Here is a 230,686-nt window from a genome sequence, read left to right as displayed (position 1 = left end):
TCCGAATTCAAGGTCACCGGGGACGATATCTATCAGATATGCTTTTGCATTATCTTCCGCCGCCTCAGAAATAAGATTTTCCATTTCAGCATCATACGGCCGCATGGAAAAGCCTTTGAACCCTATCTGCTCAAAAAGCTGCTGCATTTCATCATAACTCAGAGCCATTGTTTGATCGCCTCGCTTATATATTTTAGTCTCCCAGGCCGGACAATCCGTATCCATGCTCCATGGCCACATCACATACATGACCCAATTTATCCGCAAAACGCCGGATCTTTGGAAAGGACAGGCCATATTGCTGAATTACACGGTTTTCTTCTGTGCCATGTTCCTCAAGCCACTTGACGATGGATTGCGAAAAAGTCTTGATTGCCGGAACCTGATCCGCTTCCAATTGAATTTCTCTGTATGGATCGAATTGATAATATCACCGTTCTTCAGACCCTTGTTATCGCCCTCGGCGCTGGCCTCGGTATTTGGGGTGTCATCAACCTGCTGGAAGGTTACGGCAACGACAACCCCGGCGCGAATGCTCATGGTTAATAAAGAAGCACAATAAAAATTTGGCAGACGGCAACACTATTCCAAAAAAATAAAAAAACTATTGACTTATGTACGAAATCGGATATAATGATTTATGTACGAAATCGGACAAGAGGTGAATTTATGCACTACTTAAAAACAGAGGAATATACTTATTTAGCCGGAGAAATTAACGCTTTATACCATGAAGCTGCGGTTAAAATGGGAATTTCAGATAGTGTTCAAAATATTTTATATGTCCTTTGCGAAAAAGGTGGAAAATGTTTACAAAGTGAAATAAGTAAACTTACAGGTATTAGTCGCCAAACAATCAACTCTGCTATTCGCAAATTAGAAAAAGAGGAAATCGTATATTTGGAGCAAGGAAAAGGCAGAAATACTATTCTCTGTCTAACCGAAAAAGGAAAGAAATTTTCATCAGAAAAAATAAATCCGCTGCACGAAATTGAAAATAAAATCTGGAATGAATGGACAGCAGAAGAACAGCAGCAATATCTGATTTTAACAAAAAAGTATCGTGATGGGCTAAAAAAACACTTAGAAGCCATATTGTAGATACAAGAGACAATTATTTTTTGAAGGGAGGTGGCTTGATGTCGGCAGCAGCATAATAAGGGACTTATCACATTTGATATTGTCCCCTATTTTGAAAAGATATTTTGAAAATGAGAGGACAATTTGATATGGAAAAAACACAAAAATGGAAATCGCAGTTTATTACTGTTGCCATAGGGCAGGCAATTTCAATGTTGGGAAGTCATGGCGTTCAATTTGCACTTATTTGGTGGCTTGCCGAAAAAACTTCTTCCCCTTTTATGCTCGGAATCTCTGGGCTTGTTGCCTATCTTCCTATGTCTTTATTCAGTCCGCTTGCAGGTATTGCAGCAGACCGTTACAACCGAAAATTTATCTCTATTTTTTCGGATATGGCAATGGGCATGGTTGCCTTAATTTATGCAATCATACTATTCTTTTTTGACCTGCCTGTATGGACAGTATTCATTATGTTGTGTGTTAGGGGAATTGGAAGCACTTTTCAGCAACCAGCAATTCAATCTATCATTCCCCAGCTTGTACCGAAAGACCAGCTTATAAAAACCAATGGGTGGATTCAGCTTTTAAATTCTGGTTCATTTCTAATTGGTCCTGTAATCGGTGCGGCTTTATACTCAATCTTCCCAATATCCATCGTTTTATTGAGTGATGTGGTGGGAGCAATTTTAGCAAGTATTGCATTAGCGATTGTTAAAATCCCAAAGATTGCAAAAACACAAAGAGAAGAACAACATTTTGTAGCGGAGATAAAAGAGGGTTTACAGGTTTTTAGAGAGGACAGAAAGCTATTTTACATTGTTGTCGCAGAAGCACTCTGTATGTTCTTTTATGCGCCATTATCTTCCTTTTACCCATTGATGACAAGTGACTATTTTCAGTTATCTGCCATGTATGGTAGTGCCGTTGAACTATCATTTGCAATCGGCATGATGATATCATCGCTTCTGTTTTCCAGTATTCTAAAAATAGAACGCAAAATCAGAGCTTCTTTTATCGGTTTGTTTGGAATGGGTGTTATATCATTGCTGTGCGGTATCATACCTCCAACTTATATCGGTTGGTTTTTCTTTGCAGCAAGCTGTATTTGTTTGGGAGCGTCTGGAAATGTTCATACCATTCCCCTGACAGCTTATATACAGGCAACCGTTGAACCCCAAAAAATGGGACGTGCATTTTCGGTACTGACTTTAATTTCTTCCGTCTCAATGCCGATTGGATTACTTTTCAGCAGCCCAATCGCTGAAAAAGTAGGTGTGAATGTTTGGTTTTTCATTTCTGGATTCTGTATGATTACACTTACGGCTCTCGTCCTAATTCGATATGCAGTAAAATATGGGAGGCAAAGAACATGATTCGGGAATTTCAGGTGTCAGATACAGAACAGGTTATGCAACTATGGATTTCAGGAAATGAGGATGCACACCCTTTTATACCCAAGGAGTATTGGTATTCTCATTTTGACGAGGTGCAAGAAGCGTTATTGAAGGCAAATGTTTTTGTCTATGATACGAATGGAAAAATACATGGGTTTATTGGTGTAATGGACGAATATATTGCCGGAATTTTTGTGGGCAGGAATTGCCGTTCTTGTGGAATCGGCAAACAGCTTTTGACTTATGTAAAACAGAAATATGATACGCTTTCATTGGGCGTGTATCAGAAAAATACACAAGCAGTTGCATTTTATCACAAAGAGGGATTTTCTATTCTTTCAGAAGCAGTTGATGAAACCACAGATGAAAAAGAATACACAATGGTCTGGAAAAACGAGATGAAAGAAGCATTATAAGAAAACGTATTCTAATCAAAAGCAAATCCAGCCGAGCCAGTCAACGGTCGAGATGAACGGGCTGCGCCCGCCGTTGACAGCCCCGCCTGTCTTTGCTGGTAGGCAGCTAAGGGGCGACAGCAAAAAGTGCTGCCGCCCTTTCTCATCATTCAGAAAGGGGGAATCTCCATGACCGAGTTAGAATATCAAGAACATATCCGGCACACGCACAACGCCTATTGCAAGATTGTCATTCGCCATGCGGCGATTGATATAGCTTTACGTCTGCGGAAACAATGGGAAAAGGAACTTTCCCTTGAATATCTGATGTTCGAGAAATTTGTCCCGTTCAGCACCACAGATGAATATTTTTCCGAGCCAGAGCCTTGTGGGGAATACCCATTTACCGTCTGCGGGCAGACCGCCATACTGGAAAACGCAGCCCTTGACGCAGCCCTTTCCCTTTTGCCGGAACAGGCACAGGAGGAAGTTTTCGCCTACTACTTCCAGCGGAAAAAGCAGCGAGAAATCGCTGCCAGATACGGACGGACACGCAGCACAGCCGGGCGGCATATCCAGCTTGCCTTGCAGCAGCTACGCCGGGAAATGGAGAAGCACAGCCATGAAAGATAGACTTCTTCCCTATGAAACCATTGTCAAAGCCCATGATGGCGACCCGGCAGCCATGCAAGCTGTCCTTGACCGATACGCCGGATTTATCCGCTACTTCTCCCGCATGAACGGATATTACAACGCCGATATGGAGAATTACATCAAAACCAAGCTGATAGAAAGTCAATTCAAATTCCGGTTTGACCGATAGCGCAATCATAGAAAAATTCATAGCTGCATGATATAATGAATTTATCAAACAGAGCAACAAATAGCAATTTTTAAAGGAGATATGAACTATGGATATAAAATTTTTAAATGAAAATATGATGGGACCAAATGCATGGTTAATAGCAGAAGAATTGACCGCAGATTTATCTTTGAAAAAAGGAATGAGGGTTTTGGATTTAGGATGCGGTCGTGGATTGACTTCAGTGTTCTTGGCAGAAAAATTCGGTGTGCAGGTTTTTGCGGTTGACTTATGGACATCTGCAACAGAAAATTATGAACGTTTTAAGCAGGCAGGAGTATCTGAACTGATTGTACCTTTGCAGTTTGACGCTTTGCAGCTTCCTTTTGCAAAAGGCTTTTTCGATGCGGTTGTCAGCGTGGATTCCTACCATTATTTTGGTAATAACGATACTTACTTTGAAAAGGTACTCAAGCCGATTCTAAAAAAAGATGCTATCGTTGCCATCGCCTTTCCAGGGATGAAATATGAAGTTCATGGTAATATCCCAGAAGAAATGAAGCCACTTTGGGAAGCGGACGCACTGGAAATGTGGCACTCAATCGACTGGTGGAAACCAAAGTTTGAAACACATCTGACAGAATTTAAAATTTCTGAGATGGGTTGTTTTGACAGAGCATGGAATGACTGGTTATCTTGTGACAACCCATATGCGGTCGAAGATAGACTTATGATAAAAACAGATAACGGTCGATTTATGAATATAATAAAAATTACTGGGAATATTTTCTAACAAAAAATCATTAAATCCCAGTTTATCGAACTGATACCCGCCTTGAAAATTAAATAGCCCGCCGCCCCGCAGCGACACAACGAGCAGTAAGCCTGAAAAGATTTGCTGCTTTTTTGTGCCCATTTTTGGCATGTTTCTTTCCCGTCTGTATTAGAGAACAAAGAGGAAAAGTTTTGAAAATCAACGTCCATTTTTCCCTTTCCAGTTTTGTGGGAAGTGAAAGGAAAAATCTTTCCCGGACAGCGGGCAGAAAAAATTTTCCCGGATTATTAGTGGTAGAACGGGCAGAAAGCCCGGTGTCAAAAGTAACTTTGGTGAAAGCGGAAAAGAAGAAGCCCCCGTACACGCCGGAGTTTGCAGCTGCAAAGAGCAAGTTTCTACCACGGTGCCAAAATCCGCAATTCTGCGGTTTTGCCCCTCGCGGGAAACTTGTTGGGGAGTGCCTTCCCCAAACCCTGCTTTGCGGCTTGCGCCGCTTATCCCCGCCGCGCTCATGCGGCAAGAAAGGAGGTCACGACCATGCGAAAGAAATACAACACGCCCCACCGCAGTCGCGTTGTGAAAACCCGGCTGTCCGAAGATGAATACGCCGACTTCACAGCGCGGCTTGCGCCCTATGGTATCAGCCAGTCCGAATTTCTCCGGCAGGCGATACGGCGCACCGCCATACGCCCCGTTATCCATGTGTCGGCGGTCAATGATGAACTGCTCTCCGCTGTCGGGAAGCTGGCCACCGAGTACGGCAGGATCGGCGGCAACCTCAATCAGATTGCCCGGTATCTGAACGAGTACGGCGCACCTTAATGAGGTCTTTTCCTTTCAGTTTTTTGTCCGTACTCACTTCAGACATTGAAAATTCCTCCTTTTAGTTAGGTTGTGCTAACCTGTAGGCTTTTTGAAAGCGCCCTTCGGCGCTTACAGTAACCATCATAGCAGACCTGAAAAGTCTTTTCCACTCCAATCAGCCTTTTTTGTTCCAATCAGACGATTTCTTTTTATCAGAGTTTTGCTTGAGTGAATTTTATTGTTCTTATGAAATTTACAGTTTAATTTTACTCTGCTTAAGCCATTTCGCTTGTTAAGGATTGTAGTATTAGTAGAGGGGGAAAACGAGGGTAGGGTTACGGTAGCAAGCACAGCCAGCGAGTACCCACTGGCGGATTTTGTGTTTAGGGGGACCCCTGCCCCTAAACACAAAAATTGCTTGCTGGGATAGTCCCAGACCCTTATAAGAAACGGAGGCGAAATGGCATGGCAAATCGAAAACGAAATATCCAGATGAAGTTCTGGGTGACAGAGGAGGAAAAGCGGCTCATCGACGAGAAGATGAGCCAGCTTCCCACAAAGCGATATGGCGCCTACCTGCGGAAGATGGCGATTGACGGGTATATCATCCAGGTGGACACCACCGACATCAGGGAGATGACCAAGACCCTGGGCTCCATCGGCCGGAACATCAACCAGATTGCCAAGAGGGTGAACGCCGGCGGCCCCGCTTATCAGGCCGATATGGAGGAGATACGGGAGAGATTGGAGCAGATATGGCAGTTACAAAGACGCATCCTATTAAGTCAACGCTGAAAGCGGCCATCGACTATATCTGCAATCCAGACAAGACGGATGGGAAGCTGCTGGTGTCCTCCTTCGGCTGCACCGCGGAAACCGCCGACATTGAATTTGCATGGACCCGCCGCCATGCTATCGACAAGGGCACGAACCTGGGCCGCCACCTCATCCAGGCGTTTGAGCCTGGGGAGGTCACACCGGAGGAGGCCCACCGGATCGGCATGGAGCTGGCGCGGGAGGTCCTGGGCGGCAAGTATGAATTTGTCCTCACCACCCACATAGACAGGGATCACGTCCATAATCACCTGATTTTCAATGCGGTCAGTTTCCAGGATCACCGGCACTACCATTCCAACAAACGGAGTTACCACGAGATCCGCCGCACCAGCGACCGTATCTGTAAAGAGCATGGCCTGTCCGTCATTGTCCCCGGCCAAGACAAGGGCAAGAGCTATATTGAGCATCAGGCGGAACAGAACGGCACCAGCTATAAGGCGAAGCTCCGCTCCGCCATCGACCGGCTTCTGCCCGGCTGCACCGACCTGGAGGACCTGCTCCGCCGCCTCCAGCGGGAAGGTTACGAGCTGAAACGGGGCAAGTACATCTCCGCCAGGGCTCCGGGCCAGGAGCGGTTCACCCGTCTGAAGACCCTGGGCGCCGACTACGCTGAGGAGGCCCTGACCGCTCGGATCGCCGGAAGGCCCAGCCCCTCCCGCCAACCGAAGCAGCGCACCGGGAAGCCCAGCCTGCTCATCGACATCCAGAACAACATCAAAGCCCAGCAGAGCGCCGGCTACAAGCATTGGGCGAACATTGAGAACTTGAAGCGAGCGGCGGAAACGCTGAACTTCCTGACGGAACATGGCATCGGAAGTTTGGAGGAGCTGTCCGAGCGGTGCGACGGGGCGGCGGCCGCCACCGCCAGGGTGAAGGCGGACCTCCGGGCAACGGAGAAGGAAATGGAGCGGCTGACCCTCACCATGAAGCACGCCGCCACCTACCGCCAGCTCCGGCCCCTGTATGAGGAATACCGCCAGTCCAGGGACAAGGAGAAATTCCTCCGGGGGCATGAGGGCGAGATCATCCTGTTCGAGGCGGCGGCAAGGGAGCTGAAACGCCTGGACGCCGTACCCCTGCCCGCCGCCAAGCGGCTCCGGGCCGAGATAGACGAGCTCACCGCCAGAAGAACCGCTCTGCAATCGGAGTATAAGAAAGCCCAGCGAGAGGAGCGGGAGTACGACACCCTTAACCAAAACGTCCGTATCTTACTGGAACGGTCAGAGGATGTTGTACTCCCGAAGGAAAGATCGAATGAACTTGAATAGACGGAATTAACCCAGCCGCCACTGGGCGTTCTCGTTTTGAAGCTCCACCATACGGCGGTAGAGGCCGCCCTGCTCCATCAGCTCCGCCGGGGTGCCCTGCTGGGCCACATGGCCGTCCTCCAGCACCACGATGTGGTCGGCCCCTGCCACGGTGCGCATCCGGTGGGCGATGACCAGCACTGTCTTGCCCCGGAGCAGGCGGGAGAGGGCGGCCTGGACGGCACTCTCGTTCTCCACGTCCAGGCTGGCGGTGGCCTCGTCCAGCAACACCACCGGCGCGTCCTTTAGAAGTGCCCGGGCGATGGAGATCCGCTGCCGCTCCCCGCCGGAGAGGGTGGAACCGTTCTCCCCGATCACCGTCTGGTAGCCCTGGGGCAGTTTGCGGATAAATTCGTCGCATTGGGCGGCCCTGGCGGCCTCCAGCACCTCCTCATCGGTGGCGCCCCGGCGGCCCAGACGGATGTTCTCCATCACCGTGTCCCGAAACAGCACCACGTCCTGAAACACCATGGAGTAGGAGCGCAGGAGGGCCTCCGGGTCCACCGTGGACACGTCCGTCCCGCCCAGGGACACCTTCCCGCCGGTGACATCCCAAAACCGGGCGGCCAGCTTGCAGGCGGTAGACTTCCCGCCGCCGGAGGGTCCGATAAGGGCGGTGACTTCCCCCTGGCGGGCGGTGAAGCTCACATCCTCCAGCACCCCTGCACCCTCCCGGTAGGCAAAGGAGACATGGTCAAAGGTGATGTCGTAGCGGTTGGGGCGGAAATCCTCCGTTCCCGTCTGAACCGGCTGCTCCAGAATGGAGCGCATCCGTTCAATCTGCAGCTTGGTGTTGAAGGTAGCGGCGATATTCTGGAGCACCACCCCCAGGGGATCATACAGCCGGGCGGCAGCAAAGAGGAAACCCAGGAAATAGAGGAAGGGGAGCTCCCCGGCCAGCAGCAGCGCCCCGCTGGTGAGCACCGTGGTGGCAAGCCCCAGCCGCAGGAAGGCCTGGGCGGAGCAGACGAACACGCCGGTGGCCAGCTCGGAGCGGATGGAGCTGCCCTCCATGGCGGCCAGCTTTGCCTCCAGGCCGTCAAGGTACCGCTCCTGCCGGTGGCAGGCCTTGATGTCCCGGATGGTCTCCAGCCCCTCCTGAATGCAGTCGGCCACCGCCCGCTTGTTCAGGATATTTTTCGTTCCGAAGGCGTCCTGGATCTTCTTACTTCCCGCTGTCAGCGCCACCGCCACGGGCACCACCCACAGCACAGCCAGGGCCATGCGCCAGTCACAGGCGAACATGCACACCCCGATTACCAGTGTGGAACCGACGGAGGCGAACAGCTGGGGCACATAGTGGGAGAACATTTGATCCAGGCTGGAGCAGTCGGCAATCATGGTGGAGGTCAGGTCGCTGAGATCCCGGTTGCCGAAGAAGGACAGGGGGAGTCTCCGCAGCGTCTCTGCCAGGCTCACCCGGCGGTTGGCGCTCTCCCGGTAGGTGGCGATGTAGAGGGAGGCGTACTGAAACCAGTGGAGGACGAACAGCAGGATCAGCACCACCAGGGCAAAGCCCACATAGATCCAGAACCCGTCCATGGGACTGCCGCCGCCCTCCAGGCAACCCAGAAGATGCTGAACCGTGAACAGTACCGCCCCCACGGGGAACATGAGGGCCAGATTGCACACAAAGCACCAAATCACGGCCTTCACCAGGTCTCTGGCACCCTTCTCGCTGAGGGCGAAGATATGTTGTAATTTCTTTATCATACCGCTGCCTCCTTTCCAACCTTCCACTTTGCGCTACGCTGATAGTCCGCCCACATGGCGGCGTAGACACCGTTTCTTTCCAGCAGGGCGCTGTGATTGCCCTGCTCCGCAATCTTTCCCTCGCTGAGGACGATGATGTTGTCCGCGTTCTGCACCGTGGACAGCCGGTGGGCGATCATCAGCACTGTTTTATTCCGGGTCAGCGTCTCAAAGGCCTTTTGGATCTGATGCTCATTCTCCGGGTCGGCAAAGGCGGTGGCCTCGTCCAGTACCACGATGGGGGCGTCCTTCAAAATGGCCCGGGCCAGGGCGATGCGTTGCTGCTCCCCGCCGGAGAGATAGACGCCCTTTGCGCCCACCACCGTGTCCAGCCCCTGGGGCAGTTTTTCCAGGATGTCATCGCACTGGGCGGCATGTGCGGCGGCAAGCACCTCCTCCCGGGATGCATCCGGCCGGGCAGCCCGGATATTCTCCAGCAAGCTCTCCTTGAACAGCCGGGTATCCTGGAACACAAAGGCCACCTGCCCCATGAGGGAAGCGCTGTCCAGCTTCCGCACGTCCGCGCCGCCCACGGTGACGCTGCCGCTGTCCACATCCCAGAACCGGGGAATCAGGCTGGCGGCGGTGGTCTTTCCCCCGCCGGATGGACCCACCAAAGCCACCACTTGGCCGGGCTGGACGGAAAAGCTCACATCCTCCAGCGCGGGCCGGTCGGCGCCGGGGTAGGTGAAGGTCACGTGTGCAAAGACCACGGCGTCGCCAGCCGGCTTCTTTTGTACCTTCGATTCCTCCATGGGCTTCTGGCTCAGGATCTCGTCCAGGCGTCCGATGGCCTCGTCGGCCTCCATTACCGCCCCGCTCATATACATGATGCGGTTGATCATCTGACCGCAGGCAGGGGCGAACAGGGCGTAGAAGATCAGGTTCACCAGCGCGGTACGCACATCCCCGCCGGAGGCGATGAGCAGCGCCGCCGGGATCAGCAGGGCGAAGGCTCCGTTGATGAAGGTGAGGAAACAGGTCTGGCCCGTCCGGCAGCTCATGGCGTACTGACTGGCCAGGTCGCTGTAATCCTGGATGGCGGCATAGAAGGCCTTGAAGGAGTAGACCGTCTGCTGGAACATCTTCACCACCGGGATGCCCCGGACATACTCCACCGCCTCGCCGCTCATGCGCTCGATCTCCTGTTGATAGCGGTGGAAAAAGCCGGCGTTCTTGCCGCCCATCATCATGCACATGGAGAGCAGCGCCAGCACCATGGTGAGCAGACACAGCAGACCCATCCGCCAGTCAAAGAGGAACAGTACCACGATGGCGGCGATAGGCGTCACTGCCGTGGCGGCCAGGTCAGGGAGCTTGTGGGCAAGCAGGTCCTCGGTGAGCCCGGCGTTGTCGTCAATGAGCTTGCGCAGCCGCCCCGACTGGTTCCCGGCAAAAAAGCCCAGGGGGAGTTTCAGAACATGGGTCATGGCGGCGCGCCGGATGTTCCGGGCGGTGCGGAAGGCCGCGATATGGGTGGACATGAGGGCGGCAAAGTACAGCAGGATGCTGCCAACGGCAGTCCACACTGCCATCCAGCCCCAGAGTCCCAGGTTCCCGGCCCCGTCCAGGCCGGGCCAAGTGGACAACACGCTTCTGGCCACCAGCCAGACACACAGATACGGCGCCAGCCCCAGCACCGCCGACAGGGCGGACAGGATACAGCCCAGGATCGTTAGATTCTTGTGCCCGCCCGCATAGCCCAGGATGCGGGTCAGGCTGCTTGGTTTCTTTTGCTTCAAAGTGATCCCTCCTTGTTAAAATAGTTAGTCATAGCTAACCTGTATTCAAAAAAGATAGGGGTTAAGCCCCCATCAATTTCAGCCATCCGGCGGTATAGAAATCGCGGAGTTGATCCACGTCCCGCAGCGCCTGCTCCCGGGGCATATCGTGGATCACGATCTCAAAAATGCCACTCATCATCCCGCTGGCGATGATGTGACACAGAGACTGGCTCAGTTCCGGAATGTCCCGGCCCAGACGGCGGAGCACCTCCATGTATTGGAGGGTGTACTCTACCTCCACCTCCACCATGCTGTGGACGAAGTGCTCATAGCTGGTACCCTCTGCGCGGGTGAGGAGCAGCTTCACCGGCTCCCGGTGCTGGCAGATGTAGTCCACCATCCAGTGGACGCAGTTGCTGGATTCCTCCCCCATGTGATCTGGCTGCTGCTCCTCAGGCAGTTCGGCAAAGGAAGTCTGGGCCTCCATGAACCGCCCCATCAAAGCGGCCGCGTGCGGCTCCACGATGGAGGCAAAGAGCGCCTCCTTGCTGGAGAAGTAGCCGTAGAAGGCCCCGGTGGTTACCCCGGCGTTCTTTACGATCTGCCGCAGAGAAGCCCCTTGAAAGCCCTTGTCCAGAAATTCGGCCATGGCTGCCTCTTGGATTTTTTTCAGCGTGACATTAGACTTTTCTTCCATAGGCGCTCTCCTTATAACAGTGTTATATAACACCGTTATAATACGACGGAAGCGGCAGTTTGTCAAGTGGAATACGAAAAAAAGCCCGGCGCATACGCGCCGGACTCTGTCAGGAAACTTAATCTTGCTTTTTCTGGGGCAGGGCAGTCATACTGTGGAGGCTTACGCCAAGAGTAGACAGGTTGTGGAGCATGGCGGAGGTGGTTGGAGGCAGAATGCCCGTCACGCCAAGACCGATGAGCGCCCCGTTGAACCCGATGACAAAGCGGTAGTTATTCCGGATGCGGCGCATCAGGGCCATGGCCAGCTGCCGCAGGCGCACCAGCTCCCACAGGCTGTCGGCGGCAATGGTGATGTCGGCGATCTCCCTGGCGATGGCCGCCCCGTCGCTGATGGCGATGCCGGCATCCGCCTCGGAGAGGGCCGGAGAGTCGTTGATGCCGTCTCCCACCATAAGGACAGTATGCCCTTCCTTCCGCAAAGCGGCCACATACTCCGCCTTGTCCGCTGGCAGCACCCCGGCCCGAAAGGCATCTACCCCGAGCTGTTCCGCGATGGCAGCGGCGGTGCGGGGGCTGTCCCCGGTGAGCATGATGGCATTCCGCACACCCAAGACTCGCAGGGCGGAGAGCACCTCCCGTGCCTCCTCCCGCAGAGGATCGGAGATGCAGATCACGGCGGAGAGCACCCCGTTGATGGCAAGATAGAGCTGGGAATACTCCGGGGGCAGCGCGTCGAACTTGGCCCGTTCCTCCTCTGGGATCACGCACTTCTCATCCTCGAAGATGAAGTGGGCGCTGCCGATGCACACTTGCTCTTCGTCCACTGAGCTGGCAATGCCGTGAGCAACCAGGTACTCCACCTTAGCATGGCGTTCTTCGTGGCTCAACCCCCGGCGTTTGGCCTCCTCTACCACGGCGTTGGCCATGGAGTGGGGGAAGTGCTCCTCCAAACAGGCGGCCAGACGGAGCATTTCATTCTCTATCTTTCCGTTGAAGGTAAAAATCTTTGCCATCCGGGGGCAGGCGTGGGTGAGGGTGCCGGTCTTGTCAAAGACGATGGTATCCGCTTTCGCCACCGCCTCCAGAAATTTTCCGCCCTTGACGGTGATGTGCTCCCGTCCCGCTTCTCGCATGGCGGAGATCACCGCCAGGGGCATGGCCAGCTTTAGGGCGCAGGAGAAGTCCACCATAAGTACCGACAAGGCCCGGGTCACGTTCCGGGTGAGGGCAAGGCTCACCAGGCTGCCGGCAAAGGTATAGGGCACCAGTTTGTCCGCCAAGTTGGACGCTTTGGCTTCGGCGGCAGACTTCATCTGCTCAGACCGCTGGATCATCTCCACAATCTGGTCATAGCGGCTCTGGCCGGTGGCCTGCTTCACCTCCAGGACACACTCTCCCTCCTCCACTACGGTGCCGGCGTACACCGCGCCGCCGCGCCGCTTGGCCACGGGGACGGACTCGCCGGTGAGGGACGCCTGGTTGACGGTGATCTCCCCCTCCTCCACCACGCCGTCCAGGGGGATGACGCTTCCGGCTCGAACCACGACCCAGTCGCCGGGTCTGATCTGGCCGATGGAGGTGAGCACTTCACCAGCCTCGGTTTTCAGCCACACCCGATCCACATGGAGAGACAGGCTCTCTGCCAGGTCGGCTACGGATTTCTTCCGAGTCCAATCCTCCAGCAGTTCACCGATCTCCAACAAAAACATGACAGTGCCGGCAGTACCGAAGTCCCTGCGGCAGACGGAGATCCCGATGGACAACGCATCCAGCATCTCCACCTTGATCTGACGATGTCCCAGGCAGCGCAGACCTCTGTGCAGAAAGGGGATCATGTGCCAGACAATCCGGGCGATCCGCAGCGGGGCGGGCAAAAACAGGGTAGTGGCTGCTTTCACCGCCACCTTTCCCACCAGTTTCTCCTGGAACTCTCGGTTCAGAGTCCGGGTGCTGTGGCCGGGCAGGGTGACGGATGACTCCGCCCCGGCCCAAGTGAACGCACCGAGGGCGGAGAGGACGGCTTCCCGGTCTCCCGTATAGGTTACGATGACGCAGCAGGTGCGCTCATGGACCACGGCCTCCCGGGTCCAGGGCTGTCCCTTCAGCCAGGTTTCCAGCAGATCCGCCTGGCGAATGGATATATTTTTTTGACGGAGCCGCAGACGCATCCGCCCCCGGCTCTCATGTACGATGGTTGCTTGCATACTAAATCTCTCCTCATGGAAAAAAGGGAGCCGTTTTCCGGCTCCCTTCCGCAATTTTCAGGCTTCCTGATCCTCCACCTGGGTCTCAGCTTCCTTGGCGGCTCGGGTCTCGTTGATGTCCTTTGCAGAGGCCAGGATGTCGGCGGCGTTCTCCTGCACACAGGTCACAGTTTCCATCACGCTATCCTTCATCCGCAGGCCGGCGGCGGTAATGTGAGTATAAGCTTTCTTGGCGTCTTTGCTGGTGAGCAGCTTCACGCCGACGGAGCCGAACAGAGTGCCGCCCACGAAGCAGGCCAGTCTGACATAGTGTTTCATCATGGAAATCTTTCCTTTCTGCTTTATTTGTGTTTGTAGCCCGTAATCATCACCATGACCATGCAAATCACGGCGCCCCAGGCCCAGAAGCGATGTTGTTTCATTGAAATCTCCTCCTGTCCGGAAACAAGCTTTTTTATGTATCTGAGTATTATAAAGGATAAACAATGCTGTGTCTCACCGAATCAGACGATGTTATGCCGGTTCAGACATTTTTCGATACATGGTTGGCGACATGCCATACTGCCGCCGGAAGGCGGCGGAAAACTGGCTGGCGCTGCTGTATCCCACTGACTGGGCTACCCCCAGCACGCTAAGAGAGGAGTCCCGCAGCAACTCCGCCGCACGCTCCATCCTCCGCTGCTGCAGCCAGGTGTGGACCGGCAGTCCGTACAGGCGACGGAACCCCTCCTTGAATGTAGTTGCAGAGAGGCAGGCACGGCGGCTCAAAGTTGATATGGAGAGGGGTTCGTCCAGATTCTCCTCCATATATCGGCGGGTTTCTGCCAAGGTCCGGATCATCTCCTGATCCAGCACCGGGGCCATTTCCGCCGCTGGTTCCCCCTGGGCAGATAGCAGATACAACAGTTCCACCGACTTCCACACGCACCAGCGTGCCCGCTCGCTCTGGGGCAAACGATCCAGGTCAGCGAAGGCCGCCTGGCTCCAGCGAGAGGGCCCCTCCACAGCGCAGCCGCCCCGGCTGACCATCCACCGCCGTACTTGATCCGTGTTCAAAGTCAAACCGCCCAGCAGGTCACAAATGGCTTTTAGACTCGCCCGGGCACCCCGAGCGTCCACCGCCACCAGCACACCCTTTAAGCCGGTCTCCACTCTGGTATCGGTCAGATCAGAGATGTCGGTGAGGAGAAGCACCTGCCGGGTACCTAACCTCAGAGCCGAACCATCCCGCCGGGTCAGAGTCACCATCCCGGCCAGGCAGAACAATACCTCAAAGTGCAGAGGTTCCAACCGGAGGGGCAGAGGGAATGACCTCTCGCACAGGGAGAACAGGCAGGTTCGCGCACCAGGCATCACTTGTGTCCATTCCCCCTGTTTTGACAAAAATTCTGCCAGCATCCGCTTGCCCCCTCTCCATTGATCTGTGTCTCAGATACTTATCGGCCAAACAGCCCTTTCTTGTGCCAGGATTCCCTCCGAATCTCTCCCACATCATAGCCAGTGGCGGAAATAGCCGCCCGTAAAGTCTCTTGATCCAGTTCCATTTCCGTGATTACCACAGTCTCTTTTTTACTCCGAGATGAAGTGACCTTCTTCACCGGAAATGCTTTCCGCACCGCATCGTTCACATGGCTCTCGCACATACCGCACATCATGCCGTCTACTTGGATTGTGTATTTCCACATCTTCTGTCCCTCCATTCTTCTTAAAGTCCGTTTCGCTGGTTCCAGCATATACGGTACACTTCATCAGAAGCATCCCAATAGTTGAATAGTAAGTCAAATGCTGTGCTCAGCCGCACCATTTGCCGCTTTTTATGAGATGCCACTCGGTTCTTCGTTTTCCAAAAGGCTGCTGTTTTCCCGCATCGCCAGAACGCAGAGCCAATGCTTTTTTGCATTCCGATTTATGATGATCTCAGAAAAACCTGCCTCGGTGAGAAAACGGGCAAGTTGGTCTCCATCGAAGATCCTCATCCCATCAATGACAGAAAGCCACTTGCTGGCGTGGGGATCTTCTCCGTCCGACTCATTGACGATCAGAAAGATGCCGCCCGGCCGCAGAGTGCGGTACACCTCCCGGAAGCTCTCCGTAGGACCAGGCCAGAAATATACCGTTTCAAATGCGGTCACCAAATCAAATGCACCATCCTCGAAGGGAAGGCAAGACACATCTCCCTGTATGATACGGCAGCGGCTGGCTTGCAGCCCCTTGCGGTTAACACTCTTGGCCTTTTCCACAGATATTTCTGAATAGTCTAAGGCGGTGACAGTCGCAGCAGGATATTTTCGTAAAAGGGCTCGGATATTCCGCCCACCACCGCAGCCCAACTCCGCAATCTCGGTGGGACCTGTTTCGGGCAAATGGCTAAGGCCCCAATTCGCGAGGGCAGCATGGGCATGATTCATGCTGCCCACCATGCACCTGCCCAGCAATCCTTTCGGCTTGCGGGTATTGTTGAAAAAAGCCTTTAATATTCCCATAACCGCCTCCGTGATTCGAAATTGAGGTTAGCATAAACTAACCATAATGCATTATAAATCTTTTTTTGCAGAAAAGCAATATACAAGTATGCTATCATGCTATTTTCCGCTGTGGGAAATGTGGAAAACGGCCGCTCCGCCGATGGAAAACAGATATTCACGGCCCGATGGAAAAGCCGCCGGCTTTCCCACAGCCCGCAAACACCGTTTCCCACAGCTCCGCAGACATGGCCGTTTACGCACATTCCCACAGCGCCTGCTGCTGCGAACATCCTTCCTGTCCGATCCTGATTGAAAGAGAAAAAAGAGAACAAAAAAAGAAGTGGGAGCGTTACCCTCGGTCCAAACCGAAGGCGGCGCTCCCGCTCTGTTATGGAAAAGTGTTCAAAACAGCCTCTCTGCACCCTTTAAATTGAAGGGGCAGACCCACATGGGAAAATCATAAGGGCGGCTCCCGGAAAAGCCGCCACAGGCGATTTTTCAGCCCATTTTCAACCCCTATCCCCACACTTTTTCGAGCGTGCGGACTGGTAATGGGGACAGGCGATAAGAACCGCCCGGAAACTCTGCTTGCAGGGATGGATACAGCCCTTGCAGATCTTATTGTACCTGCGGCGGCCGTTCTCCCCCAGGAAGAAGGACCACTCCAGCCGTCACTTCTTGCTCCGGCTCATAGGTCATGCTCCGGGGGCTTCTTCTGCTGAACCTTGTCCGGGGGCTGGCGGAGGCCGCACTCCCGTTTGGCCTCCGCCAGCCGCTCCCGGATGGAGGGCTTCTTCTCCGGCGTGGTCCTGTGCGCCTCACCCTGAGCCTTCTCCAGCTCCTCACCCTTGCGGCCGTTGTTCAGCACCCCGTCGATCATCCCATAGTCGTCCTCCAGGGTCATCTCGGCGGTGCGGAGAGGGTTCTCCGGATCCACCGGCAGGGCGATGATCTGCCCGTTCAGGCTGATGAACTGCTCCGGCTGCTTGAAATGTTCCGTGTACTTCTGCACCTGCTCCGGGGTCAGGGAGGTGAAGGACTCCTCACCCAGCCCTACCACCAGGAAGGTGCCGGCCATGATGTCGTAAATCTCCCCATGCTCATCCCGAAGGCCCCGGTTCAGTTCCAGGCCGATCAGCTTGCCCTCATCGTTGCAGACCAGCCCCACGGGGTCGGAGAAGGGATAGGAGGCGGCAATATCGCCGCCCACCTCTGCCTGTAGCGAATGGAGACCGGGGGCGATCTCCTTCACATAGGGCTCCTTCATGGGCTCCACCACCAAAACTGTCATTTTCTCCGGGGCGGCGTGCTCCTGGGCCTCCTCGTTGCGGATGGCGAAGGCGCGGGAACCGTTGCCCATGATGAGATACTTCCCATCGTCAGACTGATGATGCAGACCGTACCCGGCCGCCTCCATCTGCTCCCGGCTCATATCCGTCACATAGAAGGTACCCCTGGGGGTCCGTACCGTTTCGCCGGTCTCCAGGTCATCCGGGGAGGGCGCCGGGGCCTGCCCGGACAGCTCCGCCTCATACTCCCGGCCCGCCTGCTCCGCAAAGGCCAGCATCTCGTCCACATGGGACTTGTCCGGGTTCTGGATAGCCTCCCGGATCACCGCAGGGTCTACATCGAGAAATTCCTCATAGCCGGTGGCGTCTTTGAACTTCTCGATCTCGGAAGGCAGATAGTCCTCCTGGGTCTGCCTCAGGGCGGCCAGCTTCTCATCCAGGGCGGAAATGTGCCCGGCCATCAGGTTTTCATAGATTTCTTCTTTTGCTGCGTGCTCCTCCGGGTGCTCGGCGGCGTACTGCGGGTCGTGCTGGCGGAAGAACTCGTCCATATCGTAGGCAATGTCCATCGCCCACTCGGATTTTTCTTCCTCGGTCAGCTCCTCCGCATCCTGGAAAGTCATCACCCGGTATTCTTCCGGGATACTGTCCCGGTCCCCATCGTACACCTCGTCAAAGTGGCTCCCGGTATCCCGCACATACCCCAGGTCAGTGAACTCGCCGCCCTCCTCCAGGGCGATGTCCCGGCCGTAGGCCTCATAGTCGATGTAGTTCCGCAGATGCTCCGGCACCTGCATGGCATCCAGTTCCTCGATGTAGTAACGGCCCAGGTCGTCGTGGTCGTGGATGTCGGGGTAAATGTCGTAGCAGTCCAGGTTCTCGGTCAGGTTGATGATCTCCTGCAAGCTGCCCGAATGGTCGCCGATCTCCATCGCCGCCTGGAACTGTTCATACTCGCCCTGGCTCATCTCGTCCAGCTTGGAGGCCAGGTAGTTGAGCTCGTCCAGGCTCTCATACTCGCCCAGCTTGTCATAGAGGCCGTCCACATAGCAGTCATAGTCGGTAATGAACCACTCCTCATATCATAATGCTGGTTGCCCAAATCATAACGGGAACAGTTGTACTCGTCACGATCCGGACGCTTTTTCCCGTTGGGTCTGCCCGCCCAGTCACGCGCGTTTCCGGCCTTGCCCCTGTGGTTATACATCTTTGCACCGCAATCCGCGCAAAACATCAAGCCAGTTAGTGGATTGGCCTTTCCTATGCTGTCTGTCCGGCGAATGGTTTTCCGTAGAGTTTGTACGCGTTCCCATGTTTCCTTGTCGATGATAGCTTCCTGTGTGTTCTCAAAAATGACTAAATCCTCTTTGGGGGTCATTTTGACGCGCTTATCTTTATAGCTCTCCTTGTAAGTCCTAAAGTTTACCGTATGCCCCATATATTCCCGCTTGGAGAGTATGTCGGCAACTGTACCGCCGCGCCATGTGTAGGGGTCTGCGGCATTGTAGTTTGATTGATGGTTTCCCATGCCGCGTTGTGCAAGATAGTAAGAGGGGCGCTCAACCTTTTCCGTTGCCAATATGCGGGCAATTTCATACGGGCCTTTTCCCTCAATGGCCATGCGATAAATCCGGCGTACTACTTCGGCAGCTTCCTCGTCGATAATCCAATGGTCTTTGTCGTTGGGGTCTTTCTTGTAACCGTAGATACAATGGTTGCTTGTGTGCTTGCCGGACATACCTCTTGCCCGTAAAACAGTGGTTATCTTACGGCTGCAATCACGAATATACCATTCGTTCATAATGTTCAAAAAGGGTGCAAACTCGCTGCTTTCCCGTTTGTCGCTATCTACTCCGTTGGTAATGGCAGCAAACCGCACACCTTTCTCTCTGAACATTACTTCGGTGTAAAAGCCCACCTGTAAATAATCTCTACCGACGCGGCTTAAATCTTTGACAAGGACAGCAGCAATTTCACCTTTTTCAATGCCCTCAATCATGCGTTTCCAACTTGGGCGATCAAAACTTCCACCAGACCAACCATCATCTGTGAAGTGGACGCAATTCGTAAAACCGTTGGCTTTTGCAAAGTCCTCCAGCATTTTCTTTTGGGAGTTACTGTATAAAGGGTGGTTTACGCTACCTACTACATTACATCGGCTGACGGTTCATTTGTGGCAAAGTGACAACCAGCAGAGAGAAGGAGGCAGATATACCAGCAGGGCATAGCCTACCAGAGAGTGATTATGCCCTGCTGTTCCAGCCAATCAAACAAAGGCAGCAACAACTATTTCGTTGAACAGAGAAGAGATGTCTCTTTATTTTTTAGAAAACTTGCCGATATAAAGTACAAGAGGATAAATTTTTGATGTTCGTGTAAGTTTTTTGAAGTAAGGAGGGATAGACATGCAGATTGCTGGATTAGGGTTCAGCGAGGCGGCCAAGTGGGGCGAGACACCGGAGATTCAGCGGTCAGCCCAAAAGACTGCGGAAAAGGCCATGACAGACGGATTTGTTTCACAAATTCAGGAAATGGCCAAGAAGGACGCGCAAAAGGGCATCTATATGTCCGATGATTTCATACAATACCAGTTATCCTACATGAAGCGCACAGTTTCTCCTGATCGCTCCAGGCCAATCGCTCAAGCGATGTCAATCATGCGGCGAGCAGTAAACCAATATGGGACATATTTGATGAACTTACTGGGTGGTTACTCGATGAAGGCGTATCTGGGTGTTAATTCAAGGTATAACACCGCAGAGGTATATGCCCCGAATGGAGAAATGATAGCTGCACAGACCTGTACTGGACAATGGATTGACATTCAAACGGAAGCGGAATCAAAATTCTTAGATGAGTGTACGATGGTGTATCTGGACGCATACCGCGCTGCACGGGCGGAAATCAAGGCCGCAGCGCAGACCCCGGTCCAGCCCACCGCCGGAACCGTGGATTTGCGGGCATAGTCTGCAATATCATCTTACATAACTGAATCCATCCACCAAGAGCAGCGATTTTCAATCTGAAAACGGCTGCTCTTGTTTATGTCTGCGGGGCGAGGAGTGACCAGCTATGACGAAAGATAGGCCCCTTATCAAAATTCACAAGAGAAACAGAGATGGGGTTCAGGAGGTTACGAATGAAAAAAACGATTTCCCTTTTGCTGTCGATTCTCATGCTGACCTATTCCTTAACAGCATGCAGCCAAAGCGATCCTGCGAGCAGCGGTGCCACCAAGACGGATGCTTTGACCGATGAAGAGATTGTGGCTTTGGCAGAGGAGGCATATACCTATTGCTTCCCGTTGGTCCTGACCGAGATGACAAAACAGCAGGTGACCAACGTGGCAGAACCGATGGATACGGCCTATGCGCCGGTCAATCAGTTTGGGCACAAAACTTCTTTTCCCGATCCTACCTTTAAAGAAGTCGTGCGCCCCAATCTGGATACGCTCTATTCTTCGGCATTTCTGGATGTCGGGGAGGAGCCAATCGTCCTTTCCCTGCCGGAAATGGGGGATCGTTACTATTTAATGCCTATGCTGGATGCCTGGTCGGAAGTGTTTGCATCGCCCGGCACCCGCACGAACGGCGGAAAAGCGGAAACCTATTTGATCGCCAGCCAGGACTGGGAGGGTGAAGTTCCAGAAGGCATGACCAAGCTGGAAGCACCGACCGACATGGTTTGGATCATTGGACGCACCATGGTCAACGGGAACGATGACCTGGCTGCCGCAAACGAAGCGCAGCAGCAATATCAGCTGGTTCCGCTGAGCCAATGGGGCAGCGAATATGTGCCGGAGAAAAATACCGTGGATACCAGCCGGAAGGCAGGCGCCCCGAAAAATCTGGTTCTGGATATGTCGATCGACGACTTTTTCAATCTGGCCAATGAACTGATGGTCGATAATCCGCCGCACGATTCGGATGGAGAGCTCATCGCGCGGCTGGAAAAGATCGGCGTCGGCCCTGGACTGCAATTCTCGTCTACACAGTATTCCGAAAGTGTGCAAGAGGCGCTTGGTCAAATGGGAGCGGAACTGACCAAGGAATGGATGGAACTGGATTATTCGGAGTACGAGCGGGTGGACGACAACTGGACCTATTCTCTGCTGCGCGGCAACTTTGACAACAATTATCTGTACCGTGCGTACATTGCGCTGGCCGCTTTTGGCACCAATGTACCGGAAGATGCGATTTATCCGAACAGCTACGTCGATGCGGACGGCGATACGCTGACCGGAGAAAATCAGTACCGGATTCATTTTGAAAAGGACCAGCTGCCGCCAGCCAAGGCATTTTGGAGTTTGACAGCCTATGACACCGATGGCTTCCTGGCAGACAATGCCGACCAGAAATATGCGGTCAAGAGTACGGATGACCTGTATTATAATCCAGATGGCTCGCTGGACATTTACATTCAAACGGAAAAACCAGAGGGGGAACAAGGAAAGAACTGGTTGCCTGTAAATCCGGCCACTTTCACACTGCACATGCGTGTTTACTGGCCGACCGACGAAGCCCTGGAAGGGAATTGGGACATTCCTCCGCTGGAAAAGGTGAGCGAGTGATTTGAGAAAGGTGTGATTTTTACGTGAACAAAAGATTTTGGCAAAGAGGCGTTGCGCTGGGCACAGCGGCAACGATGGTGGCAGGTTTGGCGGCCTGCGGGGACAACAATCCAAAGAATTCGGCCGCAGATGGCGCCGGCCTGAGCAGCACGGCGGAAAAGCCCAATGTGGTCTATATTGTGCTCGATGACGTCGGGTTCGGTGATTTGGGCTGCTATGGTTCGTCCATCAATACGCCCAATATGGACATGCTGGCGCAGAACGGCATTCAGTATACCAATTATATGACCAGCCCCATGAGTTCGCCCAGCCGTGCGTCCATGCTGACAGGTTTTGAGTCCAACTTCGTGGGAATGGGTACCGTTGCGGATATCTCGCTGGGCGATGTTGTCCCGAATATGAGCGGCTCGGTGCGTCCGGAATGCGGCTTTATTACCCATAGCTTGCAGGAAAATGGCTATGAAACCATGGCGCTGGGCAAATGGCATCTGGCATCCTATGATAATTTTATGCCCGAAGGCGATCACAGCGAATGGCCGCAGCAGCATGGCTTTGATAAGAACTACAACTATGTCGGCAGCCAGACCAACCAGTTCAGCCCCGGCGGCATGATCGAAGGCGATGAATATGTGGTGCCGGATACATCCGACCCCGATTATCACCTGACGAGCGATCTGTTCAATAAAACGCTGGAATACATCGATGAAACACCGGACGACGAACCGTTCTTCGCCTATGTAGCGCTGGGCGCAATGCACGGCCCGTTCAATGTCACGCAAGAATATATCGACAAGTATGACGGTGTATTTGATGAAGGCTGGGATGTAGAACGCGAAAAGATTTTCGCCCGGCAGAAGGAACTGGGCATCTTCCCGGAAGATGCTGAGATGCCTAAGGGCAGCGATAAGGTCCCGGCTTGGGATTCGCTGACCGATATGGAAAAGGAAGTTGCACGCAAGCATATGGAAGTATATGCGGGCTTCCTGGAACATACGGATGCACAGTTGGGCAAGTTCCTGGACGAACTGAAGGAACGCGGCGAGTATGATAACACCATGTTCGTTCTCGTATCCGATAACGGCGCCAATTCCAACGGCGGTGCGCAGGGCAGCTTTGCACACGATGCAGAAAACATTTATCAGCGTACGATCGAAGAGCAGTATGCTCTGCTTGATCAGTTTGGCTCTGAACAGTACGGCACCCAGTACAACAGCGGCTGGGCAATGGCTTCCAATACACCGTTCCAGCACTTTAAGACCAATGCGCATTATGGCGGCATCCGCACTACGTGCATCGTCAGCTGGGCCAATGGCATTCAGGAGCCGGGCCGGTTGTGCAGCGATTTGATTACGGTTTCCGACATTGCACCGACCGTGCTTGAAGTGACCGGAACCGAGCGGCTGACCCAGGTCAATGGCGTCGATCAGCTGGAAATGCAGGGCATCAGCTTTGCCGATACCTTTGCGTCGAGCGGACCGCGGGAAAATCCGCGCACTTCGTATTCGCTGATGATGTTTAAGGACCGTTGCTATACCAACGATGGCTATACGATTGTCACCAACCCCAAGACCAGCGAGTGGGAACTGTATGGTGCCGTAAACGATCCGACGCAGATGCACAATCTGGCGGCTGAAAAGCCGGAGATCGTCGAAAAGCTGGCCAAGGAGTTTGAAACCGTCCAGGCAGAGGATATGAATGCCCGTAACCTGCTGATCGATATCGTGCAGGGCGTTGAACCGGAAAAGCTCGTAGAACTGTACGGCACACCGGCACAGGAACTGCTGGCATACATGCAGAACGGCACCATGCCCACTTCGGCGGAAGCGCTGCAATGCTTGCAGATCATCCAGGCTGCGACCTTTGTACCGGAGGGCGGCGGCGGATATGCCGGTGTCGGCACCTCGTGGTATCGTTCGCCGGACAATCCGCAGAGCGCCAAGGACTATGTATATAAGATCGAAGATGGCCCGTTCTATTCGCTCGCGGGCGCACCGACGGTCAACGTTTCCTATACCATTTCGACCCAAATCGAAACCGACGGCAAGGATGAAGGTGTTATTTACGCCAACGGCGGCGTAGACGGCGGCTATGTCATCTATATGAAGGACGGCAAGCTGGTCTATGAAAATAACTATGTCGGCAACCGCCAGAAGCTGGTTTCGAGCAAGCCGGTTCCGAGCGGCACGGTAGATGTGGAAGTAGAATATCAGAAAAAGAATTATTACTCGGGCACAGCCATCCTGAAAATGAATGGCGAAGAAGTCGCCCGTCAGGACATCAAGCACCTTTCGATTTTTGTATCCTACGACTATACCAGCATCGGCGCTGATGTAGGTTCGAAGGTAAGCAATGACTACACCGATGATTTCGAGTTTACCGGCTCGGTATCTGAAGTGAAGGTCCACTTGGGCGATGACCTGTGGAAGTAAGAACCGCAAAATAAGAGCAAAAGCCATGCCCCGGATCAAACCGGGGCATGGCTTTTTGTCTGGGCGGGGAGAAAGACACTTAAAAAAATCTGAAAAAATTTTCAGATTATACTTGACAATAGGAATTATTATCATTTATAATAGAGCCAGAAAGAAACAGTGGAAAGGTTCCTGACGGTGCTCAGACACCGCAGCGATACCGATGGCGCGTATGCGGACGCGAGATGATCCGTAAATACAGAAAAGGAGACAAGACAATGAGGAGTATCACGACATTAGACCTGCAATATGCACACCGTTTTTATGGTTTTAAGGGCGAAGCCCAGTACCTGCATGGACATACCGGCGTTTTGACGATTGAAGTAGAGGACTCGGTCAACGCTGGCGTCAATATGGTTTTCCCGTGTAATGAAATTCAGAAAACCGCATGGGAAGTTCTGAAGAATTTTGACCATGCGCTCATCCTGCGGGAAGACGATCCGCTGCTGCCGGCCATTCTGGGCGTTTATGAGCAGCAGGGCATCCGCAATGGCGCCCCCAATAACGTGATGAAGGGTCCGGCTTTCCAGACCGACTTGGCAACCGCTTATCCGGAGTGCCGTCTGGTTGTCACCAAGGAAACCATGACCGTCGAGGGCATGATCAAAATCGTATACGACCTGCTCAAGGATAAGCTCAATATCGTCAAGCTGACCTTTACCAGTGGCGTCAATGCAGCTTCGGAAGAGTACAAACCCCAGCTTCAGGTCGAGCGTTGCCCGCTGTGCGGCATTGCGCTGAACGAAAACGGCGTATGCCCGAAGTGCGGCTACAAGAAAAACTAAATGAACCTGCTGTGCAGTGAAACACTGCTGGAAACCTTCTTTTGTTCAACAAAATCCAAAAACAGGAGCCAATCGATAAGATTGGCTCCTGTTTTGCGTTAAATGCTACGAATGAGTCCGCCTTCTGCGCGGATGGTCGCGCCGTTGGTCGCCGCAGACACTTCCGAACAGTAGTAGACAACCGTGGATGCAATTTCTTCCACTGTGGTGATGCGCTGGAGAAGCTGGGTGGGTTCGTAGGTGACAAAGTATTCCTTAATCGCCTGATCCAAATCTTTGCCTTCGCGCCGGGCGCGGTCGGTCTGATAAGCGGCCGTGTTTTCGGTCCAGGTCAGGCCGGGCAGCAGCGAATTGACCGCCACTTTGGTACCCTTCGTGGTTTCAGCCAGTGCACGGGCCAGACCGATGACAGCGGTTTTGGAAACGCTGTAATGCACCATATCGGTCAAGGGCTTGATACCGCATTCGCTGGCGATCAGCACAATGCGGCCGCGATTGCGTTCCAACATTTTCGGCAGAAAATGGCGGCACATGCGCACCTGCGAAAGCAGATTGATGTTCATCATCCATTCCCATTCTTCGTCCGAAATCTCGGCAAAGGGAGTGCCTTTATAGGTGCCCATATTGCCGACTAAAATATCCAGCTCGCCGAACTGGTCCACCGCGTCGATGACTGCCTGTGCGCCTTCTGCGGTGCCCAGGTCGCCAACTGCCATGTGGCAGGGGCCAAAAGCGGACAATTCTTCGGCGGTTTTGGCCAGCGCGTCGGCGTTGCGGCCATTGATAAATACGGTAGCGCCTTCCTGGAGCAGACATTTGGCAATGCCCTTACCGATGCCGGCCGAAGAGCCGGTGACCAAGGCGAGTTTTCCGTTTAGTTTGAGATCCATGACAAAGCCTCCTCAATCGTTTGCTGTGCTGGCTTTATTATAAGGGAATGATATAATTCTGTCAATCAAAATTAAACTCAATAAAATATAATTGTATACAATAAATGATAGAAGAATTATAAATTTGGGCAGTATCACAAGGAACGGTCATAGCAAGGGCGGCAGCCGGAGGATTCCGAGCTGCCGCCCTTGTTTGCTTAGAGCATCATTTGAAAGAAATTTTCCGGATACGTCTGCTTGAGATTGTAGAACGACGTCAGATGGCTGCAAATGAGGGACAATGCACGTTTTTCATCGTGCTCCATCAGCGCTTCGGCAATCTCTTTGTGCTGCCGCAGGTGCAGGGTTTCATTTTCAACCGGGTTGGGGTGATGCAGCTGAATAAACTGCACCCGAAGCTGCAATTCCTTCTGGAACTTGTAGAGCAGGGAATTGCCTGCAATACGCGCCAGCTCTAGATGGTAGTTGCTGTCATAGACCCGGCGTTTTTCGCCATCGCCCTGGGCGGAAGCCTCGCTGCATTGTTCGGCCAGCTCCAGCAGATGTAAAAAATCCGCGCGGCTGCCATACAGGCCAGCTAGCTTGACCGACATGGTATCCAGAGCCACACGCACGGTGCCGATCTCCTGAATGGCATCGTCCCCGTACACTTTCACCTGGGCAAAGCGGTTGGGGAAGATCTCGATCAACCCTTCATTGCTGAGTTGGCGCATGGCGTCGCGGACTGGGGTGCGGCTGATGTTGAATTCTTCTGCGATACGGGTTTCGGGGATACGGTCGCCGGGCATCAGTCGCTTGGTCATGATGAGTTCCAATATGTGTTTATAGGCTGGTTCACTCAAACCAACATTGCGTTTGGACATAAATACCCTCCTCTTGGATATATTTCAAAACGTTTGGAATACAAAGATTATATCATAAAACGATTTGAAATAAAAGTATACAATTGCAAAAAAGAGTCTGCAATATGACAAAACGAATGCAGGTTCGAAAATTGGTGGAATGTGTCAAATCCGGCCAGACAAAAAGAAGTTGGGTGGATATTGGTCCTCCAAATCGTAAAAAGAGACCAGATGATGGGTGATAATGGCATGGGCGCGTTTGGCATCATGCTGGGCGATAGCGTCGATGAGGTCAAAATGCTCCCGTACATGGATGGAGCGGTTGACGACCACATCGCGCTGGGTCAGCAGGATAAAATTGACACGCTTGTACATTTCGGTCTGGAATTGCAGCAGTAAGGCGTTGCGGCTGATTTTGGCCAGCAGCAAGTGAAAATCGCAGTCGGCAGTGCGGCGCAAATGATCGTCGCCGGTCAGCATACCGCGTTCACAATCGGTCGCCAGCTTTTTCAGCGCCAGAAAATCCGACTGACTGCCATACAGCATGGCCAGCCGTACCGCCATGTCGTCCAGCGATAGACGCAGGGTGCCGATGTCGTGAATGTCCTGCCGGGAATAGCTGGCCACATGGGCGCTGCTGTTGGGGGATAGATTGATCAGGCCATCTTTGGCCAGCTGCTGGAGGGCCGTGTGGACCGGGGTACGGCTGACCGAAAGCTCGGCGGCCAGCCGGCTTTCGGAGATGCGCTCTCCGGCGGCCAGTTGGCCGCTGAGGACGCGGCCCAGAATATCCTCATAGATGGATTGGATGAGGGAGCCGCGCGATTTGTACATGAAAATCACCTCTCATATCGAAAAATAGCAAAAAAGCGGCCTGCATAAACGGTACAGGCTGCTTTTTTTAGGGAAAGAAGCGAAAGAAGGAAATCGGGAGCCCAGCCGAGGCGGGGCCATTTTATTGGACGATGCATTGGAATCGAATACATCTTGAGCATATAGTAGCATAGGCTTTGTATATTGTCAACAATTTATTTACTTATAATTTATAAAAAATAATTGTATACAATTTTGTTGACAAGTCGACTGCTTGGTGCTATCCTAAAAGCACACAAAGGAATGGACCGAAAGGGGTTAGAAATATGTTCCAGTTTTCTTTGCCAGCCTCGATCAAAGGCTATGATACTTTCGCCGAGTTCGCACAGGCCGAACAAATACAGTCCACCGACCTGCTGATCACCAACCGCTTCATTTATGAGCCGTTCATGCAGGCATGCGGCCTGCCCTGCCCGGTGCTGTTCCAGGAAGAATACGGCGCCGGAGAGCCGAACGACCAGATGATCGATGCCATCCGGGCTAAGATCCCGGCAGACACCGGCCGCATCATCGCCGTCGGCGGCGGCACGGTCATCGACATCGCCAAGGTGCTCACCTTTGTGGGCGACTGGTCGGCTGAGGACATCTTCACCGGCCGGGTGGTACCCGAAAAGGCACGGCGGTTGACCGTCATCCCGACCACCTGCGGCACTGGTTCGGAAGTGACCAATGTCACCATCTGTGAGCTGAAGAACCTGCGCACCAAAAAGGGTCTGGCGCTCGACACCATGTACGCCGACGAAGCGGTGCTCATCCCCGAGATGGTACGCACGCTGCCCTATAAATTCTTTGCAACGAGTTCGATCGATGCGCTCATCCACGCCGTGGAATCGTATCTGTCACCCAAGGCGGTTGCGCATAGCAAGATCTACTCGGAAAAGGCCATTGAAATGATCGTTTCGGCCTACCGGGCGGTGGCAGCCAACGGGGCTGAGAGCTGGAAGGACCATGCAGCTGATTTCCTGACCGCTTCCAACTTTGCTGGTATCGCGTTTGGCTACGCAGGCTGCGCAGCTGTTCATGCGCTCAGCTATCCGCTTGGCGGCGCATACCACATCCCGCACGGCGAAGCCAACCAGCTGATGTTTGCCGAAGTGCTGCGGACCTACCGTAAAAAGCAGCCGGTCGGCCGGCTCAACGATCTGGAAGCCCTGTTCGGCCGGGTGCTGGACGTCGAACCCGCCCAAGCGCTCGATACGCTGTACCGCCTGATGGAAACCATCCTGCCGCGCAAGCCGCTCAAGGAATACGGTATGAAGCCCGAAGAATTCCCGCAGTTTGCCGACAGCGTGATCGAAGGCCAGCAGCGACTGCTGAAAAACAATTACACCCCGCTGACCCGCGAGGATATGATCGATATTTACAATGCGTGCTATTAAAGGAGAACCAACAGCATGAACCAAGACAACCAGATCCGAACCTTTGCCGCGCAGATTCGGATGACCACCCTGCGCGGACTCCATAAATTGGGTGCCGGCCACATCGGCGGCTCGATGTCCATGGCCGACCTGATGGCGGTTCTGTACAGCGGCGTGATGCAGGTCGACCCGCACAACCCGGGTTGGGAAGACCGCGACTGGCTGGTCGTTTCCAAAGGCCATTGCGGCCCGGCCGTCTATGCCACCCTGGCGCTGCGTGGTTTCTTCCCGATGGAGGAAATCGAAACCATCAACCAGCCGGGTACCCGCCTGCCGAGCCACTGCGACCGCAATAAGACGCCCGGCATCGATATGAGCACCGGCTCGCTCGGCCAGGGCATGTCCACCGCGCTGGGTGTTGCCTGGGGCAACCGCTACCGCGGTAAGAGCAACTATACCTATTTAATCCTCGGCGACGGCGAATGCGACGAAGGCCAGGTTTGGGAAGGCGCCCTGTGTGCCCACCAGCAAAAGCTCGACCATCTGATCGCTTTTGTCGATTTTAACCGCAAGCAGCTGGATGGCTATACCGAAGATGTTTGCGATCTGGGCGACCTGCGCGGCAAGTTTGAGATGTTCGGCTGGGACGCGCAGCAGGTGAACGGTCATGACCCGGCTGCCATCCGGGCCGCCATCGAACAGGCCAAGGCCACACCGGGCAAGCCGCATATGATCGTCTTGCAGACCGAAAAGGGCAAGGGCTGCACCTTTGCCGAAGGGGTTCTGTACAACCACTACATTAAATTCACCGAAGAACAATATCAGCAGGCCGTCGACGCCCTCCAGCAGCAGATCGATGCGATGGCCGGAGGGGAGGCGTAAACCATGGTCATGTTGGAAAAGGAACGGCACGAGGAAGCGCAGGAGATGCGCGCCGTATTTGCCGAGGTCATGGAAGAACTCTCCCAGCAGGATGACCGCGTGGTCTACCTGGACGCCGATATCATCAACAGCATCGGAATGACGAAATATTGGAAGGCCCACCCGGAGCGCACAGTGAACTGCGGCATCCAGGAAGCGAACATGATCGGCATGGCAGCCGGCATGTCGGCCACCGGGCTGATTCCGTTTACCCATACATTTGGCTGCTTTGCCACCCGCCGGGTCATGGACCAGGTCTTCCTGTCCGCGGCATATGCCAAACTCAATGTTCGCATCATCGGTTCCGACCCGGGCGTGACCGCTGCCCTTAACGGCGGCACCCACATGCCGTTTGAAGATATGGGCCTGATGCGCTGCATCCCGGAAGTCACCATTTTGGAGCCGACCGATTCGGTCATGCTGGCCGACCTGCTGCGCCAGACCAAGGACCTGCACGGTGTGTTCTATATCCGCCTGTCGCGCAAGAAGGTACAGAAGATCTTCGCCGACGGCTCGACCTTCACCATCGGGAAGGCCGCCAAGCTGCGTGACGGCAACGATGTCACCATTTTTGCCACCGGCATTTCGGTTGCCGATGCGCTGCGCGCCAGCGATATGCTGGCCGCCGAGCACATCAGCGCCGGCGTAACCAACCTGTTTACCATCAAACCCATTGACCGGGAGGCGATCGCCGAAGCGGCGCAGTCGACCGGTGCGATCGTCACCGCGGAGAACCACAACGTCATCGGCGGTCTGGGTTCGGCTGTGGCCGAAGTGCTGGCCGAAACCACGCCTTGCGCCCTGGAACGCGTCGGCGTACACGATCGCTTCGGCGAAGTGGGCGATGTGGAATATCTCAAAAAGACGCTCCACCTGACCGCTGAGGATATTGTCCTGGCAGCCAAGCGGGCGATCGCCAGAAAGGGGAAATAAGCTTTGAAAGCAGCTGTGATCGATCAAAAAAACAGCATTCATGTAAAGGAAGTGCCCATGCCCGTCCTGAACGACGGGGAAGCACTCATCCGCGTGCATTACTGCGGCATTTGCGGCAGCGACCTGCATGTGCTGCACGGAGAACATCCGACCGCGGAATTTCCGGTCGTGCCCGGCCATGAGTTCGTCGGCGAACTGGTCGAGGCCAGGGGCCGCGGCGCAGGCGCCTTCCAAAAGGGCGACCTGGTCGTCGCGCAGCCGTTCTTCTCGTGCGGCAACTGTGAACCCTGTGCCAAGGGTCATGACAACGTCTGCCGGGACCTGCACTTCATGGGCGCGCACTGCGACGGTGCATTTGCCGAATATGTGAAAGTCGCCACCCGCAAAATGTATAAGATTCCGAAGGATATGGACCAGGAACTCGCAGCCCTGACCGAGCCGGTCGCTGTCGCGGTCCACGATGTGCGCCGCAGCGGCCTGCAGGCCGGAGAAACCGCCCTGATCATCGGCGGCGGCCCGATCGGCATGCTGATCGCCATGGTCGCCCGCCACGCAGGAGCCCGCAAGGTAGTTATTTCGGAAATCAATGAATTCCGCTGCCAGTTTGCCCAGAAGCACGGCTTTGAAACGGTCAACCCGACCGCACCTGACTTCGATGCACGTATGCAGGAACTGACCGAAGGAAAGGGCTTTGACGTTTCCTTTGAAGTATCGGGCAGCCGTCCGGGCATTGCTGCAGCCGTACAATATACCACCATCGGCGGTATGGTCATGGTGATCGGCATGACCAAGGAACCGTATCCGGTCGATTTGTCGGCCATGTTTGCCAAGGAACTGCGCATGCAGGGCGTACGCATCCACGCGCAGTATAACTTCATCGGCGCCGTTGAACTGCTTAAGAGCGGGGCGCTTAATGACGAGTTCCGCACCCTGGTCAGCAAGGTGTATCCGTTCGACCAGGTAGAGGACGCCTTCCAGTTTGTACAGACACCGGGCGATTACTTCAAAGTCCTGGTGAAAATGAAGTAAAGAAAGGGGTAGGAAATCAACATGATGACCAAACAGCAGTACATCGACAGCCTGCGCAAGCTGCATCTGAATCTGTACCGGTTTGGGGAAAAGGTGGAAAATGTCGTGGACGATCCGATCGTCCGGCCGTCGCTCAACTCGTTTGCCGCGACCTATGAACTGGCCGAGGACCCGAAGTATGAGGACCTCATGACGGCAACGAGCAGCCTGACCGGCAAGAAGATCAACCGCTTCACCCACCTGCACCAATCGACCGACGACCTGATCAAAAAGGTCAAGATGCAGCGTCTGCTCGGGCAAAAGACAGCGGCTTGCTTCCAGCGCTGCGTCGGTCTGGACGCCGCCAACGCGGTCTTTTCCACGACCTATGAAACCGACGAAGCCTGCGGCACCCACTACCACGAGAATTTCGTGAAGTTCTGGACCGAGGTACAGGAAAACGACTGGGGCGTGGACGGCGCGATGACCGACGTCAAGGGCGACCGTGGCCTGTCCCCATCCAAGCAGGTCGACCCGGACCTCTACCTGCACGTGGTGGAACGCACGGCGGACGGTATTTACGTCACCGGCGCCAAGGCCCACCAGACCGGTTACTTAAACAGCCACTATGTACTGGTTATGCCGACCATCTCCATGCGCGAGGGCGATGAGGATTACGCCGTTTCGTTTGCGTGCTCGACCGATGCCGAAGGCATCACGCTCATTCTGGGCCGTCAGTCGTGCGACACCCGCAAGACCGAAACCTACAACGACATCGACGTAGGCAACAAGGTGTATGGCGGACACGAAGTTCTAGTCGTCTTTGACCATGTGTTCATTCCGAACGAAATGATCTTCCTCAACGGCGAAACCGCCTTTGCCGGCATGATGGTTGAGCGCTTTGCTGGCTACCATCGTCAGTCTTACGGCGGCTGTAAGGTCGGCGTGGGCGATGTGCTCATCGGTGCAACCGCACTGGCGACCGAAATGGCGGGCTGTGCCAAGGCATCCCACGTCAAGGATAAGCTCATCGAGATGACGCACCTGAACGAAACGCTGTACTGCTGCGGCATCGCTTGTTCGTCCCAGGGCTCTAAGACCAAGTCCGGTAACTATCTGATCGATCTGCTGCTGGCCAATGTCTGCAAGCAGAACGTCACCCGGTTCCCGTATGACATTGCCCGTCTGGCACAGGACCTGGCCGGCGGCCTGATGGTCACCCAGCCGTCCGAAGCCGATTACCGCAACCCGGCCACCCACGATTACATTGAAAAGTATCTCAAGGGTGTGGCATTGGTTCCGACCGAAGATCGTATGCGCGTCCTGCGCCTGATCGAGAACATGACCATGGGTACGGCAGCGGTTGGCTATTTGCCCGAATCCATGCACGGCGCTGGTTCGCCGCAGGCACAGCGCATCATGATCGCGCGTCAGTCCAACATGGAAATGAAGAAACAGCTTGCTAAGAACATCGCACGGATCAAGTGAGGGATGGCTATGAGCTGGAAAGAATACTATCAAAAACACCGCATGAGCGCCGCAGAGGCGATTCAGCTGGTGCGGTCGGGCAACGTGGTTTCGATTGGCCACGCGGTCGGGGAACCGACCGCGCTGGTCGACGCCCTGGTTGCCAATGCTGACCAGCTGCACGATGTGGAACTGCTGCACATGGTGCTCATGGGCAAGGGCGAATACCTGACCGAACGCATGCAGGGGCACTTCCGCCACAACTCGCTGTTTGTTGGCGGCGCTGCCCGCGGCGCGGTCGAGCAGGGACGCGCCGACTTCACCCCTTGTTATTTTCATCTGGTGCCCGAGCTGCTGCGCACCAGCCTGCAGCCCGATGTGGCCATGATTATGGTCAGCCCACCCGATGAGGAAGGCAACTGTTCGCTCGGCGTTTCGGTCGACTATACGTTGGCCGGTGCGCTGGCAGCCAAAACGGTCATCGCCCAGGTCAACCGGCACATGCCGCGCTGCCACGGCGACTGCTTCCTGCACGTGACCGACCTGACCGCCATCGTTGAACACGATCAGCCGCTCATCGAATTGCAGCCCGCACAGATCGGTCCCATCGAACGCGAGATCGGCCGACACTGTGCTTCGCTCATTCGCGACGGCGACTGCTTGCAGCTTGGCATCGGCGCCCTGCCGGATGCGGTGCTGATGAGTCTGGGCGATAAGAACGATCTGGGCCTGCATGCCGAGATGTTCTCGGATGGCGCGGTCGATCTCATCCGCAATGGCAACATCAACGGACGCCATAAGAACCTGCACACCGGCAAGCATGTGGCGACCTTCCTGATGGGCACCAAGCGGCTGTATGATTTCGTCAACGACAACCCGAGCGTTTACATGGCTCCGGTCGATTATGTCAACAATCCGCTGGTCATTGGCCGCAACGATAATATGGTATCGATCAACTCGTGTGTACAGATCGACCTGACCGGTCAGGTCTGCTCGGAGTCGGTCGGCCTGCGGCAGATCAGCGCAGTCGGCGGCCAGGTGGATTTCATCCGCGGTGCGGCACTGTCCAAGGGGGGACGGTCGATCATCGCGGTCGGTTCCACCGCAGCCCATGGACGCATCTCCAAGATCGTGCCCGTGCTGGATGAAGGCGCTGCCGTCACCACCAACCGGATGGATGTCGAATACATCGTCACCGAATACGGTGTGGCAGACCTCAAGGGCAAAACGCTGCGCGAGCGTGCGCAGGCCCTGATTCACATTGCGCATCCCGATTTTCGGCCGCAGCTCATGGAAGCTTACGAACAGCGCTTCCACCAGAAATGGGCGGGCTGAAAACCCCTAAGCAAAGTGCATAGGAAACAAATATTTGTTTTGTAAAACATTACGGTTGATTTTATGCATTGAGTATTTTAATATAATTGTATACCTTTGTGTATACAATTTATTAAATACGTCGACTTTTACGGAGATTAGTACAGAGAAAAGAGAATTGTTGTATACAGAAAGGGATTATTATGGGAGTTATTTTGACGAGCTTTCTCGGCATTACCTTGCTGATCACGCTATTTTCCTTTTACCAGGCCCGCAAAGTGGCGCGCGACACCAGCGACGGCTACTTCCTGGGCGGCCGCAGCCTGACCGGCGGCGTCATCGGCGCATCGCTGCTGCTGTGTAACCTGAGTGCGACCAACTTCGTCGGCATGACCGGCAACACCTACCGCTACAACATGGCCGAGATCGGCTGGGAAACGCCTTGCGCCATCGCGCTGGTTGTCGTTGCGGTGATTTTGCTACCGCGCTATCTACGCCGCGGCTTTGCCACCATCCCCGATTTCCTGGAAGAACGTTATGATAAAACCGTGAAAAAATGGGTATCGATCCTGTTTATCATCTGCTACATCTGCAACACCTTGCCGATCTGCCTGTATGCAGGCGCGATCACCCTCAATCAGATTTTTGACATCCCGGGTCTGTTCGGCCTGACCTATGCGCAGGGCGTCTGGGCGATGGTTCTGCTCATCGGCGCTATCGGCATCGTCTATGCACTGTTCGGCGGCCTGAAGATGGTTGCCACCGCGGATACCTTGAACGGCATACTGCTGGTCATCGGCGGTCTGCTGGTTCCGATCTTCGGCCTGCTGGTCCTGGGCGATGGCGATATGGGCGCTGCAATGACCACCATTTTGAACAGCGCACCCGAAAAGCTCAACTCCATTGGCAGTGAATCCGATCTGCTGCCGTTCTCCACCATGTTCACTGGCCTGATGCCCGTACTGATTTATTACTGGGGCATGGATCAGGCAATCATCCAGCGTGCTCTGGGCGCGAAGAACCTGAAAGAAGGCCAGAAGGGCGTTCTGTTTGCCGGCTTCCTCAAGCTGCTCACCCCGATCGTTCTGATGTTCCCGGGCATCATTGCCTTCCACCTCTACGGCGCAGGCACCATCGAAAACAGCGACCTGACTTACGCGACCCTGGTTAATGGCGTACTGCCCAAGCCGCTGATCGGCCTGTTTGTTGCTGCGATGTTCGGCGCGATCCTGTCCACCTTCAACGGCACCCTCAACAGCGTTTGCACCCTGTTTGCGATGAACCTGTACCACGGCAAGACCAAGGACGGCAAGCCGGTTCCGGAAGCACAGGTTGTTCGCGTTGGTAAGATCTGCGGCCTGATCGTTGGCGTTGGCTCGATGATCGTTGCCCCGATGATTATGTACGCACCCGATGGCCTCTACGCGATGTTCCAGAAGCTCAACGGCCTGTTCAATGTGCCGATCTTCACCATCATGGTCATGGGTTACCTCAACAAAAAGACCCCGGCGATTGCCGCCAAGGTCTCTCTGATCGTATTCATCGCCGTTTACGGCTATACCACCTTCTTCATGGACCTGCCGATCTACTATCTGCACGTTTCGGGCGCTATGTTCGTTATCTGCTGTGTCTTCATGTGGATCATGGGCAAGGTCAAGCCCACCGACAAGGTATTCGAAACCAAGCGCAACAATGTGGTTTCCATCCAGCCCTGGAAGTACCGTTATGAAGTCGGCACCGCGATTATGTGCGGCGTTGTCCTGACCTATGTTGCACTTTCTCCGATCGGCTTTGCACAGGAAGGCGGCGCAGACATGATGACTGGCGTATGGATGGTTGTTGGCGTTGCCATCACCTGTGCGGTCGGTTATCTGTTCAAGAAGTTCATGGCTCGCTTTGACCGTGCGATTTATCAGGACGAAGGCGAAGAAACCGTAAAAGCTGCAAAAACCAAGGCCGATTACGAAGTTGGCTGATGAAAGAATGTCCGCAAAAGGCAGCGGAAGACAGGAGGAACTATGATTACACCGCGTCTGGAAAAAATCAAGACCCGTTTGTTTGAAAAAGAATATCATGATCCGGGCATCTGGTACTTTAAGGATGTCAACATCCTGGACGATACCAACCGGGACGAACCGCTGGTTGTGCGCAAGGGCCTGGCCAGCCGCTACATGGGCGAGCATCTGCCGGCCTATGTCCGCGACGATGAACTGATCGTCGGCAACCCGAATATGAACAGCGTTGGTTTCGGTACCGTGCTGCCCATCTACGCCACCGAAGAGGAACTGGCGAACGCGGCACAATATAAAATGAATGCAAACTCGGTGTGGGGGCATCATCCCCCGCACTGGGAAAAGGTCCTGCACGTAGGCTTCCGCGGCATCATCGACGAGATCCAGGCCAAGCTGGAAGAGCAGTATGCCGCAGACGAGCCGGATGCCCAGGCGATCGCCGAATACCGCGCGATGCTGTACGCGATTGAAGGCGTGTGCCGGTTTGCTGAGCGTCATTCCCAGCAGGCGCTGGCCGATGCAGCTAAGGAGACCGATCCGGTGCGCCGCAAGGAACTGTTTGAAATCAGCCGCGTGTGCAGCCGCGTACCCTATCTGCCCGCCGAAACCATGCACGAAGCCTTGCAGGCTTACTGGTTCACCTATGCGCTGGTCAACAGCGGCGGCGAATATGTTCCGCTCGGCCGTGTCGATCAGCATATCTTCCCGTACTATGAAAAGGACGTGGCAGCCGGCCGTCTGACCGACGAGCGCGCCAACGACCTGCTCGGTTCGTTCCTGGCCAAGTGCAACGAGCGTATCTGCACCGACACCAAGAAGTGGGAGAACCACTACGACTTCGGCCTGTTCTCGCAAGGCGTACCGCTGTCGTACTCGACCGGCACCGAGGAATCGGGCGGCCATGAGTCGGGCGGTTATGATATCCGTGCGCTGAGCTATCAGGAAAACGAGAGCATCAACAGCGATGCAAACTTTAACTTTGGCCAATCGGGCAACGACTGGCTGATGAATATGATCATCGGCGGCCTGCGCCGTGACGGCGAGGATGGCACCAACGAAGTGACCTTCAAGCTGCTGCGTCTGCGCTTTGAGATGGGCCTGCTCATGCCGACCCTGTCGGTGCGCGTGTCGAGCAAGGCGCCCGCCCGCCTGTGGCGTGAACTGGCGCTGTGCCTGCGTCACTGCGAAGGCGAACCGGCCATCTACAACGACGACGCCATCATCCCGGGGTTCGTGGACATCGGCGTCCCGCTCGAAGATGCCCGTGATTACTCCAACGACGGCTGCTGGGAGACCCTCATCCCCGGCAAGAGCTACTTTAGCTATGCACACATTATGAACCTGCGCTGCCTGGAGTGGGTATTCACCCGCGGTGTGACCGTCATGACCGGCCAGACCGAAGGCGTGGATACCGGCGCACTCGAAGACCTGAAGGACTTCGAAAGCTTCTATGCTGCTTACTGCCGTCAGGTTGACAGCCAGATCGACTTGCAGGTAAGCCGCCGTCTGGAAAACCTCGGCATGTCCGAAATGATCGCGCCCGACCCGCTGATGTCTACTTTGATGGACGGCTGCATCGAAAAGGGCCGCGATATGACGGCAGCCAACATTTTGTCGTATACCTTCCATCTGCTGCTCATCACCGGCCTGTCCAATGTAGTGGACTCGCTGTGCGCGATCAAAAAGCTGGTCTATGAAGACAAGGTCGCTACCCTGGAAGACTTCAAGAACGCCATTGAGAACAACTGGGAAGGCTATGGCGAACTGCGCCTGCTGGCCCTCAACAAGGTGCCCAAGTACGGCAACGATAACGATTACGCCGATGAAATCCTGGCGCGCGTTCTGAAGGACTTCGAAGACACCTGTGTGGCTTGGCGCTTTAAGCAGGATAAGATCAAACTGCCGGTCGGCATCGGTACCTTTGAAAACTATGCGGCTCTGGGCCGTACCCTGAGCGCCAGCCCGGATGGGCGCGGCTCGGGCGAAGCCCTGGCGCCCAACTATTCCCCGACACCGGGTGTGGATGTCAACGGCCCAACGGCAGTCATCAAGAGCGCGACCCGTCCGGACCTGATGCGGTATTTCTGCGGCTGTCCGCTGGACATCTCGCTCAACTCGAACGAATACCTGGGCGAGGCGGGTGTGACCCGTATGGAAGGCATCATCCGGTCGTTCTGCGACCTGGGCGGCCAGATCGGCACCATCACCACCACCAGCGTGGAGGAACTGAAGGATGCGGTCGTCCATCCCGAAAAGCATAAGAACCTCAAGGTTCGTATGGGCGGCCTGTCGGCCTATTTCATCGCCATGTCGGCCGTTCAGCAGCAAAACATCATCCAGCGTTTCTCCAAGGGCGCTGTCATCAAGTAAAAGCAGGGAGTGTAGACCTATGGCGACCGCGTTGGTTTCCAACATTCAAAAATGCTGTGTCCACGATGGCCCCGGCCTGCGCACGGTTGTGTTCCTGATGGGCTGTCCGCTGCGCTGCAAATGGTGCCAAAACCCGGAAAATCTGGCTTCCAAACCGGTCGTCCTCTACGATCAGGAAAAGTGTGTTGCGTGTGGACGCTGCCTGCCGTACTGCGAAAAGCAGTGCGGCAGGCTGACCGCCGAAGGCCTGGATTTTGACCGCAGCCAGTGTGTCAGCTGCGGCAAATGCGTGGATTACTGCTATACCGAAGCAAAAAGTCTGTGCGGCCGCCGCATGTCGGTGGACGAGGTATACGATGCCGTCATGCGCGACCAGGTATTTTACCGCACCAGCGGCGGTGGGGTGACGCTCAGCGGCGGCGAACCGACCATGCACGCTTCGTTTACCTCCGAGCTGCTGCGTCGGCTCAAGGAATCGGGGGTGCATACGGCGCTGGAAACCTGCGGATTCTGCGCGCCGAACACCATGATGCGCCTTGCCAAATACACCGATTTGTTCCTGTATGATTTCAAGGCCTATACCGAAGAAGTTCACATGAAGTGGACCGCGCAGAGCAATGAGCCCATCAAGCGCAACCTGCAAATGCTGCACGACATGGGCAAAACGGTCATCATCCGCATCCCGCTCATTCCTGGCGTCAACGACGGCGCGGAATTTGAACGGATGATGCAATATTTAAGCGGATTTGCGGGCCTTAAAAAAGTACATATCATGCCGTTCCATCAGATCGGCTCCTCGAAATATATTCTATCCGATACCCCGTACGAATTGGCCGATATGGCCGAGTGCAGCGCGGAATATGCCGAAAAGCATGCCCGTGTGGTGCAGCAGTATGGGTTTGACGTCAACATCGGCGGCTGGGACGCGACTGCGGCCGGCTGACCGTCCAGCAGGGCCGCCGGCAGGGCGGCGATACCAGATTCAGAAGGGAAACGAGTTATGAAAAAGTTCAAGCTGTTTATCAACAACGAATGGGTCGACGCCGAAAACGGAAAGACCTTCCTCACTTATAACCCCTGCACGGGCGAGCCGATTGCCGAAATGGCTTATGGCTCGGCAGCAGACACTCGCAAGGCCATTGCCGCAGCTGATGCAGCGTTCCGCTCGGGCTGCTGGTCGGGGCTGGATGTCGAAACCCGCGGCCAGTACCTGCACCGCGTAGCCGACATTTTGCAGGATCGTCTGGAGGAATTTGCCCGCTGGGAAGCCATGGACACCGGCAAGCCCATCCGCGAGACCCGCACGATCGATATCCCGCTGGCCATCCGCGCCTTTCACTTCCATGCGGACAACATGAAGGCGCTCAACGGCAAGGTCATCCCGGTGCCCGGCCAGCCGCTGTTTGACTACACCACCTATGAGCCGTACGGCGTCGTTGGCAGCATTGCACCTTGGAATTTCCCCATCCATCTGCTGACCCGTTCAATTGCTGCCGCCCTGGCTGCTGGCAATACGGTGGTCTGCAAGGCTGCGACCCTGACCCCGGTGACCAGCCAGATGTTGGCCGAGGTCTTCCTGGAAGCGGGCGTGCCGGCTGGTGTATATAACATTGTATCTGGTTCGGGCGGTGTCGTCGGCGAAGAACTGCTGGCCAGCGATGAGGTCGCTATGGTCGCGCTGACCGGTTCGGAAGAAGTCGGCCGCCGTCTGATGGCTGCTTCTTCGCAGGCCAAGCGCATTAAGCCCCTGTCGCTCGAGCTAGGCGGCAAGAGCCCGATCATCGTCGAGCCCGACTGCGATATGAACGGCGCGCTCAATTCGGTGATTCTGGGCTTCTGCATGAACCAGGGCGAAGTTTGTGTTTCCACCTCGCGCCTGCTGCTCAACGACGCGATTTACGATGAATTTATGGAAAAACTGGTGCGCCGCGTGCAGAAGATCAAGATCGGCGACTGCCTGAATGACGACACCCAGATGGGTTCGCTCATCAGCGCCGACCACCGCAAGACCGTGCATGGTTTTGTCGAGCGTGCACTGGCAGCGGGCGGCAAGCTGGCCTGCGGTGGCCATATGCTGACCGAAGCGCCGTATGACAAGGGCTGCTTCTATGCGCCCACCATCATCGAAAATGTTACGCCCGACATGGAACTGTTCCAGGAGGAAGTGTTCGGTCCTGTGCTGGCTGTGACCCGCTACAAGACACTGGACGAAGCGGTCGAACTGGCCAATGCCACCCGCTTTGCACTGGGCGCATCCATCTTCACCGAGAACATCCGCAAGATGTACTGGCTGGCCGAAAAGGTCGATGCGGGCACGATGTGGATGAACTGCGCAACCAAGTCCAACATCGAAACGCCGTTTGGCGGCAACCGCAACAGCGGCCTGGGCCGGGAAGACGGTGTGGAAGGCCTGCTTGAATACCTGAAGGTCAAGAACCATATCTGGTATATGGGCGAACAATACGACAATTTCTTCGATTTCGAAGACGAATAACCAACACCCCCATAAAAAAGGCAAGGATGTGTTCATCCTTGCCTTTTTGCTTGGAACAAAATGGACAGCTCTGCCGTCAAACAAGTGGACGGGTGCTGATCTCGCCCGATTGCAGGGTTTCGCGGGTGCCGTCCGGACGCTCGACCAATAAGTTACCGGCGTCGTTGACCCCACGGCAAATGGCATCATAAGCGCCCGCGGGGGCCAGCACGCGGATGGGCTGATCGAGATAAGACAGCCGTTTGCGGTAGGGGGTAAGGACTTCATCGGTCCGGCCGGCGCAAAGGTGGTCGTAGAGGGTTTCGAGCTGATTCAGTAGTTCGGCCGCCAGCACTGCGCGGCGGGGCAGCTCATCGGTAAAATCGGCCAGTGCGCCGGCAACGGCCTGCACATCGGAGGGTAGGGACTCGCGGTCCAGACGGAAGTTGACACCAATGCCCACAATGGCATAGTCGATGCAGCCGGTTTCGCCTTCAATGGAGGCTTCGGTCAGGATACCGCAGATCTTGCGGCCATCGAGCAGCACGTCATTGACCCATTTGATCTGCGGGCACAGCCCGCAGCAGGTTTCGATGGTCTGGCACACCGCCACCGCAGCCGCAATGGTCAAAAAGTTCAGGTGCTCGAGCGGCATTTTGGGCCGCAGCAGCACACTGGTATACAGCCCCAGCCCGGACGAAGAATGAAAACAACGCCCCAGACGGCCGCGACCCGCGGTCTGCCGTTCGGCAATGAAGGTAAAGCCTTCGCCTTTGGTGGCAGCATAGTGTTGTTTGATCGCCGTATTGGTCGAATCGGTTTCAGGCAGGACGATGAGGTCATGCCCAAAACAATGGGTGTGCAGCAGGGCGGATACGCCCGGAGCAGTCAGGCTGTCATCCGAGGCAGGCAGGCAATAGCCACCCCCCGGCGTCGAGGCGATCTGCATCCCTTCGGCGCGCAGCGATTCGATCGCTTTCCAGACCGCAGCCCGGGAGACCCCCAATTCCTGCGCCAGCCGTCCGCCCGAGATGCGCAGACCGCGGCTGTTTTCCAAGGCGCGGAGCACTTCGTCTTTGACCATAAAAAAACCGATTCCTTTCCAAGTAGTATTCTTTTTTCTATTGTAAACGATTTTGACATCGGCTACAATAGAAACCGTGCCATGTTTCATAATCAAGGAGGACTCCATGACAAGAAATGAGATCCTGCGCGCCCTGGCTGCAAACGGCGATGACCGCATGCTGCTGGCCGCTGCGCTGGACAAACTGGAAACCTGCCGCACGCGCAATTATCCGACCCACACCCGGTTTCTCGACATGCGGGAGCGCGCTCTCGTGCAGCAGGCCGTCCGCCTGGCGGGCGGCGAGCGGGAATGCCTCTTTTGGGGCGGCTATGCCGATGCCGAGCGCACCTGTGCGCTGTTTTATCCCGACTATCTGACCGAAGAGCAGGCCAAGGAGGACAGTCCTTTTGTTCTTCTGCGGGCCGAGAAGCAGCCGGCCGATACACTGACCCACCGCGATTATCTGGGCGCCCTGATGGGGCTGCAGATCAACCGCGAAATGGTGGGGGACATCCTGGTCAGCGACCAGGGGGCCGAGATCTTGGCCATGCAGGAAGTCGCCGATTTCCTGCTGACCCACTTTGCCCAGGCAGGCCGCAAACGGGTAAGCCTGTCCCAGCAGCCGCTCAGCGACCTAAAGGTGCCGGCCGTCACCGAAACGGTGGGAGAAGGCTCGGTGGCTTCGCTGCGGCTGGACAGCGTAATCGCCCTGGTGTTTTCGCTCTCGCGCGGCGACGCGCAGGCGTACATCGAAAAAGGGCTGGTGTTTTTAAACCAGCAGCCTTGTCTCAAGCCGGGACGCGATGTGGACGCAGGCGACCGCATCACCGTACGCGGCAAGGGCCGCGCGCGCATCGAAGCGCTGGGCGGCGTCAGCCGAAAAGGGCGGCAATTTATCCGGTATGCCCGCTCGTAACCGAAAAAACATTGTATGTAAACCGGAAAAATGCTATAATATCAAAAAACCATTCTCTGGTTTTTGAATGACTTTTAGGACCCATTCTAAGGAGAGGTGAGTGATCGTGAAAAAAAGAATCCTGGCCGCTTTGCTGTCGGCTTCCCTGGTTTTGTGTGGGATGCCGGGCGCATGGGCCGCAAGTGACATCAGCGGCCACTGGGCGGAAAAATATATTACCTATCTCAATCAGGAAGGTGTCATCAACCCGAGCGCGACCACGGGCGACTATTCGCCCAACGAAAAGGTCATGCGTGCCGAGTTCATGCGCTATATCAACCGGGCGTTCCATTTCACCGAAACGGCCGATATTTCCTATACCGACGTCAATCCGAACGACTGGTATTATGAAACCGTGCAGATCGCCGAGAAATACGGCTATATCGCTGGCGTTGGCGACGGCAAGATGGACCCCGAAGGCTATGTCACCCGCGAACAGGCGGCGACCATCATCGGGCGTCTGTACAAGACCACCACAGCCGATGCGGTATCGCCCAGCCAGCTGACCTTCTCGGACAAAAATCAGGTCAGCACCTGGAGCGCCGGATACATCTATGACGCGTCGCAAAAGGGCTACATCGTCGGCTATCCGGACGGTACGTTTAAGCCCAAGAACACAGTCACCCGCGCCGAAGTGTCGCGTATTTTGTATTCCTACCTCGGCAACTCGCTGAGCACCGAGGGCAAGACCTACACGAGCGCCGATTTCCGTAACGACGTGGAAAACGTGACCATCTCGGAAAGCTGCACGCTTTCGGGCGCTGAGGTCGGCGGCGATTTGTACATCACCGAAGGTCTGGGTTCGGATGCCGTTACCCTGTCCGATGTCATCGTAGACGGTGCCCTGGTCATTTCGGGCGGCAATGTCACGCTGAATAACGTGGATGCTACGGTGATTTTTGTCGGTTCTTCGATGAACCGTCTGGTACAGGTGACAGCTACTGGCAACACCAACATTGCAAATGCGCAAGTGCAGTCGACTGCATCGCTCACCGAAAGCAACCTGAATGTATCGGCCGGCGGCTTTAGTGACATTACGGTGAGCGGCAGCAATACCACGACGCTGACGCTCGATGGCGATGTTTGGAATGTGGACATGAAGAGCCCGTCGGCAGTCAGCCTGTCCAGCTCTGGACGGATCAACACCCTGACCATGGAAGCTGGCGGTACGGTCAGCGGTTACGGCACCATCGATTCGGCAATCATCAAGGCCAATGGCGCCAACCTGGCCATCAAACCAGGTTCTTACACCCTGTCCAGCGGCGTGACCGCGACCATCAATGGTCAGACGGTCAAGGCAGAGACCGCCGTATCCGTCACCCCGGAAACCCTGTCGTGGGACCGCGGCGGGAAGGAACTGGACAATTCCTATGATTTTAAGCTGTCGGTCGACCCCAAGACGCTGGAAAAGGTGACCATGGACGGCAAGACCCTGTCGGAAGGCACCGATTACAACCGTACCGACGATGGGTTTCGTGTGTACCGCACGTTTTTAAATTCCATTTCTTCGGCGGGCACCTATACCATGGAGCTGACCTTCACCGACGGCAGCAAGGGTCGCCTGACCCTGAAGGTGACCGATTCGTCTAAGAGCACTTTGTCCCCCACACAGGCGACATTTGATAAGTACACCGGCGGGGACCTGGAGTTCAATTTGGCAGCAGCTTCCGGCACCCAGCTTTCGTCCATCAAGCTTTCGGGCTCCACCTTGACCCGGGGCGATGATTATACCTACAATAGTTCGACCGGCACGGTCACCATCTTAAATTCCTATCTGTCCAAGCGCTCGACCGGCACGTCGACAATCACCTTCAACATGAGCAATGGCGACAGCCTGACCGCCGGACTGACGATCAAGGATTCCACCCCGGTCAATGCGCTGTCCTCGACCACGTTGGACTTTGATGCTAACACCTCGAGCAGCGACTATGGCGACCTGCACGTCACGCTGACAGCAGTGGATGGCGCGAGTCTGAAGAACATCACGGTCGTCAGCGACAACAAGACGCTGGACGAAGGCTGGCAGTATACCATTTCTTCGTCGGGTGATGTCAGCATCAACCGTACGGCGTTGGCCGAACTGGCCAAGGATGGCCGCAGCTATGTGGATTTACGGTTTAACATGTCCACAGGCGTCAATCCGGTGCTCCGCGTCAACTTTGTGACCACCTATCAGGTGCGCGTGAATGTCACCGATGACCTGGGGCAGGCTGTCAGCAATGCGTCGGTTTCCATCAAACCCAATGCCGACAGCGATGCCGATAAGGAAGCCGCTTCCCCGGCGCAGGAAAAGCTCACCGATTCGTCGGGTGTTGCCAGCTTCTTTGTCAAGAAGGGCACCTACACTGTGACCATTTCGGGTGACCAGTTTGAAACCATCACCAAGGATATCCGCGTTACCTCGAGCAGCCAGAATGTCAATGTCAGCGTTGCCATTGAGGAACAGGTGACCATTGTTGTAACGGCAAGTTCGGGCGCGAACATCAGCGGCGCAACCGTTGTTTTGGGCAATCAAACCAAGACCACTGGCGCAGACGGCACGGCAACGTTCCAGATTGCGCACGGTACATACACGTTGAGCGTCACGGCATCCGGGTATGCAACCTATACCGATGCCAACTTTGCAGTAAACTCTTCGCAGACCAAGCGCATCACCATGAACCGGTAAAATGAAAAAAGCCCTCGCAGTCTTTTAGCTGCGAGGGCTTTTTGTTGTCTTCAGGCAAAAACCACCTGAATCAGGAACATATAAAAGACTGTGCCCAATCCGATGGACAGCAGATTGTTGCGTTTCCAGAGATGCAGCGCCGCTACGGCGGCAACAGCGATGAGTTCCGGAGCGCCATGCGGATAGGTCAGCGGCTGGATGCCTTTCAGGCAATAGATCACCAGAATGGCGATGATGGCCGGCGGCAGCACACGGCCCAGATAGCGTACCGCGTCGGGCACCTGCTTTTTGCCGCCAAACAGCAGAAACGCCGCCGCGCGCGTCAGATAGGTACATACCGCCACCACGGCAATGATGGCGATGGATTGCGAAACCGGGATGGGCATGCTCACACCTCCTGGGACGCACGGGACTCAATGTGTCCCCGGGTGTACAGCAGCAGTGCCACGGTGACAAACAGCGCGGGCGGCAGGAAATTGTCCGCACCAAAGATGCACAGCGATGCCAGAGCGCAGCCACCGCCGATGATCGCCGGCAGATGACATTTGGATTCCTTCCACTGCTCGACAAAGATCACAACAAACAGGGCAGTCATGGCAAAATCGATGCCGGTGGTGTCAAAGGTGATGAGCGAACCGAGTAACGCGCCCAGCACACAGCCGGTCATCCAGTAGCAGTGATCGAGCACCGCAATGTAAAACATCAGCCGGCGGCCGTCCATGCCTTCCTTGGGTTTGACCAGACAGTGCAGGGAATAGGTCTCATCGGTCAGCGAATGGATCATATAGGGCTTCAAACGCCCCATGTTTTGAAAGCGTTCAATCAGGCTGAGTCCATAGAACACATGCCGGAAATTGATCATCAGCGTCATAAAAGCGCTGTGCAGCAAAGAGGCGCCGCCAGTCAGTAGATTGATGAGCACAAACTGCATCGAACCCGCGTAACAGGTCAGGCTGATGAAGAATGCCCAGATAAAATTGTACCCCGCGTTTTGCAGCAGGATGCCAAACGCAATGCCCATAAACAGATAGCCGAACAGCACCGGCAGGGACTGCACAAAGGCATATCGCAGTGTTTTTTGCAAAAAAATTCCCCCACAAAATATAGAATGATTTCATTATAAAAGCAAAGCGCAAGGATGTCAAACAGCAGAAACTTGCGGCCCGACGGACCGCTAATCGGCAGAAGGGAAACTGTCACCAAATTTTCATATTCTGTCTTTGGCATAGATACAGTTTTGATGCAAGAATGTAGTAAATTTACCATACGCAATGCTGCGCGCAGGCCATCTGCACGCGACAAAACAGCCGCCGACGGGTGGAGGCCGACGGTGGGGAAAGGAACCAATCATGAATCAAGATTTGGAAAAGGATATTGCCCCGCAGGCGGCCGGGGAAAGCGAAACCAATGCACCGCCCGAAGAAGAAGGCGGCCTGGTACGCAACCGGTATGCGGACCTGATGAATAAACCCAAGCGTCATCTGCCCAAACCGGTCAAGATCGGTCTGACGGTGGCTATTGTAGCAGGACTGATCGCTGGCGGCGTTTACCTGGTGCAAAAAACGAAGGAAAAGCCCGAAGAAGCGGTGGAAAGCACAGCATTTGCATCGCGCGGCTTTTTGGAGACCTACATCGAAGGCGACGGGTCGGTGGCGGCTCGCAAGCAGGTTGACCTGGGCAAGGACCTCAAGGGCAAAGTGACCGAAGTGCTTGTCCAGCCGGGGCAGGCGGTCAAGACCGGTGATAAGCTGTTCGTCATTGACCCATCCGAAACCCGCACCGAACTGGACAACGCCAAAAAAGATCTGCAAGAGGCCCAGCGCGCGGTGGACGAAGCCGCTTCGGGCGTGACGGCTGCGCAGAAGAGTGTATCCGAACTGACCACGACCGCGCCGTTTACGGGCAAGCTGCTGCCGCCCGAAGGCGAGGAAAAGCCCAAGACCTGGCGGGTCGGGGATGAACTGTCCGGCGGCACCACTCTGGGCCTTCTGGTCGATGACACGACCATGAAACTGCCACTGTATTTCAGTTATGCGTACATCGACGACATCCGGCGCGGCGCATCGGCCAGCGTATCCATCCCGGCCAATATGTCCACAGTCAGTGGCACAGTGGAAGCGGTCGAGCGGGTGGAAAAAATCTCGGCCGATGGCACACGGCTGTTCCGTGTCATTCTTTCCATTCCCAATCCGGGCGTGCTGACCAAGGGCATGGTCGCCACCGCACAGGTGGATACGGCCAAGGGCAAGGTCATGCCTGCCGAGACGGGCACTCTGGAATACAGTCGGGAAGAAAGTGTCACCGCCAAGCAGAGCGGTACCATCACCCGGTTAAACGGCATGGAATACTATCGCTTTAGCGCCGGGGCAGTCATCGTGCAGCAGAAAAACGATGAACTCAGTCGAGCAGTGGAAACCGCACAACGCACCCTGACCAACCAGAAGCAGGCGATCGCCGACAAGCAAAAACGCATCGCCGAACTGGAAAAGCTGATCGCCAATGCAACCGTCGTATCGCCCATGGATGGCATGGTGCTCAAGATGGATACCGCGGTGGATGCCGAACTGGTAGGTGGCACCGCACCGTGCGTGGTGGCCGATATGTCGTCGCTGGTGGTCAATGCTCAGATTTCCATGACCGACATCAACGCCGTCCAGCCCGGCCAGGCGGCATCCATTACCTTGCAGGATGGCTCGAACGACGTTGCTCTGACCGGTACGGTCGAAAGCGTTTCGCTTCAGGCTAACGAAAACCAGGGCAACGGCAGCATGCCGACCTATACGGCTGTGATCGTGCTCGACCCGCTGCCCGAGGGCGTTTCGGTCTCCATGGGGTATTACGTCAGCTATAAGATCACCACCGCACAGGTCGAAGACTGTATCATCATTCCCACCCAGGCGCTGGTCAACACAGCCGAAGGCACAGCGGTCTTTGCCAAGCCGGCCGAAGGACAGACGTTTGAGAACACCATCGCCATCCCGGAAGGTGTGACCGACATCCCCGAAGGCTTTGAGCTGGTGCCGGTTACGGTGGGCATCTCGGATAACACGAATGTGGAGATCGTGGACGGCATTGAAGATGGCACCGAGATCTTCCTGGCAGGGCCCAAGGATATGTTTGAGCAAAATTCGGGCGGCGGACTGGCGGTCGGCTGAGGGGGCGCGAGCGATGTTTGGCAGAAAGAAACAAAAAGCGCGTCCTGCGCCGTGTGAAAGCGGCCTGCTCATCGATGTGCGGCAGATGAGCAAGATTTACCACGAAGGGCGCGAAAATGAGGTACGCGCCCTGGATGGTGTCAGTTTGCAGGTCAAATGGGGCGAATTCCTGTGCATTTTGGGGCAATCCGGCTCGGGCAAATCGACTCTGATGAACATTTTAGGCTGCCTGGACATCCCGACCTATGGCACCTATTATCTGGACGGCCATGCGGTGAGTGATATGAAACCCTCGGTGCTGGCCGGCATCCGCAACCGGGAGATCGGGTTCATCTTCCAGGGCTTTAACCTCATTCCGGCACTCACGGCTGTGGAGAACGTGGAGTTGCCGCTCATCTACCGCGGCATGGGGGCTGCCGAGCGCCGGCGGCTGGCGGTCGACGCCCTATGCGCGGTAGGCCTGGAAAAACGCATCTTCCACCGGCCCAATGAAATGTCCGGCGGCCAGCAGCAGCGCGTGGCCATCGCGCGAGCGGTTGCGGCCCGTCCGCCGATCATCATGGCCGACGAGCCCACCGGCAACCTCGATTCCAAATCGGGCGCAGAGATCATGCGGCAGCTCGTGACGCTCAACCAGCAAGGGACCTCCATCATTTTGATCACGCACGACAACGAATTGGCGGAAGTTGCGCAGCGGATCATCACCATCCAGGACGGACATATCATCTCAGACCGGCCTGGGAAAGGAGGCGCGGCAATCCTATGAATTGGTTACAGACCGTTCGCATGGCGCTCAAATCGATCGCCAGCAATAAGGTGCGGTCGCTCCTGACCATGCTCGGCATCATCATCGGTGTGGCAGCGGTCATCACTCTGGTGGCTTCTATCCAAAGTAAAGCCACCCTGACCCGTATGCAGTATGAGGCAATGGGTCTCAACCGCATCCAGGTTTATGGTTCGGGCGCCAAGCGTCAGGACTGGATCAATCTGGAGGACTATATGAATGGCGAGCTGGCTCCTTACATTAACGGCTGGTCGCCCCAAAGCCAGTATCACGACTGGGAAAATAAAGGCGTCCAGTACCGCACCATGAAGCTGAAAAGCGACAAAAGCACGACCTATATGTACTATGGCAACGAAGATTACAGCAAGGTGACCAACAGCGTCATCACCGCTGGACGGGACATCACCAAAGCCGACTGCGATGCGCAGGCCCGGGTATGCGTGATCGGTGAGACCATCCGCAAATATTTCTTCGGCGCCATGAGCCCCATCGGACAGAAGATCCGCATTGGCGGCAAAAGCTTTGAGGTCATCGGGGTGTACAAGGGCAAATTCAAAGGCAAGCTCAACACCGAGGACCAGATGCTCGTCATGCCCTATACGCTGCAAAGCAGTATGATGAGCGTCAATTTCAATGCCGACAAGCAGTATATCATTCAGGCAGCTTCCAAGGAGGACATCCAGAAGGTCGTCGATGCGCTCAATGCGCGCATGAAGCCCATCTGTGAAGCCGGCAACGGCTGGTTCGATGCTTCCTCGGCTTCGCAGTTTCAGGAGCAGGAAGAAGCGGCAGCCCAGCAGGATGCGCTGCTCATGGGCGGCGTGGCGATGATTTCGCTCCTGGTCGGCGGCATCGGCATCATGAATATCATGCTCGTGTCGGTCACCGAACGCACACGTGAAATCGGCATCCGTATGGCCATCGGTGCCAGACGGCGGGACATTATCTCGCAGTTTTTGATCGAGGCCGCGTCGGTGTCCTGCTGCGGCGGCCTGATTGGCATTGTGGTCGGCTGCTTCGGCTCGGCCATCATGGGCAATTTCATGCTCGCCAAACAGCTCAGCGAACAGATGTGGATGCCGGACGTGGAGACCTTCACCGTCCTGCCCAGCCCGCCGCTCATTTTGGGCGCGTTCCTGTTCTCTGCGCTGCTCGGCATTATCTTTGGCATCTATCCGGCCAACAAGGCGTCCAAACTCCAACCGGTGGACGCGTTGCGCACCCAATAAAAGGAGGTTTTATCATGAAAAAAAGGCTTCTCAGCGGCGCGCTCGCGACCTTTTTGCTGATGGGGAACTGCGGCGCAGCCTTTGCGGATATTCCGTCGTCCAACCTGTCTCAGACCGCGCAGGTACTCAAGACCCTTGGCGTAATGGAGGGCGACAGCGCCACTACCTTTGCACCCGGCCGCAGTCTGACGCGCGCCGAGTTTGCCAAGCTGGCGGTCACCGCCTTTGGCGTGACCGATGTGACGGCGTATAAAAACTATACGATCTTTCCCGATGTGCCGACCACCCATTGGGCGGCTGGTTACATCAATGCCGCGGTGCGGCATCCGGCCATTCAGAAAAAGAATGTGCTGCATGGATATGCCGACGGCACCTTTGGCCCCGACCGCACGATCAGCTACGGCGAGGCTTGCACCATGCTGCTGCTTATGATGGGCTATACGATTGAGGACATCGGCCCCATGTGGCCGGGCGATTATATTGCCCGTGCGCAGTCGATGGGTCTGACCGACGGCGCATCGACCATGACGGCAAACAGCCCGGTCAAGCGCGGCGATGCGGCGGTGATGCTACTGCATACGCTGCAAAAGGCAGGCAAGGAAGGCGAACGGCTGATTGCCAACCTGACCTCGTCCTCGGACAGCGAAGGCGCCATCCTGCTGGCCACCAGCCGCACCGATTCCGAACTGCGGCAAAATCAGGCGCGGTTCTATACCGGCGGCGATGAACCAGTGGTCAAGACCACCGAAGGCATCCTGGACGATTCATTCATCGGGGTACGCGGCACGCTGTATTACAGCAAGGCCAACCCCGGTTCGGTGCTGGCCATCCTGCCCGACGAGGGCGGACGGCAGGAAGAATACATCGTGCGCAGCGTCCAGCGCGACCAGATCGAAGTCGAAGGCGGCGGCGCACCCATCAAGCCCGAGCGCACGGCGCTGATGTATGTGCGCGGCCAGGTGCGCAAGTTCAACGAGAACTGGTTTGACATCCAGTCAGGCGATAAGATCACCCTGCACTATGGCAAGGACGGTACGCTCGAACTCATCCGCGTATCGGCTCAGGAGGCATCCAAGAACACCTTCGTTTACGGCACCAAGCAGGCAGCGTCGATCCCGAAGGGCTTTACCATTGAGAAAAACGGCGTTCCGGTCGATGTCAGCAAGCTCAAGCCCTATGATGTCATCAGTCTGGATACGGCTGGACGACGTGCCATCGTATCCGACGCGAAGATTACCGGCTATTATACCTCGGCGTCCCCGTCGTTTAAGAATCCCGAAAAGATCACCCTGCTGGGCCGTGAATATGCGATTTCCGAGCGGGCGGCAGCTTCGTTTGCCGGTTTGGAAAACGGCGACCGTATCACCCTGCTGCTCGATGACCGCGGAGCAGTCGCGGCAGCGTATCCGGTCAAGGATGTCCGCGCAGATATGAGCGGCGTCTTTACCGACCTGGCTGACGGCGGCGCCCAGATTAAGCTGTTCAATGGCGCGACCGTACAGGGTACCCTGGCGGCCGAAGACGACAAGAACCTGTTTGGCCGAATCGTCAACGTATCCGAGAGCAGCAACGGGAAACTCGACCTGACCGAACGGCCGATAAGCGGCCGACCGGCGGGTGACTGGGCGGTCAAGGAAGGCACGCTGGGCGGCAAAAAGATTGCGCCCGATGTGCGCATCTGGGAACAGGTCGGTGCGCGTGCACCGCTGTACGAGACCTCGCCGTCCAAGATTCCGTTCGATGTCGTTCCGCGCGGCCGTATCCGTTCGACGGTGACCGATTCGTCCGGCCAGATCATTGGTCTGATTCTGGATGATGTGACCGGTGACGGCTGGAATTATGGCTATGGCGCAGTTTCGTCCACAGGCGGTAACGATGAAGAGCCTGAAGTGATTACGGCGACCCTGCGGCATTACGATTACGCGACCAATCAGCAGGTCACGCTGTCGTACACGGTGGACAGCCGACCGGATGGCGCGACAGGCGGCCCGATTGGCTTCCCGAAGGGCGCGGAAAAGAATGCAGCCCGGCAGTCGCTGGCGTCCATCCGTCTGCTGAACGTCGGTCAGGTCAAGGTCGAGGACTTTGACGGCGCCGATGGCGTACGCACCAAGGACGGATATTATCCGATCTCGGATGAAGTGCAGGTCTACCTGACCAGCCAGCGCAAGTTTATCACGCTCAACCAGGCTCGTGCCGATTACAGCAATTTCACCCTCTACGCAGAGCGAAAGCCCGAAGAAGGCGGCAAGATCCGTCTGATCACGGTATCGTAAAAGAAAAGCCGTCCGGCATTTGCCGGACGGCTTTTTATTAGCTTTTGTGATAGAGTACCAGGGTATCACCCTCTTGGATGCGGGTTTCTCCATCGGGAATGATGTCTGCCCCGGCGCGTTGGATGAGCACCACCAGCGTATCTTTGCGGAATTCACAGGCGCGCAGCGGCTGGCCGATGAAACGATGGCCGGGCTCGACCGTGCGCTCGTGCAGCTCGATTCCATCCTTGCCGCAGTAGCCCTTGGCGCCCAGGATGACCGCATCTCCATCTTGCAGACGGGTATCGCCCTTGGGCATGATCACTTCATCTTGCCGTAGCACGGCGGCGATGAGTGTACCGGGCACAATATTCAAATCGCGGATATATTGGTCGCACCACGGATGGCCGGGAGCGATCTCCAAACGGATGAACTGAATGCTGGTTTCTTCTGAGTAGTCGGTAAACGTGCGCAGTACGTTTTCGCGGCTGTCCAGCATATCAGCCTTGCGAGCGACCCGGGGCAGCAGCGTACCCTGGAAGAAGATGGACAGCAGTACCACACAGAATACGATTTGGAAAATCGAATCCTTGCCATAGGCAGGCGATACGACGGCCACAATCGCAAATACGATCGAAGCCGCGCCGCGCAGTCCAGCCCAGGACACGATCAGCTGCTGCCGCAGAGGGGCGCGGAACGGGGTGAGCAGCAGAGCGACCGCGATCGGGCGCGCCAAAAAGGTCAAAAACAGCGCGATGAGCAGCGATGGCAGGAAATACTCGGGCAAACGGGAAGGGAATACCAACAGACCGAGCAGGAAGAAAATGAGCATCTGCATCATGCCGTTAAACGCGTCGAAGAAATCAACCAGGCTGCGTTTGTGGGGCAAATCTTGGTTGCCGAGCAAGATACCGGCGATGTAGGCGCTCAGGTAGCCATTGCCGCCGATGAGCGACGGCAGGGCATACGATGCCAGAGCGGCAGCGACCAAAAAGATGGAATCCAGACCATTGTCGCCCAAGCGGATGTGACGCAGCACCCAACCGGCTCCCAGCGCAATGGCGGCGCCGATGGTCGCGCCATACACAAGCTGTGCAAAAACCGAATAGGCGATCTGCGCGGGGGACAGTCCACCCTCCAGCGCCGAAAGCAGGACAATGGTCAGCATATAAGCGCAAGGGTCGTTACTGCCGCTTTCGATTTCCAGCATGGACGCGGTACCGTATTTCAGGTTCAGCCGTTGGGAACGCAGGATGGAAAACACCGACGCGGCGTCGGTCGAGCCAAGCACCGAGCCAATCAGCAGCCCTTCGGCCAGGCTGGTGCCCAAGGCGAAATGGCAGAACAGACCGGTCAACCCCGCGGTGATAAGTACGCCGAGCGTGCTCAAAAGCACCGCTTTTTTGGCGACCGGCCGGGCGGCGCTCCATTTGGTGCCAAAGCCGCCGTAGAACATAATGATAATCAGGGCCGCCGAACAGACCTGCTCGGAAAAGGAGTAATCGGAAAACTCGATTTTAAAGAGACCGTCCGAACCGAACAGCATGCCCAGGGCAATGAAGAAGAACAGGGTTGGCACACCGATGCGGCTGGACAGCTTATTGCCAGCAATGCAGGCCACCAATACGATCGCGCTGAGTAGAAGCAGAGTATTCAAAGTATCCTCCTTTGCAGGATGCAATCAGGCGCGTGCGTTGGGCACGATGGCCTTGGCCTCCATATAAAACCGCTTTTCACGGGATTCGCCCATCGAGAACGTTTTCCGCGGTAGAACACCGTCCAGAATCACGCCGCGGAACAGATCTTCTTTGGCCGGGTCGGGCAGCGCGAAGCCGACATTGCCCGGCTGGCGGGACAGATCTTCCAACACATCCAGACCATGTATGTAGTCGATGCGCGCCTGAGAATGGGACGCCAGATAATCGTCCAAAAAGGCTTGCAGCGAGGCCACCGGCAGCGCCCAGGGAGACTTTTTCACCAGCAGGCAGCCGGTGCGGTCGCCTGCGCGGAAGGGGAAGGCCTGTGCGCCGTGGGGCAGTTCGTGCGGTACAGCTTCGAGCACGGTCGCATCGGCTCCATGTGCCCGGAAGAAGGCGGTCGCGCCGTCCAGCAGATCGACGGTATCCACGCCAAACACGACGCGATGAATGGCCTCGACCATCAGGCTTTCATCGTGAACATTGACCACTTCGGCCAGTACAAAGCGTGCCGGATGGTCGGCCTGTTCGGCCGGAGTCAGGTCTTTTTTGATTTCCTCCCAATAGGCCTTGGCGGTCGCCATGGAGTGGTTGCCATCGCCCACCGCATAAGGCAGCACGGGCAGCGGCTGGGTCAAATCATATTTCGCGGCAAAGACCGCCGGGTCGGCCAGATGCGCGAGCGCGGCCAGCAGCGCGTCGGTTTGCGCACCCTGTGGGATGAACCAACCGGTCAGGTGGCCACCGCGCTGCATCAGTTCCACGTCGTAAAGCTTGGAAAACTGTACGCGCTGGGCGTATAGCGGTTCAATGACCGTGCGGTCAGGGTCATCGATGAGCAGCATGATGTGCGGCAGTTCAATGGCAGCGCCCTGACGCACTTGCAGGCGGGGCGGGATGCGTTCGACCACAGTTTTTTCGGTCGGCCGAATGGGGGAAGCAGCACCCGGGGTATAGTCGTACGCTTCCAAATCAAAGGCCAGCACCAAACCGCAGCGCGGACAGGGACCGCCGGTGTCGCGGGCCAGCAGGATGGCACCTGTGGGCTGCTCGGTCAAAATCCCGTCGGCTAAGTATTGGTGCATGGTCTGATGGATGGCATCGATACGCTCAGAACAATCGTCCTCCTCCAGATAGACTTCGGGCAGGGTCAGACGCAAGGTGGATGGCGCATCCCCGACCAAGCGGTCGGTTTCTTCCCAGTAATCGGGCTGGGAGGTATATTGGTCACAGGCAACAACCGCCCATTTGGACAGGTCGATACCGGTCCGCGGGAGCAGAATTTTGGGCAAGTGGGCGTAATGGGTCTGCATAAACAAAGCCTCCATTTTCAAAAGTTAAGATACAACCAGTATACCAGAATTTGCGGCGGAACACTACCGATATCCCGGCCTGTGAGGCGAATGTTGGCAAAATTTTTGCGGTTTTTGCGGTTTAAGGTGGTTATTTTCCGGGGAAATTTGAAAAGTGACCAGTAAAACCAAAGGTGAAATACAAAAATATGGCAAATTCGCCCCTTTCATTCCGGAAAGCGAACCGATATACTTAAAGAAGGAAGAATAGAGAGTTACGGTTTGCACGCACGGCGTGCCAGGAGGAAGAACTGTGAATTATAATATGATGAACCATGTGGTCAACCATCTGCTCGATGTGGACCGCTATGGCAGTATTTTTATGTATGCAACCAACTGCGATCTGACCACCGCGCCGCGGCATATCATCCGAATGACCGAGCCGGTCGACCCCGAACTGCTCAAAGAAGCGCTGAAAATCACGCTGCTGCGCTTCCCGCAGATGGGGTTAGGCCTCAAGCGCGGAGAAAAACAGTACCAATATCGACTTTTGGATAAACCGCCGGTGGTTTTGCCGTTTGAGGATATTTCGCCGTATTATATTGGCTCGGACGATACGAATGGATATTTATTCTGCTGCGGGTATAAAGAAAATACGATCTATTTGGAATACCAGCACTGCACCAGCGACGGGCGCGGCTTCAATGAATTTATCAAATGCGTGCTGTTTTACTATTTGAAGCTGCGTGGGTACGCGATTGAAAACGACGGGAGCATCCGCACACTGGAAACCGATTTCCAGCCCGCCGAAAACGAGGATGGGTTTGTCAAATTGCAGAAAGCAGAGCAGTCGGACGAAAATCACATTGACGATGTGCCCGCATTTCATTTGCCCGAATACGACGGCCACGAAGATGACGATGAACTGACGACCGAAATCACCATGCCGTTTTCCCAGGTGCGCCGTTTTGTCAAGCAGAATGATATTTCTCCATTGACCTTTTTGATGACGGCGATCTGCCATGCCATTTATCGCACGTATTATGTTGGCACCGACCATGACGAAGCCATCGTTGCCGAGGTGCCGATGGACTTGCGTACTTATATCAAATCGCCAACTGTCCGCTTTTTTGTTGCTCTGCTCGATCTGCCGTTTTATTATGAGTATTTCCAGCTTCCGTTTGTCGAGGCTTGCCAGAAGCTGAGCGCCTTTTTTGATACCCAGCGCGCCCTGCCGCATGCCGCCTTCTGGGCGCTGAAAAATTCCAATCGGGTATATACCGGGCACAATGCTGATATGCCGATTGATGAAAAGGAAAAGATGATGCGGGAGCAGGCACGCGCATACATCCGGCGTGACAGCTTTATTTTGACAAACATTGGGCCGTTTAATATTCCGATCAGCATGGAACGCCATATTGCAGATTATGGTGCCATTTTGCCGTGCGCCCATCAGCCGTTTGGTATTCTGGTTAGTTCGTACCGGGATACGCTGAAAATTGCCTTGTCGCAGCGCGATATGCGACCCGATCTGGTGAATAATCTAGTGAATGTACTGGGGGAGATCGGTTTCCGAGCCAAGACCTATTCCTATATGTTCCATCCGACCCGCTACGACGGCAAAAGATTGGCAAAAGACTAAAATCCTGTGAAAAACGTGAGAGCAATCGGGCAAAAGGACGATTGCTCTCTTTTTTTGACGAAAACGGGAAAAAGGTGTTGACAAAAGGAGAAAGCTGGCGTATACTAATTAAGCTGCTTTTCGGAAGCGGCGACCGAGAAAAGAAAACTTCGGAAACAATGAAAAAAGTTGTTGACAAAGGGTTCGAAATGCGGTATACTAAATAAGCTGTCCGAAAGGATAGCGAACCGGCTCGAAAAGTTCCGAAAGAACTTGATAAACTAGATTCGAAGTTGAAAAACTTCGAAAAAAGTTAAAAAAGTTCTTGACNTGACAAGTGATTCGAAATGCGGTATACTAAATAAGCTGTCCGAAAGGATAGCGAACCGGCTCGAAAAGTTCCGAAAGAACTTGATAAACTAGATTCGAAGTTGAAAAACTTCGAAAAAAGTTAAAAAAGTTCTTGACAGAGCGAAATAAGTCTGGTATAATAAATAAGCTTTCACTCGAAAGGGTGAAGCAAATATTGCACCTTGCAAATTAAACAACGAAATGCTTACTTTAAATAGTATGTGACGAACCTGAAAATTCGCTTGAGTTTTTACTCTGGTAGAATCCAAACAGAAGTCGGAACTCTGTTTTAAAAGTCAAACCGACACGTCAGACTCTAAAGTCGATTAGATGAGCTTTTAGCTCTTTTAATAACATTTTTAGAGAGTTTGATCCTGGCTCAGGATGAACGCTGGCGGCGTGCCTAACACATGCAAGTCGAACGGAGTTATTTTGGAAATCTCTTCGGAGATGGAATTCTTAACTTAGTGGCGGACGGGTGAGTAACGCGTGAGCAATCTGCCTCGGAGTGGGGGATAACAGTCGGAAACGACTGCTAATACCGCATAATGCATCGAGATCGCATGGTTTTGATGCCAAAGGCTTGTCTGCTCTGAGATGAGCTCGCGTCTGATTAGCTAGTTGGCGGGGTAACGGCCCACCAAGGCGACGATCAGTAGCCGGACTGAGAGGTTGAACGGCCACATTGGGACTGAGACACGGCCCAGACTCCTACGGGAGGCAGCAGTGGGGAATATTGCGCAATGGGGGCAACCCTGACGCAGCAACGCCGCGTGATTGAAGAAGGCCTTCGGGTTGTAAAGATCTTTAATCAGGGACGAATTTTGACGGTACCTGAAGAATAAGCTCCGGCTAACTACGTGCCAGCAGCCGCGGTAATACGTAGGGAGCAAGCGTTATCCGGATTTACTGGGTGTAAAGGGCGAGTAGGCGGGCTGGTAAGTTGGAAGTGAAATCCCGGGGCTTAACCCCGGAACTGCTTTCAAAACTGCTGGTCTTGAGTGATGGAGAGGCAGGCGGAATTCCCAGTGTAGCGGTGAAATGCGTAGATATTGGGAGGAACACCAGTGGCGAAGGCGGCCTGCTGGACATTAACTGACGCTGAGGAGCGAAAGCGTGGGGAGCAAACAGGATTAGATACCCTGGTAGTCCACGCCGTAAACGATGGATACTAGGTGTGGGAGGTATTGACCCCTTCCGTGCCGGAGTTAACACAATAAGTATCCCACCTGGGGAGTACGACCGCAAGGTTGAAACTCAAAGGAATTGACGGGGGCCCGCACAAGCAGTGGAGTATGTGGTTTAATTCGAAGCAACGCGAAGAACCTTACCAGGTCTTGACATCCCTCTGACCGCCCTAGAGATAGGGTTTCCCTTCGGGGCAGAGGTGACAGGTGGTGCATGGTTGTCGTCAGCTCGTGTCGTGAGATGTTGGGTTAAGTCCCGCAACGAGCGCAACCCTTACGGTTAGTTGCTACGCAAGAGCACTCTAGCCGGACTGCCGTTGACAAAACGGAGGAAGGTGGGGACGACGTCAAATCATCATGCCCCTTATGACCTGGGCTACACACGTACTACAATGGCAGTCATACAGAGGGAGGCAATACCGCGAGGTGGAGCAAATCCCTAAAAGCTGTCCCAGTTCAGATTGCAGGCTGCAACTCGCCTGCATGAAGTCGGAATTGCTAGTAATCGCGGATCAGCATGCCGCGGTGAATACGTTCCCGGGCCTTGTACACACCGCCCGTCACACCATGAGAGCCGGTAATACCCGAAGTCCGTAGCCTAACCGCAAGGAGGGCGCGGCCGAAGGTAGGACTGGTAATTAGGGTGAAGTCGTAACAAGGTAGCCGTATCGGAAGGTGCGGCTGGATCACCTCCTTTCTAAGGAGACCTGAGATTTGAATAAAGTCTCATATCCTATGGTCAATCGAGTTCGTACGGCAGATCGTTGTTTAATTTGGAAGGTGTAAGCCTTCGAAAGAAGGAATGTACCTTCAAAAAGTGGAAATTGAGAAGAAAAACGTTCCGGAAGCCCTGTAATATGGGGGTGTAGCTCAGCTGGGAGAGCACCTGCCTTGCAAGCAGGGGGTCAGGAGTTCGATCCTCCTCATCTCCACCAAGGGCGAAGGGACGAAAAGACCGACGTCCGTGATAACTATGGGCTTGTAGCTCAGGTGGTTAGAGCGTACGCCTGATAAGCGTAAGGTCGGAGGTTCGAGTCCTCTCAAGCCCACCACTTACTTTCTTGTGAACAAGAAAGTAAGCAAAGAAAACTTCAATTAAGAAGTTTATTTGCACCTTGAAAACTGAACAATAACGAAAGCAATAAGCAACAATAGAGGAAACAATTTGTTATTCCGCTTAAGAAATTAAGCAAAAAAATAAATGGTTTTTCTGAATATTGTTGGGATACGATCGAAAGATCGTACTACAAATAGCTAAAATAACCGAGATAATCCTAATTCTTGCAATATAACAGCGACCGAGGAAACCTCGAAGCGGTTGGGCCGATTCAAAGCCCAGCGCAGCGGGTTTGAATCGGAAGTGAGGAGCAAGGGAGCGGAGCGGAGTTTTCAGATTCATCTGAAAACGAAACGAAGCGGACTTTGCGACGAACAGGTCAAGCTGTAAAGGGCGCAAGGGGAATGCCTTGGCACTGGGAGCCGAAGAAGGACGTGACAAGCTGCGATAAGCTACGGGGAGCCGCAAATAGGCTTTAATCCGTGGATTTCCGAATGGGGAAACCCGGCAGAGCAATACTCTGTCAGCGTTAACTGAATCCATAGGTTAACGTGGGGAACCGCCTGAACTGAAACATCTAAGTAGGGCGAGGAAAAGAAATCAACCGAGATTCCGCTAGTAGTGGCGAGCGAACGCGGAAGAGGCCAAACCGTGAGGAGCAATCTTTGCGGGGTTTGGACAGCGATATGTAGTCTGTTTTGGTAGCCGAACGCTTTGGGAAGAGCGGCGATACAGGGTGATAGCCCCGTAGGCGAAACTGATAGGACGCTAGCTGGATCCAGAGTACCACAGGACACGTGAAACCCTGTGGGAAGATGGGGGGACCATCCTCCAAGCCTAAATACTACTCAGTGACCGATAGAGGAGCAGTACCGTGAGGGAAAGGTGAAAAGGACCCCGGGAGGGGAGTGAAATAGAACCTGAAACCTTGTGCCTACAAGCACCGAGAGCACGTTCATGTGTGATCGGGTACTTTTTGTAGAACGGTCCGGCGAGTTAATGTAAGTAGCAAGCTTAAGGTATTGGAATACCGGAGGCGCAGCGAGAGCGAGTCTGAATAGGGCGCTTAAGTTACTTGCATTAGACCCGAAACCGGGTGACCTATCCATGAGCAGGCTGAAGCGGTGGTAAGACACCGTGGAGGGCCGCACCCACGTCCGTTGAAAAGGCCGGGGATGACTTGTGGATAGCGGAGAAATTCCAATCGAACTCGGAGATAGCTGGTTCTCCCCGAAATAGCTTTAGGGCTAGCGTTATGATAGATTACCGGAGGTAAAGCACTGAATGGGCTAGGGGCCGCGAGGTTACTGAACCCTATCAAACTCAGAATGCCGGCTAATTGGTTCATGGCAGTCAGACTACGTGAGATAAGTCTCGTGGTCAAAAGGGAAACAGCCCAGATCTACAGCTAAGGTCCCAAATAGATGCTAAGTGGAAAATGATGTGAAACTGCGAAAACAACCAGGATGTTGGCTTAGAAGCAGCCACTCATTTAAAGAGTGCGTAATAGCTCACTGGTCGAGTGGTTTTGCGCAGAAAATGTAACGGGGCTAAGCATCTAACCGAAGCTTAGGCAGACGCAAGTCTGGGTAGGGGAGCGTTGTATGCGGGGTGAAGTCAGAGCGAGAGCACTGGTGGACTTCATACAAGTGAGAATGCCGGAATAAGTAGCGAGAATTATGTGAGAATCATAATGGCCGAAAATCTAAGGTTTCTTGGGGAAGGTTCGTCCGCCCAAGGTTAGTCGGGAGCTAAGGCGAGGCCTAACGGCGTAGTCGATGCACATACGGTAGAAATTCCGTAACCACCGAACTTTAAGCATAAGGGACGCTTTCATTAAGGTGAACCCGGGCGATGGTTGCCCCGGGCGTAAGGGACCGAAATTTAGTAGGGAAGTCACTGGCGTGAGAGACGAGAAAAGCTTATGTGTATACTAAGGTGCCCGTACCGCAAACCGACACAGGTAGATGGGATGAGTATTCTAAGGCCAACGGGAGAAGGGTTGTTAAGGAACTCGGCAAATTGGCCCCGTAACTTCGGGATAAGGGGCGCCTGCGAGAGTAGGCCGCAGTGAAAAGGCCCAAGCGACTGTTTAGCAAAAACACAGCTCTCTGCTAAATCGAAAGATGACGTATAGGGGGTGACGCCTGCCCGGTGCTGGAAGGTTAAGGGGAGTGCTTAGCGCAAGCGAAGGTGCGAACTTAAGCCCCAGTAAACGGCGGCCGTAACTATAACGGTCCTAAGGTAGCGAAATTCCTTGTCAGGTAAGTTCTGACCCGCACGAATGGCGTAACGATTTGGGCACTGTCTCAACAGCCCGCCCGGCGAAATTGTAGTACCGGTGAAGATGCCGGTTTCCCGCAACTAGACGGAAAGACCCCATGGAGCTTCACTGTAGCTTGATATTGGATTTCGGTATTCCATGTACAGGATAGGTGGGAGGCTTGGAAGCACGGGCGCCAGCTTGTGTGGAGTCAACCTTGGGATACCACTCTTGGGATACTGGAATTCTAACCTGCGGCCATGAATCTGGTCGGGGGACACTGTCAGGTGGGCAGTTTGACTGGGGCGGTCGCCTCCTAAAAGGTAACGGAGGCGCTCAAAGGTTCGCTCAGCACGGACGGAAATCGTGCAATGAGTGTAAACGCAAAAGCGAGCCTAACTGCGAGAATGACGGTTCGAGCAGTAACGAAAGTTGGAGTTAGTGATCCGGCGGTATGTGAATGGAAATGCCGTCGCTCAACGGATAAAAGCTACCCTGGGGATAACAGGCTGATCTCCCCCAAGAGTCCACATCGACGGGGAGGTTTGGCACCTCGATGTCGGCTCATCGCATCCTGGGGCTGAATTCGGTCCCAAGGGTTTGGCTGTTCGCCAATTAAAGCGGTACGCGAGCTGGGTTCAGAACGTCGTGAGACAGTTCGGTCCCTATCTGTTGCGGGCGTAGGAATATTGAGAGGAGCTGCCCTTAGTACGAGAGGACCGGGGTGGACGTACCTCTGGTGCACCAGTTGTTCTGCCAAGGGCATAGCTGGGTAGCTAAGTACGGACGAGATAAACGCTGAAGGCATCTAAGCGTGAAACTTCCCTCGAGATAAGTATTCCCATCCTTCGGGAGTAAGGCCCCACGTAGACTATGTGGTGGATAGGTCAGGAGTGGAAGCGTGGTAACACGTGCAGCGGACTGATACTAATAGGCCGAGGGCTTGACCTAAAATGAATTAGGAAAAAGCATCTCGATAAAAAGCGATTGTGAGTAAGTATTGTTCAGTGTTCAGGGTGCAAGCCTTTCACATGCACCATTAGCTCAGTTGGTAGAGCAACTGACTCTTAATCAGTGGGACCTGGGTTCGAGTCCCCGATGGTGCTCCACTTTCTTTTTTCTTTGATAAAAAGAAAAAAGAAAGCAAAAAAGAAAATACCTGTATAACACAGGGAAGATCTTTGTAGCTGCGTAAAGACCAGATGTGGCCCGTTGGTCAAGCGGTCAAGACGGCGGCCTCTCACGCCGCAAACGGGGGTTCGATTCCCCCACGGGTCACCAAAAAAGTCTTGACAAAACGATGACGATATGTTATAGTTTAAAAGCTGCGAAGCCGTGTGCAAGAAAAGCGCGAAGCGCAAGTAAAGTTTTCTTTGCTTACTTTCTTGTACACAAGAAAGTAAGTAGGTGTTAATGGTGGCGAGGGTACACCTGTTCCCATCCCGAACACAGTAGTTAAGCTCGCTTACGGTGACAATACTTGGCTGGCGACGGCCCGGGAAGATAACTCAGCGCCTACACCAAAGCATGCTCATGAAAATGAGCATGCCTGTATATTCCTCAATAGCTCAGTCGGTAGAGCATGCGGCTGTTAACCGCAGGGTCGTTGGTTCGAGTCCAACTTGAGGAGCCAATAAGACAGAGTTTGCCGCTGCTGACAACAAAGTGGCGGCAAATTTTCTATCTGCTTTCAAGGATAAGGGCCTTTAGCTCAGTTGGTTAGAGCAGACGGCTCATAACCGTCCGGTCCTGGGTTCGAGTCCCTGAAGGCCCACCACCAACTTTCTTTTGAAAAAGAAAGTTGGCAAAGAAAACTTCAGTGTTTTCTTGCTATACACAACATAGGGGTATAGCTCAGCTGGTAGAGCAGCGGTCTCCAAAACCGCGTGCCGTGGGTTCGATCCCTACTGCCCCTGCCAAAATGGCCCGGTAGCTCAGTCGGTTAGAGCGCTGGCCTGTCACGCCAGAGGTCGAGGGTTCAAGTCCCTTCCGGGTCGCCATTTGCTGTTGTAGCTCAGCAGGCAGAGCACTTCCTTGGTAAGGAAGAGGTCGACAGTTCGAATCTGTTCAACAGCTCCACGAAAAGAATCACTACAAAATGTAGTGATTCTTTTTTGTTTTCAAAATATTTTTAACATATGAAAATGTTGTCTGCCGAGGGATTGACAAGTGCAATATAGAGTGGTACAATAACGAAAAGTTTTCTTCGGAAATGAGATATTCTCTACTGGCGGTGAAAGCCCGCGAGCGTCAAGCTAACCCGGTGGAACTCTAGGGCCAACAGTTAGTCTGGAAGGGAGAAGAAAACACGCATGGGGTCGAATGCATGTGTGTCTTATCCGAGAAAGAATATGAAACCAAGAGCATTCGGTATCTATGCCATACCGAATGCTCTTTTTGTATTTGGATTCCATGCATCCTTTTGTATCGATGGGTTAAAAGGGAGGAGTTTTTGTATGGAAAAAACCACATCGAATCCACTGTCGACCGAGCCGATCGGCAAACTGCTTTGCAAGTATTCCATCCCAACAACGCTCACACTTCTGGTCAACTATTTATACAATATTGCAGACCAGATTTTTGTTGGGCAAGGGGTCGGTATTACCGGCATGGCGGCTACAAACGTCGCATTCCCCTTGACAATCGTAACGATTGCCATTGCGTTGATGCTCGGGGATGGCTGTGCTGCGAATTTGAATCTTTGTTTGGGACGCAAAGACCAGGAAACCGCGGATAAAGTCATCAGCCATACCTTGACGTTGCTGCTGATTGCAGGACTGTTGCTGGGCGTATTGGGCAGTATCTTTGCCGAAAATATTGTGTTGCTGTTCGGCGCGACCGAAACTTCTTTCCAGGATGCGCTCGATTATACCCGGATCATCGTTTGGGGCTTACCGTTTTTGCTGTTTAGCTCGTTGCTGGCGTCGGTCATCCGCGCAGACGGCAATCCGCAGTTCACGATGAAGTGCATGATGCTGGGTGCAGCGATCAACCTGATTTTAGACCCGATCTTTATCTTTGGGCTGCATATGGGCGTTGTCGGTGCGGCGATTGCAACCGTGATTGGACAGGTGGCAGCCGGCAGTCTGTGCCTGCTGCATCTGCGGCATTTGCAGACCGTGCGCATCCATAAAGAATGGCTGCGCCCAACCGCTTGCATCACACTGCGCATTTTGAAACTGGGCATTCCCAGCTTTTTGACGCAGATCATGACTGCTTTGGTGCAGGTCACGATGAACAACCTGATGAAGCAGTATGGCGCAACCACGCCCTATGGCAGCGACGTTGCACTGTCGGTGTATGGTGCGCTGATGAAGGTGTATCAGATTGCGCATGCGATGTTTGTCGGTGTTTCTTCGGCAACACAGCCAATCAATGGGTATAACTTCGGTGCAAAATGCTATGACCGGGTGCGCAAGACCTATCGCATGGCTTCGATGATCGCCCTGATGATATCGGTTGGATGGTTTGCCATCTATCAAATTTTCCCGCGGGTGATCGGTATGCTGTTTGTAGCTGATAATGCGGTGTATCTGGACGCATGTGCCTATATTTTCCGGCTGTATATGTTGGGATTCTTTGTATATGGCTTACATATGACAACTTCGTCGTTCTTCCAGAGTATTGGTCAGCCGGTCAAGGCGCTGACCCTGCCGCTGGTGCGCCAAGCTGTGGTACTCATCCCGCTGTCGCTGATTCTGTCGGCACAGTTTGGGCTGGCTGGCGCATTGTTGGCCGTTCCAGTTGCAGACGGAGTGTCCTTCCTGCTTTCTCTGCTGTTCATCAAGCATGAATTTCATAAGTGGCGTCAGGCTGGATGGTTACAGATCAAAGAGTCCGCTGGATGATAAAAGAAAAAAACGCATGCGATTTGCATGCGTTTTTTTTTGGAGCGGATGATGGGAATCGAACCCACATAGCCAGCTTGGGAAGCTGGAGTTTTGCCACTAAACTACACCCGCAGAACTTGTTTAAGTATAGTCGATTTTGACAGGTTTGTCAAGGTATTTTTTGGATTTGCGGGAAGCGCTTGACCCTTTGCCAATCCTGTGATACCCTGAAACAAAGTGGGAGGCGAGACCGATGCAAATGGAGATTGCCGATATTTTTTTACGATTGTTGTGTGCCATGGTGGTTGGATTTGTGATTGGTGCCGGCCGCGAGCGAATCCATCGGCCAGCCGGTATGCGCACCCATATGGTCGTGGCAGTTGGGGCCTGTGTGGTGATGATTACCGGCCAGCTGCTGTTTTTGCAGTCCGGAGAATATGGTGCATGGAGTACGCCTGACCGTATGGCGGCGCAGGTCATCTCCGGCATCGGCTTTCTGGGGGCTGGCACCATCATTCGGGAAGGCCTGACGATCAAGGGATTGACCACCGCCGCAAGCCTGTGGTCGGTGGCCTGTCTGGGTCTGGCGGCCGGTGCAGGGTTTTATGCGTTGACCTTGGGTGGTACGGTGGCCATCACGATCACGTTATCGCTCATCCGGCCCTGGCAGGAAAAACGGTTTTTCCAGTCAAGCAATACCAAAATGCTCCTGTCGATCGACTGTATCCTGGTCGATGAAGTTCTGCACCGGATGGAAGGAATGCTTCGTCAGGCACAAGGAGAAATGCGGCATCTGGAGGTCGAATCCAAAGAAGGAATGCGCTTTTTGATTCATGCCTCCCTGCATTTTGAAAATGCAGCGACCGAAGGACAGCTTTTGTCCCGATGGCTGCATGAGTTTCAGGCGATCGATGACACAGTGAAACTACATATCACGATTTTGTAAAAGTCCAAACACCAGTTGGCCACCTTCCGGAAAGGAGGGTGGCCATTTTTTTATGAGGTGAGCAGCAAAGGCTGCTGTTGTTCCCCGCGCAGGGCGGATGCAATGGTGGATGGGATTTGGCTCATATCTGCGACCAGCGAGCGCGGTTTGGTATAGGGGGCATCCTGTCCGAAGGGGACAAAATAATAATGTCGGCGGTTGAGTAGGGTGCCCAGATTGAACGCCGAACCGGATAAGCCATCGTTGGTGGAAACCGCGAGGACGACCGGACGGTCCCGGCGCAGATGGCTCTTGACCGCCATGGTGACTGGGGTATCAATGATCGAATGGGCCAGTTTGGCCAGCGTATTGCCCGTGCAGGGCGCAACGACCAGCACATCGAGCAGCCCTTTGGGACCGATGGGCTCTGCCTGCTGGATGGTTTGCACAATGGGGTTGCCGGTCAGTTCGGTCAGCCGGTTTTGCAGGTCTTGGGCCGTACCAAACCGGGTATCCATCGAGGCCGCATGGTCGGATAAAATGGGGGTGATGACATATTCCCCGGATTGTACCATGGCTTCCAGCACATCGAGCGCCTTGGCAAAGGTACAAAACGAACCGGTCATGGCAAAGCCGACGCGGATGGGATGGTTCATAATAGGCCCTCCTCCTGTAAGATCGTATAGACCGTATCCCGGATGGCACAGGCAGCCGAAACCGGCGCGACCTTGCCGGGTAGCGACAAAGCCCAGATCGCGTGCCGGCCGATTTGGCTGGCCGCGTTGAAATCCACACCGCCCGGCTTGGATGCCAGATCGATAATCAGGCAATCGGGTGGGAGTTCCGCCAGTTCGGCCATACCGAGCACCCGTGCCGGCACGGTGTTGACCACCAGGTCAAAGCCGGACAGATGCCCAGCCAGAGCGCCCGTATGCAGGCAGCCATGTCCGGCTGCTTCAATGCGTGCAAAATCCTTGGCCGAACGGGCAGAAACGGTCACATGCGCATGCAGCGCCTGCAATTTCTGGGCCAGCATACTGCCGATGCGCCCATTGCCGATGACCAGCACATGCGACCCATGCAGGGTGATGGGCAGTTCTTCCATGGCAAGCTGCAACGCCCCTTCGCAGGTGGGGACTGCATTGCGGATAGCCAGCTCCTCACGGGCCAGATAGTCGATCAGATGCAGGTCGTTTTGTTCGGCCCGTGCCCGCAGGGCCGGGGAGACCGCACCCGCCAGCACCAGTTTGCCCGCTGGAATGGCATCCAAAATGGTTTGCATATGATACGATGTATTGGAAAGCGGCGCGTTGAGCAGCCCTTCCTCGCGTTCGGCCGGCATGGGCAGGATAATCGCCTGCGCCTCTTTTACCCCAAAATCAGGCGCTCCCAGGCGGATTCCAGCATCAAATGGATGCCGTTCCAGCGCCGAAACCGTGACTGTATGGCCGTCTGCGCACAAAAGCTGCGCCAAAAACGCTTGCCGCATGTCGCCGCCAAGAATGGCCAGCGACGTGCTTTTTTTCATACTGCATCGCCTCCTTCAACGTCATGCTATGCCGGGATGGGTCCATGGGTGAGACCTTTCGAAAAAAGGGCATGGGTCGGTGTCAAAAACCGATCCATGCCTTGATTGATCAGGGGACCAGCAGCGCCCCCAATGCTACATGATAGGCGGGCAGCTTGCCGGAGCTCCATTGGAGCGGAAAACCAAGCTGCTCGTCCGCCAGACGGCTCAGGTCGATGCGGAAAGCCGAAAAGGAATACCGCATCCGCTCGGGCCAAATGCAGGTGCAGCCGCTGGGACGCATGCAATGGGCGCAGCGCTCGCAGCGTCCGGCGGCAATCGACCGCGCGCCGGGAAACAGCTTTTCGAGCGCCAGCTGGGTTTCGAGCAGCGCCCGTTTGGCAAGGCCGTAAGTTTGATCCTGTACGGCCTGGACATCGCGCCAGCGATGTGCCAGCTCGGTATAGGTGACTTGTACGCCCAATAGATAGATGTCCGTATATCCGGCGAAAAAAGCGGGCGTATCGGGGACACCGGGCGGACAGGACCATACCTTGCCGTAGAAGGGACAGCCATTGCAGCTTTGCGCGAATTTTTCCGGGCGGTAATATTGCTTAAGAAACGCATCGACCGCCATGCGGCGCACCGCGGTCTGGGTGGTACATAAATCTGTCATGATGAGTCCTCTCTTGCCGCAAACGGGCGGGGCAGAACACCCCGCCCGCTCATGCCGCGGCCAATCCACTTGGCGTCCCGCCTGCATCGGCAGGCGCCAGCTTCGAATGCAGAGATGCGTGGGCCGGATATTCCTCTATCCGGGCATACTCTGTGCGTAAAAGAAAAATCAGGCGCACAGAAACAAAAAAGCTGTACCGAAAAAGCAGGTACAGCAAACAAACCGCCGGGCGGTGGATGTGCACCCTTTCAGGACCGGAAAGGTTTTTACGTGCGTTATATCCAGGCAGGTCTTCTGACTCAGGCCTCCAAGCGCAGTCCGCCGTCTTCCCGGAACCATCCAGTGACTTTGTGGCGGCCTGCTCGGCCAATACAGCAACGGCATTGTGTGGGATTCACACCCAGCTTCCCTTTTGAGTTTCCCGCAGCCGGGGAAACACCTGGATACCGATTGGATTTATGGTCAGTATAGCATTCCAAGGGCACCCTGTCAAGCACAGGCCGGGGCGCCGAGCCGGGGGATGAACCCCGGCTCGCACCCAGCCCGCTTTGCCGGTTTATCCGAGTTCCTGCCAGTTGGCGGGATAGACGAAATAAGCATATCGGGCAAAACTGGGGGTCTGGAAATGGATGTGGCTACCTTGGGGGATGTAAATGATATCGCCCGGGCCGCCTTTGATGACCCGTCCGTCGATCTCGATCTCCAATTCGCCTTCGATGACCATATCGTATTCGTCATACGTCAGAGTCCATTCAAAACTGGTGTGATCCAGTTCCATGATCCCGGCACCCATGCGGGGTGCTTCTTCTAAGGTGACCAGATCCTTTAAGCGGACGCCATCCTGTTCGAACGGTTCACACTTGACCGTGGAAGTCCGGATGCCGATGATGCCGCTGGGATCGATATGCTTTTCAAAACCACACGACGGCTGTGCCATGGTTTCGCGGATCACTTTTTCTACGATCTCACGGATCAAAGCTTCACTTACATTCATAAGCACACAATCCCTTTCTTCTTACTTGTTTGCGCTTTCGATCTTGCTGAGCAGCTTGGGAGCGAGTGCATTGGCCACGATCAGTGCCGTGATACCAGCAACCAGCTTGCCAACGATAACCGGGAAGATCATATCCTGGTTGTTGCCAGCGGTAAAGCCCAGATGGTCGCCGAATACGAAAGCAGCCGATACAGCAAATGCAACGTTCAGCAGCTTGCCCTTGGGGTTCATCTGATCCATGATGTTGAACATCGCGATGTTGTTGGCCAGGTTGGCGACCAGACCAGCCGAACCCTTATCGTTCATGCCGAATGCAGCACCGATCTTGTTGAGTGCACCGCCGAAGGTTTTGGTGATCCACTTGACCATGGGGAACGCACCGATCAGGACGATACCAATCTGGCCGCAGGTGAGCAGACCGGAATTGAGCGGCGTCAGGCCGGTTTCCGGATCGACCGTGGACATCACGTCGAACAACGGGAACATGATACCCGTGATCTGCTGGAAGACGGCGATGGCGGTAAAGATCGTGATGACGATGGTAACGCCGGTGCCGAATACGTTAAAGCCGCGGATCATAGCCGACGGGGCAAACCACAGGCCGATGACGATCAGGGCTGCGATGATGATAACCGGAACCAGGTTGATGAGAATCGTGCCAATAGACAGCTTATAGGGCGTCATATTCATGACCAGGCCGCCAGCGATACAGCCGAGCGGGATGGTGATCATACCAGCCAGAACGCCGGCGCCCAGATACGAGCGGTCCTCTTTCTTGATGATGCCCAGTGCAACCGGGATGGTAAATACGATCGTCGGGCCCATCATGGTGCCCAGGATGAGGCCGGCAAAGTTACCGATTGCCTCATTGCTGGCCAGTTCCATAGCCAGCGGATAGCCGCCCATATCACAGGCGAGCAGGGTGGTAGCAAACATGGACGCATCCGCGCCAATGGCAGTATAGATGGGCTTCAGGATCGGCCCTAAAATCTCCGCCAGAACGGGAGCCGCTGCAACAACACCGGCCATGGACAGCGCCAGCGGGCCAATGGCGTTGAAGCCTTCTTCAAATTGTTCGCCGTAACCATATTTATTGCCCAGGATCTTGTCGATCGCACCGACGACCATAAAGATCATCATGATCATCATAATGACCGAGTTGATCGAAATGTTGCTGACCCAAGCCTGTACGCTTTCGGTGAATACACTCATGTGTGACCCTCCTTTTTTCTGTTATCTCGCCCCTTTTACAGCAGCGTGTCGAATAGCTTGCGATCCGGACGCGGGATGACTGTGGTTTCGACCAGCAGTTCCGCATCCTTTCGTGCCGCTTCCACGGCCGCCCGGACGGCGCCGACATCGCCGGTCAGGGTGACAAACCCCTTGCCGCCGATGGCGTAGCCGGTACGGACTTCGATCAGTGTGATATTCGCAGCCTTTGCCGCCACATCGGCCGCCACGATCGCCGAGGCGATGGAATAAAACTCCAACACGCCCACCGCGCCGCGGGTCTCGACCTGGTTGGTCATGCTGATGGCCGGGATGAGCTGCTCATGTACATTGGGAAGCATCAGCGTATCGACGACCAGTTCGCCGCCGCGTTTGCGGCCTTCCTCCATGGCCGCGCGCACGTCGCCGGTCTCCCCGCCGATGATGATCATATACTTGCCCGGGCAAACAGTGGAGGAGCGCAGCAGCGCGACCTGTGCCGCTTTGACCATGTAATCACAGGTTTCGATGCCGCGGGCAATGCTGCTCAGTTCAATCATGCCAATTGCAGTTGCCACCGTTTAACCCTCCTTTTGGCGGGAGATTCGTGCTCCAGCCGCTGTGATTTCGGTAATCACGCCGGAAATGCCAGCGTGGATGTTGGCGGAAAGCCCATTTTCCGCCGCTTGCGCGATTTTTTGTCCCTTTTCCACCCGGTCACCCACCTGACAGATGGGTTCGGCCGGTTTGCCGATGTGCTGGGAGAAGGGGACAAAAATCGTATCGGGCTCAAGTTCCTGGCAGGTGTGGGCGTGCAGGCCGCTGTATGCAGCCAGCCCCAGCCGGGCGATCAGCCGCTCGGTCGGGATGCGCCGCAGCGCCAGTTCACGCAGCGCTTCAGGTGCCATATTGCGCGGTACTTGGATACCCCGTTCCCGCAGTGCGCCCTTCATGTACTCGTTGACCTTGCGCGGGGAAAGCCCCATCGGGCAGGCGAACATCTCGCACACGCCGCACGAGCAGCAGTTGGCCGCGTCGCCGAAGGCATGCAGGAATTCGGCTTCCGATTCCAGGCTTTTCTCCCGGTACAGGTTGCGCATGACCAGATGCGGGCGGATTTGATGCCCGATCAGATAGCGCGGGCACAGGTCGGTACACATCCGGCACTGGATGCAGGCCGCCCGGGCCTGGGCGCGGATGCGCTCGAGCGGGCGGGCCGACCGCTCGATGAGGTAATGCTCACGCGGCAGCACCAGGATATTGCCCGTGGTCTTGGTGACCACGGCCTGGGCAATGGCCTGCGGGTCGGATACCACCTTGCCCATCATCGGCCCGCCCAGGATGATGGCATAATCGGAAATGCGGGGATGGGCGGCCGCAATGCAATCGGTCACCGCCGTGCCAATGGGCACATGCAGCATGATGGGTTCGGCCACTTCGCCCACCACCGAGAGATATTTGGAACTGACCGCCGTGCCCTCGATCAAGGCGTCGTAAATGCCCAGCAGGGTGCCGACATTGTCGACCACGGCGCCCACGTCGAGCGGCAGCCCGCGTTCGGGTACGGTTTTGCCGGTGACCAGCTGCACCATGGTCTGTTCATCGCCCGCGGGGTAGAAGGTATCCATCTCGCACAGCTCGATGGGCACACCCGCCTGGGTGATGGCCGCGCGCAGGGCTGCGATCTCGTCCCGGTATTTGCGCTTGAGCGCAATGACAATATGGGACGCTTCCAGATGGGCCGCTACGGCCGCCGCTGCCGCCACGATGCGGTCTGCATAGGTGCGGCATAAGTATTTGTCGGTTTCGATCAAAGGCTCACATTCGGCCGCATTGACGATAAACCATTCGGCCTTGGCCTTGAGTTTTACATGCGTGGGAAAGCCCGCACCGCCTGCACCGACGATTCCGGCGTCTTTCACCGCCTCCAGCAAATTCATCCATCGTTCACCACCTTATTGCAGCGCATCGGGATGCAATTCCTGGTCGTCCACAATCCCGACGACCGTGGCATCGACCGGCACGCTCATATCCCCAGCCGCGCTGCGCGCCGAGCTGCCGGCAACAATCAACACGGTTTCGCCCACTCCGGCGCCGATAGTATCGGCGGCCACGATGGGGGTACGGTCACACGAACCGTCCAAAATGTTGATGGGCTGCACGATCAGCAGCTTATAGCTTCTGAGCTTTTCGTCTTTTCGGGTCGACCAGATATTGCCGATCACCTTTGCAACTTTCATGTCAATTCCACCTGTTCATTCGTCCCGCACGAGCGAAACCTTTCTTGCCTGCGCGTATTCCTTGGCCAGATCGGTCAAAATGGCGCGTTTGCCGATGTGGATGACCGAAACATCCTTGTCATAGACCGCGCTGAGATCGCGTTCGGTGATGACGCGCTTTTCAATCTTCACTTCCCGACCGGGCGCCGCGCAGGGCGCTGCGGCACAGGGGGCCGGACTGGCCGCCGGTTCGCAGGCCGCGGCCTCATCGCACAGAATCGCGTCCTCCAGCTCGGCCAGCGGGCAGATCGCCACGCCCGCCTGCTGAAGCAGTGCAAGCTGCTTTTCCAGGACCGCATAATACGCGGGCGGCGCCGTTTCGGCGTACCGGTACAGTTCGACCATTTCCTTGAGGACAAAGATTTTTTTGCCGGTCAGGATGGCTTTTTGCGCCAGACGGGTGAAAGGCGTATCGCATACGCCGCCCGCCAGCCGGGCCAGCGCTTCATTGGTCAGGCCAAAGAGGATGACCGCTTCATAGGATGCCATGTCGCAGTCGTAGTCTTTGAGCAAGGCGCATTCGGTCTGGTAATAGCTCAAAAGCCGTTCGCTTTCCAGCATGTCGTGGCAGATGCTGCCGTGTTCTTCGGTCAGGATGAGCAGCTTGGGCTTGCCGACGTCGGAACCACAGGACTCCTGCTGCGCGATCTTGGCAGATACCCGCGCAACGATCTCATCCACCAACGCATCGAAATTCATAGGTTCCCCTCCTTTCCCATGGTTTTCGGGGATCAAACCTTACAGTTCATCGCAATTCCAGCCGGGGTGACCAGGAAGGGATCGGCCGGTTTGATGGTCCGGATGCCGGTCTCCTTTTCAAAGATGGTCTCGATGCCGGTCAGGCAACAGGTGCCGCCGCACAGGTAAAGGGTATCGACTTGGCTTTTGTCCACATACCGATTGACGATGGAGGCCATTTTTTCGAGTACGGCCTTGACCACCGGCAAAATTTCCCGATGGCGGGTATAATCCTGCTTGATCTGTTCGGCCTCGTCAAAGGGGATGTGGTAGTTACCGGCCAACACCAACGTTACATGGGTGCCGCCCGTGGGCTCATCCTCGATTTGGATGACCTTGCCGTCCTTTAAGATGGCCAGACCAGTCGTGCCGCCGCCAATGTCGACCACCACGCCGTCGTCGATCTGATAGATGGAATTGGCCGCCGTCGGTTCGTCGAGGACGTTGGTGACTTCAAATCCCGCGCCTTCGGCCACATACTGGTGGGTACGCACACTCGATTCGGTACCGGCCGGCATGGCGATGGCGCAGTTGATGAGTTCTTCGCCGCCCAACCGTTCTTCCAGTTTGGCCTTGAGTTCGCGCACAATGCGCAGCGCACCCGAATAATCGACGACCACACCGTCGCGCAGCACGCTCGCCGCCTGCTTTTCACAGGCGATCGGGTTGTCCTCCTCATCGAGCACGACCAGCACGATGTAGGCCGTGCCCAGATCCAGGCCCACTTTGAGCTTGCTCCCCACCGGACGGAAGGTTTGGGTTTCCGAATCCTTGACACGCTGCATATAGGCGTTTACACGCTCGAGATCCATCATAGTCTCACCCTTTGCTGAAATTGCTGTTACTTGATAATCTTACCCAGCGTAAAACCGCTGACCAGTGCCGCGTTGGCCTCATCGAAATCGATGTGCATGCGGCAGCTGAATTTTTCACTCACGCGGATGATGACATCCCGGAAGGTGACCGGCCGGTCGCTGAACACCTCGACCGCGACGCGCTGTTTGTCGGTCACGCCCATGATCTGCGCCACTTCGGGCGTAAGATGGACGTGGTTATGCGCGATGATGACGCCTTCGTCGATGGTCAGCGAGCCGCACGGACCTTCGATCGTAATAGAGCCCGACCCGGCCACGTCGCCCGATTCGCGCACCGGCGCTTTGACGCCCAGTTCTACGCAGTCGCTTTTGGACAGCTCGACCTGGGTGGCCGGACGGATGGGGCCTAAGATCGCGGTGCGCTCCTTGCGGCCCTTAGGGCCGATGAGGGTCACCCGTTCCTCGGACAGGAACTGTCCGGGCTGGGAGAGCGGACGCTTGGGGGTCAGTTCGGCGCCTTTGCCGAACAGGACTTCCAGATGTTCGCGCGTGAGATGGACATGGCGGGCCGAAACTTCGACTTCCACCAAGCCAGCGCGGGAGATGGCGCTGAGCACAGCCTGAATGATCTGTTCCATAACATCCCCCTTACTTCTTGCCGTACAGGCCTGCCAGATACATGCACATCATGATGTGCACGGCGCTGGACAGGCGGTTGAGTTCTTCGATGATGTCCGCGCGGGTGCATTTTTTGCCGTCGCGGAATGCCTGATTGGCGGCCACCTCGGTTTCCCGAATCTGGGTGCGCAGCTGGTTGAGCAGCGCATAAGCCTTGCCCATGGTGTAGTCGGGCAGCAGCATCTGCTTGATGTGGAAGAACCGCATGGGGTCGTGCGACCGCTCGCGCAGTTCGGCGTGTGTCAGGCCGATGATGATTTCGTTTTTGAATTCCTCATCCAGCACATCGCAGCGCATCATTTCGCGCAGCACGGTCAGAATATCGCCCAGATCGTCGATGATCTTTTCATTGCCGCTGCTCTCGGCGAGTTCGGCCTGGATGAGCACGATCTGCGCCTGCAAACTGTCCAGCTTGCCGCGGAACAGGATGCGCGGATGGCTCTTGGGCACGAGCACATTGCCGTAGAGATGGGTCATATGCTCGGGCTTTTCCAGATAGAAGGCGCCGGTCTCGTAATCGACGAATTTGGGCTGCGGCGCCACAGGTGCCGCTGGGTCCGCCGCAGGCGTTGGGGGCGCCTCAGCCGCAGGTGCGGCGGGCGGCGGATCCTTGGAGATCTTGATTTTGCGCTGCTGCAAATATTCCCGGGCGGCCGGCGAGAGGATCTTTCCCTCGGGGATATAATAGGTTTCCGGCTCGGCGCCGCGCAGTTCGTTGCGCAAAACCGCTTCTGTAATGACCTTCAAACAATTCACCCCCTGTTCAGGTCGCTAGGCCGGGTGGGTTACCCCTGCAGCGTCGGGAGGATGAATTCGACCTCGTTGTGCGGACGCGGGATGACATGGACCGAAATCAGTTCGCCTACACGCTCAGCAGCTGCCGCGCCTGCGTCCGTTGCGGCCTTGACCGCGCCGACGTCGCCGCGAACCATCACGGTGACCAGACCGCCGCCGACATGGACCTTGCCGATCAGGGTGACGTTGGCTGCCTTGACCATGGCGTCAGCCGCTTCGACCGAAGCGACCAGACCTTTGGTTTCGATCATACCCAGTGCTTGTACTAATGCCATATTGGTTGCTCCTTTCGGTAAAGCCCGGACTTAGCCGAGCGAGGGCAGGATAAATTCCACTTCTTCGTGCGGACGCGGGATGACGTGAACCGAAATCAGTTCGCCGACCCGTTCGGCCGCTGCGGCACCTGCATCGGTCGCGGCCTTGACCGCGCCGACGTCGCCGCGTACCATAACGGTGACCAAGCCGCCGCCAACATGCACCTTGCCAATCAAGGTGACGTTAGCCGCCTTAACCATGGCGTCAGCCGCTTCGACCGAAGCGACCAGACCCTTGGTCTCGATCATACCTAAAGCCTGCATTGCTGCCATTTTATATTCCTCCTTAAAAGATCATGCGTTATTGAACGGTTTGCAGCCGCTCGATGATGCGCGCGACAATCGCGTCGACCACACTCGGGTCCATCATCGCTTCGGGCGTTGTCTGGCAGATACCGTCCGAACAATTAGGCATCTCGCGGCGGATGTCCTCGAGTTCCCGCAGACCATACGCCACATACCGGCGGTCGAGCAGATTCATCGGACTGACATTTTCGCTGGTCGCGCTGCCGCCGACCGCGCCGCAGCCCAGTGTCAGCGAAGGCATCAGGCCGGTCGAACCGCCGATGCCGCCGAGGGCGGACGGGGTGTTGACCATAAAGCGAGAAGCCGGGATGCGTTTTGCGAAATAATCGACGATGCTGTCGTCCTTGGTGTGCATCGAGAAGGTGTGGCCCTTGCCTTCATACCGCAGGATGGTGCAGCAGATGTCGCAGACATCCTTGTAATCGGTGCCGGTGTAGAAAGCGAGGATGGGGCCGAGTTTCTCGTTGGAATACGGGTGGCCGCGGCCTACGCCGTCCTCGTCGGCGACCAGGACGCGGGCGGTTTCGGGCACATCCAGACCCGCCAGTTTGGCGATGGTCTGCACGCTGCGGCCCACGATCTCGGGGTTCATGGTGCCGTTGGCGCGCAGGATGAATTTGCCCAGCTTGGCGCGTTCTTCCGGATTGAGGAAGTAAGCGCCCTGTTTTTCCATCTCAGCCTGGATGGCCGGCCGCATATCGGCGTCGCAGATGACCGACTGCTCGGATGCGCAGATGGTGCCGTTATCAAAAGTCTTGGAATCGATGATGCGCTTGACAGCCAGCGGGATGTCGGCCGTGCGTTCGATGTAAGCCGGACCGTTGCCTGGACCGACGCCGATGGCCGGGGTACCGGACGAATACGCGGCGCGTACCATCGCGCTGCCGCCGGTAGCCAGGATCATGGCCGTATCCGGATGTTTCATGAGGTTGTCGGTCGCCTGCATGGTCGGGATGGTGATGCAGGAAACTAGATTTTCATTGCCGCCCGCCTCGGCGATGGCCTGCCGGATGACCTTAACGGTCTCCCGGATGCAGCGCAGCGCGCTCGGGTGCGGGGAAAAGACGATCGCGTTGCCGGCCTTAATGGCGATCTCGGCCTTGAACAAAGCGGTCGAAGTCGGGTTGGTCGAGGGGATCAGACCCGCGATAACACCCACCGGCACGGCGATGATGCGCAGTTTTTTCTCCTCGTCGCGGCCGAGTTCGCCGATGGTTTTCATGTCCTTGATATATTCATAGACGCCCCGGCTGGCAAAGACGTTTTTCACGACTTTATCTTCTACAATGCCAAAGCCGGTGTCCTCGTGCGCCATCTCTGCCAGACGGCGCGCATTGCGCACGCCCGCGTCGGCAATCGAGCGGACGATGCGGTCAACTTCCTCCTGCGATTTTTCCGCCAGTTCCTGCTGGGCTTTCTTGGCAGCGCCCACCAGCTCGCGGACTTCCTGCATGGAGAGAAGGTCCTTATCATAAAGCTGCATAAACTATTCCTCCTGTGCCTGCTCGATCCGTGCGATCAGTTCTTCTTTCTTGGCAAAGCGGATGTCGCGGCGCGATAGGCCGGTATTCAGCCCCCGGGCTACCGAGCGGAGCTGCGCCACCGTCATCTTGTGCAGGTCCCGGTCTTCAGGAACCGGTTCGTCCGCCACGGGGGCGGGTTCTTCGGGAGCCGGAGCCGGTGGGGCCGCCTCAGACGGTGCGGAAGGCGCTTCGGGTGCCGCGGGAGGTTCCGGGGGCTCGGGCGGCGTCGGGGGAGCGCCCACCCGGTCGCCCAGGATGTAGGCGACATCGCTGGCCGGACGCGGGATGACATGCACCGAAATCAGTTCACCGACCCGTTCGGCCGCCGCAGCTCCAGCATCGGTCGCGGCCTTGACCGCGCCGACATCGCCTTCCACCATCACGGTGACCAGGCCGCCGCCGACCTGTGTTTTACTCACAAGGGTGACATTCGCCGCTTTGAGCATGGCGTCGGCCGCTTCGATGGAACCGATCAGACCGCGCGTTTCGATCATACCCAGAGCATTCATGGTAATCCCTCCATTTCAATGCGGAAATGCCCGTTCCCGCAAACAGGGGATTATTCGACTCTCGGGTTGTCGGCTACAAATTCGATCGCAGAGGCAAAGGCTTCGCAAGCCGATTTGCAGGCCGACTGGCTGCCGGTGAGCAGCGCGCCGCCGAAGTTGGTCTCAGACGGGGGCGCGTACAGTACGCACATCTTCACGTCCGCTGCCTTGAGCGCTGCATCCACGCCATACATGGCTTCCAGCGGGGGAGCGATCAGGTACGCCAGCGCTTCGCCTTCCTGGATGCCCGCGCCTTCGGACAGGTACGAGCCGGTGCGGGAAATGCACTGCGCATAATAAACGATCGAATCATCTTCGTTAGCCGAGATGAAGTAGGCAACATTTTCGACCATATCCACCGCAGCCTGCAAGCCGGCCTTGACTTCGGCCGGATTGGGACCAGCCAGGATGCCGATGAATTCACCGGCCAGCTTGGTGTTGGCATTGGCTGCGCCGCCATAGAAGCTCTTGGCATAGACAACCTTGACGTCTGCCTTCTTGGTCGCTTCGTCAACCGCCGTATAACCGACATCATCGCAGTCGGTCGTCAGCAGGGCCAGGGATTTTTGGTCGGGGCTGAGGTTGAGCTGCTTGGCAAGGTCGGGCGATACGTTCGGGATGATCTTCGACGCCAGCACAGTCGCTCTTACGGGGTCTCTTTTCATGTCTGTTTCCTCCCTGTTACAGTTTCAGATCAGTACCGCTGGCCTTCTTGTCCAGCATGATTTTGATGATCTCCGCAATATGGGCGCCTGCCTCGGCAGGAATGGTACCGTTGCGGTGGATGTTGGAAACCACCGTGCGGCGCGCTTCGGGCATGCCCACGGTTGCGCGGTAGGCGATGTAAGCCGACATGGATTCGGCGGTGATGAGGCCCGGGCGTTCACCGATCAGGGTGCAGGTGACCTCGGCGTCCAGCAGTTCGGAGATCTCGTCCATGACACCAACGCGGCCATACTTGACAAAGAACGGTGTGCCGGCGTCGATGTGGTAGCTTTGCAGGCCCTGCAGGATTGCGGGCAGCAGGTCGGCGATGTTTGCCGCCACGGCTGCCGAGGACAGACCGTCTGCCACATAGATCTGGACGCGCGGGCTCTTCTTGCATTTCTCCAGGATGGTCTTGCGGGCTTCCTCACTGAGCTTACGGCCCAGGTCGGGTCGGGTCAGATAGACGTCCTTGCTGTCGCACTGGGTCTGCACGATGAACAGGCCCATTTTATTTTCAACGAAATCGTGGTCGACGTCGTTAAAGACTGCATCCTGTGCCGCCGAGTGTGCGGCGCGGAATTGCAGCTGCGGGTCGGTTTTGTACCGTGCGCCGGCCTTGCCGATGCCCAGACGGCAGGGAGCATGCGCCTTGAGTTCGGCATATTCCTCGCCATGAGCGGGATTTTTTACGAGATACTGGGTTCGGATGTCCACTTCGGTAACGTCCGGGATACATCCGTCTTCGACTGTGGTATGTTCACAGCAGATGGGTTCGGCCTGGACCGTCGAGGCGGCCGCACCGCCCGAAATGTTCATTTCAGAAAGCACCTGCTCGATGATGGCTTTTAAATCCTTCTGATCCATTCAGTGCACACCTCCTCTTACTTTGCCATAAAGACCGAAGCGTCGCCCGCCTTGGGGGTCAGCTTGCCGTTTTCGGAGAAGCCCATCTTCTCCAGCCACTGGTCGAATTCCTTGATCGGGCGCAGGCCAAAGACCTCACGCAGGGCAGCTGCTTCGTGGTAGCCGGTGCACTGATACATCAGCATGCAGTCGTCGCCCTCGGGGACGCCCATGATGTAGTTGCAGCCCGCCGCAACCAGCAGGGTGGCCAGGTTTTCGATGTCGTTCTGGTCGGCCTTCATGTGGTTGGTGTAGCAGGCGTCGCAGCCCATAGGTACACCGGTCAGCTTACCCATGAAGTGGTCTTCCAGACCGGCACGGATGACCTGCTTGGAATCATACAGGTATTCCGGACCGATGAAGCCGACAACCGTGTTGACGAGGAAGGGCTGATAGCGCTTGGCAAAGCCGTAGCAGCGCGCTTCCATGGTCACCTGGTCCCAGCCATTGTGTGCTTCCGAAGAAAGTTCGGAGCCTTGGCCGGTTTCAAAGTACATAACGTTCGGGCCAGTCGAGGTGCCTTTGTGCAGCATCATGTCGCGGCCTTCGTCCAGCATGGTGGCGGTCAGGCCAAAGGCCTCGTTGCCCTTCTGGGAACCGGCGATGGACTGGAACATCAGATCGATCGGGGCGCCGAACTTGTCAGCTGCCTCGGTCTGGGTGGTCACGTGCGCCAGAACGCAGATCTGCGTCGGCACTTCCCATTTATTTTTAAATTCGTCAAAACTCTTGAGGATGCGTGCTACGCTTTCGACCGAGTCATCGACCGGGTTGAGACCAATGACCGCGTCGCCGCAGCCAAGGGACAGACCCTCCATCACCGACGCCATGATGCCCTTGGGGTCATCGGTGGTGTGGTTTGGCTGCAAGCGGGAGGAGAAGGTGCCCGGCAGACCAATGGTCGTATTACAGTGAGCCGATACGCGCATCTTCTTGGCCGCATAGATGAGGTCGAGGTTGCTCATCAGCTTGCAGACCGCGGCAACGATCTCACTGGTCAGACCGCGGGAGGCGCGGCGGATCATCGCGCCGTCGGTGGTTTCGTCGAGCAGCCATTCGCGGAACTCGGCGACCGTCATGTTTTTGAACTGATTGAAGATGGTCTCATTGACGGCATCCTGGATGATGCGGGTCACTTCGTCCTGCTCATACGGTACCGCCGGATTGTTGCGCAGTTCGTTTAAGGTAATGTGGGAGAGGACTACTTTGGCGGCGACACGCTCCTGCGCGTCTTCCGCAGCAATGCCGGCCAGCTTGTCGCCCGACTTTTCCTCGTTGGCCTTTGCCATGACTTCCCGGAGCGACTTAAATTCATATGTGTGGCCAAAAAGCTTTGTTTTCAGTATCACATTCACTCACCTCTCGTTCATGTTTTTTAAGAATTGAAGATCAGGGTCTTGATTACGACGGGCACCACATGGCCACCCGCCAGCGGTTCGCCGATATCGATGTAGTCACCGCTCAGGGTGCGGATGCTGTCGATGCAGATGACGTCTTTCTCGCGGCCGAGTTTGACGTTGAGTGCATTGCCCAGCACCTTGCCGATATCGTTTTCCACCACCAAAATCAAGGGATATGGGGATTCAATCGCCTCCTTTGCGCCTGAGATCACCGCATCGGCCAGGGCCTGGATTTCCGCGAAGCTGGTGCGTCCGCGGCCGGAGAATGCAATGGCAATCTGCTCGGGCCGCCCTTCTGGCCGGTACAGTGGGATTTGGGTTCGGATGGAGTCCGAAAGCGTTTCCAGCATCGCTTCGTCCTCCTCAGCTACCTTCAAAATGGGCACGTTCTTGATCGGCAGTTTTTCCCTGGCATAGGTGATGGTGCTGCCGCTCACTTCGGTCGTGTGCGTTCCCGCACCGACCACCGTGGCCCGGATGGTTTCGGCAGCCTGGTACAGTACGACCTGCCCAAACGCCGGATGCTGGCGGATCGCCCGTCCGAGCAATACGCCGATATCGCCGTAACGGAATACGTCTTCGGTTGCCGGCTGATAAATATAGTCCGCCACACCGCCCGAAAAGGTCACGCCGCGCACGGCGGGCTGGGGCGGGATGGACGTACCACCGTTGGTATACAGCCCCGGATGCTCGGCATCCTGCGGCTTGAGGAACAGGGCTTGCGCCAGCTGGTCGGCCATGTGCTCGCACACACGGAACAAGGTATCCGGGTCGGCGCGGTCGCCGGGGGCGAGCGCGATGCCCCGTTTGCGGGCAAAGTCCTGCAATTTGGGGAAAATCCAGGTGATTTTCCCGTCCTGTATCTTAATGAGGCGGCCGCCGATGTCCAGGCAGCTCACCCCGCGAAGGGTTCCTTTTTCAAAAAGCGCGATGTTGGAGGTGCCGCCGCCGACATCGATGTTGGCCACTACCGTGCGCTCGTTTTCCGAGATTTGGTCGGTGCCGGCGCCGCGGGCGGACAGCACGCTTTCCAAATCTGGCCCCGCCGTAGCGACCACGAAATCGCCCGCCATATCAGACAGGGCGGCAAGCACCTGATTGGCATTCTGCTTGCGGGCGGTATCGCCGGTGATGATGACCGCGCCGGTCTGCAAATCCGAGGGCTTCATCCCAGCGGCCGCATATTGCTCGCGGACGATTCGTTTGACCCCTTCGGCATCGATCTCGGTGGACGAGAGCAGGGGAGTGAAATAGATCGGGCTGCGGTAGACCACTTCTTTTTCGACAATGGAGACCCGCGGCACCGCATAGCTGCCTGCCAGGTTTTCGATGACTAGGCGGCTGAATACCAGCTGGGTCGTCGAGGTACCGATGTCGATGCCCACGCTTTGGACAATTTCCTGCATAGTTCCACCTCTCTTTGGAAAAAAACAAAAGCAGCCCGGGCGCAGGAATCCCCCTGCATCCGGACTGCATCGTTCGGCTTGTGTACTGGCCCGACGCTACGGCGCGCCGGTCAGGTCCATCATTTCATTTTTAAAATCAAAGGCGACACAGGTGCCTGTGCTGCCCGACTCAATGGTCAGTTTGCCGCGCAGCTTGTCTTTGACCAGCGACTGCACAATGCTCAGTCCCAGCCGGTCGTTGTCGGCTGCGCCGACCATGAAGCCGCACCCATCGTCGATGACCTGAATGCGGGAATAGAGTTCCCCTTGCGTCACGATGATGCGAATCGACCCCTTTTTGCGGTCGGTAAACGCATATTTGAGCGAGTTTTGCAACAGTTCGTTGATGACAAGGGCAATCGAGGTGGCAATTTCCGAATCGACCTTGAAATTATCGCCCTCGAGCGAGATATTCAGGTCGAAATACTGGGGCGCAAAATAGCGCACCGCGTTGTTTTTGATGTTGACGATGACTTCGCCGATCATGACCTGGTCGATGCCGCACTGGGCGAGCAATTCGTGGGTGGCCGCGATCGACAAAATACGGTTCATGCTCTCGCACAGGACCTGTTTGGTGGACGCATTGTCGGTCCGCCGGATCTGCAAACGCAGCAGGCTGGCGATGGTCTGCAAATTATTCTTCACTCGGTGGTGCATCTCTTTGATGGCCACCGATTTTAAAATGAGCTGTTTGGCTTGTTCGCGCTGGAAGGTGATGTCGCGCAGGATGACCGCAAAAGCGATGTCGCCTGCCTGGATTTGGATGCGCTTGATGGCTAGGGAATACTGTCCCACCATCACTTCGACCGCTGTATAGCCGTCGTCCGGGTCCATATCCTGCGACTGGTCGACCAGCCGGAAGTTTTCATATTTTTGCCCTAACACATCCTCGACATAGCCGAGTTTGGTGTAAAGCTCCTTGGCCAGCGAGTTTCGGAAGGTGACGATGCCCTCATCGCTGACAATGAGAAGCGCTTCGTCGATGCACTCGGGCAGCCAACTGGTTTCATCGGATAGATGGGTAATCATGTTGGCCATGTATTGAAAACTTTCCTCAGATAGGTGCAATTTTTCGCGCACGGCGCGTTGCTCGTCCCGCTTTTCGCGGATGAGCACCCCAATGACCCGGTTGCCGTTTTTGATCGGTTCGACCGACTGGATGACGTGGGTGCTTTCCTGGGTGACGGCCTTCATCTGCTTGGTGGCTACGCCCAGCATAAAGGTGCGGGCGACCGCCGGTTCGTTTTCCGGCTTGGCCAGCAGGCCAACGACCGTCTTTTTGTAGGAAGAAGGCACGCCGTCGGGTTTGGCTTCGGCGACCACGATGGCATCGCCGTCCGGGGTGGGGCAGTCGACAAAGATGTCGGCATCTTCCAGATTGGCCAGCGGCTGCAAAACCACGGCCATGCCCTGGATGATGGCGATCTCTTCATCGGTCAGGTTGGTGTATTGTTTACATAATGCTGCGATCTGGTCCATGGGTCAACCTCTCGCCTGCAAAATGATCTCAGCCACGCGGCGCATGGACATGTTTTTGGTCTGGCTCAGCTTGCGGATAAAGGCATAGGCCTCTTCCTCGCACAGGCCGTTGCGGGACATGATTTGTCCCTTGGCCTTTTCGATGATGCTGCGGCTTTCCAGACGCTCTTCCACTTTGGCGATGTTTTTTTGCAGCTTGCGAATCTCGTTGCTGCGTGCCACCGCCAGTTCAATGCTGGGAATGATGGATTTTTCGTCGATCGGCTTGACCAGATAACCGCTCACGCCGATCTCTTTGGCGGTATCGATGAATTCCCGCTCGCTGTATGCGGTGAGCAGTACGATGGCTGCACCGAATTGTTCTTCGTTCATGATGCGCGCCGCCGACAGGCCGTCGAGCAGCGGCATTTTGATATCCATAAGCACCAGGTCGGGCCTCAGGCCCTTGCAGATTTCAATGGCATCAAAGCCGTCGGTAGCTTCACCGATGACCTGGTAGCCCTTTTCTTCGAGTAATTCCTTTAAATCCATGCGCGTGATCGGTTCGTCATCGGCGATCACCACGCGTAGGGAAGCGGTTGCCATGATGTCATCTCCTAATTTGGAGGCGGGTACGCCCGGTGTCAGTTGCCTTCGAGCAGCGCGGTCAGGGGTTCAAAACCGGTGCCCTGAACGCTGCTGGTAATGAAGATTTGGCGTGCCCCTGCAATTTCCAAGTACTTCTTTGCACGGTCGATCTGGTCCGGAGAGGCCAGGTCGCTTTTGGTCACCACCCCGATGGCCGGCTTGGCGAAGATGCTGGTGTAGGCGGGCGGGAACATGGTCCCGTTTTCGGTTGCGTCCTGCACCAGAACGATGAGGTCCGCATCCGCTGCCGACACTTGGAGCGCTCCGCGCATATGGCGGCGTTCTAAGTATTCGCCCGGGGTGTCGATCATGGTATGGTTGACGATCTGCACGGTCTGCGTTTTGTGGTAGCGCAGCGCCTCATGGTTGAGGAACTGACACAGGGTGGTTTTCCCTGCGGCCGACCGGCCGATCAGAATGATTCGTTTTTTATCCATAGCGTTAAGTTTTCGTAATCGGTGCCGCGGCAAAGCCCATTTTGTCGCACAGGACAGCCATGACGTCGTGCAGGGACGCTTCCACGGCTGCCACATCGCCGGTGATGACCAGCGAACCGTTGAACCGGTCGACAAATCCGATGGAAACATCAGCCGCCTTGCTGGCGACATCGGCGGCGATCATGGCCGCTTCGCTGGGCGTGATGGTGAAAATACCGATCGCGCCTTCGGCGTCCAGCAGGCCCAGTTTGGCATAGAGCTGTTCGACCGGGCTGGCGATGACGTGCGCCAGAGTGACCTGTTTGCCGGGCACAAATTCCTGTATGATGCGGGCCTTTTCGTCGAGTTCAATCATTGCCATCCCTCCGTTTCCGAGTTATTGCAGGCTTCTGCGGCTGTTTTTGGCGTAGGCCTGCCGGTACAGGGACACAATGTCCTCCCGCGAGCAGGGGATGGGCGTGGTCGCCATGCAGCGGTCTGCCAGCGCCGCATCGGCCAGGGTATCCAGCATGGCGTCAAAGTCCGCGGCACTGATGCCGGCGTCCTTGATGCTCAGCGGCATTTTCATCTGGGTTTCCAACCGGCGCACCATGTGGATGAGGTTGAGCGCGCTCTGGCGGGTGCTGCTGGCCCCCATACCGATCAGGGCGGCCAGTTCGGCATAACGTCCCGCGGTCGGGGTGAGCGTGGTTTCACAGCCGGCGTTGAAGCTCATAACATAGGGCAGCAGGATGGCGTTCGCTCGTCCGTGGGCGATGTGCGCCTGCGCGCCCAATGCGTGCGCCATGCTGTGGCACAGGCCGAGTCCGGCGTTGGAAAACGCGGCGCCAGCCAGGCAGGAGGCGTTGTGCATCGCCTGCCGTGCTTCCAGGTTGTCCGGTTCACGGTAGGCGGTGAGCAGATACTTGTCCACCAGCTTGACCGCTTTTTCGGCCAGCGCGTCGGTAAAGGTGTTGGCTTCGGTGCAGACATAGGCTTCGATGGCGTGGGTGAGCACGTCGATGCCGGTGTCGGCGGTCACGCCGGGCGGCACGCTGCGTGTGAGCTCTGCGTCCAACACCGCGTAATCGGGGAGCAGGCTGTCTGCAATGAGTGGGTATTTGATGCCGCGCGCGCGGTCGGTGATGACCGCGAATTTGCTCACTTCGCTGCCCGTACCGCTCGTGGTCGGGATGGCGATAAAGGGGCAATCGCGCAGGTCGAACTGCTGTGCGGCGAAATAGACGATGGCCTTGGCTGCATCGATCGGGGAACCGCCGCCCAGTGCGATCACTGCATCGGGCTTAAAGTCCAGAATGTGGGACACGCCCGCAGTGACCAAGTCGATGTCCGGGTCCGGAGTCACGTCGGAAAAGATCCGGTATTCGGCCCCCGGGGTCGTGATTTGGTCGGTCAGGTAGGACACCCGGCCGCTTTCGTGCATGAATTTGTCGGTCACGATAAAGATGCGCTTCATCTGCCTGAGCATCTGGCCCAGGGCATCGCCGCCGATCAGGATTTTTGTGTGGAGATCAAACCGATCCAAAATGCATCCCTCCCTCAAAAATGACCTTGGCCGAGGCTCAAAGAAACGCAAAAGCGCCTTGAACCTCGCTATTGCAGGAATCAAGACGCTACATCGCACCTATCCAAATACGATATGTTCCGGCTGCCCACTACGTCGCAGATTGCCGAACCACTGCATTCATCATACTCCATTTATTCCCTAGCGTCAAGGGGGAATTTACATTTTTTTCGGCGTTTTTTTACAAGTATCCAGCGGGTGGCCCTTGACTTTTTCGGTAAAACTGCCATAATGAATCATAAGCTGGTGCGCGGACAGGCTGTTCCAGCCGGCCTGTCCATCTTCAGCAAAGGAGTGAAAAAATGGATATCAGATTCGTTCTTCCCGAAGAAGTCCGGCAACTGCAGCGGAACGTGCTGACCGCGTTCCCTTCCAAAACACCGGTCTCCCTTCTTCAGAACATGGAAAGCGAGCTGTATCAACCGGACGAGGGACGATACCTCGGCTGTTTCGACGACAATGGAACACTCATCGGGTCCATCCTCATGATGGATTTCACCCTCAATGTCAGAGGCGTGATGATGCCTATGGGCGCCGCCGCCTATGTTTCCACCAACTTTCTGCACAAAAAAGAACACATTGCCCGCAACATGCTGCGGGTGCTGATGGGGTATTACACCAAGCTGGGCACCACGGTGGGCTGCCTGCATCCATTCAACCCGGCGTTTTACCGCAAGATGGGCTATGGACACTGCATGGAAGCCTATTTCTACATGCCCAAAGCGTCGGAAATCCGGTCTTTTGGCCACAAGGAAGGCCTGTGCTATGCTGAAGAGGGCGACCGCGAGGAAGTGCTCGCCTATTATCGGGCGTATGCACAGCGCACCAACGGCGCGACCCTCCATCCCTACATGGACCCGCACCGCATTTTCGACATGCCCTATGTCGTGCTGTGCCGCCGGCAGGGCCGCATCACCGGCTACCTGACGTTTGAATTCGTCGAGGTCGATCACTACACCGACATGTACCACGATTTGTGCGTGCGGGAGATGATCTACGACGATTTGGATACCTTGCAGCAGTTTTTGACGTTTTTCGCCTCCCAGGTCGACCAGATCGACCGGGTGCGCATCTATTCGCCCGACCCGTATCTACACACCATGTTCCGCAACCCGGACAGCGGGGAAAACCGTGCGCATGACGGCTGCATCCACGAGATTGGCCGCCGCACGATGGGGAACATGATCCGCTTGTTCGATGTGGCCGGTTATTTTGCCGTGCAGACGCATGCCTGCGCGCCGGTGTCCCGGCCGTTTACGCTGGCGCTGGCACTGACCGACAGCTTTCTGGACCAAAACAACCGCACCTTCTGGCTGCGCATCGAAGGGGAAAGCGTCCAGCTGATGCCCGAAGGCACGGCTGACGTGACCTTGTGGGCGGATATTTCGGACTTTTCTTCCCTGGTCATTGGGGCCATTCCGCTGGCCGATTTTGTGCGCCTGGGGCGCATCCGTTTGAGCGACCCGGCGTATCTAAGAGACATCCAGCGGGCCATCGGCTGGGATGTCAAACCCTGCAACTACACGTATTTTTAGAACGAACCCCGCTGCCCGAAAAAGGCAGCGGGGATTTTTTTGCCTCCCTGCGGCAAAAAACATTTCGCCGGAAAGAATTGCGTAAGAATTGCCTGGTATGCTAAACTCAGAAACCAAGGGGAGGCGACAACATGCAGATTTTACAAACCGAAGACCTGCGAAAATATTATGGGGCGGGCGATACCGAAGTGCGCGCGCTTGATGGTGTGACGCTCTCGGTGGAAGAAGGTGAATTTGTTTCCATCGTGGGTACGTCCGGCTCGGGCAAGTCGACGCTTTTGCACATGCTGGGTGGTCTGGACCGCCCGACGAGCGGCAAGGTGTTTGTGGATGGCAACGACATTTTTGCGCTCAAAGAGGACGAACTGACCATCTTCCGGCGGCGGAAGATCGGCTTTGTGTTTCAGGCGTACAATCTGGTCCCCGTGCTGAGCGTGTACGAAAACATCGTGCTGCCCATCGAATTAGACGGCAATCCGATCGATCAGACCTATGTGCAGCAGATCGTGCAGACGCTCGGGCTGGAAAGCAAGTTGGACAATCTGCCCAGCCAGCTTTCGGGCGGCCAGCAGCAGCGCGTGGCCATTGCCCGCGCGCTTGCCACCAAACCGGCCATCGTGCTGGCCGACGAGCCGACCGGCAATCTGGACAGCGCGACCAGTCAGGACGTTTTGTCCCTGCTGCGAGTGACCGGCGAAAAATTCGGCCAGACCATTGTGATGATTACCCACAACGAGGAGATCGCCCAGCTGGCCAGCCGCATCGTCCGCATTGAAGACGGCCGCATCGTCAGCCGGTAAGGGGGTGCGCCGGAATGCTCAAGGTCGCAAACAAAAAATGTATCCGGCGGCTGTCCGACCGCAGCCTGAAAGCGGCAAAGACCCGCAACATCATTGCAGTCATCGCCATCGCGCTGACGACCGTGCTGTTTACCTCGTTGTTCACCATCGGGGCGTCGATCAACCATTCCTTTCAGCAACAGAACTTCCGTCAGGCGGGCGGGGATATGCATGCCACCTTTAAGAATCTGACCGAAGAACAGGTGCTCGAACTCCAGGACGACCCGTTGATCAAGGAATCGGGCGCGCGTCTGTTCGTTGGCATGACAGGCGACGAGCCGCCCTTTAACAAAAGCCATGTGGAGATCAGCTACATGGGCGAAAGCATGGCCAAACATTATTTCATCGAACCGACGGAAGGCCGCCTGCCCCGCGAAGGCACGGACGAGGCCGCGACCGACACCCGCGTACTTGCCCTGCTCGGGGTTGAACCCAAGGTGGGCGCTAAGTTTGCCATCCCGGTCGGCATCGACGACAATACGCAGGATGCGCAATATGTTGAGCGCACCTTCACCCTTTCCGGCTGGTGGGAGTATGACAGCGCGATCGTAGCGTCCAATGCGCTCCTGCCCCGTTCGGCGGCCGAGGACCTGTGCGCGCTGTCCACGGGCGCGCCCCAAAGTCAGACCGGAAAATGGCATCTGGATGTGATGTTCGACAGCGCCTTCGGCATCCGCGAAAAGGCCGAGCAGGTGCTGGCAAATCACGGCTACCAATGCGACGACCCGACGGGGGATGCCTACATCGCCATTGGCGTCAACTGGGGGTATACCGCCGCGCAGATTGATTCCACCATTGACCCGATGAGTGTCTTTGCAATCGTTGCCATGCTGCTGCTCATCATGTTCACCGGCTACCTCATCATCTATAATGTGTTCCAGATCTCGGTGACGAGCGACATCCGGTTTTATGGCCTTTTAAAGACCATCGGCACGACAGGCAAGCAGATTCGTCGCATGATTCGGCGGCAAGCCTATATTTTGTCGATCTTCGGCATCCCGCTCGGGTGGGTCGTCGGCTTTTTGGTCGGCGTGCGGCTCACACCGGTCATCATGGAGCGCACGTCTTACACCGACACGTTTGTTTCGTTCAACCCGCTGATTTTTGTTGGGGCGGCCCTCTTTTCGCTCATCACCGTGCGGATTTCCTGCCGCAAGCCCGGCAAAATGGCGGCCAGGGTCTCGCCGGTGGAAGCGGTGCGGTATACTGATGCGAACGTTTCTAAAAAGCGGGCGCGCCACACCGGCAAGCGGGGCGGGGCCAGCCTGCCGCGTATGGCCTGGGCCAACCTTGGCCGCAGCCGCGGCAAGACCAATGTGACCGTGCTGTCGCTTGCGCTGGCGGTGGTGCTGCTGCAAATGACCTACACGTTTGCCACTGGCTTTGATATGGACAAATATCTGGCCGACAAATCGGCGGTGGATTTTGTTGTCGGCGACGCGTCCTATTTCCAGACCGGCGCGGGCTTTTCCTCGACCGACGAAGCCGTGCCCGACAACATCATCGAGGAGATCAATGCCCAGGGCGGCATCACCGATTCCGGCCGCATCTATGGGCAGGTGACTAACGTGCAGGAATTCGTTACCGAGGACTGGTACCGTCAAAACTGGGGCCAATGGAACACCGAAGAAACACTCGACCAGATGGTCGCAGACCGGGAGCGGGATGCGACCGGTCTGCTGGCCGACCGGGTCAGTCTGTACGGCATGGAGGATTTTCCGCTGTCCAGATTGACCGTGCTGGAGGGTGATCTGTCTGCCTTGACCGACCCGAACGCCAACGCGGTCGCAGCCGTTTACACCACCGACGATTACGGCGAACCGGAGAAGCAATCCCATTGGGCCAAGGTGGGCGACACCGTGCACCTGCGCTATGTCGAAGAATTGGAATACTACTACCAGGACACAGGCGAGATCATCCCGGCAGACGAGGTGGACGCGGCCTTTGCCGGCGAGCGGGCCATCGGCTCACGCGCCAAGACCTATCGCGATAAGGAATACACGGTGGCAGCGGCTGTCGTGATTCCCAGTTCGCTCGACTACCGCTACTATGGCGTCGACCAGTTTGTCCTGGGCGCCCAGCAGTTCATGCAGGACACCGGCACCAACTCGGTCATGACCTATGTGTTTGACACCGAGGACACGGCAACCGATGCCATGGAAGCCTTTCTGGCCGACTACACGGAGCATGTGCAGCCGCTGTTTGATTACGAGAGCAAGGCGACCTATCAGGCCGAGTTTGAGGGCTTCCGCTCCATGTTCCTGACCCTGGGCGGCGCGCTGAGCGCCATCATCGGGCTCATCGGCGTGCTCAACTTCCTAAACGCCGTGCTCACCGGCATCCTCACCCGCAAACACGAATTCGCCGTCTTGCAAGCCATCGGCATGACCGGGCGGCAGCTCAAACGCATGCTCATGCTCGAAGGGCTGTATTACGCGCTGCTCGCGCTCGGCCTGAGTTTGCTGCTCAGCGTGGTGTTTGGACCGCCCATCGGGAACGGCTGCAATCAGATTTTCTGGTTCTTCTCGTACCGGTTCACCATTTTGCCGATCGTGCTGGTGCTGCCCCTCTTTGTGGCCCTGGGCTTGCTCATCCCGCTGGCGCTGTACCGCTCCATGGCCGGGGAGAGCATCGTCGAGCGCATTCGCACGACCGATTGATTGCCGGAACAAAGTATGGTATCCTCAACCTAACGACCCGAGGGCTGCCCCAAACCGGGCAGCCCTTTTTTCAGATGGAAAGAAGGGAAAGTGAATGCCGCATTTCTTGCTTGTCGAGGACGATCTGCCGCTGGCGCGGGGCGTGGCGCTCGCGCTGGCGGGCGAGGGTCGGGAAGTGACCGTGTGCGCTTCGGCGCAGCAGGCCCGCAAGGCGCTGGAAAAGCCGGTCGATCTGGTGATTTTGGACGTCGGCCTGCCCGATGGGAATGGGCTGGAGCTGTGTCGGGAAATCCGGCTGTTCAGCCGTGCGCCAGTCATTTTTTTGACCGCCAACGACACCGAGGCCGACGAAGTCGCCGGGTTCCGTGCCGGCGGGGACGATTATATCGTCAAGCCCTTCCGGGTGGGAGTGCTGCGCGCTCGGGTGGACGCCATGCTGCGCCGCGCGGGCGGGGAGGAGGTGCTGGTCCTCGATGGGTTCCGGCTGGATTTTGCCCACGCCGCTTTTTCCAAAGACGGGCAGCCGATCACCCTGTCGGCTCCTGAGCAGCGGCTGCTGCGCGCGCTGGTGTGCGAGCGCGGACGCACGGTCCGGCGGGAAACGCTCATTGACCGCGTCTGGACCGATGGCATGGAATATGTGGACGAAAATGCCCTGTCGGTCACCGTGCGCCGCCTGCGCAAAAAGCTGGGCGAGGGGTATATTCATACGGTCTACGGCGTAGGATACCGGTGGGGTGACCGCGATGGAGGCTAAAATCTATCTGGCCGCCGCCGGGTTGGTGCTGCTGCTTGGGCTGGCGCTCTGGGGACGTGGTCTGTATGTGTTGCGGCGGCTGGAAATCATGGTGCGCCGCGCGGCCGACGGAACCTGGCGGGAAAGCACCTGGGATGAGAGCCGTCTGTCCAAGCTGGAAGCCGCTCTGGCGCGGGTGCTCACGACGGGCGCGCTGTCCCGCCGCAGACTGGACGAGGAACAGAACAAGATCAAGCGGCTGGTGTCTGACATCTCCCACCAGACCAAGACCCCGCTGGCCAACATCCTGCTGTATACCGAGTTATTGGGCGAAAAACCGCTGACCGACGACTGCCGGGAACTGACGCAGGAGATCGGGCGGCAGGGGGAAAAGCTGCGCTTTCTGGTCGACGCGCTGGTCAAGACCTCCCGGCTGGAAAGCGGCATCGTACAGGTTATCCCCAAGATGGGCCCGGTGCGCCCGATGCTGGACGAACTAGCGGCTGCTTGGCGTCCGGCGGCGCAGGCCAAGGGGCTGGAGCTGACCTTGCAGGCCGGGCCGGATTTTGACGCCTGCTTTGACCCCAAATGGACGGCCGAGGCCATCGGCAATCTGCTCGACAACGCGGTCAAATACACCGGGTCGGGCGGGAGCATTTCGATCACCGCCCAGCCGTTTTCGCTGTTTTGCCGCATCACGGTGACCGATACCGGCGTGGGGCTGAGTGAAAACGAGCGGGCGCAGGTGTTTGAGCGGTTTTACCGCGCCCCGGCAGCGGCCGGGGGGCAGGGCGTCGGACTGGGGCTGTATCTGGCGCGGCAGATCGTGTCCATGCAGGGCGGCTATCTGCGCATTCAGAGCCAGCCGGGCAAAGGCACGGCGGTATCGGTGTTTTTGCCGCGCGGCCCGGTCAGCAAGAATTGAAGAAAACCGAAATTTGTATTTTGTGTAAAACGACCTAAATATTAGACAAAAAATTGTGAAAATGTCAATTGCAAATTCGAGAAACTAGACAAAGTGATATAAAAATAGTGGGATAGCTTGAAAAAAAGAGCAAGGATATGATATTCTATACACAGAACAACCTTTGCGGCAGGGTTTTCCCTCTCCGCCGCTGCCGTGCCGCACACGGCTGCAAGAGCGACTACCCATGGGGGTTATTTTTGTAAAGAGAGAAGGATTTGCATGAAGAAACAAGCGATTATGGAAGCCATCCAGTTCCAACTCAAGAGTGATTACCATACCACGCCCGACCATGCCAAGCCGGAACAGCTGCACATGGCACTGTCCAAGGCCATTATGGCCGAGATTGCGGACCGCTGGCAGGAAAGCGCCGCCAAGCACCAGAATCAGCGCCACGCTTATTACTTTTCGGCCGAGTTCCTGATGGGCCGTATGATCTACAACAACCTGCTTTGCTTGGGTGTGACCAAGGAAGTTGGCGAACTGCTCGAAGAAAGCGGCACTTCGCTGGAAGCTTTTGAAGAAGTCGAAGACTGCGCACTCGGCAACGGCGGCCTGGGCCGTCTGGCTGCCTGCTTCCTCGATTCGGCGGCAACACTCGACCTGCCGCTCGATGGTTATGGCATCCGCTACAAATATGGCCTGTTCAAGCAGAAGATTCAGGGCGGTTTCCAGCTGGAAGAAGCCGACGACTGGACCCGCTTTGGCGACCCGTGGGGCCTGCGCCGCGAAGATGAAAAGGTCATCGTGCATTTTGCCGACCAGACCATCGTGGCAGTTCCGTACGATATGCCCATCATCGGCTACAACACCGACAACATCGGCACCCTGCGCCTGTGGCAGGCAGAAGCTGAAAAGCCGTTTGATTTCAACCTTTTCAATGAGCAGCAGTACGACAAGTCGGTATCTGCCGCCAACCGCGCGGAGGATATTTCGCGTGTACTGTATCCGAACGACTCGACTGACGCCGGCAAGATCCTGCGTCTGAAGCAGCAGTATTTCTTCTGCTCGGCATCGCTGCAGGACATCATCCGCAAGTATAAGAAGACCTATGGCAACGATTTCTCGCATTTTGCTGAGATGAACGCCATCCAGCTGAACGATACCCATCCGGTTATCTCAATTCCGGAGCTTATCCGTCTGCTGACCGACGGCGAAAACCTGCCGTTTGAACAGGCGCTCGATATCTGTAAGAAGGTATTCGCTTACACCAACCACACCATTCTGGCCGAAGCTCTCGAAAAGTGGAGCCAGCACCTGATGATCGCGACCATCCCGCGTGTATATGACATCATCGTCAAGGTCGATGAGGCACTGGGCCGTGAACTGGCCAGCAAGGGCGTACCGGGGGATAAGGCGCAGACCATGCGCATTATTCAGCACGAGACCGTGCATATGGCGTATATGGCAATCTTTGCGTCCAGCTATGTCAATGGCGTGGCACGCCTGCATACCGAAATCCTCAAAAATGATGCACTCAAGGACTGGTATGCCGTTTACCCCGAGCGTTTCCAGAACAAGACCAACGGCATCACCCAGCGCCGCTGGCTGGCTCTGTGCAACCCGGAACTGAGCGACCTGCTGACCGAACTGCTCGGCAACGAATCGTGGAAGACCGATTTGAGCCAGCTCAAGAAGCTGGAGAAGTTCGTTTCCGATGACGCGATTATGGAGCGCGTTGCCCAGATCAAGATGGATAACCACAAGCGGTTGGCCGATTATATCTGGAAGAAGGACCGCATCCACATTGACCCCAACACCTGCTTTGACATCCAGATCAAGCGCCTGCATGAGTACAAGCGCCAGTTCCTCAACATTCTGGCCATTCTGGAGATCTACTACGAGATCAAGGAAGGCAGCCTGACCGACTTTACGCCCACGACCTTCATCTTTGGTGCAAAGTCCGCGCCTGGCTACAAGCGCGCGAAGGGCATCATCAAGCTCATCAACGAAGTGGCCCGCGTGATCGACAGCGATCCGGCCGTGCGTGACCTGCTCAAGGTTGTCTTTGTTTCCAACTACAATGTATCGTACGCTGAAAAGCTGGTAGCAGCTGCTGATATTTCCGAGCAGATCTCGACTGCGGGTAAGGAAGCTTCCGGTACCGGCAATATGAAGCTGATGGCCAACGGTGCCGTCACGATGGGCACTTACGACGGCGCAAACATCGAAATTTTCGAAGAAGCTGGCGAGGAGAACAACTATCGCTTTGGCGCAACTGTGGATGAAATTCGCGACGTGGCCGAGCGTTACAACCCCAACTGGACCTATCACCACGACCGCCGCGTAAAGCGCATTCTGGATGCGCTCATCGACGGCACCCTGCACGACGGTGGTTCGGGCATCTTCCGCGAACTGCATGACTCGATTGTGTATGGTTCGGCTTGGCACCGTCCCGACCAGTATTTCCTGCTGCTCGATCTGGACCGCTATCTGGAAGCACGCAAGCGCGCCAGTCAGGATTATAAGGACCGTTTGGGCTTTGCGCGTAAGTGCTGGATGAATATTTGCAATTCGGGCAAATTCTCGTCCGACCGTACCATTGCGGAATATGCGAAGGATATTTGGCACATCGAAAAAGTAAAGTAAGATGAAAACTGATAAGAAGGCAGACACAAAAGTGTCTGCTTTCTTTTTTGCGGATTTTAAATATTTTTTTGGCGATGAATCTTTTGGGGGCAATTTTCGCGCGTGTGCGGCAAAGTATGACGGGCTGTTTATCCGCCGCAGCCTGAAAATCAGATAGGCCGCAAGGCCGGAAAGGAAGAAAAGATATGAATATCTACATCCAGAACCACGAGGAAATCAAAGCCATCTGTGCCGGAAAGAACGACGAAAAGCGCAAATATGACGTGAATGTCGGGCTGGACATCTTTGACAAGCGTCATAACATCAAGTACGACGGTAAGGCGCGTGCCGAGTACAAGCAGTTCTGCGGACTGCCGCTGAGCGTTCGCGACAAGGACCTGCTGGGCCTGTAAGGGGAAAGGGGGTGACGGGGCGGGCTTTCCCGCCCCATCGAATCCATGCAAACCGAAATTATTGTATCCCTTATCACCGGCGGGCTGGCGCTGATCGGCGTGATTCTGTCCAACCGGGCGGCCGGAAACCGTACCGATGAGGCGATTCGTACCGCGCAGGCGGTCACGGATGCGAAGCTGGAGGCTTTGACCCGCGAGGTGCGCGAACACAACAACTTCGCCCGGCGGATGCCGGTAGTCGAGGAACAAATCAAAGTCATCAACCATCGAATCAAGGATTTGGAACAGGAGGAGTGAGGGCATGAACATTACCAAAGGAACGCTGGCGCGGACGATCATCCTGGCGCTGGCGCTCATCAACCAGATTTTGAGCGTGTGCGGTGTGGCTGTGCTGCCAATCGAGGACGGGCAGATCGAAACACTGGTATCTACGGCTTGGACGGTCGCGGCCGCAGTCGCCGCCTGGTGGAAGAACAATAGCTTTACTTCGGCAGCCATCGCCGCCGATCAGGCGCGCAAGGAGGGGCAGTTTGGAGGTTAACAGCAAAGCCTGCAACTCTGGGAATTACGGTGGGACGCTGAAAAATGTTCAGTACATCGTCGTGCACTGGACCAGCAACCAGGGCGACACGGCGAAGAACAACGCTGACTATTTTGCGCGGGAAGTGGTGAAAGCCAGCGCCCATTACTTCGTGGATGAAAACGAGGTTTGGAACAGCGTGCCGCCCGACCGGCAAGCCTGGCATGTGGGCGCAAAAAGCTATGTGCATCCGTATTGCCGGAACTCGAACAGCATCGGCGTGGAGATGTGCCTGACCGGCAAGGGCTATGTGCTGCGCCGCGGCACGATCGAGCGCGCGGTGAAGCTGGTGCGCGAGCTGATGGCGCGGTATGACGTGCCGATTCAAAATGTCGTGCGGCATTACGACGTAACCGGCAAGGACTGTCCGGCGCCGTTCGTCGAGCAGCCCAGCTTATGGGACGATTTCAAGGCGGCGCTGGCCGCAGAACAGGAGGAAGAAATGAAAGTTTATAAGTATGTGCCCGAGATGCCCGCCTGGGCGCAGGACACCTTTACCCGGCTGGTGCAGGCCGGATACATCGCCAAGGATGAAAAGGGCGAGATCGAGGTGAAGGAGAGCAGCTTGCAGCCGCTTGTCTATATGGACCGGCTGCTCGGCGGGAAAATCGAAAAGCTGCCGGAGATGATGCAGAAGCTAGAGAAATAAAAAAAACCGTCCCCAAAGGGACGGTTTGTCACACAAGAGGAGTGAGCAATCCTATAAGCCGGGTTCTGTATTTGGCAATCATCTATCTGGGACGCACGTCGCCGCACGCCTCAAGCCGTCGGTCGGGACGGACGGGCCGTCCATTGCCCCGGTTGACGTTGCTGCGGATAGAGTTTACAGACCCCCCATGTTACCATGGGGCGTGGTGAGCTCTTACCTCGCCTTTCCACCCTTACCGGGAAATCCCCGGCGGTATATCTCTGTTGCACTATTCCTAGGGTCGCCCCCGGCAGACGTTATCTGCTATCCTTGCCCTGCGCAGCCCGGACTTTCCTCATGCCGGTCAAGCCGGCACGCGATTGCCTGGATTACTCACGGATGCTATTATAACAACTTTTGCGCGCTCCGTCAAACCGTTTTCATAAGGTTTTGCAGAGAATCGAAAATTTGAGGACGGTTTCAGGGCAGGAAAACAGGAAAGGTCGAACTTTTTCGCCGAACAACACGACTCGTCTTGCTATTTTGCCGCAAAACGTGTAAAATATATGAGATATGAAATGGACAGGAGGCTGTTAGGATGACAGCATTACAAAAATATTTGGAAAGCATCCGCGGCAAGCGGATCGCGGTCATCGGAGCGGGCGTGAGCAATACGCCGCTCATCGCGCTGCTGCGGAAAGCTGGACTGCCGGTCACGGTGCACGACAAAAAGGATGCGGCGGCACTCGGCGACCGTTACACCGAACTGGCGGCGCTCGGTGTATCCTTCGTTTTGGGGGACGACTACTTGGACATCCTGTCCGAAGATATTGTGTTCCGCACGCCGGGGCTGCATCCGCTGCATCCGGCACTGGCCGAAGTGCGCGCGCGCGGCGGCATCGTGACCAGCGAAATGGAACTGTTTTTTGCCGTATGCCCCTGTCCGATTTTGGGTGTGACCGGATCGGATGGCAAGACGACGACCACCACGCTGGTATATGAATTTTTAAAGCGTGCCGGTCATACCTGTCATTTGGGCGGTAACATCGGAAAGCCGCTGCTGCCCGAAGTCGAAAGCATGCAGCCGGATGATTTGGCGGTGGTCGAACTGTCCAGCTTCCAGCTCATGGGCATGCAGTTTAGTCCGGCGGTGGCGGCAATCACCAACCTGACCCCGAATCACTTGGACTATCACAAGGATTTTGATGAGTATGTGCAGGCAAAGACCGCGATTTATGCCCATCAGAAGCCGGGCGGACGGCTGGTCATCAATCTGGATGACCCGGTGACGCAGACCCTGACCCTCAACCCCGACAGCGAAATTTGGGGCTGCTCCAAAACGCAGGTGCCGGAAAATGGCGTCTATTTGCAGGATGGCATCATTTATATTGTGCAGGGCGGTGTGTCGCGGCCGCTGATGCATGCCGATCATATTCGCATCCCGGGCGAACACAATGTCTCTAATGTGATGATGGCTGCCGCCATTGTACAGGGTTATTGTGCGGACGAGGATATCGTACACGTGGCGCAGACCTTTGGCGGCGTGGAACACCGCATTGAATTTGTTCGCGAACTGGATGGCGTGCGGTATTACAACGATTCGATCGCGTCCAGCCCCACGCGTACCATCGCCGGGCTGCGCTCCTTCCCGCAGAAGATTATTCTGATTGCAGGCGGATATGACAAGCACATCCCGTACGATGTTCTCGGAGAGCCGATCTGTACCCATGTGTCCAAACTCATCCTGACCGGCGCGACAGCGCCCAAGATTCGTGCTTGCGTGGAGCAGGCTGACTGTGCCGAAAAACCCGAAATGCAGGATGCCGCCGATCTGGCCGAAGCGGTGCAGTTGGCCCATGCGGCTGCACAGCCGGGCGATGTGGTGATGATGAGTCCGGCCAGCGCATCGTTTGATTGCTTTAAAAACTTTATGGAGCGAGGCGACCGGTTCAAACAACTGGTGCATGCCCTATAAGAAAACGCGCCCTCTGCGAAAGTAGTCGCAGGGGCGCGTTTTTTAGCGTGCCGTGTTGTTGTCTGTGGTGGCGTTGGTGCCGTCTGTCGTGGTGCCGCTGGTGTTCTTGTCGGTGGTCGTGTTATTGGTGTCCCGGTTGGGGTCCATATCGTCGACCATGTCATCGACTGCGTTTTTACTGCGGTCGAGCAGGTTTTCATCGGCTGGATCGGTCATATTGGCCGAGCTATCTTCGATGATGCCGCCATTGGCACCATCCGGCTGATCGGCACTATTGCTATTTGTGCAGCCAGCCAGCAGTCCAAAGCAGAGCAGCAGGGCCAGCGAAAGCGATAAGAAACGTTTCATATCCGAAAATACCTCCTTTGATTTGAGGATAGTATGAAACGCAAACAAACGCTTTATGCAAAATTTGCAGAATTTTTAAAAGCGGATTTTTTTCCAGTGATTCAAAACAGCCGAAGCAGTCAGGCCGGTCACCCATCCCATGGGAATAGAACTGACCAGCAGCAAGGGCAGATAAGCTGCCACATTGAGCGTGCCTAAAGTCAGGATGGCCGCGCCAATTTGGCCGATGTTGTGCGTCGCGGCACCGCCGATGGATACCCCGACCAGCGAAAACCAGCGATCTTCCCGCAAAAGAAGCAGGCGCATGACCAGCAGCGCCAGCAGGCCGCCAAACAGCGAAAACAGAAAGCCGGTGATGCTGCCCATAAAGATGGATGCCAGCGTCACGCGGCATAGAAGAATAGTCAGGGCGGCCTGGGTGCCCAGCAGGGTGAGGGCAAACAGGGTCACAACATTGGCAAGGCCCAATTTGATGCCCGGGATGGGCACGACCGCTTGCAGGGGAAACATCTTTTCTACCAGAGAAAGCACCAATGCAACCGCGACCAGCAGCCCGCCTTGTGCGATTTTTTTCATAGCAACCCCCTTACCGGACAACGGCGTCCACTTCTTCCTGGGCACCGACCAGCCGCACGACTACCCGATTGGGCAGGCATACCGCGATTTGACCGGCGCGGGTCAGCTTGCCCGTGCGTACGCAGACCTGATCCGGACAGTCGGAGGACGCAAAATAAACGCAATCGCTATCGATCTGGATGACATTGGTCACCGAATCCCCCTCGATGGTGATGGTTTCCTGATACCCCGCGCCCAGACGCACCCGGCGGATGACTTCGTCATCCTGGGTGATCTCGCAGGTCAGGCTTTGCGAGGGCGCCAAGGCAAAGGGCACAAACACCAGCACGGCCAATACCAGCACGACGGCGACGATGACCAGGTCGCCTTTTTTGATGTTATGAAGCCAGCTCATAATCCACCCCGTCGGCCAGTGTGATTTGCAGCCCTCCTGTGACATAGATCTTGTGGTCCTGGGTCACAAAGACCGCTTGGACATCGTGTTCTTCGCAGAAGGCCAAGCCCTTGTCCAGCCCCATGACAAACAGGGCGGTCGTATAGGCGTCCGCACGGGTGGATTCCTTGTCCACGACGGTCACTGCCCGCAGACCGGTCTGGGCCGGATAGCCGGTGGAGGGGTCAAAGATATGATGGTAGCGCACGCCGTTCTGCTCGAAATACCGTTCATAATCGCCCGAGGTGACGATGGAAGCATCCTGAATGTGCAGGGTGGCGATATAATTGGCGCTGTCGTCCGGGTCGGCCAGGCCGACCGTCCACAGGCCGTCCTTGCTCGATGGGTTCTCGCCATAGGCGCCGATGTTGCCGCCAAGCTGCGCCAGCAGTGGCTCGTCCTCGCGCAGGGATGCAACCACATCGGTGGCATAGCCCTTGCCGATGCCGCCCAAATCGACCTGGGCGCCATTTAAAAGCCGCGCCTGGTTGTTATCCAGCAGTTCGATGTTTTGATACCCTACATGGGTGAGCGCTTGGGCAATGGCCGCTTCGTCCGGGACCGCGGCAGCATCGGTGCCGATGCCCCACAGGTCGGACAGGGGAGCGGTCGTGGGGTCAAAGGCGCCGCCCGTCTGCTCGGCATACTCGACCGCGCGGCTCAGCGCCGCGTAAGTATCCGGGTCCAAGGTGACGATTTCGCCGTTTGCCGCGTTGAGCTCAGCCAGCGAGCTGGCCTCCACCTGCCGCGAAAGCGCATTGCTCAGCCGGTTGATCTCCTGCTCGGCCTCGGAAACGACGGCATGGGCATCGTCCTGGTTGTCGCCCCAGGCGGTCAGGGTCATAAAGGTGTCCATGGCGAAAAAATCGGTCGAATCGGAAACCGGTCCGCCGCAGCCGGACAGCAAAAGGAAAAGCGCACACAGCGCGCCGCAAAGCTTTTTCATACAACAACTCCCTGGGATATTTGAAACGGCCGCAGCCGTTATCTTTCCCTATTATAATACGGACCCGGACGGCACGCAAACAAAAAAACCATCCGCAGGGCGGATGGCTTGTAGCAAGGTTTTAAATGGCCACCAGTTCGGCTTCCGGCACATAGCTGATGTTGATGACCGAAAGCACCAGCATGGCGCAAATCTGGCAGATGTAGGCCAAGTCGTTGTCGATGCCGTGACGCACGGTCTGGGTCTTGTAGCGCTCGTGCAGATGTTCGATGCGGTTTAAAAGCGCGTCCAGCGTAAAGGGCGGCATGGCCGGGGCAGCCCAGCGGACAAAGTCCTTTTGGGTCAGGCGGCGGCGGATGCCCAGCGCGATGCGCTTTTCGTAAATGTAGTGCGCCAGCAAATTGCGGTCGTAGATGTCGTCGTTGTGCGGGTAGCAGAAGAAATCGGTCAGGTAATGACAGATTTCGCCCAAGTCGATGGACAAATCGCGGCCATTGTGCTGTTCAATCGTGTAAGTATCCAAAAAGCGGCGGATCTTTTCCATGACCTCGTCAAACATGATCGAAGGATAGTGACGCTTGGTCAGGTAAGTGCCGGTCAGGTCGGGTTTAAGATTGCCATAACGAAAGGCGTTTTCATCAAAAGTAACGCCGCAGGTATCTTTTACATAAGCAAGAAGCAGGTTAGCAACGCGGGTATGGGATACAGAATCCATGAACGAAACTCCTCCATCTGGACAAACGGGTTAAGAAACCTTAACGGAAACGAACTGCAATCATTGTAACACACCCGCCAGGCATTTGCCAGTGACTTTACAGAAAATATACGATTGGCCGGGAAAACTGTGATTGTCCACAAACAAAGACCGCCGAAAGCATCCCCAAACGGAAAAAACGCTGGGGAAAACAAACGGCGGTCTGGAAAAAACTTCTTTTAACGGGCACGAAAAGCTTCGCTGCGGAATTTGACCTTGCCTTCCAACGCCTGACGCAGGCGGTCACACATAGCGTCGCGGTCGCGGTTGAGCGTACCAGCCAAGTTAACATAGTTGGAAGCATGGTTTGCGCGGAAAATACTGCCTTCCGAATCGATGTTCTCAAGCAGAATGAGAGTTTCATGCGCAATTTCGATGGGATTCATCAGATAGAACCGGCCTTCCTCCCAATCACGCATCAGGGGGGTGGGCAGCTCAAAGAGCAGCGTCAGCAGGCCGATGTATTCGGGCTTCATGCGCGAGAGCGCTTTTGCGGTCTGTACGGCATGCTCCTCGGACAGTTCGGTCGAGCCAAGGCCTGCGATGCAGGTGACCGACAGCTTCATGCCCGCTTCCTTGATCATCAGACCCGCGCGTACGATCTCGTCCGCGGTTTCGCCCTTGTTGACACGGCGGAGGACCTCGTCCGAGCCCGATTCCAGGCCCAGATAGATCATTTCCAGTCCCAGCTCATGCAGCAGATTGAGTTCTTCCTGCTTCTTGACCAGCACCGATGCCGGGGAACCGTAGGACGTTACCCGTTCGCACTCGGGGAACAGCTTGCGGATGTAGCGTAGCACCTCGGCCATGTGCTCGGTGCGGCACATCAGCGCATCGCCGTCGGCCAGGAAGATGCGGTCGACCCGGCGGTAAGCGGCGCGGGCTGCATCAAAGTCGGCTTTGATCTCATCCAGCTTGCGCACGCGGAACTGCTTTTCCTTATACATGTCGCAGAATGTGCATTTGTTGTGGCTGCATCCGATGGTGACCTGCACGATCAGGCTGTATGCTTCGGACGGCGGCCGGAAAACGCGGCCTTCGTAATGAATCATAGTATAGAATCCTTCCTTTTGTGAGAAATAAGAAAAAGCGCCCGGGCAGCCGCAACCGGTCTGTCACAAAAGCACTTTTTCCGGGAATATGGCCCGCGCAGGGCGCGGACATTTGGTTTTAAGCTTCGGGCTTTTCTTCCGGCTCGGCTTCGACTTCTTCGTCCGCGCCGTCATCGGTAACGTCCTCGATGGGTTCGTCGTCCTCTTCGTCCATCTCGTCGTCGAAGGTGGTCTGCACCGCTTCCGGCTGGACCGCGGTAGCACATTCTTCGGCGCACGAGCAGTCGGCGCAGTTTTCGCTGTCGCACTCAGCCATCAGGTCATCCAGTTCGTTCATGGCCTTGAGTTCGGCTTCGTGGTAGACTTCTTCGCGTTTCTTCTTTTTCAGCAGCGCGACGGTGGTAGCGCCTACGCCAGCAGCCAGACCGGCCAGCACGATGCCCAGGCCGAGTTTACTTTTTTTTCCGTCTTTTTTCATCCGATATCACCTCGTTATAGGGATGCTTTCATAGGATAATTTAACTTTAGCATAGTCCAGACGATTTGTCAATGAAACTGGAAATCGTCTCCATTAGGATATGCATTACTGGCCCAGTTCATACGCCCGGCGGATACACTGGCGATTGGCTTCGTCCAGCATGTCGTCCAGGCCGCGCTCACGCAGCACCTTCATGGCTTCCAGCGTGGTGCCGCCGGGAGAGCAGACCGCCTGCACCAGTTCGGCGGGCGTCTGGTCGCCGCGCAGCATCATTTTGGCCGAACCGATGAGCGTTTGGCAGAACAGCTTGAGCGCGTCCTCGCGGTCGATGCCGACTTGCTCGGCCGAGCGCACCATGGCATCGGCAAAGGCATAGATATACGCCGGCGCCGACCCGGCAAAGGGAATCACATCGTTGAGCTTTTCTTCGGCGTCAAACACTACCGTGACGCCCAGAGTATCGAACAGGGCGCGTACACGCGCCAGTTGTTCGTCGGTAGCAGCGGCGTTTTTGACCAATTCGGTCGCGCCTTCGCCCAGCATGAGCGGGGTGTTGGGCATGATGCGGATGACCGGACAGTCGGCGCCCAGCGCGGCCTGCATCTTGGCAAAGGTCACGCCCGCAGCGACCGACAGCACGAGCGGGCGGCAGTTGGCCGCCACTGGTGCCAGCTGGCCGAGCACTTCGTCAAAGTTCTGGGGCTTTACCGCCAAAAGAACGGTATCGCACGCCGTATAGAGGGAAATATAATCTTCGGTGACTGCAAATCCTTCGGCCGCGCGCGCGGCGCGCTTTTCCGGGGAACGGTTAAAGAGAAGGATGGACGAAGCCGGAGTGCCGGCGGCAACCATGCCGCGTGCGATGGCCATGCCCATATTGCCTGCGCCAATGACGCCCAGCTGATATTGCTTCATGAAGAAAGACCTCGCTTTCTGCCGCCCTTGCGGCGGCCGGATATTTCTGCCTTTCATTATACCGGTCGGGCACAGGTTTGGCAACCATGTGAAATTTATGTGATTTGGATTGACTATCGACAAAGGTGTGGTAAAATGTTCATATTCGTTTTTGTTGGGGAGGTGATGGCTTGTATCGGACCAAAATCCATTTAGGGCTGCGCACGGTCAAAACCGCGCTGGCCGTTACCTTGGCGCTGACCGCGGCTGAACTGGTGCATTCGACCATGCCCATCTTTTCGGCCATTGGCGCCATCAGCGCCATGAGCCGCACGCTGGGCGATGCGCTCACCGCCTGCCTGACCCAGCTGGCCGGCTGTGTGTGCGGCTGCTTGATCGGTTTGCTGTTTTTGCTGGTGTTCCCCAATATGGAGCCCGCGCTCATTGGACTGGGCATCGTGCTGGTGATTTTGCTGGGCATTCGGCTCAAGATCCATTTTGCCATCCCTCTGTCGTGTATCGTATTTGTCTGCATCTGCCTGAACACCACGGGCGGCCCTTTGTTTTATGCGGCCAGCCGGTTTTTGGATACTTCGCTGGGGCTGGTGATCGCACTGGCGGTCAATATGCTCATCAAGCCGTACAACAACCGGGCGCAGATCGTCAAAATGATTACCCATTTTGTGCAAACTTTTCCCGATTACCTGCACGAGCGGGTGCTGCTCGGCCATTATCCCGATTTGCAGCCGCTGCAACGCAGCTTGAAGCGGCTGGAGGATGAAATTCAGCTTTACGAACGCCAGACCTTCCCGCACAAGCACATGCGCCATGAGATCGGCATCTATCTGCGCGGCTGTCAGCAGCTGGCTGAGCGCATGTTCGATGAACTCCATGCCCTGTGCCGGATGGATACCACGGGCGCACCCGATGAGGAAGCCGTACGCCGGCTGGAAAAGTTGGGCATTTCCGACCCGGACACCATACAGGCGCCGCCGGGGGAACGCCGGGAGGAGGACATCGTGCTCGCGTATCATTTAAAGAATCTACTCGATGCGTACGATTTTCTGTGCGAGATGAACGAGGCGTCCAACGCCGATATTATGGAGGACACAAACAGCATGCCCGGGCGGTGATCTGCCTGGGCTTTTGCACAGGTGGACGGGCGTTGCCGTGCACCGCGGCAAAACAGTTGTTATTTTCGCAGGGGTTTGATATAATAACAGCAATAAAAAATACAACGAGGGAGAAACATGAAAATGAAAAAATGGGTGACCGCCACACCCGACCTTGACAAAGCGCGGTCACTTTCCGAGGCCTGCGGATTTTCCCCGCTGGCCGCGGCTGTTTTGTGCGCGCGCGGCGTGGATACCCCGGAAAAAGCCCGCCATTTTCTGGCCACCGGCGCCGAGGGCCTGTATGACCCCATGCGGCTGCGCGATATGGATAAAGCCGTGGCAGCCATCCGCGAGGCCATCGAAGAACAAGAAAAGATCATCGTGTTCGGCGACTATGATGTGGACGGGATCACCGCCACCTGTGTGCTGCTGCGCTACCTGCGCAGCCAGGGCGCAAACGCCGACTATTATATCCCCAACCGTTTGAGCGAAGGATATGGCCTGTCGTGCGCGGCCATGGATGCGCTGTATGAGCAGGGCGTGCGCCTGATCGTCACCGTCGATTCGGGTGTGACCGCCTTTGAAGAAACCGAATATGCCGCCAAACTCGGCATCCGCATGGTCATCACCGACCACCACGAATGCCGCGAAGAACTGCCGGCTGCGGTGGCTGTGGTCAATCCCCGCCGGGCCGATTGTGACTATCCTTTTGACGAACTGGCTGGCGTCGGGGTGGCGTTTAAGCTGATTTGTGCGCTGGCCGGGCCGGCTGGGCTGACCCAGGTGCTGGATGATTATGCCGACCTGGTCGCCCTGGGTACAGTGGCCGATGTGATGCCCATTGTAGGCGAAAACCGCATTTTGGTGGCGCATGGACTGGAACGCCTGGCGGAAACCGATAATCTGGGGCTGGAGATGCTGCTGCGCGAATCCGGGCAGAAATCTCGCCGGATGACCTCGTCGGTCATTAGTTTTATCTTGGCGCCCCGCATCAATGCGGCCGGCCGCATGGGCAACACCGAGCAGGCGGTCGAACTGTTTTTGACCGACGATGCCGCTCGTGCGCAGGAACTGGCTGCGCTGCTGTGCGAGCAGAACAAAGAGCGGCAGGCGGCCGAAAATGAAATTTTGCAGCAGGCGCTGGCCGTGCTGCGCAAAAGCTACAATCCGCTGGAAGATAAGATCATCGTCCTGGCTGGCGAAGGCTGGCACCATGGCGTCATTGGTATCGTGTCCTCCCGCATCTGCGACCGGTATGCCTGTCCGACCATCCTCATTGCCGTCGATGACGGCATCGGCAAAGGCTCGGGCCGTTCGATGGCGGGATTTAACCTGTTTGAAGCCCTGTCCGACAGCGCGCCGCTGCTGGATAAGTTTGGCGGCCATGAACTGGCAGCCGGGTTGACCATCCAAGCCGATAAAATCGAAGAATTTACCGAGCGCATCAAGGCGTATGCCGAGGCGCATATCAAACCCGGCGACCTGATGCCGATTGTCCACATCGACTGCGCCATCACGCCCCCGTATATCACCGAAAGCGCGGTCGAGGGCCTGGCCGATTTGGAGCCGTTCGGCATGCGCAATCAGCAGCCGGTCTTTTCCATGGAAAACCTATATGTCGAGGATATTACCCCCATTTCCAGCGACCGCCATGTCCGGCTGACGCTGACCAAGGATGGCGTTTCCTATACCGCCATGCTCTTTGGCACTGGCGCGGGCGGCTGCGGCTTTGCACAGGGCAATTTCGTCGATGCGGCGTTCCACTTGGAGATCAATGAATACCGCGGCCGACGCACCGTGCAGATGGTGCTCAAAGATGTGCGCCTGAGCGAATGCGAACTGCTGGCCGACCAGAAGATTTTAAATCTGTATAACCGTTATATGTCCGACGGCGCGCTGACCGCCGCCGAGGCCCGTGTGCTGCTGCCGCAGCGGCCAGAATTGGTCGCTGTGTGGCGGCATATCATCAGCCGCGCCGAGGAAGGGCGGCTGAGCGTACATTCCAACGCGCTGTCCCGGCGCGTGCAATGGGAGAGCAAACGCGAGGTGAACATTGGCAAATTGTTCGTCTGTTTGGATGTGTTCAGTGAGAGCCAGCTGCTAAGTTATAATTTCCGAGATGGCTTGCTGAATATTATTTTAAAGCCCTATAAGGGCAAGGCGGATATTTCCCAATCGGTCGTCTTGGGCACCCTGAAAAGTATGAGCCAATAACGAAGGGGTCAGCCATCGACTCCCAGCGGCTGCAAAAGTGGCTGCAATTCCATGAGAAGGAGGGAATTTTATGTCTTCCCCGATCCAAAATAGAATCGATTTTCTGGTCGAGCGCGCCAAAAAGCAAAATCCGGCCATCAATGAAAAAAAGATCCGCGCCGCCTATGAATGCGCGGCCGGCGCCCACGAAGGACAAAAACGCCGCAATGGCGAACCCTATATCATCCACCCGGTGGCAGTGGCCGAGATCATCGTCGAAATGGGGCTGGATACCGACTCGATCTGTGCCGGCCTGCTGCACGACTGCATCGAGGACACCGAGTTTGACTACAAGGCCATTGAAAACAAATTCGGCACCTCGGTCGCCGAACTGGTCGACGGCGTCACCCGTCTGGGCATGCTGCGGTATTCCAAGGAGCAGGAGCAGTTTGAAGACCTGCGCAAGATGTTTTTGGCCATGGCCAAGGATATTCGTGTCATTCTCATCAAGCTGGCCGACCGGCTGCACAATGCCCGCACCTTCCAGTACCTGCCCGAGCGCAAGCAGCGCGACAAGGCGCTGGAAACCATGGAGATCTATGCGCCCATTGCCCATCGTCTGGGCATGAGCCGCATCAAGTGGGAGCTGGAAGACCTGTCGCTCAAGTGCCTGGACCCCATCGGGTATCAGGAAATCGTCGATGGACTGGAAAAGCAGTCCAGCCAGCACGAGGAGTTTTTGAGCCACATTCAGGAAAATATCAGCGAAAAACTCAACGAAGCACATATCAAACATACCATTTCCGGACGCATCAAGCACATCTATTCGATTTATCGCAAGATGTATGCCCAGCACAAGACCATCAACGAGATCTACGACATCTGCGCGATGCGCGTAATTGTCGATACGGTGACCAACTGTTACAATGTGCTCGGTTATGTGCATGACCTGTATAAACCCATTCCGGGGCGGTTTAAGGACTATATTTCCACCCCCAAGCCCAACGGCTATCAGTCGCTGCATACCACGGTCATCGGCCGCGAAGGCATCCCCTTCGAGATCCAAATCCGCACCGAAGAAATGCACAAGATGGCCGAATACGGCGTAGCGGCCCACTGGAAATACAAGCAGGGCCTGGACAAAGTCGGCAACGAACAGGCCTTTGCCTGGATTCGGCAGCTGCTGGAAGCCCAGCAGGATACCGAGGCCGAGGACTTCATCAAGGCCATCAAGGTCGACCTGTTTGCCGACGAGGTCTTTGTCTTTACGCCCAAGGGCGATGTGGTCAATATGCCCGCTGGTGCCACCCCGATCGACTTGGCGTATGCCATCCATTCGGCGGTCGGCAACCGCATGGTGGGCGCCAAGATCAATGGTCGCATTGCGCCCATTGATTCGCAGCTGAAAAACGGCGATATCGTCGAAATTTTGACCTCCAAGGAAACCCATGGTCCGTCGCGCGACTGGGTCAAGATCGTCAAGACCACCGAAGCGCGCAACAAGATCAAGCAGTGGTTTAAGAAGGAATGCCGCGAAGAAAACATCGAGCAGGGCAAGGCCGAACTCGATCGCGAACTGCGCGCCAACCTGCTGTACAATGGTTTTTACGACAACGAAGAGGTGCGCAGCAACGCCCTCAACAAATTCTCGTTCAATACCCTCGACGAACTGTATGCGGCCATCGGTTATGGCGGCATCACCATCACCAAGGTCATCAACAAGATCAAGGACGATGTGATGAAGCTGCGCCGGGCACAGGAGAAGGCCGAAAAGGTGCTTCAGCCGCAGCCCGATACCAAGAAGAAGCCCAAGAGTCAATCGGGTGTCATCGTCGAAGGCATCGACAACTGTTTGGTCAAGTTTGCCCGCTGCTGTACCCCGATTCCGGGCGACGATATTATCGGCTTTATCACGCGCGGTTATGGTGTTTCCATCCACCGCAAGGACTGTGTCAATGTGCGCAACAGTGGGGCCAAGGACGAGGAAAGCCGCTGGATCAATGTTTGGTGGGACGAGGATATCCTCGACCGCAAGACCAACCGTTTTTCGACCGGCTTGCAGATTTCGACCCGCAACCGCATCGGTGTGCTCAGCGATGTGGCCGTGCTGCTGGCGCAGTCGCATGTCAATGTGCATGAGCTGTCGGCCCGCGACTTAAACGACGGCTTTGGCGTCATCAATGCCATGGTCGACGTGTCGGGCGTGGCCCAGCTGGACAATATCGTCAACCGTCTGAAAAATACCAAGGGTGTGCTCGATGTAACGCGCACCGCCGACGGAACATAATCGGAGGGAACCCCATGCGAGCACTCATTCAGCGCGTCAAACGCGCTTCGGTCACCATTGACGGCCAGGTCAAGGGACAAATCGGTCCCGGTCTGCTCATCCTGCTCGGTGTGCAGGAAGAGGACAGCGAGGAACAGGCCCGGTATCTGGCCGAAAAATGCGCCGGACTGCGCATTTTTACCGATGAGGACGATAAAATGAACCGGTCGGTCGCCGACATCGGCGGCGGCCTGCTGGTGGTATCCCAGTTTACCCTGTATGGCGATTGCCGCCGCGGCAAACGCCCCAGCTTTACCCGCGCCGCCCGGCCGGAAACCGCCATTCCGCTGTATGAATCCTTTGTGCAGCACTGCCGCGCGACCGGTCTGCCGGTCGAAACCGGCGAATTTGGCGCAGATATGCAAGTGGAACTCATCAACGACGGTCCGGTCACCATCTGGATGGACACGGACGAAATGAAGAAAGGTGCAAAGGTATGAAGATTTTACGTTTGGTGGTCGGCATGGTGCAGACCAACTGCTATATTTTTTACGATGAAAACACCATGGAAGGCGCAGTCGTCGACCCGGGCGACAACGCAAAAAGCATTTTGAAGGCGATCGAGGATGAGAAGATCCAGATCAAATATGTGCTGCTGACCCATGGACATTTCGATCACATTCTGGCAGCAAACGAGGTGGTAGCCGCCACGGGCGCCAAACTGGTATGCCACAAGAACGATTTGTGGCTGCTCAAGGAGGAGGCCATCGGCGAATATCGCCAGTGGGTCAAGAATTTTGTCGAGCCCACCGTGGATATTCAGGCCGAGGAGGGCACCGAGCTCACCATCGGCGGACTGACTGCATATTATATGAATACGCCCGGCCATACGCCCGGTTCGTCGATCATCAAGGTCGGCGATGTCCTGTTCACCGGCGATACGCTGTTCCGCCACGAGTGCGGACGCTGCGATTTTGAAGGCGGCGACTTTAACCAGATGCTGGCGTCGCTGAAGCGCCTGCACGATCTGGAAGGCGATTATAAGGTCCTGCCCGGCCACGAAGGTCTGTCCACTTTGGAGGAAGAACGCCGGAATAATCCCTACATGCGGCAGGCGACCGGCCGATGATCTATGTGCTGCAAGGGCATGACCTGAAGCACGCGGTCGAGGAAATGCTGCTGCATTTGCTGCCGACCGAGCGGCCGGTCTATGCGTCCGAGCCGCCCGAAGGGGACTGCTGCATTAGCCGTCTGGAACTGGACGGCGGCATCGCCCGTGCGCAAGCCGAAGTCCGGCTGGACGGCAGCACCCAAACGGCTGAGCGTTCGGCTTCGGTCGAAGGGCTGACCGGTCTGGCCCAAAAGCGGGTCGTGACCGAGATCGTCAAGCTGGCGCTCTATGACGCTATGGTGTCGCGTTTGGCTGTGAAGCCTGCCTGGGGCAGCCTGACCGGGGTGCGCCCTGCCAAACTGGCCCGCGGCCTGATGGCGCGCGGTTTGACCCGTGGGCAGACCGCCCAGCGGTTCCGGGAGCGCTACGGCGTGACCGCCGAGCGCACGGCGCTGACCATGCGCGCGGCGGCCTTTGCCCAGGCGGCACTCGAACGATTGCCCGAAAACGAAGTATCGCTCTATATCGGTATCCCGTTTTGTCCGTCGCGGTGCGCTTATTGTTCGTTTGTGTCGCATTCCATCGAGAAATCGGCGGCGCTTATCCCGCCGTATGTCGATGCTCTGTGCGCCGAACTGGCGGACACCGGCGCGCTGCTGCGCGAGGGCGGGCTGCGGGTGTCCAGCATTTACATCGGCGGCGGTACGCCGACGACCCTGTCGCCCGACGAGCTGGCCCGTCTGATGGACAGCGTCAGTCGGCATTTTGATCTGTCCCATTTGCAGGAATACACGGTCGAAGCCGGCCGCCCGGATACCATTACCCGGGAAAAGCTGGCCGCCATCCGCAAAGGCGGCGCGGGGCGGGTGTCCATCAATCCGCAATCGATGAACGATCAGGTGCTGCAAAACATCGGCCGCCGGCACACGGCACACGAGGTGCTGGAAGCCTATGCCCTTGCCCAGGAAATCGGGTTTGACGTCATCAATATGGATACCATCGCCGGGCTGGAAGGCGATACGCCCGAAAGCTTTGCCCACACGATCGATACCCTGATAGGCTTAGAGCCGGAAAACATCACCGTGCATACCCTGGCCATCAAGCGCGGTGCCGATCTGACCGACAAGGGCGCGAATGCCGCCCAGCACGATCGGGTGCAGGCCATGCTGACGGCAGCCAATGCGGCGCTGAGTGCGGCCGGGTATGGCCCGTATTATTTATACCGGCAGAAGTTCACCGCCGGTGGATTTGAAAACGTCGGCTGGTGCAAACCAGATACCGAAAGTCTGTATAACATCGCCATGATGGAAGAATTGCAGACCATCGTATCGGCCGGAGCGGGCGGCGTCAGCAAGCGGGTGGACCGCGTGAGCGGCAAGATCACCCGATTTACCAACCCCAAATACCCCAAAGAATATATCGAAGCCGGTGAACGCTGCCTGCTCGGCAAGCGCCACCTGCTGTTGTAAATCCCTCCGGCCTGTGCCGGAACCGCGAGGATAGAGGAAGATTATGGCGAATTATCAACTGGATTGGATCAACACACAAGCCAAACAGGACCCGGCAGGCTTCATTGCCGCCTGTGAACAGCAATATCTGGACCAGATCGATGCCGTAGCCGAATCGCTGGCCGCGGCCAAGGATGAAAAACCCATTGCCCTTTTGTGTGGGCCGTCCTCCAGCGGCAAGACCACCACAGCCGACCGGCTGCGCCGGGCGCTGGGTAAGCGGGGTATCCATGTGGAAACCATCTCCATGGATGACTACTATCTCAGCCGCGATACCTATGACATGCCCTGGGATGAGGAAAATGGGGTCTATGATTTTGAATCCCCCCTGTGCATGGATCTGCCGCTGCTGCATGACCATCTGGCCAAGCTGGCCCGCGGGCAGGAGATCAATATCCCCACCTTTGACTTTGCGAGCAAAATGCGCACCGGGGAGACCAAAAGCCTGACGCTCGACCCGGATGAAATTGTCGTGATCGAAGGCATCCATGCGTTTAACGATGTGCTCATGGGCGGTCTGGAACGGCATGCCACGGGCATTTATATCTCGGTAGCCAGCAGCGTGCAGGCCGACGGCTGGGGACTGGCGGCTGAGCAGCTGCGCTTCTGCCGCCGCGCGGTGCGGGATGCCAATTTCCGCGGCGCGCCGGTCGATGTCACCGTCCAGCAATGGCGCTCGGTATGGCGGGGCGAGCGGCTGTATATTGACCCGTATCGTCCGTTTGCGACCCACACCATTGATTCCTATTTGCCGTATGAAACGTGCATCCTGCTCGATGTGCTGCGTGAGCAGATTCATCAGATGGAAGCAAAGCTAAAGAGCATCGGGCTGGAAGAAGTTTGCCGGGCCGCGCAGGAATTTGCGTCCATCGAATATGCGCCGTACATGCCCGAAGCTTCGGTGCTGCACGAATTCATCGGATAAGCCCAGGGCGGCGGCATCCCCTTGAATCTGCTTGATTTTTACAAGACCCCGGAGTATAATAGCCACAAAAGCGGGGGAAGCCGCGGAATTTTTGAACAAAGGCTGCGCGGGACGCGGCGAAAGAGAGGAGCGCACACCATGGATAATCGAGTGGCAATGATGCTGGAAAAGGCAAAGGTCGTGGCCGGAAAGACCAGCCAGGCGGCCACCCGCGCGGTAGAATCGGCGGGTAAAGCGGCGGGCGATATGGCCCAGGCGACCAAACTCAATTTGCAGATCTTTGACCTGAACACCGAATGCGAGGTGCTGTACAAGGAGATCGGAAAATTGGTATACGATATCCATCAGGGCGTGGAAGTGACGTCCGATGCGATGGACGGTTATCTCGAGCAGCTCGACGACCTGCGGGCCCGCGTCGATGACCTGCGCGCGCAGCTGGCGGAGATGAAGCAGACCGTGACTTGTCCGTCCTGCGGCAAATCGTGCAGCCGGGAGGATGCGTTCTGCGCGGCCTGCGGCGCTGCGCTCTGACGGCAGCTGCACCGGGGCTTTGACAACCCAAACAGAAAGGCGTGCTATTTTTGCAAAAAAATAAAAAACAGACCTTTATGCAGGGCGCAATGATCCTTGTGGCCGGTACATTGATGGCCAAGATCATTTCGGCGTTCTTTAAGATCCCCCTTCAGCACCTGATCGGCAATACCTGCATGGGCATCTTCAACAGTGCCTATCAGTATTACACGGTCATGTTCGTGGTGGCGACAGCCGGTGTCCCGGTGGCGCTGAGCAAGCTGATCTCGGAAGCGAACGCCCTGGGGCGTGGGCGTGAAGTGCGCCGCATCGCGCGCCTGGCGGCGTTCGTCTTTATCGCCTTCGGCACCCTGTGTTCGGTGGGCCTGTTCCTGGCGGCGGGATGGATTTCCCAAGCCAGTAACAACCCGATGGCATTGCTGGCCATCCGGGCGGTTGCACCGGCGGTATTTTTTGTGTCCATCATTGCCGTGGTGCGCGGCTATTTCCAGGGCATGTCCAACATGACGCCCACCGCTTTGTCGCAGATCGTCGAGGCGGCGGGCAAAGTTGTGCTTGGGCTTGTTTTTGCGGCCTATGCTTCTTCGGCTGGGTTTGACCAGCCGGCCACCGCCGCTTGTGCGATTTTGGGCGTGACCATCGGCGAGGCACTGGCCGCACTGACCATGCTGGGCTATGCGGCAAACAGCCGCCGGAAGGCATCGCATGCGCTGCTCAATGAACATTGCCGGTCGTATGGCGAGCTGTTCCGCGTACTGCTGCTGACCGTCATCCCCATCACGCTGACCAGTTCGGTCACCAGCCTGACGACATTGGTGGATACGGCCATGCTGGTCGGCCGCCTGCAAGAGGTCGGATATACGCTGACCGAAGCGAATGCGCTGTATGGCGTGTACACCGGGCAGGCGTTTACCATGTTCAACTTCCCGCAGACGCTCATCACCGCGTTGGCGACCGCCGTGCTGCCTGCACTCGCGGGCGCGTATGTGCAGCAAAACCACACGCTTGCGGCCAAAAACATGGGTTCTGCCATGCGCATTGCTATGCTAATTGCGCTGCCGGCCTGCGTGGGGTATATTGTGCTGTCTCATCCGATCATTGATCTGCTGTTTGCCGACGAGACCAATGCGGCTATTGACCCCAACCTCGGCGGCAGCCTGCTGCGCATTCTGGCGCTGGCCATCCCGAGCGTGGCGCTGGTCGGCCTGACCAATGCCATTTTGCAGGCCATCGGCCAAATGCGGGTGCCGGTCGTGACTATGCTGCTGGGTGGCCTGTGCAAGATTGGGCTGAACTATTTCCTGGTCGGTAACCCGGAAATCAATATTTACGGCGCGCCGGTGGGCACGTTTGCCTGCTATACGCTCATTGCGGTGCTCAACCTGCTTTGGGTGCGGCGGTTTATTCGTCTGCCTGCGATTGGGAAGCTCTTCGTGCGGCCGTTTGCGGCCTGCATCGGCATGGGCGCCGCGGCGGCGATCGTCTATCGGGTACTGTCCGGCATGCTGGGCAATGTGGCCGTGCTGGTGGCCATCTGTGTGGCGGCCGCGGTATATGCCGTGCTGCTCGTGGCACTCCAGGCACTCGAGCGGGAGGACATCCTGCTGCTGCCCGGCGGACGCAAACTGGTGAAATTATTGCGAATGGAATAAGGGAATACAGATATGATCGATTTTACGTTCAAAGAGAAATATGGATTTGACGACCTGCTGCGCATTATGGAGATTTTGCGCGCGCCGGACGGCTGCATGTGGGACCGGGAGCAGGACCATCACTCCATTCGCCGCAACTTCATTGAGGAGACCTATGAGGCGGTGGAGGCCATTGACAACGATGACCCGGTTCTGCTGCGCGAGGAGCTTGGCGATGTGCTGCTACAAGTCGTCTTTCACGCGCAGATGGAAAAGGAAAAAGGCGTGTTCGATATGGGTGATGTGGCGGACGGCATCTGCAAAAAGCTGATCTACCGCCACCCGCATATCTTCAGCACCACTGAGGTTGGCTCTACCGAGGAGATCCTCAACAACTGGGACGAACTGAAGAAAAAGGAAAAGAGCCAAAAGACCGTCACCGATGGGCTGGACAGCGTCGCGCGCAGCCTGCCGGGCCTTATCCGGGCGGATAAGATCCAGAAAAAAGCGGCCAAGGCTGGGTTTGACTGGGACGATGTTTCCGGGGCCATTGCCAAGGTGCGCGAAGAACTGGACGAGGTCGAGGCGGCCCGGAACGGCCAGGGTGACCCGGCGGACGAGATTGGCGACCTGCTGTTTGCGGCCGTGAATGTGGCGCGGTTTTTGAAGGTTGAGCCCGAACAGGCCATGGAACGCGCGTGCGATAAATTCATCCGCCGCTTTGCACGGGTCGAGGAGCTGGCCGGTGCGGACGGCTTGCAGGACAAGTCCCTGGACGAACTGGAAGCGCTCTGGCAGCGCGCCAAGGCGGACACGGAGGGACACGCATGACCAAAAGCGATTTTGTGTTCGCGGTCGCAGAGCGGTCGGGCCTGACCAAAAAGGACGCCGAACTGGCGGCCGGGGCGGTGTTCGACGTGCTCACCCAGATTATGGCCCAGGGCGACCGGCTGCAATTTCCGGGCTTTGGGACATTCAAGACCCGGGTGCGTCCGCCCTTTGTCGGACGGCACCCCAAGACTGGCCAGCCGCTCGAAATCGGGGAAACTTTGGTGCCCGTGTTTGAGCCGAGCCGGCAACTGAAAGAGAAGGTGAAAGAAAGCCATGCGGCTGGATAAATATTTGAAAGTATCGCGCCTGATCAAACGGCGCACGATTGCAAACGATGCGTGCGATGCCGCGCGCATCACGGTCAATGGCCGGGCGGCCAAGGCTTCGTATCAGGTCAAAGTGGGCGATGTGATCGAGATCGCATTCGGTCAGCGCACGATGAAGGTCGAAGTGCTGGACGTTGCCGAGCATGTGCTCAAAAATGATGCGGCCGGCCTGTACCGGGAAATCGAATAATCTGCCCCGCCTGCGCATAGGGATAGAGCAGGCGGGGTATTTTTCTGCCCCAAGGACAAGGATGGAGGAAGCGTATGGTAAACGAAGAAAAAATGCGCGCTGCGGGCACGCATACCCTATCGCTCGATGGGCAGGGAAAATTGCGGCTGACCGGCGTGGTCGATGTGACCAGCTTTGATGAGACCCTGGTGGCGCTCGAAACCACCCGGGGCATGCTGGCCGTCAAAGGCGAAGGCCTGCATGTCGAGCGGCTGAGCCTGGAAAATGGCGAACTGACTCTGACCGGTGAGGTGCGCGCGATGGAATACGACGACAATATGATGACGCGCGGCGGCATCCTGGCGCGCTTTTTCGGCTAGGCGGTGAGCGGCCATGACCTTTACGTTGCAGGAGCAGACGCTGGTGTTTTTGGAAGCCATCCTGCTCGGCGCTGTGGGTGGTGTGTGCTATGATGTGTGCCGGGCGCTGCGGTGGACCTTCCGCACCGGCCGGCTGGGCACCGCCCTGCTCGACGGTGTGTTCTGGCTGCTTGTGCTGGGCACCCTGTTTTATTTTGCCGTGACCGATGCGGCCGCGCAGGCACGCTCCTATGTGCTGCTCGGGGAAGGGCTGGGTATGGCGCTGTATTGGCTGTGCCTGTCGCCGCTCGTGCTGCCCGTCCTGCGGGCCGTGCTGCGCGGGGTGTGCTGGGTGGCCGTGATCCCCTGGCGGCTGGGCGCTGCGCTGGCCCAAATCGCCGACAGAATCTTTGACAGCCGGGGGCGGGCTGTACAAATTCTGAAAAAAATAAAAAAAAAGCTTCCATTTTTGCGGCATTCGGGTTAAAATAAAACCGTATTGATCTTGGAATGCCAAACGGAAAGGAGGCAGCGGCATTGAAAAGAAAGTTGCAGACCCCACGTGTCATTCGCATTGGGATTCTTTGCCTCGCGGTTTTCTTCGCAATTTCGTTCCTCCACTTACAGGTCGAAATCCGCGACCGGGAGGGCAAGCTGGACGAACTGCAAACGCAGGTCGATGAGCAGCAGGCGGTCAATGACGCGCTCCGGGATCAGGTAGAGAACGGTGTTTCGGACGAATACATCGCGTCCATCGCGCGCGAGCATGGCTATGTGATGCCGAATGAACGGGTATTCAAGGACGCATCGAGCAAATAATCGGCTTTGGCCACAAATCTAGACGGAGGAATAATCAAGGGGTATGGATCTCGCTGTTGGAGCAATTTTTGAAGGTAAGGTGACCGGCATCACCAAGTTCGGCGCATTTGTCGCTCTGCCGGAGGGCAAATCGGGCATGGTACATATTTCAGAGGTCGCCAGTTCCTTTGTGAGCGACATCAAGGACTTTCTCACAGAGGGGCAGAGCGTCAAGGTCAAAGTGATCGGCATCGACCAGGCCGGACGCATCAATCTGTCGATCAAGAAGGCACAACAGCCAGGGGAGGGCAGCGCACCGGCTCAGCCGCAGCGTCGGCCCAGCCGTCCGCGCGGACCGCAGCGTCCGGCGCAGCCGCGCGACCCCTCGACCATGACTTTTGAAGATAAGCTGAAGATGTTTATGGCGGACAGCGAAAGCCGCATGGCCGACATCAAGCACAACAACGACCGGAAAAGCGGCTCCCGCCGCCGCCGGTAAAGCAGACAAAAACCGGGGCCACAGTCCCGGTTTTCCTATGCGTAAAAAAATACGCCCGCTGGCTCGCCAGTGGGCGCTAAGATAGGATTGTGGGGATAAAGATATGAACGGTGCATGGTGACCTTTCCGATCACCATGGTTATCATAGCACGCAATCCAGAAAATGTCAATCCTAAAATTGGAAAATGAAAGGTAAAATTTTCATGCAGTCTCTTTGTATCCACCACGCCCGCATCCTGCCCATGGAGGGCGGGGAGGTCGCGTGTGGTTTTGTACTCGTGCAGCAGGGCAAAATCGCGGCCTTTGGACCTATGGACGAAATGCCGGATGTATCGGACGCCATCCAGTTGGACGCCGCCGGAGGTGTCATAACGCCCGGCCTCATCGATGTGCACTCCCACCTGGGGCTTTATGAGGATTCGCTGGGCTTTGAAGGCGCGGACGGCAACGAGGACACCGACCCGGTGACCCCGCACCTGCGCGTCATCGATGGCATCAATCCCATGGAGCGCGCCTTCGGCGAATCGCTCGCCGCTGGGGTGACCACGGTCGTCGTCAGTCCGGGCAGTGCCAACCCGATTGGCGGCCAGCTGGCAGCGGTACGCACCTGGGGCCGCCGCATCGACGATATGATTTTAAAGGCCCCCATTGGGATGAAGTTCGCCTTTGGCGAAAACCCCAAGAGCGTTTACCACGACAAGGAAGAAACCCCGGTCACTCGCATGGCGACCGCAGCGCTCATCCGGGAAAACCTGCGCAAGGCGCAGGAATATCACGACCGCAAGCAAAAGGCACTCGAACATGAAGAGGACGACCTGCCCGATTTCGATGCCAAGATGGAAGCACTGGAAGCGGTCATCACCGGCGAACTGCCGGCTCACATCCATGCGCACCGCGCGGACGATATGTTTACCGCTCTGCGCATCTGCAAGGAATTTGGCGTTACACCCATTTTGGTGCACGGCACCGAGGGGCATTTGGTGGCCGATCTGCTGGCCGGGGAAGGGGTACCGGTCATCAGCGGGCCGTTTATGACCGACCGCTCCAAACCTGAACTGCACAACCTGACCGAAGCGTCTCCCGGCCTGCTGGCGAAGGGCGGGGTGCCGGTGGCCATTACGACCGACCACCCGGAAATCCCGGTCAAGTTCCTGCGGCTGGCGGCCGCAGTGGCTGTGCAGGCTGGCATGGACGAAAACGAGGCGCTGCGCGCCATCACGATAAATGGCGCCAAAATCGTGGGCTTGGACGACCGCATCGGCTCGATCGCCCCCGGCAAGGACGCCGACTTGGTCGTGTGGAGCGGGCATCCGCTGGATTTCCGCAGCCACGTGCAGACGGTCGTCAGCGCCGGACAGATCGCATATAGGAGGAAGAATGATGAGAACCATTGATGTAAAGGAAATCACCGCTCTAGTTGAGCGGCTGTGCATGCAGGCCAATTATCATTTGCCGTGCGATGTGCGCGCATCCTTTGTGCGCGGCCGGGAACAGGAGCAGTCGCCCCTCGGCCGGGAAATCTTTGACGAGATGCTGCGCAACTGCGATCTGGCGGCACAAAACGAGGTGCCCATCTGTCAGGATACCGGGTTTGCCGTGATTTTTGCCGAGATCGGTCAGGACGTACATCTGGCTGGCGGCGCGTTTGAAGACGCGGTCAACGAAGGTGTGCGCCGCGGCTATGAAAACGGGTACTTGCGCAAATCGATCGTGAGTGACCCGCTGCGCCGCGTCAATACCGACGACAACACCCCGGCCATGCTGAACACCCGCATCGTGCCCGGCGACAAGGTCAAAATCATCGTCGCACCCAAGGGCGGCGGCAGCGAAAACATGAGCGCTATGAAGATGTTCACCCCCGCGGCCAGCCGCGAAACCATCATCGACTGGATTGCGGAAACGGTCGTAAAGGCAGGGTCCAACCCTTGTCCGCCAGTCATCCTGGGCGTGGGCCTGGGCGGTACGGCCGACAAGGCGGCCTATCTGGCCAAGGCAGCGCTGCTGCGTCCGGTCGATCAGGTCAATCCCGACCCGTTCTATGCCGAAATGGAGCAGGCCATCGTCGACAAGGTCAACGCTTCGGGCGTGGGACCGCAGGGCCTGGGCGGCACGGTCACGGCGCTTTCGTGCGCCATTGAGCCGTATCCGACCCACATCGCCAGCCTGCCGTGCGCACTGTCCATCGGTTGCCATGTGACCCGCCACGCCGAGGGGATTTTATAAAGCGTTCGGGTGCGCCCGGAAAAGAAAATGTAAAATATCAGGGATTTGTGAGTATTCGTGAGAAAAAGCGAGCATGCGCAGGATAAATTCGGCTAATCGTCCAATTTGGACCACGCGTAGGAGCGCGGGAACGCGGGGATTGTGCTATACTTAGTATATCGAAACCCGATAACATTGACACTGTTTTTGGGTGGAGAAATGATCCGCAAGGAGATGATGTTATGAAGATCACCATCGTCGAAAGAAAGGTTAAAATTGCCGATGATCTGCGCGCTTACGCCACGAAAAAAGTGGAAAAGCTCGATCGCTATTTCCAGACCGATGCGACCTCTACGATCACGTTCAGTGAACTGAGAGGACGGCAGACGGTCGAAATCACGGTAAACAATAAGGGCATGATCGTGCGCGCGGAGGAAACGACTACGGACATGTTTGCGTCGGTGGACGGCGCGATTAACCATATTGAACGTCAGATCCGCAAGAACAAGACCCGCCTGGAAAAGCGCCTGCGCAGCGGTGCGTTTGAAAAGATGGCAGCACAGAATGCCGACGTGGAAGAGGAGACCTTCGAAGTCATCCGCCACAAGCGCTTTGCTGTACAGGACATGACCGTGGATGAAGCTATCCTGCAAATGAATCTGCTGGGCCACCAGTTCTTCTTCTTTAAGAATGCAGACAACGGCGATACCCCGGCGGTCATCTACAAGAGAGCATCCGGCGGCTATGGCCTGATCGAAAGTGAATAAAAAAACAGGCTGGCACTTTGCCAGCCTATTTTTTATCCGCGCATGCGCTTGAAATCCAAATACCCCTGCAAGATGAGCGACGCCGCCACCGCATCCACGGTCTGGCGGTGTTTTTTGGCCTTTTTGCCGCTGGCGTGCAGGATCTGATGGGCGGCGACCGTCGTGCGGCGCTCGTCCCACAGGACGACCGGCAGACCGGTGCGCGCCCGTAGGTCTTCGGCTAGGGCTTCGCATTTTTGGGCGCGTTCGCCCGCCGAACCGTCCATGTTCTTCGGGTGGCCCAGCACGATCTCGTCGATCTGGTTCTGGGCGATGTAATCGCAGAGTTTGTCGAGCAGTTTGTCCCGGTTCCATTCGTGGATGACCGAAGGCGAGCCGGCCAGCATGCCGGTGGGGTCGGAGACCGAAAGACCGGTGCGCGCGTCGCCGTAGTCCAGGCCCAGAATCTTCATAAATTTTGTTCTCCTTTGTCGCATATCGGTGGTTTTTGACAATAGTATACCATGAAAAGGATGAAAAATGTAGCGTTTTTTTTGATTTTTCTCTTGACCACCTACTTGCCCCATGCTATAATAATAGCACCTATGTAGGTTCTTTTTTTTGCGCCGAATTGGGAACATACCCTTCGGGCCGAACCGGCAAAGGGAGGCAAACGCCCGCGTTCAGCGCGGGGAAGACAATGGCCGGCAGTTCGCTGCGCGGTCAAAAAAATAAGGAGGTGCCGCTACTATGCGCGTTAGAGTAACGCTCGCCTGCACAGAGTGCAAGCAAAGAAACTACAACACGATGAAAAACAAGAAGAATGATCCCGATCGTCTCGAGATGAACAAGTATTGCCGTTTCTGTAAGAAGCATACATTGCATCGCGAGACCAAGTGATCTGCGGAGAAAGGAAGTCGCTTCATGGCAGAGCAGGAAAAAAACACTCCGGCTGAGAAGAAGCAAGCTGACAAGCCTGCAAAGGTGAAAAAGCCTTCGATCTTCGCAAGAATGGGCAAGTGGTTCCATGAGCTCAAGGGCGAATGCAAGAAGATCGTGTGGCCGACCCGCAAGCAGACCGTCAACAACACGGTAGTCGTTCTGGCAACCTGTGTGATCATTGGCGTGTTTATCTGGGTGCTGGATGCCGTCTTCCAGTTGGGCATTTCCGCCCTGGTCGGCTGATTTGAGAGGGGCCTGAACGATGTCAGACGCCGCAAAATGGTATGTGGTCCACACATACTCCGGCTACGAAAACAAAGTAGCTTCTTCGATTGAAAAAGCGGTGGAAAACCGCAAACTCCACGACCTCATCACCGCCGTGAATATCCCGGTGGAACGTGTCACCGAAGTCAAGGACGGCAAGACCCGTGAAGTCGAGCGCAAGCTTTTCCCGGGTTATGTGCTGGTCAAGATGGTGATGACCGACGAGAGCTGGTATCTGGTACGCAATACACGCGGCTGCACCGGCTTTGTGGGTCCGAACTCCAACAAACCGCTGCCGCTTTCCGATGAGGAAGTGGCCAAGATGGGTGTGGAGAAACGCGAAATTGAGATCAACTATGCGCTCGGCGACAGCGTGCGCGTCATCGACGGGCCGCTTTCCGGCTTTATCGGTGTTGTCGACGAACTCGAACCGGACAAGAACAAGGTGCGCGTAGTCGTATCCATGTTCGGACGCGAGACCCCGGTCGAACTCGAACTCGACCAGGTCGAGACCCTGGACGAATAAGAACGCAAGCCGCGTTCTCAAACAAAACGGGCGATTCGCCCGGCGGCCGCCACTGTGCGGCCCTGTGATAAGCTGCGCCCCGACGAGGTAAGCGGGCGCAACGTGGGAGAGCTTGCCGCTTTGGCAACGCTCGCCAGACACCACATTGATTTAAGGAGGAAACCTCAACCATGGCACAGAAAGTAGTAGGCTACATTAAGCTCCAGATTCCTGCGGGCAAGGCAACTCCGGCACCCCCGGTTGGTCCTGCGCTGGGCCAGCATGGCGTAAACATCATGGCCTTCACCAAGGAATTCAACGAGCGCACCAAGAACGACGCCGGCCTGATCATCCCGGTTGTCATCACGGTTTACGCGGACCGTTCCTTCAGCTTCGTTACCAAGACCCCTCCGGCAGCTGTTCTGATCAAGAAGGCTTGCAAGATCGAGTCTGGTTCTGCGGTTCCGAACAAGACCAAGGTCGCAAAGATCTCCAAGGCCGACGTTCAGAAGATCGCAGAGATGAAGATGCCCGACCTCAACGCTGCTTCGGTCGAAGCTGCAATGAGCATGATCGCCGGCACCTGCCGTTCGATGGGTATCACCGTAGAGGAGTAATCCTCGAAAACCGCTGAAGTTTATAAGTTTTTTTGAAAGGATGGCCCCCGCGGCCATCTAGTGGGAGGGTTATTCCCGCAGTACCACTCAAGGAGGATAATTATTGTGCGCAAAGGTAAAAAGTATGTAGAGAGCGCAAAGCAGATCGACCGTACCAAGCTGTACGATCCGTCTGAGGCGCTGTCCACCGTTGTTTCTACGGCAAAGGCAAAATTTGATGAAACCATTGAACTGCACGTAAAGCTGGGCGTTGACTCCCGTCACGCTGACCAGCAGGTTCGCGGCGCGATCGTTCTGCCGCACGGTACCGGTAAGCAGGTTCGTGTTCTGGTATTCGCCAAGGGCCCGAAGGCTGACGAAGCGGTTGCTGCTGGTGCAGAATACGTTGGCGCAGAAGATATGGTTGCCAAGATCCAGAACGAGAACTTCTTTGACTATGACGTTGTCATCGCAACCCCGGACATGATGGGCGTTGTTGGCCGTCTGGGTAAGGTTCTGGGCCCGAAGGGCCTGATGCCGAACCCGAAGGCAGGCACGGTTTCGATGGACGTTGCAAAGGCTGTCAAGGAGTCCAAGGCTGGTAAGATCGAATACCGTCTGGATAAGACCAACATCATCCACTGCCCGATCGGTAAGGCTTCCTTTGGCCCGGAAAAGCTGAAGGACAACTTCGACGCGCTGATGGGTGCGATCATCAAGGCAAAGCCGGCGGCTGCAAAGGGCCAGTATGTTAAGTCCTGTGTGGTAGCTTCCACCATGGGCCCTGGCATCAAGGTTAGCACCGCAAGAATGCTTGGTTAAAAGTAAAATACCGTCCGATGCTTCGGACGGTATTTTTTCTGAACCTCGGCAAAAAAAGTAGAAAAAATGCTTGACAAACAAGTGTGGATTCTATATAATATAAGAGCTTGGTCAAAGACAGCAGGCGACCGCAAGGTCTGAAAGGCGCAAGTCCGCCGCCCGCCGAGGTCAGCACACGTGAATTGGTTAATTGTGTGTCCTCTTGTGTCTTTGCACAAGAGGACATTTTATTTTATGGAGGTGAAACAAGATGCCGAATGCAAAGGTTCTGGAAGAAAAGAAGGCTCTGGTCGCTTCTTTGGTAGAGAAGATCAAGAATTCCCCGGCGGGCGTTCTGGTCGATTATAAGGGCATCAACGTTGAAGATGACACCAAGCTCCGTCGTGAGCTGCGTGAAGCTGGCGTTGAATACGCAGTTATCAAGAACACCATGATCCGTTTTGCTGCAAAGGAACTCGGTTTCGACCTGTTCGACGAGCACCTGAACGGCACCACTGCTCTGGCGATCAGCATGAACGACGACGTTGTTTCTGCTGCGAAGATCCTCAACGATTACGCCAAGAAGCATGACAACTTCAAGATCAAGGCTGGCTACCTGGAAGGCGAGGCTATCCCCGCTTCCGAGGTTCTGAAGCTTGCCGAGATGCCGAGCCGCGAGGGCCTCATCGCGCAGGTTCTGTACGGCTTCAACTTCCCGATTACTCAGCTCGTTATTACGCTTGACAACATCGCAAAGAAGACTGAAGACGGCGAAGCTCTGGTATCCACCCTGGTGGCTCCGAAGGAAGCCGCTGCGGAGGAAGCTGCTGCTGAATAATGCAGCGTTTGACGTATTTTCATTAAATTTAAAAAAATTGGAGGTTTATTACCATGACTGTTGCTGAGATTATGGAAGCCGTAAAGGGCCTGAAGGTTCTGGAACTGGCTGAGCTGGTTAAGGCTCTGGAAGAAGAATTTGGCGTATCGGCTATGCCGGTTGCTGTTGCAGGTGCTGCTGGCGGCGCTGCTGCTCCGGCTGCTGAAGAGAAGACCGAGTTTGACGTTGAGCTGACCGACGCTGGCGCTTCGAAGATCAACGTAATCAAGGTTGTTCGTGCTATCACTGGCCTGGGCCTGAAGGAAGCTAAGGAGAAGGTTGACGGCGCTCCGTCCATCATCAAGGAAGCTGCTTCCAAGGAAGATGCAGAGTCCATCAAGGCTCAGCTGGAAGAGGCTGGCGCAAAGGTAACCCTGAAGTAATTTTTACTTTTGCAACCCATAACGGACAGGCGAAAGCCTGTCCGTTTTTTTCTTTGCTTTTTCCCTTGGAATCTGCTAAAATAAGAAACGATTTCATAGAGAAAAAACGGTGAGACCATGTCTTTTAGCAGTTGCATCTTCATTTTCCTGTTTTTACCGGCGCTGTTTGCGCTGTATTTTGCCATTCCCGAACGGTTTCGGGAAGCCCGCAATAATATTCTGCTGTTGTTCAGCCTGATGTTTTATGCTTGGGGCGAGCCGGTGTTCGTGTTCGTCATGCTGCTCTCGATTGCCGTCAATTACGTTTGTGGACGGATTGCGGTCAAACGGCCAAGGCTCGGGGTGACCCTCGCCAGTGTGATTGGACTGGGACTGCTCGTCTACTATAAATATACCGGCTTGCTGCTGTCGAGTGCAAACAGTGTGTTTGGCCTATCGCTGCCTGTACCGGAGATCGTGTTGCCCATCGGTATTTCGTTCTTTACCTTCCAGGGCCTCAGTTATGTTATCGATGTAGCGCGTGGGGATGCCCCGGTGCAGAAAAACCCGCTGCATGTGGCGCTGTATGTATCGCTGTTTCCACAGCTGATTGCAGGCCCCATCGTCCGGTATCAGACGGTCGCGGCTGAGATCGTCCAGCGGCATGAATCGCTCGACGAAGCCGCCGAAGGCGTGCGCCGGTTTATGATCGGCCTGGGGAAAAAGATGCTGCTGGCCAACACCATGGGCCAGATTGCCGATCGGGCTTTTGGCCTGTCCGCCGGGGAACTGACCTGGGATATTGCCTGGCTGGGCGCCCTGGCCTACACATTCCAGATCTATTTCGACTTTTCCGGCTATTCGGATATGGCCATTGGTCTGGGCCGGGTGCTGGGCTTTCATTTTCTGGAGAACTTTAATTATCCCTATATTTCGCGGTCGATCACCGAGTTTTGGCGGCGGTGGCATATCTCGCTGTCGACCTGGTTCCGCGACTATGTGTACATTCCGCTGGGCGGCAACCGGTGCAGCAAGGGGCGGTGGATGTTTAATCTGCTCGCCGTCTGGGTGCTGACCGGCATCTGGCATGGCGCTGCCTGGAACTTTATGCTGTGGGGCCTGTACTTCGGTGTTTTGCTGCTGCTGGAAAAGCTGGTGCTGGGGCGACTGCTCGAGCACTTGCCGCAGGTGGTGCGCTGGGTATATGCCTTTGTGCTGGTCGTGCTGGGATGGGTGCTCTTCCGCGCCGAATCGCTTGGGCAGGTGGTCTGGTATGTGCAGGCCATGTTTACCCCCGTCCAGGGCCTGAATCGGCTGACACTGTACTGTCTGCATGAATATAGTGTGGAGCTGCTCGCCGCTTGCATTGGTTGCATCCCGTTTGCCACTTGGCTGCGCCAGAAAGAGCAGCAAAAGGGCGGTATACTGACCTTGGGGGCCAATGTCTGGGCGCTGGCCGTGTTTGGCCTGTCGGTCGTGTGGCTCATCAGTTCGTCCTTTAACCCGTTTATCTATTTCCGCTTTTAAGGGGGAGGCCTATGCTGCAAAAATTTGCAAACCGTGCATTGTTGGTCGTGTTTGGCGGTATTTTGGTGGCAGTACCGGTGCTGTCGTTCGCGTTGCCCGAAAAGACGGTGTCGTATTACGAAAACCGTGCACTGGCCGACAAACCCGAAGCCACGGCCGAGGCAGTCACAAGCGGCCAGTATTTTTCCGATTGGGATACCTATCTGAGCGACCACATTGTAGGGCGTAACACGATTTTAAAGACCTATGCGGCCATTCAGCGGGCGCTGCCCAAGGTGGAGGTCAACAACATCATCGAAACCGACAGCGGGGCGCTGCTCATCATGGCTTCGCCCGAGCAGTATGACTTGGAAGAGCAGGCGGCGATTATGGACAAAAAGACCGACGAACTCAAAGCGCTCGTCGGTCATGTGGAAAAAAACGGGGGAATCTTCTGTTATGTGGGCGTACCCGGACAGCGGTATGTCTATTATGATGAATACCCGGAATACCTGTCCATTGGGCGCAGTCTGGTCGATTACTGCGAAGAGCGGGTCTTTGACGCCCTGGCGGAAACCGATGCGGTAGCGGTCAATATGCGCACGGTCTTTGACCAGACCGGGGACGCCAAAAGCTATTATTCGGCGATGGACAACCACTACAATTATGACGGAGTGCTGCTCACGTACCGCACCATGTTGGCGGCCATCAACGAACGGCTGGATACGCCCCTTAAGGTCTATCAGGATGACGAACTGACCTTCCATACCGAAGAACAGGAGTTCTTTGGCTCTTATAGCCGTCAGATCTGCAATTTGCAGGAACGCAAAGAACACCTGACCTGGGCAGAGCCGACCGAACCGGTGCCGTTCACCCGGGAGGATTATGGCAATCCGGTGGGTTCTTTCACCTTCCGGCAGCCCGATTCCAAGGTCTCGACCTATGCCGGGTATATGGGCGGCGATATGGGCGAGACTATCATCCGCACCGGGCGGGACGATTTGCCGCGCGTGTTGATGTTTGGCGATTCGTTCACCAATCCGCTGGAAGGCTTGATTTATGCATCCTGCGGGGAGTTCCGTTCGCTCGACTTCCGGCATTATGACGCGATGACGCTGTATGAATACATTGACATGTATCAGCCGGATATTGTGATCGCTGTGCGGGATAATATGTCGTATAATCAGTTTGCCGACAATGGGACCTATCGGTAAGATCAGAGGGTGACATACGTCGGTGTGACACCCAGGGCAGGGAGGACCTTGTCCACCAGATCGCGGGTCAGAAATTGCAGCGACGAAGTGTTAATGCAGGGATGGCAGGCGAAATATTCGGCGTCCAGTACCTCGCGGTCGATGAGCAGCTGCACCTGATGGTCGTGGTCAAACACCAGACTCAGGACACTGGCCGAACCAGGCGTAGTACCGATGAGCTCTTCCATCTTATCGCCGGGCGCAAAGGAAAGCCGGGCAGAGCCAATCTGTGCCGAAAGGTCTTTGGTGTGAAAAACTTTGTCACCGGGCAGAATCAGCAGATAGAATTTGGTTTTTTGCCGGTTGCACAGGAATAAATTTTTACACACCGTCGTATCTAAGTATTGTTCGACGGCATGGCAATCTTCAATGGTTGCGGTTTCGCTGTGGTCCATCCGGTCAAAGGGGACGCCTGCGCGCTCCAAAAGAGCATAGGCAGCCTCTTCCCGGGGCTGACGTGTTTCGGCCGGACGGCCATGATAGCGTTGGGGGTCGATGTGCATGACGGATAACTTCCTTTCTACGTAGGATGATCATATAACCCGATTCTAACACAGCCGAACAATCCCTGTAAAGCTTTCGTCAACCTTTTGACAAACCATGGGGTGAAGCTTTTCTTTTGAGCACAAATCTGCTATAATGCTTTCCATATAGAGAACAAAAAAAAGGACGGATAAAATTGAGAAGTGATTGGTTATGAAATCTCTGCAGGACCGGATGACCCCAACCAAGATCATTGTATTGGGTTACCTGTCCATTATCTTGGTGGGCGCCATATTGCTGTCACTGCCGATTGCATGCCAGCAGCGCATTTATACACCGTTTTTGGATGCGTTGTTCACCGCGACCTCGGCAACCTGCGTCACCGGACTGATCGTTTATGATACGGCGACATACTGGTCTCTGTTTGGACAAGTGATCATTTTGATGCTGATCCAGATTGGCGGACTGGGATTTATCACCATGGCCATGGCGCTGGCCACCTTATCCAAGCGCCGTATCGGTCTAAAATCCCGTTTTGTCATGCAGGAATCGATCGCAGCTCCGCAGATGGGCGGTATCATTCGTTTGGCACGGTTTGTTTTTACCATTACGGTCTGTGTTGAGCTTTGCGGCGCTGTGCTGCTGTCCATTCGGTTTGTACCGTTGTTTGGCTTTGCCAAGGGGATTTGGTATGGCATATTCCATGCAATTTCGGCGTTCTGCAATGCTGGATTTGACCTGATGGGCACGTATAGCGGCCCGTTTACCTCCTTGACCGCGTTTACAGACGATGCGGTTGTCAACCTCACAATCATGGCACTGATCGTGTTTGGCGGTCTGGGCTTTTTTGTGTGGGAAAATCTGTGGATGAATCGCCGCGACAAACGGCATTTTTCTTTGCAGACCAAAATCGTCCTGCTCACGACGGCGGTGCTGATTTTTGTGCCGGCAGCGTTCCTGCTGTTTTTCCAAAATGGCCAGATGCAGGAAGGGCTGAGCCGTCCGGTGCAAGGGTTGGCGGCTTTATTCCAATCGGTCACGACGCGAACGGCAGGTTTTAATACCGTGGGGCTGAGCGATCTGGTATCCACAAGCCAACTGTTGATGGTTATGCTGATGCTCATTGGCGGCTCTCCCGGTTCCACGGCTGGCGGTATGAAAACCACCACCGCGGTGGTGCTCATGCTTTGTCTGCGGTCGACCCTCCGGCGAGAGGACGAACTGCAATGCTTTGGGCGCCGAATCGATCAAAGTGTGCTGAAAAATGCGGTGACCATTGCAACCAGCTATGTTGGTCTGACGCTGATTGGAACCATGGCATTGTGCCATTTTGATCATGTGCCGCTCATGTCTTCGCTGTTTGAAACCGCTTCGGCCATTGCAACCGTAGGGTTGACGCTGGGAATTACCCCGAATCTGAGCGGAGCTTCTCATATGATTCTGATTGTTTTGATGTTCTTTGGCCGTGTCGGCTGTCTGACGATGCTTTATGCGATTGTCGAAGGGCAGTCCCATTCGCTGTCTCGAATGCCGCTGGAAAAGATCGCCGTGGGTTAAAGAGAAAAAACAGGCACGCCGCTTGACATCATTTCATAGATTGTGGTAAACTGAAAGGGCTGTTAAGAAGCAGCTCTTTCTTTATCCGGGTGTAGCGCAGTTGGTAGCGCGCCTGCTTTGGGAGCAGGATGCCGCAGGTTCGAATCCTGTCACTCGGACCACCTTTCTTAGAAAAACCGCCTAAATTGGCGGTTTTTCTGCATTTTTAGTTCGGTTTTTGTAATTTCGGCGAGTGCCGTTCAGATGTGATTCAAGACACAGAGAGGCGGTAGGCACATGAGTAAGAATAGCGACTGAAACCGCCAAATCCCTAACCCATCCCTAACTGGTATGATTGCTGTTTTTTCGTTGTGGATACGACAAATTCTTGAGTTTTCCAGTCTTATCCTTTATAATAATTTTACGGTGAGCCTTTGTGCCACCAAGGTAGCCGTGTGGGTGTATTCCCATGCGGCCTTTTCTATTTACAAGAGGGGGGAAAGCATCTTGGGGTAGTTGATGTTTATTCCAAAATTCCATTTGACCTTTCAGGCTCAATGAGTAAGAATAGATTTCGTCAAGAGCTTTGTTGGGGTATAAGTAAAATGTTTGACCTCTTTGATAAAGAGGATTTTTGCGTTGTGTTTGATTACAAGTGCGATATTGAAATCCATTTCAATGACTCCGTCGAATTTTATCAAATTAAAACACATAAAATCCAGTCCCCCTATAAGTTTTCAGACCTAAAGCGGCATAAAGAAGGACCGAGCATAATAGCTAAACTCTTCGTTCTAAAAGACGCTTCAGCACCCGAAACTCCAATTCGATGTGCTCTTGTTTCAAATGCTTTTCTTCAAATAGGTAAGGTAGCAATATCCGACAAAGAGTTTTTTTCGTTTGATGAACTGGATGAAATAAGCCAAACGACTGTACGAGCTGCACTATCTGAGGAGCTGTCTCGAGAAAATGTAGATTTAACGAACTTGTACTATATTTACACTCCAATGAATCTTTTGGCACCACAAAATGATATTATCGGAAAAATAACCGGGAGTTTTGAGAGAATCAAGGGCTGTGAACCAGTGAAGCCTAATGCACTATACCGGCTAATTCTTGATACTGTTACTGAAAAGGCGTGTTATGAACTAAGCTCTCAGGATTATTCTGAACTAATCAAATGCAAGGGTATTACAAAAGCCGAGTTAAACAATATGCTCAATCATCATATGGACAAAACTGATAATTCAGTTTCCCTTATTCAAGATTACATTGAACAGAAACAGGTTACTATTGGTGAAAAACGAAAACTGAAACAATCTTTAGCAAAAATCGTTGAAGCAGAGTGCAAATCACTTGAATTACAAGCAAAACAGCAAACTTTATTTGAGTATATAGATACTATTTCGACGGATGTATCCTTTGAGGAGATGACTGAAATAATTTTGTCTCGTTACTCTACTACATTCCCGATAGAGTACAGTCAAACGGACATATATGTTTTTATATTATTGGTTATTAAGAGGTGGGAGTGTGGTCTAAATGGGTAAACTGATTTTCAAAGATTTATATTTGTTTTCGCCTTCCGAAAAATTAGCAAAGAAGATTTCATTTGCTCCCGGCCGTACAATAATTACTTCTGATGCACACGATGGAACTGATCGCGGTAAATCAGTTATTATGAAGGCTCTATATCATACAATGGGAGCTGACTGCTATTTTGAGGGGAAATGGGAAGATTCAACCAAAACATATATTCTTCATTTTAGTGTGGATAATAACGAATACTATATGTATCGGCACAATAAGCTGTTTAAGATGTTTAATAGTGAAAAAAAGCTCCTATTTTCAGTAATTTCAAGGCATGAATTATCGGAGCGGCTGTCAAATATTACTGGCTTTGCGGTTAAATTACCTCCCAGAGAACGAGATGCAGATGATGGCTATGTACAAGAGTTAGAAATTGCTTCCGCAGTCTACAACTACCTTCTTTATTTTGTAGATCAAGATTATCAAAATGGCTCACAGTTCGCATCCTTCCAGCATCTTGGTGAATATCCCGACTTCAAAGAAAATGTTTTATACTACCATTTTGGTGCATTTGATGATGATTATTATATGTTAGTTCAGGAGCAGGATACCTTTTTAGCGGAAAGCAGACGGTTAGAGAATGAACAGAAAATGACCTGTATGATGTTAGACAAAATTTTTGAGAACATCCATTCAGTGTCCTACTCTAAAGATATCGAACATTTGAGAGCAGATGTCAACCGCACAAAAGATGAGTATAATAAGCTATCCAATGCTTTGAATCGCCTCCGTCGAAAACTGATTCAACTACGCAATGAAAAGGCAGACATGGATCATCGTCTCCATGCTCTAACACTGTTCGGCAAAGAAAATGATCTTCAAATTGCCTCGCTCAATAATCACATCTGTCCATTTTGCAAGTCAGAAATAAGTGATGTAATAGATTTGAGGATTAAGAAATACAGTACCGGTGATGACATTATTTTGCTTAGCAGTGATATGCAATACAGCATTATGGAAATCGACCGAAAAATTGCGGAATATGAGGAAGAGTACTCACAATGGCTTTCTAAATTGAAAAAATACGAAGAGTCAATGGATATTGCATCAACAGAAATTAATGATATCTTAAGGCACAAAGGCTTTATTGATATCAAAGAATCTGTCTCTGAAGACTTGGATTCTATTCGTATCAGCATATCAGAAAACGAACAGAAGCTTAAGGAAGTAAGAAAATCACTTCGCAAATATGATCAGATCAAGAAAAAAATTAACGAGCGATACTACACCTTGATGCTGGCTGATAAAAATCGTTTTGGCCTTGAAGGAATCAATGCAAAAAGCTTTGAAAACATTAAGCGAACTTTTACTGCTGGAGGTAGCAATAATCCTCTTTCAACAATTATTTGGTATGTTAATCTGATTCAGCTCAAACATGAGTTCAATCCTTCTGCGATAGATTTTCCGGTTGTTTTCGATAGTCCAAACAACGCAGAGACTGACGAAACGAAAAAACGCCAAATATATAGTTATATTTGTGAGCGTATAACTGAAAACCAGCTTATCGTTTCGGGTCTTGGTTTTTCAGGAGACGAGATTTTGGATTCTTTTGATTCCGTTATCACTCTTACCAACAACAAGTACGAATTACTTTGTCCGGAAGACTATACTGCTAATGTTTCTTTGTTACAAGAGTTGAATAATAAGTAAGCCATATCGGGGCATATAGATTGAACTGTATGCCCCGATATGTTTTTCACCCGACCCTCTCAAACGGGATCACCTTGCACCGGCTCTCCTCCGGTGGGTCGGGCGGCTCGGGTTCCGGCTTGGCTGTGGCTGTTTCCATGAAGCCGCCGATCTTCTCCGCCGCACCTCTCTGCATCTCGTTAGTGATGTGCGTATAGGTGTCGAGGGTGAACCCGGCGCTGAAGTGGCCCAGCATACTGGACAATGTCTTCACATCCACGCCGCTGGAGAGGGCCATCGTGGCGAAAGTGTGCCCTTACGGTATAATTACGACAAACCGGAAAAGCCCCGTAGAATCAAGGGTTTTGAGGTTTTCAGTCTGGTTTTTTCATCCTTTTCCAAACCGAAAAATCATACTGAAATAAGTCGAATTATAGGGGGTGTTTCATTAACGACAAATGAATAGCAGAAAGGAACTCAAAGCCTTTTGATTTCAAGCACAGTAGAATATTGGATTTAGGCGAAGCCGTCACTTGTTCAAGTGGCGGCTTTTGTCATTTCCAGGACTGCTGTGCAGGCACATGACAACACCAAACAGAAACGAGGTGATTGTTATGAACACGCAAATTATCGCCATCGCCAACCAAAAAGGAGGCGTCGGCAAGACAACGACCTGTGAAAACCTGGGTGTTGGATTGGCGCAGTCCGGGAAGAAAGTGCTGCTGATTGACGGAGACCCACAGGGCAGCTTGACCATCAGCCTGGGTCATCCCCAGCCGGACAAGCTGCCCTTTACCCTGTCCGACGCTATGGGCCGTATCCTGATGGACGAGCCGCTGCGCCCCGGCGAGGGTATCCTGCACCACCCGGAAGGTGTTGACCTGATACCCGCTGACATCCAGCTCTCCGGTATGGAGGTCTCTCTGGTGAATGCCATGAGCCGAGAGACCATCCTGCGGCAATACCTGGACACGCTCAAGGGACAGTATTCTCATATCCTGATTGACTGCCAGCCCTCCTTGGGTATGCTCACGGTCAATGCACTGGCAGCCGCCAACAGGGTCATAATCCCCGTCCAGGCGGAGTATCTGCCCGCCAAGGGCCTGGAACAGCTGCTCCAGACCATAAGCAAGGTGAAGCGGCAGATCAACCCCAAGCTCCAGATCGACGGTATCCTGCTGACGATGGTGGACAACCGCACCAACTTCGCCAAGGAGATTGCTGCCCTGCTGCGGGAGACCTATGGCAGCAAAATCAAGGTGTTCGGCACCGAGATTCCCCATTCTGTCCGGGCAAAAGAAATCAGTGCCGAGGGCAAGAGTATTTTTGCCCATGACCCCAATGGCAAGGTGGCCGAGGGGTACAAAAATCTGACCCAGGAGGTGATGAAACTTGAAAAGCAGCGCGAAAAAAGTAGAGCTGGCCTCGGTAGATGATTTATTCTCCACCGAAGAAGGCCGCCAGGATGCCAAGCTGGAGAAGATACAGGAAATCCCGCTGTCTGAGCTGCATCCTTTCAAGAACCATCCCTTCAAAGTCAAGGATGACGAGGCCATGCTGGAGACCGCCGACAGTGTTCGGCAGTATGGTGTTCTGGTTCCGGCGATTGCCCGGCCGGACCCGGAGGGCGGCTATGAGCTGGTAGCCGGACACAGGCGGCACCGAGCCAGTGAGCTGGCTGAGAAAGAGACTATGCCGGTCATCGTCCGGGATTTGGACGATGATGCCGCCACCATCATCATGGTGGACAGCAACTTACAGCGGGAAAGCCTGTTCCCCAGCGAGAGGGCCTTTGCCTACAAGATGAAGCTGGATGCTATGAAGCACCAAGGTGAGCGCGTGGATTTAACTTGTTCCCAAGTTGGGAACAAGTCTGCTGGAAAGAAGTCCAGCGAGCTTTTGGCTGAACAGGTCGGCCAGAGTAAAAATCAGATTTTCCGCTATATTCGCCTGACGGAGCTTATCCCCGAACTGCTGGATATGGTAGATGAAAAGAAAATCGCCCTCAACCCGGCTTATGAGCTGTCTTTCCTCAAAAAAGAGGAACAGCGGGACTTGCTGGACGCGATGGACAGCGAACAGGCTACCCCCTCTCTCTCCCAGGCCCAGCGGCTCAAGAAATACAGCCAGGAAGGACATCTGACCCTTGATATGATGCGCGTCATCATGGGCGAGGAAAAGAAAAGTGATCTCGACAAAGTGACTTTCACCTCCGACACCCTGCGGAAGTATTTCCCCAAAAGCTATACGCCCCAGCGGATGCAGGAAACTATCACCGTTTTGCAGACCCTCGTTATTGCTCTGGGAGCCGGTCTCGGCATCTGGGGCGTCATCAACCTGCTGGAAGGTTACGGTAACGACAACCCCGGCGCGAATGCTCATGTGCGGTAAAGTATCACATAAGAATTTGACAGTCACCCACTTTTCCGCAACTGCAAAAATGCAAAATTGCAGAAAATGATATTGAGAAAAATAGCGGCAGAAAGGTGTTCCTTTCTGCCGCTCAGCCTGTCGAGAAACCCGGCATATGCGTCAAGCATAAGCCGGGTTTCTTGTGTATAGCTGCCAAAGAAGGATAAGGGTAAATGGAGCAAGCTTCTCCTTCCACAACCAACAGGCCAGTTTTTTGAGATTCATGGCAGCAAATTTAAGCTTCACCCAGTTGGACACCTGGGCCAAGCCTCTGTACTGGGTATAACGCATGGCGTGTTTTTCCTTGGCGTCGGCAAAGACCCGTTCAATGGTTTCCTTCCGGCGCTTGTAAAGTCTCTGGTATTTTGGCGTATAGCGGACGTCGTCGGCTAAGTCCTCATAGTCTTTCCAGATATGCCGCTGTACCGTTTTGACACAGTCTTTGGAGTGGGTGCACAGGTGGCGGGTAGGACAGTTTACACAGACGCGAGGATCACTTCTGTACTCCCGGTATCCATCCCGGTTGGTGGTACGGTAGGACAACACTTGGTATTCCGGACAGAGCACACAGTTGTAGTACTCGTCATACACATACTTCCACCACTCGTGTCCACCCTTCATGGTCTGCGGACGCTTGTAGGCGGTGGAGAGCGCACGTCCATCTTCAAATACCTTTTTACAGATATGCGGGGTCTTGTAGGCGGAATCGGCAACAATCGTCTCTACTTCCGGGAAATCTGCCGTCACACGGTCATACACTTCATCAAAGGCCACGCTGTCATGTACATTTCCAGGGGTAATGACCGTCTCCAGAACAAACCCATGCTTATCACAGGCGGTGTGGGCCTCATAGGCAAACTGCCGCTTGTGCTCTCCCTTCACAAACAGGCCGCTGTCAGGGTCTGTTACGCTCTGGGGCACTGTACGCTGCTTTTCCTTCTTCCGCCGGGCCAGCTTCTTCTTGGAGGTGTTGTCTCTGGGCTTCTTTGTCGGAGCCGGTGGCTCATCATCATCGTCAAAGGGTTTCTTTCCGTGGAGTTCCCGGTCTGTGTTTACCTCTTCCATCAGTTCCTTGGCATAGTGCCTGGATGCCGCCGGAATCCGCACCTTCACCTGCTTTTTGGTATTGGCATTGGCTTTGATGTGCGTTCCGTCTATAAATACCGCCTTGGGGGAAAGATAACCTGCCTCCGCTACCTCCTCCAAAATCCAACGGAATACCTGGTCTACTGTCTCCTCCGTAAAGCGGTGCCGGAAGTTATAGCTCACCGTGGAAAAGTGGGGCGTTTCCTCCTGTAAGGTATACCCCAGAAACCAGCGGTAATAAATATTGCCGCTTACCTCCTCCGCCGTCCGCCGAAGGGATGGCAATCCATATAGATGCTGGATCAGTACCATTTTGAACAGCACCACCGGGTCTACACTCGGCCTGCCGTTGTCTTCACAGTATAACGGTTCTACCATTTCATATAAACGGTTGAAATCTACTGCCTTGTCTATTTTCCGAAGTAAATGCCCCTCTGGTACCAGGCTATCTATTTCCACCATCTCTATCACATTGCGATCCATCTTCCCGCGTTCCAGCATCTTTCTCACCACCTATGCTATTTTACCTCTTGCAAACGAAAAAGCCCAGCTTTCGCCGGACTTTTTCGACAGACTGAGCGGCAGAAAGGTGTTCCTTTCTGCCGCTATTTGTGATTATTTTTCCTCCAAATGTGCTTATGCTTTCATATCCAGAGTTCCCTGCTTGTATTCCTCCAAAATACTGGTATCAAACCATTGACCAGTCTCCCAGCCGGGAACACGGGAACGGACGAAATCATAGAGACGATAGGCCTCATCCCTGTGCATTTGATTCAATGTCCAGCCAGCATTAGCGCGGTCTGAGACGGGGACTTGCTTATAATAGGACTTGATGAAATTTCCCAGATCATTGCCGTCAGGCCCGGACATTCCATAATACTTTTTCATGTGCTCCAAAGCGATATCCCGCACCGCCTGTTCTGCTTCTTTGGATACAGGGATGATGTGAAAGTCCGCTGCGGTCATGCCTGTAATATCCAGTCCGTCATCGGGCGCATTCGGATCTGATACCGCAGCGCCGTTTGGATATTTCGGCTGTGTGACTCCACGCTGATACTGATCTGCGTTCATCATCATACGGGCAATATCTGTGATCGTCATATTGTTACACCCCTTCCTGAAAGTTCGCTGTCATGCCCGAATATCCACGGTGACTGCGCTAGTAAGTGCCTGTGCCTGTCCTTGGGCGACAGCTTTCATCTCCACACGGGCTTCTTTATAATAGAAAAAGAATAGCCAATTGTTCAACTGCCCTTGTAAGTGGCTATTTGATAGCGATATTTATATTAAATGTACCACATTCTGGGTTCCTGCGTTCCCAGCAAATAATCTTGAACATACTTCTGGTTAACAACATCCTGTGCAAACATTCTCTGGTCAAGTGCTTGCAGCTGTTCCTTTCGGTCAATGCTCTTTTCCAGTATCATTTTTTGCATAAGTTCCCGCTTTAGGCGTTCCTCGGTCACATACTCGTTGTTCCTCTTGCGCTGCTCAGCTCTGCGGTCAGAACGATAAAACGCCCCCTCCGCTTTAGAATTAACCCATTGTGGCGTTGTTGCAGTATCACTAATTCCATAGCTGGTCGCTCCAGCACTTGTAATCGTTGTTGTAACATGGCAGTCAAAAGGAACCTTATGTGAATCTCTCGCATCTGCTCGAAGCCAATCCATAATCTCCTTGCGGTACTCTGGATCGTCCTTCATTCTTTGGAATCCATCTTCTGTAATATGTATAGAATTAGTCAAAACAGAGGCAGCGGTCATTGAATCAATTTCAGCCAGTTCCTCATAAATTTCCTGCTTGAAAGCCTCCATCTCGTCAACTTCTGATACTTCTTGTGTTGCCGCCGCCGCATCTGTCTGGCCTGCTGCCTGTGCGGTTGCATTTGTGTTCTGCATCAGCTGTGTAAAATCTTGCGTTTTTACGGTGTTTGCTTTTTGTTGTATACCGGAAAATTGCTGTGCCAACATAGAGGCACGGGAATATCCATTGATCTGCATAGCCATAATTCGTCCTCCCATCAATTAAAATTTAGTAAACAATTATAATTTCCAACATTTACATGCTTTTGACTTTATTGATCGTCAGACTGGATGTTACATATTCATTGCGTTCATGCTAAATTCCTCCAATCTAATTCATTGTTGAAAAATTCTTCTATAGTGGTTTTCTAACAATTATATCGACCTATTTTCTTAAAATTTAAGATTCCCAGAATAAAGCAGCAAACTCCGAAAATGGGTTGCTGCATTTTTTATTGTCCGTTTAACTTTCCAGCCATTCTTCCTTTGCCAAGTGCGGTAGTAAGCAAGAGAAAAATTTTTACCCGACCAGCGAGCAGAAAAACTATTCCACAAATTATTGGTAACAGAAAAAGAAGTAGCTTGCCAAAATCGGCACCCGATGGACGAGTAGTAGGCAAAGGAGAATTTGCAAAAAGCATTTATACAAACCGGGAAAAAGTGGCGGACAGAAGCGAGGGGAAGTGTGCAGTCATGGAGAGCAAGTATCGACCAGTGTACCAAATTTCGCTTTTCGCTCATTTGCCCCCCGGTCAGATACTTGTTGGGGTTGCCACCCCAAACCCGCCTTTTGCGGCTTGCGCCGCCGAAAAATCCCCGCAAATATTTTTTCGGATTTTTCAAAAACAGTTCCGATTTACACCCTGTTTTTCTCCTATCAGTGAGAGGACAAACCGCAGCAAACGAAAGGAGTTGAGCCACCATGACACGCAAGACCTACAACACCCCCAAGCGGAAATGTGTTGTCAAGACCCGTCTGACCGAGGACGAGCGCAGAGCCTTTGAGGACAAATGCGCCGCCCTCTCCATGAGCCAGTCGGAGTATATCCGGCAAGCCGTTTTTTACAGCCGGATTTCCCCTGTTATCCGGGTAACTGCCCACAGCGAGGAAATGCTCACCGCCGTATCTTCCCTTGTGGCGCAGTACGGGAAAATCGGCAGCAACTTAAACCAGATCGCCCGGTATCTGAACGAATACGGCGCACCCTACAACGCCCTGTCCAGCGAAGTGAGAGCCGCCGTTTCCGACCTTGCCGCCCTCAAATTCGAGGTGCTGAAAGTGATAGGTGAAGCCTATGGCAACGATCAAGCATATCAGCTCTAAAAATGCCGACTACGGAGCCGCCGAAGCCTATCTGACCTTTGAGCATGACGAGTTTACCATGAAGCCCACCCTTGACGAAGCCGGGCGGCTCATTCCCCGGCAGGACTACCGGCTGGACACGCTGAACTGCGGGGACGAGGATTTTGCCCTGTCCTGTATCCGGGCAAATCTGCGGTACGGCAAGAACAGCAAACGGGAGGACATCAAGAGCCACCACTAGCAGCAATGGTTCGAGCATCTACACGGTCGGTCTTGGTCTTTCGCAGGCTGAGACTTTTCCGGTAGAGGTTCGTGCGTAGGGGATTCAAGACATAGGTGGCCAGACCGTTGTCCAGAAGAAACCCAAGAATGTTGTAGCTGTAATGCCCGGTTGCCTCAAGCCCTACTTTTATTTTGTCCTGCGGTGTAGTACAAGCTCGAATTTTTTCCAGTAGAGCATCAAAACCGTCCATGTTGTTAGGGATAGTAAAAACATCCGCCAGGACTTCACCCTCTGAGCTTACAATGAAGCAATCATGCTTGTTTTTTGAGACATCAATGCCAACAGAAACTACCATAACAAATACCTCCAGAGAAAATATGTGATGCTGTATCCACAGTACACCTTACTTTTGTAGCCTTGTTCCACATAAACCGTCTGGCGGTATTTAACTGATTAACAAAATTGTAAGGGGCTGTGGTTGGAACCTTTCGTGAACCATCTTGTGGTAGGAGCCGCCAACCAATCCACAGCATCCCTTACAGTGTAGCACAGCCCTTGGAGAGGGGCTCTAATAACTACTACTCTATAATACAAGGAGCCGCCATGCCGAGGATGAGCAAGAAGCGCAAAGAAGAATGGGCGTTCTTCCTCAACGAGCGCAACCGTATCACCTACAATCCCCTTTGCCGCAGGTGCCGCCGCACCTGCAAGCAGAGTTTCCGGGCTGTTATCATCGAGTGCCCGCCGTTTCGCTCCAAGCGGGCGAAGCCATGAAGCCGGACAACACGCAGGAAACCATTTATGTAGGGCTGGACACAGGCTTGCCACCCTACCTGCCATATCCCCGGTTCCTGCTGAAAATGGACATTTCCCAGACCGCCAAGCTGCTCTATGCGCTGCTGTTAGACCGCACCACCCTGTCACAGCGGAACGGCTGGCAGGACGATCAGGGCAGGACATTCATTGTCTATCCCATAGCGGAGATTGCCGAAATGCTGGATAAGGGGCAGACCGCCATCAAAGCCGCCTTAAACGAACTGGACGCAGCCGGACTTCTGGAACGGAAACGGGCGGGATTTTCCGCAGCCAACCGCCTGTATGTGAAGCTGCCGCCATTCGTACGGATTTCCGACCCTATGACAGTCGGAAAAGCGACCCTCATAAGTGCGGAAAACCGATCTACTGATGGTCGGAAAAGCGACCTTATGACGGTCGGAAAACCGACCCCTAACAACCTTACTATAAACAACCTGATAGAAAACCAAACAATGGGAGTGAGTGAAGAGCCGCACAAACCGTTTGGCAGATATGAAAATGTTTTTCTGACCGAAGCCGAGTATGCAGAACTGAAAACCGAGTTCCCGGACAGACTGGAACGGCTCATTGAAGAAATGAGCCGCTACCTTGCCGCCAACGGGAGAACCTACCAGAACTATGCCGCCGCCCTGCGGATCTGGGCGGAGAACGATAAAAAGGACGCCCCGAAACAGGGCGTCCCGGACTACACCTGCAAGGAGGGGGAAAGTTTATGAACAAAATCGAGAATATCAATCTGCTGCCGGATACCGAGCCGGACAGCGGCGACTACACAGGCGAGGACGGTTTGCTGTACTGCGGAAAATGCCGCAAGCCCAAAGAAGCCTATTTCCCGGAGGGCAAGACGCTTTTCGGGCTTGACCGCCACCCGGCAGAGTGCGACTGCCAGCGGGCGCAGCGGATTGAGCGTGAAGCCGCCGAACAGCAGCGCAGACACCTTGACACCGTAGAGGACTTGAAACGCCGGGGATTTTCCGATACCGCCATGCGGGACTGGACTTTTGAAAACGACAACGGCAGGAACCCCCAGACCGCTGTTGCCCGGTTCTATGCGGAGCATTGGGACACCATGCAGGCCGAGAACATTGGCTATCTCTTTTGGGGCGGTGTGGGAACCGGCAAAAGCTACCTTGCGGGCTGTATCGCAAACGCCCTGATGGAGAAAGAAATCCCCGTCCGCATGACAAACTTTGCTGCAATCCTCAATGACCTTGCCGCCAGCTTTGAGGGCAGGAACGAGTACATCTCCCGGCTCTGCCGCTATCCGCTGCTGATTTTGGACGATTTCGGCATGGAGCGTGGAACAGAATACGGGCTGGAACAGGTTTACAGCGTCATTGACAGCCGATACCGTAGCCGCAGGCCGCTGATCGTCACCACTAACCTGACCTTGCAGCAAATCCAGAACCCGCCGGACACCGCCCACGCCCGTATCTATGACCGGCTGCTGGAAATGTGTGCCCCCGTCCGTTTTACAGGCGGTAATTTCCGCAGGGAAACCGCACAGGCCAAGCTGGAACGGCTGAAAAATTTGATGAACGAGTGAAAGGAGTAGCCTATGGCAGATAACAAGCAGATCAACCGAACCAATCCCCGCCGCCCCGACTGCGTGACGGAAATCCGCATGGGCAACTCTGTCCTTGTGGTGTCCGGCTTTTTCAAGCAGGGCAGCAGCGAAACCGCCGCCGACAAAATGGCAAAGGTATTGCAGACCGAAGCTGCTACACAAAAACCGGCAATATGACAGGACATAAAGAAGCACTTTTGACGCTTTTGCCGCTATACAGACAGCCGCCCCATGTGGTATGATAAAAATACGGAATAGTGGGGTTGGCTGTCGGAAACGGAGGATTTTATGTTAAGACAAGCCACCCAAAACCTGATTACCGCCCTTTATCCGAGATTATCCAAAGACGATGACCTGCAAGGAGAGAGCAATTCCATATCGAACCAGAAAAGGATACTCGAAGCCTACGCAAAACAGAATGGATTTACCAATCTGCGCTGGTACACCGATGACGGGTATTCCGGGGCAAACTTCCAAAGACCCGGTTTTCAAGCCATGCTTGCGGATATTGAAGCCGGGAAAGTAGGCACAGTGATCGTCAAGGATATGTCGAGGCTGGGGCGAAACTACCTGCAAGTGGGGTTTTATACGGAAATGCTGTTTCCACAAAAGGGTGTCCGCTTTATCGCTGTCAACGATAATGTGGACAGCGCCAGCGAGGGCATGGACAACGATTTTACCCCGCTGCGAAATTTATTCAACGAATGGCTGGTGAGAGATACGAGCAAGAAAATCAAGGCAGTTAAAAAGTCAAAAGGCATGAGCGGCAAGCCTGTTACCAGCAAGCCGGTTTATGGCTATCTCATGGACGAGGACGAAAACTTCATCATAGACGAGGAAGCCGCCCCGGTGGTACAGCAGATTTACCAGCTTTGCCTTGCCGGGAACGGCCCGACCAAGATTGCCCGTATGCTGACCGAGCAGCAAATCCTCACGCCGGGGACGCTGGAATATCAGCGGACAGGCAGCACCCGCCGTTATCACCCCGGCTATGAGTGCAAATGGGCGACCAACACCGTGGTTCATATCCTCGAAAACCGGGAGTACACCGGCTGTCTGGTAAACTTCAAGACAGAAAAGGTGTCCTACAAGGTCAAGCACAGTGTAGAGAACCCCATCGAGAAACAGGCAATATTTGAGAATCACCATGAGCCGATCATCGACAAGGAAACATGGGAACGGGTACAGGAGTTACGCAAGCAGCGCAAGCGCCCCAACCGCTATGATGAAGTGGGGCTGTTCTCCGGGATTTTGTTCTGTGCCGACTGCGGCCATGTGCTGTATCAGCAGAGATACCAGAACAAAGACCGCAAGCAGGACTGCTACATCTGCGGTAGCTACAAGAAGCGCACCCGAAACTGTACGGCGCACTTTATCCGCACCGACCTGTTGACCGCCGGTGTCCTGGCAAATCTCCGGCAAGTGACCGAATACGCAGCCAAGCATGAGAGCCGGTTTGTGAAGCTGCTTGTCCAGCAGAACGAGATCGGCGGCAAGCGAAAGACCGCCGCAGCCACCAAGCAGCTTGAACAGGCGCAGGAACGCATTTCTGAAATCAGCCGCATGATTAAGCGGCTGTATGAGGACAATGTAAACGGCAAAATCAGCGACGAGCGTTTCATGGAACTGTCGGCGGACTACGAAGCCGAGCAAGCGGAACTGAAAAAGAGAGCCGCCACCCTGCAAGCTGAACTGGACAAGTCGCAGGCAGCCACCGTCAACGCCGAGAAATTCATGGGCATTGTCCGCAAGCACCTTGCCTTTGAAGAACTGACCCCAACCCTCTTGCGGGAAATGATTGAGAAAATCGTGGTGCATGAGTGCAGCTACGACGAAAACGGCACCCGCAGGCAGGACATTGAGATTTATTACAGCTTTGTCGGCAAGATTGACTTGCCCGAATAACCGCCCGACCTATCCGACACAATGGCCAAGTGCCGGATAGGAACGGCAAAATTTTTTACACTTCTATTGCTTCTTTATCGCACACAATCAAAGAGCCAGGGCATGAAGCAGCTCATGGCTGGCGCTGGCGTCGCCGTGGTCGGCATGGTTCTCGTACCTCTGCTCTCCAGCCTGTTCACCGTCTAACCCTTTGCCCGCAAGAAATCCCAGCCCCTCCCGTGACAAGCGGGAGGGGCGGAAAGGAGGCTGACACCGTATGGATTTCTTACTGGATGCCCTGACCCAATGGCTGAAAGAAATGCTGGTGGGCGGCATCATGGGAAACTTATCGGGGCTGTTCGATAGCGTGAACCGGCAGGTCGCAGACATTGCGACACAGGTGGGCCAGACCCCACAGGGCTGGAACGGGAGCATTTTCAGCATGATCCAGAATCTCTCCAACTCCATCATGGTGCCGATTGCAGGTGTGATCCTGGCTATCGTGATGACGCTGGAGCTGATCCAGATGATTACCGACCGAAACAACCTGCACGATGTGGACACCTGGATGATCTTCAAATGGGTGTTCAAAAGCGCCGCTGCTATTTTGATCGTCACAAACACCTGGAATATCGTCATGGGCGTGTTCGATATGGCCCAAAGTGTGGTGGCGCAGGCAGCAGGTATCATCGGTTCTGACGCATCTATCGACATCTCCTCTGTAATGACCGACATGGAACCGCGGCTGATGGAAATGGACCTGGGGCCGCTGTTTGGACTGTGGTTCCAAAGTATGTTTATTGGCATTACCATGTGGGCGCTGTATATCTGTATCTTTATCGTGATCTATGGCCGTATGATTGAGATTTACCTTGTGACTTCGGTGGCCCCCATTCCGATGGCCACCATGATGAGCAAGGAATCAGGCGGTATGGGCCAGAACTATCTGCGCTCCCTGCTTGCCCTGGGCTTTCAGGCATTTCTCATCATCGTCTGTGTGGCGATCTACGCCGTGCTGGTGCAGAACATCGCAACGGAAGATGACATCATCATGGCTATCTGGAGCTGTGTGGGCTATACGGTCCTGTTGTGCTTTACACTCTTTAAGACCGGAAGCCTTGCAAAAGCCGTGTTTAACGCACATTAACCAGAAAGGAGGAAATCCCATTGGCTTATGTACCCGTACCCAAAGACTTAACCAAAGTCAAAACAAAGGTTGCTTTCAACCTGACCAAGAGGCAGCTGGTCTGCTTCACCGGCGGGGCGCTGATCGGCGTACCGCTTTTCTTTCTGCTCCGGGGGCCTGCGGGAAACAGCGTGGCGGCCATGTGTATGATGCTGGTCATGCTGCCCTTCTTCATGCTGGCGATGTATGAAAAGCACGGCCAGCCCCTGGAAAAGATCGTGGGCAACATCATCCGTGTCACGGTGATCCGTCCCAAAGAGCGCCCTTACCGCACCAATAATTTCTATGCCGTGTTACAGCGGCAGGCAAATCTTGACGAGGAGGTGTACGACATTGTTCGCGGCAATCAAAAGCTGGCTGCACCGGCTGTTCGGAAAAACCGAGGAAAAAGCTGTGCAGCCGGTCAGAACAAAGAAAAAACTGTCCCGCGCCGACAGAAAGCAGATTGAGGCTGCCATTGTCCGCGCCAACCGCACGGACAAAAAGGAAAAATCGGCTCAGGACAGTATCCCCTATGAACGAATGTGGACGGACGGTATCTGTCGAGTGGCAGACGGCTACTACACAAAGACCATCCAATTCCAGGACATCAACTATCAGCTCTCGCAGAACGAGGATAAAACGGCGATCTTCGAGGGCTGGTGTGATTTTCTCAACTACTTCGACAGTTCGATCAGATTTGAGCTGTCTTTCCTCAATCTCGCGGCGTCCGAGGAAACCTTTGCCCGCGCCATCAACATCCCCCTTCAGAGGGATGATTTTGACAGCATCCGGGTGGAGTACACCACCATGCTGCAAAACCAGCTGGCCAGGGGTAACAACGGCCTCATTAAAAGCAAGTACCTGACTTTCGGCATTAACGCCGAAAATATTAAATCGGCCAAACCCCGTTTGGAGCGTATCGAAACCGATATTCTCAACAACTTCAAACGCCTGGGCGTGGCCGCCGAGACTTTGGACGGCAAGGCACGGCTGGCACAGCTGCATTCCATCTTCCACATGGATGAACAGCTGCCGTTCCGTTTTGCATGGGACTGGCTCCCGTCCAGCGGCCTGTCCACCAAGGACTTTATCGCGCCCAGCTCCTTTGAGTTCCGCACCGGCAAGCAGTTCCGTATGGGCAAGAAATACGGGACTGTTTCTTTTTTGCAGATTCTCGCACCGGAGCTGAATGACCGGATGCTGGCTGATTTTCTGGACATGGAATCCAGCCTGATTGTCAGCCTGCATATCCAGTCGGTGGACCAGATCAAGGCCATCAAGACGGTCAAGAGAAAGATCACCGATTTGGATAAGTCCAAAATCGAGGAACAGAAAAAGGCCGTCCGCGCCGGATATGACATGGACATCATTCCCTCCGACCTTGCCACCTACGGTGCCGAGGCCAAAAAGCTCTTGCAGGATTTGCAGAGCCGCAACGAGCGAATGTTCCTTGTGACCTTCCTGGTGCTGAACACAGCGGACACCCAGCGCCAGCTGGACAACAATGTGTTCCAGGCCGGTTCCATCGCGCAGAAGTACAACTGCCAGCTGACAAGGCTTGACTTCCAGCAGGAGGAAGGGCTGATGAGCTGCCTGCCCCTGGGTATCAACCAGATCGAGATTCAGCGGGGGCTGACCACCAGCTCCACGGCCATTTTCGTGCCGTTCACTACCCAGGAGTTGTTCCAGAACGGCAAAGAGGCACTGTACTACGGCATCAATGCTCTGTCCAACAACCTTATCATGGTGGACCGCAAGCTGCTGAAAAACCCCAACGGCCTGATCCTCGGTACGCCGGGTTCCGGTAAGTCCTTCAGCGCCAAACGCGAGATCGCCAACAGCTTCCTGCTTACAACCGATGATGTTATCATCTGCGACCCGGAGGCCGAGTACGCCCCCCTGGTGGAGCGTCTGCATGGGCAGGTCATCAAGATTTCGCCCACTTCCACCAACTATATCAATCCCATGGACCTGAACCTGGACTACTCGGACGAGGATAATCCGCTGTCCCTCAAGTCCGACTTCATTCTCAGCTTGTGCGAGCTGATCGTGGGCGGCAAGGAGGGCTTACAGCCGGTGCAGAAAACCATCATCGACCGTTGTGTGCGGCTGGTGTATCAGGACTATCTGAACGACCCGCGCCCGGAGAATATGCCCATCCTGGAGGACCTTTACAACCTGCTGCGGGCGCAGGACGAAAAGGAAGCGCAGTACATCGCCACGGCGTTGGAAATCTATGTAACCGGCTCTCTCAATGTGTTCAACCATCGCAGCAATGTGGACATCAACAACCGTATCGTCTGCTATGACATCAAGGAGCTGGGCAAGCAGCTCAAAAAGATCGGTATGCTGGTGGTCCAGGACCAGGTGTGGAACCGTGTGACCATCAACCGCGCCGCCCACAAGTCCACCCGCTACTACATTGACGAGATGCACCTGCTTCTGAAAGAGGAACAGACCGCCGCCTACACGGTGGAGATTTGGAAGCGATTCCGCAAATGGGGCGGCATTCCCACCGGGCTTACCCAGAATGTCAAAGACCTGCTTTCCAGCCGTGAGGTGGAGAACATCTTTGAAAACTCCGACTTCGTGTATATGCTCAACCAGGCGGGCGGAGACCGGCAGATTTTGGCCAAGCAGCTGGGCATTTCCCCGCACCAGCTCAGCTATGTGACCCATTCCGGCGAGGGTGAGGGCCTGCTGTTCTATGGCTCCACCATCCTGCCTTTCGTAGACCATTTTCCCAAGAACACCGAGTTGTACCGCATTATGACCACCAAACCCCAGGAACTGAAAAAGGAGGATGAATAACCATGAAACCCAATACTGAACTGGATACCATGATGTTTTTCGAGGATGCTCTGGAGGGCGAGCGCACCTGTCTGCTCACCGAGCTGGCTGATGCCGTCAGTGAAACCCGCACGGCGGCGGATCAGGCTGCGGAGCTGAACGAGGATGGCGAATCGGGTCTGCTGCGCCTTATGGAAATCTGGTGCGCCATGAACGGCACTCCTGCTGTTGTTGTCTTTGAGGGCAGTCAGGCCGAGCTGCTGGCCAATGTGGTGGCGCAGATCTACGCCTATCTGCTCCAGCACCCCATCCACTGTCCCATGGGGCTGGCCCTCTATGTGGAGCTGCGCTACATGACGGATTCCCTCATGCTGGGAGAATGGTATGAATAAGGAACCGCGCCTGCGCTTTACGGAGGAAGAACGGGCTGATCCGGCGTTGGAGAAGCCCATCCATAAGGCGGACAAGGCCGCCGCCAGAGCGGATAAGGCGCAGGCCAAAATCCCCAAAAAGCAGGTCCGGCAAAAGACGGTGGACCCGGAGACTGGCAAAGTGACCACCAAGCTGGTGCTGGAGGACAAGAAAAAGCCGCCCTCCAAGCTGTCCCATGCAGTACGGGACACTCCTGCCAATGCCGCCCTGGGGAAACTCCACAAGGAAATCCATGAGAGCGAACAGGACAATGTGGGCGTGGAGAGCGCCCACAAGTCCGAGGAAACGGTGGAAACCGGCGTTAGGCTTGCGCGGGAGGGATACCACAGCCACAAGCTGAAACCCTATCGCAAGGCAGCCGAGGCCGAGCAGAAACTGGAAAAGGCCAATGTGAACGCCCTGTATCAGAAGTCTTTGCAGGAAAATCCCCAGCTTTCCAGCAATCCTGTTTCCCGCTGGCAGCAGAAGCAGGCCATCAAAAAGGAATATGCCGCTGCCAAGCGCGCCGGTCAGACTGCCGGGAATACCGCCAGTACCGCCAAAAAGACCGGCAAGGCCGCCAAGACCGTTAAGGAAAAGGCACAGGAAGCCGGTGCTTTTGTCATGCGGCACAAAAAGGGTTTTCTGATTGCGGGTGCGATCTTCCTGCTGGTCTGTATGCTGCTCAACACCATGTCCTCCTGTTCCATGATGGCACAGAGCATTGGCTCTGTGGTGTCCGGCACCACCTATCCGTCGGATGACCCGGAGCTGGTGGCGGTGGAGGCTGACTATGCCGCCAAAGAAGCGGAATTGCAGGCCGAGATCGACAACATTGAAAGCAGCCATCCGGGGTATGACGAGTACCGTTATGACCTGGATATGATCGGACATGACCCCCATGAGCTGGCGGCTTACCTGTCTGCCGTATTGCAGGGATATACCCGCCAGAGCGCCCAGGCCGAGCTGGAGCGTGTATTCTCCGCACAGTATAAATTGACGCTCACCGAGGAAGTGGAAGTGCGCTATCGGACGGAAACCCGTACCGACAGCGAGGGCAACAGCTATACCGTTGAGGTTCCCTACAATTACTACATCCTCAATGTGAAGCTCACCAGCAAGCCCATATCCTCTGTGGCTTCGGAGCTGCTGACCCCGGAACAGCTGGAGATGTATCAGGTGTACCGGCAGACCTTGGGCAACAAACCTCTGATTTTTGGCGGCGGCTCCCCGGATATGAGCAATTCCGAGGATTTGACTGGTGTGCAGTTTGTGAATGGCACCCGTCCCGGAAATCCCGAACTGGTGGAACTGGCCAAACGGCAGGTTGGCAATGTGGGCGGCTATCCGTTCTGGAGTTGGTATGGATTCAATTCCCGCGTGGAATGGTGTGCCTGCTTCGTGTCTTGGTGCTATGGGCAGGCCGGTTTATCCGAGCCGCGCTTTGCCGCCTGTCAGTCCCAGGGGGTTCCCTGGTTCCAGTCTCACGGACAATGGGGCGCACGGGGATATGAAAACCTTGCTCCCGGTGACGCCATCTTCTTTGATTGGGACCTTGATGGGTCTGCGGACCATGTGGGCCTTGCCATTGGTACGGACGGCAGCCGAGTTTATACGGTTGAGGGCAACAGCGGCGACGCCTGCAAAATTAAAAGTTATGACCTGAATTACCAGTGCATCAAGGGCTATGGCCTGATGAACTGGTAAGGCCGATTTTTTAGAAGGAGTGATTCACAATGGCAAAGAACAAAATCCAGCGCATTGACCAGGAGATTGCCAAGGTCCGCGAGAAGATTGCGGAGTATCAGGACAAGCTGAAAACCCTGGAAGCGCAGAAAACCGAGGCAGAGAACCTGGAGATCATTCAGATGGTGCGCGCCCTGCGTATGACCCCGGAACAGCTGAACGCCATGCTTTCCGGCAGCGCAGTTCCCGGTATGGCCGCTGCTTCTGCCGACTACGACGAACAGGAGGACACCGACCATGAAGAATAAGAGGATTTTCAAAACCTTTTCGGCCCTGTGCGCCGCCCTGGTGCTGATGGCCAGCTTTTCCGTGACGGCCTTTGCCCAGGGGACAGACCAGCCCCCGGCGAAGGACGCCACCAACGACAGCAATGTGGTGGTGGAGGAAACCGAGGACAGTCCGGCTCTGACCCCGGAGGGCAACGCTGCCCTGGTGGATGATTTCGGCGGCAACAAGCAGCTCATCACCGTCACCACCAAGGCGGGCAACTACTTCTACATCCTCATTGACCGGGCCAACGAGGACAAGGAAACCGCTGTCCACTTCTTGAATCAGGTGGACGAGGCCGACCTGATGGCGCTGATGGAGGATGGACAGACGGAGAAAGAGCCGCCTGCGGTCTGCAACTGCACCAAGAAATGTGAAACAGGTGCGATCAATACCGCCTGCCCGGTATGCTCCGTCAATATGAGCGGCTGTACCGGCAAGGAGCCGGAGCCGGAAAAGCCGGAGGAACCCACAGAACCGGAGAAAAAAGAGCCTGCCGGAGTGAACCCGGCGATGATTTTGGTAGTGCTGGCCCTGATGGGCGGCGGTGCCTTTGCTTACTTCAAATTCATCAAGAATAAGCCCAAGACCAAAGGCAACGACAATCTGGACGATTACGACTACGGCGAGGATGAAGCGGACCTGGAGGATGAGGACGATCCCTGGGAGACCGAGGAATCCGATGAGCCGGACGCTGACGGGGGCGGCGATGAGGAAAGTGAGGACAAGACGGTTTGACCCGCTTCACCAACAGCCCCTATGAACGCATGATGACACACAGGCCGGAGGGCGGGAAGGAAACTTCCCGTCCTCCCTCTTTATCTCCCGGCCACCCCTGTTATGGCTGCGGGAATTATAACCCCACCCAGCCCTGTGTGGGATTCTGCCATCGACAGCTGACTGCGTGGCTGCATGAAAGGAGGACGAAAAACCATGAAGCTGGTAATCGCTGAAAAACCGTCCGTTGCCCAAAGTCTGGCCGCCGTGATCGGGGCTAGAGGTCAGCGATGTGGTAGTAGCGTATGTTCTCCATGATTGGGGCGGAGCTGCCACGACGCTTCGGTGCGCCAAGCAGAAAAAGAAAAAGATTATTTCATATCGTGACGAAATGGGCAGCTGAGGCTGCCCATTTTTTGAAGGGAGGGAATCTTCATGGCAACCACACGCATTATGCCACTGCATATCGGCAAGGGGCGAACCGAAAGCCGTGCCATCAGCGCGATTATTGACTATGTAGCCAATCCACAAAAGACAGATCACGGCAGGCTCATCACCGGATACGAGTGCGACAGCCGTGTGGCCGACGCCGAGTTCATGCTGGCAAAGCGCCAGTATATCGCTGCCACCGGACGGGTTCGGGGCGCAGACGATGTGATCGCTTACCATGTCCGCCAGTCATTCTGTCCCGGGGAGATCTCCCCGGAGGAAGCCAACAGGCTGGGCGTGGAATTTGCAAAGCGATTCACCAAGGGCAAACACGCCTTTATCGTCTGTACCCACATTGACAAGGCCCATGTCCATAATCACATTATCTGGTCGGCGGTCAATACAGAGTGTAACCGGAAGTTCCGAAACTTTTGGGGCAGCACAAAAGCCGTCCGTCGATTGAGCGACACCATCTGCATTGAGAACGGATTGTCTATTGTCGAGACCCCAAAGCCTCACGGAAAAAGCTATAACAAATGGCTGGGCGATCAAGCAAAACCCTCCCATCGGGAATTACTCCGTACTGCCATTGACAACGCTTTGGCACTAAAGCCCACTGACCTGGATGCGCTGCTGAAGCTGCTCCGGGAATCCGGCTGTGAAGTATCCAAGCGCGGCAAATCCTACCGTTTGAAGCTCCCTGGCTGGGGCAAAGTGTCCCGCCTAGACAGCTTGGGCGAAGGCTACACCCTGGAGGATCTGCTGGCCGTTCTCGCCGGTCAAAAGGAGCATACGCCCCGCCAGAAGCCGGTTAAGCAAGCTGATCCGCCGAAGGTCAATCTGCTGGTTGACATCCAGGCAAAACTCCAGGCCGGAAAAGGTGCCGGATATGCGAGATGGGCCAAGGTCTTTAATCTGAAACAGATGGCACAGACTGTGAATTATCTCACTGAACATCAGCTGCTGGACTATACGGAGCTGGCAGAAAAAGCGGCGGCAGCCACCGCATACCACAACGAGCTGTCCGCAAAAATCAAGGCAGCGGAAAAACGCATGACGGAGATCGCCGTGCTGCGGACCCACATCATCAATTACGCTAAGACCCGCGACACCTATGTGGCCTACCGAAAAGCTGGTTACTCAAAGAACTTTCGTCAGGAACACGAGGAAGAAATTCTGCTCCATCAGGCGGCCAAAAATGCCTTTGATGATATGGGGGTCAAGAAGCTCCCAAAAGTCAAGGAACTGCAAGCCGAGTACGGTCGGCTTCTGGAGGAAAAGAAAAAGACCTATGCCGAGTACCGACGCTCCCGTGAGGAAATGCGGGAGCTGCTGGCTGCAAAGGCCAATGTAGATCGGCTACTGAAAATGGACGAGGAACAGAAAAAAGAAAAAGAAAAAGACCACGGCCAGCGGTGAGCTGGCCATGGTCGAAAGCGTTCGCAGAACGCGCAGCCGCAGAATGAAATTCTGCGTTCATGGGGGCTTGGGGGCATTGCCCTCAACAAGCGTTTGTGGCTAAATGGATAGCCACAAGCATTGCTTGCCGCTTTCTTTGCAGAAATGAAAAGAGCCAGAGAGGAAACCGTCAAATTTCACTCACTGGCTCAATTCGCTTCAATTTTCTTAGATAGTTCTGTTAATTCCTGCATGGTCTCCTGTGTATGGTGCAGCAGGGTTTCACGCATTTCTGACGGGCAACTGGAATAAAGCATTTTCATCTGGTTGGCTCCCTCATCTTCTGGAGAAACATCCGGATTTATTAGAGAGTCCAGAGAGATGTTCAAAACCTTGGCCAATGCTCTTAAAATCAAATAGGAAGGGTTCATCTGCCCTTTTTCAATGTTGGCAATTTGTTTTACAGAAACATGGCTCAGATCTGAAAGCTCCTGCTGTGTCAGGTCTTTTTTCTTTCGGGCCTCCCGCATTATTTGACCCAAAGCGGTTAAATCGTCAATCGGCATAATCATTCACCTCAATAACATTGTATCGTGCCGATTTGTTTTGAGGAATAACCTTATTATGCCCGCTAAAAGGTATGATAATGCCGATTTTGTAATATAAAAAACGAATAGGGCGCAAAGACCCTTGATATTTTTATATCATGAGTCCTTACACCCTACTATGAGTTTTTATCTTGAGATAATTTTTTTAGGATATATTCTGTTTATGTGAATTACCCATCTGCTCTTTTTCTTGTGTTTTCAGATGCGTTTCCCGCTTATCGGTTGCTTCTTTCAAAAGAGCGTAAGTGGCTGCTGCGGCAGGTACGCCAAGCAACATACCGATTGGTCCAGCCAGATTGCCACCTATTGTGATTGCCGCTAAAACCCACATGGCAGGAAGGTTGATTTTTGCGCCCACAACTTTCGGATAGATTGCATTTCCTTCGATCTGTTGCAAAGTAAGCAGGAAAATAATGAATACCAGTGCCTTAAAAGGATTGACTGTCAGAATCAAAAATGCACCCACAAGTGTAGCAATCCAGGCACCGACATAGGGAATCAGTGCTGTTACCCCAACAAGCGCACCGATCATCGGCGCATATGGTATTCTCAGAATTAACATACCGATTGCACACAGGCTGCCTAAAATTATTGCCTCAGTCGTTTGCCCTGCTACAAAAAGCTTGAAGTTTTTTTCACAGACAGCTGCCACATGAATGCCCCGCTCGGCAAAACATGCTGGAATCCATACACGGACAATTCGGGTGATCTGACTTTTTAATTTCTCCTTATTGGCCAAAATATAAATTGAGAACACAAGACCAATCGCAAAATCGACTGCCGTCGCAACCACGCTTCCAAATGCGGAAGCAGCAGTGTCCATAATGGTGGTTCCCAATTGATTCAACCATTCATTCAAATTGTCTTTCAGTTCAAGAAAATCAATATCAATTTGGGACAGCTGTTCTCCGAATGGGATTTTAGAATAGTCAGCCGTGCTTTCAAATGCCACCAGTTGATCCAGACCATTCGTCAAGGATGATATGACAATAGATACTGCATCGATCAATTCGGGAATAACAAGAAAAGCAACACCGACAAAGACCCCTATCACCAAAATAAATGAAAGCAGGATCGCAAGCGGGCGGCGCATTTTCGTTTTCCTAGATGTCGGATGTTTGGGGAACAGATGTCTTTCAATAACCCCCAACGGAACATTCAGAAACAACGCCAAAATCAATCCAATTAAAAGTGGGTTCAGCAGGTCTTTCAACCACATCACGGCATCAGCTACATGACTAATATGTCGGATGCCAAGATAAATCAAAATGCAGGCTGTAAACGTTCCGATAATCCACTTTGATAATTTTTTGTGTGTTTCAATATCTTCAAACATTCAAGACCCTCCTTACATTAGTGGTGCAAATAGCCGCAGTATATCCTGGAGCAGATGCACTACGATATTTGTTTTGCAATCCTTTTCTGTCACCTGTTGGCATATCTCCAGCGTTTGCAGAAAATCCTCCTTGACTTCCATAACAGCTTTGGCCTCATAGAGCAGAGCACCACATTCATAGTGCAGATATAAGCTGCGAAAATCCAAATTTGTTGTCCCGACTGTTGCAGTACGGTCATCGGACACAAAGGTTTTGGAGTGGATGAAACCATTGGTATATTCGTAGATTTTAACGCCTGATTTTATCAGCTCTCGGTAATACGAGCGTGTGGTCATGTGTACCCACCATTTATCCCAGCGGTGGGGTGTGATGATGCGTATATCTACACCACTTTTTGCCGCAAGACGCAAAGCGGAAAGCATACTATCATCGACAATCAGATATGGGGTGTTGATATACACGTACTTCTTTGCATTGTTTAAGATATGCAGGTAAACGTGTTCGCCCACATTTTCTTCATCCATTGGACTGTCAGCGTATGGCTGAACAAACCCCTTTGCAGTAACAGGGCACTCTTGTTCTTTCCATGGGTAGAAGATTTCGTAGTCCTCGTCTGTATGGGTACAAATTTCCCACGTCTGTAAAAAAATTAGTGTGAAACTCCATGCGGCTTTGCCTTTCAGCATGATCGCTGCATCTTTCCAGTGTCCGTGTTTCTCAATGGCGTTGATGTATTCATCTGCCAGATTGATACCTCCGGTAAAAGCCACCTTTCCATCAATGACCGCTATTTTTCGGTGATCTCTGTTATTTTGCTTTACGGTCAGAACAGGTCGGAAGGGATTGAATACGGCGCACTGGATACCGTGTTTTTTTAGCTGCTTTGCGTAGTCTTTCGGAAGAGTGAGAAAGCAACCCATATCGTCATAAATCAGTCGCACAGTTACGCCTTGCGTGGTTTTTCGCTTCAAAACTTCCAAGATGCTGTTCCACATAACGCCTTCCTGCACGATGAAATATTCCAGAAATATGTACTTCTCGGCTTTTTCAAGTTCCGCCAAAAGTGTTTCCAGCTTTCGTTCACCCGGTGTAAGGTAATGTGTTTCTGTATCTGCATATATTGGAAACCCCGTGTATTCCTGCAAGTAATGAATTTGAGGGTAATATTCAGGCAGTTGTTTTGTTGCGCTTTCATAGCAAATGCCGGGGAGTGCATAGAGTGGTTTTGCCTTTTGTTGTGTATGGAGGACACTTTTTGCAAAGCGCCATTTCGAGGATTGTGCATTAGACAAAAGATACATCAGTCCACCAAACAACGGGAAGGTTAGGATCAGGATCGCCCATGCAGTTTTGTAGGCGCCTTTGTCTTTCTGGGAAACGATATAAAGCACCGCAATGATACTGACGATTGTCAGTAGGCGACTGAAATTTCGGGAAAGCTGACTTCCCCCAAGTACAAGGCATATAAGAAAATATACCTGTAAAAGTAGCAGGAGTATCGTCAACATCCTTCTACGGAATAAGACACGGAGCCAACGCTGGCGCATAATGATTCCCCCCCTTCAAACTCAAATCTACGGATTCTTTTTCCGCTGTTCGCAAAATTCCCAAAACTCTTTTGCAATGCGCTCGTAGGTGCTTTTTCCTACGAGATAGCTCATACAGTGGTCAGCGCCCGGAACAATCAGCAGACGCTTTTCTGATGTACAGGCTTTATAGTTTTCGTATGTCATTTCAACTGGAACAAAGTGGTCATCTGTTCCGTGGACAAAAAGAACAGGAATTTGGCAGTGCTTCAACGCTTCTGTAGTTGAGGCAGCATCAGCATCCATTTGGATGCGCTTTTTGCACATCCTATCGGCACCTGTTTTATGCAGAGCATAAGGAATATGCAGATTGCTTTCGGAGACATGTTTCCAAATTGCATGGAGCGAAGTAAATGCACTGTCCGCTGCGATTCCAAATACATTATCCGGCAGTTCCAGTTCGGACGCCATTAGCACAGAGGTTGCACCCATGGATACCCCGGCAAGATAGATGGGAATGCTTTTTCCTGTTTTCTCGTTTATCCAATTTGTCCATGCCAGGCAATCGTAGCGTTCCAGCAAACCTAAACTCATATGGTCGCCGCCGCTATTATTTTGTCCCCGCTGCTCTGCGTAGAGTACAGAACAATGATTATTGCGCCAGAAATCTGCGATTAGACCAAAATCATGTGACCAGGAGGAACGCCACCCGTGCATGGCAACTATAGTTCTTTTCGGTTCTTCGCAGGGACACCAATGCCCAATCAATGAAATTCCGTCGTGAGCAGTGATTTCCACCACGTCACAGCCGCTTTTTTCGAGCTGACCAGCTGCCTTTTTTACAATTTCAGTGGTTTCTATCATTTCAGGTGAACCGGACACACGCATTTTTCCGTTGCTTCTGTCCTGCGGCGCAACCCGATCCATGGCGAGCTGCATCATCTTTTTGGTTAGAAGATGATGCCAAAGCACACAAATCGCACTACCGGCAGCACCTATTATCAATCCTTTTTTCAATGAATCCTTCATAGCACGTCCTTTCATAACGTGGGTATAACTTACTCTTTGTCATTGGCAGTTTTCTTACTTAATTTTCTGCGATATGCGTAATATAACAGAATCGACATTGAGGCTTTTTCATAACCAAACTTGCCGAAGCACTGGAACGCCGCATTGAGAATGGTCAATCTCTTTTCTTCGGTCAGGGCCAAAAATTTGTTCAATTCATTTCCTTCTTCTTACACAATAACCGTTTCGGTTATTCAGAGTATAGCACCAATAACCGAATCGGTCAAGTGTTAATGCAGCAAGTGTATTGATGCGCTTTTTGCAAGCGTCATCTGCGCTCATGTCTGGATAAAAGAACTGATCCACCGATATATCGAACATTGTCACCATCTGATAAAAAGTGTTCAAGCTCGGATGCTGACCGTCGTTTTCGTTATATATGATGGTGCGGGGATCACGGTCAATGATAAGGGCCAGTTGATCCTGTGTCATCCCGCTGGTTTCTCTTTTGCGCTTTATCTCGCACCCTATATCGTGGAAATCAAATTTGCGCTCATCGCGTTCAAATTTCATAGACATCACCCAATGTAATTTTATATTTCAGGTAGTAGTATTTGAACGAATTACATTTTCGTGCAACTGCTGACTTGAACACACCGGTACTTTCGAGACTAATCTTCGTTGGTCTAACAGTATAAAAAGAAAACTTTTGAATCATACTCCAAAATACTTGACCGTTTCGGTTATTGGTGCTATACTCTAAATAACCGAAACGGTTATTGTGTAAAAAGGAGGAAATGAATTGGACAAATTTTTGGCCCTGACCGAAGAAAAGAGATTGACCATTCTCAATGCGGCGTTCCAGTGCTTCGGCAAGTTTGGTTATGAAAAAGCCTCAATCAATGATATTGCGGTAGCCGCACACATTTCCAAAGCGTCTGTGTTTCAGTATTTCGGCAGTAAAAAGCAGCTCTACATTTACCTGCTGGAATACTGCAAGAAAATCATAGAGGGACTATTTGATAAGGAAGCCCTCGATTCCGAAACAGATTTGTTCGACAGGATTCTGGCATCCAGCCGCATGAAAATGGAGGGGCTCCAAAATCAGCCTTTTATCTTGCAGTTTATTACCAGTGCCTGGGAGGAAAATTCTCCCGAGGTGACGGATACGCTGGCGATCCTGACGGAGGAGACCGGCAGATTCCGAAACGATCTTGTTCTGCGGGAAGAGGATGCTTTGAAATTCAAAGACCCAGAGGATGCCCAGCCGGTCTTTCAGATGCTGCTTCTGATGGCCGAGGGCTATGCGGCCGGGTACCGGGGGGCGGCGGCTTTCGATTTTCAGGCTGTCATGGAGGATTTTGAGAAGAACATCGCAATTCTGCGGAAAAATTTTTATAAGGAGGAGTATTTGAAATGAGTGAACAAGCGATTGTCTTGAATGAATTGACCAAGCACTATGGGAAGCATCGAGGAATCAATAACCTCAGTTTCTCTGTCAACCAGGGAGAGTTTTTCGGCTTTATCGGCCCCAACGGTGCGGGTAAGTCCACCACGATCCGCACCCTAATGGGGCTGATCCGTCCCACCGGAGGCAGCGCATCTATCTTCGATTTGGACTGTCACTCCAAGGCCAGCGTCATCGCCAGGGATGTGGGCTATCTGCCCAGCGAGAACAGCTATTACGAAAACATGAAAGTCCGTGAACTTTTGCAGTACACCGCCGATCTGTACGGCATGGACTGCAAGACAAAGATGAAGGAGCTTGCCGACAGGCTCAATCTGGATTTGTCCCGCAAGATTGCAGACCTTTCTCTGGGCAACAAGAAAAAGGTGGGTATCGTGTCTGCCATTATGACTTCGCCCAAACTGATTATTATGGACGAGCCCACCAGCGGATTAGACCCACTGATCCAGCAGGCTTTCTATGATATTCTGAAGGAGGAAAACAGCCGGGGCGCTACCGTGTTTTTTTCCTCCCATGTGCTGAGTGAGGTGCAGAAACTGTGTGACCGGGTGGCCATTCTGAAAGAGGGACAGCTTATTGGCATACAGTCCATCAAAGAACTGCGTGAGAGCGGCTATAAGAAAGTCTCTCTGAGCGCAAAGGAGGCTATCCCTCGCGATTTCTTTGATTTGTCCGGCATTGCGAACTATGCGGAGACTGCGGATAAGACCTCTGTTTCCTTTATGTATAACGGAAATATCACGGCGATTATTGACAAGCTTCACCTGCTGCATTTGGACGATGTGCTTTTGGAAGAGCCCTCTTTGGAGGAAATCTTCATGCACTACTATGCGTAAGGAGGTGTCGGGCATGGTCATTTTGAAATATGAACTGAAAAGGCACCGCAAATATATTTTGGGTTGGGCCATCGCCTTGGCTCTGTGTGTTTTTGTGATGACGCCTACCTATTACAGCTTTATGGATGTTTCCACCGGAGACCTCTATGAAACGCTGGGTACGAGTGATTTTTACAAAGGCGTTGGTGTGTCCATGGAATATCTGACCTCACCGTTGGGCATTTATGCGTTTCTTACCAGCTTTTTTATGATTGCGTCCGGTATTTTCGGGATGCACTTCGGTATCGCCATTCACACCAAGGAGTGCTCGGAGCGAACCTCTGAATATCTGTTTACAAAACCCCATACCCGAAAAACGATTTACTGGGCAAAGGCGTTCACGGTTTTTTTCGGCGTAGTGGTCGTGAGCATGGTATATCTTCTCGCCTCTTTTTTGGCGCTGGCCCTGTTCCGCTCCGGCATTGACTGGGGAGAGTTCTTTCTGATTGCTCTTTCCCTCATGCTGGTCACGCTGTTCCTTGCAGCTATGGGGCTTTTGGTTGGAATTCTATTTTCACGCAATCGAAGCCCACTTTTGACTGCCGGGTTAATTGTCTTTGTCGAGTACTGCGTCACCAGCTTCTCCAACATTGTCAGCAACCGTGCCATTAGTTTTCTGTCCCCGTACTCGTTCTTTAGTGCGGCTGAGATTTCCAAATCTGGCTTTTATGAGTTGGATTACTTGGGATGGTGTGTACTGCTGTTTGCCCTGTTTTTGGTGCTGTCTTATCGTGTCTTTTTGAAAAAAGACATCCAGTTCCGCTCATGAGGGGGTGCAAAGATGAAAACATTGGTGAAAAACGAATTCCGCCAAACCAGAAAGACCCTGCTGATCTGGCTGGGGATCATGTTACTGCTGTGCGGATTCTGCTATTTTGAACTTTTATCCTTGAAGGACAGTCTGGATGAGATGGCCCGGACAGTCGGCCAATTTTCTCGCTTGATCATGATCATGTTCGGTGTGAAAGGGGATCTCACGACTGCCCTTGGTTGGTACGCGTGTATCTATTTTTGGGAGGGGCTGTTGGCCTTTGCCTATGCAATCTCTCTGGGCCTGTCCTGTGTGGCGAGGGAAAAGAAATTTGGAACATCCGAATACCTGTTCACAAAGCCTGTGGAGCGGAAAACCATTGTTCTGGCGAAGGTGATCGTTTCAGCAGTGAACCTGCTGGTGTTCGCCCTGTTCAGCGGCGTGTGCAATTATTTCACGATCGTTCTTCCTTTGGGCGGTCTGGATCAGCCGGGAGCGGTGCTTTCCACAACGATGGGAATGTTCTTTACCCAGCTTCTCTTTTTTGCCTTGGGTCTGCTGTTTGCCAGCCTTTTCAAATCTTATAAGGCCGCGGTACGCGCCGGTACGGTTTTCGTATTGGCCGCCTATGTGTTGGCCTTTACTGCCGAGTACACAGGGAATCGTTTCTTGGATTATCTGACCCCTCTGCGGTACTATGATGTGTATGAAGTAGCACTAAATGGCGTCTATCTTTCCTACATCGTCTTAACAGTACTCATTGTGGGCGCGTGTGTAATGGTTTCTACAAGGCGGTGGAAACTGCGTGAGTTGTAAATGTAATTGTCCATAGATATTCTATTATCTGATGAAAAACAAAGAATGAAAAAAAACGAATGGCTATTATGCCCCAACTGCAACAACAAAACGAGAATTAAAATCTGTGATAATACAGTACTTGAAAATTTTCCGCTATACTGTCCGAAGTGCAAACGGGAAATAATAATCAGCGTAAAACAATTCAATACCACAGTTATCACAGAGCCAGACGCATAGACGCAGAGCCGATAACCCGTTAGCCTTGTGCTGCGTATTATCGGCTCTTTTTGCTTTTAAGATAGAAAAGGAGACAAAACCATGAGTAATTCTATTAAAGACAGCGCACAGGCTTTCGCCGTCAATCAAGTGCTGAAATATGTTGACAGCAATCCGCAGGAAGCATTCCCCAAGTTGTTAGATTGGGCGGATAAGTTCGATAAGGATAACCTCTATCTCACACAGCGCCAGCAAATCCGTAAGGTGATGGAGCAGCCTGACAGCAACTGGATGCGCCTGATCAACAGCCTTTGGACGGACATTGATTCTGAAGTCCGCAAAGTGTTCTTCCGCAATTTTATTGTCAATGCATCTCTCTTAGGCAGCCGCAAGCAGGTGGCTAATCGTGAAAAGTACGGCTGCAATATCCCCTGGGCAATCCTGATGGACCCCACTTCCGCCTGCAACCTTCATTGCACCGGCTGTTGGGCGGCAGAATACGGTAATAAGCTGAATCTGAGCTATGAGGAACTGGATGACATCATCAATCAGGCCAATGAACTGGGAACCTATATGTTCCTCTACACCGGCGGTGAACCTATGGTACGCAAGAACGATCTGCTCCGCCTGTGTGAAGCGCATCCTGACTGCGTATTCTCTGCCTTTACCAACGGTACCCTTATCGATGAGAAGTTTGCCGATGAGATGCTGCGGGTGAAGAACTTCTACCCGGCCATCAGCATTGAAGGCTTCGAGGAAGCTACTGATTTCCGCCGTGGCAAGGGTACTTATCAGGCTACTATGCGGGCGATGAAGATTCTGAAAGAAAAGAAGCTGCCTTTCGGCGTATCTGGGTGCTATACCAGCAAGAACATCGACTCCATCAGCTCGGATGAGTTCTTCGATCATCTGGTGGAGTGCGGTGCGAAGTTCGCATGGTTCTTCCACTATATGCCTGTGGGCAACGATTCCGCTGTGGAGCTGCTCCCGTCTCCTGACCAGCGTGAAAAGATGTATAACCGCATCTGCGAATACCGTAGCACAAAGCCTATTTTCACAATTGACTTTCAGAATGATGCGAAATTTGTAAACGGCTGTATTGCTGGTGGCCGCAACTATCTGCATATCAATGCCAATGGTGACATTGAGCCTTGCGCTTTTATCCATTACTCTGACTCCAACATCCGTGAAAAGACCCTGCTGGAAGCATATCAGTCTCCGCTGTTTATGGCCTATCACGACGGTCAGCCCTTTAATGATAATATGTTCCAGCCGTGTCCTATGCTGGAAAATCCTGAATGTCTGCGTAGCATGGTAAAGAAATCCGGTGCCCATTCTACCGAGTATCAGTCCCCGGAAAGTGTTGACCATCTGTGTGATAAGACTACACTTTATGCAGAAACCTGGAAGCCGAAGGCCGATGAGCTGTGGGCTGCTTGTCAGGGCTGTAGTGGGTGTAAGAAGTGATGGACGGCTATCAAATTTTCACAGATGCCACCTCAGATCTCGCACCGGAGTTAACCGCAGGTCTGCCATCTGTTGAAATGATTCCTATGAATGTTGAGATCGGCGGAACAGAATACTCATATGGTTCCCCGGAAGGAATCACAGCCAAGGAGTTCTACCGCTTGCAAAGAGCTGGGAATTTTGCAACGACCTCACAAATCAACCCAACGATTTATTTTAAGCATTTTGAACCCTGTCTGCGACAGGGAACCGATATTCTGTATCTCTGTTTTTCCTCTGGTCTGTCAGGTACATATCAGTCTGCGTTTTTAGCGGTTGAAGAACTACAGCAGGAATATCCGGAAAGAAGAATCATCTGCATTGATACGCTTGCTGCCGCAGTGGGTGAAGGGTTTTTAGTCAGAGAAGCTGCGAAAAAGCAGAGGGAAGGACTGTCTATTGATGAATTGGCTTCTTGGGTCATGGAACACCGATTAGAGGTATGTCATTGGTTTACGGTTGATACCTTTACCCATTTGAAACATGGCGGGCGGGTTTCAGGTGCCGCAGCCGCAATGGGAACGGCTTTGCAGATCAAACCGTTGCTTCATGTGGACAGCGAAGGAAAGCTGCAAGCAGTGGAAAAACCTCGTGGAAGAAAAAAGGCTGTTACCACTCAGATTGCCCGAATGGAACAGGGCTGGAAACCTGAACTTGGTAAATCGATTCTGATAGGTCATGCCGATGACCCTGAAGCAGCAGATATGCTGAAAGAAAGGTTGTTGGAACAATTCCCGGATTCTGAGATTTGTATTGCTTATATTGGCCCTATCATCGGAGCACACACCGGTCCCGGCGCACTGGCATTGATTTACTGGGGAAATAATCGATGACGGAGGATTTGTAGATACGCAAAAAAGCATTCTCCATCATAGAAAAATATAGTTTTGTTTAGAGCTGCCGGGTAACTTATGCTCGGCAGCTTTGAACTGTCTGCTAGAAGTAGTAGGAGGTGAACATATGGTTCCGCATGTATTGGGCGTAGGATACGCCTATAATGAATATGAGGTTACTGCTGGCCGATGGAAAGAATTTGAAATTGAATTTGACTATGCTGATAATATTAAACAAGCGGCCGCAATGCTGTCTTTTAAAGAATATATATGCGTAGCTATTTGCTCTGATGTGATTCCACAAGACGATTTGGATATCTTGAGACAAAAACGTGCGGTACCAATTATTGTTGTGCCACCTTCATATTCGGAGGAACAGCGGTATGCATGTGTCCATTTTGGTGCTGCTCAATATTTACATACCTATAATCATCCTATGGTAGAAATGTTTTCAGAGAAAAATAGTATGAGAAATTGTTTGAAAATACCAAAAGATAAAAGAAGACCGCTAACAATCATCACTGTGAAAGACTTGTCTTTCTGCTTAGAGTACAGGTCTGTAGAGATAGCTGGGGTATGCATTGATTTGACCGAAAAAGAGTTTGATATTCTTGCGCTGCTAATTATGAATCAACGGCAAGTCTATACTTATGAAATGATAATGGATTCTGTTTGGCATGATGATTTTTCGTTTTATTCACGCAATGCGATTTCAAGCCATATAAGTAATTTACGGAAAAAGTTAAAAAGTTCGGAAACTGCATCAGAACATATTAAAAGCATTCGAGGAATAGGCTACAAATTCGAAGTATAGGTATTTCTTGTGCAAATCTTGTATAAATCTAAAGTAAATCTTGCTTTCTGTTCTATACCATAGCTCTCAATAATGGCGAGCAGCTGTTAATTGAGTAATGGTTCAATGAAAACGCGGCTTGCTGAATAGCTGCCGCTTTATACTGCGTAGACAGAAAGGTTATTTACAGCGGCATATAGGAGGATGCCGCTTTGTTTGTTTTAACCTTTTACAGTTCTCATAATCTTCACTTGCTAAAAAAAGTGTAGCTTCCCCTCCGGGGCAGTTCGGCAACCTGTCGGTATTATCGTTCTGCGCAAACCGGAATAATAATGATCTTTTTTGTTGCGCCAGTTTCCTGGAATGGGAGACTGGCGCTTTTGCTTGTCGTTTTTTGCCGAATGTCCCCAAACGGCCTCGATGCCGTTCCCCGCCTCCATTCGATTCACCCGCTAATCACCCGTGAATCGAAATGGAGGTACATAATGAAGAAAGTCAATCTTCGGGATCTGTATCCCGATGTTTATAAAACCGATGCCTTTTTGGAAGTAACCGATGAAGTACAAGCGGTGTTTCAGTCTGACGAGCGAGCTGAAGCAGCCTATGAGCGAAAAATGTATCGCTATAAGGCGCAGTACTCCCTGGACTGTGAGAATGGAATTGAAAATGCGGTCCTGCGAAAGCTGGAGACGCCGGAGATGCTTCTGGAGGAAAAGCAGCTGCGCGAGCAGATTTACTCCGCCGTGATGGCTTTGCCGGAGAAACAGGCAAAAAGAATTTATGCTCGGTACTATCTGGGGATGAGCGTAAATGAGATTGCCGGAGCCGAAGGTGTAGATCCGAGCCGTGTCCGTGACAGCATCCGGCGTGGGCTGAAACAGTTGGCAAAAATTTTTTGATAAAGTTTCATTTGAAGCGCCTGTTTTTTGCCCCTTTTGTCAGTGTTAATAGAAGGACAAGTTTTCCCCTTCGATGGTACTTTGACAATTGAATAGACGGCATTTCTGGTACATAACCCATGTACGAGCGAATCAGGCGCGCCGCCAAGATGGACAGCCAAGGAGGTGATAAACAAGGCTGTTCCCAGCGATCAACGCCAGCCTGAGACCCGGAGGTGGCACTTCGAGCGCGAGGACTCCATGGGGGCTTAAAGATACTTGTTCACACCCGCCCACGGACTTGAGGCGGAACCCTGCGGCGCACGAGTAAAACGACGCTGCGGAGTTATGACATCCGCGCCAGCGGAGACCGGGAATGTCCCCATCGTCAGGGATGCGTGGCAAATGTGGCGAAAGCGAACTTCAAATTCAAGAGAGCTGCGTCCGGTTACCGTAAGCAACAACAGGTCATCATCCAGATGCAGTTTTCTTTTCAAAGTTAGATACCATGCGCTGGCAGCTTCGGTTGCCAGCGCATTCATGTGATTTTGAAACCGACTTCAAAGAAAGGAGAACCCTTATGAACCAGTTGACACAAACCTGTCCACAATCAGCAACCGATGAATTGGTTGACATCCGTGAAGTTGCGGTAGATAAAGACCTTCCCAAAGAGGAACGGATCGCGGCCTTTCTTCACCAAATCAAAAATCCCTATCGTTTTCGCTGCGGTGATTTTGTGGTAAATGCCGCATTTGCCAGCAACGGGATCACATTGGAGGAGTGCCTGCAAGGGATTTTAAGGTAATCGACATCCTCGCTCTTTTTCCAAAAGCGTGCTACGATGTGTATGGAAAAGGATGAAAACTGAAAACCTCGAAATCCACTCTTTTCTTGCGGGAGCTTCCGGGAGGAAAGGAGTGCTTTTTCATGCCAAAATATCAGGCAACAGCTTACATTCGTCTGTCTTACACAGATGATCGCTCCAGCGAGAGCGACAGTGTTACCAACCAGCGGAAGCTGATTGAGAACTTCATTGAACGAAACCCGGACATCCAAATCGTATCCGAAAAAATCGACGATGGTTACAGCGGTATCATTTTTGACCGTCCGGCGTTTAAGGAAATGATGCAGGACATCACCGATGGCAAGATCAACTGCGTCATTGTAAAGGACCTCTCCCGCCTGGGACGAGAGTACATCGAAACCGGACGCTATCTGCGCCGGGTGTTCCCCACTTATGGGGTTCGCTTTATTGCCATCACGGATAACATCGACACCGCCCATGAAGGCAGCGGTGACGATCTGACCGTATCCGTCAAGAACATTATGAACGAAGCCTACTGCCGGGACATTTCCATCAAGACCCGTACCTCTTTGGATATAAAGCGCCGTAACGGAGATTTTGTTGGAGCCTTTCCCGTCTATGGCTATATGAAGTCCGAGGAAAACAAAAACCTGCTTGTGCCCGACCCGTATGCTTCCCGCGTTGTCCAGGACATCTTCCGTATGCGCCTAGACGGGACGAGCGCCCTGCGGATCGCCACCGTGCTGAACGAAATGGGCATCCTCTCCCCCCTGGCCTATAAGAAAAACAATGGTTTTCCTTATGCCAAACACGGCTATGCCGACAAAGAGGATTGCAAGTGGTCTGCTACAACGATTATTCGTATTTTGCAGGATGAAACCTACATCGGCACATTGGTACAGGGCAAGCAGGGCTCCCCGCACTACAAAATCAAGCAGATGGAGCAGCGGCCATCCTCTGAGTGGATTCGCGTCCCTGACGCCCATGAACCGCTGATTGCCAAGCAGGATTTTGAACTGGTCCAGCGTATCCGCAGACTGGATACTCGGACTTCCCCCAAGCAGGATACGGTGTATCTGTTTTCCGGCGTCTTGATCTGCGGGTGCTGTGGGAGCCGCATGACGCGAAAAACAAACCGGGTCAAGGGCAAGGAATATCACTATTATTATTGCCCCACCGGGAAAAAGCATGGCTGCACCAACCCGGTAATGCTCAAGGAAAGCGATCTTGTAGATTGTGTCAAGGACAGTCTGAAAGGCTACATTGACAATGTGAGCTGCCTGCAAGCCATCCTGGACGGTATCGACCAGAGCAGCATCAATCAGGCGCTTGCCAATGAATACGCCTCCCACATCGCCGCCAATGAGCAGCAGGTGGAACAGGCGCTTGAATTTAAGGCCCGCCTGTATGAAAACCTGATTACCGGCACCATCAGCAAAGAGGAATATACCGACTATAAGGCCAGATACACAAGGATTGCGGAAAATGCAAAAGAGAGTATTCGGGTCTTAAAGGAAAAGCTGGCTGATGTTCTGGAGAACCGGAGTGAACGGAACCGCTGGATTTCCCACTTCACACAGTTCTCTACAATGGAGACCCTGGACCGCAAAGCTGTGGTTCACATGATACAGAGCATCAAGGTGATTGGGAAAAAGGAATTGGAGATCACCTTTACATACCAGGATGAATACCAGAAAGCGATCCAACTGATTCAGCTGGCAGAGCAAACAAGCCAAAGAAAGGTGGGATGATTTGTGGCAAGAAAAAGCAGAAAGGAAACTGTGGTGCTTCCCGCACCGGAGATAGATACCTCTTGCCGCGCCGGAGTTTATGTGCGGCTTTCCGTTGAGGATATCGTCCTTGGCTTCGGCTTTTAAGAGTTTGACGACTTCCTTTTTGCGGATAAATTTTGGCGTAAAGTATGCAATGGCAAAGAAGACCAGTCCCATCACGGCTACGGTCAGTAGCATGGCCTGTATGGGCAGGTAAAAGGTAAATTCTGATACCCCAATCAGCCGATTGGCAAGATCCAGAAAGAACTTGGAAAACACCAGGCCAAACAGGATACCAGCGACAACCGACAGCATCCCGACGAGCATATTTTCCAGAAAGACCAGCCGGTTCAGTTGTTTTTTGGAAGCTCCTAGAATGGTAATCAGGCCAAGCTGACGGCTCCGGTTTTTCAAGAAGCAACGCATGGAATACGAGATAAAGCAGATGGAAAATGCGACGGAAATGATTTCGCCCACGGCCAAGGTTATCCCCATCGCGCTTTCGGTATCAATGACCTGGAGCGCCGGATGAAAGGACAGCACACTGAACAGGAAAAACACAAAGACAGAGAATGCGCAGTTTATAAAATAATAGATATAGTTTCGCTTATCCCGGCTGATGTTTTTCCACGCAAATTCAAATAATGTCACGGGGTTTCCCTCCCAAAAGACTCATGGCATCCACAATTTTCTGCTGAAAGGCCTGCCGGTTTCCGCCGGAAACGATCTCCTGATATAGCTTGCCGTCTTTGATGATGAGCACACGTTTGCAGTAACTTGCGACAAAGGAATCGTGGGTCACCATCAGGATCGTAGCCTGCTGGGTCTGGTTGAGCATTTGAAATAATCCCATCACATCTTTGGTAGCTTTGGAGTCCAGATTTCCGGTGGGTTCATCGGCCAGCAGAAGCGCAGGATTTGTGACAACGGCGCGGGCGATTGCCACCCGCTGCGCCTGCCCGCCGGAAATTTCAAAGGTCCGTTTGGGTAGCAACGGTTCGATACCTAGCAGCGCGGCAACCGATTGCACACGCTTTTTGATTTGGGATGGCGCCACCCCTTCCAAAGTCAGCGGCAGCATGATATTTTCTCCGACGGTGAGGGTTTGCACCAAATTGAAATCCTGAAACACAAACCCTAGTACGCTGCGGCGGAAGTGGGCTAGTTGCTCATCCCGCATCGTGTGGGGCACATTCCCGTCAATGGTCACATTGCCGCTGGTGGGATGGTCGATGGTGGAGATCACATTCAGCAGGGTGCTTTTTCCGCTGCCAGATGGCCCCATAATGGCGACAAATTCGCCTTTTTCCATTTGAAAGTTGATATCCTGTAAAGCCGTATACGGGATTTTACCTTCGTATACCTTGCCAAGATGTTTGGTTTCTAAAATCGGCATCGCGAGGGTCCTCCTTTGTTTTCTACTTCCAGTATAGCGCAGAAACCCGATTCAAAAAATCGAGAAAGATGACGCAACCTTACAGTTTTGTCATCTTTCTCGTGTCATCCGTCTGTGCTTGTTTAAAGAAAATCTGAAATTTGGTTCCACTTCCTACCGCAGAGTCTACCTGTATCGCATGTCCCAGATAGTCCAGAATCTGTTTGACCATATAAAGCCCCAGTCCTGTGGACTCGCCCCGCAGTCGTCCATTTTGTCCGGTGAAGAACAGGTCAAAAATCCGGGGGATGTCCTCCGGCTGAATGCCGCAGCCCTCATCTTCTACGCTGAGCACAACGGCTGTTTGGGTGCAGTACGCCCGAACGGCGATGGTTTTTCCTTCATCGCTGTATTTCAAGGCATTGGTCAAAAGCTGATGCACCACAAAACGAAGCCATTTGGAATCGCTGTACACCATCAGCTGTTCATCCGCATCCAGCTTTGGAAAGATGCCGCGCGCAATAAAGCTGGATTTCAGTTCATTGATGCTGTCTTTGGCAATCTGCCGCAGCGAAATGCGCTCGACATGAAAGTCCTTTTCCATCGCATCCAGCTTATACAGATTGAGCACCTGGTCCAAAGCATATTGGATTTGGGACGCGGCTTGGGATATTTTTTTATAATCGGACTGGTATCCGTTCTTTTGCGCAATCAATTGGATGACAGACAGGGGCGTTTTGAGTTGATGGACCCAGCGATAAATCATGAGTTTGTTCTGATTTTTGCCATCCTCCAACTGACGGAGCTTGGCAAGATACCGGCGATAAAATGCCAGCATCAATTGCTGGTATTGGCGTTCCTCCCGGCCTTTGGGGGCATGCAGCAGAAAGTCTTCCATTTCCGTGTGTTCGCCGCAAAACAGTTCATACAGGTTCCAGGTGGCATAAAGCCGGTAAAGAAGAAAGCAGAGCAGCACAAACAAAGCAAGAAAACAATAATATAGCGCTGCGGGCTTGGCGGATGGTTCGACAACCACCAGATAGAAAACAGGCAGCGCAACCGGAGCAGCCAGAAACAGCAAAATCATCCACAGATGATCGGCCAGAAAAAGCCGGAGATGTTTTCCGATTTTCTTATCGTTCATGGCCCAGCTCTCCAATCCGATATCCGACACCGCGCACCGATTTGACGACGAGGCGGGAGCCAACCTGTTCTAGACGGCGGCGTATCCTACTGATCGTTACATTGAGCGTGTTTTCTTCCACAAAGGTTTCGTCGTCCCAGATTTCGCTGAGAAGTTCCTCACGGGATGCAACATCGGGATATTTTTCAAAAATGACGCGCAGAACCCCGGCTTCGGTTTTGGACAACTCGACCTCTTTGCCGTTGCAGGCAAGCGTCAGCCGGTTTTGAGAAAACGTGCAGTCCCCGCATTGCAGCTGCTTGGAATAGGAGACTGCATATTCTCCATAGGTGCGGCGGAGCAAGGCTGTGATTTTGGCGGTGATGACATCCAGTGAAAAGGGTTTGGTCACAAAATCATCCCCGCCGTTCATCATGGCATATACCTGATCGGAATCCGCATTGCGGGAGGACAGGAAGATAATCGGGCAGGGGCTTTTGGCGCGCAGCTTCCCGCACCAGTAAAATCCATCATATGCCGGAAGATTGATGTCCAACAGCACCAAATGCGGAGCGATTTCCTCAAACTCTTTGAATACATTGGAAAAATCCTGGCAGCAGTGGGTCGAGAATCCAAATTTCTGCAAGTGCAGGGAGAGCAGCTCGGCAATATCCGGGTCATCTTCCACGATCATAATTTGATACTCCATGGGGCACCTCCAATCTTTTTCACGTATGGGCTGTCTTATCCCTCATTGTAACAGCAATCGGACGGTTTCACAATATTTTGCCCATGTTTCTGGTCGCGCTTGACAAAGGACAATTTTTATCATATACTTAACAAAGTTAACTATATGATGGGAGGAATCTTCAAACCATGGAATGGACAGATATGATGCATTATCAGCAGCAGGTGCAAAAGGTCATGCGCTCTCTGCTGCCGATGCGCAAATCTGTACTGACCGCCAGCGAATGCGAACTCTTGGCCCGGCTATATCTGCAACCGGAACAGAACACCCCGATTTTACTCAGTCAGGGCAGCGGTATGAAAAAAGAAGCGGTAAGCCGCTGCTTAAAAACATTGTATGAAAAGAACTGCATCCGCAAGCAGCGTCAAACCGTGGACGAACGGAGTTATCAGCTGTTTATCACAGAAACCGGCCTTGCCGAGCTGAAAAAAGGCTATGAGAGCATTTTACAGCCCTTTTATGATCTTTGGCGCAGTTCGAGCGAAGATTTTGAAGCCTTTCTGCATTATGCGGATAAACTGGCCACACATCTGGAGAAAGGACAGGAAAAGACCCGTGAAGTTTTATGATGCGTTGCAGATGGACCCCGCCATCTTGAAGCGGCAGATCGTCGCTTGCAGCACAAGGCAGGAGAAAGCATATTACTGGGTTGCCATGGCGGTGCGCTCGGCGCTGATCGTAGGGTTTGCCATTGTGTTTATCAGTCTGCTGTCGGGTCTGTTTGGCGCCGACAACACCCCGCTGGCGGTGGCTTTGTTCTGCATGATGCTGGGCATCCGTTTTGTCAATTTTGAATACTGCATCGGCGACTCGCTACTTACCCTGGCGGCGGTGTTGGGGATTCTGGTCCTGGCGCCCAGTGCAGCGGCCGTGCTCCCGTCTGTTTTTTTGATTCCCTTGCACTTTGCAGCGTTTTTTGCTTTGCTCTACATGACTACACAGCGGCCCGAAATGGGGAACGGCGGCTTATATAGCTTTGCTTATGTGTATCTGACGGGTAACCCGGTCGTTGGGGAGGCGCTCGTCCGCCGCGGGCTCATGGCGCTGGCAGGATATGTGATTTGCGACGCCATCCTGTTTGCCAAGCACCGCAAACAGCACCAAACCACGCGGTTTCATCACGTGGTGCGAAAGTTTGATCTTTCCACCCCGGTACATCTGTGGCAATTTCGGATGGCACTGGGCGTGAGTCTGGTGTTGACGGCTGGGCAGGTGCTCCAGGTGGAACGGTTTATGTGGATGGGATTTGCCTGCGCTTCGCTGCTGTCGGAATATCCTTACTCCGGTCATACGATCGTCCGCTTCTGGCAGCGAATCGTGGGGGCGGTGGCAGGCTCCTGTGCGTTTTTTGTGCTGTATCTGGTGACCCCGGAGGCGCTGCATTCGTTGATGGGGCCATTAGGTGGATTGTGTTTGGGATTTTGCACCGATTATCAATATAAAACAGCCATGAACTGTTTTGGCGCCCTGATGCTGGGGACGGGTATTTATGGTCTGCAAGGGGCCGTGATTCTGCGTATCGTCGACACGGTTCTGGGCGTGACCTTTGGTTTGGTATTTGCAGCGATTTTTCACCGGCTTGCTGCCGGGTTTGGTCTGCTGCGTACACAGGCTGAAACATAAAAAAGGCGCGGAGCTTGGTTGGCTCCGCGCTTTTTTATTTTCCACGTGCGGCTTTGACGACCGCTGTGCCCGCCAGTGCGCCTTCATAGACGGCCTTGGCGACTTGCAGCATGCCGCCGGTGCAGTCGCCGGCAGCATACAGCCCCGGAATATTGGTGGCCATAGTGGGGTCGACTAAAATGCGGTTGCCTTCGGTCAAGGCACCGACTTTGCGGGCCAGTTCGGCGCTGCCCGCTACACCATAGGCGACAAAAATACCGCTGACCGACAGGATTCCGCCCGAGGTGAAACGGATGCGCAGGCCGCTGTCATCGCTTTCGATGGCGGCGATTTCGCGGGTGTCCAGTCGGACCGATTCCGGAACCTGGATGGAGGGCGTTTTGCCATCAGTCACCAACGTGACCGAACGCACCACCGGAAGCAGGGTGTTGACTTCATGCAGGGCATATTCGCCTTCGCCCAAAACGGCTACCGGCTTGCCGCGGTGGAAAAAGGCATCGCAAACCGCGCAATAGCTGACACCCTTGCCTTCGTGCTCGCTCAGACCTGGGATGCGCGGCGCGGTGCGCGGCGAACCGGTCGCCAGAATGACAAAATCTGCAGCGTATTGGCCGGCGGCTCCGGTCAGGGTCAATTGCTCATCAAACCCGATGCCCGTGATCTCATCTTGAATGATGCGGGCGCCCAGCCGGCGGGCCTGTTCCAGACCGGACATGGCTAGCGCTTCGCCGGATACCGGCAAGGCAAAGCCATAATAATTTTCGATTGCATGTGCTTTGGCCAGTGCGCCGACGCCGTTGTAGATGATGGTGGTATCCAATCCGGCCCGCACGGTATAAAGAGCAGCAGAGATCCCGGCCGGACCGCCGCCCACAATAATTACATTAGACATTTGGCTCACCTCATGGTATGCTGGTATCATCCCGGAAAAAATGGGGAATCTCGTGGTTTTATTATACCACACCCCGGTACAAAAGGGAACGCAATTTCCGGGATGTAAGGAGGACCTATGCAATACCTGATCGTTTTTCTGGAAGGGGTTATTACATTTATCTCCCCCTGTTTGCTGCCCATGCTACCGATTTATTTATCCTACTTTGCCGGCGGACAGGCCTCACGCACGCAAACGCTGCGCGGAGCGCTTGGATTCGTCGCAGGGTTTACCGTGATGTTCCTGGCACTGGGCGGCCTGGCCGGTAGCGTGGGCAATCTGCTGCGCACTCATCAAACGGCGGTCAACCTGGTAACGGGCGCTATTGTGATCGTCTTTGGCCTATCTTTTATGGGCGTCCTGCGCCTGGGCTTTTTGGAGCGTACTATGCGCTTGCAGATCAGTCCGGCAGGGCATGGCTTTTTCCCGTCCATGCTGTTTGGCTTGGTGTTTTCGATTGGATGGACGCCCTGCGTGGGCGCCTTTTTGGGTTCGGCACTGCTGCTGGCTTCCCAGCACGGTTCGGCCGTACAGGGGATTTTGATGCTGCTGTGTTACTCTTTGGGACTGGGCATCCCCTTTTTGGTCAGTGCGCTCATCATTGATTCGCTCAAGGGCGCATTCCAATGGATCAAACAGCATTATCAGATCATCAACCGGGTTTGCGGCGGGTTTCTGGTGTTCATCGGCCTGATGATGATGGCCGGATGGATGGGACGCCTGCTGGCTTTTCTCGGGAACTAAAGGAGAAAGGATATGAAAAAAACAATTATATGGATCGGCTTGCTGGTCGTGGTGTTGGTGCTGGCCGGGGTAGGATATTCGCTCCTGTCCAAACAGCAGTCTGAGCAGCTGGTTTCTCAGGCCGAGGAGAAAAGCAGCACCTCGTCGGAGGAAGAAGCGGTCATGCTGCCGGACTTTACCGTGCTCGATGCCGAAGGCAATCCGGTGGAAAGCAGCGCGTTGCTCGGCAAACCGACGATCATCAATTTCTGGGCCACTTGGTGCGGCTATTGCAAAAAAGAATTGCCGGATTTTCAGGCGGCGTATGAAAGCTATGGCGATCAGATCAACTTTGTGATGATCGATGCCGCGGACGGCAAGCAGGAAACCGTGGAAGCCGGCAAACAGTACATTGCCGACAACGGGTATACCTTCCCGGTTTATTTTGATACCGAGATGGAAGCGGTTATCTCCTGCGGGGTAAGCGGATTCCCGGCAACCCTGTTCGTTTCGGCGGAAGGAGAAGTGCTGCTGGGCTGGCCAGGGTATCTGGAAACCGAGCAGCTAAATCAGATGATCGAGGCCATGCTGCCGGCATAATGGGGCAGAGCGCGGACGTTTTTGATTCTGGATTTTATGCTACAAAGATGCTGCAAAAAGTTCGTAATTTCTTCACAGAAGGACCCTTGACAATTTCACCCATACAGCGTATCATATATTTTGTAAACATTTTGTAATCTTTATCATGGAAAGGAACGACCGTCTATCTCATGGCTTTTCCTTTGACCAAAACAAAAAAATTAAAGAAAATCGCACTTCCTCGCCCGCAAACTTCGTTCGGGAAGCGCATCAAAGTGCGGCTGGATACCATTCGATTCCATACTGCCGTGCGTCTGGCGGGGCTGCCCAAGATTCCAAAGCCGCCGCGGTTGCTGGCAGCGGCCATCTGCTTTGTGGGCCTGTTCGCCGTTCCCATGGCAGCAGCATTGCAGCCGTGCTTGAAAGTCACCCTCAATGGGCAGACGATTGGCTATGTGAATGATGCGTCGTCGGTGCAGTTGGCTGCCAACTTGCTGGAAACCAGCATGGAGTCGCAATTTGGTGTGGCGTACTCGTTTGATGACGAACTGTCGTATCAGTCGGCTCTGATGCTCAAGGGCAAGACCAGTTCGGTCGATGATATGGTGTCTTCGCTCGCAGAGGCATCGGACGATCTCGAACGAATGGCCGTACTGACCGTCAATGGAGAAACTGTGGGCGCCTGCCGTTCGCTGGAAGATGTGCAGGATATGCTGGATAGCCTGCTGGATGTTTATAAGTCCAACGACAGCGACCATGCACGTTTTGTGGAAAATGTGAATGTGACGCTTTCTCCGGCTCCGGCGGATGCCGAAGTTTCTGCTGAAGATCTCAAGCAGCAGATCACGGAGGAAGGGCTTTTAGATGTCGAAGTGTACAGCACGCAGACCTATACCGAGCCCATTCCGTATTCGACACAAATGGTGGAAAACGATCAGCTGGCACAATACTCCACCAAGACCATGCAGGTCGGCCAGGATGGCGAAGCTTCGGTCCAAGAGCAGGTCGTTACGCTCAATGGTGTGGAGACCCAGCGCACGGTTGTCAGCCGTGCTATCCTGACGCAAGCGACCGATGCTGTGGTCGCGGTCGGCACAGGCGGTTCGGATATTGGTACCGGCACATTGATCGCTCCGGTGACCGAATACCGGTTTACCTCGGCGTTTAAATTCCGCAATGGCCGCTGGCACAAGGGTGTCGATCTGGCGGTATCGGAAGGCACGCCGGTCTATGCGGCCGACAATGGCAAGGTCATTGTTTCCGAATGGTCGGACAGCTATGGCAACTATATCATCATTGACCATCAAAATGGTCTGAAAACACTCTATGCACACAACAGCGCATTGCTTGTGAATGTTGGCGACACGGTGACCAAGGGCCGTCAGATCGCGCTTTCCGGCAATACCGGAAATAGCACAGGCCCCCACGTGCATTTTGAAGTGCATTACAATGGCGTGGCGGTCAATCCGGAATTATATGTGTCCTTTGGCACAGAAACCCCATAAACAGCAAAAGACGCTGGATTTCCAGCGTCTTTTTTGTATGGATTCTGTGACAAAAGCCCTTGAGAGAAGCAAACCAATCTGCTATAATGGTCATATTCCAGTGGTTTCTGACGAAATGAGCAGGAAGCCACCATCTGAAAAAGAGGGGACCATTTAAAATAAGGACCAAATACCCGGAAACGACCGTGACAAACGGCGTTCGGGTTTCAAAAGGGCGGACAACGGAAAACGCCCCATAAGGATTCATAAAGGAGATGCACAGATATATGAAGTTAGGTATTGTCGGCTTGCCCAACGTGGGCAAATCCACCCTGTTCAACGCGATTACCAACGCGGGCGCAGAAAGCGCAAACTATCCGTTTTGCACCATTGACCCCAACGTTGGTATGGTCGCGGTACCGGACTACCGGTTGCAGCCGTTGACCGACCTGTACCATGCGAAAAGGACCACGCCTGCGGTCGTCGAATTTGTAGACATCGCTGGCCTGGTGCGCGGCGCAAGCAAGGGGGAAGGTTTGGGCAATAAGTTCCTGAGCCATATCCGCGAAGTCGACGCTGTGGTACACGTGGTGCGCTGCTTTGATAACGACAACATCGTACATGTAGAAGGTTCGGTCGACCCCGGACGCGATATCGAAACCATCAATTTGGAGCTCATTTTGTCCGATATCGAGCATTTGGAGCGCCGTCTGGACCGTACCCGCAAGGCCGCAAAGGCCGACAAAAAACTGAATCTGGACGTCGAGATTCTGGAAAAGCTCAAGGCACATCTGGAAGAGGGCAAAACTGCCCGCACTTTCCCGGGCTTTACCGATGATGAAGACGTACAGCGTGTCATGAAGGAAAGCGACCTGCTGACCGCAAAAAAGGTCATCTATGCCGCCAATATGGACGAAGCCGGCTTTACCGGCGACCAGACCGAAAATGCCCGTTTGGCAGCGGTACAGGCGATTGCCGACGCCGAAGGCGCGATGGTACTGCCCATCTGTGCCAAGCTGGAAGAGGATATCGCAACGCTGGAAGAAGACGAAAAGCAGATGTTCCTGAGCGAACTGGGCCTGGAAGAATCCGGTCTGGACCGTCTGATTCGCGTATGCTATGACCTGCTGGGCCTGATGAGCTATTTGACCGCTGGCGAGCAGGAAGTGCGCGCCTGGACGATCGAAAAGGGAACCAAGGCACCGCAGGCAGCTGGTAAGATCCATACCGACTTCGAACGCGGTTTCATCCGTGCCGAAGTGGTTTCTTACGATGACCTGATGGCTTGTGGTTCGCTGGCCGCAGCGCGCGAAAAGGGCCTGGTGCGTTCGGAAGGCAAAGAATACGTGATGCAGGACGGCGACGTTGTTTTGTTCCGTTTTAATGTATAATACGTTGCCTTGCTGCAAAACGGCTTCCAAACTCCAGCTCATTTTTTAACAGCACGGCGCATATCCTTCTGCATAAGGGGATGTGCGCCTTTATGTTGCTTAATTGTTGTTGTAATTCGACGGAAAATGTCATACAATAAGGAATACAGATGTTTGAGGCCATTTTACAGAGAGGATTAGGATAGACGATGGAGAAACGACAAGAAGGGTCTTCCGCCGATCGCTCGTTGGAAGACATCTTACAAGAAATGAACGGCAAAGAAAGTACGGGCAATCATGCCTTGGACGCGCTGCTGCGCGCGCGGGATGAGGAATCGGCACATGACCTGGCGGGGTCTTCCGCTGAGCCTTCGTTCCGGGAAGAGGAGCCCATGTTCGAGCCGATGTCGGCGTTTGAAAATCTGGTGCCGGCTGGACATGGTGTTTCGGCGGCGTTGGCGGATGCTATGCCCGAAAAAAAGCGGAGCACTTCCCGCAGCCGCAAAAAGAAAAGTGAAAAGAAGCAAAAAAGTGGGAAGAATACGCCCTGGAAAAAAATTGCTGCAATTGCCGGTGCCATAATTGTTGTGTTGGCAGGCGGCACCCTGGGGTATACTTACGGATACAGCGGCATCCATTTTGGGATGCAGGCCGGAGCGGTCAAGGTCGGCGGCATGTCGCTGACAGAAGCGCAAAAAGAAATTGACCAGGCGAGCAGCCAGTTGCTCGATGGCAAGGCCATTACGCTTACCATCTATGATAAGGACTATACCATCGATATTGCATCGGTCACGACCGGTATGGACAGCAAGCAGTCGGCTCAGGAAGCCTATGACTATACCCACGAAGGCGGTCTGTTCACGCGGGTAGGGCATACTTTGTCCGCGCTGGTCGGGCAGGGCGAAGCGCCGCTGTCGGTCAGCGTCGATGACGAAGCTCTGACCGCTCGCCTGGATGAGATCGCTTCTGAAGCCCTGACCGAGCCGGTCAATCCTAGCTGGACCGTCGAAGGAGATAAGTTGATCATCGATACCGGCAAGCTCGGTGTTTCGTTTGACCGCGATGTGGTATCCAAAGCCATTACCGAGAAAATCCGTACCATGGATTTTGAGCCGTATGAGGTCAAGGTCACAACGAGTGACCCGGCGCCGGTGGATGTCGACCAGATTGCAGCCGAAGCGCAGACTCAGCCGAAAAATGCGACGGTGGACAAATCGGATGGCAAAACCATTGTGCCCAGCGTGGATGGGGTATCCTTCGATGTTGAGGAGGCAAAATCCATTGTTGGCGATGGCAGCGCCCAGACTTATGAGATCCCCATTACTCGCACACCGGCAGAGGTTTCTGCCGACCAGCTGGCCGATGTTCTGTTCCGGGATACGCTGGCCAGCACATCGACCAACCTGAACGAGGGCAACAAACCGCGTACCAATAACGTCCGGTTGGCTTGCCAGTATATCAATGGCACGATTTTGAATCCGGGCGAAGAATTTTCGTATAATAATGTCGTGGGCGAGCGTACCGCGGAACGTGGCTTCCGGTCGGCTGGCGCTTATGCCAACGGTCAGCTGATCGACGAAGTCGGCGGCGGTGTCTGCCAGCCTTCTTCGACGCTGTACATGGCAGTCCTGCGCGCTGACCTCGAAGTGACCGAGCGTCATAACCACAGCCTGACGGTGTCTTACACCCCGTTGGGCGAAGATGCCACCGTATCGTGGGGCGGCCCAGATTTCCGTTTCAAGAATAACACCAAGTATCCGATCAAGATTGTAGCGTCCCAGTCGGGCGGTGCAATGTACATCGATATTGTGGGTACCAAGACCTCGGACAAAAAGGTCACGCTGAAAACAGAAATTCTGGAAACGCTGGACTATGAAGTCGTTGAGAAGATCGATGCATCGCTGGCACCGGGCACCCGGGAAACCCAGCAGACCGGTGCAACCGGCTACAAGACCGTGACTTATAAGACGGTTACCGAAAACGGTACCTCCACGACCACCAAGGCAAACAATTCGTACTATAAAAAGCGGGATAAAATCGTGCTGGTTGGACCGGCTGCGACCACCGAACCGGCGACTTCGGACACGACAGCACCGGCTACCACAGAAACCCCATAAAGGATGTAGAAAATATGATCAAACTGGACAATACGCTGCGCCGCACCATCAAAATGGAAGCAAAGATGAAAATCTTTTCCCGTTTGCCGGTGTGTGTGCTGGCGGTGGCGGTATATATGCTGCCGGCTGTGTTCATCGGCACCATGACTGCGCTGCCGCTGGATGCCGGACTCATGCGCATCATACGGATGCTGCTGATCAATCTGGTGTGTGAGATCGTGATCTTGGGTCCGATCATGCTGGGCACGCAGTACTGTTTCGTTGGCATTGCGCGTGGAGAGACGCCCGAGATCGCAAGTTTATTTGCACCGCTGGGCAGCATCCGGGAGATATTTCGGGGCATTCGCATGATGCTGTGCATGCTTGTGCGCATGCTGCTGCTGGTTATCCTGCCTACGGTCGTGTATGAGGTTGCGCTGTATTTCGTCCTGAACATGCTGGGCGATGCGGCCGATTGGAATATGGTCATGACCGCAATCGGTGTACTCGTTTTGGTGTATTGTCTGATGCTGTTGCCGGCAGCTGGCCTGGGAGCCAGCTACTGGATGGGTTATTCCGCTCTGCGGGATGACCCGAAAATCGGCGTTTGGCGTGCCACCAAGGAAGGGGCACGTTTGCTGCGCGGGCAGCGCCGGGAGATGATTGCCTTTACGGCCAGCTACCTGCCATGGTTTATCGCCGGATTGTTTACGTGTGGTATCCTCAGCAGCTTTGGGATCATTTATCTCAGCGTTTCGCTTTACTGTCTGCGGGACCGGCTGGAAGGCCGGCAGCAGCCGCAGACTTCACCCATTTTATAAAAAAAAGAAATCGCCCATACCATTCTGAACCGGTCCAGTAAAAATGGACAGTGACAAAAACCCCCTGATGTAGGAAAATAGACTACATCAGGGGGTTTTGTCATGGAGAAACGAAAATACACACACATTCAAGTGCTGTTGCCAGAAATCAAGGCTATGCTGGCAGCGGGGAAAACCCAGCGGGAAGTTGCAGAATATTACGGTTTTCAGGATAAGCAGGTGATAAAAAGTCTACTTAAGCGTGAACGGAGGAAAGAACGTATGTTAGAAGCTGGCATCCTTGCGCGGCCCCAAGGGCGGCCAAGAACAAATGCCGCACCAAGAGATATTATAACCGAGCAGGCACATGAGATCCAGCGACTTCGTATGGAGAATAGGCTGCTGCGGGATTTTCTGCACTGCATAGGAAGGAAGTGAGGGCAAAGGTAAAATATCACATTATATATCGTCACAGAGCAGAGTATTCCGTGGCAGTTATGTGCAAATTCTTTGGAGTATCCAGAAGCGGATACTATGCCTTCGTCCATCGCCTTGGTAAGCCGGAGAAGGACGCAGCTCTTGCAGAACTAATTGGACAACAGCGGGAACGCAGCTTCCGCACCTACGGCTACCGGCGGATGTGTCTATGGCTGAAGAACCAGAATATTTTCTGTAATCCAAAAACAGTGCTACGGATTATGAAGAAATATGATCTGCTCTCAGAAATCCGCCGACGCAGGAAATGGCAGCAGATGGGGCAGCAGCTCCACAAGTACGAGAATCTGCTAAGCAGGCAGTTTCAGGCCGACAAGCCCAACAGCAAATGGGTAACGGACATCTCCTACATCCACACTAAGCAGGGCGTACTGTACCTGTCCATGATCCGGGATCTCTATGACAACAGTATTGTGGCTTACAAAACCGGAACGGAACAAACGGTGAATCTGGTTCTGGACACCATTCGTCTGGCAATGAAGCAAGAGAAAAAGAGGGCCGCTGCAGAGTTGCAGCTCCACAGCGACCAGGGTGCTCAGTACGCCTCACAAGCATATTTTGAGCTAACTCAAACATACGGCATTACGCCATCTATGTCAAGACGTGGAAATCCTTATGACAACGCTATGGCGGAAAATTTCTTCTCTATCCTCAAAACAGAGTGCATCTACCGCCACAAACCGGCTACCTTCTCGCAAGCCAATGAAATGATTGACCGCTACATCTACTTTTACAACCATGAGCGCATCCAGCTAAAGACTGGAGAAGCGCCGCTTACGCGACGCCTCTCCACTTAAAACTCAATCTTTCCTACCAGGGCTCTTTTTTATACTGTCCGCACAATCTGGGGCAGTCCATTCTCGGTATGGGCGATTTCTTTTTATTCCTCCGGTGTTTCGGTTGGGGGAACGGATTCATTGTCTTCGGACGTGGGTTCGCTGTCAGTATCCGGAACTTCTTCTACCTGCGGTTCCGGGGCAACGACTTCGACCACAGCCGAAAGCACACAAGGCACGACGCCGGTCAGCGATTCATCGCCGACAACAAAGCGGATCTCGTGCTGGCCAGGCTGCGCATCCGCAGGAATGCGGAGGGTATAGGTACTGTGCGCCTGGTCATTCGTAATTTGGAATGCTGGATTGACAGCGCCGGTGATGTCCTGTCCATCCCACTGCCAGCGGGCAGGGAGCGAAACGGATGCAATGTCGTTTGCACCGGACAGGTCGGCGGTGACGGTCAGTTCCTTACCGGGATACACTTGGGCGCTGCGAATATTCAGGCTGCCCTGATATTCCAGCGGCTGCTGCTCGACCGGGATGGAAAGATCGGCGCGCTTTTCGGTGCCGTCAAACATGGTCAAAATAAAGGAAACATCTACGGTATCGCGTGACATGTCATACAGCGTGGTATCCAGGGTAGATACCTTATTCGGCTGTGCCTGGAAATAGGAATTGCCGAATCCGCTGACGGCGGTGCCGTTGACGTACCATTGTGCCTTGGCAACATAGGCGTTCGAGAAGCCGGTCAGCTGTGCGGATACCTGGAAGGGTTCATACGGACGAACCGAAGCAGGGGTATCGGTCAACTGAATGACGGTGGATGCACGTGCGGCATCCCGCCGGGCGATCTCGGCAAAGCCATAATCCAAAAGCTGCCGTGAATCGCGGAAGCGCTGTGCATCGCTGGTCGATTTGAGAACGACAGAAATGACACGGCGGCCATTGCGCTCTGCGGTCGTGGTCACACAATATCCAGCGGCGGAGATGGTACCGGTTTTGAAGCCGTCCAAACCTTCGTAGGGGCCCATGGTGTTGAGCAGATGGTTGGTATTGTTATAATACCGGCCATTGAAGGAATAGCCGCTCTTGCTGGTGATATCCAGAATCGCCGGATAATCGTCGATAAACCGCTTGGTCAGCTTGGCCTGCGAACGTGCGGTGACATAATTGGGCTGCGCACCATGGCAGTTGTAATAAGTCGCCGTGACGCCCAGTTCCCGTGCAGTGGCGTTCATGCGCTGCACAAAGGCAGCTTCGGTACCGCTGATGTGCTCGGCCATCGCAATGCACGAAGCACTGGCCGAGGGGATCATGATGAGATTGAGCAGCGTTTCGACCGTATAGGTCGCGCCTTCGGTCAGCGGAACCGCCATGGGGTAATTGGAATCCCGCGATTTGACCGCTACATTGTGGCTGATGAGCACCGGAGTATCCATGGTCAAAGTGCCCTTTTCGAGCTCCTGATAGATGATGTAAGCCGTCATGACCTTGGTCATACTGGCCGGGACGCGGGCTACGTCCGCATCATCAGAAAGTAATTCTTCTCCGGTCTGCGCATCCATGACAAAGTAGGATGCTGCCCGCACATCGAGCGCGCCAGCGCTGGGCAAGCATACGCTGAGCAGCACACAAACCATGAGAAAACAGGAAACCACTCTTTTCTTCATTTTTTCACCTTCTTTTTCATTTGTCCTCCCCTAGGACTAATTAAAGAATACAATTTTTTGGTGAAAAATGCAACTATTTTATGCAAAATGTCGGAAATGGGAAATGATGTTAGGAACCAGACTGGTTGGAGACCTTCCGTACACAAGGCCGGTGTGCAGCAAACAGGAAGAAGAAGAACAGTCCGGCAAAGATGCCGCCAATAGACAAGATGGCGATGGGCATGGTCTGAAATTCAGCGATTTGGCCGATCCCATACGGGATGACCGTATTGCCGCAAAAGCTGAACAGGAACGCCGTCGACAGCGTGACCGATTGGTCATAGCCGCCAATGCGCAGCAGTTCGCTGGCAAGCATGGGCCAGATACCCGACAGTGCCAGCCCGAGCACCACAACGGCCGCCCAAATGCCGATTTGCGAAAGCTGCGGGATGAGCAGTGTGGTCACGGCTGCGACCGGCATCAGACCAGACAAGATCCACCGGGCCGGCACACGCTTGGAGGCTTCCGAGCAGGCCATCCGGCCGACGAAAACGAACAGCCAGATGAGCGCGGTCAGGATGGAACCAGCAAAGGTCGTAAATCCGCGGTTTTCCACGGCATAGGTGACCAGCCAGTTGCAAATCGAGGTTTCCGAACCCGAATACAGCAGCAGGCACAGGAAAAACGGCAAAATACGACGATCGCTGACCAGGGTATACAGATCGCGGAAATGGCCAGCATCTTGCTGCGGCATGGGAATGAACTTGGTTTTCCAGCACAAAACCGTCGCTACGATCGAGCACAAACCAAACAGAATATAGACCATCCGCCAGCTAAAGCCCAGGGATACGCACTGTCCGGCAAACAACAGACCGGCGCAGGCGCCCAGACCGTTGAAGGCCGTGATGCCAGCCACATGGGAGGCCGCGCCTTGCTGAGCCAGTCCGGTGGCGATGGCATTGGTTGCTACCTGCATAACAATCGTGCAGGCGCCCATGAGAAAGAGTCCGGCCCAAAGGACAGGGAACGAAGGCGAAACGGCGACCCCAAAGCACGACAGCGTCATGATCGTGACCGCAACGCACAGGCAGTGTCCTTTGCTGAACCGATTGAGCAGCCGTCCACTGAAAAAGCACAAGGCAAAGTTTCCGGCAAAAAAGGCGGTGAGCAGCGCGCCGCTCATAGCCGTGTTCAGCGAAAACTCGGCGCGGATGGCGAGCAGCAGCGGCGCGAGCAGATTGGTGCAAGCGGAAAGGAAGAAGGCTCCCAGCTTGCAGGTGCGAATGATTGATTTTTCCATGCGGAAAGACTCCTTGTTCAAAATGCTCTCTTGCTGGATGCCAGGGCATCTGGTACCATGGAGAGAGAAATGAGGTGTTGACACAATGATGCAGATTTATGCCATTCCCCATCACGGCGAGCTGTCCGACCTATACGAGGGCGGCGTGCTGCCGCGCATGGCGTATTTTGCACACTCGGTTTTGCGTGCCGATGGACGGTCGCGGTCCATGCATCAGCATACCAACGTGACCGAACTGGTGCTGGTCTGCAAAGGGGAAGGAATCCATTGTGTGGATGCCCATACCTACCATACGCATCCTGGGGATTTTATCATTTACAATCAAAATTCCCTGCATGATGAGCGGGCTGCCGTACCCGAAGGTATGGAACTGTTTTGCTGCGGGATTGCGGGCTTACAGCTCAAAGGACAGGCCGCGGGACGGCTGGCGCTCACGCCAGGTGAAGTCTGTGTGCCCAGCGGTGAAACTTTCCCTAAGCTGCGTCTGGTGATGGAATGGATGGAACAGGCGATACAAAGCGGCCAGCCCGATATCAGCCGCATCACCGACGGCTTGCTGTGCAGTCTGCTGGCGATGGTGCGGGGACTGCTGCATGAGCGGGTAGCGGTTGCGGTCGACCGTTCCGACCGTACCGAGATCGTGCGCGCCATGCGTGCCTACTTGGATGCTCATTATACCGAACCGTTCACGCTTTCGGATTTGGCAGCAGCCTTTCGCGTCAGTCCCTATTATGCCGCCCATCTGTTCCGGGAGGAAACCGGGTATGCACCTATGCAATACCGCTTACAGCGGCGCATCGGCGAAGCCCAATCGCTGCTGACCGATACGTCCTATTCGATCACGCAGATCGCGCAGGCAGTCGGCTACGATAACCCGAATCACTTTACCCAACGGTTTACCAAGGTCGTCGGGGTATCGCCCCGCCAGTTTCGCAGACAGAGTGTATCCCAGAGTTCCTTTCCCGAACGGCACACTGAGTATACCGCAGACGATTGGAAAATTCATTCGCAAGATTGCGAAAATCACGGATAACCAAATTTTTTATTTTTCTTTCATCCGCAAAGAAATTGGGGGAGAAATGAACCTAAAAAAACAGGAAAGCAAAGGGAACACAAAGCATTTTCTCTCCAAAGAAAAAGAATAACCTTCTTTGCCTTGCAGCAAGAAGGTTATTCTTTTTGCGCTTCGAGGAATGCCTTGCAAAAAAACAGGAAAGCCGGGACCAAAAGGTCCCGGCTTTCCCGTCTCAGAGCATTTCGAGCATAACACGAAAAATCGTGTTGGATATGGGCTGCGAAAAGGGATGGGTCTATGCATGCTGACATCCGGTACAGATGTCGTGCTTATACGGTGCAGCGTGCAATCACATCCTCGCTAATGCCGCGTTTACGCAAAAGTGCCTGCATCGCGGCCAGGGTATCGGCAGGGATCTCCGGTTTCTGATACGAGGCCAAAAGTTGCTCCATGCGCTTATCCACATTTTTATAGAATGTCTGCGGGTCCGACTTGGAACCACGGGAAGCCAGATGGGGCGTCAGCAGTTCTTCCCGCATGTAGTCATAGGTGTGTTCCTGGGTCAGATATTCGCCGCCTGGACCCACTTCATGAATCAGTTCCTCGGGAATCGTATCTTCGTTGACGTCGATGTCTGCCAAATAGCGGTCAATGTGTTCCTGAATGTCAAAGTCCAGCAAAAGCTTATCATAAGACATGGAAAGATAACCGTTCATGACACCTGCCGAGTGCAGCATCAGATTGATGCCATGTTTGCGGGAAGCATAATAGGTGAGCGCACCTTCATAACCACATTGGGGGCTGAAAATGTTGGCGTCGCTCAGCGTTCCGCCACCGCGGGAGGGTACGCCATAGAATTTGGCCAGTTCGGCGCCATATTTGACGCAAAGCGCACTCTCCGGCGCACCAATGGCAATGGCACATGACCGCAAGTCAGCAGCAGTCGAAGCTGTGCCATAGATGACAGGAGTACCGGGATTGGCCATCTGGGCCAGGATGATGCCCGCCAAAACCTCAGCGTTGGTCACGGTAATGGTACCGGCAATGGTGACCGGCGACGTGGTGCCGGCCATAGCAGCCGAGCAGATCACAACCGGCTGACGGTATTTGCCAAAGGTTAGGATGGTTTCGGTCATGTCATCGGTAGCAAGCAAGGGTGTGTTTGGATTGGACAGACCAACGAGCACACAGTGCTGCCGCAATTCATCCTCCGAATACCCAAAGCGGGTGCGGGTCATTTCGATGACAGCTTCCATCTCTTCATAATTGCCGCCCGCGGTATACAACGGCTTGGTGGAGTGGCAAAGCGAGGCATAATTGAGCACAAGATCGTTCCACTCGGGCGGAATGCCGACCGGATCAACGGTCATGCCGCCGTTGAACCCAATGTTGGGGTTTGCTTCGTAAAGTTTCTGAATCTTTAGATAGTCTTCAATGGTCGCGTCGCGCTGGGTACCGTCCCGGTCGATCAGATTGGTCACGATGGTAACGCCGCGGGCCCAGTGCCCGTCACCGATGGTCAAATTATTTTTGGGATCGATGGCTTCGAATAAAAAGCTGGAGGGCGCTTTGCCCACCCATTCCATCACCATGTCGGGGCTAAAAAACGCAATATCGTCTTTCATGGGAACGCCATGTTTCAGCAGAATTTTCTGCGCGTCCGGATGTACGAACTTGACTCCGGTATGTTCCAGAATGCGCAGGGTGGCTTCATGAATTTTTTGCACTTTTTCTTTGCTCATATGTCATTTCCTCCTACTGTTTTCCATATACTCGAAATACGCTTATGAAAGAAATTCATACTTACAAGAGAAGCAAAAGGCATGCCAAAATGTGCAGAGCCGTCAAAAAAGGCAAAAAGTCATGTGAGAATGGTGGATTTATATAAAAATAGGAAACAAAAACTGTATAGCTTTAACAAGGAAACCGCATGACATGGAAAGCGATTCTTTTGTAAAAAAACGTCGGGCCGTGTATATACTTCTACAAGAGCAAAGAAAATTGGCGGTTCTAAAAACCAACATGCAAAGAAAATAGGCACCAGATGCAAAGAGGACTGCAAAGATGAATGGGACCCGTATAGACGGAAAGAATTCCAGTGTTTTTCTCCAACACAGAAGTATTTCGAAAGAAAAAGACCAGGGCATATGCAAATTTTTTTTGCATATGCCCCGGTACGTCACATTTTGGGAGGCTTATGAAGCAATGCGGCAACGTCGATTTGATGCCGCTTGATATGATATTGCAAATTTTGACGGCTCATTTTCAGGATGCGGGCCGATTGTGTGATGTTTCCGCCGGTTTCCTGCAACACTTTGCACAGGGTGCTGCGTTCAAAGCTATGGACGGTGGTCTGGAAAGAATCGTCTGCCGGCGCTGCAGGCAGCTGCACGTTGATGTGTGCTGGCAGATCTTGCGGGGAGATCGAGGAAGAGGCGTCAGGCAGGACATTCATGGCATGTTCGATGGCGTGCTGCAACTCCCGCACATTGCCGGGCCAGTCATAGGCTTGGAAGATTTCCAGTGTGGCGGCGTCAATGGTGCTTACCGTACGCGCAAGTTTCTTGTTGCACTGCATAATAAAATGCTTGGCCAGCAGCAGAATATCTTCTTTGCGGTCGCGCAGGGGAGGTACATTGATATTGACCACACCTAGGCGGTAAAATAAGTCGCGCCGTAGCCGGTTTTCTTCCATGGCCTGATAGGGCGGCATGTTGGTATTGGACAGGACCCACACATCCACATGGATTTCGGATGAGCCGCCGACTCGCCGGATGACTCCGTCTTGCAGCACGCGCAGCAATTTAGATTGCAGGTTGATGTGCATGGAATTGATTTCATCGAGCAGTAAGGTACCACCATTGGCCTGCTCAAACAGGCCGGGACGGCGTTCAGCTCCGGTATAGGCACCGCGTTCGGTGCCAAACAACAGGCTTTCCAGCAAATTTTCCGGAATGGCGGCACAGTTGATGGCCAAAAAAGGACCTTTTGCACGGCGGCTGGCATTGTGAATGCTTTGGGCAAACAGTTCTTTGCCGGTTCCGGTTTCGCCGTAAATCATGACCGATGAATCGGTTTTGGCGACCTGTTTGCACTGTGCGACTACCCCGCTCATGATGGGGCTGATGGAGATGATATCGGAAAAGGTATAGCGGGCTGCAAGCGCACTTTTGACTTGGGGTTTGTGAGATGCATGGCTTTCCAGCAGTTCGGCTTGCAGGTCGATGATTTTCTTGTTCAGTTTATCGATTTCGCTCCAGTCTTTGAGCATGCTGAAGCCGCCCAAGACCTGCCCATTCTGCACAACGGGAAAGGCGCTGGATACAACATCGATATGTTTGCCATATCGCGTGCCATAATATTGCCGCATATTCACAAGCGGCCGCCGTTCCTGGATGACGCGCGGCACGGCGGCTTTGCTGCCGTCAAGCATGCAATAGACATCATCGATGGTCTCGCCGCGTACGTCTTCGGTGACCATGGAGTCCAAACGGATGGCCGCATGATTGAGTAGCCAGATACGGCTTTCACAGTCGCAAAGCACAATGGCTTCGCTGATCTGATCGAGCACATGCAGCAGCATATCATGGCAAGCGTCGTTGGAAGCATCTCGGAAGACCACGAGCTGGGTATGAGGCGGCACCATGGCTTGCAGTTCCGGGACCGAGTACCGTACAAGGTATTCACCAAAGGCAATGCGCTCATAGACTTTTTCCTGGGGCTCCTCACACAGGATGGGAGCGATCTCGCGCAGGTATTTGCCCACCAATTCACCGTCGCCATGTAGTAGGCGATCGGCTGCTGCATTGGCTTCAAGAATGCGGCTGTTGGATTCCAACAAAACCGCGCCAAGCGCGCAATGGGACAAAATATCCAATAATTGTGTTGTAGAGGGATTCGACATGGGATCAGTCCTTCTCATTTCGTAACCATGCTTTTATTATACAAAATCTGCCCCGGAAATCAAGTATCGAGGGATTGCTGTATTCGTGTGCACATGATTTGACAGGCAAAATCGACATGCAGTATAATAATTTCCGGTGGAATTCTAGAAAGATAGGACGGTGGACAAAAGATGCTGCAAGAAATTGCACCGCATGTGTATCACAATGAGTTTCAAAACCCCAAACCGCGGGAAACCGACCTGGTGACCGTATTCGATGGCCGCGGCGCGCTGCTTGATGGGGGACGTTATCCAACCGTGACCCGGATGCGCAAGTTGGGCGTTTCGGATGAGGATTTGGTGTACTTATTTTCGATCGATGATACGGCGTTCTTCCTGTTGTGGGAAGTCACGGACGCGGTACGCGGCGGCTTGGAGATGGACCGGGTGGAAGCCTGCCGAACCATGGAAGGCCCTTATATGGCACTGGCTGGGGCAACGGCTCTGCATCTGTACCGGTGGTACCGTGCCAACCAGTTTTGCGGCTGTTGCGGTACGCCCAATCAACGCGATGAAAAAGAGCGCGCCATGCGATGCCCGGTCTGCAATGCCATTGTGTATCCGACCATTGCGCCGGCGATTGTCGTGGCGATTCGCGATGGCGACCGCATTGTCCTGACCAAATACGCCGACCGGGCAACGCCGCGGTATGCGCTCATTGCAGGATTCATCGAGATCGGCGAAACCATGGAAGATACTGTGCACCGGGAGGCTATGGAAGAAGTCGGTCTTAAAATCAAGAATCTGCGGTACCATGGCAACCAGCCATGGGGCTTTTCGGGTACCCTGATGTTGGGATTCTGGGCCGATCTGGATGGGGATGATACCATTACGCTCGACCGGCAAGAACTCAAGGAAGGCGTTTGGGTGCGTCGGGAAGATGTGCCGGAAACCCCCAATCCGCTGGATTTGACCCATACGATGATGGAACTGTTCCGAAAGGGATTGGACCCCAAAGACTAAATAAAACCGGGTGATTTGCTGCAAATCACCCGGTTTATTTTTATACAGAAGCTTTCAAAACGGCACTTTTTTCCGATTCCACACCATCGCATACGGCTGTCACAGCAAATTCATAGGAAACACCGCTGCGGATGGTCAAAGCGGCCGAATAGGGGCTGCTGTGCTGGAAGCGATGCGGGGAGCCAAAATCCGAACAAAGGGTATAATCTTGATTGGAGCCCGTGCGATAATAGAGCAGATAATAGTCTGCATTGTCTACGGCATCCCATTGCAGATACAACGTATTGCCCGATGACTGTACAAGGCGCAGGCCGGAAGGTGCGGATACGGCGCTGTTTTCCGCATAAAAATCGGCCAGGGTTTGGTGGTTGCGGTCGGTCAGCTCCTCCAGTGCATGGATGGGGATGGCAAACCCCAGATTCTGTCCAGCCGTGATACCGGCATAGGTCACGCCGATCAGTTCTCCCTGCGCGTTAAACAGCGCGCCGCCTGAGCTGCCCGAACTGATGGCAGCCGTAATCTGCAATTCATTGTCCCGAATGGACGAGATAATGCCTTCGGAAACGGTATTTTGCAGACCATAGGGGCTGCCGATGGCGACGACCGTATCCCCAACGGCCAGCGACGTGGAGTCACCAATGGTGACCGGCGTCAGATCGGTGCGGTTGATGCGCAGCAGCGCCAAATCCAGAGATTCCGAGGTGTCCTCTACATAGACCGTGCCGTCATAAACCGAGCCATCGTCAAAGGTGACGGTCATGGACTGCATACCGTCGATGACATGATAGTTGGTGACGATCAGCCCATCGGAGGAAAGGATTACGCCGCTGCCCTGAGCAACTCCCTCGGAGGTGGGGCCTTCCAGCAGAACCACACTTTCCTTTTTGGCAGCGATTTCCGAAAGGGAGAGTTCGGTCTTCGATTGTTCGGACACGACAGTGGCTAAAAACTGGCTGGCTGCGGTGGCATCCAGCTTGCCGCTGCCAGCCAGCTGTTCGACCAGCAGGACGCTGCTTCCGTCTACGGGAAAGCGCAGCGTGTAATAGGTCAGCTCGGCGGCATCCCCGCGGGTGAATGTGCTCGAAGTCATGTCTTCCACCGTCTGTTCATCCAGCAGACCAATCGATTGGGCAAACGAGAGCGCTTGCACATAGGTGAAATCTCCATCGGCTTCGGTGTAGCCCAGTGCACGCAGCATCAGGACGGTATACATCTGCATGGTCATCGCCATTTCCGACCCGAACATGGTGTCCCCAATGCCGGCGACAAGCCCATTTTCATAGGCATAGGCGACATAACCGGACGCCCAATCGGGCACATCGGTAAAAGGCGTCTGGGTACCGGACATCTGCTGGGCTTCTTCTTCCGCACCCAACATGCGCACCAGAAGGGCGACGCCCTCCGCACGGGTGAGTGCGCGGTCCAGTTCATAGCCGTTTTCTGTGCCGTAGAATACGCCCAGCTTATACAGACTATCTGCGTATGCAGTTTGGGTCTGGGCGGCAAATGCGGCGGTTTGTGGGACAATCAAAAGCAGGCAGAGCAAAACGGCAGCAACTCTGCGCAAGGGCGGGAATGTAGTTTTCACGGTGCCTCAGCCTTTCCTAAAAAATCTCATTTGTTTCCAAGTATACCGGGTAAGTTTGAAGATTTGGTGTAAAAAGCGTGTACATTCCGGAAAATCACTGGATCAAGCGGTTGACAATACAGAGGAGAAATGTTATAATTCCAAATATCCTATTGGAAAGGTAGGAAAATGGATGCAATTTTATTTTACTCTTCTCCTGCGTGCCAATTTCCGAAACGGGCGAATGTGAAGGGACGATTGCCCAACACATTGACAACAGAAAGGAAATGGCATTTTATGAAGAATTATCGTTTTGAAACCTTAGCCCTGCATGCAGGGCAGGAGACCCCCGACCCCGCGACCGGTGCACGGGCCGTCCCCATTTATGCAACCAGTTCATATGTTTTTGATGACGCGGCCCAGGCCGCTGCGCGCTTTGCGCTCGAAGAAGGCGGCAATATTTATTCCCGGCTGACCAACCCCACCGTCGAAGTGTTTGAAAAGCGCATGGCGGCGCTGGAAGGCGGCGTCGGGGCGCTGGCTACGGCGTCCGGTTCGGCGGCGATTGATTATGCGGTGCGCAATATTGCAGGCGTGGGCGATCACATCGTGTCCTCGGCGAGCATCTATGGCGGGACCTATAATCTGTTTGCCAATACCCTGCCCGAATCAGGCATCACCACCACCTTTGTGGATGCTTCCGACCCGGAGAATTTTGCCCGCGCCATCACTCCGCAAACCAAGGCGATCTTTGTGGAATCGCTCGGCAATCCGAACTGCGATATTATTGATTTGGAGGCTGTGGCAGCTATCGCACACCAGCACCAGATTCCGGTGATCGTAGACAATACTTTTGCATCCCCCTACCTGTTCCGGCCGCTGGAACACGGGGCAGACATCGTGGTACATTCGGCGACCAAGTTCATCGGCGGTCACGGCACCGTGCTGGGCGGCGTGATCGTAGACGGTGGACATTTTGACTGGGGCGCAAGCGATAAGTTCCCCGGCCTGTCGACGCCCAATCGTTCGTATCACGGTGTGGTCTTTACCGAGGCATGCGGCGCGCAGGCCTACATCGTCAAGGCACGCACGACCCTGCTGCGTGACCAGGGCGCCTGCCTGTCGCCCTTCCATGCGTTCCTGCTGCTGCAAGGCCTGGAAACCTTGCCGCTGCGCATGGAGCGACATGTGGAGAATGCGCAAAAAGTCGTGGATTTCCTGAAAGATCATCCCATGGTCGAGCGGGTGCATCATCCGTCGCTGGAAACCGGACGGCAGCGGGAACTGTATGACCGGTATTATCCCAACGGCGGCGGTTCGATCTTCACCTTTGAATTGCGGGGCAGCGCCGACCAGGCACGGCGGTTTACCGAATCGCTCGAGCTGTTTTCGCTACTGGCCAATGTGGCCGATGTCAAGAGCCTGGTCATCCATCCGGCGTCGACCACCCATTCCCAGATGGAAGAGCACGAACTGCGTGCCTGCGGCATCACGCCGACGACCATCCGCCTGTCGATCGGCACCGAACACATTGCAGATATTCTGGCCGACTTGCAGCAAGGGCTGCAGGCAGTACAATAACAAAAAGCCCCACGAAAACCGTGGGGCTTTTTGTTCCCAGAATATACAGCAAAAGGAGAGGTCTGTGCGACCCGCATCTGCCATTACGGGCGTCCAGACAAAAGAAAAGGTAAGGAAACCGCAACGATTCGGATTGCCGTATTCTGTGCTGTATCGTTTGGACAAATCCAGCATAAAGCACGGACCTTCAAAAATCAACCGGCTCCGCACGAAACGACAGGCAATGCGCACGAAATGCAGCGACCGCGTATTTTGGTCTTGACTTGGAGCCCACTTCAAGTGTTACAATGGCAAAAACAGAGGAGGGGACCGGCATGACCATTGCACAGGTGAGCAAGCAATATGACATTTCTGCCGATACACTGCGATATTATGAACGGATCGGACTGATTCCGCCCGTACCGCGCAACAAAAGCGGCATCCGCGACTATGATGAGGAGTCTTGCCGGTGGATCGAGCTGATGAAGTGCATGCGCAAGGCCGGGGTGCAGATCGAAGCCCTGATCGAATATGTTGCCCTGTTCCAGCAAGGGGATGCGACGGTGGATGCGCGCAAAGCCATCCTCATCGAGCAGCGCGCCCAGCTCATCGAGCGGATGGAAGAAATGCAGGCGTCGCTCGACCGCCTCAACGATAAAATCGAACGGTATGAGCAGGGGCTGATGCTGGTCGAACAGGACCTGCAAAGACGGCGGCAGGAGCATACCAGCGCGTGAACCGACAAAGCACCGGAAAAATTTCCGGTGTTTTTTTCTTGCGTTTGTGCAATGGGTGTGGTATACTGAGTGTCGGTAAAATTGGATAAGACAGTTCGTAACCATCCTGTCTCTAAACAAAACTAGGACATCCATGCGCCGCCGGGGCATCCTGTGCGGAGGTCATGGGCTTTTTGATGGTGCGTTCTAAACGGAAGGCACTTTTTTATTTGCCGAAAAGGAGAATCCATCATGGTGCGTTATGCGGTGATTGAGGACAAAAATCCACGGGAGATCGTGTTGCTGCGCGGGCTGGGCTGCCAGTGGCTGCGCTGCGCCTTTTGCGACTATCATACCGACGGCAGCAGCGACGCGGAAAGCAATTATGCGCTCAATGTCCAGGCTTTGGAGCAGGTGACCGGGTGCTATCACCATCTGGAAGTCATCAATTCGGGGTCGTTCCCCGAACTGGATGCCAAAACCATCGACCGCATTGAGCAGGTCTGCCGGGACAAGGACATCCGCATTCTGCATTTTGAATGCCATTGGATGCACCGGCGGGTGCTGCCGGCCTTGCGGGAGCGGTTTGCCCAGGTAGGCGTCCAGGTGAAAGTTAAAACCGGGGTGGAGACCTTTGACCGCGCGTTTCGAGAGAATGTGCTGCACAAGGGCATAGGGGAAAGTGACCCGGCGGTGATTGCTGCACCTTTTGACGAATGCTGTCTGCTGTTTGGCCTGACCGGACAGACCGAGGAGTCCATGCAGCACGATATCCAAACCGGACTGGCTCATTTCGAGCGGGTGTGCGTCAATCTGATGGTGGAAAACACCACGCCCATTCGGCCGGATGCCGCCGTTCGGGACATCTTTATCCAGAAAATCTACCCGCAGTACCGGGACGATCCCCGGGTGGATATTTTGCTGGAAAACACCGATTTTGGGGTCGGTTAAAGGAGGAACATCATGCGAAACGAAATTATTCTGATTGTATCCTTGGTGGTGCTGTATGGTGCGGTACTGTTTTGGTACCGGCTGTTTGGCCGCGCCGGGATGTATGGGTTTACCGTGTTTGCCACCATTGCAGCCAATATTGAAGTCATGCTGCTGGTGGATGCCTTTGGAATGGAAATGACGCTGGGTAATATCCTGTTTGCGACGACTTTCCTGGTCACCGACATCCTGTCGGAAACCGAGGGCAAAGCCGCCGCGCAAAAGGCGGTCTATGTCGGCATTGCCACTTCGGTGCTGTTCATTCTGGTGTCGCAGTCCTGGCTGCAATATCAGGTCAGTGCAAACGATCAGGTCTATCCGGCATTTGCGCAGGTCTTTTCCAATACCCCGCGGATGATGATTGCCTCCCTGGCCGTGTATGCGATCGCCCAGATTTTTGATGTGTGGATGTATCATTTCTGGTGGCGGCTGACAACCAAGCGGTTTGGCGATAGCCGACGCTTCTTGTGGCTGCGTAACAATGGTTCGACCCTGCTGTCCCAGCTTTTAAATGCCGTTCTGTTCACCGCATTTGCCTTTTGGGGCACCTATGATGTGCCGACGCTGGTATCCATTGCCTGGTCGAGCTACATTATTTTCATTGTAACCTCTCTGGCCGATACCCCGGTGGTCTACTGGGCGCGCCAGATTCATGACCGTCAGGCCGGTACCCCGGCCGTGAAAAACGGACAGTTATCCCTTTAAAAAGACAGCCGGCGCTGCATGCAGCGCCGGCTGTTTTCCTGTTACGAAGATGGGGGAGATGCAAGGGGCTGCCAGCAGATGCAGCCCGTTTGGAACACACAGTGCAGGGCGATATGCCTGCCGGGCAGCAGGTGCAGCAGAATTTGAAGCTGCTGCCTCTGTCGCCGGAGCGTTAACAGATAAGCGCCCGGACATAGGTCACAAAACAGCGATTTCCCCTGGCAGAGCAGCGTTTTGGCCCAAAATCCCCGTCGGCAGCCCAGGCGCAGGATGACTTGGTCCAGCGGCTGAAAGTCCGTTACCTGGACCTGCACACTGCAATCCTTGGAATGCAGACAAAGCGAGACATTGGCTTCTTGCCCCGGTGCCAGGCAGAAACGGCGGCTAAACCAAAGCCCTGGGTTTATCGGTTGAGCTTTGCCTTGACCAGATACTGGCCGCCGGTGACACCGCCGAACAGATACTTTCCCTCTGCGTTGGTCTTGGTGATGGATACCAGCACTTCCGCGCCTTCTTTGGTGACCTGATACAGGCCAACAAAGCATCCAGCGACAACCTGACCGGCCTGATTGCGGATGATACCGCTGACCGTGCCGTTATAGGTGCGCGTGTCAACGATCATGGACATGGTCAGGTTGACGATCGAGCCGCCCAGGATGGTCGCAGTCATGGACGATACCGAACGGTAGCCATCGGCAGAGGACAGCAGGGTATACACCCCGTCGGCAACATCATAGAAGGCAAATTCGCCGTCATCGGCCGTATAGGTGGTGGCAACCTCGATGTTGGCGCTGTTGCGCAGGGTGATTTTTGCACCGGCCAGCGGCTTGGAAACACCCTCCAGGTCAACGGCCGTCAAAATACCAGCGATCGCACCAAGGGACAGGGTGGTATCCGCCGTACAAAGCAGGTTGATCTGCGTGGTGGCACTTTCCGAAAGCGTCACACCGGCTGCATCGCTCAGGCGGTACCCATCCTTGACCGCACCCAGGCTGTACGTGCCTGCCGGGATGCCGGAGATGGAAAACGCACCGGTTTCATCGGTCAGCGTGTGTTTATACGGCATACCGGATTTGTCGAACAGTTTGACGGTCGCGTCCGCAATGGGATCGGTCCCATCGGTGACGGTACCATAGACCGTGGCAGAGGTCGCAGAGGCAGGGGGGAGTTCCAGGTCAATATTGGCCTCTTCCATCCCTTGAATCTGAAAGTTTTCGCTGTACTGCAGACCGAGCAGATCTTGTTTGATGTCAGGCATTTGACAAACCTCCGAATGAAATTATGGGGTCTGGCGGGACGCACGGGAGGGACAGCCGATCAAAAAGCCGACACAGCCGGATACAAAGTCGCGGAATTGCACAATGGTTGCCGCAATAGCATCCGATTCGGCCAGGGACGGGAACCATTGCGAAGCATTGCGCAGCAGGATCAGTGCCAAAAGGCAAAACAGACCGATGCCGGTGGCGACCGCGATTTGCAGGCTGCAGGTTGCAGCGGCTTCGTTCCCTCCGTCCGACTGCGCGCCGCCGGATTCCAGATTGGATTCGTGTTCGCCGAACCCGATGGGATGTTTCAGCATCACGCGGTTGTTTTCGTTGTCCGCCGTTGGCAGTATATGCGCAGACGTGGACACTGGTGTCTGGGGAGCAGACGCCGTGCAAGAAGCAAAATTGGCACTGAGGAAATAACCAAAGATGGCAGCCGCAGACGTGCGCACAATGACATCAATGTCGCTGGCCGCTTGTCCGACCGCTTGGAAGAAGAACCCATAGGCCGACTGCGCCAGTAGAATGACCATAAAGATCAGCAGACTGCGGTCGACGGCAGGCATGCCGGACAATCGGGTGCGCAGGGCAGAAAAGAATTTCATATGCAGAACCTCCTTCGAATGATTCGGTTCAGCCTATGCGTTCTGCCTCAAAAGCGAGAAAAAAAGACGAAACGGTTTTCCGTTTCGTCTTTGGAAGCAATTTAATTGCCGAGAATTGCCGACAAGATGGACGCCAGCGCATCGGCCAAACGCCGGTGATCGTCCGGGCTCATATGGACACCGTCGCAGGAAGTCACCGGGCCGAGTTGCCCGGCATCAAAACAGCAGCAGCGGATGCTTTCATCGGCACAGAGGGTTTCGTAAGCATGTCCCAATTTGCGGGAACGCTCCACCGAGCGGGCGCTGAACACTTCTCCAAAAGGCGAGGTGAGCAGCGTGTGCTCATTGAGCAGCATGGGCGCTACGACCAGCACCGCCGGCGCATGACGTAGGTTCCACATGCCGGGGCTGTGTACGATGTGGATCAGCCGTCGCATGCCCTTGGCGACATCATCGACCGTCAAGCCCAGACGGTCCTTTAGGTCATTGGTGCCCAGCATGAGCACGACCAGATCGATCGGGTCGTGGGTCTTGAGCAGGATGGGCAGCGCTTTGGAACCGCTGCTGTATCCATCAAATCCATCATCATAGGCTGTGGTACGACCGTTGAGTCCGCTTTCAATGATCTCATACTGGTCGGGCAGCAGACTGCGCAGCCGTCCGGTGTAGCGGATCTCGGGGGCATACCGTCCGCCAGTGCGCGGATCAAAGCCCCATGTGTTGGAATCTCCGAAAAAAAGAATGCTTTTCAACACGATCCCTCCTTATTGGCCGGCTTGTTCCTCGTAGGCGCGCCGCACAAGCGTGGCAAGCTGATCGGAGCAGGATGTGCCGCGGCCGCCGCAGTCGATGCCCTTGAACAGGCCTTCGATCTGTTCGACGGTCATACCGTCCACAACCCGGCTGAGCGCTTGCAGATTGCCGGGGCAACCGCCCTGGAATTCTACATTATGCAGGACATTGCCGTCCAAATCAAACGAAATGCGGCGGGAACACACGCCTTTGGGGGTGAGCTGAAAGTGCATGGGATATCATCTCCTAAGATTTATTGGGTCGGAAGGTCACACAAACGGAGGATTTGCCGGGCGGCATCCGGGAAATCCGAAGCAATATAGGCCGGGGTATCGGCAACCGGCACGGGCTGACCGTGTACATTGAGCCACATGGCCTGCAACCCGGCAGCAAGTGCGCCTCGAACGTCGTGGTTAAAATTATCGCCTACCATCAGAGTTTCCTGCGCTGGGACACCCAGCCGCTTCACCGCCAACTGGAAGATGGGCGCATGCGGCTTGTCCAGTCCGGCTTCTTCGCTGGTAATGAGCGTGCCGCAGATGTCGGCCAAGCCCAGCAGGCACAATTTACGGATTTGAATGTCGGCCAGCATATTGGTGCAAATGCCGACCGGGATGTTGGCTTCTTTCAGCCGGGTGAGCAGTTCGAATACTCCTTCGCGCCGCTCCATGGTATGAAGTACCGTTTCCCAATAGGCCGCGTGCATGCCTTCGGCATAGGGGATGGGGTTGACGCCCATCGATTCCAAGCCCCATTTGGCAAATAAAACACGGTCATGGCTTTCCGGCTCATCTTTACAGGTATCGCGCAGCATCAGACGGCCGCGGTGCATGGCTTCGGCAGCCTGGCTGGCATCCAGCCCAGCGGCCTGGGCCACATAGCGGCCGGCCGCTTGCAGGCCCAACCGGTCACAAGTTGCAAAATCACCGTAAAGGGTGTCGTCAAGGTCAAATAAAACGGCTTTGATGGTCATAAAATTCTCCTTTTGGGGGGATTACAGCAAGTTGCTGTCATAGACAGCACGGCTGCCGCCGACAAATTTGGGGCGGGTACGCGCGGCCAGCAAAATAGCATCGCCCAGCTGGCGCATGGGCAGGCGCAGCGGTACAGCTACCGGACGCAGGTGCATGCCGATCAGGGTGCCGCCAATATCCAGGCCAGCGGCCGCCTGCGCGTGCAGCGATTCCACCGCGACCGGATGCCGGAATGCCTGATAGGCAGCCGTGGCAAACGAGCCGCCTGCCTTGGGCTGCGGGATGACGTTGACCGGCGCAAGTCCATAGCGCATGGCCGCGTCATATTCTATAATGAGTGCACGTCCCAGATGTTCGCAGCATTGGGCGGCCAGATACAGGCCTTCGCGCTGCAAAATGGGTAGCATGCCTTCCACAATGGCCCGAGCGACCTCGGGGCTGGAATCGGTGCCGATCTTATGGCCGCCGACCTCGCTCGAGGAACAACCGACCACCACGATCTCACCGGGAATCAGTTTGGCGTCTTGGACAAGTGCCTGCATGGCAGCTGCGGACTGGGAACGAATGGTATCCAACATTTGGAGCAACCTCCCTATTTCTGTTCTTTACTTAGTATAGCACACTTGTCTTTGTTTTTCACACAAAATTCTTTGGGTCTGCATCCGGGCGGGGAACCCGGTTTTCCGGGGCTGCATAGGATGGGGTACGGCGGAGGACCGCCGAATGCTTTCAAAAGGAGATTTTCTGCGGATGGAGCTGAAAAAAAAGAACCTCACCCCGATCTGTGGGGAAGAGGACCCGACTTTGCCCTGGCCGGATGGCGGCGATAACGTGACGGTTTCGCCCGATCCCGGCCCGGAAGAATTGCCCACGCCCGAGGTAACGCCCGATGACGGGACCCAGACCCCGGATAACGGCACCCAACTGCCCAGCGACAGCATTGACCCCAATCTTTTATCGCTGGGCATGGCGTTTGTACCGCGGCAGGCATGGGAGACCCCGTATGCTTTTGATGTCGCGCTAAAGCGCGGTACCATTTTCCCCTCGCTTGACAAACCGTTTTTAGGAGAGGAGGCGCTGCCGCGATGACCGAACGGGAAACGTTGCTGCAAAAGGTGCGGATGTATGATTTCGCCCTGGTGGATTCGGCGCTATTTTTAGACGGCCATCCCAAGGATGCCGCTGCACTCGCCTACCACAACAAAGTAACAAAGATGTATGATCAGGCGGTGGCCGATTACGAAGCCAAGTTCGGGCCGCTGACCATGAAGCATGCACAAGATACCATGCACTGGCGCTGGATCGACGATCCCTGGCCGTGGGAAGGAGCGGATAACTGATGTGGGATTATGAAAAAAAACTGCAATATCCGGTAAAGATCAAAAATCCGGACCCGGCGACCGCGAAACTGATCTTGACCCAGCTTGGCGGCCCGGATGGCGAACTGAGCGCTGCCACCCGGTATCTCAACCAGCGATATACAATGCCCTATAAGGAGTGCAAGGGGATTCTGACCGACATCGGTACCGAAGGGTCATCATGACACCTGCAAAAGCGCATAACGAAAAGCCGTCCCGGAAGACCCGGGGCGGCTTTATTCATTGGAACCGAAATACCTGCGGCAGGCCATTGAGATGCAGTTCCATATGTCGGTCGGGGAACACAGTGAGGCGTTTGAGTACCATCTTGCACAGCACGTCGCTCTCGGCGTCAAAGTTTAAAAGGGCGGTCACTTCTGCCTGGATGGTCTCTTTCAGCTGCTCCATACTATCATGCTGCTTGTTGGATGCCGCTTTTTCCAGTCGCGCTGCAAAGGATTCCGCCTGCATTTCGTACCGCCTTTTCATCGCCAGCATATCCTCTTTAGGGATGTCGCCGGAAAAATAGCAATCCATCACGGCTGCCTTTTTGTGCGCGAGGCGCTCCAGTTCCAATCGCAGCTGCTCTGGCTCGTCTTTTGCGTTTCTTTCGGTGAACCGGATGGCATCCAACGCCAGCACGGTCACAGTATGAACTATCGACACGGTATCGAGCGGAAGGTTTTTGACCGCTATTTTCAGCATGTGCATCGCGTCATCGTCCCGGACAAGTCTGCCGATTTTGCAGCCGGTCTTGCCCTCATGGACCACGGTGCCGCAGCTCCACCGGCGGACCTTTGTGCCATCCTTTAAAGTTCGGATGCGGCCCACAAAGCTGGCACCACATAGGGCGCATTTGATTTTTCCCGAGAATACATAGCGGTTGGAATGACCGTTTTGCCCGGTTCGGTGTTTGTTGTTTTGCTGCATGCGCGCCTGGGCCAGATCCCAAATATCCCGACTGATGATGGGTTCGTGATGGTTTTCTATGCAGATCAGCGGCACCTGTCCATGGTTGGCGCGCTTTTCATGGGTCAGATAATCCGGGGTATAGGTTTTCTTCTGCACCAAATCGCCTACATACTTTTCATTCTTCAAAATCTTGAGGATGGCATGGGCGTTCCATTTGCTGCCGCGGTAGGTACGGTATCCTTCGCGGGTCAGGAAACGGGCGATTTCCGAGGTGCCGACTTGCTCCACCGCATATTTCCGGAAAATCAGACGGACAAGCTCTGCGCCGTTCGGTTCCAGGATGAGTTTGCCGTTCACGACATCATAGCCCAGCATGGAACGTCCAAAGACTACACCCTTTTCCATCTGCCGGGTCTGTCCCCAAACCACGCGGTTTGAGGTCCTGCGGCTTTCGTCCTGGGCCAGGGTGGCCATGATGGATAGGCGCAGTTCACCGTCGCTGTCCATGGTATTGATGTGGTCGGTCACAAACTCCACCGCAACGCCAATCCGTTTGAGTTCGCGGGTGTAGCTGAGCGTATCGACGATATTGCGGGAAAAACGGCTGACCTCTTTGGTCAGGATCAGTTGAAACTTTCCCGCATGGGCATCGTGAATCATCTGGTGAAATTGGGTACGCCTTTTGGTGCTGGTACCTGAAATGCCTTCGTCGGCGTAGATCGCATAGAGCTCCCAGTCCGGATTTGCGGCAATATATTCCTGAAAATAGCGCTGCTGGGATTCAAAAGAGTTGGCCTGATCTTCCTGATCGGTCGAAACCCGGCAATAGCCGGCCACTCGCATCATGGACGGACTCCCTTCTGCGGAAGCTTTTTGATTTGTTCCCGGCGTTGCCGGTCCAATTGCTCCTGCGCATACCGATACTGCGGTTCGCTCAGCCGTTCGTTCTCTTTGAGGGCCAACAGCAGACCACTTTGCAAGCGATACAGGAATTTATGATCTGTTTCCGGAGTGATGGGGCGGTTGTTGTCAATGCGTTCCAGAGAAGCGTATGGTTTTGCCATGTTGACGAACTCCTGTCTCAAGGGATTTCGTTTAAAATATATGGCGTCGTTCTTGCAAGGATGACATCCTCGTGGAAAGGAGACGAAAAAGCGGTTCCTACCCATACCGTAGGAACCGCTTTGCTTTTCAGTTTTATAATACCAGTCTTAACCGGAACCAGCCATCTGCCAGGTCAAACTGGCAGACGGCTCCGTTTTTCCGGCAGAAAGCAGAGATGGATTGCACGCCCAGACCATGCCCTTCCTGCCGCGCAACCGGCAGGCCGTCATGATCAAAAGAGCACGAGCTGATATAGGGATTGGAAATTTCTAACATGATGCTGGGAGTTCCCATCATTTTGCAGCGGATCATTCGATGGGCTGCCGGCAATTTCAGATTTGCATGAATGGCATTTTCCAGTGCGTTGGCCAGAACGATGGCGAGTTCGCCCTCATCCACCGGCAGGACATCTGGTAGGGAGATCTTGGACTCTACCGGGATCCCCTGACTTTTGGCCTGATCAAAGTAAGAGGAAAACACGGCGTCTAATATCGGCGGGTGGCACCAGCGGATTGCCTGATGCTCATCCAGCCGTTTCTGGGCAGCATCCAGAAAATCCAGAGCAGCGGTTTGATCTCCGCGGGATACCAGTTCTGTGACAGTCTGAAATTGATGACGTAGGTCATGGCGCTGGATGCGGATGTCTTCCTCTACCTCTTTCACCTTCTGTAATTTTTCTTTCAGAGCGGAGATCTGCATGGTCAGCAGGGTAGCGCTTTGTAGTTCCATTTGGGCTTTGTACTGTGCCACAAGGCTTTTAAATACGGCAATATATACAAAAACCAGCGGAATGATGGCAGCGTAAACATAGATGCGCTGCGGAAAGTTTTCCAGATAACTGTTTGGCCAGGAAGATACGAAAATCAAATAGGCGCAGAACACACAGGGAATCAGAGTAAGTACGCCCCAATGGCTGGGGATAACCTTAATCAGTATACGAAAGGGGCGCCGCAGAAAACGCCATTCCAAATAGATCGCTGTGATATAAAATGCACACATGAGCAGGACATTCACAATTATGGAAAGACCGAGGGACTCTGTCAGCCAGCGAATCATCGAGGCTGACAAGGCAGACACCATAATCTGCGTTGTGTAGTTGAACACTGCCTGCGTAGGGCTATCATTCGCTGCCCAGTATGTGAGAAGCGTAGACGGAATAGAAATGGTGAAAAAAAACACACGGAGCAGCAGCAGTTCTCCACCCAGACACAGGATCATCAGGCTGGAAGCAATCACCCAAATGCTGCAAACTGCCATGATGCATAGGAGCTTTCGGCGTCCAAAACGAAATTCGGTCAAGCTTGCCATCATTCCAACGGTCATGATTGTAATTAAAAAAGTGCGAAAAACGAGAAACATTATATTTGTCATAACAAATTCCCCTTTAGCCGTCTATCCCAGTCTTTCCTCAAACATGATGTCGCTGCATGATCGAACAATTTTTTTGAATCGACACATATGGTGTCCGACGCACGGACATCCACCTTTCCACGTAGAACAAATTTTGCGCAAAAAAGTTCGAATTTTGAACAAATGCTTTCAGATTTCACGGTATTTTGTACAATGAAAATAGCATGGGAGCAAAAAAACGTCAAGTAGGGATTGCCAAAAGGAGGACTGGCTATGCGGTACGACTGTAAAGCATATTGCGACCGGCGGGAATCCCTGCCCGCCCCCAAACCAGGCGGCAGTGTATGGCCCCGGCAGAACTGTCCGGAATTCACTCCGAGAAAAGAGCACCTGCCCATCGATGGCAGACAGTGCTGGTTCTGCCGCTATGCAGATTTTCACCTCAAGTGCCTGGTGGCACTGGAAGTAGGAATCTGCTGTTGGCCGGATATACAAATCGAATAAAAACAGCGCGACATGCGGTTTGCGCTGCACGATCATTTGAGGCGTGCAGCGAGTAAAGGGTCAGCGTGACAAAACAGGAGGAACAAAATGAAAAAACGATGGTTGAGCATACTTCTCGTGCTGTGTCTGGTTTTGGGCATGGTACCTGCCGTGGGGACTCCGGCGGCAGCGGCCGGCGCGCTGGAACTGCCCAAAGGAGCAGGCTCCGGCACGGGATTCATCTACTACGATTTTGTGGAGACAACGCAGTTTGTCCCAGGCACCACCTACGCCTTTTTAGACGGGACGTACGGCCAGAGTGACGCCGTAGCGCAGCTGGGTTCCGGTGCGATGCTGGAGGCCACAGACAAAGAGAACAAATCCTGGCAATACATGGTTGCGTATTATTATATGTTCCAGGGCGTTCCTCCAGAGGAGATCGAGGCTGCTGTCTATGTCAATGTAGTAAAGCCGGGTAAGGGGTTTGACTCCTGCCGCGGCGGCGGACTGTACCAAGTACCAGGTACTTCCAATCCCGCCGAGTACCGCTATTTCTGCTGGGCCGGCGGCGCGCAGAATTGTGGGCCGCTGTATGCCTACACCTATCAAACCGCAGAAATTACATGGGACAATGTGACCGTCTACATCAACGACCCCGGCCGCACCGCTTCGAATAACAGTGCCGACTATACGGTGAAGCTGACCTATGGAGACGGCCAGACCGTCAAGCTGGACCCTCGGAGTTACACGGTGCAGTGCAGCGGGCAAGCCGCCACCGTTACCATCACGGATAATGACGGAAATACCATCCAAGGTCAAGTGACCCTGCCCGGCGCAGTGATCTATCAGCCCGGTGCGCTGAACGTATCGGGAATGCCTGCCAATCAGGGTATCCAGCCAGGCGGGTCCATACAGGTCGCCAGCGACTGTCCTACCCGTACCGGGGGATACGAATTCCAGTGCTGGGAGGATGCAGATGGGGAGCAATACCAGCCCGGAGACACCATCGGTTATAAGGCTGACGGCTACACCCTGACTGCGGTCTGGAAGGACACCCAAGCCCCCACCTTTACCTGCGGCACGGTGGAGGTGATGACCGGCACGACCGGCGAAGTGGTGAAAAACTCCATCAAGGCTGCTCTGAAGATCACGGACAATGAATCGGTGACCGGATGCACCGTCACGGTGAACGCAGACAATACCACCGCTCAAAGCCGAGGCGAGAAGCAGGTTTCCGTCACGGTTCAGGATGCGGCAGGCAATCAAACCACGCAGAATGTGACTTTGAAGGTGCTGCCCGGCCCACTGACTTTTGATGCTCCGGTTTATGACAGCGGTACCCTCTCGGCGATCTTATGGGAGCCAGGGCCCGACACCATCACCGAGACCGGCATCGTCTGGGGCGTTATCAGCAGCCCTACGACTACGGTCAACAACGGGAAATTTACAACATCCAGCCCGGTGACAACACCGGGGGATTCCATCAGCACCACAGTGCAACTGGCGCAGGGCGTACCCTACTACGCCAGGGCTTACGCCAAAGTCGGTGATGTCATTTACTACGGCCCTCAGGCCATTGTTGGTGACAGCATCCCCAGCTATGGCAAAATTACGATTCAAAATAACAATAACAATACCTTTACCGTCAGCCGCAGCGGCGGCACTGACGGGGAGCAGACGGTTTACTATCGTACCGTAAATGGCTCTGCCGTGGGCGGTACCCACTTTGAACATAAAAACGGCACCGTGACCATTCCCGACGGCCAATCGTCCGCAGACATCACCATTACCGAGTACGACGTCAACGCGCAGTATGACGGCAATGCCGCCACCGGGTATTCTAACGCCAGCCGCACCTATTCGGTGGAGATCTACCGGGTGGATGGCGGCGCCGTGATCGAGGGCAGCCGGGCCGCAGCTACCCGCACCATGACGGGGAACACGACGGTTGACCGTAATGAATTTACAGAAAAGACAGATAGCCGCCCAACTGAAACCAAGCGCGGCGATTACGACGTCGATGGAAAGTTGGGCTGGACAAATGGTACGCCTGGTAGCGGACAGGAGCATATTGATGTTCAGCCTGACCAAAGCATCCAAGCCTATGTGCAGGCCGTGTCCGACGAAATCCGTTATTATGTGACCTTTGATGCCAGAGAAGAGGAGAGTGGCTATCAGGCTGTCCAGATTGTACCGGGGGGTGACACTGACACCTCTATTTATCCTTACGATGATAACCTGAGCGGCTCCTATTCAACATCTATACCAGCAGGGTATACGGCCCTCTTTGAACATGGCAAGAGCAAAAATGACGCCAACTGGTATTCCTATCATTTTCCTGCGGGAACTTTCCCCAGTCAGTCTAACCTGAAACAGGAGGAGTGGACGGGGACTGATACAGGGGACTATATTGCCTTTTCCGTAAACACTGAGCAGATTACTACCTCCTACGGCGCCTGTGGTTCGGGTAGTGACGCATGGTATACGCAGAATGTCGTCCACCACTACCAGTTCATCGACGATCACGAACCCACGTTGTTGGCGGTTGCCGACATGGGCGGCAGCACCTATCGGGTGGGAGACAGTTTTACCGTGTCCCTGATTTTCGATGAGATCGTGGACAGTCAAAACAGTACACTGAGCGGCAAGACCATCAGTACCAGCTGGGGTACTGCTACCTATGCGGGCGGCGGGGACACCAACGTGCTCTACTTCACTGGTACGGTGCCCGCAAATGCCAGCGGCACGCTTTCTGTTACCGGCACCAACGCCACCATCAAGGATATGGCGGATAATGGGAACACTCCTGCGGTCAGCGGCGAGGTTCCAGCCGATGTGGACACCCGGACACCGTCCTTTGACCTTTCTGCCGGTTCCATCTCTGGTGGTGTAGGCCGTGCCACTATTTCGAATGCCAACAACGATACCACCTCCCTGCGGTATGCCTGGTCACAGAGCAGCGCCATGCCCGCCACCGGCTGGATTCCCCTGACCAGTGATGAGCTGGCGGCAGCGCAGACTACCGGCTTTACGGCCATGACTCGGCAAGAAAGCGGTACCTGGTACCTTCATGTGCTGGGTATCTGCGACTCAAACGGCGCGCTGGTCTACAAGAGCACCAGTGTTGATTTCAGCAGTTCCGGCGACCCAGATCCAGTCCAGCCGCCTTCGATCAGCGTCTCTGTCAATAATGATGACTGGGCAACCAGCCGCACCATAACAGTAAACGCCCAAAACGGTACCGTGGAGTATCGCTATGGTGATGGTGTATGGCAGGCAGTTTCCGGCGGCAGCGTCACCGTGAACCAAAACGGCACCTATGCCTTCCGCTGTGTATCCAAAAGCGGAGAAGCGGTTACTGCCACTGCTGAGGTGAGCAAAATCGACACCATCGACCCGACTGCCTCCATCGGAGATATGACGGCCAATACGCCTACCCAAAAGGCTGGCGTTTACCATAGCATTACCTTACCAATAGACTATGGCGATACCCAGTCCGGGGTAAAAACAGCAGAGTATGTATGGAGCAGTTCGGCAACCGCACCCGATAACGGTTGGGCTTCGATCGGGGACAACAACACTTCACTGACCTATCATGCCAGTGAGGCAAGCGAAGCGGACATTTACCTTCATCTTCGCGTGACCGATAATGTGGGGCATACCGTTACTGTCAGTTCCCCGGCCTATCAGGTGATTTCCGAGGAGGGCGCGAAAAATTACGCCCCCACCATCACCATAGGTCTGCTCGACAACACCGGCACAGATTTTACCCCATGGGACGGCACGACTTGGACCAACGAGACGCAGACGTTGGAGTGGAAGCTGGTCGGGGAGCATACCGATAACTGTGTGGTCACGCTCCCGGATGGCAGAACCACCACCGATGCATCCGGCACCATTCTGGTGTCCCAAAATGGCAGTTATGAGGTGTCTGTGGTAGACAATATCTACGGTGGCAGCAATTCGGCAAGCTATACCATCGACAAAATCGATACCACAGCCCCCACCGTATCCCATGACTGGGCATCCACAGGATGGCAGTCGAAAGCGGTGACCGTCAAGTTTGATATAGAAGACCAGGGCGGCAGCGGACTCGATACAGCCAAATACAAAATCGTAGACAACAATACCGAAACGCCCACCGATTTGACTCCCTTTTCCTCGAATACAGGCGGTAATGTGACCGTAAGCGAGGATGGCACCTGGTATATCTACTATGAGGTCACCGACAACACAGCTGGTACCTATGGTGACGGGACAGACCGCCCCGCCAACATCACCAGCGGTTTTGTAGGTCCCATCCAGATCAACACCGGTAAGCCAACCTTGCAGATCACCGGCGGTGAAACGGGCGCGAGCAGTTTGACCTTGGAGATCACCTCTTCGGGCAATGAGCGGGTCACAGTTGTCAAGGATGGCGGCCAAGCTGTGGATGTCGGCGAATCGTATACTGTGACCGAGGCAGGGACATACACCTTCACGGCTATTTCCAACGCCGGCGTGACGACTCAAAAAGATATCCAGGTCCACAGCATCACTTTTGATAGTGACGGCGGCAGCGAGGTGAGTTCACAGCTGGTGGTAAGTGGCGGCAAGGCAACAGAACCTTCGGCACCTACTTATCCTGGGTTTATTTTTGATGGGTGGTACGACGGGTCCAGCCGATGGGACTTTCCGACTGGTGAGGTGAAGAAAGACCTCACGCTTACGGCCCATTGGAAACAAAGTGCGTACTCTGTGACGCTGACAGCCAGCCATACGGATGTCACCTACGGTGAAACGGTCACACTGACTGCCGATGTTACGCAAAATGCAGCGGGGGATATGGACCCCACATATACATGGTATAAGGATGGAGCGGTATTGAGCGGTCAATCAGGACGGACCCTCACACTATCCAATATATCCGACAGCGGCAGTTATCAAGTAGAGCTCACGGTGAGCGAAGACGGCCAGACACAGACCATCCCTAGCAACACAGTAACGATCAAAATTGTGCCCCGCCCGGTAACACTGAACTGGAATTACACAGCACCGATCCCTTATGATGGTCAGGAGCATACAGTCGCTGCGACTATTTCCAATTTAGTGCAAGGGGACTCTTGCGAACTAACCTACGATGGCATCACGCAGGGGACGGCTGTGGGCAACTACGAGACAACGGTCACTGGTTTGAGCAACCCCAATTATACTTTGGAGGGGGGTGCAAACACAAAACTAGCATGGGAAATTATCACGGCTACGGGAAATGCTTCGGTTACGATCGAAAGCTGGACCTACGGCGAGCCACCTAAGCAGCCGGTCCCCAGTTCGAGTACCAATGGCATTGACCATGTTACCTACCACTACACGGGTACCACGAGTGGCGGTGTGTCATATGACAGCGACACCGTTCCCACCGATGCGGGCAAGTATACGGTCACCGCTACCTTTGCGGCAACGGCCAACCACGAAGCCGTGACTGCCACAGCCGATTTCACCATTGCGGAAAGGTCGATTTTTGCCACTTGGTCGGGGCTCTATTGGGTATACGGCCAAATGGCAGAGGCACAAGTGACACTTTCTGGTGTGGTGGAAGGCGATGATGTTTCGGTCAATATCACGGGAGTGAAGCAAACAGCAGGCAGTCATCCTTTGACCGCTGCCCTAAACGGTACCGATACAGCAAACTACACCCTGAAAAACGAAAATGCCACACTGACCATTCAGCCCAAGCCGGTGATTTTTATCGTGAAGGATAACGCGGTGCAGGCCGACGGCAGCAAAAAGAAAGCTCCCGTGACCGCCGATGACGCTACGTTTACCAAATACACCGTCACCTACCGGCAGAACGGCACAGAGATATCCTCTCCGAAGGAGGTGGGCAGTTATGAGATCTGGGTGAAGATCACCGATTCCAACTACCGCCACACCAACGGCAGCGATACTATGCAGGTGGGTACCCTCACCATCACCCAGGCCCCGCCGGTATTGTATACCGTGTCCTTTGCAGGCGGGGAAGGGGCTAGCGGCAGCATGACCGAGCTGCAAGCGGCCAGCGGCAGTGTCCTCACCCTGCCCGAGTGTGGATATGAAAAGGCGAATTACAAATTTATGGGCTGGCTCTATGACGGCAAGACCTACCAGCCCGGCGATCGCTTCACCATGCCCGGCGCGGATGTGACCTTTACCGCCCAGTGGCAGGAAGTATTTGAAGTATCCGGTACCATCACAGAGAAAACCGACGGTACGGATGCCAATGTGGAAAATGCAGTGGTCAGCCTGTGGCTGGGCGCGAACAAGATCGGCGAAACCACCACAGAGGCGGACGGAACCTATGGATTTACCGATCTGATGCCGGGTATTTACAATCTGGTGGTGACCAAGGACGTGCGCACGGTTACCAGCAAGGTGGAAATTACAACAGCAGATAAGATCTGCGATGCTACCTTGCCGAAGGGCGCCACCAATTCGATTGTCAAAGTGACACCCGGCAGCCCGGACATCGTCGTAGGCAAGCTGGATACCATGTTTGAGAACACTGACGAGACCGTATATACCGAAGACGATCAGAAAAACGTCAAGGAAGGCGGCAAGGTCGAGATCACCTTCAACGCGGAGGAAAAGCAGCGAGGAGATACCTCCATCTCGAGCGATATGGAAAAAATCGCAGCGAAGAAGGACGATTCCGTTACCGTAGGGCTGGTCATGGACTACAAGCTGGAAAAAGAGGTCTTTGACAAAGAGGGAAACAAAACAGACAGCGAAAACATTACACAAGCTAACGTCCTGCTGGAAGTTCTGCTACCGCTGCCCGCTCAATTGCAGGGAAAAAACAGCTATTCGGTTTATCGGGTTCACAATGGTACAGCACAGGAATTGACCATGACACCGAGTTCGGACCTGGGCGAATATTTCACCGTCAGCAGTGACAAGACCAAACTGACGCTGTACGTCAAGTGCTTCTCGACCTATGCCATCGGATACAGCGATAGCAGCAGTGGAAACCAGGGCGGTAGTTCTGGCGGCGGGTCCTCGATGACGGTTTATCCGCCCAAGGTAGAGCAGCCAGAACATGGTTCGGTTTCCGTCAAGCCGAGTTCCCCGCAAAAGGGTGACAAAGTGACCATTACGCCGACACCCGAGGAAGGATATACCGTCGATGAGGTCATCGTCACAGACCCGAATGGCAAGCCGGTAGAAGTTGCCCCCAACGGCGATGGGACATATACCTTTGTGCAGCCTACTGGGAAGGTGACCATTACCGTAACGTTCCGTCAGACGGCCAGTACATCGGCGTGTCCACGGGACGAGAGCTGTCCCATGGCGCCGTTCACCGATGCGGACCGTTTGGCCTGGTATCATGATGGGGTACACTACTGCGTGGAGAACGGTTTGATGGTGGGTACCAGCGAAAGCACCTTTGAACCCAATACCGCCATTACGCGCGGTATGATCGTCACGATTCTCTGGCGGCTGGAGGGCAGTCCGATGGTGGACGGCGCCCTGGACTACGACGACGTAACGCTGGAGGACTGGTACGGAAAGGCCATCAGCTGGGCGGACAGCGCAGATGTGGCCGCGGGCTACGGCAACGGTCGATTTGGTCCCAATGACGCCATCACCCGGGAACAGCTGGCAGCCATGCTGTGGCGCTATGCAGGAAGTCCCGCGGCAGAGGGCAGTCTGTTCGCTTTTACCGATGGAACACAGACCAGCGACTGGGCACAGCCGGCGATGGTTTGGGCGGTGGACCAGGGCTTGATTGCCGGAGTAGGCGATCAACGGCTAGACCCTCTGGGTCAGGCCACCAGAGCGCAGGCTGCCGCGATCCTGATGCGATTTGCCGAAAATAACATCTCTCCCTCCGTTTAATGCTGCAAACGGGCGCCACGATTCAAGTGGCGCCCGTTTTGTATGTGTCCGTTTTTTGCGGAGGGTCTCATTTTGACCCCGTTCTAGGTACCGAAGAACTGGCACACCAGGAAATGATTGCGGCGATCGTCTACCAGTTGACCCGCAATCTGAGCATGGAGCAGATCAAACAAAGCGGTTTTGATGCCTATTTTGTCGACCATACGACGGGCATCTATCCGCAGTCGGCAGCAGGCGTTCCGTTTACCGCTGCGGCGCTGCAATGCAAAGGCGATGCCATCACCGACTTAATGGAAAACCTCGCAGCAGATGTTGCGCGTTGGCACAACTTGCAAAAAACGGCCAGCAGACTATAATATGGAGTAGGATATTTTCTATGGAAGGGGATTTGTATGCGTATTTTGGTGGCCGAAGATGAAAAAGATCTCAACCGTCTGGTATGCAAAACGTTGGAGCGCGCAGGATATGGTGTAGATGCCTGCTACGATGGGGAAGAGGCGCTTGACTATGCCGCTGGCGCGGCCTATGATTGCATTTTACTCGATATTATGATGCCCAAACTGGATGGACATGCGGTATTGCGTGCCCTGCGCAACAAAGGCAGTGTAACACCGGTGATTTTCCTGACCGCGCGCGACAGCGTGCAGGACCGCATCACCGGGCTGGATTTGGGAGCAGATGATTATTTGGTCAAGCCATTTGACCTGGATGAACTGCTCGCCCGCATTCGCGCCGCTACGAGAAAATACAGCGCTCAAAAAACCAGTGTGCTGACGCTGGGCGATCTAACCGTAGATACCAGCAGCCATACAGTTACGCGAGCCGGGCAAAATATCAAGTTGTCGGCCAAAGAATACGCGATTTTAGAATATATGATGCAGCATAAAGGCACGGTCATCTCCCGCGCACGGCTGGAAGACCATATCTGGAACTATGACTATACCGGCGGCTCCAATGTGGTCGATGTCTATATTACCTATCTGCGAAAGAAGATCGACCAGGGGTTTGACAAAAAGCTTCTGCACACGGTGCGCGGCGCCGGATGGATCTTAAAGGAGGACACGTGAAACGATTTTCGGTAAAACTCAAACTGGCCCTATGGATTACACTTCTCATGCTTCTGTTTGTCACCCTGGTGCTTGGATTTTTGGTGGCGATCAGCAGTTCGGTAGTGACCGAAAACACCTATGACCAACTGAATACTGTTCTGCGCAGCAATGTAACGCTGATTTCTCGTGACCAGGGCAAATTGGTCTTTGACGATGGTTTTTCTTTCACCCACAATGGGGTCTATACGCTGGTGTACAGCGAAAGCGGCGCTTTGCTGGCCGGCCAGCCGCCGCTCACCTTCCCGGAAGGCGCTGAATTTGAAAGCAGTGTGCTTCGTCCAGTGGAAACCGACGATGGGACCTATTATGTGCTCGACTATTGGCTGCCATTTGGCTGGGAAGACGGTGTATGGGTGCGTGGCATGATTCAGGCACCCGATGTGGCCGATGTGGTCGACGATTTCATCGGAATGACCGTGCTACTGCTGCCACTTGTGGTGCTTTTTGGCGCTTTGGGAGCATATCTGCTGGCACGCTCGACGTTTCGGCCCATTGACCGGATCATCCGTGCCGCTGGTGCCATCGAAGAAGGCAGCGACTTGTCCCAGCGCATTGGACTGCCGCCTGGACGCGATGAGATCAGCCGGCTCGGACAAGCCTTTGACAACATGTTTGCCCGCCTGGAAACCTCCTTTGAGTCGGAAAAACAGTTCACATCGGACGCTTCGCACGAATTGCGTACCCCGGTGGCCGTCATTCTGGCGCAATGCGGCGAAGCGCGGCGGCATGCACAGACCCCCGAACAATATGCGCAGGCCCTGGAAGTCATCGACCGGCAGGCGAAGAAAATGTCCGGGCTCATTCAGCAGCTTTTGCAGATGACCCGTTTGGAACAGGGCACTCAGCGCGCAAGCTTTGAGGAAGCCGACTTGAGCGCCCTGGTCGAGATCATCTGTGCAGAACAGCCCGCTTTGCCGCAGAGCATCACCTTGCAGACCAGCATCGAACCCGATGTGACAGCGTGGTTTGATGTGACGCTCATGAGCCGCCTGCTACAAAACCTCATCAGCAATGCGGCGCGGTATGGCCGCCCGCAGGGGCATATTTGGGTATCGCTGGCCCGGCAGGACCATACGATCGAGCTAGCCGTACGGGACGATGGCATCGGCATCCCAGAAGACAAACTCGATAAAATCTGGCAGCGTTTTTATCAGGTTGACCCGGCCCGCGCCGGAAACCGCGGCACCGGTCTGGGACTGACCATGGTGCGGCAAATCGCTCAGCTGCACAGCGGCGAAGTGACCGTACAGAGCGCCGAAGGGGGCGGAAGCTGCTTTACCCTGCGCTTTCCGGACACGCCGCAGGAGCCTACAAAAAAAGAAAAAGATTTTTAAAGATTCTAATGAGATTCTAATATTGGACTGGTATGCTGTATATGAACTTAAACGAAAGGCGTGAATGAAAATGAAAAAAAGATTTTTTATTATAGCAGCATCTCTGGTATTGGCTTCCACCCTGGCAGGTTGTTCTTCGGCCGCACAAGGCGGGCAGACTCAAGACCTCATCAGTCTGGATGATGCAAAAAATGCAGCCCTGAGCGCATCGCAGATCGATACCGCAGGCGCATCCTTCTCCACCGCCGAACTGAGCGAAAAGAACGGCATTCCGTACTATCAGCTTGATTTTACCGCAGACGGTCTGGAATATCATTACGCGATCGACGCACAGACGGGCACGGTCATTGAATCCACCAGCGGTGCGGCGGCAGCGGCGAATCCGGCAACGGCTTCCACGGGTACTGCATCCGGCGCAATCGATGAAGCCAAAGCCAAGCAAATCGCACTGGAACATGCGGGAGTCACCGAAAGTGATACCTCCTTCCTGTGGGCAAAGCTGGATAACGACGACGGCGTTCAGGTCTATGATGTAGAATTCTATGTTGCGTCTACCAGCTCTGAGTACGATTATGAGATCGACGCTTCTACGGGCACGATTCGCAGCTTTGACTACGACGCCGAAAACTACACCCCCAACATCAACAACAATACGTCGAATACCTCGGGTACGAGCAGCAGCACAACCAAGAGCGAAGCCGAGATTCGGCAGATCGCACTCGCCAAAGTACCGGGTGCAACCGAAAAGGACATTCAGCTCAAACTGGACCGGGATGACGGCCGTCTGATCTACGAAGGCAAGATCGTTTATGAAGGCACGGAGTATGAGTTTGAAATCGACGCATACAGCGGCGCGATCCGGGAATGGGACGCAGAATCGATTTTTGACTAAGGATACACAACAACCCTATGGGTAATTCAAGGAGGAAAAGGAACATGAAAAAATTACTTTGCACTGTGACTCTGGCTGCCTTGCTGTGCACCGCAGCATCGGCTGCAAGCGGTTCTTACAACGTATCGGCCACCCTTCGTCCGGACATTGCCGTTCAGATCGACGGCGTGGAGCGCACGTTCTATCATGTGAACGGAAATGAGATCCATCCGATCAGCTATAACGACACCACCTATTTGCCGCTGCGTGCCATCGGTGAACTGATGGATAAGAACGTTAACTGGGATGCTACCACCAACACCGCAACCCTGAGCGGCAACCGTGTTACCCCGGATGCCACCGGCACGCCGGATGCCAATGCCAAGACCATGGCGGTCACTTTTACGGCAGAGCCGAACTATACCATCGTCATTGACGGCACCGTACGGACTTTCCGTGATGCCAGCGGAAATACAACCAGCCCGATGGTCTACAATGGCTCGATCTATCTGCCGCTGCGCGCCATCGGCGAGATCATGGGCAAGAATGTATCGTGGAATGAGCAGACCCAGACCGTCTTTTTGACCAATCCGAGCAGCACGGGCGGTGATGTGACCGACTTTGACACTTCCAATCCGACAACACCCGGACAGACCACCGGTTCGGTCACGCTCGAGCAGGCCAAGCAGACCGCATTGAACCATGCGGGCAAGACCAGCAGTGAAGTCACCTTTGTCAAGGGCAAGCAGGACTGGGACGATGGCCGCAAGGTCTATGAGATCGAGTTCATCGTGAAGTCCGGCTCGGGCTACACCGAATATGACTATGAGATCGACGCTTCCACCGGCAAGATCATCAGCTACGACTATGACGCGGAAGGCTATACCCCTTCGAACCCCAGCACCAGCACGACGATCACCGAAGCACAGGCTAAGCAGATCGCTCTGGCCCGTGTACCGGGTGCCACGACATCCAATATCTATGAGTTCAAGCTCGATTGGGATGATGGCCGCCGCGAATACGAAGGCAAAATCATTTATCAGTACAAGGAGTATGAATTTGCCATCGACGCTTCGACGGGTGCAATCATCGAATGGGATGTTGAATCGATTTACGACTAAGCCCATCCTTTTCCCCTGCCACAGCCAACGGCTGCGGCAGGGGGCTTTTTTTCGTTCTGACTGCATAGATTGACAGCAAAGGAGGCGAACCCTATGAAACGTCCAATGATTGTATGTCAAAGTATATGCCAAAGCGGAGCGGGCCGCGCGCAGCGGCTGCTGGCCTGCTGGAAGAAGGTAGCCGAAGGGGCGGGCGAAGCGCGATGAAAGCAGCCCTGTATTGCCGATTGTCCGAAGAGGACCGCTGCAAGGCCGACCCGGCGGCCGACAGCCAGAGCATCCAAAACCAAAAAGCCATGCTGCTGGCCTACGCCGAGGAGCAGGGCTGGGACGTTTACCATCTGTACAGCGACGACGATTACACGGGCGCCGACCGTAATCGGCCGGCGTTTCAGCAGCTTTTGCGGGATGCGCAAGCCAAACGGTTCGATATTGTGCTGTGCAAGACCCAGTCGCGGTTTACCCGCGAAATGGAGGTGGTAGAAACTTATCTGCATGGATTGTTTCCGCTGTGGGGTATCCGGTTTGTGAGCATCGTCGATCATGCGGATACAGCCAACAAAGGTAACAAAAAAGCCCGACAAATCAACGGTCTGGTCAACGAATGGTATTTGGAGGATATGTCGGACAGTATCAAAAGTGTGCTGGACGCCAAGCGCCGGGCAGGCTACCACATTGGAGCCTTTGCACTCTATGGCTATCGCAAGGACCCCGAGCATAAGGGACACCTGTTAGTGGATGAAGAAGCGGCAGCGGTGGTGCGGGAAGCGTTTACCCGGTTCGCCGCCGGACAGGGAAAGACCGAAATTGCACGCGAGTTTAACGCACGCAGCCTGCCCAATCCGACGGCGTATAAGCAGCAAAAAGGGCTGTTCTATCGGCAGGCGCATGGCGGCACACGTTGGACCTATGCCACAGTCGCCCGTCTGCTGACGAATGAGATCTACTGCGGCAATATGGTCCAGGGGCGATATGGCAGCGTGTCCTATAAAACCAAGAAAAACCGTCCCCGGCCGCGCGACCAGTGGTTCCGGGTGGAAGGGACCCATGAAGCCATCATCGAACCTGCATTGTGGAGGCAGGTACAGGAACGTCTGCGGCAGCATACTCGGCCGCGAGGCAGTAAAAAGCCCAATCCATTAACAAGGAAGGTATTTTGTGCCCGCTGTAGCTGCTTGCTGCGCCTTAGCACAGCACATGGCAGGCAGTATCTCCGCTGTCCGACGCATATGGCCGACCGGCAAGCTTGTCCGGGTGTATTTTTGGCGCTGGATGCCTTGGAAGCTGCGCTGCTGGACGAATTGCGCCGCCTGACCCATGCGCTGCTCGGAGAGCAGGAGGACTGGGAAGTCCTGCTGGCACAGGGCATGACCGAAACACTGGCACAAACCATGCTCGACCGCGTCCAGGCCGGACCGCGACAGGAAGACTGTGTTCCGGTGCAGGTCATTTGGAAGTTTTGAGGTTGCTTATCGCCGCGCAGCAGAGCAGAAGGCACGAACAACCTACGATAACCTGCTGCGGCTGGTGGACGATCCCGATGTGCGCGATCCGATCAAATTCTTGCGTCAGCGGGAGATCACGCACTTCCAACGCTTTGGCGAAGCGTTGCGGCCGCGAAAACATGGTTCACAAATGCTAAAACTCTGCATATCCTAAACCGGAGGTGGTCATGATGCAACAAACGTGGTCCATTCACACCAGCGTCCGTTCTCCCGCAGATGCCGGCGAGCGGGAACAATTGCGCGCGCTATGCCGTCGTTTGCTCGGCATGCCGGGCTGAATCCATGGACGCGATCTATGCACGGCAGTCGGTCGAGCGGGAAGACAGTCTGTCCATCGAAGGCCAGCTCGAGCGCTGCCGATTCGAAGCGGGCGACCATTCCCGGCAGGAATACATCGACCGGGGATTTAGCGGAAAAAATACCAATCGTCCGGCCTTTCAGCGCATGATGCGCGATGTGCGTGCCGGACGGGTGCAAAAGGTGATCGTTTATCGACTCGACCGCATCAGCCGTTCGATTCTGGATTTTGCCAAAATGATGGAAGTCTTTGAGCAGAAGCACGTGGAATTTTTGTCCTCGACCGAGCATTTTGACACGTCGACCCCCATGGGGCGAGCTATGCTGCATATCTGCATCGTCTTTGCTCAGCTCGAGCGGGAGACCATCCAGCGTCGCGTCATGGATACTTATGCTGACCGCAGTAAACGAGGGCTGTACATGGGCGGGCGGGTGCCTTATGGGTTTGCACGTCATAAAATCCAGATCGATGGTGTTTGGACGGCCTGTTATGCGCCGGTGGACGCTGAGATCGCCCAGATACAGCGGATTTTTGCCCAATATGCAGACCCAGACTGCTCTTTAGGAGAGGTGGCACGCGGCATGCAGCAGGAGCCCCACCTGCGCGGAGGGACCTGGAACGCGACCCGGCTCAGCGAGATGCTCAAAAATCCGGTGTATTGTCAGGCTGCGCCGTGCATTTATGATTTTTTTGCCGCACAGGGCGCCCAGATTATCCACGACCGGGCAGCCTTTCAGGGACAGGGTTGCTATCTGTTCCGCGGGCAGAGCGAAAACAAGCGCGCTGACTTACAAGGCACCTGTTTGGTGCTGGCCCCGCATGCCGGAGTCATTCCGGCCGAAATCTGGCTGACTTGCCGCAAAAAGCTGCTCCACAGCGTGCGGTGTGCGCCGCAGGCGGAGCCGCGCACCTGGCTGGCTGGGCGGGTCAAATGCCGGAAATGCGGATATGCTTTGTCGGTCATCCGGTCCAAAGCCGCAGCTGGCCGGTATTTTGTCTGTTCGGGCAAAGGGCACCGGGGCTGCTGCACCGGTCTGGGTACAATCTATGCCGAAGAACTGGAGCAGGCGGTAGAAGATGCACTGCTGGACCATCTGGCCATGGGAGAGGAAGCGGCAGCCCGTCTGGAAGCCTGGGAACAGGAAAGTGCCGCTTTGGCCCATCGCGCCGCCGATGCCGGCCCGGCATTGCTGCACGTTTTGGAGCAGCGCGCCGCACAGCTGACACGTGCCATCGAACAGGCACAAACTGCCCGACAGCAGGAAAAGGAGCGGCTGCAAGTCCGATGGGAGGCATTGTCGGTGCGTGAAAAGCGGGAATTGTTCTGCGCCGCTGCCGAGAGTCTGCATGTGGGGGACCACACAATCGAGATCGTATGGAAATGCTGAGAGGAAAATTTGCACCTGGCCGATGGGCTGGGTGTAAATTTTTTTTAACACAAATACTTGACAAGTCAATAAAATATGGTTTACGCTATAAGAAAAAAGAAAGAGGGGTATTTATGCAGACCGGGATTCTTGCCAAGTACATTTCCATCTTGTACCGGCAGGAACAAAAGTATATCAACCATGTTTTATCACCCTATGGCTTGGGATATTCCAGCTATAAATTTTTGTTGTATCTGAGCCGGAACGAGGGGTGCAGTCAAAAGCAGATGTGCCGCAATATGGTGATTGACGAAGCGCTCGCGACCCGTGTGATGAAAAAACTGGAGGAGCAGGGCTATGTTTGCCGGGAAAAGGGCAACGGCCGCACCTACCAGTTATTTTTAAGCGAAAAAGCGCGCGAGCTCGTGCCCAAGATTCGGCAGGCGGTCACCGTTTGGTGGGGAAATCTCACCGAAACCTGGACCAAACAGCAAATGGAGTGGGTGCTGCAAGAGTTGCCGCAGATGATCGAAAAGGCAAATGATATGATCGGACAAATCGGGGAGGACGAAGATGGAACAAGTCAAACAAAATCCACTGGGCACTGAGAAAATTGAGCGTCTGCTGGCGCGTTTTGCCATTCCCAGCATCATTGCGATGCTGGTCAGTGCATTATATAACATTGTAGATCAGGTGTTTATCGGTTGGAGCGTTGGCATGCTCGGCAACGCAGCGACCAATGTCGCATTTCCGCTGACGATTACCTGTACCGGATTGTCGCTTTTGTGCGGCATCGGTGGGGCAGCCAACTTTAATTTGTGCATGGGCCGTGGGGATGAAGAACGTGCCGAGCGTTTTGCCGGAGCCGCCATCGGCATGATGGTCATTTTGGGCGTCGTTTTGTGTTTGGGGGTACGCCTGTTTTTAAAGCCGATGATGCTGGCCTTTGGCGCAACGCCCGATATTTTGGACTATTCGCTCACCTATACTGGCATCACGTCGCTGGGTTTTCCATTTCTCATCCTGACCACCGCGGGCAGCAATTTGATCCGTGCGGACGGTAGCCCGCGTTTTTCCATGCTGTGTACGCTGACCGGTGCCATTATCAACACGATTCTGGACCCGGTGTTCATCTTTGGGTTCGATATGGGTATGGCTGGCGCCGCGCTGGCCACGATTCTGGGACAGTTTGTATCCGGACTGATGGTTATTGGGTACTTGCGTCACTTTAAGACCGTTCATTTGCGGCTGGCTTCGCTGCGGCCGTCGCTCTCGTACTGGAAAGCCATCCTGTCGCTCGGGATTGCGCCATTTTTCAACCAAATGGCCATGATGGTCGTACAGATCGTTATGAACAATGTTTTAAAGCACTATGGTGGCGCCTCGGCCTATGGCAGCGAAATTCCGCTGGCCTGTGCGGGCATTATCGCTAAAGTGAACATGATTTTCTTTTCGATCATCATTGGCATCTCGCAGGGTATTCAGCCCATCATCAGCTACAACTATGGAGCGCATAATTTTCACCGCGTGCGGGATACCTACAAGAAAGCGCTCACCATTGCTCTGTGCATTTCGATTTGTTCCTTTTTGTGCTTTCAGTTCTTCCCGCGCCAGATTATTGGTTTCTTTGGCTCGGGCAGCGAGGAATATTTTCAGTTTGCCGAGGAATATTTCCGCATCTTCCTGTTCTTTACGTTTATCAACGCCATTCAGCCGATTACCGCGAATTTTTTCACCTCCATTGGCAAAGCCATCCGCGGTGTGTTCCTGTCGCTGACGCGCCAAATCATTTTCCTGCTGCCGCTGATTGTGATTTTGCCGATGTTCCTGGGCATTGACGGCGTCATGTATTCGGCGCCCATTGCCGACTTTATTGCGGCCGTGCTGGCTGCGATCTTCGTGGCCCGGGAATTTAAACACATGGAAAAATAGGAGGCACAGCATGGCGGTTCAAAATGATTTTTCACGCGGCAGCATTTCGGGAAATATCCTGCGGCTGGCCGTGCCGCTGATGCTCGCACAGCTGGTCAATGTACTATATAACGTCGTGGACCGCGTGTTTATCGGTCACATTGGCAGCACCATGCTGCCGCTCACCGGTGTGGGACTTTGTATGCCGGTTATCGCGGTCATTTCGGCGTTTTCCGGCCTGTTCGGCATGGGCGGCGCACCGCTGTGCTCGATTGAGCGCGGACAGGGCGAATTGGAGGAAGCGACTAAGGTACAAAATACCTCCTTTGTCTTGCTGGTGGGCACCGGCCTCATCCTGACCGTGGCAGGCGAAGTGTTTCTGCATCCCATTTTGCGCCTGTTTGGCGCCAGTGCCGATACGCTGCCGTATGCGGCTGGATACCTGCGCATTTACCTGCTGGGGACCGTCTTTGTGATGATTTCCCTAGGCATGAACTATTTCATCAATTCCCAGGGCTTTGCCGGGACCGGGATGCTCACGGTCTCGCTGGGCGCGGTTATCAATCTGGTGCTCGACCCGCTGCTCATCTTTGGGCTGGATATGGGCGTTCAGGGCGCCGCGCTAGCGACCGTGCTGGCGCAGGCGGCATCGGCGGTTTGGGTGCTGCGATTTCTCACGGGACCCAAAGCCATTTTGCGGTTGCAGCCGCGGACTTTTCGATGGAACAGTGGACGGATCGCCAAAATTACCGGTTTGGGATTGTCCAACTTCATCGCCCTCGGCACCAACGGCCTGGTGCAGATCGCCTGCAATACCACGCTCCAAACCTTTGGCGGCGACCTGTATGTCGGCGTCATGACCGTTTTGATGTCCATTCGGGAAGTCGTGCAAATGCCGGTTAGCGGCCTGACCAACGGCGCGCAACCGGTTATTGGCTACAATTATGGCGCCCAAACCTATGACCGGGTGCGGCAGGCCATCCGGTTTACCGTTTTATCGGGCATTGGATACACGACGCTCATTTGGGCGGTGCTGTTTTTCTTCCCGACCGGGTTCATTCTGCTCTTTAACGACAGCCCGTCTTTGATGGAAGCAGCCAAACCGGCCCTGCACCTGTACTTTTTCGGCTACTTTATGATGTCTTTGCAATTTGCCGGGCAGTCGGTGTTTGTCGCCCTGGGACGGTCCAAACAGGCGGTCTTCTTTTCGCTGCTACGCAAGGTGGTCATCGTGGTGCCGCTCACGCTGATTTTGCCCCATGTGGCCGGGCTGGGCGTGACCGGTGTGTTTTTAGCTGAGCCGGTCAGCAATTTTGTGGGGGGACTGGCTTGTTTTTGCACCATGTACCGGACGGTCTATCGACGGCTGGGAAAAGAGGGACGGACGTGAATGCGTCCGTCTTTTTTTGCAGTTTCGCAGTTTTTTTGATATAATAGACCCAAATACGAACAAGGATTTTGAAATGATGAAAAAAATGGTCATTGGAATTTTGGCCCATGTGGACGCGGGCAAAACCACGCTGTCCGAGGGCCTTTTATATCAGGCCGGGTCGGTGCGCAAGCTGGGACGTGTGGACCATGGTGACGCTTTTTTGGATACCGATTCCCTGGAACGGGCGCGCGGCATCACCATTCTGGCCAAGCAGGCCGAATTTACCTATGGGGATACGGCCTTTACGCTGCTGGATACGCCCGGGCATGTGGATTTTTCGGCCGAGACCGAGCGCACGCTGCAAGTGCTGGACGCGGCCGTGCTGGTCGTGAGCGGGACCGATGGGGTGCAGGGCCACACCCAGACGCTGTGGCGGCTGCTCGAGCGGCATCATATCCCGACGTTTCTGTTTGTCAACAAGATGGATTTGGCGGGGAGCGACCGCGCCGCGCGGCTGGAGGAACTGCGTACCCGTCTGTCGGACGGCTGCGTCGATTGCAGCGTCGACGTGGAAACTAGCGCGCGGGACGAGAACATCGCCATGTGTGACGAAGTCCTGCTCGAGCAGTATTTAGAGCGCGGAAGTGTTAACGAAAACGACATCGTCCGCCTGGTGGCGGCGCGGCGGCTGTTTCCCTGTTATTTCGGCGCTGCTTTGCGGCTGGACGGCATCGACGCCCTGCTGGACGGTCTGGCGCGGTTTGGCCCCCAACCGGTCTACCCGGACGCGTTTGGCGCGCGGGTGTTCAAAATCGCGCGGGACGAGCAGGGAAACCGCCTGACCTATCTCAAGGTAACGGGCGGCGTGCTGCGGGTCAAGGATACCGTCGGGGACACGGGTGAAAAGGTCAACCAAATCCGCATCTACTCGGGCGTCAAGTATCAAACCGTAAACGAAGCGCCGGCGGGCACGGTCTGCGCCGTGACCGGCCTGACGCAGACCCATCCCGGCCAGGGGCTGGGGGAGGAATCCATGGGTGTCGCGCCGGTGCTCGAACCGGTGCTGACCTATCGCGTGGTGCTGCCCGACGGCTGCGACGCGCATACCATGCTGGGTCATCTGCGGCAGCTCGAGGATGAGGACCCTATGCTCCGCGTGGTCTGGAATGAAACCCTGAGCGAACTGCATGTGCAGCTCATGGGTGAGGTACAGCTCGAAGTGCTCACCCAGCGCATGCAGGAGCGGTTTGGTCTGGCGGTATCCTTTGACAGCGGCAACATCGTCTATAAAGAAACCATCGTCGCGCCCGTGCTGGGCGTCGGCCATTTCGAGCCGCTGCGGCATTACGCCGAAACCCATCTGCTGCTCGAACCTGGTGAGCGGGGCAGCGGCATGCAGTACGCGACCCGTTGCAGCACCGATGAACTGGATGTCAACTGGCAGCGGCTGATTTTGACCCATCTGGCCGAAAAGACCCACGTGGGCGTGCTCACCGGCGCGCCGATCACTGACATGAAAATTACGCTGCTGGCTGGGCGTGCTCATCTCAAGCACACCGAGGGCGGCGACTTCCGGCAGGCGACCTACCGCGCCGTGCGACAGGGACTGATGCAGGCGCAGAGCATCCTGCTTGAGCCCTATTATGCCTTTCGGCTGGAAGTGCCCGCCGAAAATGTCGGCCGGGCGATGACCGATATCCAGCGCATGTCCGGCTCGTTTGAGCCGCCCGAAACGGTCGGGGAGGAGGCTGTCCTGACCGGGACCGCTCCGGTGGCAACCATGCGCGGCTATTGGACCGAAGTGACCGCCTACACCAAGGGCCGCGGCCGCTTGATCTGTACGTTGGCCGGATATGAGCCCTGTCACAATGCCGACGAAGTAGTCGCGGCCAGCGGCTACGACCCGGAGCGCGATGTGGACAACCCGCCGGATTCGGTTTTCTGCGCGCATGGGGCGGGCTACAACGTCAAATGGAACGAAGTCCCGGCTCATCAGCATGTCGATCCCGGTGTGCGCCTGGAGGAACCTGAAGAACCGGAGGTGCAAGCGCCGCGCCCCCCTTCATCCCGTCCGGCGGTGGACGATAAGGAGCTGGAAGAGATCTTTGTGCGCACCTACGGACCGATTAAGAACCGTGGATTTGACGCATTTCGCAGCGCCAAAAAGCGCAAGGAAGCCCCGGAAGGGGAATATCTCACTCGCATCCGACCGGACGATTATCTGCTTGTGGACGGCTACAATATCATTTTTGCGTGGGACGAGCTGACTTCCATCGCCAAAGGTGATTTGCCTGCCGCGCGGGCCATGCTGCTCAATATTCTGAGCAATTTTCAGGGCGTGCGCAAGTGCCACTTG

216 protein-coding genes, 11 tRNA genes, 3 rRNA genes, 1 other RNA gene, 11 pseudogenes, 2 riboswitches and 1 other annotated feature (2 of these 245 only partly in view) are annotated in these 230,686 nt (G+C 54.4%); of the genes and pseudogenes, 151 read left to right on the top strand and 91 right to left on the bottom strand.

Going from position 1 to position 230,686, the window contains the following annotated elements:
• Window positions 1-168: the beginning of a hypothetical protein gene (locus EFB11_RS05180; RefSeq protein ID WP_122789227.1), read on the bottom strand. It extends 426 nt beyond the left edge of the window; the window shows 168 of its 594 coding nt (coding positions 1-168); it begins with the start codon at window positions 166-168; its stop codon lies off the left edge, out of view.
• Between the two features lie 25 nt (window positions 169-193).
• On the bottom strand, window positions 194-397 hold the full coding sequence (locus EFB11_RS05175; RefSeq protein WP_122789226.1) for a hypothetical protein: 204 nt from the start codon (window positions 395-397) through the stop codon (window positions 194-196).
• Between the two features lie 14 nt (window positions 398-411).
• Here EFB11_RS05175 and EFB11_RS05170 point away from each other — a divergent pair.
• The 7 genes and pseudogenes from EFB11_RS05170 to EFB11_RS05140 form a co-directional block, all read left to right on the top strand.
• Window positions 412-543 (top strand): annotated as a pseudogene (locus EFB11_RS05170) (Maff2 family mobile element protein); the annotation flags it as partial.
• Between the two features lie 126 nt (window positions 544-669).
• Window positions 670-1,101 carry a MarR family winged helix-turn-helix transcriptional regulator gene (locus EFB11_RS05165; protein ID WP_122789224.1) on the top strand — a complete coding sequence of 144 codons (432 nt, stop codon included), beginning with the start codon at window positions 670-672 and terminating at the stop codon, window positions 1,099-1,101.
• A gap of 128 nt (window positions 1,102-1,229) precedes the next feature.
• Window positions 1,230-2,453 (top strand): MFS transporter, encoded by a 1,224-nt coding sequence (locus EFB11_RS05160; RefSeq protein WP_122789223.1) that lies wholly within the window; start codon window positions 1,230-1,232, stop codon window positions 2,451-2,453.
• Complete coding sequence (locus EFB11_RS05155; RefSeq protein WP_122789222.1) at window positions 2,450-2,890, top strand: N-acetyltransferase; 441 nt, start codon at window positions 2,450-2,452, stop codon at window positions 2,888-2,890. Before EFB11_RS05160 ends, EFB11_RS05155 begins: the two co-directional genes overlap by 4 nt.
• A gap of 168 nt (window positions 2,891-3,058) precedes the next feature.
• Window positions 3,059-3,502, top strand: a complete 444-nt coding sequence (locus tag EFB11_RS05150; protein WP_122789221.1) for a sigma factor-like helix-turn-helix DNA-binding protein — start codon at window positions 3,059-3,061, stop codon at window positions 3,500-3,502.
• Window positions 3,492-3,692 carry a helix-turn-helix domain-containing protein gene (locus EFB11_RS05145; RefSeq protein ID WP_122789220.1) on the top strand — a complete coding sequence of 67 codons (201 nt, stop codon included), beginning with the start codon at window positions 3,492-3,494 and terminating at the stop codon, window positions 3,690-3,692. Before EFB11_RS05150 ends, EFB11_RS05145 begins: the two co-directional genes overlap by 11 nt.
• 88 nt (window positions 3,693-3,780) lie before the next feature.
• Window positions 3,781-4,464 (top strand): SAM-dependent methyltransferase, encoded by a 684-nt coding sequence (locus EFB11_RS05140; protein ID WP_122789219.1) that lies wholly within the window; start codon window positions 3,781-3,783, stop codon window positions 4,462-4,464.
• 49 nt (window positions 4,465-4,513) lie between these two features.
• Here EFB11_RS05140 and EFB11_RS16760 read toward each other — a convergent pair whose 3' ends face one another.
• Window positions 4,514-4,837 carry a hypothetical protein gene (locus tag EFB11_RS16760; RefSeq protein ID WP_164706611.1) on the bottom strand — a complete coding sequence of 108 codons (324 nt, stop codon included), beginning with the start codon at window positions 4,835-4,837 and terminating at the stop codon, window positions 4,514-4,516.
• A gap of 146 nt (window positions 4,838-4,983) precedes the next feature.
• On the opposite strand from EFB11_RS16760, the pseudogene EFB11_RS05130 reads away from it, so the two are divergent.
• The 3 genes and pseudogenes from EFB11_RS05130 to EFB11_RS05120 all read left to right on the top strand — a co-directional run.
• Window positions 4,984-5,265 (top strand): annotated as a pseudogene (locus tag EFB11_RS05130) (plasmid mobilization protein); the annotation flags it as partial.
• Between the two features lie 450 nt (window positions 5,266-5,715).
• Window positions 5,716-6,045, top strand: a complete 330-nt coding sequence (locus EFB11_RS05125) for a plasmid mobilization protein (RefSeq protein WP_122789217.1) — start codon at window positions 5,716-5,718, stop codon at window positions 6,043-6,045.
• Window positions 6,006-7,355, top strand: coding sequence for a relaxase/mobilization nuclease domain-containing protein (locus EFB11_RS05120; protein WP_122789216.1), 1,350 nt, complete (start codon window positions 6,006-6,008; stop codon window positions 7,353-7,355). Before EFB11_RS05125 ends, EFB11_RS05120 begins: the two co-directional genes overlap by 40 nt.
• 6 nt (window positions 7,356-7,361) lie before the next feature.
• On the opposite strand, the gene EFB11_RS05115 is transcribed toward EFB11_RS05120, so the two are convergent.
• From EFB11_RS05115 to EFB11_RS05065, 10 genes and pseudogenes are all read right to left on the bottom strand, one after another.
• Complete coding sequence (locus EFB11_RS05115; protein ID WP_122789215.1) at window positions 7,362-9,107, bottom strand: ABC transporter ATP-binding protein; 1,746 nt, start codon at window positions 9,105-9,107, stop codon at window positions 7,362-7,364.
• Window positions 9,104-10,888 carry an ABC transporter ATP-binding protein gene (locus EFB11_RS05110; RefSeq protein WP_122789214.1) on the bottom strand — a complete coding sequence of 595 codons (1,785 nt, stop codon included), beginning with the start codon at window positions 10,886-10,888 and terminating at the stop codon, window positions 9,104-9,106. Before EFB11_RS05110 ends, EFB11_RS05115 begins: the two co-directional genes overlap by 4 nt.
• Before the next feature lie 61 nt (window positions 10,889-10,949).
• Window positions 10,950-11,567 carry a TetR/AcrR family transcriptional regulator gene (locus tag EFB11_RS05105; RefSeq protein WP_003510876.1) on the bottom strand — a complete coding sequence of 206 codons (618 nt, stop codon included), beginning with the start codon at window positions 11,565-11,567 and terminating at the stop codon, window positions 10,950-10,952.
• Between the two features lie 118 nt (window positions 11,568-11,685).
• Complete coding sequence (locus EFB11_RS05100) at window positions 11,686-13,773, bottom strand: heavy metal translocating P-type ATPase (RefSeq protein ID WP_122789213.1); 2,088 nt, start codon at window positions 13,771-13,773, stop codon at window positions 11,686-11,688.
• A gap of 57 nt (window positions 13,774-13,830) precedes the next feature.
• A complete protein-coding gene (locus tag EFB11_RS05095) occupies window positions 13,831-14,091 on the bottom strand; it encodes a DUF6110 family protein (RefSeq protein WP_122789722.1) in 261 nt (86 codons plus the stop codon).
• Between the two features lie 195 nt (window positions 14,092-14,286).
• The gene (locus EFB11_RS17125; protein WP_243115161.1) at window positions 14,287-14,829 is read right to left on the bottom strand and encodes a helix-turn-helix domain-containing protein; all 543 of its coding nucleotides are present in this window, start codon (window positions 14,827-14,829) and stop codon (window positions 14,287-14,289) included.
• Between the two features lie 380 nt (window positions 14,830-15,209).
• A complete protein-coding gene (locus EFB11_RS05085) occupies window positions 15,210-15,458 on the bottom strand; it encodes a heavy-metal-associated domain-containing protein (RefSeq protein WP_122789211.1) in 249 nt (82 codons plus the stop codon).
• A 129-nt stretch (window positions 15,459-15,587) separates the two neighbouring features.
• On the bottom strand, window positions 15,588-16,256 hold the full coding sequence (locus EFB11_RS05080) for a class I SAM-dependent methyltransferase (RefSeq protein WP_122789210.1): 669 nt from the start codon (window positions 16,254-16,256) through the stop codon (window positions 15,588-15,590).
• Between the two features lie 670 nt (window positions 16,257-16,926).
• Window positions 16,927-18,573 carry a DUF3846 domain-containing protein gene (locus tag EFB11_RS05070; protein ID WP_243115160.1) on the bottom strand — a complete coding sequence of 549 codons (1,647 nt, stop codon included), beginning with the start codon at window positions 18,571-18,573 and terminating at the stop codon, window positions 16,927-16,929.
• Between the two features lie 35 nt (window positions 18,574-18,608).
• A pseudogene (locus EFB11_RS05065) lies at window positions 18,609-19,637 on the bottom strand (recombinase family protein); the annotation flags it as partial.
• Between the two features lie 295 nt (window positions 19,638-19,932).
• Between EFB11_RS05065 and EFB11_RS05060 the strand changes: the two are divergent.
• From EFB11_RS05060 to EFB11_RS05045, 4 genes are all read left to right on the top strand, one after another.
• Complete coding sequence (locus tag EFB11_RS05060; protein ID WP_122789209.1) at window positions 19,933-20,493, top strand: hypothetical protein; 561 nt, start codon at window positions 19,933-19,935, stop codon at window positions 20,491-20,493.
• Window positions 20,494-20,666: 173 nt separating this feature from the next.
• Window positions 20,667-22,097, top strand: a complete 1,431-nt coding sequence (locus EFB11_RS05055; RefSeq protein ID WP_164706610.1) for a DUF1254 domain-containing protein — start codon at window positions 20,667-20,669, stop codon at window positions 22,095-22,097.
• 23 nt (window positions 22,098-22,120) lie between these two features.
• The gene (locus EFB11_RS05050) at window positions 22,121-24,526 is read left to right on the top strand and encodes an arylsulfatase (RefSeq protein WP_206424142.1); all 2,406 of its coding nucleotides are present in this window, start codon (window positions 22,121-22,123) and stop codon (window positions 24,524-24,526) included.
• A gap of 257 nt (window positions 24,527-24,783) precedes the next feature.
• Window positions 24,784-25,350, top strand: a complete 567-nt coding sequence (locus tag EFB11_RS05045; RefSeq protein ID WP_122789206.1) for a 6-pyruvoyl trahydropterin synthase family protein — start codon at window positions 24,784-24,786, stop codon at window positions 25,348-25,350.
• 98 nt (window positions 25,351-25,448) lie between these two features.
• Here EFB11_RS05045 and EFB11_RS05040 read toward each other — a convergent pair whose 3' ends face one another.
• The 3 genes from EFB11_RS05040 to EFB11_RS05030 form a co-directional block, all read right to left on the bottom strand.
• Window positions 25,449-26,240, bottom strand: a complete 792-nt coding sequence (locus EFB11_RS05040) for an SDR family NAD(P)-dependent oxidoreductase (RefSeq protein ID WP_122789205.1) — start codon at window positions 26,238-26,240, stop codon at window positions 25,449-25,451.
• Window positions 26,241-26,437: 197 nt separating this feature from the next.
• Entirely contained in the window at window positions 26,438-27,103 is a 666-nt protein-coding gene (locus EFB11_RS05035; protein ID WP_122789204.1) for a GntR family transcriptional regulator, read from the bottom strand.
• A 144-nt stretch (window positions 27,104-27,247) separates the two neighbouring features.
• Entirely contained in the window at window positions 27,248-27,916 is a 669-nt protein-coding gene (locus EFB11_RS05030) for a GntR family transcriptional regulator (protein ID WP_122789203.1), read from the bottom strand.
• A gap of 305 nt (window positions 27,917-28,221) precedes the next feature.
• On the opposite strand from EFB11_RS05030, the gene EFB11_RS05025 reads away from it, so the two are divergent.
• From EFB11_RS05025 to EFB11_RS04980, 10 genes are all read left to right on the top strand, one after another.
• The gene (locus tag EFB11_RS05025; protein WP_122789202.1) at window positions 28,222-29,334 is read left to right on the top strand and encodes a 4-hydroxybutyrate dehydrogenase; all 1,113 of its coding nucleotides are present in this window, start codon (window positions 28,222-28,224) and stop codon (window positions 29,332-29,334) included.
• 15 nt (window positions 29,335-29,349) lie between these two features.
• Window positions 29,350-30,195, top strand: a complete 846-nt coding sequence (locus tag EFB11_RS05020; protein WP_122789201.1) for a transketolase — start codon at window positions 29,350-29,352, stop codon at window positions 30,193-30,195.
• Window positions 30,196-30,198: 3 nt separating this feature from the next.
• Entirely contained in the window at window positions 30,199-31,167 is a 969-nt protein-coding gene (locus EFB11_RS05015; protein WP_122789200.1) for a transketolase family protein, read from the top strand.
• A 3-nt stretch (window positions 31,168-31,170) separates the two neighbouring features.
• Window positions 31,171-32,196: a zinc-dependent alcohol dehydrogenase gene (locus tag EFB11_RS05010; protein WP_122789199.1), complete on the top strand. Its 1,026-nt coding sequence runs from the start codon at window positions 31,171-31,173 to the stop codon at window positions 32,194-32,196.
• Window positions 32,197-32,217: 21 nt separating this feature from the next.
• Window positions 32,218-33,663, top strand: coding sequence for a 4-hydroxyphenylacetate 3-hydroxylase family protein (locus EFB11_RS05005; protein WP_442906821.1), 1,446 nt, complete (start codon window positions 32,218-32,220; stop codon window positions 33,661-33,663).
• Between the two features lie 9 nt (window positions 33,664-33,672).
• Window positions 33,673-34,977: an acetyl-CoA hydrolase/transferase family protein gene (locus EFB11_RS05000; RefSeq protein ID WP_122789197.1), complete on the top strand. Its 1,305-nt coding sequence runs from the start codon at window positions 33,673-33,675 to the stop codon at window positions 34,975-34,977.
• Between the two features lie 182 nt (window positions 34,978-35,159).
• Window positions 35,160-36,932, top strand: a complete 1,773-nt coding sequence (locus EFB11_RS04995) for a solute:sodium symporter family transporter (RefSeq protein WP_122789196.1) — start codon at window positions 35,160-35,162, stop codon at window positions 36,930-36,932.
• A 42-nt stretch (window positions 36,933-36,974) separates the two neighbouring features.
• The gene (locus EFB11_RS04990) at window positions 36,975-39,338 is read left to right on the top strand and encodes a pyruvate formate lyase family protein (protein WP_122789195.1); all 2,364 of its coding nucleotides are present in this window, start codon (window positions 36,975-36,977) and stop codon (window positions 39,336-39,338) included.
• 19 nt (window positions 39,339-39,357) lie between these two features.
• Window positions 39,358-40,281: a glycyl-radical enzyme activating protein gene (locus tag EFB11_RS04985; protein WP_122789194.1), complete on the top strand. Its 924-nt coding sequence runs from the start codon at window positions 39,358-39,360 to the stop codon at window positions 40,279-40,281.
• Between the two features lie 57 nt (window positions 40,282-40,338).
• Window positions 40,339-41,832 carry an aldehyde dehydrogenase family protein gene (locus EFB11_RS04980; RefSeq protein WP_122789193.1) on the top strand — a complete coding sequence of 498 codons (1,494 nt, stop codon included), beginning with the start codon at window positions 40,339-40,341 and terminating at the stop codon, window positions 41,830-41,832.
• 76 nt (window positions 41,833-41,908) lie between these two features.
• Here EFB11_RS04980 and EFB11_RS04975 read toward each other — a convergent pair whose 3' ends face one another.
• Window positions 41,909-42,895, bottom strand: coding sequence for a biotin--[acetyl-CoA-carboxylase] ligase (locus EFB11_RS04975; RefSeq protein WP_164706609.1), 987 nt, complete (start codon window positions 42,893-42,895; stop codon window positions 41,909-41,911).
• A 106-nt stretch (window positions 42,896-43,001) separates the two neighbouring features.
• Between EFB11_RS04975 and EFB11_RS04970 the strand changes: the two genes are divergently transcribed.
• Entirely contained in the window at window positions 43,002-43,793 is a 792-nt protein-coding gene (locus EFB11_RS04970) for a YlmH family RNA-binding protein (protein WP_122789192.1), read from the top strand.
• Window positions 43,794-43,899: 106 nt separating this feature from the next.
• On the top strand, window positions 43,900-46,500 hold the full coding sequence (locus EFB11_RS04965; RefSeq protein ID WP_164706608.1) for an S-layer homology domain-containing protein: 2,601 nt from the start codon (window positions 43,900-43,902) through the stop codon (window positions 46,498-46,500).
• Between the two features lie 50 nt (window positions 46,501-46,550).
• On the opposite strand, the gene EFB11_RS04960 is transcribed toward EFB11_RS04965, so the two are convergent.
• Window positions 46,551-46,886 (bottom strand): branched-chain amino acid transporter permease, encoded by a 336-nt coding sequence (locus tag EFB11_RS04960; protein WP_122789190.1) that lies wholly within the window; start codon window positions 46,884-46,886, stop codon window positions 46,551-46,553.
• A gap of 2 nt (window positions 46,887-46,888) precedes the next feature.
• Window positions 46,889-47,584 carry an AzlC family ABC transporter permease gene (locus EFB11_RS04955; RefSeq protein ID WP_122789189.1) on the bottom strand — a complete coding sequence of 232 codons (696 nt, stop codon included), beginning with the start codon at window positions 47,582-47,584 and terminating at the stop codon, window positions 46,889-46,891.
• A gap of 265 nt (window positions 47,585-47,849) precedes the next feature.
• Here EFB11_RS04955 and EFB11_RS04950 point away from each other — a divergent pair, with 265 nt between their 5' ends.
• From EFB11_RS04950 to EFB11_RS04935, 4 genes are read left to right on the top strand one after another with little or no spacing between them, the layout of a single operon-like run.
• Window positions 47,850-49,655: an efflux RND transporter periplasmic adaptor subunit gene (locus EFB11_RS04950; protein WP_164706607.1), complete on the top strand. Its 1,806-nt coding sequence runs from the start codon at window positions 47,850-47,852 to the stop codon at window positions 49,653-49,655.
• Between the two features lie 13 nt (window positions 49,656-49,668).
• On the top strand, window positions 49,669-50,421 hold the full coding sequence (locus EFB11_RS04945) for an ABC transporter ATP-binding protein (protein ID WP_122789187.1): 753 nt from the start codon (window positions 49,669-49,671) through the stop codon (window positions 50,419-50,421).
• On the top strand, window positions 50,418-51,668 hold the full coding sequence (locus EFB11_RS04940; RefSeq protein ID WP_122789186.1) for an ABC transporter permease: 1,251 nt from the start codon (window positions 50,418-50,420) through the stop codon (window positions 51,666-51,668). Before EFB11_RS04945 ends, EFB11_RS04940 begins: the two co-directional genes overlap by 4 nt.
• 14 nt (window positions 51,669-51,682) lie before the next feature.
• Window positions 51,683-53,944: an S-layer homology domain-containing protein gene (locus EFB11_RS04935; protein WP_122789185.1), complete on the top strand. Its 2,262-nt coding sequence runs from the start codon at window positions 51,683-51,685 to the stop codon at window positions 53,942-53,944.
• Window positions 53,945-53,981: 37 nt separating this feature from the next.
• On the opposite strand, the gene EFB11_RS04930 is transcribed toward EFB11_RS04935, so the two are convergent.
• Together EFB11_RS04930 and EFB11_RS04925 are read right to left on the bottom strand one after the other, a co-directional pair.
• Window positions 53,982-55,580: a potassium/proton antiporter gene (locus EFB11_RS04930; protein WP_122789184.1), complete on the bottom strand. Its 1,599-nt coding sequence runs from the start codon at window positions 55,578-55,580 to the stop codon at window positions 53,982-53,984.
• 24 nt (window positions 55,581-55,604) lie between these two features.
• Window positions 55,605-56,933 carry a DUF1015 domain-containing protein gene (locus EFB11_RS04925; protein ID WP_122789183.1) on the bottom strand — a complete coding sequence of 443 codons (1,329 nt, stop codon included), beginning with the start codon at window positions 56,931-56,933 and terminating at the stop codon, window positions 55,605-55,607.
• Window positions 56,934-57,225: 292 nt separating this feature from the next.
• On the opposite strand from EFB11_RS04925, the gene EFB11_RS04920 reads away from it, so the two are divergent.
• The 14 genes from EFB11_RS04920 (at window position 57,226) to EFB11_RS04855 (ending at window position 67,239) form a co-directional block, all read left to right on the top strand.
• Window positions 57,226-58,554 (top strand): hypothetical protein, encoded by a 1,329-nt coding sequence (locus tag EFB11_RS04920; RefSeq protein ID WP_122789182.1) that lies wholly within the window; start codon window positions 57,226-57,228, stop codon window positions 58,552-58,554.
• A gap of 686 nt (window positions 58,555-59,240) precedes the next feature.
• A 16S ribosomal RNA gene (locus EFB11_RS04915) occupies window positions 59,241-60,768 on the top strand.
• A gap of 162 nt (window positions 60,769-60,930) precedes the next feature.
• A tRNA-Ala gene (locus EFB11_RS04910) sits at window positions 60,931-61,006 on the top strand.
• 40 nt (window positions 61,007-61,046) lie between these two features.
• Window positions 61,047-61,123: transfer RNA gene (locus tag EFB11_RS04905), tRNA-Ile, on the top strand.
• Between the two features lie 382 nt (window positions 61,124-61,505).
• A 23S ribosomal RNA gene (locus tag EFB11_RS04900) occupies window positions 61,506-64,342 on the top strand.
• Window positions 64,343-64,424: 82 nt separating this feature from the next.
• Window positions 64,425-64,500: transfer RNA gene (locus EFB11_RS04895), tRNA-Lys, on the top strand.
• A gap of 97 nt (window positions 64,501-64,597) precedes the next feature.
• A tRNA-Glu gene (locus tag EFB11_RS04890) sits at window positions 64,598-64,672 on the top strand.
• A 122-nt stretch (window positions 64,673-64,794) separates the two neighbouring features.
• A 5S ribosomal RNA gene (rrf, locus tag EFB11_RS04885) occupies window positions 64,795-64,911 on the top strand.
• Together the 16S, 23S and 5S rRNA genes with 9 tRNA genes alongside form the textbook arrangement of a ribosomal RNA operon.
• A gap of 37 nt (window positions 64,912-64,948) precedes the next feature.
• A tRNA-Asn gene (locus EFB11_RS04880) sits at window positions 64,949-65,024 on the top strand.
• 67 nt (window positions 65,025-65,091) lie between these two features.
• Window positions 65,092-65,168, top strand: a tRNA-Ile gene (locus tag EFB11_RS04875).
• Window positions 65,169-65,234: 66 nt separating this feature from the next.
• Window positions 65,235-65,310, top strand: a tRNA-Trp gene (locus EFB11_RS04870).
• Between the two features lie 4 nt (window positions 65,311-65,314).
• Window positions 65,315-65,391: transfer RNA gene (locus tag EFB11_RS04865), tRNA-Asp, on the top strand.
• 3 nt (window positions 65,392-65,394) lie between these two features.
• Window positions 65,395-65,470: transfer RNA gene (locus EFB11_RS04860), tRNA-Thr, on the top strand.
• Window positions 65,471-65,589: 119 nt separating this feature from the next.
• Window positions 65,590-65,700, top strand: a riboswitch (FMN riboswitch).
• A 147-nt stretch (window positions 65,701-65,847) separates the two neighbouring features.
• Window positions 65,848-67,239, top strand: coding sequence for an MATE family efflux transporter (locus EFB11_RS04855; protein WP_122789181.1), 1,392 nt, complete (start codon window positions 65,848-65,850; stop codon window positions 67,237-67,239).
• Between the two features lie 40 nt (window positions 67,240-67,279).
• On the opposite strand, the gene EFB11_RS04850 is transcribed toward EFB11_RS04855, so the two are convergent.
• Window positions 67,280-67,353 (bottom strand) — tRNA-Gly (locus EFB11_RS04850).
• Between the two features lie 121 nt (window positions 67,354-67,474).
• On the opposite strand from EFB11_RS04850, the gene EFB11_RS04845 reads away from it, so the two are divergent.
• The gene (locus tag EFB11_RS04845; RefSeq protein WP_122789180.1) at window positions 67,475-68,167 is read left to right on the top strand and encodes an MgtC/SapB family protein; all 693 of its coding nucleotides are present in this window, start codon (window positions 67,475-67,477) and stop codon (window positions 68,165-68,167) included.
• Window positions 68,168-68,217: 50 nt separating this feature from the next.
• Here the strand turns inward: EFB11_RS04845 and EFB11_RS04840 are convergent, their stop codons facing one another.
• The 25 genes from EFB11_RS04840 to EFB11_RS04720 all read right to left on the bottom strand — a co-directional run bounded on the left by EFB11_RS04840 (window position 68,218) and on the right by EFB11_RS04720 (window position 89,052).
• Window positions 68,218-68,802 (bottom strand): dipicolinate synthase subunit B, encoded by a 585-nt coding sequence (locus EFB11_RS04840; RefSeq protein ID WP_442906820.1) that lies wholly within the window; start codon window positions 68,800-68,802, stop codon window positions 68,218-68,220.
• Window positions 68,799-69,674 (bottom strand): dipicolinate synthase subunit DpsA, encoded by an 876-nt coding sequence (gene dpsA / locus EFB11_RS04835; RefSeq protein ID WP_122789179.1) that lies wholly within the window; start codon window positions 69,672-69,674, stop codon window positions 68,799-68,801. Before dpsA ends, EFB11_RS04840 begins: the two co-directional genes overlap by 4 nt.
• Window positions 69,675-69,783: 109 nt before the next feature.
• A complete protein-coding gene (locus EFB11_RS04830) occupies window positions 69,784-70,329 on the bottom strand; it encodes a DUF2284 domain-containing protein (RefSeq protein WP_164706606.1) in 546 nt (181 codons plus the stop codon).
• Window positions 70,330-70,596: 267 nt separating this feature from the next.
• Window positions 70,597-70,787: riboswitch (cobalamin riboswitch) on the bottom strand.
• A gap of 98 nt (window positions 70,788-70,885) precedes the next feature.
• The gene (locus tag EFB11_RS04825) at window positions 70,886-71,323 is read right to left on the bottom strand and encodes a cupin domain-containing protein (RefSeq protein ID WP_122789177.1); all 438 of its coding nucleotides are present in this window, start codon (window positions 71,321-71,323) and stop codon (window positions 70,886-70,888) included.
• Between the two features lie 21 nt (window positions 71,324-71,344).
• Entirely contained in the window at window positions 71,345-72,535 is a 1,191-nt protein-coding gene (locus EFB11_RS04820; RefSeq protein WP_122789176.1) for an ethanolamine utilization protein EutH, read from the bottom strand.
• Window positions 72,536-72,570: 35 nt separating this feature from the next.
• Entirely contained in the window at window positions 72,571-73,110 is a 540-nt protein-coding gene (locus EFB11_RS04815) for a BMC domain-containing protein (protein WP_122789175.1), read from the bottom strand.
• A gap of 3 nt (window positions 73,111-73,113) precedes the next feature.
• Window positions 73,114-74,472, bottom strand: a complete 1,359-nt coding sequence (locus tag EFB11_RS04810) for a 4Fe-4S dicluster domain-containing protein (RefSeq protein WP_122789174.1) — start codon at window positions 74,470-74,472, stop codon at window positions 73,114-73,116.
• Between the two features lie 15 nt (window positions 74,473-74,487).
• Window positions 74,488-74,772: a EutN/CcmL family microcompartment protein gene (locus tag EFB11_RS04805; protein WP_122789173.1), complete on the bottom strand. Its 285-nt coding sequence runs from the start codon at window positions 74,770-74,772 to the stop codon at window positions 74,488-74,490.
• A gap of 15 nt (window positions 74,773-74,787) precedes the next feature.
• The gene (locus tag EFB11_RS04800) at window positions 74,788-75,510 is read right to left on the bottom strand and encodes a hypothetical protein (RefSeq protein WP_122789172.1); all 723 of its coding nucleotides are present in this window, start codon (window positions 75,508-75,510) and stop codon (window positions 74,788-74,790) included.
• A gap of 32 nt (window positions 75,511-75,542) precedes the next feature.
• Window positions 75,543-76,364: an ethanolamine utilization protein EutJ gene (eutJ, locus tag EFB11_RS04795; RefSeq protein WP_122789171.1), complete on the bottom strand. Its 822-nt coding sequence runs from the start codon at window positions 76,362-76,364 to the stop codon at window positions 75,543-75,545.
• 26 nt (window positions 76,365-76,390) lie between these two features.
• Window positions 76,391-77,002, bottom strand: a complete 612-nt coding sequence (locus EFB11_RS04790; RefSeq protein WP_122789170.1) for a PduL/EutD family phosphate acyltransferase — start codon at window positions 77,000-77,002, stop codon at window positions 76,391-76,393.
• A 10-nt stretch (window positions 77,003-77,012) separates the two neighbouring features.
• On the bottom strand, window positions 77,013-77,798 hold the full coding sequence (locus EFB11_RS04785) for an ATP-binding protein (RefSeq protein WP_243115159.1): 786 nt from the start codon (window positions 77,796-77,798) through the stop codon (window positions 77,013-77,015).
• Window positions 77,799-77,827: 29 nt separating this feature from the next.
• Window positions 77,828-78,112, bottom strand: a complete 285-nt coding sequence (locus tag EFB11_RS04780; RefSeq protein ID WP_122789168.1) for a BMC domain-containing protein — start codon at window positions 78,110-78,112, stop codon at window positions 77,828-77,830.
• A 30-nt stretch (window positions 78,113-78,142) separates the two neighbouring features.
• Window positions 78,143-78,424 carry a BMC domain-containing protein gene (locus tag EFB11_RS04775; RefSeq protein ID WP_122789167.1) on the bottom strand — a complete coding sequence of 94 codons (282 nt, stop codon included), beginning with the start codon at window positions 78,422-78,424 and terminating at the stop codon, window positions 78,143-78,145.
• Between the two features lie 28 nt (window positions 78,425-78,452).
• Complete coding sequence (locus EFB11_RS04770; protein WP_122789166.1) at window positions 78,453-79,940, bottom strand: acetaldehyde dehydrogenase (acetylating); 1,488 nt, start codon at window positions 79,938-79,940, stop codon at window positions 78,453-78,455.
• Window positions 79,941-79,943: 3 nt separating this feature from the next.
• A complete protein-coding gene (locus EFB11_RS17340) occupies window positions 79,944-80,489 on the bottom strand; it encodes a BMC domain-containing protein (RefSeq protein ID WP_122789165.1) in 546 nt (181 codons plus the stop codon).
• Window positions 80,490-80,539: 50 nt separating this feature from the next.
• Complete coding sequence (eutL, locus tag EFB11_RS04760; protein ID WP_122789164.1) at window positions 80,540-81,193, bottom strand: ethanolamine utilization microcompartment protein EutL; 654 nt, start codon at window positions 81,191-81,193, stop codon at window positions 80,540-80,542.
• Window positions 81,194-81,209: 16 nt separating this feature from the next.
• Window positions 81,210-82,100, bottom strand: coding sequence for an ethanolamine ammonia-lyase subunit EutC (eutC, locus tag EFB11_RS04755; protein ID WP_122789163.1), 891 nt, complete (start codon window positions 82,098-82,100; stop codon window positions 81,210-81,212).
• Window positions 82,101-82,117: 17 nt separating this feature from the next.
• Entirely contained in the window at window positions 82,118-83,488 is a 1,371-nt protein-coding gene (locus tag EFB11_RS04750) for an ethanolamine ammonia-lyase subunit EutB (RefSeq protein WP_122789162.1), read from the bottom strand.
• A gap of 26 nt (window positions 83,489-83,514) precedes the next feature.
• Complete coding sequence (eutA, locus tag EFB11_RS04745) at window positions 83,515-84,945, bottom strand: ethanolamine ammonia-lyase reactivating factor EutA (RefSeq protein ID WP_122789161.1); 1,431 nt, start codon at window positions 84,943-84,945, stop codon at window positions 83,515-83,517.
• Between the two features lie 96 nt (window positions 84,946-85,041).
• Complete coding sequence (locus EFB11_RS04740) at window positions 85,042-86,463, bottom strand: sensor histidine kinase (RefSeq protein ID WP_122789160.1); 1,422 nt, start codon at window positions 86,461-86,463, stop codon at window positions 85,042-85,044.
• Window positions 86,464-86,466: 3 nt separating this feature from the next.
• Window positions 86,467-87,048, bottom strand: a complete 582-nt coding sequence (locus EFB11_RS04735) for an ANTAR domain-containing response regulator (RefSeq protein ID WP_122789159.1) — start codon at window positions 87,046-87,048, stop codon at window positions 86,467-86,469.
• Between the two features lie 38 nt (window positions 87,049-87,086).
• The gene (locus EFB11_RS04730; RefSeq protein WP_122789158.1) at window positions 87,087-87,527 is read right to left on the bottom strand and encodes a EutP/PduV family microcompartment system protein; all 441 of its coding nucleotides are present in this window, start codon (window positions 87,525-87,527) and stop codon (window positions 87,087-87,089) included.
• Between the two features lie 4 nt (window positions 87,528-87,531).
• Complete coding sequence (gene eutS / locus EFB11_RS04725) at window positions 87,532-87,882, bottom strand: ethanolamine utilization microcompartment protein EutS (protein WP_122789157.1); 351 nt, start codon at window positions 87,880-87,882, stop codon at window positions 87,532-87,534.
• Between the two features lie 21 nt (window positions 87,883-87,903).
• Window positions 87,904-89,052: a 1-propanol dehydrogenase PduQ gene (locus EFB11_RS04720; protein WP_164706605.1), complete on the bottom strand. Its 1,149-nt coding sequence runs from the start codon at window positions 89,050-89,052 to the stop codon at window positions 87,904-87,906.
• Between the two features lie 341 nt (window positions 89,053-89,393).
• On the opposite strand from EFB11_RS04720, the gene EFB11_RS04715 reads away from it, so the two are divergent.
• The 10 genes from EFB11_RS04715 to EFB11_RS04670 all read left to right on the top strand — a co-directional run bounded on the left by EFB11_RS04715 (window position 89,394) and on the right by EFB11_RS04670 (window position 100,035).
• Window positions 89,394-90,626 carry a GNAT family N-acetyltransferase gene (locus EFB11_RS04715; protein ID WP_122789156.1) on the top strand — a complete coding sequence of 411 codons (1,233 nt, stop codon included), beginning with the start codon at window positions 89,394-89,396 and terminating at the stop codon, window positions 90,624-90,626.
• Window positions 90,627-90,757: 131 nt separating this feature from the next.
• Window positions 90,758-91,426 (top strand): ABC transporter ATP-binding protein, encoded by a 669-nt coding sequence (locus EFB11_RS04710; RefSeq protein ID WP_122789155.1) that lies wholly within the window; start codon window positions 90,758-90,760, stop codon window positions 91,424-91,426.
• Window positions 91,427-91,440: 14 nt separating this feature from the next.
• Entirely contained in the window at window positions 91,441-94,125 is a 2,685-nt protein-coding gene (locus EFB11_RS04705) for an ABC transporter permease (protein ID WP_122789154.1), read from the top strand.
• A gap of 94 nt (window positions 94,126-94,219) precedes the next feature.
• On the top strand, window positions 94,220-94,882 hold the full coding sequence (locus EFB11_RS04700) for a response regulator transcription factor (protein WP_122789153.1): 663 nt from the start codon (window positions 94,220-94,222) through the stop codon (window positions 94,880-94,882).
• The gene (locus tag EFB11_RS04695) at window positions 94,872-95,786 is read left to right on the top strand and encodes a sensor histidine kinase (protein ID WP_122789152.1); all 915 of its coding nucleotides are present in this window, start codon (window positions 94,872-94,874) and stop codon (window positions 95,784-95,786) included. Before EFB11_RS04700 ends, EFB11_RS04695 begins: the two co-directional genes overlap by 11 nt.
• A 261-nt stretch (window positions 95,787-96,047) precedes the next feature.
• Window positions 96,048-98,414 carry a glycogen/starch/alpha-glucan phosphorylase gene (locus EFB11_RS04690; protein ID WP_122789151.1) on the top strand — a complete coding sequence of 789 codons (2,367 nt, stop codon included), beginning with the start codon at window positions 96,048-96,050 and terminating at the stop codon, window positions 98,412-98,414.
• A 185-nt stretch (window positions 98,415-98,599) separates the two neighbouring features.
• Window positions 98,600-98,806, top strand: a complete 207-nt coding sequence (locus tag EFB11_RS04685) for a hypothetical protein (protein WP_122789150.1) — start codon at window positions 98,600-98,602, stop codon at window positions 98,804-98,806.
• A 45-nt stretch (window positions 98,807-98,851) separates the two neighbouring features.
• Window positions 98,852-99,103 carry a hypothetical protein gene (locus tag EFB11_RS04680; protein WP_122789149.1) on the top strand — a complete coding sequence of 84 codons (252 nt, stop codon included), beginning with the start codon at window positions 98,852-98,854 and terminating at the stop codon, window positions 99,101-99,103.
• A gap of 4 nt (window positions 99,104-99,107) precedes the next feature.
• Window positions 99,108-99,347, top strand: coding sequence for a phage holin (locus tag EFB11_RS04675; RefSeq protein WP_122789148.1), 240 nt, complete (start codon window positions 99,108-99,110; stop codon window positions 99,345-99,347).
• On the top strand, window positions 99,337-100,035 hold the full coding sequence (locus EFB11_RS04670; RefSeq protein WP_164706604.1) for a peptidoglycan recognition protein family protein: 699 nt from the start codon (window positions 99,337-99,339) through the stop codon (window positions 100,033-100,035). The genes EFB11_RS04675 and EFB11_RS04670 overlap by 11 nt, the downstream gene beginning before the upstream one ends.
• A 38-nt stretch (window positions 100,036-100,073) precedes the next feature.
• Here EFB11_RS04670 and rnpB read toward each other — a convergent pair.
• Window positions 100,074-100,410: RNase P RNA component class A (rnpB, locus tag EFB11_RS04665), an RNA gene on the bottom strand.
• A 202-nt stretch (window positions 100,411-100,612) separates the two neighbouring features.
• On the opposite strand from rnpB, the gene murD reads away from it, so the two are divergent.
• Complete coding sequence (gene murD / locus EFB11_RS04660) at window positions 100,613-101,989, top strand: UDP-N-acetylmuramoyl-L-alanine--D-glutamate ligase (protein WP_122789146.1); 1,377 nt, start codon at window positions 100,613-100,615, stop codon at window positions 101,987-101,989.
• Window positions 101,990-102,031: 42 nt separating this feature from the next.
• On the opposite strand, the gene EFB11_RS04655 is transcribed toward murD, so the two are convergent.
• The 8 genes from EFB11_RS04655 to proC form a co-directional block, all read right to left on the bottom strand.
• Window positions 102,032-102,337 (bottom strand): hypothetical protein, encoded by a 306-nt coding sequence (locus EFB11_RS04655; RefSeq protein ID WP_122789145.1) that lies wholly within the window; start codon window positions 102,335-102,337, stop codon window positions 102,032-102,034.
• A gap of 75 nt (window positions 102,338-102,412) precedes the next feature.
• On the bottom strand, window positions 102,413-102,913 hold the full coding sequence (locus tag EFB11_RS04650) for a Gx transporter family protein (protein WP_122789144.1): 501 nt from the start codon (window positions 102,911-102,913) through the stop codon (window positions 102,413-102,415).
• 10 nt (window positions 102,914-102,923) lie between these two features.
• On the bottom strand, window positions 102,924-103,307 hold the full coding sequence (locus tag EFB11_RS04645; protein WP_164706603.1) for a NusG domain II-containing protein: 384 nt from the start codon (window positions 103,305-103,307) through the stop codon (window positions 102,924-102,926).
• Window positions 103,291-104,292 (bottom strand): FAD:protein FMN transferase, encoded by a 1,002-nt coding sequence (locus EFB11_RS04640; protein ID WP_122789142.1) that lies wholly within the window; start codon window positions 104,290-104,292, stop codon window positions 103,291-103,293. Before EFB11_RS04640 ends, EFB11_RS04645 begins: the two co-directional genes overlap by 17 nt.
• 121 nt (window positions 104,293-104,413) lie before the next feature.
• The gene (locus EFB11_RS04635) at window positions 104,414-105,007 is read right to left on the bottom strand and encodes a zinc dependent phospholipase C family protein (RefSeq protein ID WP_122789141.1); all 594 of its coding nucleotides are present in this window, start codon (window positions 105,005-105,007) and stop codon (window positions 104,414-104,416) included.
• Window positions 105,008-105,225: 218 nt separating this feature from the next.
• Entirely contained in the window at window positions 105,226-106,098 is an 873-nt protein-coding gene (locus tag EFB11_RS04630) for a radical SAM protein (RefSeq protein WP_122789140.1), read from the bottom strand.
• 118 nt (window positions 106,099-106,216) lie between these two features.
• On the bottom strand, window positions 106,217-106,576 hold the full coding sequence (locus EFB11_RS16755) for a hypothetical protein (RefSeq protein WP_164706602.1): 360 nt from the start codon (window positions 106,574-106,576) through the stop codon (window positions 106,217-106,219).
• A 105-nt stretch (window positions 106,577-106,681) separates the two neighbouring features.
• Window positions 106,682-107,491 (bottom strand): pyrroline-5-carboxylate reductase, encoded by an 810-nt coding sequence (gene proC / locus EFB11_RS04625; protein ID WP_164706601.1) that lies wholly within the window; start codon window positions 107,489-107,491, stop codon window positions 106,682-106,684.
• A gap of 170 nt (window positions 107,492-107,661) precedes the next feature.
• Between proC and EFB11_RS04620 the strand changes: the two genes are divergently transcribed.
• The 19 genes from EFB11_RS04620 to hpf all read left to right on the top strand — a co-directional run bounded on the left by EFB11_RS04620 (window position 107,662) and on the right by hpf (window position 124,701).
• The gene (locus EFB11_RS04620) at window positions 107,662-108,603 is read left to right on the top strand and encodes an FUSC family protein (protein ID WP_164706600.1); all 942 of its coding nucleotides are present in this window, start codon (window positions 107,662-107,664) and stop codon (window positions 108,601-108,603) included.
• 117 nt (window positions 108,604-108,720) lie between these two features.
• Window positions 108,721-110,799: a single-stranded-DNA-specific exonuclease RecJ gene (gene recJ, locus EFB11_RS04615; RefSeq protein WP_122789137.1), complete on the top strand. Its 2,079-nt coding sequence runs from the start codon at window positions 108,721-108,723 to the stop codon at window positions 110,797-110,799.
• Window positions 110,800-110,869: 70 nt separating this feature from the next.
• Entirely contained in the window at window positions 110,870-113,065 is a 2,196-nt protein-coding gene (locus EFB11_RS04610) for a RelA/SpoT family protein (protein ID WP_122789136.1), read from the top strand.
• 14 nt (window positions 113,066-113,079) lie between these two features.
• Window positions 113,080-113,544 carry a D-aminoacyl-tRNA deacylase gene (gene dtd, locus EFB11_RS04605; protein ID WP_122789135.1) on the top strand — a complete coding sequence of 155 codons (465 nt, stop codon included), beginning with the start codon at window positions 113,080-113,082 and terminating at the stop codon, window positions 113,542-113,544.
• On the top strand, window positions 113,541-114,173 hold the full coding sequence (locus tag EFB11_RS04600; protein ID WP_122789134.1) for an MBL fold metallo-hydrolase: 633 nt from the start codon (window positions 113,541-113,543) through the stop codon (window positions 114,171-114,173). The genes dtd and EFB11_RS04600 overlap by 4 nt, the downstream gene beginning before the upstream one ends.
• Window positions 114,170-115,624, top strand: a complete 1,455-nt coding sequence (gene hemZ / locus EFB11_RS04595; RefSeq protein ID WP_122789133.1) for a coproporphyrinogen dehydrogenase HemZ — start codon at window positions 114,170-114,172, stop codon at window positions 115,622-115,624. The genes EFB11_RS04600 and hemZ overlap by 4 nt, the downstream gene beginning before the upstream one ends.
• 43 nt (window positions 115,625-115,667) lie before the next feature.
• Complete coding sequence (locus EFB11_RS04590) at window positions 115,668-116,588, top strand: uridine kinase family protein (RefSeq protein ID WP_122789132.1); 921 nt, start codon at window positions 115,668-115,670, stop codon at window positions 116,586-116,588.
• Between the two features lie 138 nt (window positions 116,589-116,726).
• Window positions 116,727-117,119: a hypothetical protein gene (locus EFB11_RS04585; RefSeq protein WP_122789131.1), complete on the top strand. Its 393-nt coding sequence runs from the start codon at window positions 116,727-116,729 to the stop codon at window positions 117,117-117,119.
• Between the two features lie 50 nt (window positions 117,120-117,169).
• Window positions 117,170-118,771, top strand: a complete 1,602-nt coding sequence (locus EFB11_RS04580) for a putative polysaccharide biosynthesis protein (protein ID WP_122789130.1) — start codon at window positions 117,170-117,172, stop codon at window positions 118,769-118,771.
• Between the two features lie 12 nt (window positions 118,772-118,783).
• Entirely contained in the window at window positions 118,784-119,581 is a 798-nt protein-coding gene (gene mazG / locus EFB11_RS04575) for a nucleoside triphosphate pyrophosphohydrolase (protein ID WP_122789129.1), read from the top strand.
• Complete coding sequence (locus tag EFB11_RS04570) at window positions 119,578-119,868, top strand: HU family DNA-binding protein (RefSeq protein WP_122789128.1); 291 nt, start codon at window positions 119,578-119,580, stop codon at window positions 119,866-119,868. Before mazG ends, EFB11_RS04570 begins: the two co-directional genes overlap by 4 nt.
• On the top strand, window positions 119,855-120,097 hold the full coding sequence (locus EFB11_RS04565) for an RNA-binding S4 domain-containing protein (protein ID WP_122789127.1): 243 nt from the start codon (window positions 119,855-119,857) through the stop codon (window positions 120,095-120,097). Before EFB11_RS04570 ends, EFB11_RS04565 begins: the two co-directional genes overlap by 14 nt.
• Before the next feature lie 74 nt (window positions 120,098-120,171).
• Window positions 120,172-120,456, top strand: coding sequence for a YabP/YqfC family sporulation protein (locus EFB11_RS04560; RefSeq protein ID WP_122789126.1), 285 nt, complete (start codon window positions 120,172-120,174; stop codon window positions 120,454-120,456).
• Window positions 120,457-120,469: 13 nt separating this feature from the next.
• A complete protein-coding gene (yabQ, locus tag EFB11_RS04555) occupies window positions 120,470-120,922 on the top strand; it encodes a spore cortex biosynthesis protein YabQ (RefSeq protein ID WP_122789125.1) in 453 nt (150 codons plus the stop codon).
• Between the two features lie 50 nt (window positions 120,923-120,972).
• Window positions 120,973-121,254, top strand: coding sequence for a septum formation initiator family protein (locus EFB11_RS04550; RefSeq protein WP_164706599.1), 282 nt, complete (start codon window positions 120,973-120,975; stop codon window positions 121,252-121,254).
• Between the two features lie 43 nt (window positions 121,255-121,297).
• Complete coding sequence (locus tag EFB11_RS04545) at window positions 121,298-121,732, top strand: S1 RNA-binding domain-containing protein (protein WP_122789123.1); 435 nt, start codon at window positions 121,298-121,300, stop codon at window positions 121,730-121,732.
• Between the two features lie 203 nt (window positions 121,733-121,935).
• Window positions 121,936-123,126, top strand: a complete 1,191-nt coding sequence (locus EFB11_RS04540) for an amidohydrolase (RefSeq protein WP_122789718.1) — start codon at window positions 121,936-121,938, stop codon at window positions 123,124-123,126.
• Window positions 123,113-123,955, top strand: coding sequence for a fumarate hydratase (locus EFB11_RS04535; protein WP_122789122.1), 843 nt, complete (start codon window positions 123,113-123,115; stop codon window positions 123,953-123,955). The genes EFB11_RS04540 and EFB11_RS04535 overlap by 14 nt, the downstream gene beginning before the upstream one ends.
• Window positions 123,956-124,176: 221 nt before the next feature.
• Window positions 124,177-124,701 carry a ribosome hibernation-promoting factor, HPF/YfiA family gene (gene hpf, locus EFB11_RS04530; protein ID WP_122789121.1) on the top strand — a complete coding sequence of 175 codons (525 nt, stop codon included), beginning with the start codon at window positions 124,177-124,179 and terminating at the stop codon, window positions 124,699-124,701.
• A gap of 32 nt (window positions 124,702-124,733) precedes the next feature.
• Here hpf and ruvX read toward each other — a convergent pair whose 3' ends face one another.
• Window positions 124,734-125,153, bottom strand: coding sequence for a Holliday junction resolvase RuvX (gene ruvX / locus EFB11_RS04525; protein WP_122789120.1), 420 nt, complete (start codon window positions 125,151-125,153; stop codon window positions 124,734-124,736).
• A 277-nt stretch (window positions 125,154-125,430) separates the two neighbouring features.
• Between ruvX and rpmG the strand changes: the two genes are divergently transcribed.
• The 9 genes from rpmG to EFB11_RS04480 all read left to right on the top strand — a co-directional run bounded on the left by rpmG (window position 125,431) and on the right by EFB11_RS04480 (window position 131,747).
• Window positions 125,431-125,580, top strand: a complete 150-nt coding sequence (gene rpmG / locus EFB11_RS04520) for a 50S ribosomal protein L33 (RefSeq protein WP_122789119.1) — start codon at window positions 125,431-125,433, stop codon at window positions 125,578-125,580.
• 24 nt (window positions 125,581-125,604) lie between these two features.
• Complete coding sequence (gene secE / locus EFB11_RS04515) at window positions 125,605-125,865, top strand: preprotein translocase subunit SecE (protein WP_122789118.1); 261 nt, start codon at window positions 125,605-125,607, stop codon at window positions 125,863-125,865.
• 19 nt (window positions 125,866-125,884) lie between these two features.
• Window positions 125,885-126,412 carry a transcription termination/antitermination protein NusG gene (gene nusG, locus EFB11_RS04510; protein WP_122789117.1) on the top strand — a complete coding sequence of 176 codons (528 nt, stop codon included), beginning with the start codon at window positions 125,885-125,887 and terminating at the stop codon, window positions 126,410-126,412.
• A 170-nt stretch (window positions 126,413-126,582) separates the two neighbouring features.
• Window positions 126,583-127,008: a 50S ribosomal protein L11 gene (gene rplK / locus EFB11_RS04505; protein WP_122789116.1), complete on the top strand. Its 426-nt coding sequence runs from the start codon at window positions 126,583-126,585 to the stop codon at window positions 127,006-127,008.
• Window positions 127,009-127,113: 105 nt separating this feature from the next.
• Complete coding sequence (gene rplA, locus EFB11_RS04500; RefSeq protein WP_122789115.1) at window positions 127,114-127,809, top strand: 50S ribosomal protein L1; 696 nt, start codon at window positions 127,114-127,116, stop codon at window positions 127,807-127,809.
• 93 nt (window positions 127,810-127,902) lie between these two features.
• Window positions 127,903-128,048 (top strand) — a sequence feature (ribosomal protein L10 leader region).
• Between the two features lie 11 nt (window positions 128,049-128,059).
• Window positions 128,060-128,626 (top strand): 50S ribosomal protein L10, encoded by a 567-nt coding sequence (rplJ, locus tag EFB11_RS04495; RefSeq protein ID WP_122789114.1) that lies wholly within the window; start codon window positions 128,060-128,062, stop codon window positions 128,624-128,626.
• A 53-nt stretch (window positions 128,627-128,679) separates the two neighbouring features.
• Window positions 128,680-129,048 (top strand): 50S ribosomal protein L7/L12, encoded by a 369-nt coding sequence (rplL, locus tag EFB11_RS04490; protein ID WP_122789113.1) that lies wholly within the window; start codon window positions 128,680-128,682, stop codon window positions 129,046-129,048.
• A gap of 117 nt (window positions 129,049-129,165) precedes the next feature.
• On the top strand, window positions 129,166-130,554 hold the full coding sequence (locus EFB11_RS04485; RefSeq protein WP_122789112.1) for an MBOAT family O-acyltransferase: 1,389 nt from the start codon (window positions 129,166-129,168) through the stop codon (window positions 130,552-130,554).
• Between the two features lie 11 nt (window positions 130,555-130,565).
• Window positions 130,566-131,747, top strand: a complete 1,182-nt coding sequence (locus EFB11_RS04480; protein ID WP_122789111.1) for a hypothetical protein — start codon at window positions 130,566-130,568, stop codon at window positions 131,745-131,747.
• A gap of 2 nt (window positions 131,748-131,749) precedes the next feature.
• Here EFB11_RS04480 and EFB11_RS04475 read toward each other — a convergent pair whose 3' ends face one another.
• Entirely contained in the window at window positions 131,750-132,289 is a 540-nt protein-coding gene (locus EFB11_RS04475; protein WP_122789110.1) for a prolyl-tRNA synthetase associated domain-containing protein, read from the bottom strand.
• A 193-nt stretch (window positions 132,290-132,482) separates the two neighbouring features.
• Between EFB11_RS04475 and EFB11_RS04470 the strand changes: the two genes are divergently transcribed.
• From EFB11_RS04470 to EFB11_RS04455, 4 genes are all read left to right on the top strand, one after another.
• Entirely contained in the window at window positions 132,483-133,826 is a 1,344-nt protein-coding gene (locus EFB11_RS04470; RefSeq protein ID WP_122789109.1) for a TrkH family potassium uptake protein, read from the top strand.
• A gap of 85 nt (window positions 133,827-133,911) precedes the next feature.
• Window positions 133,912-133,987: transfer RNA gene (locus tag EFB11_RS04465), tRNA-Pro, on the top strand.
• A 273-nt stretch (window positions 133,988-134,260) separates the two neighbouring features.
• Complete coding sequence (locus EFB11_RS04460; RefSeq protein WP_122789108.1) at window positions 134,261-135,352, top strand: dsDNA nuclease domain-containing protein; 1,092 nt, start codon at window positions 134,261-134,263, stop codon at window positions 135,350-135,352.
• Window positions 135,345-137,042 (top strand): hypothetical protein, encoded by a 1,698-nt coding sequence (locus EFB11_RS04455; RefSeq protein WP_122789107.1) that lies wholly within the window; start codon window positions 135,345-135,347, stop codon window positions 137,040-137,042. Before EFB11_RS04460 ends, EFB11_RS04455 begins: the two co-directional genes overlap by 8 nt.
• A gap of 46 nt (window positions 137,043-137,088) precedes the next feature.
• Here the strand turns inward: EFB11_RS04455 and EFB11_RS04450 are convergent.
• Window positions 137,089-137,334 (bottom strand): annotated as a pseudogene (locus EFB11_RS04450) (tyrosine-type recombinase/integrase); the annotation flags it as partial.
• A gap of 301 nt (window positions 137,335-137,635) precedes the next feature.
• On the opposite strand from EFB11_RS04450, the gene EFB11_RS04445 reads away from it, so the two are divergent.
• Window positions 137,636-138,457: a ParA family protein gene (locus tag EFB11_RS04445; protein ID WP_122789106.1), complete on the top strand. Its 822-nt coding sequence runs from the start codon at window positions 137,636-137,638 to the stop codon at window positions 138,455-138,457.
• Window positions 138,414-139,346 (top strand): annotated as a pseudogene (locus EFB11_RS04440) (ParB/RepB/Spo0J family partition protein); the annotation flags it as partial. The gene EFB11_RS04445 and the pseudogene EFB11_RS04440, both read left to right, overlap by 44 nt.
• A 207-nt stretch (window positions 139,347-139,553) precedes the next feature.
• On the opposite strand, the gene EFB11_RS04435 reads toward EFB11_RS04440, so the two are convergent.
• The 4 genes from EFB11_RS04435 to EFB11_RS16750 all read right to left on the bottom strand — a co-directional run bounded on the left by EFB11_RS04435 (window position 139,554) and on the right by EFB11_RS16750 (window position 143,254).
• Window positions 139,554-141,020, bottom strand: coding sequence for an IS1182 family transposase (locus EFB11_RS04435; RefSeq protein WP_122789104.1), 1,467 nt, complete (start codon window positions 141,018-141,020; stop codon window positions 139,554-139,556).
• 135 nt (window positions 141,021-141,155) lie between these two features.
• On the bottom strand, window positions 141,156-141,620 hold the full coding sequence (locus tag EFB11_RS04430; RefSeq protein ID WP_122789103.1) for a DUF3879 family protein: 465 nt from the start codon (window positions 141,618-141,620) through the stop codon (window positions 141,156-141,158).
• A 185-nt stretch (window positions 141,621-141,805) separates the two neighbouring features.
• The gene (locus EFB11_RS04425; RefSeq protein ID WP_122789102.1) at window positions 141,806-142,525 is read right to left on the bottom strand and encodes a hypothetical protein; all 720 of its coding nucleotides are present in this window, start codon (window positions 142,523-142,525) and stop codon (window positions 141,806-141,808) included.
• A gap of 189 nt (window positions 142,526-142,714) precedes the next feature.
• Entirely contained in the window at window positions 142,715-143,254 is a 540-nt protein-coding gene (locus EFB11_RS16750) for a hypothetical protein (protein ID WP_164706598.1), read from the bottom strand.
• On the opposite strand from EFB11_RS16750, the gene EFB11_RS04420 reads away from it, so the two are divergent.
• Together EFB11_RS04420 and EFB11_RS04415 are read left to right on the top strand one after the other, a co-directional pair.
• Entirely contained in the window at window positions 143,244-143,645 is a 402-nt protein-coding gene (locus EFB11_RS04420; protein WP_122789101.1) for a plasmid mobilization protein, read from the top strand. The two genes, EFB11_RS16750 and EFB11_RS04420, sit on opposite strands and share 11 nt — an antisense overlap.
• A pseudogene (locus EFB11_RS04415) lies at window positions 143,617-143,862 on the top strand (relaxase/mobilization nuclease domain-containing protein); the annotation flags it as partial. The gene EFB11_RS04420 and the pseudogene EFB11_RS04415, both read left to right, overlap by 29 nt.
• Before the next feature lie 4 nt (window positions 143,863-143,866).
• Here EFB11_RS04415 and EFB11_RS04410 read toward each other — a convergent pair.
• A pseudogene (locus EFB11_RS04410) lies at window positions 143,867-144,202 on the bottom strand (IS110 family transposase); the annotation flags it as partial.
• Window positions 144,203-144,459: 257 nt separating this feature from the next.
• On the opposite strand from EFB11_RS04410, the gene EFB11_RS16745 reads away from it, so the two are divergent.
• From EFB11_RS16745 to EFB11_RS04340, 14 genes and pseudogenes are all read left to right on the top strand, one after another.
• Complete coding sequence (locus EFB11_RS16745) at window positions 144,460-144,621, top strand: hypothetical protein (protein WP_164706511.1); 162 nt, start codon at window positions 144,460-144,462, stop codon at window positions 144,619-144,621.
• On the top strand, window positions 144,618-145,379 hold the full coding sequence (locus EFB11_RS04405; protein ID WP_122789100.1) for a replication initiator protein A: 762 nt from the start codon (window positions 144,618-144,620) through the stop codon (window positions 145,377-145,379). The genes EFB11_RS16745 and EFB11_RS04405 overlap by 4 nt, the downstream gene beginning before the upstream one ends.
• Window positions 145,376-146,209, top strand: a complete 834-nt coding sequence (locus EFB11_RS04400; RefSeq protein ID WP_074663224.1) for an ATP-binding protein — start codon at window positions 145,376-145,378, stop codon at window positions 146,207-146,209. The genes EFB11_RS04405 and EFB11_RS04400 overlap by 4 nt, the downstream gene beginning before the upstream one ends.
• 12 nt (window positions 146,210-146,221) lie before the next feature.
• Entirely contained in the window at window positions 146,222-146,407 is a 186-nt protein-coding gene (locus EFB11_RS04395) for a transposon-encoded TnpW family protein (protein WP_122789099.1), read from the top strand.
• Window positions 146,408-146,518: 111 nt separating this feature from the next.
• Complete coding sequence (locus EFB11_RS04390) at window positions 146,519-148,135, top strand: recombinase family protein (RefSeq protein WP_122789098.1); 1,617 nt, start codon at window positions 146,519-146,521, stop codon at window positions 148,133-148,135.
• Between the two features lie 87 nt (window positions 148,136-148,222).
• Window positions 148,223-148,321, top strand: a pseudogene (locus tag EFB11_RS17520) (Maff2 family mobile element protein); the annotation flags it as partial.
• Between the two features lie 70 nt (window positions 148,322-148,391).
• Window positions 148,392-149,261, top strand: coding sequence for a VirB6/TrbL-like conjugal transfer protein, CD1112 family (locus tag EFB11_RS04380; RefSeq protein WP_122789096.1), 870 nt, complete (start codon window positions 148,392-148,394; stop codon window positions 149,259-149,261).
• 20 nt (window positions 149,262-149,281) lie between these two features.
• Window positions 149,282-149,749: a PrgI family protein gene (locus tag EFB11_RS04375; protein WP_122789095.1), complete on the top strand. Its 468-nt coding sequence runs from the start codon at window positions 149,282-149,284 to the stop codon at window positions 149,747-149,749.
• On the top strand, window positions 149,694-152,093 hold the full coding sequence (locus EFB11_RS04370; RefSeq protein ID WP_122789094.1) for a VirB4-like conjugal transfer ATPase, CD1110 family: 2,400 nt from the start codon (window positions 149,694-149,696) through the stop codon (window positions 152,091-152,093). Before EFB11_RS04375 ends, EFB11_RS04370 begins: the two co-directional genes overlap by 56 nt.
• Window positions 152,094-152,095: 2 nt before the next feature.
• Window positions 152,096-152,464, top strand: a complete 369-nt coding sequence (locus EFB11_RS04365) for a DUF3851 family protein (RefSeq protein ID WP_122789093.1) — start codon at window positions 152,096-152,098, stop codon at window positions 152,462-152,464.
• Complete coding sequence (locus tag EFB11_RS04360) at window positions 152,457-154,190, top strand: CD1108 family mobile element protein (protein WP_122789092.1); 1,734 nt, start codon at window positions 152,457-152,459, stop codon at window positions 154,188-154,190. The genes EFB11_RS04365 and EFB11_RS04360 overlap by 8 nt, the downstream gene beginning before the upstream one ends.
• Window positions 154,191-154,219: 29 nt before the next feature.
• Window positions 154,220-154,477 carry a DUF4315 family protein gene (locus EFB11_RS04355; protein ID WP_122789091.1) on the top strand — a complete coding sequence of 86 codons (258 nt, stop codon included), beginning with the start codon at window positions 154,220-154,222 and terminating at the stop codon, window positions 154,475-154,477.
• Complete coding sequence (locus EFB11_RS04350; RefSeq protein WP_122789090.1) at window positions 154,467-155,234, top strand: DUF4366 domain-containing protein; 768 nt, start codon at window positions 154,467-154,469, stop codon at window positions 155,232-155,234. Before EFB11_RS04355 ends, EFB11_RS04350 begins: the two co-directional genes overlap by 11 nt.
• Before the next feature lie 414 nt (window positions 155,235-155,648).
• Window positions 155,649-157,061 carry a relaxase/mobilization nuclease domain-containing protein gene (locus EFB11_RS04340; RefSeq protein ID WP_122789088.1) on the top strand — a complete coding sequence of 471 codons (1,413 nt, stop codon included), beginning with the start codon at window positions 155,649-155,651 and terminating at the stop codon, window positions 157,059-157,061.
• A gap of 188 nt (window positions 157,062-157,249) precedes the next feature.
• Here EFB11_RS04340 and EFB11_RS04335 read toward each other — a convergent pair whose 3' ends face one another.
• From EFB11_RS04335 to EFB11_RS04315, 6 genes are all read right to left on the bottom strand, one after another.
• Window positions 157,250-157,606 carry a helix-turn-helix domain-containing protein gene (locus tag EFB11_RS04335; protein ID WP_016147209.1) on the bottom strand — a complete coding sequence of 119 codons (357 nt, stop codon included), beginning with the start codon at window positions 157,604-157,606 and terminating at the stop codon, window positions 157,250-157,252.
• 187 nt (window positions 157,607-157,793) lie between these two features.
• A complete protein-coding gene (locus EFB11_RS04330) occupies window positions 157,794-158,984 on the bottom strand; it encodes an AI-2E family transporter (protein WP_002587438.1) in 1,191 nt (396 codons plus the stop codon).
• Window positions 158,985-158,996: 12 nt separating this feature from the next.
• Window positions 158,997-160,532: a cardiolipin synthase gene (gene cls, locus EFB11_RS04325; protein ID WP_002587439.1), complete on the bottom strand. Its 1,536-nt coding sequence runs from the start codon at window positions 160,530-160,532 to the stop codon at window positions 158,997-158,999.
• Between the two features lie 27 nt (window positions 160,533-160,559).
• Window positions 160,560-161,540 carry an alpha/beta hydrolase gene (locus EFB11_RS04320; protein ID WP_002587440.1) on the bottom strand — a complete coding sequence of 327 codons (981 nt, stop codon included), beginning with the start codon at window positions 161,538-161,540 and terminating at the stop codon, window positions 160,560-160,562.
• Window positions 161,541-161,569: 29 nt separating this feature from the next.
• Complete coding sequence (locus EFB11_RS16740) at window positions 161,570-161,734, bottom strand: hypothetical protein (RefSeq protein WP_002587441.1); 165 nt, start codon at window positions 161,732-161,734, stop codon at window positions 161,570-161,572.
• A gap of 1 nt (window position 161,735) precedes the next feature.
• Window positions 161,736-162,092 (bottom strand): helix-turn-helix transcriptional regulator, encoded by a 357-nt coding sequence (locus EFB11_RS04315; protein ID WP_002587442.1) that lies wholly within the window; start codon window positions 162,090-162,092, stop codon window positions 161,736-161,738.
• Window positions 162,093-162,321: 229 nt separating this feature from the next.
• Here EFB11_RS04315 and EFB11_RS04305 point away from each other — a divergent pair, with 229 nt between their 5' ends.
• From EFB11_RS04305 to EFB11_RS04260, 9 genes are all read left to right on the top strand, one after another.
• Window positions 162,322-162,939, top strand: a complete 618-nt coding sequence (locus EFB11_RS04305) for a TetR/AcrR family transcriptional regulator (protein WP_122789087.1) — start codon at window positions 162,322-162,324, stop codon at window positions 162,937-162,939.
• The gene (locus EFB11_RS04300; RefSeq protein WP_002587444.1) at window positions 162,936-163,823 is read left to right on the top strand and encodes an ABC transporter ATP-binding protein; all 888 of its coding nucleotides are present in this window, start codon (window positions 162,936-162,938) and stop codon (window positions 163,821-163,823) included. Before EFB11_RS04305 ends, EFB11_RS04300 begins: the two co-directional genes overlap by 4 nt.
• Before the next feature lie 13 nt (window positions 163,824-163,836).
• On the top strand, window positions 163,837-164,631 hold the full coding sequence (locus tag EFB11_RS04295) for an ABC transporter permease subunit (RefSeq protein WP_002587445.1): 795 nt from the start codon (window positions 163,837-163,839) through the stop codon (window positions 164,629-164,631).
• Window positions 164,632-164,643: 12 nt separating this feature from the next.
• The gene (locus EFB11_RS04290; protein WP_122789086.1) at window positions 164,644-165,429 is read left to right on the top strand and encodes an ABC transporter permease subunit; all 786 of its coding nucleotides are present in this window, start codon (window positions 164,644-164,646) and stop codon (window positions 165,427-165,429) included.
• A gap of 45 nt (window positions 165,430-165,474) precedes the next feature.
• The gene (locus tag EFB11_RS04285) at window positions 165,475-165,648 is read left to right on the top strand and encodes a cysteine-rich KTR domain-containing protein (RefSeq protein ID WP_072419552.1); all 174 of its coding nucleotides are present in this window, start codon (window positions 165,475-165,477) and stop codon (window positions 165,646-165,648) included.
• An 81-nt stretch (window positions 165,649-165,729) separates the two neighbouring features.
• Window positions 165,730-167,094 (top strand): radical SAM protein, encoded by a 1,365-nt coding sequence (locus tag EFB11_RS04280; RefSeq protein ID WP_002587447.1) that lies wholly within the window; start codon window positions 165,730-165,732, stop codon window positions 167,092-167,094.
• Entirely contained in the window at window positions 167,094-167,966 is an 873-nt protein-coding gene (locus tag EFB11_RS04275; protein WP_002587448.1) for a DegV family protein, read from the top strand. The genes EFB11_RS04280 and EFB11_RS04275 overlap by 1 nt, the downstream gene beginning before the upstream one ends.
• Before the next feature lie 127 nt (window positions 167,967-168,093).
• Complete coding sequence (locus tag EFB11_RS04270; RefSeq protein WP_016147206.1) at window positions 168,094-168,780, top strand: winged helix-turn-helix domain-containing protein; 687 nt, start codon at window positions 168,094-168,096, stop codon at window positions 168,778-168,780.
• Between the two features lie 464 nt (window positions 168,781-169,244).
• Entirely contained in the window at window positions 169,245-169,658 is a 414-nt protein-coding gene (locus EFB11_RS04260) for a sigma factor-like helix-turn-helix DNA-binding protein (protein ID WP_016147205.1), read from the top strand.
• Between the two features lie 248 nt (window positions 169,659-169,906).
• Here the strand turns inward: EFB11_RS04260 and EFB11_RS16735 are convergent, their stop codons facing one another.
• A complete protein-coding gene (locus EFB11_RS16735) occupies window positions 169,907-170,179 on the bottom strand; it encodes a hypothetical protein (RefSeq protein WP_164706510.1) in 273 nt (90 codons plus the stop codon).
• A gap of 38 nt (window positions 170,180-170,217) precedes the next feature.
• Here EFB11_RS16735 and EFB11_RS04255 point away from each other — a divergent pair, with 38 nt between their 5' ends.
• From EFB11_RS04255 to EFB11_RS17335, 3 genes are all read left to right on the top strand, one after another.
• Window positions 170,218-170,442 (top strand): DUF6870 family protein, encoded by a 225-nt coding sequence (locus EFB11_RS04255; RefSeq protein ID WP_122789085.1) that lies wholly within the window; start codon window positions 170,218-170,220, stop codon window positions 170,440-170,442.
• Window positions 170,443-170,564: 122 nt separating this feature from the next.
• Window positions 170,565-172,193 (top strand): recombinase family protein, encoded by a 1,629-nt coding sequence (locus tag EFB11_RS04250; RefSeq protein WP_122789084.1) that lies wholly within the window; start codon window positions 170,565-170,567, stop codon window positions 172,191-172,193.
• Window positions 172,194-172,196: 3 nt separating this feature from the next.
• Window positions 172,197-172,319 carry a hypothetical protein gene (locus tag EFB11_RS17335; protein ID WP_279220526.1) on the top strand — a complete coding sequence of 41 codons (123 nt, stop codon included), beginning with the start codon at window positions 172,197-172,199 and terminating at the stop codon, window positions 172,317-172,319.
• Window positions 172,320-172,391: 72 nt separating this feature from the next.
• Here the strand turns inward: EFB11_RS17335 and EFB11_RS17515 are convergent.
• The 4 genes and pseudogenes from EFB11_RS17515 to EFB11_RS04230 all read right to left on the bottom strand — a co-directional run.
• A pseudogene (locus EFB11_RS17515) lies at window positions 172,392-172,640 on the bottom strand (FtsX-like permease family protein); the annotation flags it as partial.
• Between the two features lie 211 nt (window positions 172,641-172,851).
• A complete protein-coding gene (locus EFB11_RS04240; RefSeq protein WP_122789082.1) occupies window positions 172,852-173,610 on the bottom strand; it encodes an ABC transporter ATP-binding protein in 759 nt (252 codons plus the stop codon).
• Between the two features lie 79 nt (window positions 173,611-173,689).
• Window positions 173,690-174,733 (bottom strand): sensor histidine kinase, encoded by a 1,044-nt coding sequence (locus EFB11_RS04235; RefSeq protein ID WP_122789081.1) that lies wholly within the window; start codon window positions 174,731-174,733, stop codon window positions 173,690-173,692.
• Window positions 174,723-175,421: a response regulator transcription factor gene (locus EFB11_RS04230; RefSeq protein ID WP_122789080.1), complete on the bottom strand. Its 699-nt coding sequence runs from the start codon at window positions 175,419-175,421 to the stop codon at window positions 174,723-174,725. The genes EFB11_RS04235 and EFB11_RS04230 overlap by 11 nt, the downstream gene beginning before the upstream one ends.
• Before the next feature lie 167 nt (window positions 175,422-175,588).
• On the opposite strand from EFB11_RS04230, the gene EFB11_RS04225 reads away from it, so the two are divergent.
• Window positions 175,589-176,029, top strand: a complete 441-nt coding sequence (locus EFB11_RS04225; RefSeq protein WP_122789079.1) for a MarR family transcriptional regulator — start codon at window positions 175,589-175,591, stop codon at window positions 176,027-176,029.
• The gene (locus tag EFB11_RS04220) at window positions 176,016-177,083 is read left to right on the top strand and encodes an FUSC family protein (protein WP_122789078.1); all 1,068 of its coding nucleotides are present in this window, start codon (window positions 176,016-176,018) and stop codon (window positions 177,081-177,083) included. Before EFB11_RS04225 ends, EFB11_RS04220 begins: the two co-directional genes overlap by 14 nt.
• Window positions 177,084-177,117: 34 nt before the next feature.
• On the opposite strand, the gene EFB11_RS04215 is transcribed toward EFB11_RS04220, so the two are convergent.
• Entirely contained in the window at window positions 177,118-177,975 is an 858-nt protein-coding gene (locus tag EFB11_RS04215; RefSeq protein ID WP_122789077.1) for an NAD(P)/FAD-dependent oxidoreductase, read from the bottom strand.
• Window positions 177,976-178,092: 117 nt separating this feature from the next.
• Here EFB11_RS04215 and EFB11_RS04210 point away from each other — a divergent pair, with 117 nt between their 5' ends.
• The 8 genes from EFB11_RS04210 to EFB11_RS04175 all read left to right on the top strand — a co-directional run bounded on the left by EFB11_RS04210 (window position 178,093) and on the right by EFB11_RS04175 (window position 186,358).
• Window positions 178,093-178,758 (top strand): cytochrome c biogenesis CcdA family protein, encoded by a 666-nt coding sequence (locus tag EFB11_RS04210; protein WP_122789076.1) that lies wholly within the window; start codon window positions 178,093-178,095, stop codon window positions 178,756-178,758.
• Window positions 178,759-178,770: 12 nt separating this feature from the next.
• Window positions 178,771-179,337 carry a TlpA family protein disulfide reductase gene (locus EFB11_RS04205; RefSeq protein ID WP_122789075.1) on the top strand — a complete coding sequence of 189 codons (567 nt, stop codon included), beginning with the start codon at window positions 178,771-178,773 and terminating at the stop codon, window positions 179,335-179,337.
• Between the two features lie 254 nt (window positions 179,338-179,591).
• Window positions 179,592-180,821 carry a M23 family metallopeptidase gene (locus EFB11_RS04200; protein WP_164706597.1) on the top strand — a complete coding sequence of 410 codons (1,230 nt, stop codon included), beginning with the start codon at window positions 179,592-179,594 and terminating at the stop codon, window positions 180,819-180,821.
• A gap of 266 nt (window positions 180,822-181,087) precedes the next feature.
• Entirely contained in the window at window positions 181,088-182,191 is a 1,104-nt protein-coding gene (ychF, locus tag EFB11_RS04195; protein WP_122789073.1) for a redox-regulated ATPase YchF, read from the top strand.
• Between the two features lie 188 nt (window positions 182,192-182,379).
• Window positions 182,380-184,287, top strand: coding sequence for a VanW family protein (locus EFB11_RS04190; protein WP_122789072.1), 1,908 nt, complete (start codon window positions 182,380-182,382; stop codon window positions 184,285-184,287).
• 14 nt (window positions 184,288-184,301) lie between these two features.
• A complete protein-coding gene (locus EFB11_RS04185) occupies window positions 184,302-185,087 on the top strand; it encodes a DUF975 family protein (RefSeq protein ID WP_122789071.1) in 786 nt (261 codons plus the stop codon).
• Window positions 185,088-185,189: 102 nt separating this feature from the next.
• Window positions 185,190-185,504, top strand: coding sequence for an imidazolonepropionase (locus tag EFB11_RS04180; RefSeq protein WP_122789070.1), 315 nt, complete (start codon window positions 185,190-185,192; stop codon window positions 185,502-185,504).
• A 50-nt stretch (window positions 185,505-185,554) separates the two neighbouring features.
• Window positions 185,555-186,358 (top strand): IS3 family transposase, encoded by an 804-nt coding sequence (locus tag EFB11_RS04175; protein WP_243115141.1) that lies wholly within the window; start codon window positions 185,555-185,557, stop codon window positions 186,356-186,358.
• A gap of 83 nt (window positions 186,359-186,441) precedes the next feature.
• On the opposite strand, the gene EFB11_RS04170 is transcribed toward EFB11_RS04175, so the two are convergent.
• Together EFB11_RS04170 and EFB11_RS04165 are read right to left on the bottom strand one after the other, a co-directional pair.
• Window positions 186,442-188,007 carry a D-alanyl-D-alanine carboxypeptidase family protein gene (locus tag EFB11_RS04170; protein ID WP_122789069.1) on the bottom strand — a complete coding sequence of 522 codons (1,566 nt, stop codon included), beginning with the start codon at window positions 188,005-188,007 and terminating at the stop codon, window positions 186,442-186,444.
• A 109-nt stretch (window positions 188,008-188,116) separates the two neighbouring features.
• Window positions 188,117-189,286: an MFS transporter gene (locus tag EFB11_RS04165; RefSeq protein WP_122789068.1), complete on the bottom strand. Its 1,170-nt coding sequence runs from the start codon at window positions 189,284-189,286 to the stop codon at window positions 188,117-188,119.
• An 85-nt stretch (window positions 189,287-189,371) separates the two neighbouring features.
• Here EFB11_RS04165 and EFB11_RS04160 point away from each other — a divergent pair, with 85 nt between their 5' ends.
• Window positions 189,372-190,319 carry an AraC family transcriptional regulator gene (locus EFB11_RS04160; protein ID WP_122789067.1) on the top strand — a complete coding sequence of 316 codons (948 nt, stop codon included), beginning with the start codon at window positions 189,372-189,374 and terminating at the stop codon, window positions 190,317-190,319.
• Between the two features lie 311 nt (window positions 190,320-190,630).
• Here EFB11_RS04160 and EFB11_RS04155 read toward each other — a convergent pair whose 3' ends face one another.
• Window positions 190,631-192,043 carry a trimethylamine methyltransferase family protein gene (locus EFB11_RS04155; RefSeq protein WP_122789066.1) on the bottom strand — a complete coding sequence of 471 codons (1,413 nt, stop codon included), beginning with the start codon at window positions 192,041-192,043 and terminating at the stop codon, window positions 190,631-190,633.
• A 437-nt stretch (window positions 192,044-192,480) separates the two neighbouring features.
• A complete protein-coding gene (locus tag EFB11_RS04150; protein ID WP_122789065.1) occupies window positions 192,481-194,205 on the bottom strand; it encodes a sigma-54 interaction domain-containing protein in 1,725 nt (574 codons plus the stop codon).
• A gap of 171 nt (window positions 194,206-194,376) precedes the next feature.
• Between EFB11_RS04150 and nudC the strand changes: the two genes are divergently transcribed.
• Window positions 194,377-195,207 (top strand): NAD(+) diphosphatase, encoded by an 831-nt coding sequence (gene nudC, locus EFB11_RS04145; protein WP_122789064.1) that lies wholly within the window; start codon window positions 194,377-194,379, stop codon window positions 195,205-195,207.
• Window positions 195,208-195,247: 40 nt separating this feature from the next.
• On the opposite strand, the gene EFB11_RS04140 is transcribed toward nudC, so the two are convergent.
• Window positions 195,248-196,795 (bottom strand): trypsin-like peptidase domain-containing protein, encoded by a 1,548-nt coding sequence (locus EFB11_RS04140; protein ID WP_164706596.1) that lies wholly within the window; start codon window positions 196,793-196,795, stop codon window positions 195,248-195,250.
• Between the two features lie 276 nt (window positions 196,796-197,071).
• On the opposite strand from EFB11_RS04140, the gene EFB11_RS04135 reads away from it, so the two are divergent.
• From EFB11_RS04135 to EFB11_RS04120, 4 genes are all read left to right on the top strand, one after another.
• Window positions 197,072-198,355 carry an O-acetylhomoserine aminocarboxypropyltransferase/cysteine synthase family protein gene (locus tag EFB11_RS04135; protein ID WP_122789062.1) on the top strand — a complete coding sequence of 428 codons (1,284 nt, stop codon included), beginning with the start codon at window positions 197,072-197,074 and terminating at the stop codon, window positions 198,353-198,355.
• Window positions 198,356-198,669: 314 nt separating this feature from the next.
• Window positions 198,670-199,071, top strand: coding sequence for a MerR family transcriptional regulator (locus EFB11_RS04130; protein WP_122789061.1), 402 nt, complete (start codon window positions 198,670-198,672; stop codon window positions 199,069-199,071).
• A 231-nt stretch (window positions 199,072-199,302) separates the two neighbouring features.
• Window positions 199,303-200,001 (top strand): radical SAM protein, encoded by a 699-nt coding sequence (locus tag EFB11_RS04125; protein WP_122789060.1) that lies wholly within the window; start codon window positions 199,303-199,305, stop codon window positions 199,999-200,001.
• A 12-nt stretch (window positions 200,002-200,013) separates the two neighbouring features.
• The gene (locus tag EFB11_RS04120; protein WP_122789059.1) at window positions 200,014-200,745 is read left to right on the top strand and encodes a queuosine precursor transporter; all 732 of its coding nucleotides are present in this window, start codon (window positions 200,014-200,016) and stop codon (window positions 200,743-200,745) included.
• A 41-nt stretch (window positions 200,746-200,786) separates the two neighbouring features.
• Here EFB11_RS04120 and EFB11_RS04115 read toward each other — a convergent pair whose 3' ends face one another.
• The 7 genes from EFB11_RS04115 to EFB11_RS04085 form a co-directional block, all read right to left on the bottom strand.
• On the bottom strand, window positions 200,787-201,059 hold the full coding sequence (locus tag EFB11_RS04115) for a hypothetical protein (RefSeq protein WP_122789058.1): 273 nt from the start codon (window positions 201,057-201,059) through the stop codon (window positions 200,787-200,789).
• A gap of 89 nt (window positions 201,060-201,148) precedes the next feature.
• The gene (locus EFB11_RS04110; protein WP_122789057.1) at window positions 201,149-202,003 is read right to left on the bottom strand and encodes a carboxypeptidase-like regulatory domain-containing protein; all 855 of its coding nucleotides are present in this window, start codon (window positions 202,001-202,003) and stop codon (window positions 201,149-201,151) included.
• A gap of 21 nt (window positions 202,004-202,024) precedes the next feature.
• On the bottom strand, window positions 202,025-202,615 hold the full coding sequence (locus EFB11_RS04105; RefSeq protein ID WP_122789056.1) for a hypothetical protein: 591 nt from the start codon (window positions 202,613-202,615) through the stop codon (window positions 202,025-202,027).
• Between the two features lie 101 nt (window positions 202,616-202,716).
• Window positions 202,717-203,367 (bottom strand): GDSL-type esterase/lipase family protein, encoded by a 651-nt coding sequence (locus EFB11_RS04100; RefSeq protein ID WP_164706595.1) that lies wholly within the window; start codon window positions 203,365-203,367, stop codon window positions 202,717-202,719.
• Between the two features lie 12 nt (window positions 203,368-203,379).
• Window positions 203,380-203,640, bottom strand: a complete 261-nt coding sequence (locus tag EFB11_RS04095) for a TIGR03905 family TSCPD domain-containing protein (protein ID WP_122789054.1) — start codon at window positions 203,638-203,640, stop codon at window positions 203,380-203,382.
• A 20-nt stretch (window positions 203,641-203,660) separates the two neighbouring features.
• Entirely contained in the window at window positions 203,661-204,380 is a 720-nt protein-coding gene (locus tag EFB11_RS04090) for an HAD family hydrolase (RefSeq protein ID WP_122789053.1), read from the bottom strand.
• A 21-nt stretch (window positions 204,381-204,401) separates the two neighbouring features.
• Window positions 204,402-204,959 carry a TIGR01440 family protein gene (locus tag EFB11_RS04085; protein WP_122789052.1) on the bottom strand — a complete coding sequence of 186 codons (558 nt, stop codon included), beginning with the start codon at window positions 204,957-204,959 and terminating at the stop codon, window positions 204,402-204,404.
• Between the two features lie 172 nt (window positions 204,960-205,131).
• Here EFB11_RS04085 and EFB11_RS17510 point away from each other — a divergent pair, with 172 nt between their 5' ends.
• The 3 genes from EFB11_RS17510 to EFB11_RS04070 are packed head-to-tail and all read left to right on the top strand — an operon-like array spanning window position 205,132 to window position 205,924.
• Complete coding sequence (locus EFB11_RS17510; RefSeq protein WP_442906814.1) at window positions 205,132-205,470, top strand: spore coat associated protein CotJA; 339 nt, start codon at window positions 205,132-205,134, stop codon at window positions 205,468-205,470.
• Window positions 205,467-205,721, top strand: a complete 255-nt coding sequence (locus EFB11_RS04075; RefSeq protein ID WP_122789051.1) for a spore coat protein CotJB — start codon at window positions 205,467-205,469, stop codon at window positions 205,719-205,721. Before EFB11_RS17510 ends, EFB11_RS04075 begins: the two co-directional genes overlap by 4 nt.
• Window positions 205,721-205,924: a manganese catalase family protein gene (locus tag EFB11_RS04070; protein WP_122789050.1), complete on the top strand. Its 204-nt coding sequence runs from the start codon at window positions 205,721-205,723 to the stop codon at window positions 205,922-205,924. The genes EFB11_RS04075 and EFB11_RS04070 overlap by 1 nt, the downstream gene beginning before the upstream one ends.
• A gap of 55 nt (window positions 205,925-205,979) precedes the next feature.
• Here EFB11_RS04070 and EFB11_RS04065 read toward each other — a convergent pair whose 3' ends face one another.
• From EFB11_RS04065 to EFB11_RS04055, 3 genes are all read right to left on the bottom strand, one after another.
• Window positions 205,980-207,497: a recombinase family protein gene (locus tag EFB11_RS04065; protein WP_122789049.1), complete on the bottom strand. Its 1,518-nt coding sequence runs from the start codon at window positions 207,495-207,497 to the stop codon at window positions 205,980-205,982.
• Entirely contained in the window at window positions 207,494-207,715 is a 222-nt protein-coding gene (locus tag EFB11_RS04060; RefSeq protein WP_122789048.1) for a hypothetical protein, read from the bottom strand. Before EFB11_RS04060 ends, EFB11_RS04065 begins: the two co-directional genes overlap by 4 nt.
• Before the next feature lie 133 nt (window positions 207,716-207,848).
• Window positions 207,849-209,054 carry a sensor histidine kinase gene (locus EFB11_RS04055; RefSeq protein ID WP_164706594.1) on the bottom strand — a complete coding sequence of 402 codons (1,206 nt, stop codon included), beginning with the start codon at window positions 209,052-209,054 and terminating at the stop codon, window positions 207,849-207,851.
• A 324-nt stretch (window positions 209,055-209,378) separates the two neighbouring features.
• Here EFB11_RS04055 and EFB11_RS04050 point away from each other — a divergent pair, with 324 nt between their 5' ends.
• The 14 genes and pseudogenes from EFB11_RS04050 to EFB11_RS03985 all read left to right on the top strand — a co-directional run.
• Window positions 209,379-209,609, top strand: coding sequence for a hypothetical protein (locus EFB11_RS04050; protein ID WP_122789046.1), 231 nt, complete (start codon window positions 209,379-209,381; stop codon window positions 209,607-209,609).
• Between the two features lie 87 nt (window positions 209,610-209,696).
• On the top strand, window positions 209,697-217,442 hold the full coding sequence (locus EFB11_RS04045) for an S-layer homology domain-containing protein (protein ID WP_122789045.1): 7,746 nt from the start codon (window positions 209,697-209,699) through the stop codon (window positions 217,440-217,442).
• Between the two features lie 83 nt (window positions 217,443-217,525).
• Window positions 217,526-217,753 (top strand): annotated as a pseudogene (locus EFB11_RS17110) (manganese catalase family protein); the annotation flags it as partial.
• An 81-nt stretch (window positions 217,754-217,834) separates the two neighbouring features.
• The gene (locus tag EFB11_RS04035; RefSeq protein ID WP_122789043.1) at window positions 217,835-218,509 is read left to right on the top strand and encodes a response regulator transcription factor; all 675 of its coding nucleotides are present in this window, start codon (window positions 217,835-217,837) and stop codon (window positions 218,507-218,509) included.
• The gene (locus EFB11_RS04030) at window positions 218,506-219,885 is read left to right on the top strand and encodes a sensor histidine kinase (RefSeq protein ID WP_164706593.1); all 1,380 of its coding nucleotides are present in this window, start codon (window positions 218,506-218,508) and stop codon (window positions 219,883-219,885) included. Before EFB11_RS04035 ends, EFB11_RS04030 begins: the two co-directional genes overlap by 4 nt.
• 70 nt (window positions 219,886-219,955) lie before the next feature.
• On the top strand, window positions 219,956-220,777 hold the full coding sequence (locus EFB11_RS04025; protein ID WP_164706592.1) for a PepSY domain-containing protein: 822 nt from the start codon (window positions 219,956-219,958) through the stop codon (window positions 220,775-220,777).
• A gap of 44 nt (window positions 220,778-220,821) precedes the next feature.
• Complete coding sequence (locus tag EFB11_RS04020; protein ID WP_164706591.1) at window positions 220,822-221,877, top strand: PepSY domain-containing protein; 1,056 nt, start codon at window positions 220,822-220,824, stop codon at window positions 221,875-221,877.
• A gap of 203 nt (window positions 221,878-222,080) precedes the next feature.
• Window positions 222,081-223,340, top strand: coding sequence for a recombinase family protein (locus EFB11_RS04015; RefSeq protein WP_122789039.1), 1,260 nt, complete (start codon window positions 222,081-222,083; stop codon window positions 223,338-223,340).
• A gap of 16 nt (window positions 223,341-223,356) precedes the next feature.
• A pseudogene (locus EFB11_RS04010) lies at window positions 223,357-223,536 on the top strand (manganese catalase family protein); the annotation flags it as partial.
• A 128-nt stretch (window positions 223,537-223,664) separates the two neighbouring features.
• Window positions 223,665-225,068 carry a recombinase family protein gene (locus tag EFB11_RS04005; RefSeq protein WP_164706590.1) on the top strand — a complete coding sequence of 468 codons (1,404 nt, stop codon included), beginning with the start codon at window positions 223,665-223,667 and terminating at the stop codon, window positions 225,066-225,068.
• A 113-nt stretch (window positions 225,069-225,181) separates the two neighbouring features.
• Window positions 225,182-225,655, top strand: coding sequence for a MarR family winged helix-turn-helix transcriptional regulator (locus tag EFB11_RS04000; protein WP_164706589.1), 474 nt, complete (start codon window positions 225,182-225,184; stop codon window positions 225,653-225,655).
• Window positions 225,621-226,979 (top strand): MATE family efflux transporter, encoded by a 1,359-nt coding sequence (locus EFB11_RS03995; protein WP_122789036.1) that lies wholly within the window; start codon window positions 225,621-225,623, stop codon window positions 226,977-226,979. The genes EFB11_RS04000 and EFB11_RS03995 overlap by 35 nt, the downstream gene beginning before the upstream one ends.
• Window positions 226,980-226,989: 10 nt before the next feature.
• A complete protein-coding gene (locus tag EFB11_RS03990) occupies window positions 226,990-228,348 on the top strand; it encodes an MATE family efflux transporter (protein WP_122789035.1) in 1,359 nt (452 codons plus the stop codon).
• Between the two features lie 76 nt (window positions 228,349-228,424).
• A protein-coding gene (locus EFB11_RS03985) for a translation factor GTPase family protein (RefSeq protein WP_122789034.1) crosses the window boundary here: on the top strand, window positions 228,425-230,686 show its 5' portion. 312 nt of this gene lie beyond the right edge of the window; 2,262 of the gene's 2,574 nt are visible here — the first part of the coding sequence; the start codon lies at window positions 228,425-228,427; the stop codon falls past the right edge of the window.

This window comes from Intestinibacillus sp. Marseille-P6563 (genome assembly GCF_900604335.1).
GTDB lineage: Bacteria > Bacillota > Clostridia > Oscillospirales > Butyricicoccaceae > Butyricicoccus_B.
The sequence above is the reverse complement of the archived record's forward strand: the minus strand, read 5'-3'. Positions and strand labels throughout refer to the sequence as shown.

What these genes read in the sequence shown, in the direction of transcription:
- EFB11_RS16755 (WP_164706602.1), bottom strand. Translation starts at nt 106,576, where the DNA reads ATGAAAAAAGACGGAAAAAAAAGTAAACTCGGCCTGGGCATCGTGCTG.
- EFB11_RS04455 (WP_122789107.1), top strand. Translation starts at nt 135,345, where the DNA reads ATGGGTAAACTGATTTTCAAAGATTTATATTTGTTTTCGCCTTCCGAA.
- EFB11_RS04045 (WP_122789045.1), top strand. Translation starts at nt 209,697, where the DNA reads ATGAAAAAACGATGGTTGAGCATACTTCTCGTGCTGTGTCTGGTTTTG.
- EFB11_RS04090 (WP_122789053.1), bottom strand. Translation starts at nt 204,380, where the DNA reads ATGACCATCAAAGCCGTTTTATTTGACCTTGACGACACCCTTTACGGT.
- ychF (WP_122789073.1), top strand. Translation starts at nt 181,088, where the DNA reads ATGAAGTTAGGTATTGTCGGCTTGCCCAACGTGGGCAAATCCACCCTG.
- EFB11_RS04225 (WP_122789079.1), top strand. Translation starts at nt 175,589, where the DNA reads ATGGAATGGACAGATATGATGCATTATCAGCAGCAGGTGCAAAAGGTC.
- EFB11_RS05100 (WP_122789213.1), bottom strand. Translation starts at nt 13,773, where the DNA reads ATGCAAGCAACCATCGTACATGAGAGCCGGGGGCGGATGCGTCTGCGG.
- EFB11_RS04035 (WP_122789043.1), top strand. Translation starts at nt 217,835, where the DNA reads ATGCGTATTTTGGTGGCCGAAGATGAAAAAGATCTCAACCGTCTGGTA.
- EFB11_RS04125 (WP_122789060.1), top strand. Translation starts at nt 199,303, where the DNA reads ATGGTGCGTTATGCGGTGATTGAGGACAAAAATCCACGGGAGATCGTG.
- EFB11_RS16735 (WP_164706510.1), bottom strand. Translation starts at nt 170,179, where the DNA reads ATGAATGCGCTGGCAACCGAAGCTGCCAGCGCATGGTATCTAACTTTG.
- EFB11_RS05015 (WP_122789200.1), top strand. Translation starts at nt 30,199, where the DNA reads ATGGTCATGTTGGAAAAGGAACGGCACGAGGAAGCGCAGGAGATGCGC.
- rplL (WP_122789113.1), top strand. Translation starts at nt 128,680, where the DNA reads ATGACTGTTGCTGAGATTATGGAAGCCGTAAAGGGCCTGAAGGTTCTG.
- EFB11_RS04300 (WP_002587444.1), top strand. Translation starts at nt 162,936, where the DNA reads ATGAGTGAACAAGCGATTGTCTTGAATGAATTGACCAAGCACTATGGG.
- EFB11_RS04185 (WP_122789071.1), top strand. Translation starts at nt 184,302, where the DNA reads ATGATCAAACTGGACAATACGCTGCGCCGCACCATCAAAATGGAAGCA.
- EFB11_RS05030 (WP_122789203.1), bottom strand. Translation starts at nt 27,916, where the DNA reads ATGTACAAATCGCGCGGCTCCCTCATCCAATCCATCTATGAGGATATT.
- EFB11_RS04430 (WP_122789103.1), bottom strand. Translation starts at nt 141,620, where the DNA reads ATGACGATCACAGATATTGCCCGTATGATGATGAACGCAGATCAGTAT.
- EFB11_RS04770 (WP_122789166.1), bottom strand. Translation starts at nt 79,940, where the DNA reads ATGCAGCTTTATGATAAGGACCTTCTCTCCATGCAGGAAGTCCGCGAG.
- EFB11_RS04160 (WP_122789067.1), top strand. Translation starts at nt 189,372, where the DNA reads ATGATGCAGATTTATGCCATTCCCCATCACGGCGAGCTGTCCGACCTA.
- EFB11_RS04060 (WP_122789048.1), bottom strand. Translation starts at nt 207,715, where the DNA reads ATGGCAAAACCATACGCTTCTCTGGAACGCATTGACAACAACCGCCCC.
- EFB11_RS04165 (WP_122789068.1), bottom strand. Translation starts at nt 189,286, where the DNA reads ATGGAAAAATCAATCATTCGCACCTGCAAGCTGGGAGCCTTCTTCCTT.
- EFB11_RS04390 (WP_122789098.1), top strand. Translation starts at nt 146,519, where the DNA reads ATGTTAAGACAAGCCACCCAAAACCTGATTACCGCCCTTTATCCGAGA.
- EFB11_RS04715 (WP_122789156.1), top strand. Translation starts at nt 89,394, where the DNA reads ATGGATATCAGATTCGTTCTTCCCGAAGAAGTCCGGCAACTGCAGCGG.
- nusG (WP_122789117.1), top strand. Translation starts at nt 125,885, where the DNA reads ATGTCAGACGCCGCAAAATGGTATGTGGTCCACACATACTCCGGCTAC.
- nudC (WP_122789064.1), top strand. Translation starts at nt 194,377, where the DNA reads ATGCTGCAAGAAATTGCACCGCATGTGTATCACAATGAGTTTCAAAAC.
- EFB11_RS04230 (WP_122789080.1), bottom strand. Translation starts at nt 175,421, where the DNA reads ATGGAGTATCAAATTATGATCGTGGAAGATGACCCGGATATTGCCGAG.
- EFB11_RS04820 (WP_122789176.1), bottom strand. Translation starts at nt 72,535, where the DNA reads ATGAGTGTATTCACCGAAAGCGTACAGGCTTGGGTCAGCAACATTTCG.
- EFB11_RS04940 (WP_122789186.1), top strand. Translation starts at nt 50,418, where the DNA reads ATGAATTGGTTACAGACCGTTCGCATGGCGCTCAAATCGATCGCCAGC.
- EFB11_RS04280 (WP_002587447.1), top strand. Translation starts at nt 165,730, where the DNA reads ATGAGTAATTCTATTAAAGACAGCGCACAGGCTTTCGCCGTCAATCAA.
- EFB11_RS04150 (WP_122789065.1), bottom strand. Translation starts at nt 194,205, where the DNA reads ATGTCGAATCCCTCTACAACACAATTATTGGATATTTTGTCCCATTGC.
- EFB11_RS04110 (WP_122789057.1), bottom strand. Translation starts at nt 202,003, where the DNA reads ATGCCTGACATCAAACAAGATCTGCTCGGTCTGCAGTACAGCGAAAAC.
- eutC (WP_122789163.1), bottom strand. Translation starts at nt 82,100, where the DNA reads ATGGATCAGAAGGATTTAAAAGCCATCATCGAGCAGGTGCTTTCTGAA.
- EFB11_RS04585 (WP_122789131.1), top strand. Translation starts at nt 116,727, where the DNA reads ATGGATAATCGAGTGGCAATGATGCTGGAAAAGGCAAAGGTCGTGGCC.
- EFB11_RS03995 (WP_122789036.1), top strand. Translation starts at nt 225,621, where the DNA reads ATGGAACAAGTCAAACAAAATCCACTGGGCACTGAGAAAATTGAGCGT.
- EFB11_RS05165 (WP_122789224.1), top strand. Translation starts at nt 670, where the DNA reads ATGCACTACTTAAAAACAGAGGAATATACTTATTTAGCCGGAGAAATT.
- EFB11_RS04680 (WP_122789149.1), top strand. Translation starts at nt 98,852, where the DNA reads ATGCAAACCGAAATTATTGTATCCCTTATCACCGGCGGGCTGGCGCTG.
- EFB11_RS04065 (WP_122789049.1), bottom strand. Translation starts at nt 207,497, where the DNA reads ATGATGCGAGTGGCCGGCTATTGCCGGGTTTCGACCGATCAGGAAGAT.
- EFB11_RS04995 (WP_122789196.1), top strand. Translation starts at nt 35,160, where the DNA reads ATGGGAGTTATTTTGACGAGCTTTCTCGGCATTACCTTGCTGATCACG.
- ruvX (WP_122789120.1), bottom strand. Translation starts at nt 125,153, where the DNA reads ATGAAGATTCTGGGCCTGGACTACGGCGACGCGCGCACCGGTCTTTCG.
- EFB11_RS04015 (WP_122789039.1), top strand. Translation starts at nt 222,081, where the DNA reads ATGAAAGCAGCCCTGTATTGCCGATTGTCCGAAGAGGACCGCTGCAAG.
- EFB11_RS04250 (WP_122789084.1), top strand. Translation starts at nt 170,565, where the DNA reads ATGCCAAAATATCAGGCAACAGCTTACATTCGTCTGTCTTACACAGAT.
- EFB11_RS04990 (WP_122789195.1), top strand. Translation starts at nt 36,975, where the DNA reads ATGATTACACCGCGTCTGGAAAAAATCAAGACCCGTTTGTTTGAAAAA.
- EFB11_RS04155 (WP_122789066.1), bottom strand. Translation starts at nt 192,043, where the DNA reads ATGAGCAAAGAAAAAGTGCAAAAAATTCATGAAGCCACCCTGCGCATT.
- EFB11_RS04545 (WP_122789123.1), top strand. Translation starts at nt 121,298, where the DNA reads ATGGATCTCGCTGTTGGAGCAATTTTTGAAGGTAAGGTGACCGGCATC.
- EFB11_RS05085 (WP_122789211.1), bottom strand. Translation starts at nt 15,458, where the DNA reads ATGTGGAAATACACAATCCAAGTAGACGGCATGATGTGCGGTATGTGC.
- EFB11_RS04210 (WP_122789076.1), top strand. Translation starts at nt 178,093, where the DNA reads ATGCAATACCTGATCGTTTTTCTGGAAGGGGTTATTACATTTATCTCC.
- eutL (WP_122789164.1), bottom strand. Translation starts at nt 81,193, where the DNA reads ATGAAAAGAGACCCCGTAAGAGCGACTGTGCTGGCGTCGAAGATCATC.
- EFB11_RS04960 (WP_122789190.1), bottom strand. Translation starts at nt 46,886, where the DNA reads ATGCCCATCCCGGTTTCGCAATCCATCGCCATCATTGCCGTGGTGGCG.
- recJ (WP_122789137.1), top strand. Translation starts at nt 108,721, where the DNA reads ATGAAAATGAAAAAATGGGTGACCGCCACACCCGACCTTGACAAAGCG.
- EFB11_RS04790 (WP_122789170.1), bottom strand. Translation starts at nt 77,002, where the DNA reads ATGGAACAGATCATTCAGGCTGTGCTCAGCGCCATCTCCCGCGCTGGC.
- EFB11_RS04435 (WP_122789104.1), bottom strand. Translation starts at nt 141,020, where the DNA reads ATGCTGGAACGCGGGAAGATGGATCGCAATGTGATAGAGATGGTGGAA.
- EFB11_RS04735 (WP_122789159.1), bottom strand. Translation starts at nt 87,048, where the DNA reads ATGGCAACCGCTTCCCTACGCGTGGTGATCGCCGATGACGAACCGATC.
- EFB11_RS04270 (WP_016147206.1), top strand. Translation starts at nt 168,094, where the DNA reads ATGGTTCCGCATGTATTGGGCGTAGGATACGCCTATAATGAATATGAG.
- cls (WP_002587439.1), bottom strand. Translation starts at nt 160,532, where the DNA reads ATGCGCCAGCGTTGGCTCCGTGTCTTATTCCGTAGAAGGATGTTGACG.
- EFB11_RS04215 (WP_122789077.1), bottom strand. Translation starts at nt 177,975, where the DNA reads ATGTCTAATGTAATTATTGTGGGCGGCGGTCCGGCCGGGATCTCTGCT.
- EFB11_RS04360 (WP_122789092.1), top strand. Translation starts at nt 152,457, where the DNA reads ATGAATAAGGAACCGCGCCTGCGCTTTACGGAGGAAGAACGGGCTGAT.
- EFB11_RS04285 (WP_072419552.1), top strand. Translation starts at nt 165,475, where the DNA reads ATGAAAAAAAACGAATGGCTATTATGCCCCAACTGCAACAACAAAACG.
- EFB11_RS05000 (WP_122789197.1), top strand. Translation starts at nt 33,673, where the DNA reads ATGAGCTGGAAAGAATACTATCAAAAACACCGCATGAGCGCCGCAGAG.
- EFB11_RS04330 (WP_002587438.1), bottom strand. Translation starts at nt 158,984, where the DNA reads ATGTTTGAAGATATTGAAACACACAAAAAATTATCAAAGTGGATTATC.
- EFB11_RS04105 (WP_122789056.1), bottom strand. Translation starts at nt 202,615, where the DNA reads ATGAAATTCTTTTCTGCCCTGCGCACCCGATTGTCCGGCATGCCTGCC.
- eutA (WP_122789161.1), bottom strand. Translation starts at nt 84,945, where the DNA reads ATGCAGGAAATTGTCCAAAGCGTGGGCATCGACATCGGTACCTCGACG.
- EFB11_RS04675 (WP_122789148.1), top strand. Translation starts at nt 99,108, where the DNA reads ATGAACATTACCAAAGGAACGCTGGCGCGGACGATCATCCTGGCGCTG.
- EFB11_RS04315 (WP_002587442.1), bottom strand. Translation starts at nt 162,092, where the DNA reads ATGAAATTTGAACGCGATGAGCGCAAATTTGATTTCCACGATATAGGG.
- EFB11_RS05045 (WP_122789206.1), top strand. Translation starts at nt 24,784, where the DNA reads ATGAGGAGTATCACGACATTAGACCTGCAATATGCACACCGTTTTTAT.
- hemZ (WP_122789133.1), top strand. Translation starts at nt 114,170, where the DNA reads ATGATCTATGTGCTGCAAGGGCATGACCTGAAGCACGCGGTCGAGGAA.
- EFB11_RS04935 (WP_122789185.1), top strand. Translation starts at nt 51,683, where the DNA reads ATGAAAAAAAGGCTTCTCAGCGGCGCGCTCGCGACCTTTTTGCTGATG.
- EFB11_RS16745 (WP_164706511.1), top strand. Translation starts at nt 144,460, where the DNA reads ATGAGCAAGAAGCGCAAAGAAGAATGGGCGTTCTTCCTCAACGAGCGC.
- EFB11_RS04475 (WP_122789110.1), bottom strand. Translation starts at nt 132,289, where the DNA reads ATGCACATCGACCCCCAACGCTATCATGGCCGTCCGGCCGAAACACGT.
- EFB11_RS03990 (WP_122789035.1), top strand. Translation starts at nt 226,990, where the DNA reads ATGGCGGTTCAAAATGATTTTTCACGCGGCAGCATTTCGGGAAATATC.
- EFB11_RS04075 (WP_122789051.1), top strand. Translation starts at nt 205,467, where the DNA reads ATGACCGAACGGGAAACGTTGCTGCAAAAGGTGCGGATGTATGATTTC.
- EFB11_RS04810 (WP_122789174.1), bottom strand. Translation starts at nt 74,472, where the DNA reads ATGAATTTGCTGGAGGCGGTGAAAGACGCCGGAATCGTCGGTGCAGGC.
- EFB11_RS04025 (WP_164706592.1), top strand. Translation starts at nt 219,956, where the DNA reads ATGAAAAAAAGATTTTTTATTATAGCAGCATCTCTGGTATTGGCTTCC.
- EFB11_RS04190 (WP_122789072.1), top strand. Translation starts at nt 182,380, where the DNA reads ATGGAGAAACGACAAGAAGGGTCTTCCGCCGATCGCTCGTTGGAAGAC.
- EFB11_RS04830 (WP_164706606.1), bottom strand. Translation starts at nt 70,329, where the DNA reads ATGACAGATTTATGTACCACCCAGACCGCGGTGCGCCGCATGGCGGTC.
- EFB11_RS04290 (WP_122789086.1), top strand. Translation starts at nt 164,644, where the DNA reads ATGAAAACATTGGTGAAAAACGAATTCCGCCAAACCAGAAAGACCCTG.
- dtd (WP_122789135.1), top strand. Translation starts at nt 113,080, where the DNA reads ATGCGAGCACTCATTCAGCGCGTCAAACGCGCTTCGGTCACCATTGAC.
- EFB11_RS04800 (WP_122789172.1), bottom strand. Translation starts at nt 75,510, where the DNA reads ATGAATTTCGATGCGTTGGTGGATGAGATCGTTGCGCGGGTATCTGCC.
- EFB11_RS05035 (WP_122789204.1), bottom strand. Translation starts at nt 27,103, where the DNA reads ATGTCCAAACGCAATGTTGGTTTGAGTGAACCAGCCTATAAACACATA.
- EFB11_RS04925 (WP_122789183.1), bottom strand. Translation starts at nt 56,933, where the DNA reads ATGCAGACCCATTACGCCCACTTGCCCAAAATTCTGCTCCCGCGGACC.
- EFB11_RS04130 (WP_122789061.1), top strand. Translation starts at nt 198,670, where the DNA reads ATGACCATTGCACAGGTGAGCAAGCAATATGACATTTCTGCCGATACA.
- EFB11_RS05150 (WP_122789221.1), top strand. Translation starts at nt 3,059, where the DNA reads ATGACCGAGTTAGAATATCAAGAACATATCCGGCACACGCACAACGCC.
- EFB11_RS04235 (WP_122789081.1), bottom strand. Translation starts at nt 174,733, where the DNA reads ATGAACGATAAGAAAATCGGAAAACATCTCCGGCTTTTTCTGGCCGAT.
- eutJ (WP_122789171.1), bottom strand. Translation starts at nt 76,364, where the DNA reads ATGATGGATCTCGAGCGTGTAAACGCCTATATGCAGCGTGTCAAGGAT.
- EFB11_RS04050 (WP_122789046.1), top strand. Translation starts at nt 209,379, where the DNA reads ATGCGGTACGACTGTAAAGCATATTGCGACCGGCGGGAATCCCTGCCC.
- rpmG (WP_122789119.1), top strand. Translation starts at nt 125,431, where the DNA reads ATGCGCGTTAGAGTAACGCTCGCCTGCACAGAGTGCAAGCAAAGAAAC.
- EFB11_RS04600 (WP_122789134.1), top strand. Translation starts at nt 113,541, where the DNA reads ATGAAGATTTTACGTTTGGTGGTCGGCATGGTGCAGACCAACTGCTAT.
- EFB11_RS04535 (WP_122789122.1), top strand. Translation starts at nt 123,113, where the DNA reads ATGAGAACCATTGATGTAAAGGAAATCACCGCTCTAGTTGAGCGGCTG.
- EFB11_RS04700 (WP_122789153.1), top strand. Translation starts at nt 94,220, where the DNA reads ATGCCGCATTTCTTGCTTGTCGAGGACGATCTGCCGCTGGCGCGGGGC.
- EFB11_RS04590 (WP_122789132.1), top strand. Translation starts at nt 115,668, where the DNA reads ATGGCGAATTATCAACTGGATTGGATCAACACACAAGCCAAACAGGAC.
- EFB11_RS04855 (WP_122789181.1), top strand. Translation starts at nt 65,848, where the DNA reads ATGGAAAAAACCACATCGAATCCACTGTCGACCGAGCCGATCGGCAAA.
- EFB11_RS04350 (WP_122789090.1), top strand. Translation starts at nt 154,467, where the DNA reads ATGAAGAATAAGAGGATTTTCAAAACCTTTTCGGCCCTGTGCGCCGCC.
- yabQ (WP_122789125.1), top strand. Translation starts at nt 120,470, where the DNA reads ATGACCTTTACGTTGCAGGAGCAGACGCTGGTGTTTTTGGAAGCCATC.
- secE (WP_122789118.1), top strand. Translation starts at nt 125,605, where the DNA reads ATGGCAGAGCAGGAAAAAAACACTCCGGCTGAGAAGAAGCAAGCTGAC.
- EFB11_RS04425 (WP_122789102.1), bottom strand. Translation starts at nt 142,525, where the DNA reads ATGGCTATGCAGATCAATGGATATTCCCGTGCCTCTATGTTGGCACAG.
- EFB11_RS05145 (WP_122789220.1), top strand. Translation starts at nt 3,492, where the DNA reads ATGAAAGATAGACTTCTTCCCTATGAAACCATTGTCAAAGCCCATGAT.
- EFB11_RS04365 (WP_122789093.1), top strand. Translation starts at nt 152,096, where the DNA reads ATGAAACCCAATACTGAACTGGATACCATGATGTTTTTCGAGGATGCT.
- EFB11_RS04650 (WP_122789144.1), bottom strand. Translation starts at nt 102,913, where the DNA reads ATGAAAAAAATCGCACAAGGCGGGCTGCTGGTCGCGGTTGCATTGGTG.
- EFB11_RS04560 (WP_122789126.1), top strand. Translation starts at nt 120,172, where the DNA reads ATGGTAAACGAAGAAAAAATGCGCGCTGCGGGCACGCATACCCTATCG.
- EFB11_RS04695 (WP_122789152.1), top strand. Translation starts at nt 94,872, where the DNA reads ATGGAGGCTAAAATCTATCTGGCCGCCGCCGGGTTGGTGCTGCTGCTT.
- EFB11_RS04135 (WP_122789062.1), top strand. Translation starts at nt 197,072, where the DNA reads ATGAAGAATTATCGTTTTGAAACCTTAGCCCTGCATGCAGGGCAGGAG.
- EFB11_RS05105 (WP_003510876.1), bottom strand. Translation starts at nt 11,567, where the DNA reads ATGGAAGAAAAGTCTAATGTCACGCTGAAAAAAATCCAAGAGGCAGCC.
- EFB11_RS04260 (WP_016147205.1), top strand. Translation starts at nt 169,245, where the DNA reads ATGAAGAAAGTCAATCTTCGGGATCTGTATCCCGATGTTTATAAAACC.
- EFB11_RS04445 (WP_122789106.1), top strand. Translation starts at nt 137,636, where the DNA reads ATGAACACGCAAATTATCGCCATCGCCAACCAAAAAGGAGGCGTCGGC.
- EFB11_RS04690 (WP_122789151.1), top strand. Translation starts at nt 96,048, where the DNA reads ATGAAGAAACAAGCGATTATGGAAGCCATCCAGTTCCAACTCAAGAGT.
- EFB11_RS05115 (WP_122789215.1), bottom strand. Translation starts at nt 9,107, where the DNA reads ATGATAAAGAAATTACAACATATCTTCGCCCTCAGCGAGAAGGGTGCC.
- EFB11_RS04020 (WP_164706591.1), top strand. Translation starts at nt 220,822, where the DNA reads ATGAAAAAATTACTTTGCACTGTGACTCTGGCTGCCTTGCTGTGCACC.
- EFB11_RS05040 (WP_122789205.1), bottom strand. Translation starts at nt 26,240, where the DNA reads ATGGATCTCAAACTAAACGGAAAACTCGCCTTGGTCACCGGCTCTTCG.
- EFB11_RS04740 (WP_122789160.1), bottom strand. Translation starts at nt 86,463, where the DNA reads ATGGACCAGATCGCAGCATTATGTAAACAATACACCAACCTGACCGAT.
- EFB11_RS04470 (WP_122789109.1), top strand. Translation starts at nt 132,483, where the DNA reads ATGAAATCTCTGCAGGACCGGATGACCCCAACCAAGATCATTGTATTG.
- EFB11_RS04485 (WP_122789112.1), top strand. Translation starts at nt 129,166, where the DNA reads ATGTCTTTTAGCAGTTGCATCTTCATTTTCCTGTTTTTACCGGCGCTG.
- EFB11_RS04380 (WP_122789096.1), top strand. Translation starts at nt 148,392, where the DNA reads ATGGATTTCTTACTGGATGCCCTGACCCAATGGCTGAAAGAAATGCTG.
- EFB11_RS04610 (WP_122789136.1), top strand. Translation starts at nt 110,870, where the DNA reads ATGTCTTCCCCGATCCAAAATAGAATCGATTTTCTGGTCGAGCGCGCC.
- EFB11_RS04710 (WP_122789155.1), top strand. Translation starts at nt 90,758, where the DNA reads ATGCAGATTTTACAAACCGAAGACCTGCGAAAATATTATGGGGCGGGC.
- EFB11_RS05080 (WP_122789210.1), bottom strand. Translation starts at nt 16,256, where the DNA reads ATGGGAATATTAAAGGCTTTTTTCAACAATACCCGCAAGCCGAAAGGA.
- EFB11_RS05155 (WP_122789222.1), top strand. Translation starts at nt 2,450, where the DNA reads ATGATTCGGGAATTTCAGGTGTCAGATACAGAACAGGTTATGCAACTA.
- EFB11_RS04640 (WP_122789142.1), bottom strand. Translation starts at nt 104,292, where the DNA reads ATGAAAAAGCTTTGCGGCGCGCTGTGTGCGCTTTTCCTTTTGCTGTCC.
- proC (WP_164706601.1), bottom strand. Translation starts at nt 107,491, where the DNA reads ATGAAGCAATATCAGCTGGGCGTCATTGGCGCAGGCAATATGGGCATG.
- EFB11_RS05160 (WP_122789223.1), top strand. Translation starts at nt 1,230, where the DNA reads ATGGAAAAAACACAAAAATGGAAATCGCAGTTTATTACTGTTGCCATA.
- EFB11_RS04805 (WP_122789173.1), bottom strand. Translation starts at nt 74,772, where the DNA reads ATGAAAGTTGCAAAGGTGATCGGCAATATCTGGTCGACCCGAAAAGAC.
- EFB11_RS04085 (WP_122789052.1), bottom strand. Translation starts at nt 204,959, where the DNA reads ATGTTGGATACCATTCGTTCCCAGTCCGCAGCTGCCATGCAGGCACTT.
- EFB11_RS05025 (WP_122789202.1), top strand. Translation starts at nt 28,222, where the DNA reads ATGTTCCAGTTTTCTTTGCCAGCCTCGATCAAAGGCTATGATACTTTC.
- EFB11_RS04400 (WP_074663224.1), top strand. Translation starts at nt 145,376, where the DNA reads ATGAACAAAATCGAGAATATCAATCTGCTGCCGGATACCGAGCCGGAC.
- EFB11_RS05005 (WP_442906821.1), top strand. Translation starts at nt 32,218, where the DNA reads ATGATGACCAAACAGCAGTACATCGACAGCCTGCGCAAGCTGCATCTG.
- EFB11_RS05020 (WP_122789201.1), top strand. Translation starts at nt 29,350, where the DNA reads ATGAACCAAGACAACCAGATCCGAACCTTTGCCGCGCAGATTCGGATG.
- EFB11_RS04395 (WP_122789099.1), top strand. Translation starts at nt 146,222, where the DNA reads ATGGCAGATAACAAGCAGATCAACCGAACCAATCCCCGCCGCCCCGAC.
- rplK (WP_122789116.1), top strand. Translation starts at nt 126,583, where the DNA reads ATGGCACAGAAAGTAGTAGGCTACATTAAGCTCCAGATTCCTGCGGGC.
- EFB11_RS04780 (WP_122789168.1), bottom strand. Translation starts at nt 78,112, where the DNA reads ATGGCATTAGTACAAGCACTGGGTATGATCGAAACCAAAGGTCTGGTC.
- hpf (WP_122789121.1), top strand. Translation starts at nt 124,177, where the DNA reads ATGAAGATCACCATCGTCGAAAGAAAGGTTAAAATTGCCGATGATCTG.
- EFB11_RS04255 (WP_122789085.1), top strand. Translation starts at nt 170,218, where the DNA reads ATGAACCAGTTGACACAAACCTGTCCACAATCAGCAACCGATGAATTG.
- EFB11_RS04980 (WP_122789193.1), top strand. Translation starts at nt 40,339, where the DNA reads ATGAAAAAGTTCAAGCTGTTTATCAACAACGAATGGGTCGACGCCGAA.
- EFB11_RS04205 (WP_122789075.1), top strand. Translation starts at nt 178,771, where the DNA reads ATGAAAAAAACAATTATATGGATCGGCTTGCTGGTCGTGGTGTTGGTG.
- EFB11_RS05060 (WP_122789209.1), top strand. Translation starts at nt 19,933, where the DNA reads ATGCAGATTGCTGGATTAGGGTTCAGCGAGGCGGCCAAGTGGGGCGAG.
- EFB11_RS04095 (WP_122789054.1), bottom strand. Translation starts at nt 203,640, where the DNA reads ATGCACTTTCAGCTCACCCCCAAAGGCGTGTGTTCCCGCCGCATTTCG.
- EFB11_RS04945 (WP_122789187.1), top strand. Translation starts at nt 49,669, where the DNA reads ATGTTTGGCAGAAAGAAACAAAAAGCGCGTCCTGCGCCGTGTGAAAGC.
- EFB11_RS05140 (WP_122789219.1), top strand. Translation starts at nt 3,781, where the DNA reads ATGGATATAAAATTTTTAAATGAAAATATGATGGGACCAAATGCATGG.
- EFB11_RS04645 (WP_164706603.1), bottom strand. Translation starts at nt 103,307, where the DNA reads ATGAGCTGGCTTCATAACATCAAAAAAGGCGACCTGGTCATCGTCGCC.
- EFB11_RS04685 (WP_122789150.1), top strand. Translation starts at nt 98,600, where the DNA reads ATGAATATCTACATCCAGAACCACGAGGAAATCAAAGCCATCTGTGCC.
- EFB11_RS04840 (WP_442906820.1), bottom strand. Translation starts at nt 68,802, where the DNA reads ATGAACCATCCCATCCGCGTCGGCTTTGCCATGACCGGTTCGTTTTGT.
- EFB11_RS04295 (WP_002587445.1), top strand. Translation starts at nt 163,837, where the DNA reads ATGGTCATTTTGAAATATGAACTGAAAAGGCACCGCAAATATATTTTG.
- EFB11_RS05095 (WP_122789722.1), bottom strand. Translation starts at nt 14,091, where the DNA reads ATGAAACACTATGTCAGACTGGCCTGCTTCGTGGGCGGCACTCTGTTC.
- EFB11_RS05120 (WP_122789216.1), top strand. Translation starts at nt 6,006, where the DNA reads ATGGCAGTTACAAAGACGCATCCTATTAAGTCAACGCTGAAAGCGGCC.
- EFB11_RS04975 (WP_164706609.1), bottom strand. Translation starts at nt 42,895, where the DNA reads ATGGTCAAAGACGAAGTGCTCCGCGCCTTGGAAAACAGCCGCGGTCTG.
- rplJ (WP_122789114.1), top strand. Translation starts at nt 128,060, where the DNA reads ATGCCGAATGCAAAGGTTCTGGAAGAAAAGAAGGCTCTGGTCGCTTCT.
- EFB11_RS04950 (WP_164706607.1), top strand. Translation starts at nt 47,850, where the DNA reads ATGAATCAAGATTTGGAAAAGGATATTGCCCCGCAGGCGGCCGGGGAA.
- EFB11_RS04120 (WP_122789059.1), top strand. Translation starts at nt 200,014, where the DNA reads ATGCGAAACGAAATTATTCTGATTGTATCCTTGGTGGTGCTGTATGGT.
- EFB11_RS04540 (WP_122789718.1), top strand. Translation starts at nt 121,936, where the DNA reads ATGCAGTCTCTTTGTATCCACCACGCCCGCATCCTGCCCATGGAGGGC.
- EFB11_RS04705 (WP_122789154.1), top strand. Translation starts at nt 91,441, where the DNA reads ATGCTCAAGGTCGCAAACAAAAAATGTATCCGGCGGCTGTCCGACCGC.
- EFB11_RS17510 (WP_442906814.1), top strand. Translation starts at nt 205,132, where the DNA reads ATGGAGCTGAAAAAAAAGAACCTCACCCCGATCTGTGGGGAAGAGGAC.
- EFB11_RS04355 (WP_122789091.1), top strand. Translation starts at nt 154,220, where the DNA reads ATGGCAAAGAACAAAATCCAGCGCATTGACCAGGAGATTGCCAAGGTC.
- EFB11_RS04275 (WP_002587448.1), top strand. Translation starts at nt 167,094, where the DNA reads ATGGACGGCTATCAAATTTTCACAGATGCCACCTCAGATCTCGCACCG.
- EFB11_RS04730 (WP_122789158.1), bottom strand. Translation starts at nt 87,527, where the DNA reads ATGGATAAAAAACGAATCATTCTGATCGGCCGGTCGGCCGCAGGGAAA.
- EFB11_RS04005 (WP_164706590.1), top strand. Translation starts at nt 223,665, where the DNA reads ATGGACGCGATCTATGCACGGCAGTCGGTCGAGCGGGAAGACAGTCTG.
- dpsA (WP_122789179.1), bottom strand. Translation starts at nt 69,674, where the DNA reads ATGAAAAAAAGCACGTCGCTGGCCATTCTTGGCGGCGACATGCGGCAA.
- EFB11_RS04825 (WP_122789177.1), bottom strand. Translation starts at nt 71,323, where the DNA reads ATGAATGTAAGTGAAGCTTTGATCCGTGAGATCGTAGAAAAAGTGATC.
- EFB11_RS17340 (WP_122789165.1), bottom strand. Translation starts at nt 80,489, where the DNA reads ATGAATGCTCTGGGTATGATCGAAACGCGCGGTCTGATCGGTTCCATC.
- EFB11_RS04180 (WP_122789070.1), top strand. Translation starts at nt 185,190, where the DNA reads ATGGAGAAACGAAAATACACACACATTCAAGTGCTGTTGCCAGAAATC.
- EFB11_RS04775 (WP_122789167.1), bottom strand. Translation starts at nt 78,424, where the DNA reads ATGGCAGCAATGCAGGCTTTAGGTATGATCGAGACCAAGGGTCTGGTC.
- EFB11_RS04845 (WP_122789180.1), top strand. Translation starts at nt 67,475, where the DNA reads ATGCAAATGGAGATTGCCGATATTTTTTTACGATTGTTGTGTGCCATG.
- EFB11_RS04985 (WP_122789194.1), top strand. Translation starts at nt 39,358, where the DNA reads ATGGCGACCGCGTTGGTTTCCAACATTCAAAAATGCTGTGTCCACGAT.
- EFB11_RS04635 (WP_122789141.1), bottom strand. Translation starts at nt 105,007, where the DNA reads ATGGATTCTGTATCCCATACCCGCGTTGCTAACCTGCTTCTTGCTTAT.
- EFB11_RS04070 (WP_122789050.1), top strand. Translation starts at nt 205,721, where the DNA reads ATGTGGGATTATGAAAAAAAACTGCAATATCCGGTAAAGATCAAAAAT.
- mazG (WP_122789129.1), top strand. Translation starts at nt 118,784, where the DNA reads ATGATCGATTTTACGTTCAAAGAGAAATATGGATTTGACGACCTGCTG.
- EFB11_RS04420 (WP_122789101.1), top strand. Translation starts at nt 143,244, where the DNA reads ATGACACGCAAGACCTACAACACCCCCAAGCGGAAATGTGTTGTCAAG.
- EFB11_RS04655 (WP_122789145.1), bottom strand. Translation starts at nt 102,337, where the DNA reads ATGAAACGTTTCTTATCGCTTTCGCTGGCCCTGCTGCTCTGCTTTGGA.
- eutS (WP_122789157.1), bottom strand. Translation starts at nt 87,882, where the DNA reads ATGATTGAACTCGACGAAAAGGCCCGCATCATACAGGAATTTGTGCCC.
- EFB11_RS04970 (WP_122789192.1), top strand. Translation starts at nt 43,002, where the DNA reads ATGACAAGAAATGAGATCCTGCGCGCCCTGGCTGCAAACGGCGATGAC.
- EFB11_RS04170 (WP_122789069.1), bottom strand. Translation starts at nt 188,007, where the DNA reads ATGAAGAAAAGAGTGGTTTCCTGTTTTCTCATGGTTTGTGTGCTGCTC.
- EFB11_RS04630 (WP_122789140.1), bottom strand. Translation starts at nt 106,098, where the DNA reads ATGATTCATTACGAAGGCCGCGTTTTCCGGCCGCCGTCCGAAGCATAC.
- EFB11_RS05055 (WP_164706610.1), top strand. Translation starts at nt 20,667, where the DNA reads ATGAAAAAAACGATTTCCCTTTTGCTGTCGATTCTCATGCTGACCTAT.
- EFB11_RS04405 (WP_122789100.1), top strand. Translation starts at nt 144,618, where the DNA reads ATGAAGCCGGACAACACGCAGGAAACCATTTATGTAGGGCTGGACACA.
- EFB11_RS04000 (WP_164706589.1), top strand. Translation starts at nt 225,182, where the DNA reads ATGCAGACCGGGATTCTTGCCAAGTACATTTCCATCTTGTACCGGCAG.
- murD (WP_122789146.1), top strand. Translation starts at nt 100,613, where the DNA reads ATGACAGCATTACAAAAATATTTGGAAAGCATCCGCGGCAAGCGGATC.
- EFB11_RS04320 (WP_002587440.1), bottom strand. Translation starts at nt 161,540, where the DNA reads ATGAAGGATTCATTGAAAAAAGGATTGATAATAGGTGCTGCCGGTAGT.
- EFB11_RS04240 (WP_122789082.1), bottom strand. Translation starts at nt 173,610, where the DNA reads ATGCCGATTTTAGAAACCAAACATCTTGGCAAGGTATACGAAGGTAAA.
- EFB11_RS04570 (WP_122789128.1), top strand. Translation starts at nt 119,578, where the DNA reads ATGACCAAAAGCGATTTTGTGTTCGCGGTCGCAGAGCGGTCGGGCCTG.
- EFB11_RS04565 (WP_122789127.1), top strand. Translation starts at nt 119,855, where the DNA reads ATGCGGCTGGATAAATATTTGAAAGTATCGCGCCTGATCAAACGGCGC.
- EFB11_RS04335 (WP_016147209.1), bottom strand. Translation starts at nt 157,606, where the DNA reads ATGCCGATTGACGATTTAACCGCTTTGGGTCAAATAATGCGGGAGGCC.
- EFB11_RS05125 (WP_122789217.1), top strand. Translation starts at nt 5,716, where the DNA reads ATGGCAAATCGAAAACGAAATATCCAGATGAAGTTCTGGGTGACAGAG.
- EFB11_RS04340 (WP_122789088.1), top strand. Translation starts at nt 155,649, where the DNA reads ATGGCAACCACACGCATTATGCCACTGCATATCGGCAAGGGGCGAACC.
- EFB11_RS04480 (WP_122789111.1), top strand. Translation starts at nt 130,566, where the DNA reads ATGCTGCAAAAATTTGCAAACCGTGCATTGTTGGTCGTGTTTGGCGGT.